This is a genomic window from Marinobacterium sp. xm-g-48 (assembly GCF_013282925.1).
Lineage (GTDB): Bacteria > Pseudomonadota > Gammaproteobacteria > Pseudomonadales > Balneatricaceae > Marinobacterium_E.
In genome coordinates this window covers 115,343-332,500 of the sequence record NZ_WBYQ01000003.1, presented here as the reverse complement: position 1 = coordinate 332,500, position 217,158 = coordinate 115,343, and the positions used below count along the sequence as shown (strand labels likewise).

210 protein-coding genes, 9 tRNA genes, 2 other RNA genes and 2 pseudogenes (1 of these 223 running past the window's edge) are annotated in these 217,158 nt (G+C 48.2%); 161 read left to right on the top strand and 62 right to left on the bottom strand.

Annotated features, from left to right (window positions below; translation table 11 throughout):
* Positions 1 to 129 precede the first annotated feature (129 nt).
* A pseudogene (locus XMG48_RS07695) lies at positions 130 to 1,065 on the top strand (FAD-dependent oxidoreductase); the annotation flags it as partial.
* A gap of 105 nt (positions 1,066 to 1,170) precedes the next feature.
* Here the strand turns inward: XMG48_RS07695 and eexR are convergent.
* The 7 genes from eexR to XMG48_RS07660 are packed head-to-tail and all read right to left on the bottom strand — an operon-like array spanning position 1,171 to position 4,843.
* The gene (eexR, locus tag XMG48_RS07690; RefSeq protein ID WP_040132805.1) at positions 1,171 to 1,602 is read right to left on the bottom strand and encodes an entry exclusion protein EexR; all 432 of its coding nucleotides are present in this window, start codon (positions 1,600 to 1,602) and stop codon (positions 1,171 to 1,173) included.
* Positions 1,603 to 1,656: 54 nt separating this feature from the next.
* On the bottom strand, positions 1,657 to 2,190 hold the full coding sequence (locus XMG48_RS07685) for a FlhC family transcriptional regulator (RefSeq protein ID WP_000566752.1): 534 nt from the start codon (positions 2,188 to 2,190) through the stop codon (positions 1,657 to 1,659).
* Entirely contained in the window at positions 2,187 to 2,486 is a 300-nt protein-coding gene (locus tag XMG48_RS07680) for a flagellar transcriptional regulator FlhD (protein ID WP_000210563.1), read from the bottom strand. Before XMG48_RS07680 ends, XMG48_RS07685 begins: the two co-directional genes overlap by 4 nt.
* The gene (locus XMG48_RS07675) at positions 2,483 to 3,031 is read right to left on the bottom strand and encodes a lytic transglycosylase domain-containing protein (protein ID WP_000848909.1); all 549 of its coding nucleotides are present in this window, start codon (positions 3,029 to 3,031) and stop codon (positions 2,483 to 2,485) included. Before XMG48_RS07675 ends, XMG48_RS07680 begins: the two co-directional genes overlap by 4 nt.
* Positions 3,018 to 3,680, bottom strand: a complete 663-nt coding sequence (locus XMG48_RS07670; protein WP_001158521.1) for a DUF6475 domain-containing protein — start codon at positions 3,678 to 3,680, stop codon at positions 3,018 to 3,020. Before XMG48_RS07670 ends, XMG48_RS07675 begins: the two co-directional genes overlap by 14 nt.
* The gene (locus tag XMG48_RS07665; protein WP_040132807.1) at positions 3,667 to 4,536 is read right to left on the bottom strand and encodes a hypothetical protein; all 870 of its coding nucleotides are present in this window, start codon (positions 4,534 to 4,536) and stop codon (positions 3,667 to 3,669) included. Before XMG48_RS07665 ends, XMG48_RS07670 begins: the two co-directional genes overlap by 14 nt.
* Positions 4,537 to 4,591: 55 nt before the next feature.
* Positions 4,592 to 4,843: a helix-turn-helix domain-containing protein gene (locus tag XMG48_RS07660; protein ID WP_024015942.1), complete on the bottom strand. Its 252-nt coding sequence runs from the start codon at positions 4,841 to 4,843 to the stop codon at positions 4,592 to 4,594.
* Between the two features lie 117 nt (positions 4,844 to 4,960).
* Here XMG48_RS07660 and XMG48_RS07655 point away from each other — a divergent pair, with 117 nt between their 5' ends.
* The 3 genes from XMG48_RS07655 to XMG48_RS07645 all read left to right on the top strand — a co-directional run bounded on the left by XMG48_RS07655 (position 4,961) and on the right by XMG48_RS07645 (position 8,226).
* Entirely contained in the window at positions 4,961 to 5,608 is a 648-nt protein-coding gene (locus XMG48_RS07655) for a LexA family transcriptional regulator (RefSeq protein WP_000854920.1), read from the top strand.
* A 256-nt stretch (positions 5,609 to 5,864) separates the two neighbouring features.
* Entirely contained in the window at positions 5,865 to 7,451 is a 1,587-nt protein-coding gene (locus XMG48_RS07650) for a peptide chain release factor 3 (RefSeq protein ID WP_173481463.1), read from the top strand.
* 1 nt (position 7,452) lies between these two features.
* A complete protein-coding gene (locus XMG48_RS07645; RefSeq protein ID WP_173481462.1) occupies positions 7,453 to 8,226 on the top strand; it encodes a TatD family hydrolase in 774 nt (257 codons plus the stop codon).
* Here the strand turns inward: XMG48_RS07645 and XMG48_RS07640 are convergent.
* The gene (locus tag XMG48_RS07640; protein ID WP_173481461.1) at positions 8,223 to 10,070 is read right to left on the bottom strand and encodes a beta-ketoacyl synthase; all 1,848 of its coding nucleotides are present in this window, start codon (positions 10,068 to 10,070) and stop codon (positions 8,223 to 8,225) included. The two genes, XMG48_RS07645 and XMG48_RS07640, sit on opposite strands and share 4 nt — an antisense overlap.
* 178 nt (positions 10,071 to 10,248) lie before the next feature.
* On the opposite strand from XMG48_RS07640, the gene XMG48_RS07635 reads away from it, so the two are divergent.
* Positions 10,249 to 10,902: an OmpA family protein gene (locus XMG48_RS07635; RefSeq protein ID WP_173481460.1), complete on the top strand. Its 654-nt coding sequence runs from the start codon at positions 10,249 to 10,251 to the stop codon at positions 10,900 to 10,902.
* A 42-nt stretch (positions 10,903 to 10,944) separates the two neighbouring features.
* On the opposite strand, the gene XMG48_RS07630 is transcribed toward XMG48_RS07635, so the two are convergent.
* The 3 genes from XMG48_RS07630 to map are packed head-to-tail and all read right to left on the bottom strand — an operon-like array spanning position 10,945 to position 14,726.
* Positions 10,945 to 11,241 carry a DUF1244 domain-containing protein gene (locus XMG48_RS07630; RefSeq protein WP_173481459.1) on the bottom strand — a complete coding sequence of 99 codons (297 nt, stop codon included), beginning with the start codon at positions 11,239 to 11,241 and terminating at the stop codon, positions 10,945 to 10,947.
* 9 nt (positions 11,242 to 11,250) lie between these two features.
* Entirely contained in the window at positions 11,251 to 13,950 is a 2,700-nt protein-coding gene (locus tag XMG48_RS07625; protein ID WP_173481458.1) for a [protein-PII] uridylyltransferase, read from the bottom strand.
* A gap of 5 nt (positions 13,951 to 13,955) precedes the next feature.
* The gene (gene map, locus XMG48_RS07620; protein ID WP_173481457.1) at positions 13,956 to 14,726 is read right to left on the bottom strand and encodes a type I methionyl aminopeptidase; all 771 of its coding nucleotides are present in this window, start codon (positions 14,724 to 14,726) and stop codon (positions 13,956 to 13,958) included.
* Positions 14,727 to 15,113: 387 nt separating this feature from the next.
* Here map and rpsB point away from each other — a divergent pair, with 387 nt between their 5' ends.
* The 26 genes from rpsB (at position 15,114) to rpoS (ending at position 42,405) form a co-directional block, all read left to right on the top strand.
* Positions 15,114 to 15,848, top strand: a complete 735-nt coding sequence (gene rpsB, locus XMG48_RS07615; protein WP_173481456.1) for a 30S ribosomal protein S2 — start codon at positions 15,114 to 15,116, stop codon at positions 15,846 to 15,848.
* A gap of 105 nt (positions 15,849 to 15,953) precedes the next feature.
* The gene (gene tsf, locus XMG48_RS07610) at positions 15,954 to 16,814 is read left to right on the top strand and encodes a translation elongation factor Ts (RefSeq protein ID WP_173481455.1); all 861 of its coding nucleotides are present in this window, start codon (positions 15,954 to 15,956) and stop codon (positions 16,812 to 16,814) included.
* A 92-nt stretch (positions 16,815 to 16,906) separates the two neighbouring features.
* Positions 16,907 to 17,656, top strand: a complete 750-nt coding sequence (gene pyrH, locus XMG48_RS07605) for a UMP kinase (RefSeq protein WP_173481454.1) — start codon at positions 16,907 to 16,909, stop codon at positions 17,654 to 17,656.
* On the top strand, positions 17,656 to 18,213 hold the full coding sequence (frr, locus tag XMG48_RS07600) for a ribosome recycling factor (RefSeq protein ID WP_173481453.1): 558 nt from the start codon (positions 17,656 to 17,658) through the stop codon (positions 18,211 to 18,213). Before pyrH ends, frr begins: the two co-directional genes overlap by 1 nt.
* A 41-nt stretch (positions 18,214 to 18,254) precedes the next feature.
* Complete coding sequence (locus XMG48_RS07595; RefSeq protein ID WP_173481452.1) at positions 18,255 to 19,016, top strand: isoprenyl transferase; 762 nt, start codon at positions 18,255 to 18,257, stop codon at positions 19,014 to 19,016.
* On the top strand, positions 19,009 to 19,815 hold the full coding sequence (locus XMG48_RS07590; protein WP_173481451.1) for a phosphatidate cytidylyltransferase: 807 nt from the start codon (positions 19,009 to 19,011) through the stop codon (positions 19,813 to 19,815). Before XMG48_RS07595 ends, XMG48_RS07590 begins: the two co-directional genes overlap by 8 nt.
* 9 nt (positions 19,816 to 19,824) lie before the next feature.
* Positions 19,825 to 21,177, top strand: a complete 1,353-nt coding sequence (gene rseP, locus XMG48_RS07585) for an RIP metalloprotease RseP (protein ID WP_173481450.1) — start codon at positions 19,825 to 19,827, stop codon at positions 21,175 to 21,177.
* Between the two features lie 21 nt (positions 21,178 to 21,198).
* Entirely contained in the window at positions 21,199 to 23,472 is a 2,274-nt protein-coding gene (gene bamA, locus XMG48_RS07580) for an outer membrane protein assembly factor BamA (protein WP_173481449.1), read from the top strand.
* Complete coding sequence (locus tag XMG48_RS07575) at positions 23,472 to 23,966, top strand: OmpH family outer membrane protein (protein WP_173481448.1); 495 nt, start codon at positions 23,472 to 23,474, stop codon at positions 23,964 to 23,966. The genes bamA and XMG48_RS07575 overlap by 1 nt, the downstream gene beginning before the upstream one ends.
* Positions 23,967 to 23,973: 7 nt before the next feature.
* The gene (lpxD, locus tag XMG48_RS07570) at positions 23,974 to 25,005 is read left to right on the top strand and encodes a UDP-3-O-(3-hydroxymyristoyl)glucosamine N-acyltransferase (protein WP_254443599.1); all 1,032 of its coding nucleotides are present in this window, start codon (positions 23,974 to 23,976) and stop codon (positions 25,003 to 25,005) included.
* Positions 25,006 to 25,020: 15 nt separating this feature from the next.
* Positions 25,021 to 25,458 carry a 3-hydroxyacyl-ACP dehydratase FabZ gene (fabZ, locus tag XMG48_RS07565; RefSeq protein WP_173481446.1) on the top strand — a complete coding sequence of 146 codons (438 nt, stop codon included), beginning with the start codon at positions 25,021 to 25,023 and terminating at the stop codon, positions 25,456 to 25,458.
* Positions 25,459 to 25,460: 2 nt separating this feature from the next.
* Positions 25,461 to 26,231: an acyl-ACP--UDP-N-acetylglucosamine O-acyltransferase gene (gene lpxA / locus XMG48_RS07560; RefSeq protein WP_173481445.1), complete on the top strand. Its 771-nt coding sequence runs from the start codon at positions 25,461 to 25,463 to the stop codon at positions 26,229 to 26,231.
* Positions 26,191 to 27,384, top strand: a complete 1,194-nt coding sequence (gene lpxB, locus XMG48_RS07555) for a lipid-A-disaccharide synthase (RefSeq protein WP_217363613.1) — start codon at positions 26,191 to 26,193, stop codon at positions 27,382 to 27,384. The genes lpxA and lpxB overlap by 41 nt, the downstream gene beginning before the upstream one ends.
* Positions 27,384 to 27,986, top strand: a complete 603-nt coding sequence (rnhB, locus tag XMG48_RS07550) for a ribonuclease HII (RefSeq protein WP_173481444.1) — start codon at positions 27,384 to 27,386, stop codon at positions 27,984 to 27,986. The genes lpxB and rnhB overlap by 1 nt, the downstream gene beginning before the upstream one ends.
* 1 nt (position 27,987) lies before the next feature.
* A complete protein-coding gene (gene dnaE / locus XMG48_RS07545; RefSeq protein ID WP_173481443.1) occupies positions 27,988 to 31,479 on the top strand; it encodes a DNA polymerase III subunit alpha in 3,492 nt (1,163 codons plus the stop codon).
* 93 nt (positions 31,480 to 31,572) lie between these two features.
* The gene (accA, locus tag XMG48_RS07540; protein ID WP_173481442.1) at positions 31,573 to 32,532 is read left to right on the top strand and encodes an acetyl-CoA carboxylase carboxyl transferase subunit alpha; all 960 of its coding nucleotides are present in this window, start codon (positions 31,573 to 31,575) and stop codon (positions 32,530 to 32,532) included.
* Positions 32,532 to 33,809, top strand: a complete 1,278-nt coding sequence (tilS, locus tag XMG48_RS07535) for a tRNA lysidine(34) synthetase TilS (RefSeq protein WP_173481441.1) — start codon at positions 32,532 to 32,534, stop codon at positions 33,807 to 33,809. Before accA ends, tilS begins: the two co-directional genes overlap by 1 nt.
* Positions 33,810 to 33,898: 89 nt before the next feature.
* Positions 33,899 to 35,527 carry a CTP synthase gene (locus XMG48_RS07530; RefSeq protein WP_173481440.1) on the top strand — a complete coding sequence of 543 codons (1,629 nt, stop codon included), beginning with the start codon at positions 33,899 to 33,901 and terminating at the stop codon, positions 35,525 to 35,527.
* A 15-nt stretch (positions 35,528 to 35,542) separates the two neighbouring features.
* A complete protein-coding gene (gene eno, locus XMG48_RS07525; RefSeq protein WP_173481439.1) occupies positions 35,543 to 36,838 on the top strand; it encodes a phosphopyruvate hydratase in 1,296 nt (431 codons plus the stop codon).
* Between the two features lie 38 nt (positions 36,839 to 36,876).
* Positions 36,877 to 37,191 carry a cell division protein FtsB gene (gene ftsB / locus XMG48_RS07520; protein ID WP_371731460.1) on the top strand — a complete coding sequence of 105 codons (315 nt, stop codon included), beginning with the start codon at positions 36,877 to 36,879 and terminating at the stop codon, positions 37,189 to 37,191.
* Complete coding sequence (gene truD / locus XMG48_RS12195) at positions 37,184 to 38,209, top strand: tRNA pseudouridine(13) synthase TruD (RefSeq protein WP_173481437.1); 1,026 nt, start codon at positions 37,184 to 37,186, stop codon at positions 38,207 to 38,209. Before ftsB ends, truD begins: the two co-directional genes overlap by 8 nt.
* Before the next feature lie 46 nt (positions 38,210 to 38,255).
* Entirely contained in the window at positions 38,256 to 39,008 is a 753-nt protein-coding gene (gene surE / locus XMG48_RS07510; RefSeq protein ID WP_173481436.1) for a 5'/3'-nucleotidase SurE, read from the top strand.
* Positions 39,009 to 39,043: 35 nt separating this feature from the next.
* Positions 39,044 to 39,679: a protein-L-isoaspartate(D-aspartate) O-methyltransferase gene (locus XMG48_RS07505; protein WP_173481480.1), complete on the top strand. Its 636-nt coding sequence runs from the start codon at positions 39,044 to 39,046 to the stop codon at positions 39,677 to 39,679.
* 6 nt (positions 39,680 to 39,685) lie between these two features.
* Entirely contained in the window at positions 39,686 to 40,630 is a 945-nt protein-coding gene (locus tag XMG48_RS07500; RefSeq protein WP_217362077.1) for a DUF368 domain-containing protein, read from the top strand.
* A gap of 4 nt (positions 40,631 to 40,634) precedes the next feature.
* Positions 40,635 to 41,360, top strand: coding sequence for a peptidoglycan DD-metalloendopeptidase family protein (locus XMG48_RS07495; protein ID WP_217362076.1), 726 nt, complete (start codon positions 40,635 to 40,637; stop codon positions 41,358 to 41,360).
* A 52-nt stretch (positions 41,361 to 41,412) separates the two neighbouring features.
* Positions 41,413 to 42,405: an RNA polymerase sigma factor RpoS gene (gene rpoS / locus XMG48_RS07490; RefSeq protein WP_173481435.1), complete on the top strand. Its 993-nt coding sequence runs from the start codon at positions 41,413 to 41,415 to the stop codon at positions 42,403 to 42,405.
* On the opposite strand, the gene fdxA is transcribed toward rpoS, so the two are convergent.
* On the bottom strand, positions 42,406 to 42,729 hold the full coding sequence (gene fdxA / locus XMG48_RS07485) for a ferredoxin FdxA (RefSeq protein WP_173481434.1): 324 nt from the start codon (positions 42,727 to 42,729) through the stop codon (positions 42,406 to 42,408).
* Between the two features lie 44 nt (positions 42,730 to 42,773).
* Positions 42,774 to 45,341: a DNA mismatch repair protein MutS gene (gene mutS / locus XMG48_RS07480; protein ID WP_254442832.1), complete on the bottom strand. Its 2,568-nt coding sequence runs from the start codon at positions 45,339 to 45,341 to the stop codon at positions 42,774 to 42,776.
* 149 nt (positions 45,342 to 45,490) lie between these two features.
* Here mutS and XMG48_RS07475 point away from each other — a divergent pair, with 149 nt between their 5' ends.
* The 7 genes from XMG48_RS07475 to XMG48_RS07445 all read left to right on the top strand — a co-directional run bounded on the left by XMG48_RS07475 (position 45,491) and on the right by XMG48_RS07445 (position 54,188).
* Entirely contained in the window at positions 45,491 to 45,961 is a 471-nt protein-coding gene (locus XMG48_RS07475; RefSeq protein ID WP_173481432.1) for a CinA family protein, read from the top strand.
* 98 nt (positions 45,962 to 46,059) lie between these two features.
* Entirely contained in the window at positions 46,060 to 46,737 is a 678-nt protein-coding gene (gene recA / locus XMG48_RS07470) for a recombinase RecA (RefSeq protein ID WP_256424406.1), read from the top strand.
* An 82-nt stretch (positions 46,738 to 46,819) separates the two neighbouring features.
* Entirely contained in the window at positions 46,820 to 47,863 is a 1,044-nt protein-coding gene (gene recA / locus XMG48_RS07465; RefSeq protein WP_173481431.1) for a recombinase RecA, read from the top strand.
* Entirely contained in the window at positions 47,864 to 49,993 is a 2,130-nt protein-coding gene (locus tag XMG48_RS07460) for a hypothetical protein (protein WP_173481430.1), read from the top strand.
* Positions 49,990 to 52,305 (top strand): hypothetical protein, encoded by a 2,316-nt coding sequence (locus tag XMG48_RS07455; RefSeq protein ID WP_173481429.1) that lies wholly within the window; start codon positions 49,990 to 49,992, stop codon positions 52,303 to 52,305. Before XMG48_RS07460 ends, XMG48_RS07455 begins: the two co-directional genes overlap by 4 nt.
* Complete coding sequence (locus tag XMG48_RS07450) at positions 52,302 to 52,832, top strand: hypothetical protein (protein ID WP_173481428.1); 531 nt, start codon at positions 52,302 to 52,304, stop codon at positions 52,830 to 52,832. The genes XMG48_RS07455 and XMG48_RS07450 overlap by 4 nt, the downstream gene beginning before the upstream one ends.
* Positions 52,833 to 54,188, top strand: coding sequence for a hypothetical protein (locus XMG48_RS07445; protein WP_173481427.1), 1,356 nt, complete (start codon positions 52,833 to 52,835; stop codon positions 54,186 to 54,188).
* Positions 54,189 to 54,248: 60 nt separating this feature from the next.
* On the opposite strand, the gene XMG48_RS07440 is transcribed toward XMG48_RS07445, so the two are convergent.
* Genes XMG48_RS07440 through XMG48_RS07425 form a run of 4 tightly spaced genes read right to left on the bottom strand, consistent with a single transcriptional unit; the run spans position 54,249 to position 58,151 of the window.
* Positions 54,249 to 56,417 (bottom strand): AAA family ATPase, encoded by a 2,169-nt coding sequence (locus XMG48_RS07440; RefSeq protein WP_173481426.1) that lies wholly within the window; start codon positions 56,415 to 56,417, stop codon positions 54,249 to 54,251.
* Complete coding sequence (locus XMG48_RS07435; RefSeq protein WP_173481425.1) at positions 56,402 to 56,866, bottom strand: VPA1267 family protein; 465 nt, start codon at positions 56,864 to 56,866, stop codon at positions 56,402 to 56,404. The genes XMG48_RS07440 and XMG48_RS07435 overlap by 16 nt, the downstream gene beginning before the upstream one ends.
* Positions 56,863 to 57,423: a recombinase family protein gene (locus XMG48_RS07430; RefSeq protein ID WP_173481424.1), complete on the bottom strand. Its 561-nt coding sequence runs from the start codon at positions 57,421 to 57,423 to the stop codon at positions 56,863 to 56,865. The genes XMG48_RS07435 and XMG48_RS07430 overlap by 4 nt, the downstream gene beginning before the upstream one ends.
* Positions 57,423 to 58,151 (bottom strand): SET domain-containing methyltransferase, encoded by a 729-nt coding sequence (locus XMG48_RS07425; RefSeq protein ID WP_173481423.1) that lies wholly within the window; start codon positions 58,149 to 58,151, stop codon positions 57,423 to 57,425. Before XMG48_RS07425 ends, XMG48_RS07430 begins: the two co-directional genes overlap by 1 nt.
* 1,104 nt (positions 58,152 to 59,255) lie before the next feature.
* Between XMG48_RS07425 and XMG48_RS07420 the strand changes: the two genes are divergently transcribed.
* From XMG48_RS07420 to XMG48_RS07320, 21 genes and pseudogenes are all read left to right on the top strand, one after another.
* Positions 59,256 to 59,771 carry a Pycsar system effector family protein gene (locus tag XMG48_RS07420; RefSeq protein WP_173481422.1) on the top strand — a complete coding sequence of 172 codons (516 nt, stop codon included), beginning with the start codon at positions 59,256 to 59,258 and terminating at the stop codon, positions 59,769 to 59,771.
* A 2-nt stretch (positions 59,772 to 59,773) separates the two neighbouring features.
* A complete protein-coding gene (locus tag XMG48_RS07415) occupies positions 59,774 to 60,640 on the top strand; it encodes an adenylate/guanylate cyclase domain-containing protein (RefSeq protein WP_173481421.1) in 867 nt (288 codons plus the stop codon).
* A gap of 179 nt (positions 60,641 to 60,819) precedes the next feature.
* Complete coding sequence (locus XMG48_RS07410) at positions 60,820 to 61,002, top strand: carbon storage regulator (RefSeq protein WP_173481420.1); 183 nt, start codon at positions 60,820 to 60,822, stop codon at positions 61,000 to 61,002.
* A gap of 179 nt (positions 61,003 to 61,181) precedes the next feature.
* Positions 61,182 to 63,857 (top strand): DNA methyltransferase, encoded by a 2,676-nt coding sequence (locus XMG48_RS07405; RefSeq protein WP_173481419.1) that lies wholly within the window; start codon positions 61,182 to 61,184, stop codon positions 63,855 to 63,857.
* Between the two features lie 11 nt (positions 63,858 to 63,868).
* Positions 63,869 to 65,908 (top strand): DEAD/DEAH box helicase, encoded by a 2,040-nt coding sequence (locus tag XMG48_RS07400; protein WP_173481418.1) that lies wholly within the window; start codon positions 63,869 to 63,871, stop codon positions 65,906 to 65,908.
* 10 nt (positions 65,909 to 65,918) lie between these two features.
* Positions 65,919 to 67,184: a GIY-YIG nuclease family protein gene (locus tag XMG48_RS07395; RefSeq protein ID WP_173481417.1), complete on the top strand. Its 1,266-nt coding sequence runs from the start codon at positions 65,919 to 65,921 to the stop codon at positions 67,182 to 67,184.
* A gap of 103 nt (positions 67,185 to 67,287) precedes the next feature.
* Positions 67,288 to 67,722, top strand: a complete 435-nt coding sequence (locus XMG48_RS07390) for an HNH endonuclease (protein WP_173481416.1) — start codon at positions 67,288 to 67,290, stop codon at positions 67,720 to 67,722.
* A gap of 61 nt (positions 67,723 to 67,783) precedes the next feature.
* Positions 67,784 to 68,539, top strand: coding sequence for an NERD domain-containing protein (locus XMG48_RS07385; protein WP_173481415.1), 756 nt, complete (start codon positions 67,784 to 67,786; stop codon positions 68,537 to 68,539).
* A 176-nt stretch (positions 68,540 to 68,715) separates the two neighbouring features.
* Positions 68,716 to 69,153 (top strand): annotated as a pseudogene (locus XMG48_RS07380) (DNA recombination/repair protein RecA); the annotation flags it as partial.
* 38 nt (positions 69,154 to 69,191) lie between these two features.
* On the top strand, positions 69,192 to 69,680 hold the full coding sequence (locus XMG48_RS07375; RefSeq protein ID WP_173488738.1) for a regulatory protein RecX: 489 nt from the start codon (positions 69,192 to 69,194) through the stop codon (positions 69,678 to 69,680).
* A 165-nt stretch (positions 69,681 to 69,845) separates the two neighbouring features.
* Positions 69,846 to 72,440, top strand: a complete 2,595-nt coding sequence (gene alaS, locus XMG48_RS07370) for an alanine--tRNA ligase (RefSeq protein ID WP_173481477.1) — start codon at positions 69,846 to 69,848, stop codon at positions 72,438 to 72,440.
* Between the two features lie 30 nt (positions 72,441 to 72,470).
* Positions 72,471 to 73,706, top strand: a complete 1,236-nt coding sequence (locus XMG48_RS07365; RefSeq protein WP_173481413.1) for an aspartate kinase — start codon at positions 72,471 to 72,473, stop codon at positions 73,704 to 73,706.
* 75 nt (positions 73,707 to 73,781) lie between these two features.
* Positions 73,782 to 73,973 (top strand): carbon storage regulator CsrA, encoded by a 192-nt coding sequence (gene csrA, locus XMG48_RS07360; RefSeq protein WP_173481412.1) that lies wholly within the window; start codon positions 73,782 to 73,784, stop codon positions 73,971 to 73,973.
* Positions 73,974 to 74,034: 61 nt separating this feature from the next.
* A tRNA-Ser gene (locus tag XMG48_RS07355) sits at positions 74,035 to 74,124 on the top strand.
* Positions 74,125 to 74,134: 10 nt separating this feature from the next.
* Positions 74,135 to 74,211: transfer RNA gene (locus XMG48_RS07350), tRNA-Arg, on the top strand.
* 51 nt (positions 74,212 to 74,262) lie between these two features.
* Positions 74,263 to 74,339: transfer RNA gene (locus XMG48_RS07345), tRNA-Arg, on the top strand.
* Positions 74,340 to 74,362: 23 nt separating this feature from the next.
* Positions 74,363 to 74,439: transfer RNA gene (locus tag XMG48_RS07340), tRNA-Arg, on the top strand.
* A 399-nt stretch (positions 74,440 to 74,838) separates the two neighbouring features.
* The gene (locus XMG48_RS07335; RefSeq protein ID WP_173481411.1) at positions 74,839 to 75,072 is read left to right on the top strand and encodes an OadG family protein; all 234 of its coding nucleotides are present in this window, start codon (positions 74,839 to 74,841) and stop codon (positions 75,070 to 75,072) included.
* Between the two features lie 39 nt (positions 75,073 to 75,111).
* On the top strand, positions 75,112 to 76,896 hold the full coding sequence (oadA, locus tag XMG48_RS07330; RefSeq protein ID WP_173481410.1) for a sodium-extruding oxaloacetate decarboxylase subunit alpha: 1,785 nt from the start codon (positions 75,112 to 75,114) through the stop codon (positions 76,894 to 76,896).
* A gap of 17 nt (positions 76,897 to 76,913) precedes the next feature.
* Entirely contained in the window at positions 76,914 to 78,215 is a 1,302-nt protein-coding gene (locus tag XMG48_RS07325; protein WP_173481409.1) for a sodium ion-translocating decarboxylase subunit beta, read from the top strand.
* Positions 78,216 to 78,403: 188 nt separating this feature from the next.
* Positions 78,404 to 78,982, top strand: coding sequence for a response regulator (locus tag XMG48_RS07320; protein ID WP_173481408.1), 579 nt, complete (start codon positions 78,404 to 78,406; stop codon positions 78,980 to 78,982).
* Positions 78,983 to 79,053: 71 nt separating this feature from the next.
* Here the strand turns inward: XMG48_RS07320 and XMG48_RS07315 are convergent, their stop codons facing one another.
* Both XMG48_RS07315 and XMG48_RS07310 read right to left on the bottom strand, forming a co-directional pair.
* Positions 79,054 to 80,004, bottom strand: a complete 951-nt coding sequence (locus tag XMG48_RS07315) for a diguanylate cyclase domain-containing protein (protein ID WP_173481407.1) — start codon at positions 80,002 to 80,004, stop codon at positions 79,054 to 79,056.
* 122 nt (positions 80,005 to 80,126) lie between these two features.
* Positions 80,127 to 80,203 (bottom strand) — tRNA-Arg (locus XMG48_RS07310).
* Positions 80,204 to 80,395: 192 nt separating this feature from the next.
* Between XMG48_RS07310 and acs the strand changes: the two genes are divergently transcribed.
* Positions 80,396 to 82,348, top strand: a complete 1,953-nt coding sequence (gene acs / locus XMG48_RS07305) for an acetate--CoA ligase (protein WP_173481406.1) — start codon at positions 80,396 to 80,398, stop codon at positions 82,346 to 82,348.
* A gap of 137 nt (positions 82,349 to 82,485) precedes the next feature.
* Positions 82,486 to 83,151: a response regulator transcription factor gene (locus XMG48_RS07300; RefSeq protein WP_173481405.1), complete on the top strand. Its 666-nt coding sequence runs from the start codon at positions 82,486 to 82,488 to the stop codon at positions 83,149 to 83,151.
* 67 nt (positions 83,152 to 83,218) lie between these two features.
* Here XMG48_RS07300 and XMG48_RS07295 read toward each other — a convergent pair whose 3' ends face one another.
* The 4 genes from XMG48_RS07295 to XMG48_RS07280 form a co-directional block, all read right to left on the bottom strand.
* Positions 83,219 to 83,641: a DsrE family protein gene (locus tag XMG48_RS07295; protein WP_173481404.1), complete on the bottom strand. Its 423-nt coding sequence runs from the start codon at positions 83,639 to 83,641 to the stop codon at positions 83,219 to 83,221.
* Positions 83,642 to 83,708: 67 nt separating this feature from the next.
* A complete protein-coding gene (locus XMG48_RS07290; protein ID WP_173481403.1) occupies positions 83,709 to 84,317 on the bottom strand; it encodes an OmpA family protein in 609 nt (202 codons plus the stop codon).
* A gap of 108 nt (positions 84,318 to 84,425) precedes the next feature.
* Positions 84,426 to 84,725, bottom strand: coding sequence for a YciI family protein (locus XMG48_RS07285; RefSeq protein WP_173481402.1), 300 nt, complete (start codon positions 84,723 to 84,725; stop codon positions 84,426 to 84,428).
* 8 nt (positions 84,726 to 84,733) lie between these two features.
* Positions 84,734 to 85,285 carry a septation protein A gene (locus XMG48_RS07280; protein WP_173481401.1) on the bottom strand — a complete coding sequence of 184 codons (552 nt, stop codon included), beginning with the start codon at positions 85,283 to 85,285 and terminating at the stop codon, positions 84,734 to 84,736.
* Between the two features lie 55 nt (positions 85,286 to 85,340).
* Here XMG48_RS07280 and XMG48_RS07275 point away from each other — a divergent pair, with 55 nt between their 5' ends.
* Both XMG48_RS07275 and XMG48_RS07270 read left to right on the top strand, forming a co-directional pair.
* Positions 85,341 to 86,189, top strand: coding sequence for a PHP domain-containing protein (locus tag XMG48_RS07275; protein WP_173481400.1), 849 nt, complete (start codon positions 85,341 to 85,343; stop codon positions 86,187 to 86,189).
* A 15-nt stretch (positions 86,190 to 86,204) separates the two neighbouring features.
* On the top strand, positions 86,205 to 86,822 hold the full coding sequence (locus tag XMG48_RS07270; protein ID WP_173481399.1) for an L-threonylcarbamoyladenylate synthase: 618 nt from the start codon (positions 86,205 to 86,207) through the stop codon (positions 86,820 to 86,822).
* Here XMG48_RS07270 and XMG48_RS07265 read toward each other — a convergent pair.
* Positions 86,819 to 87,847, bottom strand: coding sequence for an oxidoreductase (locus XMG48_RS07265; RefSeq protein WP_173481398.1), 1,029 nt, complete (start codon positions 87,845 to 87,847; stop codon positions 86,819 to 86,821). The two genes, XMG48_RS07270 and XMG48_RS07265, sit on opposite strands and share 4 nt — an antisense overlap.
* Before the next feature lie 104 nt (positions 87,848 to 87,951).
* Here XMG48_RS07265 and rmuC point away from each other — a divergent pair, with 104 nt between their 5' ends.
* Positions 87,952 to 89,391 carry a DNA recombination protein RmuC gene (gene rmuC / locus XMG48_RS07260; RefSeq protein ID WP_173481397.1) on the top strand — a complete coding sequence of 480 codons (1,440 nt, stop codon included), beginning with the start codon at positions 87,952 to 87,954 and terminating at the stop codon, positions 89,389 to 89,391.
* On the opposite strand, the gene XMG48_RS07255 is transcribed toward rmuC, so the two are convergent.
* Entirely contained in the window at positions 89,373 to 90,251 is an 879-nt protein-coding gene (locus XMG48_RS07255; protein WP_173481396.1) for a LysR family transcriptional regulator, read from the bottom strand. The two genes, rmuC and XMG48_RS07255, sit on opposite strands and share 19 nt — an antisense overlap.
* Positions 90,252 to 90,364: 113 nt before the next feature.
* Between XMG48_RS07255 and XMG48_RS07250 the strand changes: the two genes are divergently transcribed.
* The 6 genes from XMG48_RS07250 (at position 90,365) to XMG48_RS07225 (ending at position 92,307) form a co-directional block, all read left to right on the top strand.
* Positions 90,365 to 90,952, top strand: a complete 588-nt coding sequence (locus XMG48_RS07250) for an FMN-dependent NADH-azoreductase (RefSeq protein ID WP_173481395.1) — start codon at positions 90,365 to 90,367, stop codon at positions 90,950 to 90,952.
* Between the two features lie 33 nt (positions 90,953 to 90,985).
* Positions 90,986 to 91,828, top strand: coding sequence for a pirin family protein (locus XMG48_RS07245; RefSeq protein ID WP_173481394.1), 843 nt, complete (start codon positions 90,986 to 90,988; stop codon positions 91,826 to 91,828).
* A gap of 151 nt (positions 91,829 to 91,979) precedes the next feature.
* Positions 91,980 to 92,055 (top strand) — tRNA-Glu (locus XMG48_RS07240).
* A 3-nt stretch (positions 92,056 to 92,058) separates the two neighbouring features.
* Positions 92,059 to 92,134: transfer RNA gene (locus tag XMG48_RS07235), tRNA-Gly, on the top strand.
* 16 nt (positions 92,135 to 92,150) lie between these two features.
* Positions 92,151 to 92,226 (top strand) — tRNA-Glu (locus XMG48_RS07230).
* 5 nt (positions 92,227 to 92,231) lie between these two features.
* A tRNA-Gly gene (locus XMG48_RS07225) sits at positions 92,232 to 92,307 on the top strand.
* A gap of 11 nt (positions 92,308 to 92,318) precedes the next feature.
* Here the strand turns inward: XMG48_RS07225 and XMG48_RS07220 are convergent.
* Positions 92,319 to 92,732, bottom strand: coding sequence for a PA2817 family protein (locus tag XMG48_RS07220; protein WP_173481393.1), 414 nt, complete (start codon positions 92,730 to 92,732; stop codon positions 92,319 to 92,321).
* Positions 92,733 to 92,814: 82 nt separating this feature from the next.
* On the opposite strand from XMG48_RS07220, the gene XMG48_RS07215 reads away from it, so the two are divergent.
* From XMG48_RS07215 to XMG48_RS07190, 6 genes are read left to right on the top strand one after another with little or no spacing between them, the layout of a single operon-like run.
* A complete protein-coding gene (locus tag XMG48_RS07215) occupies positions 92,815 to 93,738 on the top strand; it encodes an ABC transporter ATP-binding protein (RefSeq protein ID WP_173481392.1) in 924 nt (307 codons plus the stop codon).
* Positions 93,738 to 94,511, top strand: a complete 774-nt coding sequence (locus XMG48_RS07210; protein ID WP_173481391.1) for an ABC transporter permease — start codon at positions 93,738 to 93,740, stop codon at positions 94,509 to 94,511. Before XMG48_RS07215 ends, XMG48_RS07210 begins: the two co-directional genes overlap by 1 nt.
* A complete protein-coding gene (queF, locus tag XMG48_RS07205) occupies positions 94,511 to 95,335 on the top strand; it encodes an NADPH-dependent 7-cyano-7-deazaguanine reductase QueF (protein WP_173481390.1) in 825 nt (274 codons plus the stop codon). Before XMG48_RS07210 ends, queF begins: the two co-directional genes overlap by 1 nt.
* A gap of 11 nt (positions 95,336 to 95,346) precedes the next feature.
* Positions 95,347 to 95,907 (top strand): nitroreductase family protein, encoded by a 561-nt coding sequence (locus XMG48_RS07200; protein ID WP_173481389.1) that lies wholly within the window; start codon positions 95,347 to 95,349, stop codon positions 95,905 to 95,907.
* Positions 95,900 to 96,340: a YiiD C-terminal domain-containing protein gene (locus XMG48_RS07195; protein ID WP_173481388.1), complete on the top strand. Its 441-nt coding sequence runs from the start codon at positions 95,900 to 95,902 to the stop codon at positions 96,338 to 96,340. Before XMG48_RS07200 ends, XMG48_RS07195 begins: the two co-directional genes overlap by 8 nt.
* 9 nt (positions 96,341 to 96,349) lie before the next feature.
* Complete coding sequence (locus XMG48_RS07190; RefSeq protein WP_173481387.1) at positions 96,350 to 98,557, top strand: heavy metal translocating P-type ATPase; 2,208 nt, start codon at positions 96,350 to 96,352, stop codon at positions 98,555 to 98,557.
* Here XMG48_RS07190 and XMG48_RS07185 read toward each other — a convergent pair.
* On the bottom strand, positions 98,554 to 99,108 hold the full coding sequence (locus XMG48_RS07185) for a peptidylprolyl isomerase (RefSeq protein WP_173481386.1): 555 nt from the start codon (positions 99,106 to 99,108) through the stop codon (positions 98,554 to 98,556). The two genes, XMG48_RS07190 and XMG48_RS07185, sit on opposite strands and share 4 nt — an antisense overlap.
* Before the next feature lie 100 nt (positions 99,109 to 99,208).
* Here XMG48_RS07185 and XMG48_RS07180 point away from each other — a divergent pair, with 100 nt between their 5' ends.
* Genes XMG48_RS07180 through XMG48_RS07170 form a run of 3 tightly spaced genes read left to right on the top strand, consistent with a single transcriptional unit; the run spans position 99,209 to position 101,080 of the window.
* Positions 99,209 to 99,922 carry a DUF6134 family protein gene (locus XMG48_RS07180; protein WP_173481385.1) on the top strand — a complete coding sequence of 238 codons (714 nt, stop codon included), beginning with the start codon at positions 99,209 to 99,211 and terminating at the stop codon, positions 99,920 to 99,922.
* A 1-nt stretch (position 99,923) separates the two neighbouring features.
* A complete protein-coding gene (locus XMG48_RS07175; protein WP_173481384.1) occupies positions 99,924 to 100,658 on the top strand; it encodes an SDR family NAD(P)-dependent oxidoreductase in 735 nt (244 codons plus the stop codon).
* Positions 100,655 to 101,080, top strand: a complete 426-nt coding sequence (locus XMG48_RS07170; RefSeq protein ID WP_173481383.1) for a nuclear transport factor 2 family protein — start codon at positions 100,655 to 100,657, stop codon at positions 101,078 to 101,080. The genes XMG48_RS07175 and XMG48_RS07170 overlap by 4 nt, the downstream gene beginning before the upstream one ends.
* Here the strand turns inward: XMG48_RS07170 and XMG48_RS07165 are convergent.
* Genes XMG48_RS07165 through XMG48_RS07145 form a run of 5 tightly spaced genes read right to left on the bottom strand, consistent with a single transcriptional unit; the run spans position 101,052 to position 106,262 of the window.
* Complete coding sequence (locus tag XMG48_RS07165) at positions 101,052 to 101,570, bottom strand: DUF3833 domain-containing protein (RefSeq protein ID WP_173481476.1); 519 nt, start codon at positions 101,568 to 101,570, stop codon at positions 101,052 to 101,054. The genes XMG48_RS07170 and XMG48_RS07165 overlap by 29 nt on opposite strands.
* 29 nt (positions 101,571 to 101,599) lie before the next feature.
* The gene (locus XMG48_RS07160) at positions 101,600 to 102,916 is read right to left on the bottom strand and encodes an MFS transporter (protein ID WP_173481382.1); all 1,317 of its coding nucleotides are present in this window, start codon (positions 102,914 to 102,916) and stop codon (positions 101,600 to 101,602) included.
* On the bottom strand, positions 102,888 to 104,123 hold the full coding sequence (locus tag XMG48_RS07155) for a cyclopropane-fatty-acyl-phospholipid synthase family protein (protein ID WP_173481381.1): 1,236 nt from the start codon (positions 104,121 to 104,123) through the stop codon (positions 102,888 to 102,890). The genes XMG48_RS07160 and XMG48_RS07155 overlap by 29 nt, the downstream gene beginning before the upstream one ends.
* On the bottom strand, positions 104,110 to 104,904 hold the full coding sequence (locus tag XMG48_RS07150) for a DUF1365 domain-containing protein (protein ID WP_173481380.1): 795 nt from the start codon (positions 104,902 to 104,904) through the stop codon (positions 104,110 to 104,112). The genes XMG48_RS07155 and XMG48_RS07150 overlap by 14 nt, the downstream gene beginning before the upstream one ends.
* Complete coding sequence (locus XMG48_RS07145) at positions 104,904 to 106,262, bottom strand: NAD(P)/FAD-dependent oxidoreductase (protein WP_173481379.1); 1,359 nt, start codon at positions 106,260 to 106,262, stop codon at positions 104,904 to 104,906. Before XMG48_RS07145 ends, XMG48_RS07150 begins: the two co-directional genes overlap by 1 nt.
* 162 nt (positions 106,263 to 106,424) lie before the next feature.
* Between XMG48_RS07145 and XMG48_RS07140 the strand changes: the two genes are divergently transcribed.
* From XMG48_RS07140 to XMG48_RS07120, 5 genes are read left to right on the top strand one after another with little or no spacing between them, the layout of a single operon-like run.
* Positions 106,425 to 107,030: a sigma-70 family RNA polymerase sigma factor gene (locus tag XMG48_RS07140; protein WP_173481378.1), complete on the top strand. Its 606-nt coding sequence runs from the start codon at positions 106,425 to 106,427 to the stop codon at positions 107,028 to 107,030.
* Positions 107,027 to 107,677, top strand: coding sequence for a ChrR family anti-sigma-E factor (locus XMG48_RS07135; protein WP_173481377.1), 651 nt, complete (start codon positions 107,027 to 107,029; stop codon positions 107,675 to 107,677). The genes XMG48_RS07140 and XMG48_RS07135 overlap by 4 nt, the downstream gene beginning before the upstream one ends.
* Before the next feature lie 55 nt (positions 107,678 to 107,732).
* The gene (locus XMG48_RS07130) at positions 107,733 to 109,118 is read left to right on the top strand and encodes a deoxyribodipyrimidine photo-lyase (RefSeq protein WP_173481376.1); all 1,386 of its coding nucleotides are present in this window, start codon (positions 107,733 to 107,735) and stop codon (positions 109,116 to 109,118) included.
* Between the two features lie 41 nt (positions 109,119 to 109,159).
* Positions 109,160 to 110,479, top strand: coding sequence for a deoxyguanosinetriphosphate triphosphohydrolase (locus tag XMG48_RS07125; RefSeq protein ID WP_173481375.1), 1,320 nt, complete (start codon positions 109,160 to 109,162; stop codon positions 110,477 to 110,479).
* Position 110,480: 1 nt separating this feature from the next.
* On the top strand, positions 110,481 to 110,855 hold the full coding sequence (locus XMG48_RS07120; RefSeq protein ID WP_173481374.1) for a translation initiation factor Sui1: 375 nt from the start codon (positions 110,481 to 110,483) through the stop codon (positions 110,853 to 110,855).
* Here the strand turns inward: XMG48_RS07120 and XMG48_RS07115 are convergent.
* The 3 genes from XMG48_RS07115 to XMG48_RS07105 all read right to left on the bottom strand — a co-directional run bounded on the left by XMG48_RS07115 (position 110,852) and on the right by XMG48_RS07105 (position 112,895).
* Positions 110,852 to 111,811: a hypothetical protein gene (locus XMG48_RS07115; protein ID WP_173481373.1), complete on the bottom strand. Its 960-nt coding sequence runs from the start codon at positions 111,809 to 111,811 to the stop codon at positions 110,852 to 110,854. The genes XMG48_RS07120 and XMG48_RS07115 overlap by 4 nt on opposite strands.
* Positions 111,812 to 111,921: 110 nt before the next feature.
* On the bottom strand, positions 111,922 to 112,572 hold the full coding sequence (locus tag XMG48_RS07110; protein WP_173481372.1) for an O-methyltransferase: 651 nt from the start codon (positions 112,570 to 112,572) through the stop codon (positions 111,922 to 111,924).
* An 11-nt stretch (positions 112,573 to 112,583) separates the two neighbouring features.
* Entirely contained in the window at positions 112,584 to 112,895 is a 312-nt protein-coding gene (locus XMG48_RS07105; RefSeq protein WP_173481371.1) for a hypothetical protein, read from the bottom strand.
* A 50-nt stretch (positions 112,896 to 112,945) separates the two neighbouring features.
* Here XMG48_RS07105 and XMG48_RS07100 point away from each other — a divergent pair, with 50 nt between their 5' ends.
* From XMG48_RS07100 to ftsZ, 4 genes are all read left to right on the top strand, one after another.
* Positions 112,946 to 113,302 (top strand): hypothetical protein, encoded by a 357-nt coding sequence (locus XMG48_RS07100; RefSeq protein WP_173481370.1) that lies wholly within the window; start codon positions 112,946 to 112,948, stop codon positions 113,300 to 113,302.
* 512 nt (positions 113,303 to 113,814) lie between these two features.
* A complete protein-coding gene (locus tag XMG48_RS12190) occupies positions 113,815 to 114,276 on the top strand; it encodes an Lrp/AsnC family transcriptional regulator (RefSeq protein WP_173481369.1) in 462 nt (153 codons plus the stop codon).
* A gap of 47 nt (positions 114,277 to 114,323) precedes the next feature.
* Entirely contained in the window at positions 114,324 to 115,601 is a 1,278-nt protein-coding gene (gene ftsA / locus XMG48_RS07090; protein ID WP_173481368.1) for a cell division protein FtsA, read from the top strand.
* A gap of 65 nt (positions 115,602 to 115,666) precedes the next feature.
* The gene (gene ftsZ, locus XMG48_RS07085) at positions 115,667 to 116,872 is read left to right on the top strand and encodes a cell division protein FtsZ (protein WP_173481367.1); all 1,206 of its coding nucleotides are present in this window, start codon (positions 115,667 to 115,669) and stop codon (positions 116,870 to 116,872) included.
* Positions 116,873 to 116,907: 35 nt separating this feature from the next.
* On the opposite strand, the gene XMG48_RS07080 is transcribed toward ftsZ, so the two are convergent.
* Entirely contained in the window at positions 116,908 to 117,672 is a 765-nt protein-coding gene (locus XMG48_RS07080; RefSeq protein WP_173481366.1) for a TlyA family RNA methyltransferase, read from the bottom strand.
* 109 nt (positions 117,673 to 117,781) lie between these two features.
* On the opposite strand from XMG48_RS07080, the gene XMG48_RS07075 reads away from it, so the two are divergent.
* Together XMG48_RS07075 and alr are read left to right on the top strand one after the other, a co-directional pair.
* A complete protein-coding gene (locus XMG48_RS07075; RefSeq protein WP_173481365.1) occupies positions 117,782 to 118,171 on the top strand; it encodes a RidA family protein in 390 nt (129 codons plus the stop codon).
* A gap of 2 nt (positions 118,172 to 118,173) precedes the next feature.
* Positions 118,174 to 119,241 carry an alanine racemase gene (gene alr / locus XMG48_RS07070; protein WP_173481364.1) on the top strand — a complete coding sequence of 356 codons (1,068 nt, stop codon included), beginning with the start codon at positions 118,174 to 118,176 and terminating at the stop codon, positions 119,239 to 119,241.
* Positions 119,242 to 119,364: 123 nt separating this feature from the next.
* On the opposite strand, the gene XMG48_RS07065 is transcribed toward alr, so the two are convergent.
* A complete protein-coding gene (locus XMG48_RS07065) occupies positions 119,365 to 119,907 on the bottom strand; it encodes a DUF2058 domain-containing protein (RefSeq protein WP_173481363.1) in 543 nt (180 codons plus the stop codon).
* A gap of 64 nt (positions 119,908 to 119,971) precedes the next feature.
* Between XMG48_RS07065 and XMG48_RS07060 the strand changes: the two genes are divergently transcribed.
* The 10 genes from XMG48_RS07060 (at position 119,972) to XMG48_RS07015 (ending at position 127,906) form a co-directional block, all read left to right on the top strand.
* Positions 119,972 to 120,586: a LysE family translocator gene (locus tag XMG48_RS07060; RefSeq protein ID WP_173481362.1), complete on the top strand. Its 615-nt coding sequence runs from the start codon at positions 119,972 to 119,974 to the stop codon at positions 120,584 to 120,586.
* Positions 120,587 to 120,657: 71 nt separating this feature from the next.
* Positions 120,658 to 120,754: signal recognition particle sRNA small type (ffs, locus tag XMG48_RS07055), an RNA gene on the top strand.
* A gap of 98 nt (positions 120,755 to 120,852) precedes the next feature.
* On the top strand, positions 120,853 to 122,865 hold the full coding sequence (gene dnaX / locus XMG48_RS07050; RefSeq protein ID WP_173481361.1) for a DNA polymerase III subunit gamma/tau: 2,013 nt from the start codon (positions 120,853 to 120,855) through the stop codon (positions 122,863 to 122,865).
* A 10-nt stretch (positions 122,866 to 122,875) separates the two neighbouring features.
* Positions 122,876 to 123,202, top strand: a complete 327-nt coding sequence (locus XMG48_RS07045) for a YbaB/EbfC family nucleoid-associated protein (protein ID WP_173481360.1) — start codon at positions 122,876 to 122,878, stop codon at positions 123,200 to 123,202.
* Positions 123,203 to 123,204: 2 nt separating this feature from the next.
* Entirely contained in the window at positions 123,205 to 123,807 is a 603-nt protein-coding gene (recR, locus tag XMG48_RS07040) for a recombination mediator RecR (protein WP_173481359.1), read from the top strand.
* Complete coding sequence (rnd, locus tag XMG48_RS07035; protein WP_254442830.1) at positions 123,755 to 124,990, top strand: ribonuclease D; 1,236 nt, start codon at positions 123,755 to 123,757, stop codon at positions 124,988 to 124,990. The genes recR and rnd overlap by 53 nt, the downstream gene beginning before the upstream one ends.
* The gene (locus XMG48_RS07030; protein WP_173481358.1) at positions 124,990 to 125,277 is read left to right on the top strand and encodes a YcgL domain-containing protein; all 288 of its coding nucleotides are present in this window, start codon (positions 124,990 to 124,992) and stop codon (positions 125,275 to 125,277) included. The genes rnd and XMG48_RS07030 overlap by 1 nt, the downstream gene beginning before the upstream one ends.
* On the top strand, positions 125,277 to 125,717 hold the full coding sequence (locus tag XMG48_RS07025) for a YcgN family cysteine cluster protein (protein ID WP_173481357.1): 441 nt from the start codon (positions 125,277 to 125,279) through the stop codon (positions 125,715 to 125,717). The genes XMG48_RS07030 and XMG48_RS07025 overlap by 1 nt, the downstream gene beginning before the upstream one ends.
* A gap of 93 nt (positions 125,718 to 125,810) precedes the next feature.
* Entirely contained in the window at positions 125,811 to 126,068 is a 258-nt protein-coding gene (locus XMG48_RS07020; RefSeq protein WP_217362075.1) for a FeoA family protein, read from the top strand.
* Positions 126,068 to 127,906, top strand: a complete 1,839-nt coding sequence (locus tag XMG48_RS07015) for a ferrous iron transporter B (RefSeq protein WP_173481356.1) — start codon at positions 126,068 to 126,070, stop codon at positions 127,904 to 127,906. The genes XMG48_RS07020 and XMG48_RS07015 overlap by 1 nt, the downstream gene beginning before the upstream one ends.
* Here XMG48_RS07015 and XMG48_RS07010 read toward each other — a convergent pair.
* A complete protein-coding gene (locus XMG48_RS07010; protein ID WP_173481355.1) occupies positions 127,884 to 128,681 on the bottom strand; it encodes a DeoR/GlpR family DNA-binding transcription regulator in 798 nt (265 codons plus the stop codon). The two genes, XMG48_RS07015 and XMG48_RS07010, sit on opposite strands and share 23 nt — an antisense overlap.
* Positions 128,682 to 128,748: 67 nt before the next feature.
* Positions 128,749 to 130,263, bottom strand: a complete 1,515-nt coding sequence (glpD, locus tag XMG48_RS07005; protein ID WP_173481354.1) for a glycerol-3-phosphate dehydrogenase — start codon at positions 130,261 to 130,263, stop codon at positions 128,749 to 128,751.
* Positions 130,264 to 130,439: 176 nt separating this feature from the next.
* Here glpD and XMG48_RS07000 point away from each other — a divergent pair, with 176 nt between their 5' ends.
* The 7 genes from XMG48_RS07000 to glpK are packed head-to-tail and all read left to right on the top strand — an operon-like array spanning position 130,440 to position 137,849.
* Positions 130,440 to 132,173 carry an ABC transporter substrate-binding protein gene (locus tag XMG48_RS07000; RefSeq protein ID WP_173481353.1) on the top strand — a complete coding sequence of 578 codons (1,734 nt, stop codon included), beginning with the start codon at positions 130,440 to 130,442 and terminating at the stop codon, positions 132,171 to 132,173.
* 55 nt (positions 132,174 to 132,228) lie between these two features.
* Complete coding sequence (locus XMG48_RS06995) at positions 132,229 to 133,293, top strand: ABC transporter ATP-binding protein (protein WP_173481352.1); 1,065 nt, start codon at positions 132,229 to 132,231, stop codon at positions 133,291 to 133,293.
* Between the two features lie 5 nt (positions 133,294 to 133,298).
* Positions 133,299 to 134,387 carry an ABC transporter ATP-binding protein gene (locus tag XMG48_RS06990; RefSeq protein WP_173481351.1) on the top strand — a complete coding sequence of 363 codons (1,089 nt, stop codon included), beginning with the start codon at positions 133,299 to 133,301 and terminating at the stop codon, positions 134,385 to 134,387.
* 2 nt (positions 134,388 to 134,389) lie between these two features.
* Positions 134,390 to 135,250, top strand: coding sequence for a carbohydrate ABC transporter permease (locus tag XMG48_RS06985; RefSeq protein ID WP_173481350.1), 861 nt, complete (start codon positions 134,390 to 134,392; stop codon positions 135,248 to 135,250).
* A gap of 9 nt (positions 135,251 to 135,259) precedes the next feature.
* Positions 135,260 to 136,057 carry a carbohydrate ABC transporter permease gene (locus XMG48_RS06980; RefSeq protein WP_173481349.1) on the top strand — a complete coding sequence of 266 codons (798 nt, stop codon included), beginning with the start codon at positions 135,260 to 135,262 and terminating at the stop codon, positions 136,055 to 136,057.
* The gene (locus tag XMG48_RS06975; RefSeq protein ID WP_173481348.1) at positions 136,057 to 136,335 is read left to right on the top strand and encodes a DUF2160 domain-containing protein; all 279 of its coding nucleotides are present in this window, start codon (positions 136,057 to 136,059) and stop codon (positions 136,333 to 136,335) included. The genes XMG48_RS06980 and XMG48_RS06975 overlap by 1 nt, the downstream gene beginning before the upstream one ends.
* Positions 136,335 to 137,849 (top strand): glycerol kinase GlpK, encoded by a 1,515-nt coding sequence (gene glpK / locus XMG48_RS06970; RefSeq protein WP_173481347.1) that lies wholly within the window; start codon positions 136,335 to 136,337, stop codon positions 137,847 to 137,849. The genes XMG48_RS06975 and glpK overlap by 1 nt, the downstream gene beginning before the upstream one ends.
* 68 nt (positions 137,850 to 137,917) lie before the next feature.
* Here glpK and XMG48_RS06965 read toward each other — a convergent pair whose 3' ends face one another.
* The 3 genes from XMG48_RS06965 to XMG48_RS06955 all read right to left on the bottom strand — a co-directional run bounded on the left by XMG48_RS06965 (position 137,918) and on the right by XMG48_RS06955 (position 143,066).
* Positions 137,918 to 138,814 carry an aldo/keto reductase family oxidoreductase gene (locus XMG48_RS06965; RefSeq protein WP_173481346.1) on the bottom strand — a complete coding sequence of 299 codons (897 nt, stop codon included), beginning with the start codon at positions 138,812 to 138,814 and terminating at the stop codon, positions 137,918 to 137,920.
* 128 nt (positions 138,815 to 138,942) lie between these two features.
* Positions 138,943 to 140,616 carry a 30S ribosomal protein S1 gene (rpsA, locus tag XMG48_RS06960; RefSeq protein WP_173481345.1) on the bottom strand — a complete coding sequence of 558 codons (1,674 nt, stop codon included), beginning with the start codon at positions 140,614 to 140,616 and terminating at the stop codon, positions 138,943 to 138,945.
* A 398-nt stretch (positions 140,617 to 141,014) separates the two neighbouring features.
* Complete coding sequence (locus XMG48_RS06955) at positions 141,015 to 143,066, bottom strand: carboxy terminal-processing peptidase (protein WP_173481344.1); 2,052 nt, start codon at positions 143,064 to 143,066, stop codon at positions 141,015 to 141,017.
* A gap of 109 nt (positions 143,067 to 143,175) precedes the next feature.
* Between XMG48_RS06955 and XMG48_RS06950 the strand changes: the two genes are divergently transcribed.
* Genes XMG48_RS06950 through XMG48_RS06935 form a run of 4 tightly spaced genes read left to right on the top strand, consistent with a single transcriptional unit; the run spans position 143,176 to position 147,626 of the window.
* Positions 143,176 to 143,712: an FKBP-type peptidyl-prolyl cis-trans isomerase gene (locus XMG48_RS06950; RefSeq protein WP_371731459.1), complete on the top strand. Its 537-nt coding sequence runs from the start codon at positions 143,176 to 143,178 to the stop codon at positions 143,710 to 143,712.
* Entirely contained in the window at positions 143,712 to 144,992 is a 1,281-nt protein-coding gene (locus tag XMG48_RS06945) for a M18 family aminopeptidase (protein WP_173481343.1), read from the top strand. Before XMG48_RS06950 ends, XMG48_RS06945 begins: the two co-directional genes overlap by 1 nt.
* 12 nt (positions 144,993 to 145,004) lie before the next feature.
* Entirely contained in the window at positions 145,005 to 145,415 is a 411-nt protein-coding gene (locus tag XMG48_RS06940; RefSeq protein ID WP_173481342.1) for a PaaI family thioesterase, read from the top strand.
* Positions 145,416 to 145,454: 39 nt separating this feature from the next.
* Positions 145,455 to 147,626, top strand: coding sequence for an OsmC domain/YcaO domain-containing protein (locus tag XMG48_RS06935; protein WP_173481341.1), 2,172 nt, complete (start codon positions 145,455 to 145,457; stop codon positions 147,624 to 147,626).
* An 8-nt stretch (positions 147,627 to 147,634) separates the two neighbouring features.
* Here XMG48_RS06935 and XMG48_RS06930 read toward each other — a convergent pair whose 3' ends face one another.
* The 5 genes from XMG48_RS06930 to XMG48_RS06910 form a co-directional block, all read right to left on the bottom strand.
* A complete protein-coding gene (locus XMG48_RS06930) occupies positions 147,635 to 148,507 on the bottom strand; it encodes an MBL fold metallo-hydrolase (RefSeq protein ID WP_173481340.1) in 873 nt (290 codons plus the stop codon).
* Positions 148,508 to 148,509: 2 nt separating this feature from the next.
* On the bottom strand, positions 148,510 to 149,496 hold the full coding sequence (locus XMG48_RS06925; protein ID WP_173481339.1) for an aldo/keto reductase: 987 nt from the start codon (positions 149,494 to 149,496) through the stop codon (positions 148,510 to 148,512).
* A 140-nt stretch (positions 149,497 to 149,636) separates the two neighbouring features.
* Positions 149,637 to 150,137, bottom strand: a complete 501-nt coding sequence (gene tpx / locus XMG48_RS06920) for a thiol peroxidase (RefSeq protein WP_173481338.1) — start codon at positions 150,135 to 150,137, stop codon at positions 149,637 to 149,639.
* A 74-nt stretch (positions 150,138 to 150,211) separates the two neighbouring features.
* A complete protein-coding gene (locus XMG48_RS06915) occupies positions 150,212 to 150,406 on the bottom strand; it encodes a YqaE/Pmp3 family membrane protein (protein WP_173481337.1) in 195 nt (64 codons plus the stop codon).
* A 100-nt stretch (positions 150,407 to 150,506) separates the two neighbouring features.
* On the bottom strand, positions 150,507 to 151,688 hold the full coding sequence (locus XMG48_RS06910; RefSeq protein ID WP_173481336.1) for an acetyl-CoA C-acyltransferase family protein: 1,182 nt from the start codon (positions 151,686 to 151,688) through the stop codon (positions 150,507 to 150,509).
* A gap of 121 nt (positions 151,689 to 151,809) precedes the next feature.
* Between XMG48_RS06910 and XMG48_RS06905 the strand changes: the two genes are divergently transcribed.
* Positions 151,810 to 152,460: an HAD family phosphatase gene (locus tag XMG48_RS06905; RefSeq protein ID WP_173481335.1), complete on the top strand. Its 651-nt coding sequence runs from the start codon at positions 151,810 to 151,812 to the stop codon at positions 152,458 to 152,460.
* A gap of 42 nt (positions 152,461 to 152,502) precedes the next feature.
* On the opposite strand, the gene XMG48_RS06900 is transcribed toward XMG48_RS06905, so the two are convergent.
* Both XMG48_RS06900 and XMG48_RS06895 read right to left on the bottom strand, forming a co-directional pair.
* Positions 152,503 to 153,960, bottom strand: a complete 1,458-nt coding sequence (locus XMG48_RS06900; protein WP_173481334.1) for an MFS transporter — start codon at positions 153,958 to 153,960, stop codon at positions 152,503 to 152,505.
* Between the two features lie 8 nt (positions 153,961 to 153,968).
* Positions 153,969 to 154,712: a FadR/GntR family transcriptional regulator gene (locus XMG48_RS06895; protein WP_173481333.1), complete on the bottom strand. Its 744-nt coding sequence runs from the start codon at positions 154,710 to 154,712 to the stop codon at positions 153,969 to 153,971.
* Between the two features lie 222 nt (positions 154,713 to 154,934).
* Here XMG48_RS06895 and XMG48_RS06890 point away from each other — a divergent pair, with 222 nt between their 5' ends.
* From XMG48_RS06890 to glcF, 4 genes are read left to right on the top strand one after another with little or no spacing between them, the layout of a single operon-like run.
* A complete protein-coding gene (locus XMG48_RS06890) occupies positions 154,935 to 155,363 on the top strand; it encodes a heme-binding protein (protein WP_173481332.1) in 429 nt (142 codons plus the stop codon).
* 30 nt (positions 155,364 to 155,393) lie between these two features.
* The gene (locus XMG48_RS06885; protein WP_173481331.1) at positions 155,394 to 156,905 is read left to right on the top strand and encodes an FAD-linked oxidase C-terminal domain-containing protein; all 1,512 of its coding nucleotides are present in this window, start codon (positions 155,394 to 155,396) and stop codon (positions 156,903 to 156,905) included.
* Positions 156,898 to 157,962, top strand: coding sequence for a glycolate oxidase subunit GlcE (glcE, locus tag XMG48_RS06880; protein WP_173481330.1), 1,065 nt, complete (start codon positions 156,898 to 156,900; stop codon positions 157,960 to 157,962). Before XMG48_RS06885 ends, glcE begins: the two co-directional genes overlap by 8 nt.
* An 11-nt stretch (positions 157,963 to 157,973) precedes the next feature.
* A complete protein-coding gene (gene glcF / locus XMG48_RS06875) occupies positions 157,974 to 159,182 on the top strand; it encodes a glycolate oxidase subunit GlcF (RefSeq protein ID WP_173481329.1) in 1,209 nt (402 codons plus the stop codon).
* Between the two features lie 56 nt (positions 159,183 to 159,238).
* Here glcF and XMG48_RS06870 read toward each other — a convergent pair whose 3' ends face one another.
* Together XMG48_RS06870 and XMG48_RS06865 are read right to left on the bottom strand one after the other, a co-directional pair.
* Complete coding sequence (locus XMG48_RS06870) at positions 159,239 to 160,468, bottom strand: MFS transporter (RefSeq protein ID WP_173481328.1); 1,230 nt, start codon at positions 160,466 to 160,468, stop codon at positions 159,239 to 159,241.
* Positions 160,465 to 161,142, bottom strand: a complete 678-nt coding sequence (locus XMG48_RS06865; protein ID WP_254442842.1) for a trimeric intracellular cation channel family protein — start codon at positions 161,140 to 161,142, stop codon at positions 160,465 to 160,467. Before XMG48_RS06865 ends, XMG48_RS06870 begins: the two co-directional genes overlap by 4 nt.
* Before the next feature lie 136 nt (positions 161,143 to 161,278).
* Between XMG48_RS06865 and XMG48_RS06860 the strand changes: the two genes are divergently transcribed.
* From XMG48_RS06860 to XMG48_RS06850, 3 genes are read left to right on the top strand one after another with little or no spacing between them, the layout of a single operon-like run.
* Positions 161,279 to 162,691 (top strand): phosphomannomutase, encoded by a 1,413-nt coding sequence (locus XMG48_RS06860; protein ID WP_173481327.1) that lies wholly within the window; start codon positions 161,279 to 161,281, stop codon positions 162,689 to 162,691.
* Positions 162,692 to 163,477, top strand: a complete 786-nt coding sequence (otnI, locus tag XMG48_RS06855; protein ID WP_173481326.1) for a 2-oxo-tetronate isomerase — start codon at positions 162,692 to 162,694, stop codon at positions 163,475 to 163,477.
* Positions 163,470 to 164,414 carry a 2-hydroxyacid dehydrogenase gene (locus tag XMG48_RS06850; protein ID WP_173481325.1) on the top strand — a complete coding sequence of 315 codons (945 nt, stop codon included), beginning with the start codon at positions 163,470 to 163,472 and terminating at the stop codon, positions 164,412 to 164,414. The genes otnI and XMG48_RS06850 overlap by 8 nt, the downstream gene beginning before the upstream one ends.
* On the opposite strand, the gene XMG48_RS06845 is transcribed toward XMG48_RS06850, so the two are convergent.
* Together XMG48_RS06845 and XMG48_RS06840 are read right to left on the bottom strand one after the other, a co-directional pair.
* A complete protein-coding gene (locus XMG48_RS06845; RefSeq protein WP_217363614.1) occupies positions 164,411 to 165,184 on the bottom strand; it encodes a sulfite exporter TauE/SafE family protein in 774 nt (257 codons plus the stop codon). The two genes, XMG48_RS06850 and XMG48_RS06845, sit on opposite strands and share 4 nt — an antisense overlap.
* A gap of 2 nt (positions 165,185 to 165,186) precedes the next feature.
* Positions 165,187 to 165,684 (bottom strand): disulfide bond formation protein B, encoded by a 498-nt coding sequence (locus XMG48_RS06840; RefSeq protein WP_173481324.1) that lies wholly within the window; start codon positions 165,682 to 165,684, stop codon positions 165,187 to 165,189.
* 259 nt (positions 165,685 to 165,943) lie between these two features.
* Between XMG48_RS06840 and XMG48_RS06835 the strand changes: the two genes are divergently transcribed.
* On the top strand, positions 165,944 to 166,345 hold the full coding sequence (locus XMG48_RS06835; protein WP_173481323.1) for an H-NS family nucleoid-associated regulatory protein: 402 nt from the start codon (positions 165,944 to 165,946) through the stop codon (positions 166,343 to 166,345).
* 75 nt (positions 166,346 to 166,420) lie between these two features.
* Positions 166,421 to 167,314, top strand: a complete 894-nt coding sequence (rluB, locus tag XMG48_RS06830) for a 23S rRNA pseudouridine(2605) synthase RluB (RefSeq protein WP_173481322.1) — start codon at positions 166,421 to 166,423, stop codon at positions 167,312 to 167,314.
* Between the two features lie 215 nt (positions 167,315 to 167,529).
* On the opposite strand, the gene XMG48_RS06825 is transcribed toward rluB, so the two are convergent.
* From XMG48_RS06825 to ubiG, 3 genes are read right to left on the bottom strand one after another with little or no spacing between them, the layout of a single operon-like run.
* Positions 167,530 to 168,297: a YciK family oxidoreductase gene (locus tag XMG48_RS06825; RefSeq protein ID WP_173481321.1), complete on the bottom strand. Its 768-nt coding sequence runs from the start codon at positions 168,295 to 168,297 to the stop codon at positions 167,530 to 167,532.
* 11 nt (positions 168,298 to 168,308) lie between these two features.
* Positions 168,309 to 168,965, bottom strand: a complete 657-nt coding sequence (locus XMG48_RS06820; protein WP_173481320.1) for an HAD family hydrolase — start codon at positions 168,963 to 168,965, stop codon at positions 168,309 to 168,311.
* Positions 168,962 to 169,678, bottom strand: a complete 717-nt coding sequence (gene ubiG / locus XMG48_RS06815; protein ID WP_173481319.1) for a bifunctional 2-polyprenyl-6-hydroxyphenol methylase/3-demethylubiquinol 3-O-methyltransferase UbiG — start codon at positions 169,676 to 169,678, stop codon at positions 168,962 to 168,964. The genes XMG48_RS06820 and ubiG overlap by 4 nt, the downstream gene beginning before the upstream one ends.
* Before the next feature lie 165 nt (positions 169,679 to 169,843).
* Between ubiG and gyrA the strand changes: the two genes are divergently transcribed.
* The 12 genes from gyrA to XMG48_RS06755 all read left to right on the top strand — a co-directional run bounded on the left by gyrA (position 169,844) and on the right by XMG48_RS06755 (position 183,177).
* Positions 169,844 to 172,492 carry a DNA gyrase subunit A gene (gyrA, locus tag XMG48_RS06810; RefSeq protein WP_173481318.1) on the top strand — a complete coding sequence of 883 codons (2,649 nt, stop codon included), beginning with the start codon at positions 169,844 to 169,846 and terminating at the stop codon, positions 172,490 to 172,492.
* Between the two features lie 23 nt (positions 172,493 to 172,515).
* Positions 172,516 to 173,595 (top strand): 3-phosphoserine/phosphohydroxythreonine transaminase, encoded by a 1,080-nt coding sequence (serC, locus tag XMG48_RS06805; RefSeq protein WP_173481317.1) that lies wholly within the window; start codon positions 172,516 to 172,518, stop codon positions 173,593 to 173,595.
* Positions 173,596 to 173,597: 2 nt separating this feature from the next.
* The gene (gene pheA / locus XMG48_RS06800; RefSeq protein WP_173481316.1) at positions 173,598 to 174,368 is read left to right on the top strand and encodes a chorismate mutase; all 771 of its coding nucleotides are present in this window, start codon (positions 173,598 to 173,600) and stop codon (positions 174,366 to 174,368) included.
* Between the two features lie 11 nt (positions 174,369 to 174,379).
* Positions 174,380 to 175,480, top strand: coding sequence for a histidinol-phosphate transaminase (hisC, locus tag XMG48_RS06795; RefSeq protein WP_173481315.1), 1,101 nt, complete (start codon positions 174,380 to 174,382; stop codon positions 175,478 to 175,480).
* A complete protein-coding gene (locus XMG48_RS06790) occupies positions 175,480 to 177,690 on the top strand; it encodes a prephenate dehydrogenase/arogenate dehydrogenase family protein (RefSeq protein WP_173481314.1) in 2,211 nt (736 codons plus the stop codon). Before hisC ends, XMG48_RS06790 begins: the two co-directional genes overlap by 1 nt.
* A 3-nt stretch (positions 177,691 to 177,693) precedes the next feature.
* Entirely contained in the window at positions 177,694 to 178,395 is a 702-nt protein-coding gene (cmk, locus tag XMG48_RS06785; protein WP_173481313.1) for a (d)CMP kinase, read from the top strand.
* Positions 178,396 to 178,420: 25 nt separating this feature from the next.
* Positions 178,421 to 180,103, top strand: a complete 1,683-nt coding sequence (gene rpsA, locus XMG48_RS06780; protein ID WP_173481312.1) for a 30S ribosomal protein S1 — start codon at positions 178,421 to 178,423, stop codon at positions 180,101 to 180,103.
* Between the two features lie 53 nt (positions 180,104 to 180,156).
* Positions 180,157 to 180,453: an integration host factor subunit beta gene (locus XMG48_RS06775; RefSeq protein WP_173481311.1), complete on the top strand. Its 297-nt coding sequence runs from the start codon at positions 180,157 to 180,159 to the stop codon at positions 180,451 to 180,453.
* Between the two features lie 2 nt (positions 180,454 to 180,455).
* Positions 180,456 to 180,761, top strand: a complete 306-nt coding sequence (locus XMG48_RS06770; protein ID WP_173481310.1) for a LapA family protein — start codon at positions 180,456 to 180,458, stop codon at positions 180,759 to 180,761.
* On the top strand, positions 180,758 to 181,942 hold the full coding sequence (gene lapB, locus XMG48_RS06765; RefSeq protein WP_173481309.1) for a lipopolysaccharide assembly protein LapB: 1,185 nt from the start codon (positions 180,758 to 180,760) through the stop codon (positions 181,940 to 181,942). The genes XMG48_RS06770 and lapB overlap by 4 nt, the downstream gene beginning before the upstream one ends.
* 1 nt (position 181,943) lies before the next feature.
* Complete coding sequence (pyrF, locus tag XMG48_RS06760; protein ID WP_173481308.1) at positions 181,944 to 182,672, top strand: orotidine-5'-phosphate decarboxylase; 729 nt, start codon at positions 181,944 to 181,946, stop codon at positions 182,670 to 182,672.
* A 208-nt stretch (positions 182,673 to 182,880) separates the two neighbouring features.
* A complete protein-coding gene (locus XMG48_RS06755) occupies positions 182,881 to 183,177 on the top strand; it encodes a ComEA family DNA-binding protein (protein WP_173481307.1) in 297 nt (98 codons plus the stop codon).
* A 43-nt stretch (positions 183,178 to 183,220) separates the two neighbouring features.
* On the opposite strand, the gene XMG48_RS06750 is transcribed toward XMG48_RS06755, so the two are convergent.
* On the bottom strand, positions 183,221 to 184,120 hold the full coding sequence (locus XMG48_RS06750; protein ID WP_173481306.1) for an AEC family transporter: 900 nt from the start codon (positions 184,118 to 184,120) through the stop codon (positions 183,221 to 183,223).
* A 337-nt stretch (positions 184,121 to 184,457) separates the two neighbouring features.
* Between XMG48_RS06750 and aceE the strand changes: the two genes are divergently transcribed.
* From aceE to XMG48_RS06690, 12 genes are all read left to right on the top strand, one after another.
* The gene (gene aceE / locus XMG48_RS06745) at positions 184,458 to 187,115 is read left to right on the top strand and encodes a pyruvate dehydrogenase (acetyl-transferring), homodimeric type (RefSeq protein ID WP_371731458.1); all 2,658 of its coding nucleotides are present in this window, start codon (positions 184,458 to 184,460) and stop codon (positions 187,113 to 187,115) included.
* Positions 187,116 to 187,154: 39 nt separating this feature from the next.
* Positions 187,155 to 189,113: a dihydrolipoyllysine-residue acetyltransferase gene (aceF, locus tag XMG48_RS06740; RefSeq protein WP_173481305.1), complete on the top strand. Its 1,959-nt coding sequence runs from the start codon at positions 187,155 to 187,157 to the stop codon at positions 189,111 to 189,113.
* 134 nt (positions 189,114 to 189,247) lie between these two features.
* On the top strand, positions 189,248 to 189,598 hold the full coding sequence (locus XMG48_RS06735; RefSeq protein WP_173481304.1) for a CidA/LrgA family protein: 351 nt from the start codon (positions 189,248 to 189,250) through the stop codon (positions 189,596 to 189,598).
* A complete protein-coding gene (locus tag XMG48_RS06730; protein WP_173481303.1) occupies positions 189,595 to 190,302 on the top strand; it encodes an LrgB family protein in 708 nt (235 codons plus the stop codon). Before XMG48_RS06735 ends, XMG48_RS06730 begins: the two co-directional genes overlap by 4 nt.
* A 70-nt stretch (positions 190,303 to 190,372) precedes the next feature.
* Entirely contained in the window at positions 190,373 to 191,482 is a 1,110-nt protein-coding gene (gene zapE, locus XMG48_RS06725) for a cell division protein ZapE (RefSeq protein WP_173481302.1), read from the top strand.
* A gap of 294 nt (positions 191,483 to 191,776) precedes the next feature.
* A complete protein-coding gene (gene rplM, locus XMG48_RS06720; RefSeq protein ID WP_173481301.1) occupies positions 191,777 to 192,208 on the top strand; it encodes a 50S ribosomal protein L13 in 432 nt (143 codons plus the stop codon).
* Between the two features lie 13 nt (positions 192,209 to 192,221).
* Positions 192,222 to 192,614: a 30S ribosomal protein S9 gene (gene rpsI, locus XMG48_RS06715; protein WP_173481300.1), complete on the top strand. Its 393-nt coding sequence runs from the start codon at positions 192,222 to 192,224 to the stop codon at positions 192,612 to 192,614.
* A 289-nt stretch (positions 192,615 to 192,903) separates the two neighbouring features.
* Positions 192,904 to 193,500: a ubiquinol-cytochrome c reductase iron-sulfur subunit gene (gene petA, locus XMG48_RS06710; RefSeq protein ID WP_173481299.1), complete on the top strand. Its 597-nt coding sequence runs from the start codon at positions 192,904 to 192,906 to the stop codon at positions 193,498 to 193,500.
* Positions 193,500 to 194,756 (top strand): cytochrome bc complex cytochrome b subunit, encoded by a 1,257-nt coding sequence (locus XMG48_RS06705; protein ID WP_173481298.1) that lies wholly within the window; start codon positions 193,500 to 193,502, stop codon positions 194,754 to 194,756. The genes petA and XMG48_RS06705 overlap by 1 nt, the downstream gene beginning before the upstream one ends.
* Positions 194,756 to 195,529: a cytochrome c1 gene (locus XMG48_RS06700; RefSeq protein ID WP_173481297.1), complete on the top strand. Its 774-nt coding sequence runs from the start codon at positions 194,756 to 194,758 to the stop codon at positions 195,527 to 195,529. Before XMG48_RS06705 ends, XMG48_RS06700 begins: the two co-directional genes overlap by 1 nt.
* A 93-nt stretch (positions 195,530 to 195,622) precedes the next feature.
* Positions 195,623 to 196,255 carry a stringent starvation protein SspA gene (gene sspA / locus XMG48_RS06695; RefSeq protein ID WP_173481296.1) on the top strand — a complete coding sequence of 211 codons (633 nt, stop codon included), beginning with the start codon at positions 195,623 to 195,625 and terminating at the stop codon, positions 196,253 to 196,255.
* 3 nt (positions 196,256 to 196,258) lie between these two features.
* Positions 196,259 to 196,708 carry a ClpXP protease specificity-enhancing factor gene (locus XMG48_RS06690; RefSeq protein WP_173481295.1) on the top strand — a complete coding sequence of 150 codons (450 nt, stop codon included), beginning with the start codon at positions 196,259 to 196,261 and terminating at the stop codon, positions 196,706 to 196,708.
* A gap of 56 nt (positions 196,709 to 196,764) precedes the next feature.
* Here the strand turns inward: XMG48_RS06690 and XMG48_RS06685 are convergent, their stop codons facing one another.
* Genes XMG48_RS06685 through XMG48_RS06670 form a run of 4 tightly spaced genes read right to left on the bottom strand, consistent with a single transcriptional unit; the run spans position 196,765 to position 200,235 of the window.
* A complete protein-coding gene (locus XMG48_RS06685; RefSeq protein WP_173481294.1) occupies positions 196,765 to 197,340 on the bottom strand; it encodes a BON domain-containing protein in 576 nt (191 codons plus the stop codon).
* Positions 197,341 to 197,346: 6 nt separating this feature from the next.
* Entirely contained in the window at positions 197,347 to 197,934 is a 588-nt protein-coding gene (locus XMG48_RS06680; protein ID WP_173481293.1) for an SIS domain-containing protein, read from the bottom strand.
* Positions 197,935 to 197,941: 7 nt separating this feature from the next.
* A complete protein-coding gene (locus XMG48_RS06675) occupies positions 197,942 to 198,307 on the bottom strand; it encodes a YraN family protein (RefSeq protein ID WP_173481292.1) in 366 nt (121 codons plus the stop codon).
* 26 nt (positions 198,308 to 198,333) lie between these two features.
* On the bottom strand, positions 198,334 to 200,235 hold the full coding sequence (locus tag XMG48_RS06670; RefSeq protein WP_173481291.1) for a penicillin-binding protein activator: 1,902 nt from the start codon (positions 200,233 to 200,235) through the stop codon (positions 198,334 to 198,336).
* A 42-nt stretch (positions 200,236 to 200,277) separates the two neighbouring features.
* Between XMG48_RS06670 and rsmI the strand changes: the two genes are divergently transcribed.
* Positions 200,278 to 201,105, top strand: a complete 828-nt coding sequence (gene rsmI, locus XMG48_RS06665; RefSeq protein WP_173481290.1) for a 16S rRNA (cytidine(1402)-2'-O)-methyltransferase — start codon at positions 200,278 to 200,280, stop codon at positions 201,103 to 201,105.
* A gap of 32 nt (positions 201,106 to 201,137) precedes the next feature.
* An RNA gene (rnpB, locus tag XMG48_RS06660) (RNase P RNA component class A) lies at positions 201,138 to 201,488 on the top strand.
* A 53-nt stretch (positions 201,489 to 201,541) separates the two neighbouring features.
* Here rnpB and XMG48_RS06655 read toward each other — a convergent pair.
* Positions 201,542 to 202,006, bottom strand: coding sequence for a cytochrome c (locus XMG48_RS06655; RefSeq protein ID WP_173481289.1), 465 nt, complete (start codon positions 202,004 to 202,006; stop codon positions 201,542 to 201,544).
* Between the two features lie 135 nt (positions 202,007 to 202,141).
* On the opposite strand from XMG48_RS06655, the gene XMG48_RS06650 reads away from it, so the two are divergent.
* The 14 genes from XMG48_RS06650 to murD form a co-directional block, all read left to right on the top strand.
* Positions 202,142 to 203,050, top strand: a complete 909-nt coding sequence (locus XMG48_RS06650; RefSeq protein WP_173481288.1) for a homocysteine S-methyltransferase family protein — start codon at positions 202,142 to 202,144, stop codon at positions 203,048 to 203,050.
* A 184-nt stretch (positions 203,051 to 203,234) separates the two neighbouring features.
* Complete coding sequence (locus tag XMG48_RS06645; protein WP_173481287.1) at positions 203,235 to 204,059, top strand: mannosyl-3-phosphoglycerate phosphatase; 825 nt, start codon at positions 203,235 to 203,237, stop codon at positions 204,057 to 204,059.
* A 14-nt stretch (positions 204,060 to 204,073) separates the two neighbouring features.
* The gene (locus XMG48_RS06640) at positions 204,074 to 205,300 is read left to right on the top strand and encodes a glycosyl transferase (RefSeq protein ID WP_173481286.1); all 1,227 of its coding nucleotides are present in this window, start codon (positions 204,074 to 204,076) and stop codon (positions 205,298 to 205,300) included.
* Positions 205,301 to 205,302: 2 nt separating this feature from the next.
* Positions 205,303 to 207,045, top strand: coding sequence for an alpha-amylase family glycosyl hydrolase (locus XMG48_RS06635; RefSeq protein WP_173481285.1), 1,743 nt, complete (start codon positions 205,303 to 205,305; stop codon positions 207,043 to 207,045).
* 79 nt (positions 207,046 to 207,124) lie between these two features.
* Entirely contained in the window at positions 207,125 to 208,102 is a 978-nt protein-coding gene (locus XMG48_RS06630; RefSeq protein WP_371731457.1) for a 2-hydroxyacid dehydrogenase, read from the top strand.
* A gap of 9 nt (positions 208,103 to 208,111) precedes the next feature.
* Positions 208,112 to 209,068, top strand: a complete 957-nt coding sequence (locus XMG48_RS06625; RefSeq protein ID WP_173481284.1) for a D-2-hydroxyacid dehydrogenase — start codon at positions 208,112 to 208,114, stop codon at positions 209,066 to 209,068.
* A 343-nt stretch (positions 209,069 to 209,411) separates the two neighbouring features.
* The gene (mraZ, locus tag XMG48_RS06620) at positions 209,412 to 209,867 is read left to right on the top strand and encodes a division/cell wall cluster transcriptional repressor MraZ (protein ID WP_173481283.1); all 456 of its coding nucleotides are present in this window, start codon (positions 209,412 to 209,414) and stop codon (positions 209,865 to 209,867) included.
* A gap of 11 nt (positions 209,868 to 209,878) precedes the next feature.
* Positions 209,879 to 210,817 carry a 16S rRNA (cytosine(1402)-N(4))-methyltransferase RsmH gene (gene rsmH, locus XMG48_RS06615; RefSeq protein WP_173481282.1) on the top strand — a complete coding sequence of 313 codons (939 nt, stop codon included), beginning with the start codon at positions 209,879 to 209,881 and terminating at the stop codon, positions 210,815 to 210,817.
* Between the two features lie 74 nt (positions 210,818 to 210,891).
* Positions 210,892 to 211,182, top strand: a complete 291-nt coding sequence (gene ftsL, locus XMG48_RS06610) for a cell division protein FtsL (protein WP_173481281.1) — start codon at positions 210,892 to 210,894, stop codon at positions 211,180 to 211,182.
* Positions 211,175 to 212,884, top strand: a complete 1,710-nt coding sequence (locus XMG48_RS06605; RefSeq protein ID WP_173481280.1) for a penicillin-binding protein 2 — start codon at positions 211,175 to 211,177, stop codon at positions 212,882 to 212,884. The genes ftsL and XMG48_RS06605 overlap by 8 nt, the downstream gene beginning before the upstream one ends.
* Complete coding sequence (locus XMG48_RS06600; RefSeq protein WP_254443123.1) at positions 212,881 to 214,374, top strand: UDP-N-acetylmuramoyl-L-alanyl-D-glutamate--2,6-diaminopimelate ligase; 1,494 nt, start codon at positions 212,881 to 212,883, stop codon at positions 214,372 to 214,374. The genes XMG48_RS06605 and XMG48_RS06600 overlap by 4 nt, the downstream gene beginning before the upstream one ends.
* Positions 214,371 to 215,732, top strand: coding sequence for a UDP-N-acetylmuramoyl-tripeptide--D-alanyl-D-alanine ligase (murF, locus tag XMG48_RS06595; protein WP_173481279.1), 1,362 nt, complete (start codon positions 214,371 to 214,373; stop codon positions 215,730 to 215,732). The genes XMG48_RS06600 and murF overlap by 4 nt, the downstream gene beginning before the upstream one ends.
* A gap of 1 nt (position 215,733) precedes the next feature.
* Positions 215,734 to 216,816, top strand: a complete 1,083-nt coding sequence (mraY, locus tag XMG48_RS06590) for a phospho-N-acetylmuramoyl-pentapeptide-transferase (RefSeq protein WP_173481278.1) — start codon at positions 215,734 to 215,736, stop codon at positions 216,814 to 216,816.
* An 8-nt stretch (positions 216,817 to 216,824) separates the two neighbouring features.
* Positions 216,825 to 217,158, top strand: partial view of a UDP-N-acetylmuramoyl-L-alanine--D-glutamate ligase gene (gene murD, locus XMG48_RS06585; protein ID WP_173481277.1) — the start only. It continues 1,028 nt past the right edge of the window; only the first 334 of its 1,362 coding nucleotides appear in the window; its start codon is at positions 216,825 to 216,827; its stop codon lies beyond the right edge, outside the window.

The following is a 217,158-nucleotide window of genomic DNA, read 5'->3' as shown; positions in this document are numbered from 1 at the left end:
GGCACACAGAGACCTCCGCTGCAGGTCCAGAGGGCCCCAAAACGAGACGTAATCGATTAAAACTGGAGTCTTGCGGTTAGCTCAGCCCGTTCGGCAACGTATAAGCCGGGTTTTTCGAGGTGCCCTGATGGTTTAACTGAAACACCTTATTGGACCTCTACCGAAGCGCTGTTTGCTCAGGAATTGCCGCAGCACCTGGTCGTGATTGGTTCGTCGGTTGTAGCGCTGGAAATTGCCCAGGCTTATCGCCGTTTAGGCAGTGAAGTCACCATATTAGCAAGACATACATTGCTTTATCGGGAAGATCCCTTGCTCGGTGAAAAACTCACCGGATGTTTTGAAAAAGAAGGCATTCGAGTATTAAACAGTACGCAAGCTACCAAGGTGACCCACGATGGAAGCCAATTTACATTGGAAACTAACGCGGGCGATCTACGCTGCGATCGTTTGCTGGTAAGCACCGGGCGACACGCCAATACTTGCCAACTCAATCTGGGCGCGGTGGGTGTTACGACCAACAAAAAGGGCGAAATCGTTGTTAACGAACGCATGGAAACGAATGTTCCCGGTATTTACGCCGCCGGAGACTGCTGCAACATGCCGCAATTCGTCTATGTCGCCGCGGCCGCCGGTAGCCGTTCCGGCATCAACATGACGGGCGGATACGCCAAACTGGATCTATCCACCATGCCAGCAGTGATTTTTACCGATCCCCAGGTGGCAACTGTTGGGCTCACGGAAGAGCAAGCCAACGCACAAGACATTGAAACCGACAGTCGTGTATTGGAGATGGAGAACGTGCCGCGCGCACTGGCGAATTTCGAGACCGATGGTTTTATCAAATTGGTGACGGAAAAAGCCACTGGCCGCCTGATCGGGGCGCAGATTCTGGCGCATGAAGGTGGAGAACTGATCCAGAGTGCGGCGCTGGCGATCCGCAACCGTATGACGGTGACGGAATTAGCCGACCAGCTTTTCCCTTACCTGACTATGGTGGAGGGTTTGAAGCTCTGCGCCCAAACCTTTAACAAGGATGTCAAAGAACTGTCCTGTTGTGCTGGGTAACGAACTTGAGTTGATCCGTATTCATTGATGGAAATGGCATTTTTCATTCGTAGTACGAAAGTGCCAATCAATTTTTTGAGTATAAGTAAAAAAGCAGTCAATTTACTATGACCTTGTTTTTTTAGGGAGGATAGATGAGCGACCATCTGCAAATTCGTTTACCCAGTACCAATATTTTTTTTCGCTCAGGCTTAGTTCTCGACCGGTATCTTTCAGTTGTCTTTGAAATAAATGGATTAGTCCGCTTAAGCCTAAGAAGGCTAAACCGACACATAAAATTGTCCAACTCGCTTGCCAATATGCGATTGCTACAAGCATAGTGATGATGGCTATAAGTCCGATGGGATTACAGGTCGCTTTGAATCCCAAGTAGCTGAAAAAAACGACGGTGCAAATCAGAAATGGCAAAGCCGCTAACTTGGCAGATGCCGTTAATATTTCTGAGGGAAAAAAATGAGCCGCAGCCAAAGTCGCCAGAAAAAGCCCCAGTGATATAAACCAGCAGCGTGCTGGTAAAGATTTAAGTAATTTTATCATCTTAGTACTCTCAAAGTGCACGGGCGGTGCACAATCAAATCATGCATCAGCATGTTAGTTCTCAAAAAGTGCTCTAGTGGTTTGCTCGGCCATAATCTCACACACAGGACATTTAAGCTGAATGCGCTGTTGAGATACCGTCAAATACAGACTGCCGCATCGACACCGGTGTAAGGATGCAAGCTGTGATCTTAAATCACGAGCTAGAACCCAACCTTCATTGATGGTCAGTTTTTTCCAGGGGATCTCAGCTGGAAGATCTGCCTCTTCTCTTGCAACCAAGTACGCATCGTAAGCCTTCATCAAAGCATCGATATTTAATTTCTTGTAGACATTATCACCACCAATATTGACATAAAGCGCCATCAGCAGGGAGCCTTCAACTAGGGCTCTTCTGCTTTTAACGATGGCATCAGATTCTGGCAATTGACCAGGACAAGGTGACTTGCCAGTCACTTCTTTGTGCAGCCTTCTGATAATGTGGATTGGCAAACCTGTATCGAGCGCGATAATGGTCGTTCGAAATCCGTACTTAATAAGCAGCGAGGCTCGGGTAAACAGCTCACTTTTGGACAGGTTATCAATCATGCATCCCCCTTGTTGTTTAGGGTTGATAATAAATAAGCGATTCTTGGGATACCTGTACCTTTGCTCTTCACCATCTCAATCAGTTGGCTTTGGTTACCCCTTGGTTGAAACAGCATGAATGATGAGGTCGCCACTCGTTGCAGGTCGTCAACACCGGCATTAATAAGTGCATCCACCACGTCGCGTGTAAGTCCAAAGCGCAAGACCGCCTCTTGCGGATCAATGCGCGCCAATTCACGTGCTGCGTGTAGGTACGCCAAATTTAATTGATAGAAGTCTTGTTGATTGGTTGTCATTGACGGACCTCCAGTTCATGTAAAATATTGCGATAGATAGAAAGCACTCTTTGCCCATACCAGCGTGCACGCTCTTCGTTCCAACTGTGATAGCGGCCTATGCCAAGCTCTAAATCGTTTGGTGAAGACTTGATTGCTTCGGCCAAAATACTGGAGCCGACAGTAAGGTTGGTGATGGGGTCTAGCAGTTCAGCTGCTGAGCTCACTCGATGCCCATGCCAATGCAAATTGATTTGCATAAGGCCAATATCGAGCTGGTATTTTTCACTCTCTTGAAGTGCCTGGTTTAACAGTTGCTCCGCTTCTGTCTTAGATTTGGCGTAGGTTGCGTTTGAACCATTGCGAATTGCGTATGGCCATGGACTGGTCATGTTAAGACCTCGATGTGAGGCTGACTCAGCCAAGGCAACGGCGTAGAGCATGACTGGATCAATACCAACACTTTGTGCTGCTTTTTCCCACTGATAGCCCGGAAACGCATAGACTGAAGTGCTTGCGGACATGGCTATCACTAGGGCAACGGTTTTTGCTTTAATCGTTTTCATTTTTGTCCTCTAATTGATTTCCGAGAAGCGCCTGAATGGCTTTCGGGCTTATTCTTTTCAAAGGCACTGCGCTAAAATTGGCGATGCCTCTCGTATAAACTTGTGCCGCTTTTGACCAGTCGCCTACGGCAACAGGCGCTTGCATATCAAATCCTTTTTGCTGGTTCTGATGGTCTGCAATACCCTGTAATAGCCTTGGGTATTCACCCACTTCGTCCCGTAGCAAGTAAGCCTGGTAGCGTGTTAAAAACTCTTTTTGCTTAAAGGGGTATTCCCTGTCATCAACCTTGCAGAGTTCAACCCATCCACCCATGTCTGAAATCACGCGGTGGATAAGCGCATCGTCAAACATCACGGATGTCCAAGCGCCAACCTGACGAACAGCCTTGTCAACTTTGTTCCAAGCAACCATGGCTCTTGAACCTGAGTTGCCGTCGATATGCTTGATGACGTCAGCGGGCTTTGGAAAAAATTGCCCAGTATCCGGTGATTGAATATGCCGAGTCAGACCGATTCGCACTTCTTCAATGCTATAAGCACGAAGGGCTTCAAATGCGATGGATAGCAATTGTGGTGATACGCTTTTGCCATACATGGCCCAAGCTGCTCCCCAAACTTCAGCAAACTCGCGTTTATCAACCTCCTGCACTTGAACGAACCTCCCGAATACCTGGTCCGGCCCAGCTTTCAGCAATGCGGCGATTGCTTTCTTCAATATTCAATTGGTGATTGCTGCCCTTTAGGCTCGTCGATGATTGCTGTACTTCATCAATGCGAACGTACTCGTCTTCCCATTGCCGGTTTAAAAGCCAGTTATGTGGCATAGGGGTCTTAGTCCGATCTTGATACTGTAATCGGTTGTCTCGTTGCTCTTTCCAGCGTGTTAGCACTTCCAAGGCGAGTTCATGGTCTTCATTGAGGCCCATGCGTAGCCATTCTTCTTTGGCTTTCGCTTTTTTTTCTTTGCGTATTTGTACATCCCAGAAGTCTTCAAACTGTATGTGGTCAACAGTTTTAACTGTTGGTTTATTGCTTCTCTCAGAGTCATCCGACCGTTGAGAGTCCCTTACCGGGTTGCCATCAGGCATAAACAATGATGAAAATTCTTCTGGTAGCCGAGCTTGAAAAGCGGCAAGAGATTTCAAAAGCGATGCCATACCAATGAAGTCGGCAGGTACATCTTTAAGCAACCGAAAGGCTGCCTTACCTTGGTTTGGGTTTTCGATTGGGTTGTGCTTCAGAAAGCTTCGAATCAAAGTCCAACCAGATCCCTCGCAACGAATCAGGAACTGATCTTGTTCTAACTCACTTAACGTCTTGGCAACCTGTTGCTCATCCCAGTTCAAGTCAGAAGCAACGTAACCAATCGGCAGTCGAAAGCAGCCAAGCAAATTACAATGTGGGCATGTAAGCAAATACAGTCCTAGCAACTTCGCTGAGTCACTCCAGGACAAAACATTTTGCTTTAGCCAAAAGCGGGTATAGACCTTGCCATAATCACGCATGGAGGAACTCGCTTTTGTGTTTACGTAAAATGCTGACCATTATTTGCCCTTAATCCTACTGGTTACTGGCTTTCAGCTCGCTTGGGCATTCGGGATAGATGTCCGGTCTTAACTGAGATCGGGTTACCTGTCCTTGCGTAGCTTGTTCGATGGGTAAAACGAATTCAGCGGGAACACGCCCTGATTTATTCAACCAAAACCAGACGTTTTGCTGTTTTGAGTTGATGGCTCTTGCTAATGCTGATTGCCCGCCGACCAAGTCAATGGCACGGCGGAGATGTTTTTGTGTCGTTTTGAACACTTCCATACCGTCTCCTGTTACAATAATAACTGTTACAAGATTGAATGTTACAGTTTAAACTGTAGATAAGTCAACAGTTAAAATTGTTGAAAGACTACAGTTTTATTTGTAGAATGCGGGCTTATGAAAACTTTATCCGAACGACTAAACCATGCCTTGCAGCTTACTGGGGTAACTCAGTCTGAGTTGGCTCGTCGCATTGGTATCAAACAGCAGTCGATCAGCCAGATTTGCTCTGGTAAATCGGCTAGGTCTCGTTACACCATGCAGATCGCGGAGGCGCTTCGCGTGAATGCTCATTGGCTCGCCACAGGTGATGGCGAGATTGGCTTGGGGGTCGGTAATGTAGAAGTCGGGCCTGATATTAAGGGAAGAATTCCTCTCATTAACTGGGTTCAGGCCGGTGATTGGACTGAAATAGCGGAGGGATTTGCCCATGAAGATGCTGAGGAGTGGCGTGAAGTCACTGGGAAAGCACATGAGGGTTGTTTCGCACTTCGCGTAAAAGGCGACAGTATGGAAAATCCAAGCGGAAAAAAATCCATACCTGAGGGGGCAGTGATCGTTGTTGATCCTGAGTTACCTTACTCTTCAGGTTCATTGGTTGTTGCGCGTTTGGATGATTCGAAAGAAGCAACCTTTAAGCAGTTGGTTATTGATGGTGAACAGAAGTATCTAAAACCTTTGAACCCGCAATACCCTGCAATACCGATCAACGGCAACTGCACCATCATCGGTGTAGTACGACAAGCTATCATCGATTTCTGGTAGCGAAGGAATTTGTGGTTTAGCCACAGTTGTTCATTAGCTGAAGAAGCAACGATTGCAAACAGCTACAACTGAGCATTGGCGCACGCTGAGAGTAAATGGTAACCGATTAGATAACCATTGATTGTTTATAAAGTCAAGATCAGCGAAAATAGCGGCCAATTACGATTAACACGACGGATTTGACAAGCGAAGAACTGAAAAGAGAGTACTTCCAAAAGTGTGTACAAATCCGTGTACAAACTAAAAGAATTTATACATGGCAAACCAAGATTTTCTCAATGAAATCAATAAGCGAAGGACCTTTGCTATCATCTCCCACCCTGATGCGGGTAAAACCACTATGACCGAAAAGCTATTGCTATTAGGTCAGTTGATTCAGGTTGCTGGTACCGTAAAAGGCCGAGGCAGTGATCGTCACGCGACCTCTGACTGGATGTCGATGGAGCAGGAGCGTGGCATCTCGATCACCTCGTCTGTGATGCAATTCCCATTCCGTGACCGTATCGTTAACCTACTGGATACACCGGGGCACGAGGACTTCTCGGAAGATACCTATCGCACATTGACCGCGGTGGATTCTGCTTTGATGGTGGTTGACGGCGCAAAGGGTGTCGAGGACCGTACCATTAAACTGATGGATGTCTGTCGTCTTCGCGATACTCCTATTTTCTCATTTGTGAATAAGTTAGACCGTGAGATACGTGACCCTATTGAGCTCTTGGATGAGATTGAATCGGTACTAAAAATTGAAGCCGCACCGATTAACTGGCCTATCGGTGCCGGTCAGCGTTTTAAAGGGGTCTACAATCTTTACACGGATCAAATTCACCTGTTCACCAAGGGGCAGGGGCATCTGCTTGCTGAACAGAATATCATTCAAGGCTTGGATAGCGACGAAGCTCGTGAGCTGTTGGGTGCCGATTATGAAGAGTTCTGTGACGAGATCGAACTGGTACAAGGGGCTACCCACCAGTGGGACAAGGAGTCCTACCTAGCGGGTACCATGACTCCGGTATTCTTTGGTACGGCATTAGGTAACTTTGGTGTTCGAGAGATGATGCATGATTTTGTTGATTGGGCTCCTGCCCCTTCTCATCGTGCAACAGAGACACGTGAGGTTCAGGCGGATGAAGATAAATTCACAGGCTTTGTCTTTAAGATCCAAGCGAATATGGATCCAAAGCACCGTGACCGCATTGCCTTCATGCGTATCTGTTCAGGCAAATACACCAAAGGTTTGAAGATGAAACATACGCGCATCGGCAAAGATGTTCGTATCGCAGACGCGGTTACCTTTGTTGCGGGTGATCGAGAGGCGGTGGAAGAGGCTTGGTCTGGTGACATCATCGGATTGCACAACCATGGTACCATTCAAATCGGCGACACCTTTACAGAAGGTGAAGAGCTTAAATTTACCGGCATTCCTCACTTTGCACCTGAGCTGTTTAAGCGTGTGCGTCCTACTGATCCACTGAAGATGAAGCAGCTTCAAAAAGGGTTGCAGCAGCTATCAGAAGAGGGTGCGGTGCAGTTGTTTATGCCACTTCGCAACAACGATCTGATTCTCGGCGCGGTCGGTCAGCTTCAGTTTGACGTCGTCATGTATCGTCTTAAAGATGAGTATAAAGTGGACTGTGTCTATGAGGCGATCAGTGTTGCGACGGCTCGTTGGGTTGAGTGTGCTGACGATAAGATGCTCAATGACTTCCGTAAAAAAGGGTATGACAACCTGGCCGAAGATGGTGCAGGTCTAATGACCTACTTGGCACCGACACGAGTGAACTTAAACCTCACCGAAGAGCGTTGGCCGGATATTCAGTTCCGCGCTACTCGCGAGCACTAACATGCTTTTTGATTCCCATTGCCATCTCGACTTTCCCGAGTTTGCAGTGGGAACCAGCTCTCATCTCGATCAAGCACAGGCAAAGGGTGTAACGGATATTCTGGTACCCGGAGTCATGGCTAGCGATTGGCCTAGAGTGATCCATACCTGTCAGCTTAACCATCCCATTCGTCGTCATCTGGCGCTTGGCTTGCACCCCTGTTTTCTAAAACAGCACGATATTGATCAAGATCTTTTGACCCTAGAGACGCTCCTTAAGCAGAGAGATGACGTTGTTGCGATTGGTGAGTGTGGATTAGACCTTTTTATTGAAGATCCACAATTAGATAGGCAGCAGAAACTCTTTGATGCTCAGTTAGAGTTAGCGGCTGCATTTGAATTGCCGGTTGTGCTTCATGTTCGCCGCTCCGTCGATCTGATTACGCAGCGCTTAAAACGCCACCGTTTACGTAGAGGTGGCGTTGCCCATGCATTCTCGGGTAGCCAGCAGCAAGCGGATAATCTTGTTGCCTTGGGATTTTTGATTGGTGTTGGTGGGGCAGTGACCTATGATCGAGCTAATCGACTCAGAAGGGTCGTCTGTTCACTGCCAGTGACAAGCTTGGCGCTTGAGACGGATGCGCCCGATATGCCGTTAAGCGGTCATCAGGGTAAGCCAAATCACCCGTATCGGGTTGCAGAAGTGGCTGATGCCGTCGCCGAGTTACGTGGTGAGTCTACTGAATCTATTGCTCAGCAAACTCATCACAATGTGACTGCTCTTTTGGGGCTTTAGGTTAGATCTTCGTAGGCGTTTGAAACGTCGAAGCTGACTGGCAAAGAACGACCTGGAACTTTAATTCCAGAATGAGTGATCTCTAAATCTTCACCAGCAAGCACCGCATAGTCATAACGGTAGGTCGGTCGAGTCGTGCCTTTGAGTGCGGCTTGGTTATACTCTTGAGCCTGAGCGACTGTCGCTTCTGAGCGTTTCTGCCACTCAAGCATCTCTGCAGCGCCATAACGTTTTTGAAGCAGGTTAATCGTCTCGGTCGGCGAGATGAGTACCGCAGTCGCGTTGTTGCCACCAAAGCCTTTAGAGTTGATCAACGCGTTAGAAATGAATTGATTACCCACCTCTTTATGCTGAAGAGGTAGCTCAAGATGGCTCTGATGAACGTCGCTAGCTACTGCCTGAGTAGTAACTATGCCGGGGATGACTCCCTGTTCCCAAACACCCAGTGTTGAAACCAGTTGGTCACCACCTGCAGTGCCCTGAGAGTGTCCGAGGTAAGTCTTAACCGCAGTGACCGTCCAATCATTGATGTTGAACGCTTTACCGACCTCGTTTAATACATGTGATTCAGTCACTCGGTTCTGTGGTGTGCTGGTGCCATGCGCTTGAATCATTGAGTGCTGCTGTAGCGCTTCAGAACCGAGTAGCTTCTCAACCAAAGAGGCCGCTTTGCCCAGGGTTAAGTAGTTACCGACACCGGGTGCTGAGATCGATTTTTTATAACCGTCGGCATGAACATAGACATCAGGCACCGAAGCATAGATCTGAGCGCCGGTCTCGATCGCTAGGCGATCACTCATCAGAACAATAAATTGACTCGATTCACCAATGGTGAAACCGCAGTTGTCACCAAATGGACGGCAGGCTGAACGGTGGTCTACATCAGCAAGTGAAGCGAGCTTATCCAGTGCCTGAAGCTGTTTGTCTTCAGCCAATGCGCCCATGGCGCGGAACCCTTCAATAACCTCTGGAGTGACAGGGGCGTCAGACCCGCCAACCAGAACAAATTCAGCCTTGTTGGTGCGAATCGCTTCAACGGCATTACGGAGGTTGTACAGGAAAGTCGCACAGGCACCAAGCGCACCGCCGGTTGTGCCAAGGTTGCCAAGCATGTAAGCGTTAACAAAATCAGCCGGCATTTGCGCATAACCCAATGGCATCTGCTTAGAGGTTGTGCGCTTACCAATCGCAGGGTATTTATTGAGACCGCCAAAGCCTAAGTCGTCGAGTTGACCAATTGAGTTAGAGGCAAATACCGCAATTTGATCAGGAGCCAGAGTATCTAGCAGTTTGTCGATATCCAGACCTGTGGAGGCCAGGGCATCAGAGGCTGCATAGATCGCCATTTGCAGTGCGCGCGGATGGTTTCGTGATTGGTATAGAGACCCCGGTTCAAACCCTTCTGGCAGCATGCCGGCGCTTTGAACAGGCAGTACGCGTGTATCGTTGAAGATTAGGTCGAGAGCACCCTGTACGGTTACTTCGACTTGGCCTGCCTCGGTATCGGCCAGCGTCCAGTTGTCGGGGATGTTGGTCGGAAGATCACGTTTGCGCAGAGTGAATTTAATGGATTCACCTGCTGGATGGATCTTCGATGCCTTGTTCATCAGGACACGATTTGCGTCAAAGAATGAACTTGGAATTTTACGGATCAGGGTGGCATCAAGCAGTGCCTGCCGCTCATCTGCATGACTGTTGGTGAGAACGGCGAGATCCTGTAACACATCCTGCTGATCTTTATCAGACAAGGTTTCAAAGATGAGGCGTTTGTAGCCTTGGTTGAATGAGGAGCGACCGGCGGGGCTGATGCCACCAAAACCAACGATGACCGGTAAATGAGACACTGCCTTGCTCCCCATAAATGACACAAAAAATATCAGGAAATTGTAACTTGCAGGTCAGGTTCTGGCTAGACGCTGAGGCGGCAAATGTAAAAAAATGTTAACCCACATGCTCGGTTCGACTTTTGAGGCTACACTGAGCATAGAAAAGGATGAATTTAAGAGATGTAAGAGGAATTTGATGAAAGGTTCAATACTCTCGATAGCGGTATGTTGTGCTCTGGTTGGGTGTCAAACAATTGATCCCTATACACAGCAAACTAAAACAGCCAATGCGACTAGCGGTGCCGGTATTGGCGCAGCAGCGGGTGCTGTACTGGGTGCCATTGTATCTAAAGGTAATCGTGCCGAAGGTGCACTGATTGGTGCAGCCCTAGGTGGTGCTGTTGGTTCAGGTGTCGGTTACTACATGGATCAGCAAGAGATGCTACTGCGTCAAGAGCTTGAAGGGACGGGTGTGCGCGTCGAGCGAGTGGGTGATGAGATTCGCCTGGTTATGCCAAGTAATATCACCTTTGCTGTGGACAATGAGCGTTTTGATAACGCCTTTTATCCGGTTTTGGATTCAGTCGCTAAAGTGTTGGCGAAGTTTGAAAAGACCAGCATTAATGTGGATGGTTACACCGACTCGACTGGGTCATTTGAATACAACCAGATGCTCTCTGAAAGACGTGCGGCTGCTGTTTCTAACTATTTAAGACAGGTAGGTGTGGATGCTCTTCGTATCGCGGCTCGCGGTTTTGGTGAGCGCTATCCGCTGGCTTCTAATGAGACAGAAGAGGGGCGTGCACAGAATCGCCGAGTAGAGATCTGGATTCGTGGTACGGAAATGTAAAAAAGAAGATGGTGCTCGGTTGAGCACCTGGATATAAAAAGATTACTTAGCGCCGGTGACTTCGTTGAACTTGCTCAACTGGTCTGCGCTGGCCTCTTTTTGGTACTTCACTTTCCAATCAGCATAAGGTTCGCCGTAGACAAGCTCTCGCGCTTGCTCATAATCAACGCTCTTGCCGCGCTCTTCAGCCGCTGCAACATACCACTTAGAGAGACAGTTTCGGCAGAAAGAGGCTAGGTTCATCAGGTCGATGTTCTGAACCTCTTTGTGGTTGTCTAAATGCTCCACTAGACGGCGAAATACCGCCGCTTCGATTTCTGTTTTAGTCTGTTGTTCCATCTCGGTTCCTTACTGCATATGCTGATCAAGCTCTTTACAGATCTCACTGGTGAGTTGCTCACAGATTTCTGGATCAGTAATCGGCTGATTGTTGGCATTGGTTAAATAGAAAAAATCCTCAACGCGCTCGGCGATGTTGGCGATCTTGGCGTTGTGAACATTGATCTCAAACTGCGCAAAGATACGTCCGATTCGAGAGAGTAGACCAGGGCGGTCCGCTGTGAATACCTCAAGTACGGTCTGTTTCAGATTGGGATCGGTGTGTACTGAAGCACTGGTTTTGATCGGAAACAGTTTAAGCTGCCTCGGTACTCTTCGATGAATGATGTCAGGGAAGTCTGCGGGATCATCCAGTTCATCGACCAACTGCTGTTGAATCTCTTTTTGGTAGTCTGGATTGTCATTCAATGGCTGATTGTTCTCATCCAGCACCATGTAGATGCTGAGCGTGTAGCCGTTATTGGTTGCCATGATGCGGGCATCTTGAACACTGAGATTTTGCTGGTCTAATGAGGCAACCGTTGCGGCGAAGAGGTTGGTCGTATCTTCAGTAAAGATGAAAATCTCCGTCGCACCCTCATGAGAGCGATAGCTGTGTTGGTGCAGCGTCACAACCGGCAATGGCTGGTTGCCATGTTCAAGTATGGCCTGTGTGTGCCGGGCAACGGCTTGACTGTCGATGCGTAAAAAGTAGTCATCCCCAAAGTGTTGCCACAGATTTTTAACGCGCTCCTCTTTGGCTCCCAATCGCTTAAGGGATTGCAGTGCTTCAAACTGAGTCTGTTCAATCAACTCCTCTTTACCCAGAGGGTTCTCTAGTCCGCGTCGAAGAGCACGCCTGGTTTCGGCATAGAGTTGACGAAGCAGGGTTGCCCGCCAGCTGTTCCAAAGTTCATTATTGGTCGCATTGATGTCAGCGACGGTCATCACATAGAGATAGTCCAGGTGTGTCACATCGCCCACGATGCTAGCAAATTCATGAATGACTTCAGGGTCTGAAAGGTCGCGTCGTTGTGCCGTCATCGACATGATCAGGTGTTTATCCACTAGCCAGGCGACCAGTGCGCTGTCCCATTTTCCTAGGTGGTGTCGTTTACAGAACTCCAGTGCATCGACTGCGCCGAGTTCTGAGTGATCACCTCCGCGACCTTTGGCGATGTCGTGGTAGAGGCCGGCCGCGTAAAGTAGCTCAATTTTCGGTAGATTGTTCACTACGCGATGAGCCACAGGGAAGGTTTCACGAAACTCTGTGTGCCGGAACTGACGCATCATCTGAATCACTTTGAGCGTGTGTGCATCAACCGTGTAGATATGGAAAAGATCGTGTTGCATCTGGCCAACAATATTACCGAACTCAGGTAGATAGAGGCCTAAAATGCCGTAACGATTCATTCGCTTCAACTCTGTTGAGACACGTTCAGGTGAGCGCAGTAGCTCCATAAAGAGGCTGGTATTTCGTAGGTCAGACCTGAAATCATCATCGATCAGGTGTTTGTGATCTCGAAGTAATCGAATCGTCGAGGCACGAACACCTTTAATTTCAGGATTCTGTGCCATCAGAACAAACAACTCCATGATGGCAAAAGGGTTCTGCTCAAATACCTTGTTGTGTGCGACGGCCAGAAAATTGTCGCGAACGATAAAGCGTGAGTTTAGCTTCTGTATCTGTTGCTCTACATCGGCTCTAAGAATAACTTCGTCAAAGTATTGCAGTAGCATGCCGTTGAATTCTGACATCGCTTTAACAACACGGTAGTAGCGGCTCATGAACTGTTCAACCGCTAACGAACCTTTGTCATCCGAGTATCCAAAGTACTCAGCCAGAGTGCGCTGGTGATCAAACAGCAGTCTATCTTCACGGCGCTTTGAGTGCATATGCAGGGCATAACGAACTGTCCAGAGGTAGAGTTCACCTTTGTTGAGTGTTTCAAGCTCTGACTCCGTTAAAAAGCCGTGATTGACTAAGTCTCTAATATAGGTGGCACCAAAGTGTCTCTTGGCAACCCAGCCGATGGTTTGAAGATCGCGCAGTCCACCTGGGGAGTTTTTGATGTTAGGTTCAAGATTGTATTCGGTGTTGTTGGTGCCTTGATGCCGTGCTGTCTGCTCCTTCATTTTCGCTTTGAAAAATTCAGAGTCTGTCCAGGCGTCATCCTGAGTGACGCGCTCAAACATTTTTAGTTGCAGGGATGGGTCCCCTGTCAGCGGGCGTGACTCGATCAAGTTGGTGGCGATGGTAATGTCATTACGGCACTCTTGATAGCACTCTTCAATGGTGCGCACACTAGAGCCAATATCCAGGTTGATATCCCAAAGAAGTGTCAAAAAGCCGCTAATGGTCTCCTCGAAACTTTCAGCCTCAACACCATCGATCAAAATCAGAATGTCGACATCGGAGTGGGGGTGTAGCTCCCCTCGGCCATAGCCCCCGACTGCGATCAGCGAGACTTTGGATTCGTCTGGCCAATCGAAATGTTGCCAGGCAACTCGTAAGATTTGGTCAATCACCCAGGCACGACCGTAGATCAACTTGCGAATATCCTCTTTCGCTTTGAAGCTCTCATGCATCGTTTCCGTAGCATGTCTAACTGCGCTTTTCAGGGCAGTGGTCAAGTTGCCATCATTGATCTCTTGTTCGAGCCGTTTGATATCTAAAAACTTCTCGATGCCATTGATGGGGACGGGTGTCAGCTTGATAGCTTGACTCATCAAATTTAGCCTTTCTCTTCACTACGCAGGGTGAGAATTTCATGGCCATCAGCCGTCACTAAAATCGTGTGTTCATACTGAGCCGAGAGGCGGCGGTCAGCTGTCTCTACAGTCCAGCCGTCACGCTTGTTTAACTTAACCTGGCGTTTGCCGGCGTTAATCATCGGTTCGATGGTTAGGCACATACCCTCTTCAAGGGTTTCACCAGTTCCTGCTTTGCCGTAGTGGAGGACTTGAGGCTCTTCGTGGAACTCTGCACCGATGCCGTGGCCGCAATACTCGCGAACCACCGAGTAGTGGTTTGCTTCGGCATGTTTCTGAATCACAGCACCGATATCACCGAGTTTCACACCCGGTTTGACCAGCTCAATACCCATGTTCATACACTCTTGAGTGATCTCGCAGAGGCGTTTTGCATGTGGTGCAACATCACCTACAAAGAACATTTTGCTGGTGTCGCCATGGTACCCATCTTTGATCACGGTAATGTCGATGTTGACAATGTCGCCGTTCTTTAAGGCTTTGTCATTGGGGATGCCGTGACAAACGATTGAATTGACTGATGTACAGATGGATTTAGGAAAACCGTGGTAGTTCAAAGGTGCTGGAATCGCTTGCTGCACATCAATAATGTAGTTGTGACAAATTTGGTCAATCTCATTGGTTGTGATGCCAGGCTTTACATGCTCTTCGATCATCTCAAGAACCTCGGCGGCTAAGCGTCCAGCCACTCGCATCTTTTCGATTTCGTCAGCGGTTTTGATCTTGATGGTCATCGGTGAATCCTTTTTAAATCGGTGATTTGCGCTTCGGAAAATTGAAGGCGTTTTTGATACTGCTTATTGTACAGGAGGTAGTGTTTTGGTCTACCGGAGTTTGCTATGTAATTTTGAAAGCGGATGTCAGGCTGAAAGCCAGACGCCCTAGATCTTTAAGTGGTTTTTAATTGGGTGTCTGGCCTTCAGCCTGACATCCGCTTTAAAAGGTAGGTAGGGAGTAAAATTACTTCTCAAACGTTAGTCTTTATGGTATAAACTGCGCTCCCAAAAATCGTGCTTCGGCACTAAAACTAAAACACACACACTTCGTCACGTTTGTCTGGGTGCCCTAAGGGGTTGATAAATGGGGGGTGTGGAGGTTTAAACCCATAGAGGAAATACCAAATGGCACAAGTAAATATGCGCGATCTGCTTAAAGCAGGTGTTCACTTCGGTCACCAGACTCGTTACTGGAACCCAAAAATGTCGAAGTTCATCTTCGGTGCGCGTAACAAAATTCATATCATCAACCTTGAGCACACTCTGCCAGCTATGAACAACGCACTAGACGTTGTTAAAAACATGGCTTCTAACAAAAACAAAATTCTTTTTGTTGGTACTAAACGTGCAGCAGCAAAGGTTGTTAAAGAAGAAGCATCACGTGCGGGCATGCCTTACGTAAACCACCGTTGGTTGGGTGGCATGCTAACTAACTACAAGACAATCCGTCAGTCGATCCGTCGTCTACGTGATCTTGAAGCTCAAGCACAAGATGGTACTTTCGAGAAATTGACTAAGAAAGAAGCGCTAATGCGTAGCCGTGAAATGGCTAAGCTTGAGCTATCTATCGGCGGTATCAAGGATATGGGCGGTCTTCCAGATGCTCTATTCGTTATCGACGTAGATCACGAGCGCATCGCAATCAACGAAGCTAACAAGCTTGGTATCCCTGTCATCGGTGTTGTTGATACTAACAGCAACCCAGACGGTGTTGACTACGTTATCCCAGGTAACGATGACGCACTACGTGCCATTCAGATCTACGCTCAGTCTGTTGCAGACGCGTGCCTAGAAGGTTCTGATGCAACGGGTGGCGCTGCAAGCGAATTCGTTGAAGTTGAAGAGCAAGCGGCTGAGTAATTCAGTCTTAGGTTTGTAACCTTTAACTTACATACTTTCAAAAGGGGGAGCCAGGCTCCCCTTTTTTAGATTTACCTAACTAATTTCTTAAATGAGGATTGCAAAATGGCAAATATCTCTGCGGCAATGGTAAAAGAGCTGCGTGATCGTACTGGCCTAGGCATGATGGAGTGTAAAAAAGCACTTGCTGAGTCTGGTGGTGATGTTGATAAGGCGATTGAAGATCTACGTAAGTCTTCAGGTCTAAAAGCTGCTAAAAAAGCTGGCCGTACTGCTGCTGACGGTGTTGTTGTGGTTCGTGTTGCTGACGACAACAGCTACGGTGTAATCGTTGAAGTTAACTCTGAAACAGACTTTGTTGCTCGTGACGAAGGTTTCCTTGGTTTTGTTAGCCAGGTAGCTGACAAAGCGTTTGCTGATAAGCAGACAGATGTTGCAGCTCTAATGGCTGGTGACCTTGAGTCGGCTCGTGAAGCGCTAGTTCAAAAGATTGGCGAGAACATTACTGTTCGTCGTATCGCTCTTGTTGAAGGTGCAGTCGTTGCTGGATACGTACACAGCAACAACCGTATCGCTTGTCTTGTCTCTCTTGCAGGTGGTGACACTGAAGTGGCTCGTGACGTTGCTATGCACGTTTCTGCAGCTAACCCTCGTGTGTGTAAGCCTGAAGATATGCCACAGGAAGAGCTTGATCGCGAGAAAGAGATCATCATGGCTCAGCCTGACATGGAAGGTAAGCCACAAGAGATCAAAGAGAAAATGGCAATCGGCCGTGTTAAGAAGTTCCTTTCTGAAAACAGCCTTGTTGAACAGGCGTTCGTTAAGAACCCAGAGACAACTGTCGGCAAACTTATCAAAGATGCTGGTACTGACATCAACGGTTTCACCCGCCTAGAAGTTGGTGAAGGCATTGAAGTTGAGAAGAAAGACTTCGCTCAAGAGGTAGCAGAGCAGCTGCAAGGCTAATTCTGTACTAAACTAGCCCTGCCGACTTGCGGGGCTAGTTGTTTTCGATATACCTTTATCACACTTCTTTTAATCGCCTGCCGGGGGTGCCCATGCCTGTAAACAAGCCTAACTCCAAATATAAGCGAATTCTTCTGAAATTAAGCGGTGAAGCTTTAATGGGAGAAGAGAACTTTGGTATCGATCCAAAAGTTCTTCATCGAATGGCTCTGGAGATCGGTCAGTTAGTGGGTATCGGCGTTCAGGTCGGTCTAGTGATTGGTGGTGGTAACCTGTTTCGCGGCGCTGCGCTAAGTGAAGCAGGATTGGATCGAGTGACTGGCGACCATATGGGTATGCTAGCCACTGTGATGAACGCACTTGCAATGCGTGATGCACTCGAACGCTGTAATATTGCGACGCGAGTGATGTCGGCAATTCCGATGAGCGGCGTTGTGGATCACTATGATCGTCGAAATGCGATGCGTTACCTGTCACAAGGTGATGTGGTGATCTTCTCTGCTGGTACCGGTAACCCTTTCTTTACAACCGACTCTGCTGCCTGTCTGCGCGGCATTGAGATCGAAGCCGATGTGGTACTTAAGGCAACTAAGGTTGACGGCGTCTACACTGCGGATCCTATGAAAGATCCAACGGCTGAGCGCTACGACCGTCTAAGTTTTGATGAGGTGCTTGAGCGTCAGCTGGGTGTGATGGATATGACAGCAATCTGTCTGACCCGTGACCACGATATGCCCGTGCGCGTTTTCAATATGAACAAGCATGGTGCTCTTGTTAACCTAGTTGTAGGTGGCGACGAGGGTACATTGATCGATAGCGGCAGCGCTAACGGAGATAAATAATGATTACTGAGATTGTTCAAGACGCTGATCAGCGTATGTCAAAAAGCGTTGATTCTCTTGTAGAGCAGTTTAAAAAAATTCGAACAGGTCGTGCGACCCCTGCCATTCTTGATTCTGTGATGGTCCACTACTACGGTTCTGATATGCCGATTCAGCAGGTTGCTAACGTGACGGTTGAAGATGCGCGTACACTGTCGATCATCCCATGGGAAAAGAACATGGTTCCTGAGATCGAAAAAGCGATCATGAAATCAGATCTTGGTCTTAACCCAGCGACAGCCGGTGATGTTATTCGCGTGCCAATGCCAGCGCTGACCGAGGAGACTCGTAAGGGCTATATTCGTCAGGCACGTGGCGAAGCTGAGAATGCTCGAGTGGCTGTGCGCAATGTGCGTCGTGATGCTAACGGTGATATTAAAGATCTTTTGAAAGAGAAAGAGATAACAGAGGACGATGCGCGTCGTGGCGAAGATCAGGTTCAAAAAGAGACTGATAAGCACGTTGCTGAGATCGACAAGCTGTTGGCTCAAAAAGAGAAGGATTTGATGGAGATTTAATCCATCAAATTCGCGCACAGCGCATTAGGATACGACCTTTAATGGCCGATAATAACGATAACACCGTCAATACACGTCCTGCTCCACGCCATATTGCCGTCATTATGGATGGCAATAACCGTTGGGCCAAAGAGCGTCGCTTGCCGTCTCTCGCCGGTCATAAAGCGGGCGTCGATAGTGTCCGTGATGTCATTCAAGGCTGTATGGAGTCAGGGGTTGAATCTCTGACTCTTTTTGCCTTCAGTTCTGAGAACTGGCGCCGTCCTGAAAAAGAGGTCCGTGGTCTGATGGATCTCTTCAAGTTTGCCCTCGATCGTGAGGTTAAAAAACTCGTCAAAAATAATATTCGTCTTCGTGTCATTGGTGATAAGTCTGGTTTTTCCGAATCACTACAGCAGCGCATCGAAAAAGGCGAACAAGCGACTGCCCACTGTACTGCGCTTAATCTGAATATTGCAGCTAACTACGGTGGTCAGTGGGATATTGCTCATGCGGTTCAGCAGATTGCTGAGCAGGTCAAGCAGGGCGAGCTAGAACCTACCGATATCAATGCAGATCTTATTTCAAAGCATGTCTCACTGGCCGATCAGCCTCTGCCAGATCTCTGCATCAGAACGGCCGGTGAACAGCGAATCTCTAACTTTTTAATCTGGCAATTCGCTTACACAGAGTTCTACTACAGCGATCTCTACTGGCCAGACTTTAACCGCGAAGAGCTTCTCAAAGCGGTTGATAACTTCCAAACGCGTGAGCGTCGATTTGGCCGAACCAGTGAGCAACTGGAGGCCGAAAGTCATGTTTAAACAGCGCGTCATTACCGCTTCAATTTTGGCGCCATTGGCGCTAGGTTCGGTTTTCCTTCTACCTTTGTCTGGGTTTGCTATCGTTATGGCGCTTGTGATGATGATTGGGGCCTGGGAGTGGGGTAATTTCGCGCTCTATTCACGTCGCATGCGAGCGCTCTTTGTGGCGTTAGTGGGAGTGGTAATCGCAGCGATCTACCCATTTGTTACTGCTTTGACGCTCCCTATATTAGTTGTCGCAGCGCTATTTTGGGTGTTTGCGATTACTCGGGTGGTTCGCTACCCAAAGACCCTAGGTATCGATGGGACTGTGACTAAGTTGATTACCGGTCTGTTGGTGCTAGTCCCTGCTTGGGTGGCGATGGTGGGTCTGAAAACCCATGAGAGCGCGCATCTATTACTACTGCTGCTGTTTTTGTTGGTTTGGGGTGCTGATATAGGCGCCTACTTTGCCGGTAAGCGCTTTGGTCGAGTTAAGCTTTTACCTAAAGTTAGTCCTGGCAAAACGCGTGAAGGGGTTTATGGTGGTTTGTTAGCGGCCATGATGATCGCTCTTGGATTCTCGATTGTCTTAGGTCTCTCTTCTACTTCTATTATTCTGCTGATGGCGCTCTCTGCTTTGGTGGTGGTTGTCTCTGTATTTGGCGATCTGTTTGAGAGCATGTTTAAGCGTGAACGTGGTATCAAAGACAGTGGTGTGATCCTGCCAGGTCATGGTGGCGTACTGGATCGTGTCGACAGTCTTACGGCTGCTGCACCGCTGTTTTTGTTAGGAATTCAACTGCTTCCGATTCTTTAAGGGTAAGTGATGGATTTTATCCAAACGGTTCTCTCTCTTCTTGTAACACTTGGCATACTGGTCACCATTCACGAGTGGGGGCACTACTGGGTAGCTCGTCGTTGTGGCGTTAAGGTGCTTCGCTTCTCTGTCGGCTTTGGTAAACCTATCTGGATGCGCAAGGGTAAAGATGGCACTGAGTATGCTGTCGCCTCCATCCCTTTAGGTGGCTATGTTCGAATGCTCGACGAGCGCGAAGGACCGGTTCCAGATGATCTAAAGTCCCAAGCATTCAACAACAAAAGCGTCTATCAGCGAATTGCGATCGTTGCTGCGGGTCCTCTTGTTAATTTGATCTTTGCCCTATTCGCGTATTGGTTCCTATTCATATGGGGGGTGACGGTTGTAAAACCTGTCGTTGGCGCTGTTGCACCTGACTCCCTTGCAGAGCAAGCCGGTCTTCAGCCCAATTATGAGATCGCTGAGATTGACGGGCGAGAAGTGCTCTCATGGGAGGAGATCAATTTAGCGTTGGCAGCACGAGTGGGTGAGACAGGTGTATTAACTCTTCGTGCAGGTGAACCTAATTCTGGTTGGTTAAGAAACTACTCGGCTGATCTGCAAACTTGGGATGTTGATCTAGAGACCACTTCGCCACTTCGAGCCTTTGGCTTGTCACCCTGGCAGCCAGAAGTGCCTGCCGTTATAGGTCAAATCTCTCCTGATGGCCCAGCTTATAAAGCAGGTCTGCAAGAGGGCGATAGGGTCGTCAGCATTGACGATACGCCTATCGATAACTGGATGGCTTTGGTTGGCAAAGTGCAAGCTTCTTACGATACCGATCTTCGATTTGAAATTGTTCGTGATGAACAGTCCGAAGAGGTGATTGTAAGACCCGGCCTAAGACCCGGCAGTGATGCCTTAGTTGGCTATATCGGTGCCGGCGTTGTCGTCCCTCAGTGGCCAGACGATATGTTAAGGGATCTCTCTCAGGGGCCGGTGGATGCTCTAGTGAGTGCCTACGAAAAGACCGTTCAGATGATTGGACTGACGCTGGACTCGATCAAGAAGATGATCGTTGGTGTCATTTCAGTGAAAAATCTGAGTGGCCCAATTACGATCGCTAAGGTGGCCGGCGCTTCGGCATCATCAGGGTTGGAATCCTTTATCAGTTTTTTGGCCTATCTCAGCATCAGTTTGGGTGTGCTAAATCTTTTACCAATTCCGATGCTAGATGGCGGTCATTTAGTGTACTATTTTGTAGAACTGATTCGAGGTCGTCCTGTCAGCGAGCGTACCCAAGCTTTCGGAATGAGGTTGGGTATGGCGCTGTTGTTTAGTTTGATGGCCATTGCATTTTTTAACGATTTAGCGCGTCTTTAAGCGTACTAGAGGAATCACTGGATGAAACGCTTCACACTCTTATCACTGTTAGGACTTATCTTCTCGGTCCATGCTATTGCCAGTGATTTTGCCGTCGATGACATTCGTATCGAAGGTTTGCAGCAGGTTGATCCAGCCATTGTATTCCGAAATTTTCCGATTAATCGTGGTGATCTTGTCGATCAACGAGCTCTCAATGATGCGACAAAAGATCTGTTCGAATCCGGTTATTTTGATGATGTAGAGCTACTCAAAGATCAAGGTGTGTTGATTGTTCGAGTTAAAGAGCGCCCGTCCGTTGCGCTGATTCGTCTTGAAGGTAACGACATGCTTAAAGATGAGCAGCTTATGGGTGCTCTAGAACAAGCTGGCGTTCAAGAGGGAGATATTTTTCGACGGGCTGCATTGGATAAAATCCGCTTAGAACTTCTTCGTGTCTACAATGAGGCCGGTCGCTACACCGCTGAGGTGACTACCGAGGTTGAACAGTTAGAGTCCAATCGTGTGGCGATTAATGTTGAGATTACAGAGGGTCAAACGGCCGTTATTCAGAAGATCAACATTATAGGAAATACCGTATTCAGCGATGAAGAGTTGCTTGACCTGTTTGATTCAGGCTTAACCAACTACCTCTCTTGGTGGACCGATAACGATAAATACGCAAAAGAGCGCTTAAGTGCTGATATTGAGCGTATGACCAGTTTTTATCTGGATCGTGGCTATTTGAAATTCAATGTTGACTCTACCGATGTCTCAATCAGCCCAGATCAGAAACAGATTTTTATCACGATAGCGATCAACGAGGGCGAGTTATTCACTCTTAGTGATGTAAAAGTGGCCGGTGATATCGCAGAATATGCTGAAGAGTTAAATGCAGCACTGCTTGTCTCTACAGGAGATACCTTCTCTAGAAAATTGGTGACTGAAACTCAGTCAGAACTCAATGAGATTATTTCAGGCTACGGTTACCTGAATGCTCGCGTATCCGTTGTTCCTGAAGAGAAGGGTGAGGGTAAGGTTGATTTAACCTTCTTCGTTGCTCCAGGAAAGTTAACTTACGTTCGTCGTATAGAGATTCGTGGTAACTCAACAACTGCAGATGAAGTGATTCGTCGTACCATGCCGCAAATGGAGGGTACGGTAGCGGTCGGCAAAGATATTAAACGCTCCAAAGAGTTGTTGGATAAAACAGGCTACTTTACTAAGGTTTCGATCAATACCAAGCCCGTTGTTGGGGTTGAGGACCAAGTCGATGTGGTCATCGATGTTGAAGAGGGCCTGCTAGGTCAAATCAGTGCCGGTGTTGGTTACTCAAGCTCAGAGGGGTTGGGTTATCAAGCTGCATTCCAACAGGATAATTTCTTAGGATCAGGTACCAGTTTTAACGCCTCATTCAATATGTCTGACGTCGTTACATCGGTAGCCTTCTCTTACGATGACCCTTACTACACCCTCGATGGTGTTGGCCGCGGTTTTGGCTTCTATGTAAGCCAAAAAGATTATGCAGAAGCTGATATCTCAGACTATGACGTCAACTCTATTGGCGGTGATGTGAACTTCTCCTACCCAATCGACGAGTACCAGCGCCTTCGTTTTGGTCTAGGTATCGATAAGACTGATATTGTTTTAGGTACTAATGCACCCAAATTTATTACTGACTTTACCGATGTTGAAGGTAAGGATTACCTGACCTATAAATTGACAGGTTCTTGGACCAGTAACCGACTCAATAGTGCTATGTTCGCGACTCGCGGTACTTACCAATCTTTAAGTACTGAAATAGCGGTGCCTGGCGGTGATTTGAGTTTCGCCAAGGCAACCTACACTGGTAAGTACTACTACCCATTTGACCGACAAGAGACTTTTGTTGGCGCTTTGCGCACTCGAGTAGGCTACGCCGACTCCATTGATGGCGGTAACTACCCCTTCTTCGAAAACTATTTTGTCGGTGGTTTGACCAGTGTGCGTGGTTATGCGGCTAATACTATTGGTCCAAAATCTGCAGATGGTGCAAGTGTAATAGGTGGTAACGGATTGCTATCTGGTTCTGCTGAGTTCATCTTCCCAATGCCCTTTGTCGAAGATAAAGACTCTTGGCGCACTCTATTCTTTGTAGATGGTGGCTCTGTCTATCAGGACGATCCTAGTTTTGATGATATGAGATACTCAGCGGGTATAGGCATATCATGGATCACGCCGATTGGTCCTCTCTCTATCTCAAGTGCTAAAGCCCTGAATGCTTCTTCTGATGATACAGAAGAGCAGGTTCAGTTTGCGATTGGGCGTATGTTCTGATGTTGAAAAATCTCCTAGTTTCTCTGGCAATCCTTACTACCTCCGTAGCGTATGCGGGTCAGGCTGTTGTATTGGATGTCCAAGCGGCGCTTCAGTCGAGTAATGCTGCAGAGGCCTTTCGCGCTGATTTAGTCAAAAGCACTTCCCAGCAAGAGTCTCAGGTTCGTGATCTAGAGACACAGGCTAAGAAGATGCAGTCTGATTTTGAGTTGAACAAGGGGCTGCTGACTCAAGAACAGATTCAGCAAAAAGATCTCCAATTCAAGAAAGTCTATGGCGAGTATCAGCGACAGCTGCAAGCGCTTCAGCAGCAGCGAGCGGCTATGGAGAAAGAGTTTTTAGAGGGTATGCGTCCTAAGTTGGATCAGGTCATCAAAGCGCTTATTGATGAAGGCGATATTTCGCTGATTATCAATCGTCAGTCGGCTATCTATGTTGAGCCTAGAATCGATATTACAGGTGAGATTATTAAACGCCTGAATGCCCAAGAGTGACTGGGGTTTGACTGATTTTTCCGAAAAAGCGTCCGATTTAGCTCTTCGCGTTGGTGGAGAGCTTGTTGGTAGTGATTGTCTAATCTCTGGGATGTCTACCCTTGATAAAGCGGGTATCGGTCAGCTCTCTTTTCTATCCAACGCCAAATACCAAAAACAGCTTCCAGACACTCAGGCTGAAGTCGTTCTAGTCAGTGCAGAGTTCGTTGATCTGGTCCCCAATAGCGCTATTGTCGTTGCTAATCCCTACCTAGCCTTTGCAAAGTTATCGCAGCTGTTTGATTGGCGTGGTCCTTTAGTCGCTGGAATTGCGCCGACTGCAACAGTAGACCCTACTGCCGAGATCGACCCCTCTGCTCAGATTGCGGAGGGTGCAATTGTTGGCGCTCAAGTTAAGGTGGCTGCCCATGCCTATGTGGGTCCCAACGTGGTCATAGGTGAGGGTGTATTGCTCGGTGAGTCAACACGGCTTGAAGCGAATGTAACCCTCTATCCTGGAGTTTCCATCGGTAAGCGATGCATTATTCATTCTGGTGCTGTGATTGGAGCCGATGGGTTCGGTTTTGCTCATGACGGTCAAGGCTGGGTAAAAATCGCCCAAGCCGGTGGTGTGATTTTAGGTGATGATGTTGAGGTCGGTGCAAACACAACGATCGATCGCGGTGCTCTGTCGGATACTTTGATTGCTAATGGTGTGAAATTGGATAATCAAATTCAGATTGCACACAATGTTGAGATCGGAGAGTCAACGGCCATAGCTGGTTGTACTGCAATTGCGGGTAGCACTCGTATCGGCTCTCATTGTACTATTGCAGGTATGAGCGGTGTCACGGGGCATTTAGAGATTGCCGACCGAACCCACATCACGGCGATGACTTTGGTCAGTAAATCAATCAAAGAGTCGGGTGCTTACTCATCGGGTACTGGGGTTGAACCTCACGCTCAATGGAAGCGAAATGTGGTCCGGTTTAAGCAACTTGATGAGTTGTCCCAACGCGTTAAAAATCTAGAAAAGCTTGTAAAAAAGCTTGCTGAATAAGGCTAAAAACTGAATATGATGGATGTAAATGAGATCCGTAAATACCTTCCGCACCGCTACCCTTTTCTATTGGTTGACCGCGTTGTAGAACTAACACCCGGTGAATCCATTGTCGCTTACAAGAATGTGACCGTTAACGAACCTTTCTTTAACGGCCACTTCCCTGATCATCCCGTCATGCCGGGTGTCTTGATTGTTGAAGCGATGGCTCAAGCGGCCGGTATTCTTGGTTTTAAAACCATGGATAAAACACCTCAGGATGGTTCGATCTACTACTTTGTGGGTGCCGATAATCTGCGTTTTAAACGCCCAGTAGTGCCTGGCGACCGCCTTCAGCTTGAAGCGTTGGTATTGTCTGAAAAACGCGGTATCTGGAAGTTCCAAGTTAAAGCGACGGTTGAAGGTGAAACGGTTAGCTCGGCAACCATTCTGTGTGCTGATAGGAAGGTCTGATTTTGATTCACCCGCAAGCTATTATCGATCCCTCTGCTAAGTTGGCAGAGGGTGTTGAGGTTGGACCTTGGAGTTACATCGGACCTGATGTCGAGATCGGTGCAAATACTCGTATCGAATCACATGTTGTCGTCAAAGGCCCGACCAAAATCGGTAGCGGAAATCATATATTTCAATTCGCATCTGTGGGCGAAGATTGCCAAGATAAAAAGTATGCCGGTGAACCCACAGAGTTGATCATCGGTGATAACAACGTTATTCGAGAAGGCGTAACGATTCACCGCGGAACAGTTCAGGATAAAAGCCTGACGCAGATTGGCAGTCATAACCTTCTGATGGCCTATGTCCATGTGGCCCATGACTGTGTTGTCGGTGATCATACGATTTTGGCCAATAATGCAGCCTTAGCTGGGCATGTTCATGTTGGTGATCATACGATATTGGGCGGTTTTACAGCTGTTCATCAGTTCTGTCACATTGGTGCACATGTTATGTGTGGTGCCGGTACTGTTGTGCTCCAGGATATCCCCTCTTACACCCTTGCAACCGGTAATCCCGCATCACCACACGGCATTAATGCTGAAGGTCTAAAACGTCGAGGCTTCTCATCTGAGTCGATCCGTGCGCTTAAGAATGCCTATAAAACGATCTACCGTAAAAACCTTACTCTTGCGGATGCGATCGCTCAACTAGAGTCGCTTGAAGCTGGCGAGTCAGCATTGACCCCATTGATTGAGTCGCTACGTCACTCCTCTCGTGGAATCATCCGTTAATTCAACTAGACCCATTAAGATTGCTATTGTTGCTGGAGAAGAGTCCGGTGACATTCTTGGCGCTGGGTTGATCAGTTCGTTAAAGAAGCGCTATCCCAATGCCACATTTGAGGGGGTAGGAGGCCGTCGAATGATTGCTCAGGGCCTTAATTCAGAGTTTCCTATGGAGCGTCTGTCGGTTATGGGTCTGGTGGAGGTCTTAAAACGGCTTCGCGAACTTTTAAAACGGCGCAAGAAGTTAATAGAAAAGTGGTTGCAAACACCCCCCGATCTTTTTATTGGCATTGATGCTCCCGACTTTAATTTAGGTCTTGAGAGAGTCTTAAAAGAGCGTGCCATCCCAACGGTTCACTATGTCAGCCCCTCGGTTTGGGCCTGGCGAGAGAAACGTCTAAAAAAGATTGAACAGTCGGTTGATTTGATGCTCTGCTTTCTCCCTTTTGAAGCGAAGTATTACAAAGATACTCAGGTTAAGGCTCAGTTTATTGGCCATCCATTAGCCACTCAGCTGCCACTCTCTATTAGTCAAAGCCAAGCCAAAACGGCTCTTGGTCTGAGTGATGCGAGTCCCGTATTGGCTCTGATGCCAGGAAGTCGCAGTTCTGAAGTGGGTAAGTTGGCACCCCCGTTCATTGAAACGGCACTCGCGCTTTGCAGTAAGATTCCCAATCTTCAGGTCATCCTTCCAGCCGCTAACGAAGCCCGTTATCAGCAGATAGCCCTGTTAATTCGAGAGGCTCAGGCAGAGAGTAAGATTAAACTTGTTCAAGGCTCCTCGCAGGAGTGTTTGATGGCGGCAGACTCAGTTTTGATTTCGTCCGGTACGGCAACACTGGAAGCGATGCTCTGTTCAACGCCTATGGTGGTGGCCTACAAAATGGCCCCGCTGAGTTATGCGATTATTTCTCGAATGCTAAAAACTCCCTATGTATCCCTGCCTAACCTATTGGCAGGCAGAGCATTGGTTCCCGAGATTTTTCAGTCTGATGTGAGGGTCGAGGTATTAGAGCCTCTGGTTTTACAAAGTCTGACGGATAGCCATTACATTCAATCGCTGCAGCAGGAATTTTCTGATCTGTCTGGGCTAATTCGCCAAGATGCCGATGAGCAAGCGGCAGAAGCTGTATCCACACTATTGGAGTTTAGAAGCTGATGCAGCCTCAAGAATTTAACTTTGCTGAGCACTCTCTCTTTGCCGGTGTGGACGAAGTAGGGCGAGGACCGCTTGTTGGCGATGTGGTTGCAGCAGCAGTGATTCTCGATCCTAACAATCCTATTGAGGGGTTGATGGATTCGAAAAAGCTGTCTGAAAAGCGTCGTGAAGCTTTGTCCATTGAAATTAAAGAGCGAGCGTTGTGCTGGTCAATCGCGGTTGCAACGCCGCAAGAGATTGATGAATTGAATATTTTGCACGCGACAATGCTGGCGATGAAGCGAGCGGTGTTGGGTTTATCCCAAGTGCCTGATCATGTCTATGTGGACGGTAATCGATGCCCCGAGATTCCTTACTCTGTTGAAGCGGTAGTGAAAGGTGACTCAAAAGTCGCAGAGATCAGTGCGGCTTCTATCATTGCTAAGGTACATCGTGATCATCAAATGCTAGAATTGGACGCACAATTTCCGCAGTATCAATTTGCCAAACATAAAGGCTACCCGACGCCGGCTCATCTTCAACTGATACAAGAGCACGGGGTATTACCGGAATATCGTCGTTCATTTGCGCCAGTAAGGCGCCTAATAGAGGGGAGTCAGTAGAATGACTGACGCATCGTTCGTCCATCTTCGTGCGCACTCTGAGTTCTCACTCTATGATGGTCTGGTTCGTGTTAAAGAGCTAGTTAAGCATGCTGCACAGGCGCAGATGCCCGCTGTTGCGTTAACCGATCAGACCAACTTCTATGCGTTGGTTAAGTTCTTCAAAGCGGCCACTGCGGCGGGGATTAAACCAATCTGCGGGGTCGATTTTTGGGTGGTAGATGATGCCGATCCGGAGTCGCCACCGACCCAGTTGACGCTGCTCGTTAAAAACGGCTTGGGTTATCGTAATCTCACCGAACTGGTCTCTAGAGCCTATGCCGAAGGTCAGTCACTCGACCCTGAGCGTGCGCTTATCTATAAAAGCTGGATTGCTGAAAAATCTGAGGGTGTGATCGCGCTCTCGGGCGGTCGCCGTGGGGAGATAGGTCAGGCGATCCTATCTGGTCAGGCGGATTTAGAGGCTCGTCTGCAATATTGGATGGATCTTTTTCCAGATGCCTTCTATCTGGAATTGGTTAGAACAGGGCGCTCTGATGAAGAGACGGTCATCCATAAAAGTATCGAGCTTGCCCAGTCGCTGGGTTGTCCTGTCGTTGCAACCAATGAAGTGATGTTTGTCCGCGAGGATGACTTTGATGCTCATGAAGCGCGAGTCTGTATTAACCAGGGGCGCACTTTGGATGATCCTACGCGCCCAAGAGATTACTCTGATCAGCAATATTTCAAATCCTCTGAGGAGATGATTGAGCTCTTCTCTGATATTCCCTCAGCGATCGAAAACAGCGTTGAAATCGCCAAACGATGCAACATCGAGATTGAACTTGGAACTTACTACCTGCCAAGATTCCCAATACCTGAAGGGGTGTTGATGGATGACTACTTCAGGAGAGTGTCTGAAGTCGGTTTAGAAGAGCGCCTCGATTTTCTTTTTGATCGAAACTCCGAAGAGTTTGCTGAGATTCGTAAGGCTTATGATGAGCGGTTGAAGTTTGAGCTGGATATCATCATCCAGATGGGTTTCCCAGGTTACTTCCTGATCGTCATGGACTTCATTAAATGGGCTAAAGAGAATGGTATTCCTGTAGGGCCAGGGCGTGGTTCGGGTGCCGGCTCATTGGTCGCCTATGTCCTTAAAATTACCGACCTTGACCCACTTGAGTACGATCTTCTGTTCGAACGTTTCCTTAACCCGGAACGTGTTTCGATGCCGGACTTTGATATCGATTTCTGTATGGATAATCGAGATCAAGTCATTGACTACGTCGCTCAAACCTATGGGCGCGATGCCGTTTCGCAAATCATTACCTTCGGTACCATGGCGGCTAAAGCGGTGGTTCGAGATGTGGCGCGTGTTCAAGGTAAGCCCTTCGGTCTTGCTGACCGCCTCTCTAAATTGATCCCATTTGAAGTGGGAATGACACTCAATAAAGCTTGGGAGCAGGAAGAGGCGCTTCGCGAGTTCGTTGAAGGCAGTGAAGAGGCTCAAGAGATTATGGAGATGGCCTACAAACTCGAGGGGGTTACTCGAAATGTAGGTAAGCACGCCGGTGGTGTGGTGATCTCTCCAACCAAACTGACCGATTTCTCGGCAACTTACTGTGATGCTGAAGGTCAGGGCTTGGTGACCCAGTTTGATAAGAATGATGTTGAAGAAGCGGGTCTCGTTAAGTTCGACTTCTTGGGCCTTAGAACCCTGACTATCATTGACTGGGCACTTGAGACCATCAATAAACAGAAAGAGATTGAAGGCGAAGAGCCGCTGCGAATTGAAGCGATCGATTTAGAGGATCCAGAGGTCTACGCTCTACTCAAGCGTGCAGAGACTACGGCGGTTTTCCAGCTCGAATCCAGTGGTATGAAAGATTTGATTCGTCGTCTCTTGCCGTCACGTTTCGAAGATATCGTCGCACTGGTGGCCTTGTTTCGTCCAGGTCCTTTGCAATCGGGCATGGTTGATGACTTTATCAACCGTAAGCATGGCCGCGCTGAGATGGCTTGGCCTCACCCTGATTACCAGCTGGATTCTCTTCAACCGGTTTTGGAGCCGACTTACGGCATCATTCTCTACCAAGAGCAGGTCATGCAGATCGCTCAGGTGATGGCGGGTTATACGCTGGGCGGAGCGGATATGCTGCGTCGAGCGATGGGTAAGAAAAAACCAGAAGAGATGGCGAAACAGCGACATCTTTTCATTGAGGGCTCAAGCGCTCAGGGCATTGATGAAAAACTGGCCGGTAATATCTTTGACCTGGTTGAAAAATTTGCGGGTTACGGATTTAACAAATCCCACTCGGCTGCCTATGCATTGGTCTCTTACCAAACAGCTTGGCTAAAAACCTACTATCCAGCGCCATTCATGGCTGCTGTTATGTCCTCTGATATGCAGAACACCGACAAGGTGGTGATCTTCATTGAAGAGTGTCGTCAAATGAAGCTTAAAGTACTGCTTCCCGACGTTAATTTGAGTGAGTTCAAATTTACGGTGGGTCCAAATCAGGAGGTTGTCTACGGGCTTGGAGCGGTTAAAGGCGTAGGTGAGGGTCCTGTTGAAGCGATCATGGAGGCTCGGAAATCGGGAGCGTTTAAAGATCTGTTCGATTTCTGTAAACGAGTAGGGTCTAAAAAACTCAACAAGCGAGTGCTTGAATCCTTAGTACGCTCTGGTGCTGTTGATGCCTTAGGTCCCAATCGAGCGGTGTTGTGGGCCGCTATACCTGCAGCTTTGCAGTCGGCCGATCAAGATGCGCGCAATCAAGATGCGGGAATGTTCGACCTGTTTGGTGAGTCTGAAGAGGTTGTCGATGCCGATCCTTTCGAGCAGTTCATGAATGCTCGCGAGTGGAGCGACAAAGAGCGTCTGAATGGCGAGAAGGATACCCTCGGTCTTTACGTGACGGGTCACCCTATTGATGAGTATGAGTCTGAATTAAAACACTTTGTTTCTCGCAAACTACAAGAGCTTCAACCGGCTAGAGGGCGAGCTCAAAAAATGGCCGGCTTGGTTGTCGACCTGCGTGTTAAAAAGACCAAGCGAGGCGAAAATCTCTGCTTTGTAACCTTGGATGATCGATCTGCTCGTATCGATGTGAGTCTGTTTGGTGAAACCTATGATGAAGCGCGTCGTCTGATTCAAAAAGATCAGGTGATTGTGGTGGAAGGAGAGGTGGCTCAAGACGACTATAACGGTGGCCTCAAGGTGCGTGGGCAGCAGGTATTAAGTGTCGCGGATGCCCGTATTCGTTATGCGAAGTCGTTAACGATTAAGGCCGACGCAAAGGGATTAACTCAACAAAGCTTGAGAATGTTGCAGGACTCTTTGAAAAAAGCACGCGCTTATCAGCAGGGTATGCCTGTTGTGATTGACTATAGCTGTGCTGAGGCGAAGGGTCGGATTGAGCTTGGCTCAGAGTGGATTGTCTCTCCTGATGACGACCTGATGCAATCACTTCGCGAGCAGTTTGGTAATCAGAGCGTCTCGCTGATCTACTAGTTTTCCTGACAGTATTTAGCCACCTAGGGTGGCTACTTTTTTGCGTGCGCGGTAGAATTCAACAATCAGTTTTATCTTTTAGAAGCGAATTGTATGAACCCCAACTACCTTGATTTTGAACAGCCAATTGCTGATCTGGAAGCAAAGATCAATGAACTTAAACACGTTGGCGAAGATAATGAGAGTATCAATCTCTCTGACGAGGTATCGCGCCTTCGTGAAAAAAGTCACTCTCTGACTCGTTCAATCTTCTCTGACCTGAGTGCTTGGCAGGTTTCTCAATTAGCTCGCCATCCGCAACGCCCATACACTCTGGACTACATCAAATACATCATCGATGAGTTTGAAGAGATTCATGGCGATCGTCATTTTGCTGATGATCAGGCGATTGTGTGTGGTATTGGTCGTTTGGATGGTCAGCCTGTTGCTGTGATTGGTCATCAGAAAGGTCGTGAAGTCAAAGAGAAGGTTCGTCGCAACTTTGGTATGCCTCGTCCAGAAGGTTACCGTAAAGCACTCCGTGTGATGGAGATGGCAGAGCGATTCAACATGCCGATTCTTACCTTTATCGATACTCCAGGAGCCTACCCAGGCATCGATGCTGAAGAGCGTGGTCAATCCGAAGCGATTGCATTCAACCTTGCGAAAATGTCTAAGTTGAAGACGCCTATTATCGCAACAGTGATTGGTGAAGGGGGTTCTGGTGGTGCATTGGCTATCGGTATCTGCGATGAGCTACTAATGCTTCAGTACTCAACTTACTCAGTCATCTCTCCAGAAGGCTGTGCTTCAATTCTATGGAAAAGCGCAGAGCGTGCTTCAGACGCAGCTAAAGCGATGGGTATCACGTCTGAGCGTCTCCACGAACTGGGTCTGGTTGATCAGATTGTTGCTGAACCGCTGGGTGGTGCGCACCGTGATCCCGCGTTGATGGCCGCTAGTCTTAAGCAGCAGTTGCAAGCCTCACTGAAAAAACTGACTGGCCTAGCTGATCAAGAGTTGCTGGATCAACGTTATCAGCGAATTCTCTCTTACGGCGCCATTGGTCGTTAATGAGCAATAAAACAGCCGCAGATATTCGAGAGAGTCTGCGGTTTTTTTTTCTACAACATCCCCATATTGAGCATTGGGTCGTTGCCTACAGCGGCGGTCTAGACTCAAGCCTGCTTCTTAAGCTCTGCTCTGACATACTCCCTCCTGATCGCTTGTCAGCAATGCATGTTAATCATCAGCTGCAAAGCGGCTCTGATAGCTGGGAGCGATTTTGTGCTGAATCATCATCCGAATGGGGTGTCACTTTTGAATCAGTAAAAGTGACCTGTGACTCCTCGTCTGAAGAGAGCGCAAGGCAGGCGCGTTACTCTGCATTTAACAAGCGTTTAAAGCCCAAAGAGGCTTTGCTGCTAGCCCACCACCAAGATGACCAAGCCGAAACGGTCCTCTTTAACCTCTTTAGAGGCTCAGGTGTTAATGGGCTTTCGGGAATTGCTTCAAATAGGACAGTTGGGGGAGGAGAACTTTTCAGACCGCTTCTGAATACGACAAAGTCTGATATCGAGTCAGCGGCTAAAGAGTTGCACATTGCTTGGGTGGATGATCCCAGCAATCTCGATACAAGCTTTACCAGAAACTGGATTCGTAGAGAGTTGTCGGGTGTTTTGAGCGCTCAATGGCCTGACTGGAAATCTAAGCTGGCTAAAACAGCGTCACGCTTGAGCGAAGCGAGTCAATTGCATGAAGCGCTGGCGCAGATGGATCTTGAACGTTGTCAGCTAGAGGAGGGGGTTCTCTCCTTAGCACTCCTGTTGCAGCTCTCACTGGCACGTAAGAAAAATCTTCTCTATCACTGGTTAAGTTCTGCTGGTCAGAAGGTAGGCTCGGAGAAACAGCTGGAATCGATTGCAAAGCTGGATGTAAAAGCAAAGGGTGAATGGCAATTTTCCACAGTGATTTTGCGCGCCTATGATGAGAAGTTATTTTTATCACCTGATATTGAACGTCAACCCTGTGAGTCCATTGAGTGGGTGGTGTCTGATGAGACAGTGACATTTGGTCCTGGTCAGTTGAGCGCCATTAGATCTGAGACTGGTCTGCCGGTAGATATGAAACTAACTCTTCGAGCTCGAGAGCCAGGTGAGTCTGTTTACATTGAGTCTCGCGGGGGGCATGTCAGTATTAAAAAACTGATGAATGAGCATCGAATCCCGCCTTGGTTAAGAGAGTGTTGGCCAATTGTCTGTTCATCGGGTCAGGTGGTGGCGATTCCTGAAATATGGCTGGATGAAAAAGTCTGCGTTAAAGACGGATTTTTACTAAATTGGGTCGTTTGATGTTTGTTACCAAAGCGCTCTTTTGGTAGACTGATTTCCCATCTTTAGTTCGCTAGAACTCCCTACAAACTCTATCTGACAGGTTCTGCATGACGCGCTATATTTTCGTCACCGGTGGTGTTGTTTCCTCATTGGGCAAAGGCATTGCTTCGGCCTCTCTCGCGGCAATTTTGGAAGCGCGTGGTCTTAAAGTCACCATGCTTAAGCTCGATCCATACATTAACGTGGATCCGGGTACTATGAGTCCGTTTCAGCATGGTGAGGTATTTGTCACCGAAGATGGTGCTGAAACCGATTTGGACCTTGGCCACTACGAGCGTTTTATTCGTACGACCATGGGCAAGCGAAACAACTTTACGACAGGCCGTGTTTATCAACACGTTCTTCGTAAAGAGCGCCGTGGTGATTACCTAGGCGGAACTGTTCAGGTTATTCCTCACATCACTGATGAGATTAAGCGCCGCGTTATCGAAGGTGCAGGTGATGCTGATATCGCTCTCTGTGAGATTGGCGGTACCGTTGGTGATATTGAGTCCTTGCCGTTCTTGGAAGCTGTTCGTCAGCTGAAAGTGGAGCTGGGCTCAAACCGCGCTATGTTCATGCACCTCACACTTGTACCTTATATTGCTACGGCCGGTGAGATTAAAACTAAACCTTCACAGCACTCCGTGAAAGAGCTGCGCTCTATCGGTATTCAGCCTGATATTCTGGTATGCCGCTCTGATTTTGCGCTGCCTGAATCACAAGCTAAAAAACTCTCTATGTTTACCAACGTAGAAGAGCGCGCTGTTATTTCATTGCCTGATGCAAATACCATCTACAAAATTCCTGCGATGCTTGAAGCACAAGGCTTGGATCAGATCGTTGTTGAACGATTCAACTTGGATTGCCCTAAGGCTGATCTAGGTGAATGGAATGCGGTAGCTGATGCGTTTTTGAATCCAGAGGGTGAAGTGACCATCGCGATGGTCGGTAAATACATGGAGCTTCTGGATGCCTACAAGTCTCTTATCGAAGCGATTTCACACGCAGGCATCTCACATCGTAAGAAAGTAAAAATTGAATACATCGATTCTGAACGTGTTGAGCGTGAAGGGGTTGAGATCCTTAAGGACTTCAGCGCGATTCTAGTACCTGGTGGATTTGGTGAGCGTGGTGTTGAGGGTAAGATCGAGGCGGTACGTTACGCTCGTGAAAACAAAGTCCCTTATCTAGGTATCTGTTTAGGCATGCAGGTTGCTGTTATTGAGTATGCACGTAACGTTGCTGGCTTGGCGGGTGCAACCTCGTCGGAGTTCAACACAGAAGCTGAACACCCTGTTATCGGTTTGATTACTGAGTGGACCGATCACACCGGTGAAGTTGAACAGCGTACTGATGATTCAGATCTAGGTGGCACTATGCGCCTAGGTGCTCAGTTATGTCATCTTAAAGCGGGCACGCATGTTTCTGAAGCCTATGGTTCAACTGAAGTTGTTGAACGTCACCGCCATCGTTATGAAGTGAACAATAATTACGTTGCCCAGCTAGAAGCTGCCGGACTTGTTATCTCAGGTCGTTCAACGGATGGTGAGTTAGTCGAGGTTGTGGAGGCACCAGATCATCCGTGGTTTGTGGCTTGTCAGTTCCACCCAGAGTTCACCTCTACGCCACGTGATGGACACGGTCTATTTAAAGGATTTATTGGCGCTGCGCTTGAGTACCAAGCGAACAGCTAATTAGGAGTTAGGGAAATGACTACAATTGCAAACATCAAAGCACGTGAAGTATTGGATTCACGTGGTAACCCAACGGTTGAAGCGGACGTTGTTCTTGAGAACGGCATCATGGGATCTGCTTGTGCGCCATCGGGTGCATCAACCGGTTCACGTGAAGCACTAGAGCTACGTGATGGTGATAAATCTCGCTACCTAGGCAAAGGCGTGCTTAAAGCGGTTGCTGCTGTGAACGGCGAAATCAAAAATGCCCTAGTTGGCATGGATGTGACTGATCAACGCGCTCTGGATAACAAGATGCTTGAGCTTGACGGTACAGAGAATAAGAGCAAATTTGGTGCGAACGCCATTCTTGCTGTTTCACTTGCTGCTGCAAAAGCGGCTGCGCAAGCTAAAAACATTCCACTTTATCAACACATCGCAGAGATCAATGGTACTCCAGGTCGCTACTCTATGCCTGTGCCAATGATGAATATCTTGAACGGTGGTGAGCACGCGGATAACAACGTTGATATCCAAGAGTTCATGGTGCAGCCGGTTGGCGTATCAAGTTTTGCCGAAGCGCTTCGTTGCGGTGCTGAAATTTTCCACGCGTTAAAAGCGGTGCTTAAAGCTAAAGGCCTTAATACAGCGGTTGGTGACGAAGGTGGCTTTGCGCCAAACCTTGCGTCTAATGAAGAGGCACTGGTTGTCATTAAAGAGGCGATCGCTAACGCAGGTTACGAGTTGGGTAAAGATGTCACTCTGGCACTAGACTGTGCCTCCTCTGAGTTCTACAAAGAGGGTATGTACGATCTTGCGGGTGAAGGTAAGAAGTTTGATTCAGAAGGATTCGGTGACTACCTTAAAGCATTGACTGAAAACTACCCAATTGTCTCTATTGAAGATGGCATGGATGAGTCTGATTGGGATGGTTGGGCGAGCCTGACAAGCAAGATCGGCGATAAGGTTCAGCTAGTTGGTGACGATCTATTCGTAACCAACACTAAGATTCTATCTCGTGGTATCGAACAGAGCATCGGTAACTCGATCTTGATTAAGTTCAACCAGATCGGTTCACTGTCTGAAACCTTGGATGCGATTAAAATGGCTCAGGATGCTGGCTTCACGGCAGTCATCTCACACCGTTCTGGCGAAACTGAAGATACAACCATTGCTGACCTTGCAGTGGGAACAGCCGCTGGGCAAATTAAGACCGGTTCACTTTGTCGCTCGGACCGTGTTGCTAAGTACAACCGCCTCATTCGTATCGAAGAGGAGTTGGGTGCTGCAGCAGCATACCGAGGCCTAGTTGAGATTAAAGGCCAGGGTTAATAGAAACATGATATAAAAGGGCCTTAGGCCCTTTTTTTGTGGAGAAAAACAGCTTGCGTTGGTTTTGGTTAATTCTGCTCCTAATGGCAGTGGCGCTTCAGTATCGACTCTGGTTCGGAGAGCCAAGCTTGCCTCAAATTTGGCAGGTACAGAGCGATATTGAAGAGCAGCGCAAGATTAACCAGAGGCTGTTGGAGCGAAACTCAGAGCTGGAAGCTGAAGTGCAAGATCTAAAACGCGGCTTGTCAGCACTCGAAGAGAGAGCCCGATCTGAAATGGGAATGATTGGTAAAGAGGAGACTTTTTATCAGGTGGTTAAGCCTTTGACACCATCGGAGATGGATAGTGACTGAATTTGTTGTAGAGCCTTTCAGCTATGTGAACGGCCAACCCGATGTGAAGGCACAGCTTCGTTCTGCACCAGAGGATTTTCGTGTTGTTGAAGATTTGGGGTATGAACCAGAGGGTGAAGGCGAACATCACTACCTATACATTCAGAAACGCGGTGAAAACACCGATTGGGTGGCGCGTCAGCTAGCTAACTTCTGCCAGGTCAGCCCCAGAGATGTGGCCTACGCAGGTAAAAAAGATCGCCATGCCGTAACTGAGCAGTGGTTCAGTGTCCATCTGCCCGGATCTCGACGTGTGCTTAACTGGGCGTTATTCGGTGGTGATACGATCAATGTTCTCAAGTCGAGTAAACATCGTCGCAAGATTAAACTCGGTCATCTTAAGGGTAACCGATTTGAGATTACCCTCAGAGAGGTCTCTGATGTAAATCGACTTCTGCATAAAGCGACTTCTCTTGAATCAGGGGTTCCTAACTACTTTGGTGAGCAGCGATTTGGTCAGTCGTTCGGTAATCTTCACTCAGGATTGGCTATCCTGTCGGGTGAGTTGGTTGAACGTCAGCGCAACAAACGCAGCATGTACATTTCGGCACTGCGTTCCTATCTATTCAATCGAGTGATCTCCACTCGTATAGATCAAGGCACCTGGGATAGCCCTCTCGATGGGGATGTCTTGATCGAAGACTTCACGCAAAAAGTTCATCGTTACGACGCTAATGATCATGATCAAAAAGCCCGTTTCGATCAGTGCGATCTGCATTTGACTGCGCCGATGTGGGGTAAAGGCGAATTATACTCCCTGGATAAGGCTCAGATGATAGAAAAGTCGGTCGTCGCGGGGTATCCTCAAATATCTGAGGGGTTGGAAACGCTTGGGCTTAGACAAGAGCGTCGCAGTATGCGATTGGTCCCAAGAGATTTGCATGTGGAAGTGCTAGAGGAACAGGTCGTAAAACTCAGTTTCTCTCTTCCATCAGGCTCGTTTGCCACGAGTGTTTTGCGTGAGCTGTGTGTCTGGTAACCCTTTCCACTTAGGATTGAGCCAATAATAGATAAGAGATAACTAGATGCATATTTTGGTTTCCAATGATGATGGTGTTTACGCACCGGGGTTGCGGGTTCTTGCTGAACGTCTAAAAGAGGCAGGTCACCGCTGTACGGTTGTAGCACCTGATCGTAATAGAAGCGGTGCTAGTAACTCGTTAACCTTGGATCGTCCTCTTGATGCAATTGTGCATAGTAGTGGTTATTTTGGAGTCGATGGAACGCCAACCGATTGTGTGCATTTAGGGGTTTCTGGGATTTTCTCAGATGGTGATATCCCTGATATCGTCGTTTCCGGTATCAATGCGGGTGCAAACTTGGGTGACGATATTGTCTATTCAGGTACCGTGGCTGCGGCAACCGAAGGTCGTCATTTGACACTACCACCTATAGCAGTATCGACCTGCAATTTTCACCCTAAACACTATGAAACGGCCGCACAGGTAGTGGCTGATCTGGTCGCGAATATTGAATCCTTGAAGGTTGCACCGAGAACCGTCATTAATGTGAATGTTCCTGATCTCCCTATGGATCAATTAAAGGGTGTGCAAATTACCCGTTTGGGCCACCGCAGTGCTGGCGAACCGCCACTACCTACTCAAGACCCACGAGGTCGAACTCGCTATTGGATTGCCGCCGTCGGTGAAGCCAAAGATCGTGTTGAAGGTACCGATTTCTATGCGGTTGAAAATGGCTATGTTGCGGTCACCCCTCTGCAGCTGGATATGACTCGCTACTCTGATCTTGATCAGGTGGCTGATTGGTTGGAGCAGTAATAGTGTCCCAACAGCTTTTACGTGAAGGGATCGGAATGACTTCACGCCGAACAAGAGAGAGGCTTCTCAATCGCTTGCAGGATCAAGGGATCACCGATAAAGCGGTATTAGAGACGATCGTTGAAACGCCCCGTCATCTCTTCATTGATGAAGCGCTATCGCATAAAGCCTATGAAGACACCGCGCTGCCAATTGGATATAACCAAACCATCTCTCAACCCTACACTGTCGCTAGAATGAGCGAGTTGCTGTTGGAGTTTGGTGCTAAAGATAAGGTGTTAGAAGTTGGCACGGGATCTGGCTATCAGACAGCAGTTCTTGCTCAGCTCTGTCAGCAGGTTTTCAGTGTAGAAAGAATTCTTCCGTTACAAGAGCGAGCTGCATCTGTACTGGGCTACTTGGGATTGAGTAATGTCTCTCTTTTTCACACTGATGGTGGAATGGGGCTCGAGCATGAGGCACCGTTTGATGCCATTATGGTAACGGCAGCCCCCTCAGTTATTCCCGAATCTTTGAAGAAGCAATTGAAGGTGGGTGGCGTTTTAGTGGCCCCTGTTGGAGATGAAGAGCAAAAACTGGTTCGCATTTTGCGACGCAGTGATTCGCATTTTGAGACCAAAGTGATAGAGCCGGTTAAGTTTGTTCCTCTACTCAATGGGTTGGTAAGTTAATAGACAATGGATCATTTAAATAAGCAGCGCACAGCGTTTCAATATTTTAAGTTGTTATTGAAAGGGATGTTGATGGGTGCGGCTGATGCTGTTCCTGGTGTTTCAGGTGGAACTATTGCCTTCATTACCGGTATCTATGAAGAGCTCATTCACTCGATTCGTCGCTTCGATTTGAAAGCACTGAATGTTCTTTTTAAGAAAGGCTTAGTGGCTGCCTGGAAACAGGTTAACGGAACCTTCTTGTTGGTCCTTGTAGCCGGTATCGCGCTCAGTATCATCTTATTGGCGAAGACGGTTCTGTTTCTCCTAGACGAGTACCCGGTTCTGTTGTGGTCGTTCTTCTTTGGTTTGATTCTTGCGTCAACATGGAGTGTGGCTCGTCATGTTGCAGGTTGGTGCGCCAATCGGATGTCCGTCTTTGTTCTTGGCGCGGTGTTGGCCTATTTGTTGACCTCCATGTCGCCCAGTAGTGTGCCTGATTCGGCGCTGATGGTCTTTTTTGCAGGGATGATTGCCATCTGTGCCATGATTCTTCCAGGTATCTCAGGTAGCTTTATTCTGCTTCTATTAGGGATGTATACGACCATTCTGACAGCGATTAAAGAGTTTGATTTTGCTGTTATCGCACTGTTTGCCGCTGGTGCGGCCTCTGGTTTATTGGCGTTTTCTCGAGTATTGAGTTGGGCTTTCAATCATTATCGCTCAATGACTTTAGCGCTGTTGTCAGGTTTTTTGCTGGGTTCACTCAATAAGGTGTGGCCATGGAAGTACACACTCTCTTACACCATCAACTCTAAAGGGCATCAGGTGCCGCTCGTGGAGCAGAATGTTACCCCAACAGCCTTTACAGATCTTACGGGTGAACCATCTCAATTAGTGTTGGCCATTCTATTGATGCTGTTTGGCTTAGCGGTTGTTCTGTTAATCGATAGACTGCCATCGAGAGGCTAACTGTTTGCGGCTCACTGCTTTACTTGCATTTGCGCTACTTCTCTCTGCTTGCAGCACAGGGTATGCCCCAGTTTCAGATCAGTCACTAGGTCTTCAGCGACCCACCATCGGTGCGGGTGAGTATCGTGTTCGATCGGGTGATACTTTGATTGGTATCGCCTTTAAATTAGGGATCGATCACAGAAGATTGGCCGCAATCAATGGCATTAAAGATAAAGATCTAATATACGCCGGCCAGGTTTTAAAAACTCAAGGCAGCCCTGTTGCTACTCCTTCAAAGCCCCCCTCTAGAGCGGTTGCTAAGCAATCAGTCAACAAAACCCCATCACCTAAAAAGAGAGTTGCGCCAGTCGTGACAAATTTTTCTTGGGGTTGGCCACATTCTGGCAAGATTCTTGCTAGGTATTCAGCTAAAGAGGGTGGCAATAAAGGTTTGGATATCTCTGGCAAACTGGGTGATGCAGTTAAAGCAGCAGCACCTGGGCAGGTGGTATATGCCGGCAGCGGTTTGCTAGGATACGGAAATCTTGTCATTATCAGTCATAGCCAAGAGTTTTTGAGTGCCTATGCGCACAACAGTAAAATTCTGGTTAAAGAGAATCAGCAGGTAAAAGCGGGGCAAGTGATTGCTGAGCTTGGAAGCAGCGGAGCAACGGTTCCCATGCTTCACTTTGAGATTCGAAAAGACGGTAAGCCGGTTGATCCGTTGCGCTATCTACCCAAACGATAGCCCGAACGTTTCAACAAGCCCTCACCCAATAGCTTGATGAAGTGAGTGCAGTATGAATTCAGACAGCAAGATTGAGTTCAATGATGAGTTGTCAGATGATTTAGATCTTTTAGATGGCGAACAGAATAATAATCAAAATGAGCATGAGACAGTCGTCGACTCTCGTCGTGGTAAAGACGGTGTCGCTCATGAAGATTTAATCTCAGCAGTTCAGCTGGACTCGACCCAACTCTACCTCAATGAAATTGGTGCTGCCTCGCTGTTGACGCCCGATGAAGAGAAATCTTTGGGTAGAGCGATCCAACAAGAGGGGTGCATGAAATCCCGTGCGCGAATGATCGAGGCTAATCTGAGGTTGGTGGTTAACATTGCGCGTCGTTACCAAAATCGCGGCTTATCACTGATGGATCTCGTTGAAGAGGGTAATCTTGGACTTATTCGTGCAGTAGAAAAGTTTGACCCTGAAAAAGGCTTTCGTTTTTCCACCTATGCCACTTGGTGGATTCGCCAAGCGGTTGAACGTGGGGTCATGAACCAGACGCGAACCATACGTCTACCCATCCATATTCTTAAAGAGTTGAACAACTATCTTCGCGTTGCACGTGAGCTCTCTCTTACACTGGATCGTGAGCCGACCCCAGAAGATGTGGCTCGTCATCTAGATGAGCCTCTGGAGAATGTTGAAAAGATTATGCGGTTGAATCAACGCGTTGGGTCTTTGGATATTGTGGCAACAGAGGATGGTCGATCGCTAACGGAAGTCATTTCGGATGAAAATGTTAAGTCCCCCGATGACCATAACGCCGATGAAGACCTTCACAAGAATCTAGAATATTGGATAGGCACGCTTCCAGAAAAACATTGCGAGGTTATCTCTCGACGCTTCGGCTTGCGTGGTTTTGATGCTCAGACCCTGGAAATGGTGGGTAATGAAATCGGCCTGACTCGCGAAAGGGTACGACAGATTCAGGTGGAAGGACTCAAAAAGCTTAGAGCGATCTGTTTAGAGAATGGTCTTAACGTCGATTCGCTGTTTAGGCTGTAGCTAACGCTCTAGTAACGCTAGCTTGTCGGTTTTTCCATTCCACTCTTCAGCATCAGAGAGTGGTGCCTTCCGGTAACGGATGTTTGGCCACTGCTCACTCAGTTCGGCATTGAGTTTGTAGTAGATATCCTCCTGTGGGAGAAGGTCATCCTCATGTTTAATAGCTTGAGCAGGGCATTCAGGTTCGCACAGTGCGCAATCGATACACTCATCAGGATGTATCACTAAGAAATTGGGGCCTTCGTAAAAACAATCCACGGGGCACACATCGACACAATCCGTATACTTACACTTGATACAGTTTTCGGTCACGATAAACGTCATGTGTTACCTCCCATCAGCTTTCTATTGAGTATAGATTAAGCGGATCAGTATTTCTCAACTAACTGTTTGAGCTCATAGATTAGGTCCAATGCCTCTCTAGGTGTGAGTGAGTCAGGATCCAATGCTTTTAACTTTAAGTCGCTCTCAGATGGAATAGGAGCGATAAAGAGATCGTTTTGTTGTGGTGATGCCGCTCCAGCTGTTTTGAGGCTGGTTGAAGTAAGAGGTTGAGATTGGCTCCCCTCTTCGAGCTGAATCAGTTTTGATCGGGCACTTTGAATCACTGAGCGAGGTACACCTGCCAATTGAGCAACTTGCAGACCGTAACTCTGGCTTGCAGGCCCCTCTTGGACCTCATGCATAAAGACAATATGGTCGTTATGTTCAACAGCCGTTAAGTGCACATTGACGACGCCGTCAATAAGCTCTGATAGTTGTGTTAGTTCAAAATAGTGGGTTGCGAATAGCGTCAGAGCCTTACACTCTTTAGCTAAATACTCTGCTGCGGACCATGCAAGTGATAGGCCATCAAATGTACTTGTGCCTCTTCCTACCTCATCCATTAGAACTAAAGAGCGCTCTGTTGCGTTATGCAGTATGTTAGCCGTTTCGGTCATCTCAACCATGAAGGTAGAGCGTCCGCCCGCCAGGTCATCGGAGCTACCCATTCGAGTGAAGATTTGATCGACGATGCCAATTTCCGCGCTGCTGGCCGGAACAAAGGAGCCAATCTGAGCCATTAAGGTAATGATGGCTATTTGTCGCATATAGGTGGATTTACCACCCATATTTGGACCGGTCACCATCAGCATCTGTCGTTCTGAATTGAGTTCGGCATTGTTGGCGACAAAGGGCGTGTCTAACACCTGTTCAACAACAGGGTGGCGACCTTCAGTAATCCTTAAACTAGCCGAATTAATCAAAGCTGGGCAGCTGTATTCCAAAGTAGAGGCGCGTTCAGCGAGGTTGCGTAGCAAATCTAACTCTGCCAGTGCCTCGGCTGATGAACGAAGAGGAGTAAGCTGTTCGGCAAGTAGATCGAGCAGCTCATCATAGAGGGCTTTTTCGCGGGCCAATGCACGGCTTTTCGCGCTAAGTGCTTTATCCTCAAACTCTTTAAGTTCCGGTGTTATAAAACGCTCTGCGTTCTTAAGAGTCTGACGGCGTTGATACTCTACTGGAGGTTCAAACTGTTGGGCTTTACCGACCTCAATAAAGTAGCCGTGCACGCGATTGTAGCCAACCTTAAGTGTGGCGATGCCTGTGCGAACTCGTTCACGTTCCTCGAGGTCAATTAGATAGCTACCTGCGTTTTCACTCAGGCCCTGAAGCTCATCAAGCTCAGCATCGTAGCCACTGGAAATGACACCGCCTTCACGAATGACAACGGGAGGATTCACTTTAATAGCTCGGCTCAAAAGCGAGGCTAGATCCGGAAAGGAAGAGACAGCCTGTTTGAGGTGGATGAGTCGATTGCCTTCGCAATCTGTCAGTAATTCTTGGATGTCTGGTAGCGCATTCAGTGCCAATTTGAGACGCTCTAGATCCCTTGGTCGAGCTGAGCGCAGAGCAACACGTGACAGAATTCGCTCTATATCGCCAATTGAGCGCATGACATCGTCAAAGGCTTCAAAACGGAACTGATCCAGCATCCATTGGATGGCTTGCTGTCGTTCTTGTAGAGCAGTGATATTACGAAGGGGTCTGTGCAGCCATCGGCGCAGCATTCTGGCAGCCATAGGTGTCTTAGTTCTATCTAAAACAGAGACCAGGGTTTGCTCGCTACCACCATTGAGGTTGACATCGATCTCAAGATTTTTACGTGTAGCGGCGTCGATATGAACCGCCTCGTTACCCTTATCTACGATTAAACTGTTGATGTGGGGTAGAGCGCTTCGCTGAGTATCTTTAGCGTATTGCATTAAACAGCCAGCCGCCGCAACAGCAAGTGACATGCCTTCACAGCCAAACCCCACTAGGTCTCGAGTTTTGAATTGCTCGTTTAGGATTCGATGTGCGGTCTCAATCTCAAACGCCCAAGGTGGCTGGCGCCTCAGGCCAAGACCACGAAGCGACTGGATCCACTCTTGCTCAGCAAGCTCATCTGAGACAAGCAGCTCTGCAGGCTTTAGTCGCTCGATTTCGGAGTGTGCGAATGCTGAAGTGTCGAGTTCAGAGACATGAAAGCGACCTGCGCTAATGTCCAGTACTGCTAGGCCATATCGATTTTTATGTTCATAAATGGCGGCTAAAAGATTATCACGACGCTCCTCTAGAAACGCCTCGTCTGTCAATGTGCCAGGTGTGATGATTCGAGCAACTTGACGCTCAACCGGCCCCTTGCTGGTGGCTGGATCACCTACTTGCTCGCAGATGACAACGGACTCACCCAGTCTAACCAGCCTGGCGACGTAGCCCTCGGCTGAATGAAAAGGGACTCCGGCCATTGGAATGGGCTCACCGCCCGATTTGCCACGTGCAGTTAGCGAAATGTCCAACAGCTCGGCAGCTCGTTTAGCATCGTCGTAAAAAAGCTCATAAAAATCCCCCATGCGATAGAACAGAAATTCATGTGGGTGATCGGCTTTGATGCGTAAATACTGTTGCATCATTGGCGTGTGCTGGGAAAGATCTTGTGGACTATTGGACATAAAATTTACAATTATTAAAGCGAGCTAAAGATCAGATTCTACTTGAATCTGTTTGATTATCGAGTGACGAGAACAATAAATTTTAATGAAAGCTTTGACTGTGAAGAGTGATGAATAAGCAAATTGATCTGTTGGCTAAAAAGCTGATTGATGCACGATTAATGATGGCGACGGCAGAGTCTTGCACCGGCGGTGGTATTGCTCAGGCGCTCACTGATATATCGGGCTCATCACAGTGGTTTGATAGTGGTCTAGTTACCTACTCCAATGAAGCTAAGCAGCGTTTATTGGGTGTTCCAAACGAATTGATTGATCAGTGGGGTGCAGTAAGTGAGCCCGTTGCTAAGTCGATGGCTGAAGGGGCGGCAAATCAAGAGGGCGTGGATTTGGCGGTCGCTGTGACTGGTATAGCTGGTCCCACTGGTGGTAGTAAAGATAAGCCTGTCGGTACTGTATGGATTGCCTGGAAGATACCTAATAAACAGTCAGAAGCGCGCTGTTTTAAGTTCGATGGAGATCGTTCCGTAATTCGGCAGGCGACCATAAATGCAGCTATTACGGGGCTCTTAGAGCGTTTGTGAAATTATTTTCGTATTCCTGTTTGACATATTTTTTACCTGTGCTTTAATACTGGTTATTAATACAGTAGTTAGCCAGTAGACAGCTCAAGGAATTTCTCATGGATCAGAATCGTAAGAAAGCATTAGACGCAGCACTCTCACAAATAGAACGACAGTTCGGTAAAGGCGCAGTCATGCGCATGGGTGAGCAGCCTCGTGAGGCTATCCCTGCAGTTTCAACTGGCTCACTAGGATTGGATATTGCCCTAGGTATAGGCGGTCTTCCTTACGGACGTGTTGTAGAGATCTACGGTCCAGAGTCCTCTGGTAAAACAACACTAACCCTGCAAGTGATAGCTGAAGCTCAAAAGCAGGGTAAAACTTGTGCATTCGTGGATGCTGAACACGCTTTAGATCCGATTTATGCTGAGAAACTTGGTGTTGATGTCGACTCGCTTCTTGTTTCTCAGCCGGACACAGGTGAACAAGCACTTGAAATTACCGACATGCTAACTCGCTCGGGCGCTGTTGATGTGATCATTGTCGATTCGGTTGCTGCATTGACGCCTAAAGCTGAAATCGAAGGTGATATGGGTGATTCGCACGTCGGTTTGCAAGCACGCTTGATGTCTCAAGCACTTCGTAAACTGACGGGTACCGTTAAACAGTCAGGTTGTTTGCTAGTCTTCATCAACCAGATTCGAATGAAAATCGGTGTCATGTTTGGTAATCCATTATGTTTTGTAAAAAAGTTGTGTGCGCCGATGGGTGGGTGGGTTAGTGTGGCTTTTGCCTAATTTCTGACGGTTCACACAAGTTTCTTGCAAATTACAGATTCACAGCTAAAGTCACTGTATTAATTTTTGGAGCAGCAACACAATGGATGCAAATCGTAAAAAGGCACTAGATGCCGCACTATCCCAGATCGAGCGTCAGTTTGGTAAAGGCGCAGTAATGAAAATGGGCGATACGCCCCGTGAGCGAATGCCGTCGGTATCAACTGGCTCACTCGGGCTAGATGTTGCTCTTGGGATTGGGGGGCTGCCGTACGGACGTATCTGTGAGATATACGGCCCTGAATCAAGCGGTAAAACGACCCTTACTCTATCTGTGATCGCAAATGCGCAGAAAGACGGTAAGACGTGTGCATTTATTGATGCGGAACACGCACTAGACCCTGTATATGCTGAGAAGCTTGGTGTGGATTTGGATGAACTCATCGTTTCACAACCAGATACTGGCGAGCAAGCGCTGGAAATTTGTGATTCACTTGTTCGTTCAGGTGCGGTGGATGTAATTATCGTAGACTCCGTAGCTGCACTTGTTCCGAAGGCTGAGATAGAGGGCGATATGGGGGATTCCCATGTCGGTTTACAAGCGCGGTTGATGTCCCAGGCTCTGCGAAAGCTTACGGGTAATGTAAAACAAGCAAATTGTTTGCTCGTATTTATTAACCAAATCCGTATGAAAATTGGGGTTATGTTTGGGAATCCTGAAACCACGAGTGGCGGCAACTCTCTAAAATTCTACGCTTCTGTACGTCTCGATATTCGTCGAACGGGTGCCGTCAAGGAAGGTGATGAGATCACGGGCAACGAAACTCGAGTGAAAGTCGTGAAGAACAAGGTATCGCCACCCTTCAAACAAGCAGAATTTCAGATCATGTACGGTTCAGGTATAAATCAGCTAGGTGAAGTTGTGGATCTTGGTGTACAGCAAAAGTTTGTTGAGAAGGCTGGTGCTTGGTACTCATATAACGGTGACAAGATCGGTCAAGGCAAAGCCAATGCAGTTAAGTTCTTGAAAGAGAACCCAGAAATCGCTGCCGAAATCGATGGAAAAATCCGTGAGGTTTTGATGCCTACACCTGCACCGAAGGAACAGAAGCGTTCAGGCTCTGAAGAGCAGCAATTGGATCTATAAATGACTGCGGGCACACGTCTGTCGGTACACAACACTACAATAGACATAAGTAGCGTTAGCCGAGTATTTTCAGATGATGTGCTCGAACATATCGTTGGTGAAGACGCTATCAATCGCTACAAGCAGCTCAGCGTCTCAATGACCAGACAGGTGTTATACGCGTATCGCTACTGGGCTGAATTCATCGATTATGAGCAAGATATAGCGTCTCAGTATCTTCGCAGTTACCAAGGGGAAGCAACCCCAAGCAAGCTGGATTTTTTGATACATCTTGACCGTTTTGAGCGGCATCTTATATCACAGCATAATGAGTCTGTGGGTCGCCGTAATAAAATTCGAAGCGGATTAAATTGGCTGCTCAAAGACCTTGCCAATCAGAGAATTGTACCGAGTGGGCTGGGCCTCTCGTCGGTTGGTGATAAAGGGCGTCAAATCGCCAGACCTAAAGCTAAAAAAAAGGTCGTTACAGAGGCTCATTCTGCAACAAAAATTGATGATGCCCTGCGCGATAGCATTTCATCCTTTGTTGGCTCTATTTCCGCTGAGAATGAAGATCGTGATGAGATGATTAATCTCGTCATCAACTCAGTTAAAGAACTTTCTGCCAGTGGTGAAATTGGTCGTCATAGCACTAATGATTTTTCGACTATTTGGCCTTTAGTTGAGGCGGCACTTCATCGTCGGTTAATTCGCATAAGAGAATTGGCAGAACGAATCTATCAAGAAGAGATCTCTAAGCGAGACACCGCACTTTCTTTGGCTGCAAAGGGGGAGTCGGTCGCTAAGATAGTTGCCGATTACTTTACCGTCCCTATCGGGAAAGGAAGTGCAAAAAATGGTTGCTCTCGAAACCCACTTCAGGATGCGTTTGATGGCCTGACAGCAAAAGACGTCGAGTGTGGACTGTTAGCCGCCTATCTAGATCCTTCAAGTCCGTTATACCTTACTGGTTATAGTCACAAGACTCGGGGCTACCAGCGTTTCAATAAATATCGGAAGGCTAACGATATTGGTCTTGCCGATCAGCTAAGTGCGTCGGATTTGATAGGAGCGAGCACGCGTCTTTTAGTTTCCGCACAAATCATCCTTATCTACGATCTTGTCGCAAATGTAGGTGGAGTAAGAAGTTTAAAGCGCACCGATTATCTAAATATTGGTGATGTGCTCGCGTCGATCAGCTGGGACAAGCCACGAGCAAAGTCGCGATACAACGGCTACGAGAAGCTGCGAGGAACTGAGAAACCTACCAGTTCGAGCGATGTGTTTACTACGATTAAAGCGTTCACCGATGGATATGCAAATTGGCGCTCTCCAGGCATTTTTTTCCGTACCCTCAGTGATGGTAGAACAGAGCATGATTTACTGTTCTTGAAGCCTGGCGAGAAGGCAACGGTTAGTAACTCTTTGGAGGTTAAAGGGTGTGACGATACTTGGTTTAATAAGCACACCCAAGAGATTCTGAGTAAGGTAGCTGAAGGAATCACAGCAACGTCGATTCGCAGTTCAATCATACTTCTGGATGCAGTTCGGAACGGTGAAGATTCTGCTAGAAACACGGCGCGACACGAATCCAAATCGGCTATTCGTGGATACATCTATAAATTAGGATTTACCGACAAGCTTGAATCTAAGATGAGAGCGTTCATAGGATGGCTAGAGGCGTTAGCTACACTCGATATTGACGATTATGCGGAGAGAGCAGGGTATGATCAGGCCGAGTTCATGGCTCTTCAAGATCGCATCCGTAAAGACGGTTTCGGCGGTGTTATCTGCAAAGATTCCGATGCTGGATTCCAGCCTGAAGGCAACAAGAATGGATGCGGGCTGTTTTTAAAATGTATTACCTGCGACAACCGTGAGCCATCCTTTTTTGCAACTCAAGATAATGTAGTACAGCTAGTGATGTGGGGAGCTGCCATAGAGAATGGAGTCGACGCAGGAATCATCAAGAAAGACATCGATGGTAGTGGAGAATGGACTATGTGGGCACTGTTTGTCCAGACGGTATATGAGCGTCTGGATAATGATCCACGTTACAAATCCATGCTAATCGAAGCTGAGCAGTACGTTCGCAATTTACCCCAGAACCCATACCAAGCGATTATAAAGCATGAGGCCTCTAAATTATGATGACTCTCGGAGTTTTCTATCCTGAGTTCGAGGTCGATAGAGACTATTTTCCAAGTGAGTTTCATTGGCTAAAAAACGACTTCTCTGATGAGCAGTGGAAAGTTCAGTTTGGAGGCTTTGGCAAAATCGCAAACCTTAATTTTGACTTTGTGGTTGGGCCAAATAGATCTCTTTTAAATAGTCCCGTACTGCTTTCCGATTTAAAGAGGCTACTGGCTTTGGTGGGTCAGTTCAGTAAGTCTAAGCCAGGGGTTTTCGGCTTAGTTAATAACAAAAACGGTACTGCTGGTTACGCTTCAGGGTCTCGTCTGAGGGGGCTTTTGGGTGACTTCGTAAGGATACACCGAACGATCCGCCATCTTGGATATGAATCGCTTTCGGAAGTAAAGCCAAAACATCTACGAGAGATACTCGAATATCTAGCAGACGCCGAACAGTATGGACTGGACTACTTCGGCAAGTTACGTACATACGAAGAGGAACAGTTAGCCTTGAGTGATAAACTCAAAGAGGTACCTGTAAGCATTCGTCGAGACCGCAAAAGTCCATCAAGTGTTGATTGGCCTTCGGTCTATCTTTGCCTAGGGCTGAGTAAAGGAGTTATATCAACAAGCCCCGCATTCAAAAACGCGCGTGATGCGATGGATGCAAGGGTTGGGGAGTGTTACCCGACAGAATTCTGGTTAACCCCATATATTCGTGATGAGAGTGGTGAGCCAACAAAGACTACCAAATCGCGGTTAAGAGATCTTATTACTGCCCTCAGAATGTTAATAGCGGCAAGTTCAATCGAAGGGCTCATGGATGATGGATTCAAATTCACCCTAGATGAGTTCGATGAGGCGTGGAGCAATAACTTAGTTAGTCAAGCTCCTCATGCGGTCGGCACTGGTCGTACAGCCAATATAGAAGTTGAAGACTTCTTGCGATTATTGGATGGCTGTGTTCGCTGGGTTACTCATTATGCTGATGAGTTGTTTGACTTAGAAAGACAGATTGAAGAGCTGAAGAACAAGTATGAAGCGAGAAGTGAGCCTACTAGGCTGCTGTCGGGAGAGCTAAGGTCTTTGACTCAAAGAAGTGAATGGGTCGGATGCCCAGCATCACCATTTCCATTGAGTGGGTTAAATAATGCTAAATCGGCTCCTGAAGGTGCGAAAAGGGTATTCAATCAAGCAGAGATTAGAACCATAGCACAGGCCGTAGCTAATGGATCTACAGCTGCGCAAGTACGTGATGAACATTTACCGCACCACGACCGCGTTAACATAGAACGTGCCATGATGTCTTTTCGTCATCGAAACTCCCACCTTTCAACAACCGACATAGGTATAGATCACGCCCTGTACACTCTCCTTCCTTTAGCCTGTAAGGTTATTTTGCTCGCTTTCACCGCAGGACGAGAGGAGTCCATAGACTGTCTAGAGGCAGGTTGTATCTCTGAAGATCGGGGCATGAAATTCATCCGAATGTGGATTCCTAAGACTGGTCTTGGATGGCAGAAACTCCCTGCTGTTGAAATTCATCGCCTCGCTGTAGAGACGCTAGAACGGTTGTCCGCAAGGCGCCGTGCGCGTACAGGTGAAAAGACACTTTTTAAATTCGACTCTGAGGAATTAGGCTTTCAAGATCGGGGTTTGAACTGGCAATACAACATCCCGAGATTAGCTCAATTATGTGGGATTGATGTTGAAGGTCTGACTGAAAATCTGAATGAGCACCAATTTAGGCGATTCTTCGCGATCATGTATTTCTACCGCTACGAGGTTGATGCTGACTTTGAAGCATTAAGTTATTACCTGCGTCACATAACCTATGAGATGACGGCTGTATATGTGTCAGAGAAGGAGGCAGGTCGAATCTTAAAGCAGGTGCAGGCAGAGAAGGTTCAGCGATACGCGCGATTGGCTGCGGCTAACGACTCAGGGATTGGGGGCGGCTTTGCGGAGATACTGCGTGAAGAGCTAGCTAACAAACTTGGTGTTATGGATCCGAGTGAGATCGAAGATGCTGATCTGATGTTCGAAGATGAAGAAGATGCCTTCTTATTCGATTTTACAACGAACGGGGATGTCTGTTTCGGGCGAACACCGCGCTTCAAGAGCCGCTCGAAGTGCAAGGTGACCGATGAGGCTGGAGAAGATCATATCGCTCTTTATAAAGCTTCAGACCGCTTATGTGGGGCTTGTCCGAACCAGCTATGCATATCACAGATTAAAGACAACATGATTACTCACCAGCATGAGGAGTACATTTTCCGTTCTACAAGAGTGCTGGATGCAGCGATAGCTAGATCGGAGGCAGAATCATGACTGATGCACTGAACCTTTCAAACCAAGCTAAAGCTGAGGCTGCGCGCCAAAAGCTAATTGATAAAATTGAGGTGCTGGAGAAAGCACTCAACGAAGTTGCGGAGCATCCGCTCGGTGAGCTTTCTAAATGTAAGTCGGTCAGTGCCATCGCCAAATTCGAGGGATTTGGACTTAAGGCCATTCACAATCGAAAGACGTTGGATCTTCATCCAGATGTTAAAGCGCGTTATGAAGACCTTGCGGGAAAAGTGCAGAGTTACAATCCCACCGATTCAAAAGAAGTTCGAGACCTGCGTAAGCGTGTTGATGAGCTTCGAGGTGAACGAGATACTGCTGTTCTGGTAAATGAAAAATTAGTCGAGACACTGGCTGTTCATGCTGATCGAGAGCGCTCTGCGTTAGAGAGCCTAGATAGTGCCTTGGCAAAGATAGATCGTCTGGAAAGTCAAAACCAAAAGCTTCTTAAAGAGCGCGATGAGTTGAGGAAGGCTAAAGCATCGGGTCGTCCGTTTACGGTGGTTAGCTAGATGTTTCAGATCATTAAAACACGTTCTGAGGCGACATTCAGGAGAGACCACCCAGACGAGAACCCTCCCCTGATTTTGGACTGTGGGCGAGTTGTCTGGCGATTTCCAATGATTATAAACCTAAGCCTTCCTCCTGAACGTCGTATGCATCGGGAAGGTAATGAGTTTCTGATCTATTTGGCAGTAAATGTTAGTGACGCTGCCAGCCGTGCCAAGTATATAGACGATGCCTCTCTTGCACTCACTTACTGGTTTAACTTTGTACATTACTTAGATGATAGAAAGCGCCCTGACCGCAATGAGTGGGATGTAACATCGTCTGATTTGATGCGCTTTCGCATCTACCTCCAAAATCACGCAGGGCTAAGCAATGCCCGCGTGGAGGATTACATCACTTGGACTTACCGATTTTACTGGTACCTCGATCATTTCAGGCAGAGTGACAAGTACGGCCTAATTGGAATCAACAAACCCGAACGTAATGAAACGTATCCCATCTATGTCAATCGTGTCAAAGGCATGTGGCCCTTTAGTATTCCCAATACCCCGTCATTACTCAAAGGATCAAAGCCCTCGAAGACGTTCTGGGATGATTGGTCGAATGCAATTGAAATGGCCGTTGCTAGCAAATCTGCTGTAGGCACACGAGATGCGCTTATTATGGAGCTGATTCAGAAATTCGGTCTTCGTCGTGAAGAAATTATCACTCTCGAAGTGGATGCTTTTGCGGAGCGAGCGCCTGCTTCATCTGCGATTACTGAAATGCAGATTCAGCTTTCGAAGACCAAGAACGAGACACGTAAAGGCGTTAAGGGGAGGGTTGCAAGTGGCCCAAAAGATGTATATTTGAGAGTGCAGAAGTTTATCAAGACAAGCCGCAAACGTTTCATTAAAGCGGGAATCAAAGATAATGCTGTCTTCCTATCTAAGCGCACAGGAAAGCGTCTATACCTAACAACCCTATCGGGCGAGTTAAAGCGAAAATATCAGGTCACTCCGCACGACGGTCGCAAGGTCTCTGCCACTCATCAGTTTATTCATTACTTGGATCAAGGCATGAGTGAAAAAACTGCCATGATGCTTGTAGCAGAGAATCTCGGGCATTCTCAAAAAACTGGCGGTGTCACCTTACAGCAAGCATACCTCCAAGCCCAAATACTCCGAGAAAAACGTGAGATAAAGACTACAAGTGAACGGCTTGAAGGCTATCAGTCGGAGAATGATGAGCTGAAGCTTGAGGTCGCCAATCAGGAGTCTGAGATTCAGCATAAAAATCAAGTCATCAGCACTCAGGCACAGCAGCTGCAAGCAGCGCTGGAAGAAATTGAGCGCCTAAAGGCTCTGAATAGCGGTTAATAGGGCCGCCTATCGCAAAATAGCTAAGCCACGCCAACGGATAAAAATTTATCAAAATTTCTAAATAAATCTAATCAGCTGTTGTAATAAAGTTTTGCGGCGAAATGCTGTTGGCTGTTCAATCGTGACTTTTTCCAAAGTCTTTGCCTGCCCAACGATATGAACTTCGTGCTCTGCTCTGGTTATTGCTGTGTATAGCCATGCACGATCAGTAATCCTTCCGTCTTGAAGCACGACAATGATTCGGGGGAATTGAGAACCCTGTGCCTTGTGGAGCGTGATCGCGTAGCCCAGCTGCATACAGTTAAGTAGCTCTTGCGTGATCTCAATAAGCTCTCCGTTGTCCAAGCGGACTTGACCGAATGCTTCTGCGGTTTGCTTGACGCTAACTAGCTTACCAATCGAGCCGTTCTGTACACCTAAGTGGTAGTGATTCTTCGTGAAGAGTATTTGGTCGTTGAGTCTGAAGTTAACGTAGTAATCATCGGAGTCGAGATTGAACTGCATAATCTCGGATTCAGAATTGAATTTTGACTGTATCAAAGTATTAATATCGCCCACCAGGCCTCTCGTTGGTGCGACGACTCGAGAGGATTCAGGATCAAGGCCGTACAGATTGACAGCCGTACTTAAAGCTTGGTCTTTATCCACTTCGTAGAAGAATACGTTCCCATAGTTCAGCGATTCGGGAACCTTTCCGTTATTAATTGTCTTGGAGTAGAGGGGGATTCCAGTGTCGCCTTTCTGTCTCTTAACGATGTCTAAGGTGGTATTAGCAATTACGCCAGACTGAATCATGTCGTGAAGAATTTTTCCCTTGCCGATTGGCGGGAGTTGGTTTGGATCTCCCGTAAAAATTAGCTTCGTATATGGGCAGGTTTGATTAACGATTTTAAACATCGTTGGCAAATCAACCATTGATGCTTCATCTATCACAATTAGCTGCTTCCTGCCGTCTGACGAAATAACAGGATCACCCCGAAGAAATCTGGCGATTGTTGATGTAAGCAATCCGATAGATTCGTGAAGCCTCATTGCTGCACGACCTGACAGGGCAACGGCATGTATCTCGTAACCCAGTTTTTGTGCCGTTTTGAGTAGAGTGTTCAGTACCGTAGTTTTACCTGTACCTGCTCCACCCGTGATGCAACTTATTTGATGTTCTAAGCTGACTGTCACTGCCTGAAGTTGTTTCTCGGTTAGCTCGTATTCGAGTGTCCCTAGAGTTTGATTTAAAGCGTCGCGATCATTCGGCGTTAAGGTGGTTTTAATTGTGCTCAAGCGTTTGAAACGCTTGGCTACAGCGAGTTCCTGTATCGCAGTTGAGGCTGGATGCAGTCGATCCTCTTCTTCGTTGTAAACGGCTACCGAAATAGAGCTCTGGAGGTATTCAACTGCTTCCTTAGATTGCTTGTGATTCTTCAGAATATCGAACACCTTTGTTTCAACAAGCGAGGGCCTCGTATAGGTGCTTCCGTCCGCGAGGAGTTTGTTAAGAGCGATAACCGCCGCGGCTCTCATGCGTTCTTTGGGGTAGCTTGTTTGTCTCCAGGCTCCGCTCGTTTTGATGAACTGATCAATGTCACTAATCTTCACGCCAAAATTCGCAAGCTCATACGGATTCTGCTTTAACGCTTCAATCGTTTTTGTATGATGGTACTTTAGAACGCGCCGTTGGACGGTTGCAGGAATCCCCGCTTGTGACATCCAGATTGTATGCTTCAGGTTTTGGTATTTCTCATAACCTGCGTACAGAGCCTTAATCGATTTGTCAGACAGTATGGTTCTGAACCCTTCGAGATGCTTGGCTCCTTTCTCCTGAAGCATGTTGTGAATATTGGGGCCATACTTTGCCCAAAGCTCTCTAGCTTTTGATTCTCCGATTCCTTTGAATTCAGGATCTTTGGCTACAAATTGAATGAAGGTCTCGCCATCATTAGGCAGACAGAATTCAACTCGATTTGGGTTTTGGTAAACTCGTATTTCATGCCTGTAATGCCCCTGATCCAGCCAGTGCTTATCTATGCAGCCCTCCACTTCCCAGAGCTGTCCCATTGCAGGTTTCACTGGCAGAGAATCAGACTTTACCCATACCTGTACTGAATACAGCGCAGACTTTTTCTGATGCTTGATGTTAACGGGCACGCCTTTCAATAGAGTGCTCTGATCTTTAATCGTGTGACCAGTGATTCTGACGAGATCGGACGACTGAATTATTTCGAAGGACATAGTCGAAACACTTCTAGTTCATCTATCGCTTCAATCAAATCGGCAGAGGTAGCAAGCTTTGCTTCCAATGCCCTAACTTTTTCCTCTAGTACCGCGACTTGGGCTCTCAAGTCGTGGTTTGTGGCCTCTAGCTCGCCAAGTCTATGACGGTCAAATGCTTTTTGGATTGATGTCGAGTCGTACTGTTTGGGAGCGTCTTTGGCGGCTTTCCCTTCTTCGGTTAGGGGCGGCAATACGCCTCTTACCCTGAGTGATTCCTCGAGTTCAGCAAGCTCTTGGATAATGACTGGATTCTTCTTAAGCGAGTTCATCGAAACGCCACTCAGCTTGTTTATCTCAGCCTTATTTAGCTTGCCGCGATAGGCGATCTTGGTGTAACCATCGTCATCCATCGAAGACATCCAGGCCCTGAACATGGAAACGTATTTGTCGCCCTTATCTTGGCTCATTCATAACTCCCAACAATTCTCGAGATTGTCATGCGTGATACACCATACTTCCGACTCAGAGCGCTTTTGTTCGCGCCGCGCTTGTAATCAGTTATCACTTTCTTCTTTTGTTCGTCGGAGAGTATCGGCGGCCTGCCAAACTGTTTGCCTTCTTCCATGGCTCTTTTTCGACCCTCAGAAGTGCGATCAATAATGAGTTCTCGCTCCAACTGAGCAAACGTAGCCAACAGGGCGAGTTGCGCTTTCGCGTACGGCGTATCATTGGATGTGTCAATTGCGTTATCTAGGCTTTTGAGTGACGCCTTCTTCGCGTGAATTTCCTCAATTGTGTTGATGATTGATTTCAATGACCGTCCGAGCCGATCTAGCTTAGTTATGACCACTACGTCTCCTTTGCGGATGAAGCTGATCATCTCTGCGAGTTTAGCGTCATTGATTTTGGAGTCACCTGATTGTTTGCCAGAGAAAATCGGGTCGCACCCAATTTCCTCTAACCTCTCAAGCTGTTCAGTCAGGTCTTGCTCTTTAGTGCTGACCCTAGCGTATCCGATATACATTAGCTTTTGCTTTCAGCCCTGCATTTTGGGCATTCGCACTTGAAACCGAATTTCTGGTAAATCTGCTGCCTGCGACTATTTACGTTTTTGCTCAGGGGCTGAAGGGAGTTTTTTTCCATGGATGACATGTCTTCTGCGAGTTCATCGGAAATATTCACGAGATAAGAGAAGGTGATTTCCTCTCCCGCTTTAATATCCCTTAGAGCGACCATTCCAGCTACGCGCTGTTTGATTTCTTCTGGATCTTCAGTCGACCACAGCTTGGCATTAGGTTCGCAACTGTGGTTCATCATGCACATCATAGGGGAGATCGTGGCACGCTGATACGCGTGAATGCTGTCCCCAACCTCTCCAAGTATGTAACCACAGACCACGTTGTACGCCGCTGCAAGATTAAAAGCGTCATATGCGTCGTTTTTGGTTAAGTGACCATTTTTGATCGGCATGTCGATCCACTTCTTAACATCGTTGGGGATAGTCTTCTTCCAGCGTTTAGTCGAGAACCCAAGCTCTTTTAGCCTGTTGAAGTGACCCTCTTGAAGGATTCGCCAGCTCAATCGTACTTGTACAGGGATGTGTTCCTCTCCTGCGGCAGCAATGCTTTCGAAAACTACGATGTCTTCGAGGAATACGATGTCGCCTGCACTAATATTTTGGACTGCATATACCCCAAGCTGCCCGTTTGTAGTTTTTTTGATTTTCGCCTTCGATGTATCTGTTCGTGCCACTGATGAACCTCCAGAGTGTTCAAATATCTTAACTTTTGAACAAGTATAGTTCAGTGTGTTCAGAAATCAATAGAATATATTATGAACATGTCCATAAATGCTGTTTTGATATTTGATCATGTCTTCTTGACCAATTGTCGAGACTGGCTGGGCTTTCCCTCTGTAACCACTGCACAGGTATGTTTAGTTCTTCGAAAATATTCGATAAGTGATAAGGCTTTAATCGGTTTAATAAATCCGCAAGGGCTTTGGTTTTTAGCTCAAAATACGCGTCAGTCACATTGGGGACGGGCATTCAAACGTTTCGGGTATGCAAAATCATTTAGGTTTTTGGCTCATAATAGATCGTGAAGGGGACAGAATGAACGCATATAGGCCCTTAGATGTCGCAGCTATGTCTCGGGTTTTTAGCACAAAATACGCTTCAGCCCTTGTGGAATCGGACATTCACCTGTTCTGAGCATGTTCAATTATTCTGGTTTTTGGCTCAAAATAGATCGTGAAGAAGGCAGCAAGAGCGAATAAGAGCCTCGAGCCACCGTATGAATGCTTCGGGCTTTGAGCTCAGAATACGCTCCAGTACCTAAGGAATGGGGAATTCAGACGTTATGAAAATGCTCGACCATTCAGGTTTGTAACTCAGAATAGATCGTGAAGAAGGTACCATGAGCGAATAAGAGCCTCGAGCCACCGTATGTCTGCTTCGGGCTTTTAGCTCAAAATACGCTCCAGTACCTAAAGGATGGAGCATTCACAGGTTTTGAAAATGGTCGATCATTCAGGTTTTTAGCTCAAAATACTCCGAAAATCTTGTGGTAAAGGGGTATTCAGACTTTTGCTGGTCAACTAAGTAAGCCTTGTCACGAGGACGCGACACGTTGATCGACTCCCGCAGATCAAAATTTTGATACCAAAATTTACGGGTGATATTGACGATAGAGAGTTGTTAAGATTCATTGAGCAACATAACTAAACATGCGGTAGGCGGTCAAAAGAGGAAAATCTGTGGCTAATAAGCCACATACGCTCTAGTCTTACAGTCGCTCGTCGAGAGTGACCACCTCTTTATGGCCCGAGTTTGGCGCAGAACAAGGCAGAAACTTAATGCAGCTTAAAGATATTCTGAGCAACGCTCACGATCAGTTGAGATTTGCGGAAACTAAACATGCATCAAATCTTGCCTTCAATGGTGTCTTGATATTCGGATTCATACGTCTACTGCTATTACCAGGCACTGAAACATCTACAAGTATTCTTTTAGTTACGACTCTGGCGATTCTCTGTTGTGGCTATTCGAGTGTTACATCAATCCGAAGCTTCTTCCCAAATACAGATAACACGCCTAAAAAGAATCAAACGATACAAGGCCCGAATCTTGTTTATTTCGATCATCTTGGAAGATTATCGGAAGATGAATTTTTAAGGCTTTATTATCAAAAGTCTAATATATGCGAAAAGGAAATGTTAGAGATAGATAAGGATATGGCAAATCAGATTATCGTTATTTCTCAAATTGCGTCTAATAAATTCCGCCTTTTCTCAGAAGCTGTAATATTCACTATATCCGCGACATTGCTGGGATCTGTGTTTCTTGTCTTAATTATTGCTTCTAGGGCATAGCAATGAACTTCAAAAAATATCAAAAACCAACACGTTCGATGATTAGCGTTACGGACTCGCAACTCCCAGAAGAAATTTGCAAGTTATTAAAGAATCAAGTGCAGAGATTCAGAAACAGTATTGAAATTGTCGAATCCAATTCTATACCTCATACCAAAGATATGCCTGGAACAGGTACTGATAAGTGGCTAAAAATTAAAGGGCCGATATGTGTCTCTACCGATATGGCCAACTCTACTGCGCTAAGTGCCAAGAGCTATCCGAAGCAAACTGCCAAGGTCTACCAGCTATATACTGACACTGCGACAAAACTTTTCCATAGCTTTGATGCACGATATATAGACATCAATGGAGATGGTGTATTTGCTATGTTCGATAGCAATCAACCGTACTCTGCTTTTTGTTCAGCAGTCGCATTCAAGACGTTCTTCGGACAAGTTTTCATCGATACAATCAAGAGCATCATTCCTGACGACATAGAATTAGGAAATCACATCGGTATAGACCAGAGAACTATTCTTGTGAAAAAGCTTGGTCTCCGAAAGTACGGTGAGCGTGGCGATAAACAGAATGAAGTTTGGGCAGGCAGAACGGTTAACATGGCATCTAAGCTAGCTAGTCTAAAATCGGAAAATACTGTTATCGTATCTGATCGGTTTTTCGAAAATCTGAGTCATGAAGATGCTCGGTTAAGCTGCGGCTGTGACGGGAGCGGGCAGCAGTCATCTAAAACCTATCTTTGGCATGAACATGATCTTTCGAATGACGCGATCTTCGATTTTGATAAAGCGTTTGTGCTGAATACAAATGGTTGGTGCAAAATACATGGTACCGAGACAATTAAACGATTGTTGGACGAAGAGAGCTAATTTTTCCAAGGGAAATCGGGCGCAGATCCTTTGATAATCCAATCCTGTATTTGAAGTATGGAAGCTCTGGTGTTTGCTAGTGGCTTATTAGAATCGAACCTGGGAAGCAGAGCTGTGTGATGCGATAAATTCAATCTCGCGCTACGCTTAAGTTGCTACTGCAACACGGAGGAAAGCAGATGCTCGTACTAACACTCCATGACGGACAGTCAGTCCGTATCGGTGATGAAATTAAGATCGAGATGGATCGGTGTATCGACGATGGAAACTCAACGCGGCTCAGAATAGAAGCTCCCAAGGACGTTTCAATCCTTCGAGAGGAGCTTTTGTCCTCAAACTATCAGTCGGATACGCAGCCTTAAACTCGTGAAGAAAAAGGACTGCGGGGTGCAGTCCTACACTCAATTTGCCTATCACGCGGTGCTTTCACTATCTAGTCTCTGAAGCTATAGTTAAGACTGGTCGAGTTCCGCTGGCTCGACTCCAAGCATTTTGGCTTGTATTTCAAGTTCATAGTCCCGTTGGGTAAGGTCGAAAACAGATGGCTGTCACGCAAGGCAAGATCATTGAGTCACTCGAAGCTATATGCGGCTCGCTCGATAAAGACGAGTTCATCTATCAGTTCCTTCTCGCCTACGGTTTCCCCAAAGCCACTATTACCCGACTCAAAGATGGATCGAGAAACGTAGCTAGCAATGGCGACGTTGCCCTCAAAAAGCAGCTGTACTTCAGAACCCTAGCCAGCGGCACGAATGTGTATGAAGCCGCCGAAGCACTCAAGTCAGAGCCAGTTGTCAAATCCAACGACATCCGATTCATAGTTGTAACTGATTTCGACTCGCTCGTTGCTTTTGACCTCAAAGCTGAGGAATCCCTCGATACAGACATCAATCTCTTGGATAAGCAGTATGCGTTCTTTCTGCCACTAGCAGGTTATGAAAAGGCGATAATGTACTCGGAGCATCCTGCTGACATCAAAGCCTCTGAAAAGATGGGACAGCTCTTTGACCTCATCCGAGAGCGGAATGATCTATCCAAACCCGAAGATATTCATGCGCTCAATGTATTCCTGACCCGACTTCTATTCTGCTTCTACGCAGAGGATACTGGGATCTTCGAGCAGGATCAGATGACGAAGGCTATTGAGTCCACGACATCGATCACTGGCGAGGACTTAGATCAGTTTTTCACCGACCTATTCAAAGCATTAAATTTGCCTGATACAGCACCTGAAAAACAGGCGATGCCCGCTCACCTGCAAGCATTCCCGTATGTGAATGGTGGGTTGTTTAAAGCTGATGAGCCAGTTCCAGAATTTGGAACCAAAGCGCGCCGTCTGTTGCTTGAATGCGGTTCGTTGAGCTGGGCTGAGATAAATCCTGATATTTTTGGTTCTATGTTCCAGGCGGTTATCGATCAGGAGCAACGCGGTAACCTTGGGCAGCACTATACTTCTGTATCTAACATCATGAAGGTCATCAAGCCGCTCTTCCTAGATAAACTCAGGGATGCACTAGAGGCAGCAAAGGGCAAAGAGAAGAAGCTCAAAGAACTCCTAATTCGCCTTCAGAATATCCGCGTCTTTGATCCTGCCTGTGGCAGCGGCAACTTTCTGATCATTGCTTACAAAGAGTTACGCAAGATTGAGATGGCGGTCATCGATGAGTTGAACTTGGTCTCCGTTCAATCCGAGATGTACTACTCAGGAATCAAGCTCTCGCAGTTCTACGGTATCGAGATCGATGACTTTGCGCATGAAATCGCCATGCTGTCGCTCTGGTTAGCCGAGCATCAAATGAACGTTGAGTTTCGGGAACAGTTTGGATACTCAGAGGCAGCTTTACCTTTAAGTAATCCTGGGAACATCACTTGTGGAAACAGTCTCTCATTGGATTGGAACAGTGTGTGTGACATTTCAAGGAGCGATGAAACATATGTGTGTGGAAATCCGCCTTTTCATGGAAATAAAGGAAGAACGGAGCAGCATGTAGAAGACATGGAGAACGTTCTTGGCGAAATCAATGGATACGGAAGACTTGATTTCGTAGCCTGCTGGTTTCTTCTCGCCTCGAAATTTGCCGAAGATCGACATGTTGAGTGCGCTTTCGTAGCAACAAATTCATTGTGCCAAGGAGAGCAAGTAGCTTTAATTTGGCCACAAATTTTCAAACGTAATCAGTCCATCTTTTTTGCCTACAAAACTTTTGAGTGGAAAAACCAAGCTAAAGGGAATGCTGGAGTTCATGTTGTCGTAATAGGTTTCGGTCAACACGTTCGTACTAAGAGACTTTTTTCACAGTCAACAAAAGGGCAATGGACTGTTCAAAACTGTGATCGAATAAGTCCCTATCTTGTCCCAGGTTCAGAACTAGCAGTTACCCCAGCCCGCAAGCCTCTAACGAAGGGAATATCGGTAATGGAAAATGGGTCTGAGTATTCTAATTCTGACCCCTTGATTCTGTCTCAGGAAGAGTATGACCAGATCAAAGGGATGCCAGAGGAGCGCTGGGTAAAGGGGCTAGTAGGATCTAGTGAGTTTATTAATGGTAAAAAGAGATACTGCTTCTGGTTGGAGGATGCCACCGAAGAAGATATTAATAAATCCGAAATTATCAAAGATCGGGTTGCCAGAACTCGTGAAATTAGGCTGAGTAAAACTAATAAAGGGGTAATCGACTCTGCTAATTGGCCCCACCTTTTTAAAATTCCAAATCATCCCAAAGAGGGGAACTACATATTAGTCCCTCGAGTATCTTCAATGCGAAGGAGATATATCCCTATCGGATTCATGGATACGGACGTGGTTGCTACTAATAAAGTCCAAATAATACCCAATGGTTCACTCTTTGAGTTTGGTATCTTAACTTCTGAAATGCACATGGATTGGATGCGTGTCGTGGCTGGGAGGTTAAAAAGTGATTACAGCTATTCAGCAAGTCTGGTCTATAACACCTTCCCTTGGCCGCTTGTTAATGATGACCAGAGAAGAAATATTGAGGTTCTTGCAGAAGAAGTGCTTTTGGTTAGAGAGGACTACCCTGACAAAACGCTAGCTGACCTTTACGATCCCGACAAGATGCCACTTCCACTTCAGACAGCACATCAGGCTTTAGATGCTGCGGTAGAAAAACTTTACAGTAGTAAGCCGTTAACAGATTCATCCGAGCGTTTAGAGCATCTATTTGGCTTGTATTCAATGTTAATTGGTAAAAATTAGGAGTTTAAGCCATGGTTGATTTGTTAACTGTGAAATATAAGCAGTCAGGTAAAAGCTCCAATACTGACTCGATGGGCATGCGTGAAATGCAGGCTCGCGCATTCGCCGCCCGCAACGCTCAGTACCTCCTACTGAAAGCGCCTCCAGCCTCTGGTAAGTCTCGTGCCCTGATGTTCCTTGGGTTGGACAAGCTTGTTAACCAAGGACTGCGAAAAGTTATCGTAGCGGTACCAGAAATGTCGATTGGCGGCTCATTCAAAGATACAAAACTGACTGACTATGGTTTCTTCGCAGATTGGGTGGTCAAGCCTGAGCACAACCTATGTGTGGGCGGTACGGAGGGTGTGAACTCATCAAAGACCAAGGCATTCAAAGAGTTTGTTCGAGCCCCATCAGCCCAAACACTGGTGTGTACTCACGCCACTCTCCGCTTTGCTTTCCAGGACATGCAACCGTCAGAGTTTGATGGAATTCTGATAGCAATAGACGAATTCCATCACACGTCTGCGGGAGAAGAAAACAAGCTGGGCAGCCTTATTGATGCAGTGATGAATCACTCATCTGCGCATATTGTCGCGATGACTGGTTCATATTTCCGAGGCGATGCGGTACCCATTCTGTTACCTGAAGATGAAGCTAAATTCACTCAGGTAACTTACTCGTATTATGAGCAGCTGAACGGCTACAAGTACCTTAAGTCGCTAGGTATCGGATACCACTTCTACACGGGCTCATATCTTGATGCGATCCACGAGGTTTTGGACACAAAGAAGAAAACCATCATTCACATCCCCAACGTGAATTCGTCTGCCTCCACGAAGGATAAACTCTCAGAGGTTGACCGCATACTAGATGTAATCGGTGAGACAATCGTTCAGGATCCCGTGACAAGCATTATGACTGTCACGCGAAAGGATGGCCGCAAGATACTGGTCGCAGACCTCGTAGATGATGGCTCGCGCCGTGCAGACGTTCAGCAGTACCTGCGCGACATTACCAGTGCAGACCAGATGGACATAATTATCGCTCTCGGGATGGCTAAAGAGGGCTTTGACTGGCCTTGGTGTGAGCACGTACTCACAGTTGGCTATCGCGCTTCGCTGACCGAAATTATTCAGATTATTGGGCGAGCGACTCGTGATTCGGAGGGTAAGCTTCACGCCCAGTTTACCAACCTAATTGCACAGCCCGATGCCGAAGATGATGATGTCAAAGTCTCTGTAAATAACATGCTGAAGGCAATTACGGTCTCGCTTTTGATGGAGCAGGTGTTGGCACCATCGGTTAATTTCCGACCACGGTCGCGAATGGCTGATGGTGAATACGTACCGCCTGGCACGGTCATCATCGAAGATAGTACCGCGCCTGTCTCTGATCGTGTCACCAAAGCCCTTGAGAACATGGACAATATCAAGGCGGCAATACTCCAAGAACAGAAGATCGTTGCTCCAGCAATCGCGGGAGAGACTGAAGCTGAAGTTATCGCTGAGGTTGAGATTCCCAAGATTGTCGAGAGAATGTATCCCGATCTTGATGAAGATGAACGTCAAACCGTATCTGAGATCGTCCACACTTCTATGGTGGTGGGATCAACAGGAGGGTTGTTTGATGAAGCCGACTTGCCGCCAAACGCTCAGTTTGAGGAAGGCAGCGATCCGAAAGAGGAGCAATCGAAACCTGCACGTCCAGGCGCTGATTCTGAAGCAAAACCAGATCGTAAGTTTGTGATGATTGGGAACAAGTTCGTAAATATCGAAAACCTTAATATTGATCTGATAAAACAGATAAACCCGTTCCAAGGTGCTTATGAAATCTTGTCGAAAGCCGTGACTACTGACGTGCTGAAAACGATCCAGGATACGGTGGTCGGAATGCGCTCCAGCATGTCTGAGGAGGAGGCAGTAATCCTCTGGCCAAGGATTCAAGAGTTCTACAAGGCACATGGTAAGAAGCCGTCACATACGTCCTCTGATCAGTATGAGAAACGTTTGGCCGAAGCGCTTGCCTATATCAACAACAAAAAACGCGAGCGTGCAGCGACGACAGCTTAGGTGAATTCGAATGGCATCAATCAGACTGCGCTCCAAACAGCCACGCCGAACCCTCGATGAGATCTTTTCCGAGCCCGACGAATACGGTCTACTTGACGATAGACCTGCCAAGCAGCCCGTGACAAGAATCGATCAGAGCCGATTCGAAGAGATAAATGTTTTCGTTGATAGTCACAACCGAGAGCCTTTGTCGGATGGCGATTTGAGCGAGAAAACTCTAGCTCGACGTTTAGCCGCGTTCAGAAACGACTCCAACCTGTCGGATGGTTTGCAGGCGTTCGATAGGCATGGACTACTTGTTTGTGACAGTGGAGATGAAGAATCGAACGAATGGGAGCTTGTGTCCTGTCTCGGCTCAGATTCCCCAATCGATGAAATCGATGAATCAGCTACGTCTCTCGATGACATTTTCAACAGTGATGCCTTTGGCGCTCTGGGTGGCGATTCAGATGAAGACATTTTTCAGATGACACACGTGCCCGCCGTTGACGACAAAAATCGACCAGATGAGATCGCACAACGGAAGAAATGCGAAGATTTCTATCAGTTCAAATCAATCTTTGAAAAGACTCAGAGCGACATCGACGAAGGAAAAGTTGAAGCCGTGACCTTTGCTAGGGATTCGCAGATCGATGTCGGCGATATGTTTATATATCTCGGAAACCTTCTGCTTGTTGATGAAGTCGGCGAATATGAAGAAGACGATAAAGGACGCTACAACCCTCGCTTAAGAGTTATCTATGACAACGGTACTGAGTCCAACATCCTCTTTCGCAGTCTAGGTCGTGGACTTCATAAAGACCCACATTCTAAACGCATCATCCGTGAGGCTGACTCGGTAGTTGATGCATTTTCAAACATTACCCACAAAGACAAACGTTCGGGCCAGATCTATTTCCTCAGAAGCCTAAGCGAGAATCCTAACATCAAGGCTATCCCTAACCTCGTTAAAATCGGATACACCGAAAACACTGTTGAGGAGCGCACGAAGAACGCAGAAAAAGATCCGACCTTCCTCGAAGCGCCTGTAAAAATTGTGGGAGCGTTTGAGTGCTTCAATTTGAATCCAAACAGATTCGAGACACTAATTCACGGCGTGCTTCATGCTCAGAAGTTGCGAATGACATTGATGGGTTCAGACGGCAAAACTTACCATCCAAACGAGTGGTTTATGGTCGATCTCGAAACTGCAAAAGAAGTCGCCACCAGAATTATCGATGGTTCTATCGTGAAGTATCGCATGAACAACACGACAGGGCAGTTGGTAAGCAAATAAGCCTCTAATCATTCGCTGGGCTTGGGGTTGTCAACAGAGAGGGGCACGACATATTGGCAAAAGTAGTGCGCGAGAACGAGCCTGGCAGGTTATTGGAACCAACATGATTGCCTTCGCAAATGAAACCTACCTGGCTTTTTTTGACGACATGTTATCGCAAGTCGGCGGTGTCGAGGCCAATGAGCAGCTCTTTGATTTTAACGACGCACAGATTAAGCGCCGACTCTTCAATTCACGTCGTGCTGAACTAACTCGGCTACTCGTTGAACGTGATGGCGATCAATGTCAGCTACGGTGGTTACTATGTTGTGATGAAGTCGGTACAGAGATAGACCACTTGATACCGCTACAAAGCAACGTGCTCAACAAAGCAAATGGCGTAATTGCGGAGCCAGGAAAAAAAGTCCCATCGGAGCCTTTTGGTTCCAACGATTTAGCGAATTTGGTTCTGGCTTGTAGCAAATGTAACGGAGCTAAAAAGCACCGCTTTCCAAGCCGTGAGATGATTAAGCGAATCTTCGATGAAAGGTCTCTTTGATGCATCGATCTCTAAAGTATTCTTGGCGAGTGTTTCTCTGTGTCAGGTTTGGTGATAGCGAATGAACAACTTCATAGTTGCAATCGTTGTGCTCGCTGCATTGTACCTCCTTAAGTTCTACCTAACGTCACCGTCCGTCATCGGTGCTAGGGGCGAGAAAAAAGTAGCGACCAAAAATCGCAAGTGGCTCAATAGTGATGTCTATCAGAGCTTCGATGATTTGGTAGTTCCAACTGATGAAGGCACAACGCAGATTGACCACGTTATTCTGTCAAAATTCGGCATATTTGTTCTCGAAACAAAGCACTATCAGGGTTGGATTTTCGGTAACGCTAACCAGCCGTATTGGACTCAAAAGATTTACAAAAAGTCCTCCAAATTTCAGAACCCTCTTAGGCAGAACTACAAGCATGTAAAGGCCCTAAGTGAATATCTTGGGGTTAGCGGCAGTCTTCTGAAATCGGTTGTCGTTTTCAGCGCACGAGACTGTGAACTCAAAAGCGATATGCCGTCAAATGTCAGAACGGTTTCAGATTACATCGAATATATTCGTGGATTCACACAGGCAGTCGTATCCGACGAGGATATGGCTGAAATTAAGAGCAAGCTTACCTCGCTATCATTATCTTCCACCAAAGAGTCTAAGCGTGATCACCTAGATAACCTGCGAAAGAAAGATGCACTCGCTGCTTCAGGTGTTTGCCCAAGGTGTGGTGGCGATCTGGTGAAGAGGGCTGTCAGGAATGGAATAAATCAGGGGCGGTCATTCCTCGGATGTGAAAATTTCCCGAAATGTAGATTTACAAAAAGTCTTTAAAAGTTTTCCTGTTGGCCACCAGTTTGTAGGATTACATGTCGACTCAATTGGCTAAGTCGACCACGGGGTGGTTGTTTCTAGATGGTCATTGAGATAATGTCGTCGAATAGAGTTTGTAAAGGCTGGGTCGATGGATGTGTGCACACAACTTTAGGCTTTTTTCTTTCAACACAGAAAACCCTGAAACGACTACGGGTGGTAATGCGCTTAAGTTTTACTCTTCAGTTCGTTTGGATATTCGCCGAACTGGTGCGGTGAAGCAGGGTGATGAGATTATCGGTAACGAGACTCGTGTAAAAGTTGTTAAAAACAAAGTTGCTCCGCCATTCCGCCAAGCAGAATTCCAGATTATGTACGGCAAAGGTATCTATCACATGGGCGAAGTAATCGACCTAGGTGTGCAGCAAAAGCTGATTGATAAGAGTGGTGCTTGGTACGCATACAATGGCGATAAGATCGGGCAGGGTAAAGCGAATGCAGCCAAGTTCCTGGAAGAAAATCCAGAGATCGCTAACGAAATTGAGTCACAAATTCGTAAAGAGTTGCTATCTGTACCAGCCAAGCCTGAAAAAGGTGATGAAGGTTCTGAAACTAATGCAGAGTTAGAATTTTAATCACAGAATAGAGGGGCTTCGGCCCCTTTTTTATTTCTATGCAAAAACGACAAAAGAGACCTATAGAAACAGAATCCGAGCTAAGGTCCTTTGCCTTCAGTTATTTGGCTAGGCAAGAGTATTCGCAGAGTCAATTACGTGAGCGTCTTGCAAAAAGATGTGAAAAACCTGAACTCATAGAGAGGGTGTTAACTTACCTTGTTGAAGAGGGGTATCAATCTGATAGCCGCTTTGCAGAGAGCTACATTCGAGTGAAATCCGATCATGGGCAAGGTGGTAAGAAAATAGCTTTCGATCTGAGTCGTAAAGGAATTTCTAAGCAATTAATCGAAGAGTTATTAGATAGTCGCAAAGACGATCCCAAGCAGGTCGCGCTTGAGTATCTAAAACGCAAATTTGGTGAAGAGCCTCCTGAAGATATGAAAGTGAAAGCAAAATGGTTTAGACATATGGCTGGACGTGGTTTCAACTATGGTGAAATCGAATACGCATTTCGTTATCAAAATAGTGATCCCGATTACGACTAATCACCGTTAATTTGGTCAATTCCCCCGCACTACCCCCTACGAGTTTCACTCTAGTTTGTATATACTTATCCGCTATTTTGCCAAGGTTGTACCTGTATCAATTTAGGTACGGCTATTTTGGTGTCAATTTAAGATGATAGAGACTCGGCTGATTCTATGAAAAAGATGACCAGTGCTGAAATTCGAAACGCATTTCTGGACTATTTTGCTAGTCAGGGACATGAGGTGGTTTCTTCAAGCCCACTGATCCCTGGCAACGATGCCACACTGCTTTTCACCAACGCAGGTATGGTTCAGTTTAAAGACGTATTCCTGGGTAGCGATAAACGCAACTACTCTCGAGCAACAACCTCGCAACGTTGTGTTCGTGCCGGTGGTAAACACAATGACCTAGAGAACGTAGGCTACACTGCTCGTCACCACACTTTCTTTGAAATGTTGGGTAACTTCAGCTTTGGCGATTACTTTAAAGAAGATGCCATTCGATTTGCTTGGACCTTCTTAACGGAAACCTTGGGTCTTCCAAAAGAGCGTCTATGGGTAACCGTTCACCACAGTGATGATGAGGCAGAACGTATCTGGAAAGAGACCATGGGTATCGACCCAGAGCGTTTCTCTAAGCTTGATGAAGATAACTTCTGGGCGATGGGTGATACAGGTCCTTGTGGTCCATGTACAGAGATTTTCTTCGATCATGGTCCTGATGTTTGGGGTGGCCCACCAGGAAGCCCAGAGGAAGATGGGGATCGATACATCGAGATCTGGAACGTTGTCTTTATGCAGTACAACCGTTCTGCTGATGGTGAAATGACACCGCTAGAGCGCCCTTCAATTGATACCGGTATGGGTCTTGAACGTATTGCTGCCGTTATGCAGGGCGTTCATTCGAACTACGAAATTGATCTGTTCCAAAACCTACTTGCAGCGACAGCTGAAGTAATTGGTACCAAGGATCGCGATAACAAATCACTTCGCGTAATCGCTGACCATATCCGTTCATGTTCATTCTTAATCACTGATGGCGTGACGCCTTCAAACGAAGGGCGTGGCTATGTTCTTCGTCGTATTATGCGCCGCGCCATTCGTCACGGTAATAAACTCGGTGCTCAAGGAACCTTCTTCTACAAATTGGTTGCGCCCCTAGTTAAAGAGATGGGCGAAGCCTATCCTGAGCTTGCAAAAATGCAGGAACAGGTTGAGCGAGTGCTTCTTAAAGAGGAGGAGCAGTTTGCTCGTACCCTAGACAAAGGACTGGCACTTCTTGAAGAGGAGATTGCAAATCTTCAGGGTACGGTCGTTCCTGGCTCAGCAGTATTCAAACTCTATGACACTTATGGTTTCCCGGTTGACTTGACCGCCGACGTTGCGCGCGAGCGTGAACTGACCATTGACATGGAAGGCTTTGAAGCAGCAATGGCTGATCAGCGTGAGCGCGCTCGTGCATCAGGATCTTTCAATGTGGATTACAACGATAAGCTAGAGATCGATGGCGTTACCGAGTTCTCTGGTTATGAGCTTCTGGAAGATCGTGTTGAGATTGAAGCGATCTTCAAAGAGGGCGAATCAGTCACAGAGCTATCTGCTGGAGAGTCCGGTCTTGTGGTTATGACTCGTACACCTTTCTACGCTGAATCGGGTGGTCAGGTCGGTGATACTGGTCAGCTGGTTTGGGATAGCGGTACGTTTGATGTGGCAAACTGTACAAAAGAGGGTAAGAGCCATGTCCATCACGGCTCTGTGACTGAGGGCGTTTTAAAGGTCGGAGACCAAGTTAACGCACTGGTTGACAAAGCTCGTCGTCAAGCTGCGGCTCTTAACCACTCAGCTACGCACCTTTTACATGAAGCGCTTCGTCGCGTGCTCGGAGAGCATGTGCAGCAGAAAGGCTCGCTGTGTAATGATGAACGTCTCCGTTTTGACTTCTCACACTTTGAAGCGGTTACTGACGAAGAGCTCAAAACCGTTGAACAGATGGTCAATGAACAGATTCGTGCAAATACGTCAGTAGAAACCGAAATCATGGCGATTGATGCTGCGAAGGAGCGCGGAGCTCAAGCCCTATTTGGTGAAAAGTACGATGATGAAGTACGTGTTCTATCCATGGGTGGCGACTTCTCAGTAGAGCTTTGTGGTGGTACTCATGCTTCTCGTACGGGTGATATCGGTATGATGAAGATTGTCTCTGAGTCGGGTATTGCATCAGGCGTGCGTCGTATCGAGGCGATTACCGGTCTTGCTGCTCTCAACTGGTTTGAAGAGAGTGAGTCACTACTGGGTGAACTCGGCGTAATGGTTAAAGGTTCTCGAGATTCACTGCTAGAGAAATTCCAAGCATTGAACGAACGTAGCCGTTCCCTTGAGAAAGAGATTGAACGATTGAATGCAAAACTGGCGGCTGCCCAGAGTGGTGAGTTGCTCTCGTCGGCGCTTGAGATCAACGGTATCAAGGTTTTGGCAACAGAAGTTCAAGGTGTTGACCCTAAATCGCTTCGCGACATGCTGGATCAGCTTAAGAATAAGTTGGGCAGGGGTGTGGTTGTGCTTGCAGCGCACGATGGAGAAAAGGTTAGCCTTGTCGCGGGTGTGACGAAAGACCTTACTGGTCAAGTAAAAGCGGGTGATCTGATTCGTGAGCTTGCCACTCAACTTGGCGGTAAAGGCGGTGGTCGACCTGATATGGCTCAGGGCGGTGGCACCGATATAGCGGCTCTTCCTCAGGCGATTGCTGCGGTACCCGAATTAGTTAGAGCTGCACTTTAATCGTGCAGCGTTAATTGGAAATAGAGATAGATGGCTTTATTTGTACAAAAGTATGGCGGTACCTCAGTAGGTTCAGTAGAGCGTATTGAAGCAGTCGCTGACAAAGTAAAACGATTTAAGGATCAGGGGCACGACATTGTCGTGGTTGTCTCTGCTATGAGCGGTGAGACCAATCGTCTTATCGGTCTTGCTAAAGATATCACTGATAATCCAGATCCACGTGAATACGATGTTTTGGTATCAACGGGTGAGCAGGTGACGATTTCACTGCTCTCTATGGCTCTGAAAAAGCGTGGTCTAGGTGCGAAGTCTTACACTGGCGGTCAGGTCCGTATCCATACTGATAGCTCACACACCAAAGCGCGTATCCAAAGCATCGATACCAGCAAAATGCGTTCAGATCTTGATGAAGGTAACGTCATAGTTGTAGCTGGCTTCCAGGGCATGGATGATGACGGCAATATCACGACCCTAGGTCGCGGTGGCTCTGATACAACGGGTGTTGCTCTGGCGGCTGCTTTAAAAGCTGATGAGTGTCAGATCTACACGGATGTCGACGGCGTCTACACGACAGACCCGCGCGTGGTAGAAGGTGCCCGTCGTCTCGATAAAATCACCTTTGAAGAGATGCTAGAGATGGCCAGTCTCGGTTCAAAGGTTTTGCAGATTCGCTCGGTTGAATTTGCAGGTAAATACAATGTTCCATTACGTGTATTGTCTAGCTTCCAAGATGGTGGCGGTACACTTATTACTACAGAGGAAACTGATAGCGTGGAAAATCCAATTATTTCAGGCATCGCGTTTAACCGTGACGAAGCAAAACTGACGGTGTTGGGTGTGCCTGACCTTCCAGGTATTGCATCACGTATCCTAGGTCCTGTCTCGTCTGCCAATATCGAAGTAGATATGATCGTTCAAAACGTAGCAGCCGATCAGACTACCGACTTTACATTCACAGTACACCGTAATGATTACGATAAAGCCTTGGTTATCCTTGAAGAGACGGCTAACGAGCTAGGTGCGCGTGAAGTGAAAGGCGACAATAAGATTGCTAAAGTCTCTATCGTGGGTGTGGGTATGCGTTCTCACGCAGGCGTTGCAAGCAATATGTTCACAACCCTGGCTAAAGAGAATATCAATATTCAGATGATCTCAACTTCCGAGATCAAGGTCTCTGTAGTAATCTCAGAGAAGTATATGGAGCTAGCGGTTCGTGCACTGCACAGTGCGTTTGAACTCGATCAAGCAGACAGCGTCGCTGAATAATCGCTATCTAGCATAATTGGATTCGCACATGGCGATCACTTGGTCGCCTATCTTAAATGGATTTAGGAGAAGCTGATGCTAATACTGACAAGGCGAGTTGGTGAAACTCTAATGATTGGTGACAATATCAGTGTCACTGTTCTTGGTGTCAAAGGTAATCAGGTGCGAATCGGTGTGAATGCACCAAAAGATGTTTCCATTCATCGTGAAGAGATCTACCAAAGGATCTTGGATGAAAAAGAGCAGGAAAATAGCGGAAAGTCGTAAGTTTTTCCCTTTTAGGGTTTAACTTTAGTCACCTCTCTTGTACTATACGCGCCGTTGATCAGGAGCGGTGGCCGAGTGGCTGAAGGCGCACCCCTGCTAAGGGTGTATACGTTTACGCGTATCGAGGGTTCGAATCCCTCTCGCTCCGCCATCAAGATTAAGCGCCCGTAGCTCAGCTGGATAGAGTACCTGGCTACGAACCAGGCGGTCGCACGTTCGAATCGTGCCGGGCGCGCCAATCTTGAGTTTTCACTTCTTTAGTGTTTTCATCGACCAACATCTGAAATAAGCGCCCGTAGCTCAGCTGGATAGAGTACCTGGCTACGAACCAGGCGGTCGCACGTTCGAATCGTGCCGGGCGCGCCATTTCAGAATCACGCAATACTTCAGCGCCCGTAGCTCAGCTGGATAGAGTACCTGGCTACGAACCAGGCGGTCGCACGTTCGAATCGTGCCGGGCGCGCCATATTCAAAAGAAATGCCACCTTTAGGGTGGCATTTTTTTTGAACTTGACGTGTCCAGCCGAGTCAACGTGCTCGTTCGACTAAAACGCAGGCCACCATCTCCACTACCCACCTTAAAACAAATTGAGACTTTCTCATTCTTTAGTCGCAATGAAAGTTATTCCGAAACTAACACTTATACGCCGTTACAGAGTGCGTAAACACTGCAGCTTCATTCGTAAGTTGACTGGTAAGTTAAAAAAACGACCTTTTTTGTAAATTCACTACATACAAAGTGGGCTTGATATGGCTGCGGGGCTATGGGATAACTGTTCCCTATGCTGTTGGGTAGGGGTTACTTTGCGCATAGATCCAAGGATTATGCCAAGCCCTTTGAATTATTTTTATTGGAGTAGAGTAGATGAATAGTCTGATATCAGAAGGCCTCAACCTTATGGTCTATGGTATGGGGTTCGTTTTCGTATTCCTTACGCTGCTGGTCATTGTCACTACATTGATGTCTAAGCTGGTAAACAAGTTTTTGCCAGAACCGATTGTAGAGCCAAAAGCCAAAGCGTCTGCGCCTCAAGCTGCAGGCAACAATGATGAGTTGTTGGCTGTATTGTCGGCAGCGGTTCATAAATACCGTAAGTAATTTTAGGCACTGCCTTTTAACAAGAGAGAACTTAAGTTTATGTCTGATGCAAATAAGCCTCTTGGTATCACGGATGTAGTTTTACGTGATGCGCACCAATCATTGTTTGCGACTCGTCTTCGCCTCGATGACATGCTTCCTATTGCTGAGAAGCTAGATAAGATTGGCTACTGGTCGCTAGAGAGTTGGGGTGGTGCCACTTTTGACTCATGTATTCGTTATCTAGGTGAAGATCCTTGGGATCGTATTCGCCAACTTAAAGCAGCAATGCCAAACACTCGCCAGCAGATGCTACTGCGCGGTCAAAACCTATTAGGTTACCGCCACTACGGTGATGATGTGGTCGAGCGTTTTGTTGAGCGTTCAGCAGAGAGCGGTATCGACGTATTCCGTATCTTCGATGCGATGAATGACCCTCGTAACCTTGAGAAAGCGATTGCGGCCGTTAAAGCGACTGGCAAACACGCTCAGGGTACGATCTCTTACACTACTAGCCCAGTTCACACCATCGACATGTGGGTGGATTACGCTAAGACCCTTGAAGACATGGGTGCTGATTCAATCAACATCAAAGATATGTCAGGCATTTTGACCCCTTACGGTGCGTTTGACCTTGTATCTCGTCTGAAAGCTCAGACGGGTCTTGAAGTTCAGCTTCATGCTCACGCAACGGCAGGTCTGTCTGATATGACCATCCTAAAAGCAGTTGAAGCGGGCATTGATCGTGTTGATACAGCGATTTCCTCAATGTCGATGACCTACGGTCATACAGCAACAGAGTCTGTAGTAGCGGCTCTAGCAGGTACAGACCGTGATACCGGCCTAAACCTAGAAGCACTTGAAGAGATTGCAGCCTACTTCCGTGAAGTTCGTAAGAAGTACGCTAAATTTGAAGGCTCACTGCGTGGTACTGACAGCCGCATTCTAGTGGCTCAGGTTCCTGGTGGTATGTTGACCAACATGGAGAGTCAACTTAAAGAGCAGGGCGCAGCGGATAAGTTTGATGAAGTGTTGGCTGAGATCCCACGAGTACGTGAAGATCTTGGTTACATTCCACTGGTGACACCAACATCACAGATCGTTGGTACTCAAGCGGTTATCAATGTACTCGTTGGCGAGCGTTACAAAACTATTTCCAAAGAAGTTCAGGGTATCCTTAAAGGTGAGTACGGAGCAGCTCCTGCGCCATACAATGCTGAGCTTCAGGCTAAAGTTCTTGATGGAGCAGAGGCTATCACTTGCCGTCCAGCTGATCTTCTCGAGCCAGAGATGGATAAGCTTGTTGCAGAGCTTAAAGAGATCGCAGTTGAAAAGGGTATTGAGCTAGAAACGGGTGAGCGTGAAATTGATGACGTGCTTACTTACGCTCTGTTCCCTCAGATCGGCCTTAAATTCCTTGAAAATCGCGGTAATCCAGACGCGTTTGAACCAGTACCCACTTTAGAGGATGCGCTAGCTATGTCAGCACCTAAGAAATCAGGACCAGAAGTTTACACAATCACAGTCAATGGCCAGAACTACGTTGTTCAAGTAGCTGAAGGTGGTGATATTACAGCCGTTGCTCCTGCTGCGGCAGCACCTGCCGCTCCAGCCGCTGCGCCTGCAGGTTCAGGTGAGGCTGTACCAGCTCCACTGGCCGGTAACATCTGGAAAGTTCAGGTCTCTGCTGGTCAAGCGGTTCAAGAGGGCGATGTGCTTGTTATCTTGGAAGCGATGAAGATGGAAACAGAAGTTCGTGCAGCGCGTGCTGGTACAGTGACTTCAGTTGACGTTAAAGAGGGCGATGCCGTTCAGGTTGGCGACTCTCTGGTATCTCTTGCCTAATTTGAGGTGACGGTTTAATGGAAAAGATCCTTCAATTGTGGGAAGCCTCAGGCATCTACAACATCTCAGGCGGTCAGATTACTATGATCGTTGTGGGGTTGTTGTTGCTCTTTTTGGCAATCCGCAAAAACTTTGAGCCACTGCTGCTTGTGCCAATCGGTTTTGGTGGCATCATGGCGAATATTCCCGAGGCTGGGCTCGCGTTCTCTGCAGTAGAAAATGCGGTTCACTTTGCAAAACCTGAAGTGCTTCAGGGGTTGGCTGCTTCTTTGAATATCACCAGTGTGGATCCTCACGACATACTGCATGCCTACCACGGTTCTAATCCGTCTACGCACCATGCAGCCACTATGGTTGCTGCTGACTCGGGTTACAGCAACGGTATGCTCTATAACTTCTACTCTGTAGCTATTGCTTCGGGTGTTGCTCCGCTACTGATCTTTATGGGCGTTGGTGCCATGACTGATTTTGGTCCGCTCCTTGCTAATCCTAAAACTCTATTCTTGGGTGCCGCAGCTCAGTTCGGCATCTTTGCAACGGTATTGGGTGCTGTGGGCCTTTCAGCTATGGGTATCATGGACTTCACAGTTCAAGATGCAGCTGCAATCGGCATCATCGGTGGTGCCGACGGTCCTACAGCTATTTACGTTGCCAGCATGCTTGCCCCTCAATTACTGGGTGCGATCGCTGTAGCGGCCTACTCATACATGGCACTAGTGCCAATGATTCAACCGCCAATCATGCGTGCATTGACGACTGAATCAGAGCGTAAGATCGCAATGCACCAGCTTCGTCATGTCTCTAAGACTGAGAAGATCATGTTCCCGATAGCGCTGTTGATTCTTGTTGCACTGTTGCTTCCGGATGCAGCCCCACTATTGGGTATGTTCTGTTTCGGTAACCTGATGCGTGAATGTGGCGTTGTGGACCGTCTGAGTGATACAGCACAGAACGCTCTAATCAACATCGTGACGATCTTCCTAGGTCTATCGGTTGGCTCTAAGTTGAGCGCTGATAAATTCCTGGACATGAACACACTGGGCATTTTGCTTCTTGGTATCGTTGCTTTTGGTATCGGTACAGCTGCAGGTGTCTTGATGGCTAAGCTGATGAATAAGCTTGAGGGTGGTAATGCAATCAACCCACTTATTGGTTCAGCGGGTGTCTCTGCTGTTCCTATGGCTGCTCGTGTCTCCAATAAGATCGGTTTAGAGGCTAACCCTCAAAACTTCTTGCTGATGCATGCCATGGGCCCTAACGTAGCCGGTGTGATTGGCTCTGCGGTTGCTGCAGGTGTCATGATTAAGTTTGTTGGTTAACCTTTATTAACCATTATAAAAAGCGCCCTCGGGCGCTTTTTTGTTACCTGACAATTGTGAATTTTGAATATTCTCTAACTTTTTTTACAAAAGTGACTTCGTTTTATTTTTTATCGTCTATGCTTTGTATAGAGAAAGAAAATAGACCCGCAGTATAAAGGCAGTATCTGCGCTTTAGGAATTGAAGAATGAAGACGCTCAGTACAGGTGAAATCGCTAAGCTTTGTGACGTTAATTTACGAACCGTCATTCGTTGGATCGAGCGAGGGGCTTTAAAAGGTTTTAAACTTCCAGGCCGAGGGAATAACAGAGTTCGCGTAGAGGACTTCTTAGCCTTTCTGGTTGAGCATGAGATCCCGATTCCTGCTGAACTGCAGGAAGATAGTCGCAAGGTTCTTGTTGTGGATGATGAGCCTGCCATCGCGCGTGCATTACAGCGCGTGTTACGTAAGCATGGTTTAGTCGCAGAGGTGGCCGCTGATGGTTTTCAAGCGGGTACCAAGCTGATGAAAGATCGCCCAATTCTGGTGACCTTGGATCTCAGTATGCCGGGCCTAAGTGGTTACGATGTACTGAGTTTTGTTCGCGAAACTCCAGAAATAGCTTCAACAAAAATATTGGTCATCTCGGCATTGGGCAGTGAAGCCCTCCAAAAGGCGATCGATTTGGGAGCCGATGCGATTTTGAATAAGCCGTTTGATAATCATGAGTTGGTCGAAGTGATCAATAAGTTGGTTGGAACACCGGCGAAAGCTGAAGATATTTAACAGCTATTCAGACAGCAAACCACAAAAAAGCCCGCTAATGTTTGTTAGCGGGCTTTTTTGTCATTAGGCATTTAGTCAGCGATTTCTGAGCGATTTTTCCCCTCGGATTTTGCAAATTTCAGCGCTTTTTTCGCTGCTTTATAGAGTTCTTCAGGGTCATCACCGATATCGATTGCCTTGGCTGCTAGAGTGATTTGTATGTCGACTTTCTGGTTTCGAACTAGATAGCTACGTGAGGCCAGTTTCATTCTGACCCGTTCCATAATGCCGTTAATACAGTCCTCGGGAGCATACTGATTCAGCATGATGCCAAACTCATCGTCCTCGGTACGAGCAATGATGTCGCCTGAGCGAAGATTAAAGCTTAATAGTCTGCCGACCAATTTTAAAACGTCCTCACTGGTTTGAGGCCCGACGGACTCAACAATCGAGCTAAAATTATCGACATCTAAGAGAATTAGGTAGGAGGGTGCAACGCCTGGCAAGGCCGTGCCAACAATCGCTTGAGCCTCTACTTGCTCCATCAGAGCCGTTCTATTGAGTAGACCGGTCAGTGGATCAGTCGCAGTTAGGCTTTTCACTAGCTCATCGTAATTACGTTTCTCATCATCACGTTGTTTTTGAACGAGCTCTTCGTTAATGATCGCAAGCAGTTCACTATTGTCCCAGGGCTTGGACATGTAGCGGTGAATTCTACCTTCATTAATGGCACTCACCGTCATATCAAAATCTGAATAACCAGTCAGTAGAATACGAACCGTATTAGGTGTAATTGACATGGTTTTTGCCAGGAATTCATCACCTCTCATCTCGGGCATTCGCATGTCAGAAACAATCAGATCAACCTCATTGGATTCAAGGTACTTCAGGGCTTCCGGTGCCGATGTGAAACCGATAACTTCGTAGTGGCTTGAACGTAACACCCTGCGAAGCGAGTTAACGACAGACTCCTCATCATCCACGCATAAAATCTTAGCGGCTTCGGTCCGATCAAGGTATCGGCTATTGTCTAAAGAGCTCATCAGTACAACTGTCCTTCGGGTCATTTATGTCATATGACTTAAGGTATAGTTTAGGGTCTGGGATCTGTCAAATTGATCAGGAAAAATAATCTGTTTTCATTATGAAATGAGAGATAGGAGAGTGGCACCCCAGAGACGATTCGAACGTCCGACCTACCCCTTAGGAGGGGGTTGCTCTATCCAGCTGAGCTACTGGGGCACTGGCAGTGAATTCTAAAGCCTCATTTCGACTATGCAATAGGATTCTGTTGAATTACTTAGACTAAAGAGTCCTTTTGAACAGACCAATGTCTAATTCTGACTTAGGGTAGCTCAGGTTATAAATATTGCACTTTAATAAATAGAGTGTGGCAATGATTGCCGTACCCAAACAATCTAAGGGAAAGAACTAATGAGCGATAAGATCTACCCAGTATCTGCAGAGTTTGCTGCTAACGCCCATGCTGATGAAGCTAAATACAACGAGATGTACCAGCAGTCAGTTGAGAACCCAGATGCGTTCTGGTCTGAGCAAGCTAAGCGTATCGACTGGATCAAGCCTTTCACTAAGGTTAAGCACACATCGTTTGATACTCATAATGTTGATATCCGTTGGTTCGAAGATGGTACGTTGAACGTTGCGGCAAACTGTTTGGATCGCCATCTAGAGACTCGTGGTGATCAGGTTGCGATCATCTGGGAAGGTGATAACCCAGAAGAAGATGAAAAGATCACTTATAGCGATCTTCACGAGCGTGTATGTAAGTTTGCCAACGTACTTAAAGCGCAGGGTATTAGTAAAGGTGACGTAGTCACTCTTTACCTTCCAATGATCCCTGAAGCGGCTGTCGCTATGCTGGCTTGTGCTCGTGTTGGTGCCGTTCACTCGATTGTATTTGGTGGTTTCTCTCCAGAAGCACTCGCTGCTCGTATCGAAGGTGCAAACTCTAAACTGGTTGTGACTTCTAACTTCTCACTTCGTGGTGGTAAAGCGGTTCCACTTAAAGCGAACGTTGATGAAGCTCTGACTCACCCTGGTGCAGCTAAGTTCTGTGAAAAAGTGGTTGTTGTAAACCGCGTTGATCAAGATGTTGCTTGGCATGAGAGCCGTGATGTTTGGTATGAAGAGGAGATGGCAAAAGCCTCTGCTGATTGCCCACCTGAAGAGATGAACGCTGAAGATCCACTGTTCATTCTTTACACTTCAGGCTCTACTGGCGCGCCTAAAGGTCTTAAGCACACCACAGGTGGTTACCTAGTCTACGCATCAATGACCCATCAGTACGTCTTTGATTACCAAGAGGGTGATATCTACTGGTGTACAGCCGATGTGGGTTGGGTAACAGGTCACAGCTACATTGTGTACGGTCCACTAGCAAACGGTGCTACGACACTGATGTTTGAAGGTGTTCCAAGCTACCCAGACATGAGCCGTTTTGGTCGCGTTATCGAAAAACACAAAGTTAACCAGTTCTACACCGCGCCTACGGCCATCCGTGCCTTGATGCAGAAAGGTGAAGATGTTCTAGGCGACTCTGATCTATCCTCTCTTAAACTGCTAGGTTCGGTTGGTGAGCCAATCAACCCTGAAGCTTGGGAGTGGTACAACCGTGTTATGGGTGCTGGTAAGTGCCCAATCGTTGATACTTGGTGGCAGACTGAGACAGGCGGCATCATGATCGTACCTCTACCTGGTGCGACAGCGACTAAGCCGGGTTCAGCAACTCGTCCATTCTTCGGTGTTCAGCCAGCGCTACTGGATAACGATGGCAAAGAGATTGAAGGTGCAGGTGAAGGTAACCTTGTCATTAAGGACTCTTGGCCTGGTCAATCTCGCTCAATCTGGGGCGACCACGAACGTTTCGGTCAGACTTACTTCTCTAGTTTCTCTGGCTACTACACAACGGGCGATGGCGCACGTCGTGATGAGGACGGCTACTACTGGATCACTGGTCGTGTAGACGATGTAATCAACGTATCTGGTCACCGTATGGGTACCGCAGAGGTTGAGTCTGCGTTGGTCGCTCACGAAGCGGTTGCTGAAGCTGCGGTGGTAGGTTACCCACACGATCTTAAAGGTCAGGGTATCTACTGTTACGTAACGCTGCAGGAAGGCATGGAAGCTTCTGATGAGCTTAAAGTGACACTGCGTAACTGGGTACGTACAGAGATTGGTCCAATTGCATCACCGGATTTGATTCAGTTCGCACCCGGTCTACCTAAGACGCGTTCTGGTAAGATCATGCGTCGTATCCTTCGCAAGATTGCGGAAGACGATTTCGGTGCTCTTGGTGATACCTCTACCTTGGCAGATCCAAGTGTGGTGGATGACCTGATCGAAAACCGCATGAATCGTAAGAGCTAAACACTCTTATTAAAAAACCCACGACTCGTCGTGGGTTTTTTTATTTCCATTTGAACTGGAAACTAATCCATTATTCGATTAACTTATACCCTACAAAAAAGCGCTATACTGCCTTTCTAGGCTTGTCGGAGAATACTATGCAACTGGCTCAAAAAATTATCATTGCGGATGATCACCCACTGTTTCGTGCAGCGCTGAAACAGGCGGTTTCCCAAGCGGTTTCCGGAGTGGAGATTATCGAAGCGGATACTCTTGAGTCTGTTCAGAATGCCGTTGAAGAGCATGGTGATGCTGACTTGGTGCTTTTGGATATCCATATGCCAGGTGCTCAGGGTTTCTCTGGTCTGGTATTCCTTCGTGGTCAACACCCTGGTGTTCCAGTGATTGTCGTCTCAGGCAGTGAAGAGACTCATGTTATGAAGCGTGCGATCGATTACGGCGCGTCAGGCTTTATTCCTAAGTCTTCTCCGCTAGAGACCATTTCAGAAGCGATTGTTGCTGTTCTTCAAGGTGATGAGTGGTTGCCAGAGGAGTTAGAAGAGTCAATGGATGACCTTGTTACAGACGAGGATCAGAAGTTTGCTGAAGCGATTGCCTCTTTGACGCCACAACAGTTCCGTGTACTGACGATGCTGACGGAAGGACTATTGAATAAACAGATCGCTTACGATTTAAACGTTTCTGAAGCCACCATCAAAGCTCACGTGACGGCGATTCTTCGTAAGTTGGGTGTCCACAGTCGGACCCAAGCTGTCATCGCTGCACAGCGTCTTGGAGTAGAACCTCCCAAGACAGAGGGTTAACACCTGCTCATAAGAAAGCCGCTCATACTTGAAGCGGCTTTTTTGTATCTAAAGCTTGTGTTGGCATCTAGGGTCTAACGTAGATATAACCCTGTTGCTGCAGTCGGACGATTTCAGGGAGTCCGGCTTTGACAACGTCCTCTTCACTGACATCGTAAAGTGCGTCGTAGCCTATTTTGTATCCGGTCAGTGAGTTTCCGCAAATGACAAACTCTGTCCCCATAAACTTCAGCGTATCTATGGCGCCCTGTTTAGCGGTATCGTCAACTGCCGACATAAAGTATTCGATCGCTTCACCATGGATAACCGCTTTGATCTCGACACTGTCCTCACCCAATTCATTAATATGATTTGAGATGTTGCTGAAGGTGTGACCAATGCGTGATTCATCCCCATAGTTGATGTGATACACCACCTTTTGCGGCTCATAGTCGTTGGCCATGACTAGGGGGCTGGATAAAAGAGCAAACAGAGCGAAAGTCTTAAACATCTTCAGATACCTTAAATACAAAAAAGCCGGCTACGCGCCGGCTCTTGAAGCGTGTGTAACTCTTAGATTACATCTGCTTCTCAGTTTTTTCACCTGCTACTTCGATGTCGACACGGCGGTCTGGACGAAGACAGGCGATTAGTTGAGCGCCTTTGCCAGTACAGTTCGCTACCGGAGCTGTTTCACCTTTAGCATCCACTCGTAGTTTCCAATCTGTAACGCCAGCGCCTTTAAGCTCTGATGCAACAGCGGTAGCACGATCTAGTGATAGCTTCTGGTTGTAAGCGTCTGAACCGATGCGGTCTGCGTAGCCTACTAGCTTAACGCTCTCAACGTATGAAAGTGATTTAATAAAATCAATTACGCTGCTAAGTGAGCCCACTTTGGTACTGTTGAAGTCAAAGTAGACAGCAAATTTACGTTTGGCATCGACTTCGACCATTTTTGGTTCTGCTGGTTTTGCCATCTCCTCTTCAACAGCAGGAGCTGCAGTCATACATTCTGTAGCCGGCTCCATAAGTGTTGAGTTTGGAGTCATGATGCAGTTTCCATTACCGTCACGTACAAACGAGCCATCGGTTGCAGATACTAGGTAGCCAGCATTTTCGCCATGGGCCATTGCTGAACCGCTAGCAATAGCTAGTAACATACTTGTAGCGAGTGCGATCTTTTTCATTATCTAATTCCTATCTTGTTCGACCTGTTGTTAAGTCTTAATGCCTATATTAACTGGGCGAGTCTTAACCCTAATTTAACTGTAGACCAAGATTTGAAAAAATGTGATTTAAGGTAAAACTTTTTTGTACGGCTTTACTTTAACCTCTGCGTAGACATCAGCGGCGACGTAGGGATCCGCATCTGCCCAAGATTTTGCATCTTCCAGAGAGGCAAATTCAGCGATCACTAGGCTGCCTGTGAACCCTGCTTCACCCGGATCTTCAGAATCGATCGCAGGGTGGGGGCCTGCAACCAGAAGTCGACCTTCAGCACTTAATGCTTTAAGTCTCTCTAAGTGCTCAGGGCGAGCAGCCAATCGGCGATCCAGTGAATTAGGTTTATCTTCAGAGATAATAGCGTAGTACATAAACACCTCTATTTTTCGGTGGGTGCTTCAGGCTCTTTTGCATGTTTTGCAATATAGAGGCCCTGAAGAATGATGAAAAGGATGGTTAAACCGAGCATACCGAAGAGTTTGAAATCGACCCAGATCTCTTCACTAAAGTTGTAGGCAACGTAGAGATTGACGATGCCGACTGCAACAAAGAAAACGACCCAAGCAAGATTCAAACGTGACCATACCGCTTTGGGTAACTCCATGCTTGAGCCCATCAGACGCTCAACGACGGTCTTATCGCCAATGAACTGTGTGGCCAAAAAGCCTACCGCAAATAGCCAGTTAACGATGGTCGGCTTCCACTGGATGAACGCCTTGTCTTGAAAGGCGAGCGTTGCACCACCCAGTAGAACCACTAAGACCAGTGTCACAAGCTGCATTTTCTCGATCTTGCCTTGAACTTTCCAAGAGTAGAGCATCTGCAAAAGGGTTGCCGGTATTAGAACAGCGGTCGCCAACAAAATGTCATTGGTGAACTTATAGACCGCAAAAAAGACGATAACTGGAAGAAAATCGAGTAGTATCTTCATAAAGAACCTCTGAAAAAATTTGCCACAGTATAAAAGCTCAAACGCAAAGTTAAAAATGATGATTCCAGCAATCGGTCAATTTGACCTTCATATGCACAGTAATGTTTCCGATGGCACCTTAAGTCCAACGGAGTTAGTGCAGCGCATCTCCAAAACCGATGTGAAGGTCATGGCATTGACGGATCACGATACCTTAGGTGGATTGGCTGAAGCGAAAGCGGAAGCAGATCGCCACGGCATCCAGTTTATAAACGGTGTTGAGTTGACCTGTGACTGGCGTGGTCGCGTTATTCATCTGGTGGGACTTGGCTTCGATCCCAGTTCTGACAAGTTTGACGGTTATATGGATCACTTAATCCAGCTCAGGTACCAACGTGCAGAGAAGATTGCAGAGCGATTAGAGAAGCGCGGTGTTGCTCGAGGTCTGTTTGACCTCGCTAAACAGTATGCAGGAGAGGGTCAAATTGGTCGCCCCCACTTTGCACAGGCGCTATTAGAGCTGGGTAAAGTCGAGTCGATGCAAGAGGCCTTTGATAAATACTTAGGTCAAGGTTGTGCGGGCGATGTTAAAGCGGAATGGCCTGCCATCGAGCAGAGTATTGCTCTGATTAAAGAGGCCGGCGGTGTGGCGATTCTGGCTCACCCCACCAAGTACAAGATGACCTTCACTAAGCTTCGTGAACTGATGGCAGACATGCTTTCAGCGGGGGCTGATGGGTTAGAGGTGAGCTATCCTGGCGTAACGCCTGGTCATCAGCATGAACTGATTAAGTTGGCTGATCGAGCAAATTGTTGGGTCTCAGCAGGTAGTGACTTCCACTCCCCCGATCAACGTTGGACTGCACTTGGTCGTTATCCCCATTTTGATGCGCAACGAGTCATCGTTGAGCAGTTATGTGCCTAACGGCACGGAGTTATTATGAGCCAGTTCTTTTCGATTCACCCCGACAACCCGCAAGCGCGATTGGTGTCACAGGCTGTTGAAATTCTGAATAAGGGTGGAGTGATTATCTACCCGACGGATTCAGGCTACGCACTAGGCTGTCACCTTGGTGATAAGAACGCCATGGAGCGTATCCAGCGTATTCGCAGGCTCGATGATAAGCATAACTTCACGCTGGTCTGTCGTGACCTCTCAGAGATTGGAACCTACGCAAAGTTAGGTAACAGTATGTTCCGCTTTATTAAGTCACATACTCCTGGTGCTTATACCTTCATTCTCAACGCGACGACGGAAGTGCCTAGACGCTTAATGCACCCTAAGCGCCGTACCATAGGGATTCGCATACCGGATAATAAAATTGCCATGGCCATCGCAGAAACCTTGGGCGAGCCGATCATGAGTACGACTCTGATCATGCCTGATGAAGAGATGCCTCTTACTGATCCTTATGAAATTCGCGAGTTGCTAGAGCATGCTGTTGATCTTGTTATCGATGGTGGATACTGCGGTATGGATCCAACGACAGTGCTAAACCTGACAGATGACGAAGTCGTTATTGTTCGTGAAGGTGCAGGACCTACCGATACATTCTAAATGAGCTCGATACTCTTCTGTTCCTGTGAGGATAGAAATCCCGCTTCAATAATGGCGATTTGATCGACAACAGATTCCAAAGGGACGGGGTTCTCTGCAACACCCTCTATAAAGCCTTTAACCTGCTCAAAAAACTGGGCGTAATTGCCTGGCTCTGTTGTGACCCTCTCATCGCTTTGTTCGTTATGCAATCTGCCAAAATTAGCAAACTCCTCTGCGGTCCAACTTGGCGTAGAGAATGCTTTGCCGTTAATCAGCTGCGCCTCTTGAGGATCCAGTGCATATTTCACAAATCGACCTTGGGTTCCCTGAACATCGAATCTTAGAGGGCGGCCAAAGCAGAAGGGTGAGCTGTGCAGTTTAACGACTGTGTTTGAGTAGTGAAGCAGTACATCAAAATAGTCATCAACAGAAGCTCCCTCCCTTAACGTCCTGATATCCGCGGTGACGGCTGAGGGTTTACCAAAGAGTTGCAAGGCTTGGTCAACAAGGTGAGGCCCAAGATCAAACCAGATGCCCGCTCCCTCACCGGGAAGTTCGCGCCAGCGAGTTTTAGGGATTGGCCTGGCACGATCAAAGTGCGACTCAAAACGTCTGATTTCACCCAATCGACCTGACCTAAGTAGCTTTTTAAGGGTGAGAAAGTCACCATCCCAGCGTCTGTTTTGAAAGATGCTGACCGAGCCCGATGATTCCTTCTCTAAACGAATTAACTCGTTCAACTGTGAACTCGATGTGCAGGCGGGCTTGTCGAGGATAACCCGCTTTCCGGCTTTAAGCAGAGCCTGAGTGATCTCAAAATGGGAATCGTTTGGAGTGGTGACAATGTAGAGTTCCGCACTGCTCGATTCGAGCATCTCTTGATAGTGGCGATAGGCGATCATCTCAGGCCAGTACTGTTTGGCCTCGGTTGCATTAGATCCGCTAGCTGCAATCAGTTCATAGCCATCAAGTGTTCTTAAAAAAGGCTCGTGAAAGGTTTTAGCTGCAAATCCATAGCCAATGATGGCGGTTTTTATCGTCATTAAATGCTCTATTTCTTAACTCGGGGCTTGGGTCCACTTATTGAAACAGGTTAATCTGTGTCCTTAATTTGAACAAGCTGTTTGATCGGTTTTAGGAGTGGGTTTTGGAGTTGTTAGTCGCGTTAGGTTTCAGTGTTGTTGTCATAGTTGTGGGTTATCTATGGCACCGCTCATCCCTTGCCCATAGACTTTCAGAGGTGGCTCAACAGCAAGTGCAGCTTGAATCTAAGTTGGCGGTGGTCGAGTCTCAACTGACCTATAAAGAGTCCCTGATTGCAGAAAAGGAGTCCCGTCTATCTGAGTTAAAAGGCGAGTTGGAGGTTGAGAGGCAGCAGTCGGCTCAGTTACGAAACCAGCTAATGCAGTTGGGTGAAGAGAAAGCGCGTCGTGACACTGAACTTGAGCAGAAAGAGGTGCATTTCGCTCAGCAGATCAAACAGCTGGAAGAGAGTCGTACCCTTTTAAAAAGGGAGTTCGAAGCGCTGGCGCAAGAGATTCTTGAAGCGAAAGGGAAAAGCTTTCAGGAGCAGAGCCAGCAGCGTTTGGACGCTCTGTTAAAACCGATGACGTCTGAGATGAAAGGGTTCAAAGAGCGCATCGAGAAGATACACCAGTTTGATAACGAGCAGCGCTCCAAGCTGACGACGGAACTGCAGCAGCTAAAAGATCTCAATGCGAAAATTACTACGGAAGCTGAGCGACTCAGTTCCGCGCTTCAGGGTCAGAAGAAGATGCAGGGTAACTGGGGTGAGCTGATGCTCGAAAATGTCCTCGATTCCAGTGGATTGCGCCGAGGTAAAGACTACAAGCGTGAAGTGAGCATCAATACTGAAGAGGGGAGACAGCGCCCTGATGTTGTGGTCTATCTTCCACAGAACAAGCATTTGATTATTGATGCCAAAACCTCACTATCTGCTTACACACGCTACGTAAATGCGGAAGATCCCCATGAGCGGGCTCAGGCGCTCAAAGAGCATGCTGAAGCGATGCAAGCTCGCATTAAAGAGCTATCCGACAAAAGCTATTTCAAGCTCAATGGGCTCAACTCACCAGAGGTGGTTGTGATGTTTGTGCCGATTGAATCGGCCTATGTTGAAGCGCTCAAATACAATGAGACGCTATTCCAAGAGGCCATTGAAAAGCAGGTACTGGTGGCAACACCAACGACGCTATTAACGGCTTTGAATATTGTGCGTCAGCTGTGGCGCTTTGAAGATCAATCAAAACACAGTGCTCAGCTGGCCGACCGTGCAGAAAAAGTCTATAGCAAACTCAGCTCTTTCCTTATGAGTATGCAAGATGTTGGACGTAAGCTCGACAGTGCGCGCACCAGTTACGATAAAGCCTTGGGTCAGCTCTACTCAGGTAAGGGGAACCTCATCAAACAGGCGGCTGAGTTTAAAGAGCTGGGTGTTTCTGTTCAGAAAGAGCTACCGGCGGAGTTGGTTGAAAAAGCCTCGCTTGAATTAGAATCTCCCTATACAGCAGGCGCATCAGACACATCTGACCCAGTAAGAATTGAGCCTCAACAAAACTCTGATTGAACCTCGGTGATCAGGTGCGCTAACGCTTTTACTCCTGGAGTGGATGTTTCTCCATGCGTCAGTATTAGGTAAAGCTCTGCAAAGCGCTCGTTGCCTTCTGCTAAATTGAGGGGTTTTAACGCTCCGCTGGCGAGGTGATTTGCAATCAGCGCTTCGGCGTACCAGGCGAACCCCATGCCCTTAATAGCAGCCTCAATAGAGAGATCGGGCGAATCGAGCGTCCAACGCTGATTGGCCCCGAGCCACCCCGCATCAATATTACGAACGCCTGTGTCTCTCACGACGAGTTGTCGGTGCTCTTGAAGCATTTCGAGGGTAATGGGTGTCTCAATTTGATGCAGTGGGTGAGAGGGGGCAGCGGCCGCTACAAATCTAAATCGTCCTAAACTCTGACCGACAAACCCTGGTGGCACGCGACCACCGATGACTATATCGGCATTCCGCTCTAGCAGAGCCTGCTCAGAACCGCTAAGAACAGAGCGTTGATAGTCAATCTTGGTCTGCGGTTGCTGTTTTGAAAAACGTTCTAGCGCCTCGAGAATGATGCTGTTCGGGTAAATTGCCTCAATACGAAGTTTGATACGAGCCTCTGCGCCCAATGCAAACTGACTGGCGAGAGTCTCAATGCGGGTTGCTCGTGCGATCAGCTCGCGGGCATGAACCACTAGCTGTTCACCCTCTGTGGTCAAGACCGCACGCCGACCTTGAGTGGTGAAAAGTATTACGCCGGTACTCTGCTCAATCTGTTTGATGGCATAACTTAGTGTTGATTGGCTTTTATTGATTGATTCGGCTGCTTTCGCAAAGGTTTCGCTATCCGCTACAGCAATCAGAGCTTGCCACTGTTCTAAAGATATCATCTCATTTCATCTAATATATCGATCATATAAATCTAAATTTTGCTATTTATCATCGAAATTATAGATGAGATTATCACCTCATCAAACAGATAATTTTTTAAAAGGATATTGAAATGGCGACTCTACTTCATATTAAAACCTCTCTATTTGGTGACAATGGTCAGTCAGCGCAACTGGCGAAAAGCTTTGTTGATAAATGGCTGGATGAAAACAGTGATGGCGTGGTCATCGAGCGTGATCTAGCTAGTGATCCTGTACCTCATTTGGATGCTTACCGAGTAACAGCATTGAATAGTCCGGCTGAAGAGCGTGACGCTGAACAGAGTGCTATCGTTGAGTTTGCTGACGCACTGCTTGCTGAAGTTAAATCGGCTGATACGATTGTTATCGGTTTGCCAATGTACAATTTCAATATTCCAAGTCAGCTTAAATCCTGGTTTGATCACCTGGCTCGTGCTGGGGTGACGTTCCATTACACAGAACAAGGCCCAGTAGGTCTAATCGAAGATAAACCCGTATACCTAGTTGCAACTCGTGGTGGTCTTTACGCAGAGCAGGGTCAGGATTTCCAGGTTGATTTTGTAAAACAGTTCCTAGGCTTTATTGGGCTTAAAGATACTCGTCTTGTTTTGGCTGAAGGGCTCGCGATGGATACGCATCGAGATCAGTCACTAGAACAGGCTCGAGCAGCGTTTGTGTAAACGGCTGAAACGACAATAAAAAGGAGAATCGTTATGAACCGAGTGATTAAGCGTCGAGTGCCCGGCGTCGACAGTATGGATGGTGCTGGGGTTCGGATTCGTCGCAGTGTAGGCAAAAGCCAATTCGCACGCATCGATCCATTTCTGATGTTGGATTGCTTCTCGTCAGACGATCCTGATGACTACATTGCCGGTTTTCCTGCCCATCCGCACCGTGGTTTTGAGACAGTCACCTACATGCTCGATGGCTTAATGAAACATCGTGACCATATGGGTAATGAGGGGATCCTGCGTCCAGGGAGTGTGCAGTGGATGACAGCGGGGCGCGGTGTGATTCATGAAGAGATGCCTCAGCAAGAGAACGGCTTAATGCGCGGATTCCAGTTATGGGTCAATCTACCTGCAAGCGAGAAGATGAAGCCGGCGGCTTATCAAAATATTGAACCCGAGGAGATCACCGAGATTCAACTACCTAATGCCTTCATTCGATTGGTGGCGGGTTCGTTTGAGTTTGATGGTCAGCACTACACTGGGCCAGTGTCAGGGATCAGTCGTCAGCCCATTTTTATGGAGGTTCGTTTATCACCGAATGCCGAGCTTGAACTGCCTGTCGCTGAGAACCTGTCAGGTTTTGTCTATCTATTCGAAGGGACGGGTTATCTTGCTGATGATAAGCTAGAGATCCATGAGGCAGCCGAGTTGTCCGACGGTGATGCGATTCAACTGACAGCGGGTGCAGAGGGGGCGAGACTGATGTTGATTGCGGGTGAAGCGATCGGTGAGCCAATTGCACAGTATGGTCCGTTTGTCATGAATACAACGGATGAGATAGAGCAGGCGATTGCCGATTATCGTGCCAACCGTTTGACAGGTTAGAGGTTTTAACGGGGAGGGTGCCTAGAATTTAATCAGTTGACTCAAATATTCGAGGAAAATTGTAATTTTTTCGAAATGAGGGGTTGACGGCTAATAGGGTGCTCCGTATTATTTGCGCCTCCTCACAGAGGAACGCAATACATTAAGTGTTGTCCCATTCGTCTAGTGGCCTAGGACACCGCCCTTTCACGGCGGTAACAGGGGTTCGAACCCCCTATGGGACGCCATCCGCGGGAATAGCTCAGTTGGTAGAGCGCAACCTTGCCAAGGTTGAGGTCGCGAGTTCGAGCCTCGTTTCCCGCTCCAATGTATTGTCTACGACGTCCCATTCGTCTAGTGGCCTAGGACACCGCCCTTTCACGGCGGTAACAGGGGTTCGAACCCCCTATGGGACGCCATTTTTGCGGGAATAGCTCAGTTGGTAGAGCGCAACCTTGCCAAGGTTGAGGTCGCGAGTTCGAGCCTCGTTTCCCGCTCCAATCTCCTCTTCTTAATGTCTCTTATCGTCTAACGGCGTAATCATCATATTTCGTAGCTGAAGATAGTCGATTGTTGCATCTTGTGACTCTTGCTCGAATCGTGCTTCGTCGAGTGCTTGGTACTGTGCAATCTCCTCATCGCCCAGATAGTGAATACAATCACCGCCAAATAGCCAGAGTAAATCGCGAGATAGCAGGGGTAGGTGTTGTGGGAATGCTCCCACGATTCGCGTCATTAGGGTCTGGCCCAGTTCAAACGCGTCCGCTGAGTGCTCTTCGTAGGCAGCGATTGTCTGTTCAAACAGCGCAAGCAGCTCATCGGACTCCGTTGTTAAGGTTTCGTCACTGTTGAAAGGTGGCTGCTTTATAAGGTTGTTATAGCCAAGCTTCAGTAGATTTAGATGAAATTGATGAAAATCGGTCAACGGATAGTCCCTGTTTGTCTGTATAATTTGCGTTTAACTATGAATACGTTACTGAGTTAATTTTCTCAAAGGTTAGCACTGAATGGAACTTGCTCTTCAAATTCGTGGGTTGGAAAAAACCTACGGGAATGGCTTTAAAGCGCTTAAAGGGATCGATCTGGATGTAAAGCAGGGCGATTTTTTCGCTCTGCTAGGTCCCAATGGGGCGGGTAAATCGACCACCTTGGGTATCGTCACATCCTTGGTCAATAAAACGGATGGTAGTGTGTCAGTCTTTGGCCACAATATTGATTCTGACCTGACCCAAGCAAAGCTCTGCATGGGCATTGTCCCTCAGGAGTTTAACTTCAACTTCTTTGAGAAAGTTGAAGACATCGTTGTGACTCAAGCGGGTTACTACGGGATCCCCTCTTCTATCGCCAAAGAGCGTGCAGAGCACTACCTAAAAGCCTTGGGTTTATGGGATAAACGTGACAATCGAGCACGCCAACTCTCAGGTGGTATGAAACGTCGTCTGATGATTGCTCGTGCGTTGGTTCATAACCCTAAATTGCTGATTCTGGATGAGCCGACTGCAGGCGTGGATATTGAGCTACGTCGATCGATGTGGGAGTTTCTTACCAAGATCAACGAAGAGGGCACGACGATCATCCTGACGACTCACTACCTTGAAGAGGCTGAGTCACTCTGTCGCAATATCGCGATCATCGATCAGGGTGAAATTATTCAAAATAGTTCAATGAAATCGTTGTTGGCTAAACTGAATAACGAGACCTTTATTCTAGATCTTGATCGAGATCTTAAGAGTCTCCCCGATCTCGATGGCTTGGAAGCGCGTTTAGTCGATGAGCATACCCTGGAAGTCGATCTGCCTAAGGGGCATGGTCTCAACAGCGTATTCGCGCAGTTAACAGCGCAAAACATCGCCGTGCTTAGTATGCGTAATAAAGCCAACCGTCTTGAAGAGTTGTTTGTCGAACTGGTTGAACACAAGGGGGCTAAATAATGAACGGAAATCTTCTTTGGGTTGCCTTCTCAACAATCGTAGTGAAAGAGGTTCGACGCTTTACTCGAATTTGGGTTCAGACACTGATTCCGCCTGCGATCACCATGACGCTCTACTTTATTATCTTCGGGAATCTGGTTGGCTCTCGGATCGGTGAGATGGATGGATTCGACTACATGCAGTTCATCGTGCCGGGTCTGATTATGATGTCGGTGATTACCAACTCTTACGGAAACGTCGTCTCGTCATTTTTCGGTACTAAATTTCAACGTCACATTGAAGAGCTGCTCGTCGCACCGGTGCCTAACTGGGTGATTTTGGCCGGTTACGTCATCGGTGGTGTTGCTCGTGGTTTAGCCGTTGGATTCATCGTCACTCTATTGTCGCTGTTCTTCACTGATCTGACGTTAGCGCACCCCTTTGTAACGCTCAGCATTCTGTTTTTGACTGCTGTCGTCTTCTCATTGGGTGGCTTCATCAATGCGATCTACGCGATTTCGTTCGATGATATTGCGGTGGTGCCAACCTTTATTCTGACGCCTCTAACCTATTTAGGTGGCGTGTTTTACTCAATCTCACTGTTGCCTGAGTTTTGGCAGGGGGTCTCTCAGCTCAACCCCATTCTCTACATGGTGAATACATTCCGTTATGGAATCTTGGGCGTTAGTGATATTGACGTCACCTTTGCGTTTGGCATGATCATTCTGTTTATTGCAGTGTTAGGTGGCTTTGCGCTGCACCTTCTAAACACAGGTAAGGGGATTCGAAGCTAATGAACGAACCAGAAAAGGTCCTCCACTCACCCCTAGGTAAAGAGACGGTCTACGCCAATCAGTACGATCCCTCACTGCTTTACCCCATAGAGCGAGATATCAATTGGCAAGCGCGCGGCGTTGATCGCTCCACCTTGCCCTTTTTTGGGGAAGATATCTGGAACAGTTATGAGATCAGTTGGTTGAACGCTAAGGGCAAACCGATTGTTGCACTGGCTCAGTTTCATATCCCAGCAACGTCGACGCATATCGTCGAGTCTAAGTCATTTAAGCTCTACCTAAACTCCTACAATCTGAGTCGCTTTGACTCTGCTGATGAGGTGGCTGCTCAGATGGCTAAAGATCTATCAGACGCGGCGGGCGGTCAGGTTCGGGTGACGTTGACCTCTCCTCAAGATGCGGTGCAGATTGAATCCTTTGACGGTCGTTGCATTGATGATCTTGATATCACGGTGGCTCACTACGAACCAGCTCCTGAGCTACTATCAAGTCAAGGTGAAAACGTCACCGAGACACTGATTTCTCACCTGCTTAAATCCAACTGTCCAGTGACAGGTCAGCCCGATTGGGCGAGCGTTCAAATCAGTTATAGTGGACCGAAAATAGATGAGGAGGGTCTGCTAGGCTATCTGATCTCCTACCGTGAACACGGCGATTTCCATGAGCAGTGTGTAGAGACGATCTTTATGGATATTTTAGAGCGTTGTCAGCCCGAAGAGTTGACGGTTTATGCGCGTTACGTGCGCCGAGGCGGTCTGGATATCAACCCTTACCGTAGTACGCTCGATACTTTGCCAAAAAATCCACGATTAAGCCGACAATAAGGAGCCCTGTGATGGATGCGATTGAACTGTTAACCCAGCGTACCTCTTGTGGCATGTTGGAAGCGCCTGCGCCTACAGCAAAGCAGCTGGAGCTGATGTTTCAGGCCGCATCGCGAGCGCCCGATCACGGTCTGCTTCGACCTTACCGCTTCCTAACCATTCAAGGATCTGCGCTTGATCGTTTAGGCCAGCTCTACCTTGATGCATCCTTAGTTAAGAATCCTGATATTGAAGAGGCGCAACGAAATCGCCTACTGAATATGCCTCTTCGAGCACCGATGATCGTGGTCGCGATTGCGGTGATACAACAGCACCCTAAAGTGCCTGAGATTGAGCAGGTAATGACAGCCGCCTGTGCCGCGCAAGCTGTGGTTCAGGCAGCTTACGCACAAGGTGTCGGAGCTATGTGGCGTTCGGGTGATCTGATGTTTGATGCGAATGTGCAGAAGGGATTGGGTCTTAATGACAATGAAGAGATCGTCGGCTTCATCTATTTAGGTCAACCAATGCGAGATCGCCAAGCTCCAGAAATGGATCAGTCCCTATATGTTGCGGAGTGGACGGGTGAGTGATCAGGCGTTTCTTAGTTGGCTGCATCAGGCCATTCCATTAACGGCTGCTATGCAGATTGATGAGATCGATTACACTGGCAATCAACTTCAACTTAGTGCACCGCTAGAACCGAATCTGAACGATAAGGGAACGGGCTTTGCGGGTTCCATAGCCTCCATCGCGACACTGAGCGGTTGGTGTCTGCTGACCTTATGGCTCAGAGAGCGTGGCATTGATGCCGATGTTATGATTGCCAAAAGCGAACAGCGCTATTTAGCCCCTGTCACCGATCGCCTGAAAGCGGTTGCGACACTGCCAGATGACGCTGTCGTTGAGCAGTTCTGGCAGCGTTTTCAAGAGAAACAGCGTGCGCGGCTACCAATCAGCGTCGCCGTGGGTAATGAGCAGACAGTGTTTGAACTGCAGGGTGATTACGCCGCTATACAGCGATAGGAGTGTGTCATGACGATCCATCAATATGCTTTGTCAAAAGTCAGTTGTGCCGGCTGTGTTCGATCAATCGAAAAGGCCTTGAATGCTTCTGATGATATCTCTGATTTTGCGATCAACTTCGCCGATCGAACAGCTACTGTTGAGTCGAATCTTCCAACCACTGAGGTTGAACAACTGATCATCAATGCTGGCTACGGTGCCGCTCTTATAGAGAATGAAGAGGATCTTGCGGCTCGTGATCAACAGAATCAACAAGAGCTAAAACAGACCTTCACTCATGCCTGGGTTGCGATTGGCCTGGGTGCATTTTTGATGGTTCAGATGTTGGCAGGCCTCATGCCGCCGGTGGAGAGTTCAGAGGGTCTGGTGAATGGCCTAATCACGGCTACACTCTCCGCGATGGTGATGTTCCACTCAGGTGGCCATATTTTCCGAGGGGCGCTTCAGAGTTTTAAACGTCTCGATTTTAATATGGATACACTGATTGCCTTGGGCACCGGGGTAGCCTGGCTCTATTCAGCACTTCTGCTGATGTTCATTCAATGGATTCCAGAGTCGATCCCCACGCAAGCCAGACACCTCTACTTTGAAGCCTCAGTTATGATTATTGGCTTCATCCTGCTGGGTCAAGCCTTAGAGGCTAAGGGGCGAAATCAGACCGCAGAAGCCTTGCGTCACCTAATGAATTTACAACCGAAAACAGCGCTAAAAGTGATTGAAGGTGAAGCCAAAGAGGTCTCTATTCAACTCCTGCTGCCTGGTGATCTGGTCCGAGTCCTACCAGGACAGACGATACCGGTTGATGCCCTAGTGGTTGAAGGCAGTAGCTATGTTGACGAATCGATGCTGACCGGTGAGTCTGTTCCAGTTCAACGTCAGTTAGATGACCAAGTGACCGGAGGCACGCTCAATGGTGAGGGCGTTTTACTGGTTCGTGTGACCGAAGTAGGGCAGAAGACTCGCCTCGCTCAAATCCTATCGTCTGTCAGAGAGGCACAAAACAGCAAACCTGCACTGGGTAAGTTGGCGGATAAAATAGCCTCTATCTTTGTACCCGTCGTCATTCTTATTGCACTGCTTGTGTTTGCACTCTGGTGGTTTGTTGGTCCAGAACCGACTTGGTCTTATGCCACTCTAGCCAGCATGACCGTATTAATTGTGGCCTGCCCTTGTGCGTTGGGTCTGGCGACCCCAATGGCAGTGATGGTGGGTGTGGGTCGTGCTGCTAAAATGGGTGTGCTTATTCGAGAGGGCGATGCCCTGCAGCGATCACAAGACCTGACCTGTGTCGTCATGGATAAGACCGGCACATTGACTCAAGGCAAACCCTCACTGACTCATCAGCATGCTGCACCTGAGTATGCAGCAATCGCCAAAACGCTTGCTTCACACTCTGAGCATCCACTCTCTAAAGCCTTAAGTCATTCACTCGAGGGAGGCGCTTGCGAGGTTGATCAATTCAGATCGATCTCTGGTTCTGGTGTGGAAGCGGTCATTGACGATGAAACCTATCGTTTGGGTAGCGGGCAATGGATGGAAACCTTTGATATCGATTCATCCGATTTTGTCTGTGATGCAGAAGCGTGGAGTGAAGAGGGCGCCTCATTGGTCTGGTTGTTTAATAGCAGCCGAGTCTTAGCCCTGTTTGCTTTGAATGATGCCCTTCGTGATGATAGTCAATCTGCCGTCGAGCGTTTCAAAGTGATGGGTCTTCGATTAGTACTACTGTCGGGCGATCACTCAGTGGCGGCTGAAGCGATCGCCAAACAAGCAGGCATTAGTGAAGTCATTGCCGGTGTTCAGCCTGAGCAAAAACTGCAGACAATCGCCCAACTTCAGGCCGAGGGTGAGGTGGTTGCTATGGTTGGGGATGGTATTAATGACGCCCCAGCGCTGGCGCAAGCGGATGTTGGTTATGCAATGGGTGGTGGTACTGATGTGGCGTTAGCTTCTGCTGATGTAGCACTGATGCAGAACTCTTTGCATGCGGTAGCGGATGCGATTCAGTTGTCGCGATTAACGGTCAACAATATCAAACAGAATTTGTTCGGCGCATTTTTCTACAATGTCGCGGCGATTCCTGTTGCTGCGGGTATTCTATATCCCGTGTTTGGTCTTTTACTCAATCCGATGATCGCCGGCGCAGCGATGGCACTGTCGTCAGTGACGGTCGTTGCCAATGCGCGCAGGCTGAACCAAGTGAACCTATCGCGCTAATCGATACGTTCTAGGCTCAAAATTGTGATCGGCTCTCTTGGTACATTCCGGTAGTAACTGACATTGCCGGTTTGTACCGCGGAAATCTTATCGACGACCTCCATCCCTTCTATGACTTTGCCGAACACCGCATATCCAGGGCGATTGGTTCGTCCATCAAGACCTAAGTTATCAACTGTGTTGATATAGAACTGCGCTGTGGCGCTATCAGGTGCTTGGGTTCGGGCCATGGCAATGGAACCTCGAACATTGCTCAGCCCATTCATCGACTCATTCTTAATCGGGCTGCCCGTGTTTCTCTCACGCATCTCGGCATCCATACCACCGCCTTGAATCATGAAGCCTGGAATGACTCGGTGAAAAACCAAACCCTCATAATGATCTTTGTCGACATAGTTCAGAAAGTTTTCGGTAGAGATGGGGGCTTTCTCATCGTTGAGTTCAAATTTGATCTCTCCCATGCTGGTCTGCATCACTACCTTAGGACCAGCAAAAGCCAGCGGAGCGGTTAGAACAAGTGAAGCGATGAACAGATTGTTCTTGAAACGCATCGATTATCTCCAAGTCGTTTTATACTAATTCTTTAGTCTAAGACTACCCAATTTCTTGCCGGCTGAGAACCACTTTTCTCTCGGTGTCGTAATCCAGACTATGATGTTAATAATTAGACAGTCTGTTTTTGTGATGGGGCTTTTTTTAGCGCCTATCCTGAATGCCTCTCAATTGGTTGGTCAGGCCAAGCTCTACCCAGAAGTCATCACTTACGATGTCTATCGCAAAGGTGAGCCGGTCGGTCATTACACACTTCGTTTCAGTGATGTCACCCACGATCGTGTCGCCGCTGAGATCGAGATGGAGTTAACGGCGAAAGTCTTTGGCTTTTTCAACTATGAGTACCGATATCAGGCTAATGAGGTTTGGCAAAATGATCGACTCATGCAGCTCAACGTGAAAACGGTTAGCAACAAAAAAGAGTCATCGGTCACGGCCGTCCAAAAATCCGATGTTTTAGAGACAGTGGATAAAAAAGGGCGAGTGCATGCCTACCCAGCGGAGTTAATGACGACCCATCACTGGTATCGGCAGATTCTTGATCAGCGGCAGGTATTAAATAGTATCACCGGTAATATGGATGAGATTTCACCAGAGTCTGTGGGCTCTGCGCTCTTAGATGCCCGAGGTGAAACCGTACAATTGGATGGCTATCGCCTTGGCGGTGATCTGGATAGAACGGTCAGTTGGTACGATCGCGATGGGCGATGGCGAGCACTTGAGTTTAAAGCCAAGGATGGGTCTGATATTCAGGTGATATGGAACGGAGGTCAGCTGATTAAAGAGACCTCTCTGGCTCAGAATAGGGAGTAGCGTGGCTAGTCGAATTTGGATAATTGGAGGCAGTACCGGAATTGGCGCTGCGCTCGCTAAGGCTTACCTGGATGAGGGCTATCAAGTCCTAATCAGTGCTCGAAACGAAGAGCGCTTAATAACCTTTGCCGAGTCTATCGGCTGCCAATATATGCCTCTGGATGTGACAGATCGCGATTCCTGTATTAACGCTTGGGCCGAGATTTGCCAAGAGTGCATGCCCGATAAAGTCATCATCAGCTCGGGTACGCACCAAGAGATGCCAGCCACTGAATTTAATGCAGATAACTGTGAATCGCTAATGCAGGTGAACTATTTCGGGGCGGTCTACCTGCTGGAGGCGATACTTCCTACCTATCTTAAATCAGGTGGGCAAATTGGTGTCATCTCCTCTCTAGCAGGCTACCGAGGACTCCCTTATGCATCATCCTACGGTGCTTCTAAAGCTGCGCTGATCAATTTGTGCGAGTCCCTGAGAGTTGAGCTAGAGGATTCAAAGGTCGATATACGGTTGATCAATCCGGGCTTTGTTAAGACACCTCTCACAGACAAGAATCAATTTCAAATGCCCGCGTTGATATCGCCTGAGCAAGCCGCTGCGGAGATTGTGAAAGGGCTGAAAGGGCGTAGTTTTGAGATCCGCTTTCCTAAACTCTTTGCTGCTACACTTGCCTTGTTGCGGCACTTGCCCTACAAACTCTATTTCCCTCTGGTAAAACGAGTCACTAAACGATGAATCAAACATCGGTAAAACAATACGTTGAGCTTTTTGAGAACTTAACACCGGACAGTGTCACTCAGTTTGAATCACTGGTGACTCCAGATGTTCGATTCGCCGATCCGTTTAATGACGTTCGTGGCTTTTCGAAGATGTGTGAAATTCTGACCGATATGTTTGAACGCTCAGAGGATCCATCATTTACCGTCTTTGAATGGTGTGAACAGCCAGAGGCGGCTTATGTTCGGTGGGAGTTCCGTGCAAAGTTGCCTGTATTGGGGGTGTTTACAACAGAGGGGGTCAGTCGTCTCTCTATTAATGAGAGCGGATTGATTACTGAACATTTAGACTATTGGGATAGTGCACCCTTGTACATGAAACTACCCCTTCTAGGACGAATTCTGCGCTCGATCAAAGCGAAAATGGCGCTTCCTTCATAGCATCACCGCGCATAAAGCTTAGGGTGACGGTACCAATCGTGAACCCCCACTTTTTGACATAGGCTCTGTTGATCAGTACTCCGCCTTGTTGCAGCAACATCCAATCATCGAAGGTGACACGCCAGCTGCCATCGCCCACTTTTAAATCGATGTCATACTGCCAGTTCAATGCATTGCCCTGGCTGGTTCCGGTTGCTGAACCAATAACGTCATCTGCGCGGCCTTCATAACGACCTGGGTTGGATGATGTGATCTCCCAAATGCGCTGGTCGCGCTCGCCATCATCATAGAGAAACTGTTCATCTAAGGTGAGCGTTTGGCCATCCCAGTTACCATCAATCTCAACTTGAAATTGACGTCTGATGGTGCCAAAACGATCTTCGAAGATACCCCAAGCATAGACCTTGCCATTGAAGTACTCCTCAATCTTCAATGCTGGCTGCGATTGACTGATTTGATCGATCTGCATCTGTGAACACCCACTCAACATAACCATCAGTAAAACTGCTATCGCTTTTTTCAACGGATGGTCTCCTGAGCTAAACGCTGTTTGATTTTTTTGTGTGTGCTGGCGCTTAACCTAAAATCTCTTACGACCAACACGGCTATGATTTTAAGTACGCTGGGGATAAGTGCGTAGATCAATGCCAAAACTAAGGGTGTTTGGCCAAACAGTTCAAGCAGACCAAAGGCGAGGGTGGCTGAAAGTGCCAGTGCCAGTTTTGTGATCATGTTCCACAATGCAAAGAGCAAATTCGTTTGGGATTGTCCAAATCGCCACTGATGGTAATCAGCGACGTCAGCCTGAATCGCATGGGGTATCGCCAGATCAGCGCCCAACATCGCACCGGTTAATAGACAGATAGGAATGAATAACCAAGCAGTGTCACTACCCAGCATACTGGCGGGTACAAATACGACGGCACTAATCAACATACCCGTTCGCCAAAGATCGATTCGGTCTAGGGTTCGCGTCAGCTTAATCCATACTGGGATTGAGAGGATGCAAGAGAGAAAGTAGATCGCAATGTAGAGTGTTCGGTCACTCTCTGGTAATAAAAGAACCATTGTGATGTAGAGCGGAAACAGCGTCGCAGGAACGCCATTCGCTAAACCATTAAAAAACCAAGAGATTGCCAGTCTCTTTGCTAAGCGATTTCGTTGAATCGGTCGCCATGTGGAGGCTGAATCTGTTTGAGAGTCCTCTTTTCTATTTAAAGGTTTTAAACGAACCTTAGCCATCAATAGTTTCAGTGTGATGGACCCCAGTAGCAGTGCAATCCAAACAATGGCTCTGAGTGCTTCGGTGCTTGAGTAACCAAGATAGACCATCAGTGCAGGTATGAGCGCGGAGAGCAGAAGGCCTATCAACCCCAAAAACTCCCTAAACGAAGCGATCGTTATGCGCTCTTGTGCATCGCTGCTTAGACGTACTAGCCAGCTTAGGTAGGGGATTTGAATCAGCGTCCAGCCAAAAAAGAGACCGATTAATCCCAGACTCAGCGAGATGGCAGTATAGGATTCAGCTGGGTAAATCAGCAGCAGTGCAGACGGGATACAAATCAACCCACCTGCGATGATGACCGATCTTTGAGTTGTGTCTGATAGTCGGTCGTTCAACCTCCCTATAAAGGGATCTACGAGGAGGTCTGACACTCTTGCAAAAAACAGAATCAGTGCAATCAGACCAAGCGATAAGCCCCACTGTTCGTGGTACCAAGTGGGTAGGTTGATATAGAGCGCTAGAGTTGGAAGTGAGAGCGGAAGAGCCGGAAGGGCATAAAATCCTATCTGGCTCTTCGATAGCTTAGTGCTGTACTTTGTAGAGTCCGACATCAATCGAACCCTCTCTAAACCCACCCTCACAGTAAGCTAGATAGTAAACCCACATGCGTCTAAAGCGCTCATCGAACGCTTCGGTCGCCTTGATGCTTGGCCAAGCGTTTAAGAAGTTTCGGCGCCAAATCTCTAGGGTCTTGGCATAATCCAAACCAAACAACTTCTGTTCACAGAGTTTTAGATCCGCTAACAAGATTTCTCCCTCTAGCGCGGTAGGGCTTGGCAGCATGCCGCCAGGGAAAATGTAGCGCTGAATGAAGTCGGCAGAGCTGCGGTACTGTTCAAAACGATCATCGGCAATGCTAATAATCTGCAGGACCGCGCTTCCCCCTTTTTTAAGACGCTTTTTGAGTGTCTCGAAGTAGGTTGGCCAGTGCTCTTCGCCGACCGCTTCAAACATCTCTATTGAGACAATGTGATCGTATTCACCTTGGATGTCACGGTAATCGATAAGCTGTAGGTCCGCCTGATTGTTTAAACCTAAGCGACTCATTCGATCTTTGGCAAATGCGAGCTGCTCTTTTGATAGAGTGATTCCTGTTACCTTGGCGCCAAACTCTTTGGTCGCTACCTCAGCAAAACCACCCCAGCCACATCCGATCTCAAGCACATGCTCACCGGCCTTAAGATCTAACATCTGGCAAATGGTTCGGTACTTGTTGAGTTGTGCCTCTTCCAGTGTCTCATCACTCTCAAACAGAGCTGAGGAGTAGGTGAAGCTTGGGTCTAACCACTGAGCATAGAAGTCGTTGCCTAGGTCGTAGTGGTAAGCAATATTTTTGCGGCTGCCCTTTTTCGTATTCGCACGGCCTAAGTGGCTTAAACGATTGAATAAACGCAGAAGGGGGTGGCCCTTTAGGATGTCATTCACTAAGTTTTCGTTGGCTAGAGCCCAGCGAATAACGCTGACCTCATCGGGTGTTTGCCACTCGCCATCCATAAAGCTCTCTGCAAAGCCGATAGATCCACCTCGGACAAGACGACGCAAGGATTTAAAGCTATTAATCTTAATGATGGCGTGATGTTCATTATCTGTCTGCTGGCCAAAGTCATGAATCATGCCGTTGGGTAGCTCAAGAGTCAGTCGCCCTTTAATCTGTCCATCGAGTGTTTTGTGCAACAGATTCAATGCGCGACGGTTGAACCAACCGAGAGACGACAGCTGCTGGTTGGAAAGGGTCGTAGTGTATTCAGAAGGACGCATCAGAAACCCTCGTTTTATTATCGATTAAAACCACTTGATGAGTCGTACCTTTGACTCGTTTTTGAAGTGGTACGCGTTTAAGCCAGAGTTGGAGCGCTTCCCAATGAATGCCAGCAATCACTTTGAAGGTCATCAAAGGGTATTTAAACAGGACTTTTAGCAGTGTTCTGTTCGTCAGCTCAGTTCGTTTACCAGTAAAGGTGGCGTGCAGAAGGGACCCTTCTGAGTCGGACTGTCGAATGCAGACAGAGACTCGCTGATGGGGTGCCAGCATGCGAAACTGATAGGGCGCCTTCATAGGCATAAATGGAGAGACGTAAAAGCTCTTTTCACTGCTTTGACGAATCTGATCACTCTTACTGTTGGTTGGGATCAGGTAGCTGTGTCGTTCACCGAAGGTGTTGTTTACTTCGTAAAGAATGACACCAAGGTTGCCGTCACAGTCGTAACAGTAGAAGACACTGAGTGGATTAAAGACGTACCCAAACATTCTGGGGTAGCAGAGTAATTTGATACTGTGACCATACTCAGACAGCTCGTATTGCAGCAGCTGCTCTCTCACCTGTTCAGCGAGGTCTCGGTCGCTCCCTTCGCCATGATCACGGTTTTTAAAGCTAAATAGATTCCAACGCTCTTTTGAGAACAGAGTCAGATTAGCGTCGAGGCTATCTAGCTCATCAAGGTCAATCAACATTGAGGCAACTGAGTAGATGAAACGGTGACGCTTAGGCTTGAAGCGGTGATGCATCACCTTGCCTTCATAGAGCGCGGAGCTAAACATTAGGCTGCGCTCTCGGATGTTTGCGTTGTTCTAACGGGCTCTTGAACATGAATACGTCCATTGGGGTTGTCGACGGTCCAAGGTCGCAAAGCGCCTCCGAGCTGTTCCGCAACTGCGAGGCCTGATTGGATACCATCTTCGTGGAAACCATAGCCCATCCAAGCACCGCAGAACCAACTGCGTTGTTGACCTTGAATGGCCCAAATCTCCTTCTGTGCCTCAATGGAACGTTGATCAAACGCAGGGTGGTCGTATAGGAAACTGCCAAGAATCTTATCGGCTTTAGGTTCTTCGATAGGATTGAGTGTGACAAACACATCTTGTTTGGTTTGCAGAGGCTGCAGTGCGTTCATCCAATAGGTCACTGCAAGCTCACCTTCGCCTTGATCGCTTGAGGCCAGATAGTTCCAAGCTGACCAAGCACCTTTACGGACTGGCATCTGGTTAGTGTCAGTGTGTAACAGCGCACGATTGCGTTGGTAAGGAAAGGCGCTCAGAAGTCGCTGCTCTTCCGGTGTTGCGTCAGACAGCATCTCAAGGGTCTGATCAGCATGACATGCAAATACCACCTGGTCGAAGCGACGCTTCTGTCCGTGGTGATCGATCAGAGTAACTCCGTCAGCATCGCGTTCGACACGGTGTACGCGAGCATTCAAGATGACGCCATCACCCAGTTGCTCAGCGATTTTATTAACGTATTGGCGACTACCACCTATCACTGTACGCCACTGTGGGCGGTCCTTCACTTGAACGAGACCATGGTTCATGCAGAAACGCATAAAGGTCTCTGCAGGGTAGTCCAGTATCTTATCCATGGGCGTTGACCAGATTGCAGCGCTCATGGGCAGAAGGTGCTCATTAATGAAGGTTTGACTGTAACCCTCGCGCTCCAAAAGCTGTCCAAGCGTTAATTCGGCCAGACTAGGGTCGTTATGGAGTCGATCAGAATCTTTGTAAAAAGCTAAGATCTCACGAAGTAGACCCCAATGTTTAAAAGAGAGGAGGTTGCGGCGCTGTGCAAAAAAGCCGCCCAAGCCAGAGCCACTATACTCCACTTTGCCTTTCTCTAGTGAGACGCCGAAGGTCATATTGGTATCGGTAGTGTCTACTTCGAGATATTTGAAGAACTCGACCAGATTGGGATAGTTAACGGGGTTGAATACAATAAACCCTGTATCCACCGGAACGTTGCCTTCGGGAGTGTCGATCTCAACGGTATTTGAGTGGCCGCCAAGGCGATCATCTTTTTCAAAAAGTGAAACGTTATGGCGTTTACTTAAAAGCCAGGCGGCGGATAATCCGGAGATACCAGAACCGATAACTGCGATATTCAATGGTTTTAAAGGCCTTACATTCATTATTGAGTCCATGCAAAAACAAGCTTGAATTTCGTTACGAACAGTCTACCTTGATAGATCAAAAGATGTCGGTTATTTTCAAAAAAGTGGCCAACGGTCAATTTTTACTATTTACTGTTCAAAATGTGATCCATTTATAAACCCTCTAACGTAGTGAAAGCGATGACTGATAACAGATCCGAGGAAACTGATGTGACTGCAGCAGTGGCAATAGCGGAGCAAAAAAAGAAGAAGGAGCGGGATGCATGGTCAGACCTGCTCGCGTCGCTTTCTGAAACCCGCAGTAAAGTGGATTTCAGCCGCTTATACGAACATTTTGCACCCAGAGTGAAAGCGTACATTATCCGTTTTGGAATGCCGGTAGCGGCAGCCGAAGAGCTGACACAGGAATCGATGCTGGCCGTATGGCGTAAAGCGCACCTGTACACGCGCAGTAAAGCCAGTGCCAGTACCTGGATTTTTACATTGGCAAGAAACCAATGCATCGATCGCCTTCGCAGAGAGAAAGCGGTTGAATACGAGTTACCTGAAGAAGAGATCGATCCCGATCAACGTCATTACGGCGAGCATGCCGTTCTCGAAGAGAGAATGAGCGGAGCGATCGCCAAGTTGCCTGAAGCTCAGGCACAGGTTCTCTACCTCTCATATTATGAGGGTAAGAGTCATTCAGAAATTTCAGAGCAGTTAGGTATACCGCTCGGCAGCGTTAAATCGAGATTGAGATTGGCATTCAGCAAACTCAAAGCTCATTGGGGAGAAGAAGAGTGAAAATAAGTCATCATCTTGACGATGCTACCCTTATGGCACGTGCCGCCGGCGCGCTGTCTGATGGTATGACACTGTTGGTTGATAGTCATCTTCACTGGTGCAAGACCTGTCAAACTAAAGCTTGGGAAGCAGAGTGTATCGGCGGTGAGTTACTTGCTGACATCCAACCGCAAGCGATGAGCGAAGGCTCTTTAGACTCCATTTTGGGTATGCTCGATGGTAGCGAAGAGGTGGTTGCTGAACGAGCTGTCAAAGTCAAAGGCAGTGCAGAAGTTCCAGAACCTCTGGCGCAAATTGTCGGATCTGACCTGGATGCCATTGAGTGGAAGCGTCTTGGCCCGGGTGTGCAACATTACGATTTTAATTTCCCTGGAGAGGGAGCGTGTCGTCTTCTTAGAATTCAGCCTGGCGTCTCTGTGCCGCACCATACCCACAAGGGTAATGAGCTGACGATGATCCTTCGTGGCTCGTACAGTGACGATGTGGGGCGTTTCTGTCAGGGCGATGTCGCAGATCTTGATGAAGAGATCAAACACCAGCCGATCGTTGATACCGGTTCTGAGTGCATCTGTCTGATCGCAACTGAAGCGCCACTTAAATTTACAGGTATTATGGGTCGTCTGGCTCAGCCATTCATTGGTCTGTAATCACTATTGAAATAAGAAGACCGGTTTTAAAGCCGGTCTTTTTTTTGGGGAAAACATGAATATCGTCTGGTTTCGCAATGACCTTAGAGTAGCCGCAAACCCAGCATTGGAAGCTGCGCAACGTAATGGATTGGCCACGGTGGCCCTTGTCTGTCTGACTCATGAGAGCTGGTCGGAACATAACGAATCGCCTCAACGTATGGGGCTATGGCGAGATCGGTTACTGCAGGTTAAAGGCGAGCTTGAATCTCTGAATGTGCCTTTAAAAGTGATTCAGGCAGGGCACTTTGATCACTGTGCCAGTGCCATTAGAAACCTGGCAACAGAGTTGTCAGCAACTCACTTTTTCTTCAATCACGAGTATCCACTAAATGAGCAGTTGCGCGATGATGCAGTCGTTGCAGCCCTTCAACCCGATGTGAGCTGTCAGGGCTTTCATGGTGAGGTGATCATTCCACCGGGTGAGGTTAAAACTCAAACGGGCACAGACTTTAAAGTCTATACCCCATTCTCGCGTGCATGGCGGGCAGCGTTACCTCGATTTGACTACCTAATTAAAGCGATGAACATCCCTTTTCCAGCTGCCTCTGTTCCCTCGGATGAGATTCCAGATGATCTTGGCTGGCGCCCACTGTCCTATGATAAAGAGTTGTGGCCCGTTGAGACCGAAGCGATCCGTGAACGTGTCTACGAGTTTGTCCGTGAACGGGAGTTGGATTACAAAGAGCATCGTGACTTTCCAGCAATCAACGGGACCTCCCAGTTATCGCCTTACTTGACCATTGGTGCTGTGTCACCACTACAGTTGATGCATGTTCAAAGACAGGAGCGTGAGAACGATGGCTGGTTAGAGAGCAGTTGGCTCAATGAGATCATCTGGCGTGAGTTCTATCGTCACCTGACGGTTGCGTTTCCAGAGCTGTCTAAACTTGAGCCGTTTAGACCAGAAACTGAGCAGAAGATTCAGTGGTTGGATCGTGAGCCGCTGTGGCAGGCTTGGTGTCAGGGTGAGACAGGGTTTCCGATTGTCGATGCAGCGATGAAACAGCTGTTAACAACAGGTTGGATGCACAATCGACTGCGTATGGTCGTGGCCAGCTTTTTAACTAAATTAATTGGCATCGATTGGCGCCGCGGTGAGAAGTTCTTTATGGAGCATCTGATTGATGCTGATTTCCCATCCAACAACGGTGGTTGGCAGTGGTCTGCTTCAGTGGGTGCTGATGCCGCTCCCTATTTTCGAATCTTCAACCCGACTGCGCAAAGCGAGAAGTTCGATGCCAAAGGTGAATTTCTTGTGAAGTGGTTGCCAGAGCTGGCCGCGCTACCGCCTAAAGAGCGTCATAAGCCGGGGGCAGGGCAGGCGTTTGGTCGTCCCGCGCCGATCATTGATTACTCTCTTGAGCGAAAACGCGCGTTGGACGCTTATAAAGAGGGCTAGGATCTGGCACACTTCCTTCCAAGTTTTTTGGGAGAGTGTAAATGGATTGGGAAAGGCTGCTAACGCGCAAACGTTATGGTCACGACGAAGTAGAATCGGCGGAGCAGGGTCGAAGCCACTTCCACAAAGATCATGACCGAATCATCTTTAGTAGTGCTTTCCGTCGCTTGGGTCGTAAGACGCAAGTGCACCCTATGTCCCTCAACGATCACATCCATACTCGTCTGACTCACTCCATTGAGGTAGGCAGTCTTGGGCGTAGTCTGGGCATTCGTGCCGGCGAGTTGATTGCTGATCAGCTGCCAAAGGGCATATCGCCTGATGACTTGGGGATGATTGTGCAGTCGGCCTGTCTGGCTCACGATATTGGTAACCCCCCTTTTGGTCATGCTGGCGAGTACGCCATTCGTGATTGGTTCCGTCAGCGTCAAGAGGATCAGCGTTTCTCGCAGCTCTCTGAAGACGAGTTTTTAGATCTAAAAACCTTTGAAGGTAATGCGCAGGGGCTCAGGGTCGTCACCAAGATCGAGAACCATCTCTTTGATGGTGGTCTGCGCTTAACCTACCCAACTCTAGGAACACTATTGAAATACCCTTGGACAGCTCGTCACGGTGGTAAGAAGGGTAAGTTCAGCTGTTATCAAGCGGAACTTCCTTTAGTAGCATCACTGGCCAAAGATCTTGGTCTGCCTCAGCTTGAAGAGGATCGCTGGGCGCGTCACCCTCTGAACTTCCTAATGGAGGCGGCGGATGATATCTGTTACGCCATATTGGATCTTGAAGATGCTATTGAGTTGAACCTGCTTAGTTTCGATGAGGTTAAACCTATCTTGTTAACGCTCTGCGGCGACCTGGAGTTTGATGATGAGATCTTCGCGACCCAGGCCTCTGCACGACGTAAGATTTCGGCACTTCGTGGTCGAGCGATGGAGAACATGGTCGACTCAGCGGTGCAGGTGTTTGCCGATCAGCTGCCAGAGATCTTGTCAGGTCAATATCAGGGTGAGCTTCTCAGTGATGGCGATCCCATGGTTAGAGATGGGTTGGCTGCAGCGAAACGTATCGCCCAAGAGCGGGTCTTTCCAGACAATCGAAAAGCAGAGCTAGAGGTGGGTGCCTATACTATTCTAGGTGTGTTGGTTGAGGCTTTTATCGAGGCGGTCTGGGAGCAGCACCAAAAGCAGGGAGAAGATCTCTGTTATCGCAGTGAAAAGATTATCGGTCTGATGGGGATTCATGCCCCCTCTTCGGGTGAGTCGCTCTATCAAGGCTACATGCGTGCCTTGGACTTTATTAGCGGTATGACCGACTCCTATGCAAGCTACCTTGCTCGACAGATCGGTGGAGGAATAAAGGTTTAATATGGCATCACTTCAAGATCAGCTTAGTCGACTCGTCTACAGCACGGAAAAAGGTAACCTCTGTCCTGATTGTGGCGAAGCGTTAACCGCTTGTATCTGTTCAGAGCAGGCAGAGCAGACGCGCATTGCCGCAATGGATGGGGTAGTTCGCATTCGTCGTGAAACCTCTGGGCGAAAAGGCAAAGCCGTCACTACCATTTCCGGTGTGCCAAGAGTTGAGTCTGAATTAAAGACGCTTCTGAAAAAGTTGAAGCAGGGGTGTGGTTCAGGCGGTGCTGTCAAAGAGGGAATTATTGAGATTCAAGGTGATCACCGCGACAAACTTAAAACCCTCTTAGAGAAAGAGGGTTTTACCGTTAAGTTAGCGGGCGGTTAGAGGCCGATTGCTCGCTCCGAGAGTGCCAGTTCCATTCGGGCGCGCAGCAAAGAGTAAAGCTGTATTGCCGCATCAATCTCCTCTTTGCGGTTCGTAAGACTCTCGATATTTAAGCCGAGCGGTAGATCCAATTCGGCGCAAGATTCCAAAATCATCTGCAAGTTGGTGTAACAGATCTTAATAGACTCTTTAAGTGGCTGATCGGCATCCAAAATTCGGTAGCTGGTCGCCTCTGGTACCGAAATACCCAACCACTTCATAAACTCAAGGGTCTTCTCACTGCCACAAGGTGTGAAAGTCAAAATGATTCGTGCCGGCTCCATATCGAGCTGTTTGCAGCGACGAGCATAGGAGGTCAGCATGTCGATGGTCGCTTGTGCGTTATAAACCGCTTGCGAGATGAAGAAGTGACAGCCCTCTTTCTGCTTGGTCACCATGCGCTCGTGTTCATCGCCTTTTTTCTGATGGCGCTCTGCGATACAGACACCGCCAAGGGCAATTGTTTTATGAGACTCTTCCAGTGATTGGTAGGCATCATTCAAACTGAACTTGTAGTCACCTTCCGAGGAGGGGGCGCCAACCAGGACGATATTGTTCTGGTGGTAGGTCTCAGTCGTCTCTTCTACCCACTCTTCAAACTCTTGTCGACTACCTTGAGCAACACTGTTGTAGGTGATGGTTCCGCAGCCGCTCTTTTCGTGAAGCAATTTAGCGTAGTGGCGCGGGTCACGTGTTTGAGCAAAGGGGAATGGGCGAGGTGTGTCGATGCGAGTGCTCTCGTCCTGAATGTCATAAACGATAATGCCATCGAACGCGATACGGTCGAGTCGTTCCAGCAGCTTGTCAGCAATGCCTGACATCACTTCATCTTCGGTGCCCATTTTGGGTGGGGTAGTACCGATGACATAAACCCCTTGGTCCGTACCGATTAATTTGTCCTGAAGTGAGCAGCTCATCTCTATTCCAATTGCTTCTTTTAAGTGTGGCTTAGTATAAACGTGAGTGGATTTCATGAAAATTGCATATCCCATGAAATTTTTTTCTTAAGATATGCATGACGTTCAATTTAGAGCTTTCGAACGACGTTGACACCGTCGCGCAGAGTCAGAAAGACGTTTTCCACCTCGGGGTCCTCTGCAATCAGTCGGTTTGTTTCAACTAACACATCATCGATATCGGATTCTGGTTGAATGACCTTGCCAGACCAGAGCACGTTATCAAGTACGATTAAGCCACCTGGGCGAGTCAGCTCTTTAACCTTTAAGTAGTAGTTTAGGTAGTTGCGTTTGTCGGCATCGATAAAGGTGAAATCCAATGGGCCATCAAGTTGATCTGCAAGAGTTTCAAGGGTGTCGATGGCAGGACCAAAGATCACGTCAATCTTTTTGCCGTGTTCGCTTCGCTCATAAAAGGTTTTTGCGAAGTCGATCGCGCGTGGGTTGGTTTCACAGCAGATAAGCTTGCCATTATCCGGCATGCCTTCCGCAATGGATAGCGCTGAATAGCCTGTGAACATACCAATTTCAAGGGCGCGTTTCGGCTGAGCAATCGCAGAGAGCATCTTAAGTGTTCGGCCGACCAGGCGGCCAGATAGCTTTTGTGGCCATCCCATATTTTGGTTGGTTTGGTCGATCAACTCCTGCAGGAGTTCGGGCTCTGCTGAAGTAGAGATAAAGGCATAGTCTTCGACCTGTTCGTCGACGAGAAAGTCAGGCATGGGATACTCAGTTATTGATTAAGGGTGGAGATGATGGCGCTGCCCCACATGGTGACGCTATTTCCATCTTCGGTCCAAAGGTATTGGCAAAGTTTAATATCAGACTCAATGCAGCTTTGCTGGCTGATTGCGACACCGGTAGGTAGGGTTTGGCAGCCCTGTTCTGGCTCCTTGCCCACTCCATACAGACGTGCGCTCAACAGCGAGCGATAGAGAGACTCGGTTTCGCACACCCAGTGCTTTCCTTCATCGCTAAGAGCGTTGGCGGTTGGAGTGAGTGCAAGTGCAGCGAGCGATCCTAAAATTATTTGTCTAACTTTCATTTTAATCTCTGTGCAGGTCCGTACAATATCGCTAAAAGGAGATTATAACTATGAACGAATCGCTATACATCTTTCTGTTAACCGGCGTCTTCTCAATGTCGGCTGCGCTGAGTGTAGGTGCCATCAACAAAATGCCAGAATCTGATCGTCCTGCATGGTTTGCGGTGAAGCAGAATATGGTCATGATGGTGGTGCTCGGTAATCTTGCTGCGCTAACGCTGGTGGGTTCTCTGGCCTATGGATTTCAGACCTTGCACTGGTCGATTCCATTGAGCTCAATGTTCATCACCTTCCCGATCGTGCATCAGTTATTGGTGGTCAAATTGATCGGTGCTACCAAGGCACTATTCTTAACAGTTCCTGCTACCTTGGCCTCTATTGCGGTGCTCTATATCTACTGGCCCTAATCGTTAATTTGTCCTACCTAAAAACGCAGCCTCGGCTGCGTTTTTTGTTTTTAGTTCTTAAGACGCAAAAATGTTGCGATGTTATGTGTAAATCTAATGTAAACCTAAGAGAGTGTTTTTTGCCGGTTATCAATAATATATTTTGATTTTGTGCTTACAATCTAATTTTAATGCAAATATTTTGCATAAATTAAAAATTATTGGCGTTTTATTTGTGTGTTAGTATTGTTGTTTCATATCTATAATTTGCATTAGTTTCGTTAATTTTTTGTAAATATAATTAAGTTACTGTCTATTTATCAATAATGACGCAAAATTTGTGCGTAAATTAGAAAATATTGTTATTTATATGATTTATATGGGTTGCATTGGTAGCTTTTGCAAAAATTTCTCATTAAATTAAAGATAAACGCAAATATTTTGCGTTAAGTGTTGGAATGCTTGGTTGGGTTGTGTATATTTTGAGCAATGGACGATTTAATCGTCATCACTGGCTTTAGGATTTGTAATCTGTGGATGCAAAAGATTGGGAGATAATTCGTGCGCTCCAGCAAGATGGACGTCGCACCACGAATGAGATCGCGGATAGCGTTCGTCTCTCAGGCTCGGCCGTGTCTCGCCGTATCGCACGTCTAGAAAAAGACGGCATCATTTCTGGTTACACCGCACTCGTAGATCCCGATAAGGTTGGTTATACCGCCACCGTCATGGTTGAAATTACGCTCGATAGCCAGTCTGATGCGGCTCAATCAGAGTTTGAGCGTGCGGTTGCTAAGGTCCCGAGTGTCAGATCCTGTTACCTAATGAGCGGCGATGCGGATTATCTATTAAAGGTAGCAGCAAGAGATTTGCGTGACTTTGAACGGTTGCGCCGAAAGGTTTTGAGTGATTTACCGCATGTTTCACGTATGCAGACGTCGTTTGCTTTACGCGAAATCGTCAATCACTTGGAGTACGCGCCGGAGAGCGCATAACAATGGTTAAACGTAATGAAAATTGGGTGTGAATCGTGGATTCAAAAATGATTGTAGCTCTTGATATCGGTACCTCTAAGGTTGTCTGTATGGTGGCCGAGATCGGTACGGACGGTGATATTGAGGTCGTGGGCGTCGGCTCTCACCCATCACGCGGTTTAAAACGCGGTGTGGTCGTTAACATCGAATCTACTGTGCAGTCGATCCAGCGAGCGGTTGAAGCGGCTGAGTTGATGGCGGGAGTCAAAATTCACTCAGTCAGTGTGGGCGTCTCTGGTAGCCATATTGCGAGTCAAAACTCACACGGTATTGTTGCTCTGCAGAGTAAAGAGGTGACTCAATCAGACGTAGAGCGTGTCATTGAGGCTGCTCAAGCGGTCGCGATTCCGGCGGATCAGCGCATTCTGCACATCCTTCCGCAAGAGTATTTGATTGATAACCAAGAGGGCATCAAAGAGCCGCTTGGCATGTCCGGTGTGCGTTTGGAAGCTAAGGTTCATCTGATTACCGGTGCGACTAACGCCATTCAGAATATTGAGAAGTGTGTTCGCCGCTGTGGTCTTGAGATCGATGCCGTAGTTCTTGAGCAGTTGGCATCGGGTTACGCGGTGTTGACTGATGATGAGAAGGATCTGGGTGTCTGCATGGTTGATATCGGCGGTGGTACCACCGATATCGCGATCTTTACTCAAGGTTCAATTCGTCACACAGCTGTGATTCCTGTTGCGGGCGATCAAGTCAGCAATGATATTGCCATGGCATTGCGCACCCCAATGCAGCATGCCGATCAGATCAAAATGAAGTACGCCTGTGCATTGGCGCAGTTAGCGCGTGCTGATGAGACGATCAAAGTTCCAAGCGTCGGTGATCGTCCTGCGCGAGATCTATCACGCCAAGCTCTGGCTGAAGTGGTGGAGCCGCGTTATGAAGAGCTGTTTACCCTAGTTCAGCAAGAGCTTCGCCGCAGTGGGTTTGAAGATCTAGCGGCAGCCGGCATCGTCCTGACCGGCGGTACTTCGAAGATGGAAGGCGCGGTTGAGCTCGCTGAAGAGATATTCCACATGCCTGTTCGTTTGGCTAAGCCAACGGGTGTAGGCGGTGTTGATGATCTGTTGAGTAACCCTATCTACGCAACGGCGATTGGTCTGTTGCTCTACTCGGCGGATAACGACCTTGATCAGCATGTGGACGCCGAAACAATGACCGATTTTGGTTTGATGCCGGACGATATTGCTGAGCATCAGCCTGAGAAAAAACGAGTTAAAAAAGAGCCATCAGAAGGGTGGGTCTCTAAAACAAAATCTTGGTTAAAAGGTAACTTTTAATCAGAGCTTAGTTGGCAGTAACCGGCAAAGATCGGGCCTGCCTTACATAAAACCTGGAGGAAGATATGTTTGAGTTAGTAGAAGATACAAACGAGAACGCAGTAATCAAAGTTGTCGGTGTCGGTGGTGGTGGCGGTAACGCAGTCAACCACATGGTCGCGTCGGATGTAGAGGGTGTAGATTTTATCTGTGCCAATACCGATGCTCAGGCACTTGGAAAAATGGCCGCTAGTACAGCCCTTCATATCGGTGGTGATATGACGAAAGGCTTGGGTGCGGGCGCTAACCCGGATGTTGGTCGTCAGGCAGCGGTCTCTGACCGTGAACAGATTGCCGACTCTCTGCGTGGTGCCGACATGGTCTTCATCACTGCTGGCATGGGTGGTGGTACCGGTACGGGTGCTGCACCGATCGTTGCCGAAGTGGCTAAAGAGATGGGAATTCTGACGGTGGCGGTCGTCACTAAACCCTTCCCATTTGAAGGCAAAAAACGCATGAAGATTGCGGAAGAGGGTATTCGTGAGCTGCAGGAGCAGGTCGACTCTCTGATTATTATCCCTAACGAGAAACTGCTTCCTGTGCTAGGTAAAAACACCAGCTTGATCAAAGCCTTTGGTGAAGCCAACGATGTACTTAAGGGCGCCGTTCAAGGCATTGCTGACCTCATTATCCGTCCGGGTATGATCAACGTCGACTTTGCAGACGTTCGTACGGTGATGTCTGAAATGGGCATGGCCATGATGGGTACCGGTCATTCGCGTGGTGATGAGCGTGCAGCAGAAGCGACTGAAGCGGCGATTAAGAGCCCTCTGCTTGAAGATGTTGATCTGAAAGGCGCTAGTGGCATTTTGGTAAACATCACAGCGGGTATGGACCTTAGCCTGGGTGAGTTCGCTGAAGTGGGTGAAATTGTTGAAGAGTACGCATCAGACAATGCGACTATTGTGGTCGGTACCGTAATCGATCCAGATATGAGTGAAGAGCTCAAAGTCACGGTAGTAGCGACTGGTTTAGCTCAGGCTCAACAGGCGGGTGCCCGTGTTGTAAACAGTGATGTGACAACCGGAGGCCCAACGCAAGTAGAGGTGAAAACGGCGCCACCTACGGCCTCTGATTTCAGCCAGCTTGAGTTGCCAACAGTAATCCGTAATCGTCAGGCTCAACAAGCCGAGCAGGCGGTTGAGATGGAAGAGCCAGTACAACAGAAAACCGGTACTGATGATATGGAGTTCTTGGATATCCCAGCCTTCCTGCGTCGTCAGGCCGATTAATTAAGTTTTAAACCGTCCAGGTTTCCCGCTCCCCATTATTGGGTGAGCGGGTCTTTTACTGCGACGAGCAGAAACTCGTGATTCCCATCACCCCCTTTAATAGGGCTGTCGATGTAGGTCACTACTCTCATCTCTAACTCGGACATCAGCGTTTTAAAACGCTCCTCCAGCTCTTTATAGAGATCCGTCGATTTGACGATTCCCCCCTTGCCTATGTGCTCCTTTCCTAACTCAAACTGAGGTTTCACCAGTGTGACTAGGTAGCTCCCTCTGTCCAGTAGTTGGCAAAGTCCCGGCAAAATAAGGGTTTGCGAAATGAATGAGACATCCATAACGGCTAGATCAAACTGTCCAGTGGGGCTGTGTGCTTTTAGCTCAGGCTTGAGTTCACGCGCGTTATAGCCTTCAAGGCAGGTCACCTTTGGGTTGGATCTCAGCTTCTGTGCCAGCTGGTCATGTCCCACTTCAATACCTAGTACAGAGGCGGCACCCTGTTGAACGAGGTAATCGGTAAAGCCACCGGTTGATTGTCCAACATCGATGGCATGAACATCGTTAAGATCAATTTGGCAGATCTCAACGGCGCCTTTCAGTTTCAGTGCACCACGCGAAACGTACTGGTCGACTTCAGACAGAGTCACCTGAAACTCAGTCGACTCGGGAAGCTTGATGCCGGGTTTGCTTAAGATGCGCCAGGCTTTATCAAGGTAGCTAACGCGCCCCTCTTTAATGTTACGTTGTGCTTGCGTGCGACTATCACACAGACCTTTATCCAGCAGTAGTTGATCAGCGCGTTTCATCTTGGCTCCCAAATTAGTTGGCTAATAGTAAACAAAGTTCTACTACTTGTCAGAACCAGGATCTCTGCGATAATGGCCTGAGTTTAATATTCTTGATCAGGAGCGCTTCATGTCTAATCGCAGCACCATCTCTACACCCAATGCACCGGCTGCCATTGGTACCTATTCACAAGCTGTCAAAGTGGGTAACACGGTCTACATCTCAGGTCAGATTCCTTTGATTCCAGAATCGATGGAGCTGGTGACTGAAAGCTTCGAAGCGCAGGCCGTTCAGGTGTTTGAAAATTTAAAAGCGATTGCTGAAGCGGCAGGTGGCTCGCTCAACGAAGCAGTGAAATTGACTATTCTTTTGAGTGATATGTCGCACTTTGCCAAGGTCAATGAGGTGATGGCGCGTTACTTCGACGAGCCCTATCCAGCGCGTGCTGCGTTTGCTGTGAAAGAGTTGCCTAAGTCAGTCGATATCGAGATCGATGCCATCATGGTGACAGCCGACTAATCATGCCTCGTCCTCTTGTTGCTGAGATCGATTTAGCTGCCCTCAAACATAATTTGGCACTGGCCAAGCAGCAAAATCTGCAGGCCAAAACTCTGGCCGTGGTTAAAGCGAATGCTTATGGTCATGGCGCTGTTAAGGTGGCGCTAGCCTTAGAGTCTGATGCCGATGCCTTTGGTGTTGCCTCTATCGAGGAAGCGCTAGAGCTGCGTGAGGGTGGCCTTAAAGCGCCTGTTCTGCTGCTTGAAGGTTGCTTTTCAGAGGAGGAGTTAGCCTCTTGTGAGCGTCACAACTTCTGGGTGGTCTGTCACAGTGACTATCAAATTGAGTGGCTAATTCGCTATCTGTCGACGACCGATTGGCGACCACAGATCTGGTTAAAAGTGGACTCTGGTATGCATCGCCTCGGTTTTGATGCAGATGCCGTAGCGGGTGTAATGGAGCAGTTCTCCTCTATAGAGGGACTGCCTATACCGGTTATGATGAGTCACTTTGCCTGCGCCGATCAGCCTGCCCATCCTCGTAATGAGGTTGCACAGTCGCGGTTTAATCCAGTCAAAACTAACCTCAGTAGTTTTGCTAACTCTGCCGGAATTTTTACCCAAGCAACGCCTGCTGATAGTTGGCAGAGGCTAGGCATTGGGCTTTATGGTGGAACGCCGAGTGAGCTGGGTTTGCAAGGTTTGCAGCCTGCTATGACGCTGAAAACAGCCATTATTGCGTTGCGCGATATTTCACCGGGTGAGTCGGTGGGTTACGGTGCAACCTATACCGCGGAATCACCTCGTAAAATTGCGACGATCGCCATTGGGTATGCCGATGGCTATCCGCGCCAAGCGAAGCAAGGTACACCTGTGTTGGTTAATGGTGTTGAAGCACCGATCGTCGGTCGTGTCTCAATGGATATGATTACCGTTGATGTGACCGATTTGCCGTCAGTGTCGGTAGGTGATGAGGTGATCATGTTCAATGAACAGTTACTTGCGGATAGGGTCGCTAAATGCTGCGATACCATCGACTACACGCTGTTTGCGGGGCTAACAGCGCGTGTTCCTAGGCGGTATTCTGAGTGAGTCTCTGGAAAACGCTGTCAGAGCGGGTGACAGGCTGAAGGCCAGTCACCATGACTCCGTAATACGTTACGTGCACCGGTGACTGGCTTTAGCCTGTCATCCGCCTTCTATTTACGCTCCAACCTACCACATCAAATCATCAGGAATCGCGTAATCCGCATAAGGATCATCCTCATCACTCACCTGTTGATCGCTAGACAGAGGAATGATTCGTTCAGGACGACGCTGTTCTATTCGTTCTGCCACAACGGCCGGTACTAAAGCATAACCTTCACCGAGTTTAGCGACCCGTATCTGGGCGCGAGTAAGCGGCTGAAACATCGATTCATCGATGTAGATGTGCTTGATGGTCTTGCCATCAGCGAACTGGTAACGAGTCTCTGCGCGCTCTGATATCGTAATTTGATGATGTTCAATCAGCTGCTTCACTTGAGCATCGATCGCTCTCTCGGCCTGTTCGGCATCACGTGCCTCATTCAAGGCGCGATCTTGTGCCGCTTTCTGCTCGCGTTTGGCTTGGATATCCGCTTGCTGTTTGGCTTTTTCTGCAGCGACCTCATCAGGAGACTGCTTTTTCTTTTTGCGCTTCTCAATCGTCGCCTTTTTTGCCTGTTGTTTGTTAGCAAGGCCCGCTTTTAACAATTGGTCTTGAAGTGATCCCGCCATGACACCTGTTTCCATAAGTTCTAGAATGCGCGGAGTTTAACATAGCTTTTTCATTGAGGTATTTGTGAATTTAGTTGAGTGGTTAACCCTATTAGCGGTCTGTACTTTGGGGGCAGTTTCACCCGGTCCCAGCCTTTTGGTTGTTGTAAACCAGGCGTTAAATGGATCCCGTGTTCATGGTCTATTAACTGCAATCTCGCACGGTTTAATGGTCGGTGGTTGGGCTCTATTGACGGTCGTAGGGTTAAGTCAGCTGCTGGCTCGTTTGCCTTGGATAGAGGTGGGTTTAACCGTCATCGCCGCCCTTTATCTACTGAACATGGCACGCGGCGCTTGGCAGGGTGGATCGATGAAGATTGCGCCTGAAGAGCGCGCGCGAACCAGTTATTGGCAGGCGATTCGTGATGGGGCCGTTATTGCGACCTTCAATCCTAAGTTGATGCTCTTTTTTATTGCGATTTTTGCCCCTTTTGTCGGCTCTGAATCAACCTTTGAAACGCAGACGCTGCTGGTCGTAACGCCCTGGGTTACTGATACCCTCTGGTACATCATCGTTTCGCTACTGCTAAGTACACGCAAAAGCTTGGCGCTACTGGAAAAGCACGAGCAGCGAATCAATCGAGGCATGGCGGTGGCATTGACGCTTCTGGCGGGTGTGATGCTGTCAGGTCTGCTTTAACTTCATTTGCAATAGCCTAGCGGGGTGCTTATACTTCGCGCTCCTCATTCGAGGTGTTTTTGTGGTGGCTCCATTGGTCCTCCCGCAATGATAAACCGTGAACCTGGTCAGGCCCGGAAGGGAGCAGCCACAGCGGTCGACTCATGTGCCGGGATGTGGCTGGTGGGGCCATCTCCATTTCTGGTAAAAATTCCCGCTGTTTGACTCTCCCTCACCAACGATAAATGTTAGTATCGGGTTAAAATTTTCCGACCACTGAGGATAGGATGAGTTATCAGGTTTTAGCCCGTAAATGGCGTCCCCGTCGTTTCGTTGAAACGGTAGGGCAGGAGCACGTTCTAAAAGCGCTTGTGAATGCGCTCGACGAGAACCGGTTGCACCACGCCTATCTGTTTACCGGCACGCGAGGTGTGGGTAAAACCTCCATTGCACGTCTGTTTGCTAAAGCGCTGAACTGCCAAGAGGGCGTCAGCTCGGAGCCATGTGGTCGTTGTAGCTCCTGTATCGAAATTGCTGAAGGTCGATTTGTTGATCTTATCGAGGTCGATGCGGCTTCACGTACCAAAGTGGAAGATACCCGTGAGCTGTTAGAGAACGTGCAATACGCACCAACTCAAGGTCGCTACAAAGTCTACCTAATAGACGAGGTACACATGTTGTCGACCTCGTCATTCAATGCCTTGTTGAAGACGTTGGAAGAGCCACCACCGCACGTTAAATTCCTACTGGCGACAACCGATCCACAGAAACTGCCAGTGACCATTTTGAGTCGTTGTCTTCAGTTCAACCTGAAGAACATGGCGCCAGAGAAGATCGTCTCTCACCTTCAGTTTGTACTGGGCGAAGAGTCCATCCCCTTTGATGACGCTTCACTCTGGCTGATTGCGCGTTCTGCGGATGGGTCTATGCGTGATGCGCTGTCGTTGACCGATCAGGCCATTGCGTTTGGCTCTGGTGCGCTGCGTGAAGGTGATGTGCGTGCTATGTTGGGTACCATTGATCATCGCTTGGTGTTTGATCTACTGGATGCGATTGTGGCCGGTGACGGTAAAGCAACGATCGATCGAGTAGCAGCCATGGCTGAGTTTTCGCCCGATTTTGCTGGTGTATTAGCTGAGATGATCTCGATTCTGCATCGAGTAGCCTTGGCTCAAGTGGTGCCTGCTGCGATCGATAATAGCTTAGGGGATCAGGCTCAGATTCAAGCGCTTGCTGGCAAGGTGCGTGCAGAAGAGATACAGCTCTACTACCAAATCGCATTAACAGGCCGTCGTGATCTGCCGATGTCACCGAACCCTCGTGAAGCATTAGAGATGTGCTTGTTACGTATGTTGGCCTTCCGTCCTGTCGATCAGCGTCCTATCGATGCGCCACCCGTTAAGCCGTCTGAGATCTCTAGGCCTGTTGAAAATGAGCCTGCTGTCAGTGAGCCGGAACCACAGCCAGCGATCGAAACGCCAGTTGTTGAAAAGCCGCTAGAGACTCAAGCGACGCTAGCGCAGCCAGAGTCTGCTCCAGTGAATGATCCCCCGCCATGGGAGGATATTCCCGCTGAGGCCTATGCAGATCAGGAGCCAACGGCAAAAAAGTTTGAAGCGGACTCGATGGAGGCCGTATCGGCTCCGTTGGAGTCCGCTAGGGTTGAGCCATCTGAACCATTTAAGCCAGCTGAGCCCATGGATAAACTCATGGATGAGCCGGCTATTGACCCTGTTGAATCTAACGACAGTGCGATTGATCTGTTTGGCGAAGAGACGCCACTAGCCACTTACGATAAGCCGGATGAGCAACCAGTAGTTGAAGAGGTTAAGCCAGTAGAGGCAGTTGAGCCGGTTGAGCAGAAAGAACAGGCTAAAAAAACGCTAGAAAAATCAATTACGCTCTCCAATTTTGCGCTTGAAGATTGGGTGCATTTGATTGCCCAACTGGATCTAACCGGTATGACCGAGAGCTTGGCTAAGGCGATGTCCCTTGAGACACTTCAGGGGAACCGTATGGTGTTGCACTATACGGCTGAGCAGGAAGCGCTCTTCAATGATCAGCACAAACAACGTATTGCTGATGCGATTACCGCCTTTTTCCAAGAGCCGATGTCGGTTGATTTTCAGCTGGCTGAACAGACTCGTGAAACGCCGGTGAACTACCGTATTCGCCGTGCTGAAGAGCGACGCATAGCGGCGGTAAGGCATTTGAAACAAGATCCCAATGTGGAACGATTAATTGAGATGTTCGATGGACAGTTAGATGAACTCTCCGTTGAGCCTTTAGAGATAGAGTGAGGTCATAGTTATGATGAAAGGTGGAATGGGCAACCTAATGAAGCAGGCCCAAAAGATGCAAGAGGACATGCAGAAAGCGCAAGAGGAGATCGCTCGCGCTGAAGTGACGGGTGAAGCGGGTGCAGGTCTTGTCAGCATCGTTATGAACGGTCGTCACGACGTAAAACGTGTCAGCATCGATGACTCTTTGATGGAAGAGGATAAAGAGATTCTAGAAGATCTTATCGCTGCAGCGGTTAATGATGCGGTGCGTAAGGTTGAAACCACCAGCCAAGAGCAGATGTCGAAAATCACCCAAGGTATGGGTATGCCACCTGGCTTTAAGATGCCGTTTTAATTATGTCGTTAACCCCTAAGCTAGAATCGCTAATCAGCGCACTGCGTCGCCTACCGGGAGTGGGCCCTAAGACGGCTCAGCGTATGGCGTTGCACCTGTTAGAGCGTGATCGCGATGCTGCCATCCAGATCAGTGGTGCGCTGGCTGATGCTGCTCAGAATATTGGTGAGTGTGAACAATGCCACTCGCTCTCTGAGCAGGCCGTCTGCGATATCTGCAGTAATGCAGCGCGTGATCGTAAAACCTTGTGTGTTTTGGAATCACCGATTGATCTGATGGCGATCGAGCAGACGGGGGGCTACGCAGGCCTCTATTTTGTATTGGGCGGGCACCTGTCGCCGATCGATGGAGTAGGGCCGGAAGATTTGAAAATCGATCAGCTTTTGGATCGAGTCTACCAGGGCGAGATTAACGAACTGGTGTTGGCCACCAATCCAACGGTAGAGGGTGAAGCGACCGCTCACTACATTGCCGAACAGCTTCGCGATGTTGATGTCAGTATCAGTCGTATTGCTCACGGGGTGCCTGTAGGTGGCGAGCTTGAGTACGTAGATGGCGGTACTCTGGCGCATGCGCTGGCCGGTCGCCGCCAGATGGAGCGATAAGTTGATAGATTTTAGCGGTTACGACTTTGCCAAGCTGAGACAAGCGGCCAAAAACCCAATCTGGATCGATACCGAAGAGCAGTTGGCTCACTACTGTCAGCAGTGGTTAGAGGTGCCGTTGATTACCTTGGATACTGAGTTCATTCGTACCTCCACCTTCTACGCAAAGCCAGGCCTGATTCAAGTCGCTGATCAGCACAGTGTTTATCTGATTGATCCACTGCCTATAAAACGCTGGCGCCCATTCAGAGAGCTGCTAGAAGCGCCTCAGGTCTTAAAGGTTCTGCACGCTTGTGGAGAAGATGTTGAGTTGTTTAAACATCGCTATAAAGCGGCACCCTCACCGATGTTTGATACCCAAGTCGCGGCCGCTTTTTGTGGTTGGGGTTTCAGTATGGGACTTCAGCGTCTTGTTAAACATGCGCTGGATATCGATCTGGATAAGGGTGAAACCAAGTCCGACTGGCTACAACGCCCGCTAACTGATAATCAGACACTCTATGCGGCACTGGATGTCTGCTACCTAGCCGAAATCGTTCAGATGCAGTTTAAAGAGCTTGAGAAGTTGGGGCGCACCGAGTGGGTCAAAGAGGAGTGCGAAGAGCTAGTTGCCAGTGTCATTGCTAACGAAGCGAATATTGATGACTACTATCGACGTTTCTCACAGCTCTGGAATATTCCGACGCGTAAGTTAGCGGCTCTGCGAGACCTGACCATTTGGCGTGAACGCACCAGCCGTTTGAGGGATAAAGCCCGCAATCGCATCTTGTCTAACCATCAGATTATCGATGTGATTCAGCAGTGGCCCAATAAGCGCGACGATTTGAGAAAAATTGAAGGGTTGCGTTCAGGCAACGTCTGGGATTTTGGTAACGATATTATTCGCTGCCTGAAAAATGCCGATAAGTCAGCCCAAGATAACCCGCCAGAGCCGATTGAGCAGCCGCTGAAGTTCAAGTTTCATGCTCACCTTAAAGCCTTGCGTGCAGTTGGTGCCAAAGCGGCGGAGCAACACAATGTGGCGCCGGAGCTGATGCTGAGAAAACGAGATATTGAAGCGTTGATTCGCACAGGTGTTGAGACGGGTCATTATGAATTGCCAGATAGCCTATGTGGATGGCGTAAACCTTTGATTGGTCAGGCTCTGCTTGATCAGCTAGCAGAATTAAACGAGTCAAACTGATGTTAATTTGTTCTATTTATAAAAGCTCAAAAAAAGATGAGATGTACCTTTACGTTGATAAGCGTGAAGGTCTAGAGCGTGTTCCAGAGACCCTTATCGAGATCTTTGGTACTCCCGTTCACTCTATGGATATGCCACTAACCGCCGAACGTAAATTGGCGCGTGCTGATACCGCAAAAGTGCTTGAGAGCATTCGTGACCAAGGTTTTTACCTGCAGATGCCGCCTCCTAAAGAGGACTACATGCTCGATATCCACATGGATCGTCCAGAGACAGGCGTTCGCTAATGTCAGAGGTGTTTTGGCGCAGTAAATCACTGGAACAGATGACCCACGACGAGTGGGAGTCTCTCTGTGACGGCTGTGCCCTCTGTTGTCTGCACAAACTAGAGGATGAGGATACAGAAGAGGTCTACTACACCACCGTCGTTTGCCACCTTCTGAATACCGATAATTGCCAGTGCACGGATTACACTAACCGATCTACTCGCCAGCCCAGTTGTGTCAAATTGCACCCAAAAGATGTCGAAGAGTTTCACTGGCTACCGCAAAGCTGTGCCTACCGCTTGATCTATGAGGGGCATGAGCTTCCACAATGGCATCCGTTGGTCAGCGGTGATCAGCGCAGTGTCATCGAAGCTAACGCTTCTGTCTTGAGCTACTACGAAGTCAAAGATAACGAAATCACAGAAGATGAGTTCATCGATTACGTGATTGAGCCTGAATAATCTTCTTTTGCATGATCAATAAATCCTTAAATTTTGGTTTAAATGATTATGATTCTCATTTAGAATTGTTAGATAGGTTTAAGGATATTCATTGTGTCTCAAATTCAATGTGCCAATCTCTGGCAGATGAAACGGGGTATTCAAAGTGTTATTGAAGGGTTTACCCCCGCTTTGGATGCTGCTGTGAAAGCGCGTTTGGAGGAGCTGGGGTTCCATCAAGGCGCTCGCGTTTTATGTACTCAAGCACCTCGTTTGGGCGCTCCTAAATTGTATAAAGTGGGTAACGCAGTCTACTCACTTGAAAAGACAATCGCAGAGTGTGTGATTGCACATCCGGTCACGTCTGAATAATGAAACAACTACTACTGGTCGGAAGCCCCAACTCGGGAAAATCGATGCTGTTCAATCGTCTTACCGGTATGAATCAGCGTGTGGCAAACTTTCCTGGAATTACAGTCGATACCTCAACAGGGCCAGCGGTCGGTCGATCAGACTTATTAGTAGTCGATTTTCCTGGCGCTTACTCTTTAACCCCTCTTTCGGGCGAAGAGCAAGTTGCTGTAGATGCCTTCTATAAATTGTTGGACGTTCCTGTCGGTCACATAGAAGCCGTTGTCTGTGTTGTCGATGCGACCCGCATGGAAAAAGGTCTGGTATTTGCGTTGCAGGTTAGGGAGGCCTGTCGACGTGCTGGTCACCCCGTGATGATTGTGACCAATATGCATGATGTTCTTGAGCGTCATAATCAGAGCGTTGATGCTGAAGGGCTGTCGCAACGCTTGGATATGCCGGTCATTCCGATCTCTGCAAAGAGCGGTGTAGGCGTCGATCAAATCATTACACGCTCAGGGCAGGGGATAGAGGTTCCAAAGAGCGAGCTAAAAGAGGATCTGATTGCGTTTGACGCATCTGTGTTCCGAAATCTAGCGGAATCGTTGGCGAATGAGTTTGGTCCCAAAGGGGACTACCTGCTTCTGGTTCATAACCGAGCGGATCAATTCTTCCTCAGTACCCTGACGGGTGGTCTGAGTTTTCTGTTGATCATGTTTTTACTCTTCCAAGCGATATTCAGTTGGGCCGCTCCTTTGATGGATGGCGTAGAGTCACTGATTGGACTCACGGCAGACTCTGTGTTGCCTCTGATACCAAGCGGTATGCTGCATGACTTTGTTAAAGATGCTCTATTTGGCGGGCTGGGTGCTTTTTTGGTGTTTGTACCTCAGATTTTTATTCTGACGTTGATCGTCGGTTTTATGGAAGATTCAGGGTACCTTGCTAGGGCCGCTGTCATCTGTCACAGACCGCTTCGCGCTTTTGGTCTAACTGGTAAAAGTTTTGTCCCAATGTTATCGGGTGTCGCCTGTGCTATCCCAGGCATCTATGCAGCACGAACCATAGAGTCACCAAGACGTCGCTGGTTAACCTACTTTGCCATTCCGCTTATGCCTTGTTCGGCTCGACTACCTGTCTATGGGCTTCTTATTGTCGCGTTTATTCCCAATGAGTCACTTCTAGGTGGTGCAGTAGGGTTGCAAGGTCTGGCCATGTTGGCGATCTATCTATTCGGAATCGTTATGGCCCTTTTGGTCGTGTCGTTACTCTCTAGAGTAAAGGTAGGTAAGGGGAGTGATCTCCCTTTTGTACTCGAGATGCCTCCCTATCGTCTACCCGGTGCAAAAACTTTAGGCCAGTTGGCGTGGTCACGCAGTGGTGATTTTGTGAAACGTGCAGGCCCCGTGATCTTCTGGGTCAGTGTGGTGGTCTGGGTGTTAGGCTACTTCCCTAATCAGGGGGCAAATTTGGGTGAATCCTGGTTGGGGGCTATTGGTAAATTCATAGCGCCTATCTTTGAACCCATCGGCCTGGATTGGAAGTACGGTGTTGCCATTATCGCGTCGTTCCTAGCGCGTGAGGTCTTTGTCGGCACACTGGGTACACTCTATGGTATTGAAGGTGCCGAGGAGGAGTTTACATCCTTGGCTCAACAGATTCAGGATTCTGGCATCTCTTTGGCTTCTGGAGTCGCTCTGTTTGTCTTCTTCGCCATTGCTGCGCAGTGTGTCTCAACTCTAGCAACGTTGCGCAGGGAGAGCGGTAGCTGGTCGCTGCCGGCCGGTCTGTTTGTGGGGTATGGTGTTTTGGCTTACAGCTTGGCTTTTGTGGCTTTTACTCTGATAGTTGGCGATTAGAGACTGGATTGTTTCCTGGACAGTGAATGACTACATCATTTTGAATTAAAAGATTGGCGAACTGATCATCGGGGCAGTCATTCGTAAACAGTCTTGATATGTCCTTAATGTGCCCTAGTTTCACCATGGGTGTTCTGCCAAATTTGGAGTTATCGCTACAAAGGAGTACCTCTGAGGCATTTGCTATAATGGCTTGTGACACTCTGACCTCCCTGAGGTCGTAATCAAGCAGGGTGCCATCTGGTTGAATACCGCTGATGCCTATGATTGCGTACTCCATCTGAAAGGTGTTTATGAGGTCTGTCGCTGGAGAGCCGACAATGCCACCATCACTGTTTCGAACTTCGCCACCTGCAACAATGACTGTGAAGTCACTCTTAGAGGATAAGGTAACAGCGACATTCAAGTTGTTGGTCACTACGGTCAGATTTTGTTTGCTCAACAGGGCTTCGGCGACTGCCTCTGTTGTGGTGCCGATATTGATAAATAGGGATGCGCCATCGGGGATATAATCAGCAACGAGTTTTGCAATAGTTTGTTTAGCGTCCGAATTAACACTTTTACGAGTTTTATAAGAGCTGTTTGTTGTGCTGTTTTCAACCGCACCAACACCACCATGATAACGTTTTACGCACCCCTCCGTTTCCAATTGAGTGACATCACGTCTTATAGTTTGGGGCGTCACTTCAAGTGATGAAGTGAGTTCATCTATAGTCACAAAACCACTTTCAGCGATCTTATCGAGTATGAATTCAAACCTGCGATGTTGGCGCATCTAACATTCCGTAATTAACTTTTTTATTATCATAGTCATATATCAGACTTATAGCTATTGGGCTTTTTTACACTCCATCTGCTGCAAGGTAAGCATTAAGTTTGGCTTTGTTCTCTGTATCGATTCTTAAGCCAAGCTTCGTTCTTCGCCAAAGGATATCTTCAACAGTTTTTGCCCATTCATTATCCTGTAACCAGTTAACCTCTAATTCATAAAGGTTATAGCCAAAATGCTGCCCCAGCTCTTCAATATTTGTTGTCTTACCAAGTATATTGAAAGTGTCTGTTCCATAGGTTCTTAGCATTCGTTTTGCCCAACGGTTGTCTAGGAATGGGTATTTCATCTGAATCTTACTAAGCAGATTGTCACTATCTGTTAGTTCATAGTCTCCACCAGGAAGAGGGATACCCGCTGTCCATGCTCTACCCATTTCGGGGTGAAATTTTTCAATCTCTCTCAAAGCGGACTCGGCCAGTTTTCGATAAGTGGTAATCTTTCCACCAAACACATTGAGCGCTGCTGCTCGACCGTTGACAGAATCTACCTTTAGAACATAGTCCCTAGTTGCCTCAGTGGCTGAGGAGGCATTGTCATCGTAAAGGGGGCGAACGCCAGAATAAGTCCAGACAACATCAGAATCTTTCAGTGGTTTCTCAAAGTACTCAGAGGCAGCTTTCAAAAGATATTCTTGTTCTTCTGGAGTACAGTAAGCTTTTTCGGCTGGACCTTCGTGATCCACATCAGTTGTGCCAATTAAAGTGAAGTCATCTTCATAGGGGATAGCAAAAATGATCCGGTTATCACTCTGTTGGAATATATAGGCGCGATCGTGATCATAAAGTTTCTTCACAACGATATGACTTCCGCGAACTAGCCTGACGCCATGTTTTGAGTTCAGGTGAAGACTGTTATTAAGGACATCTGCTACCCAAGGACCAGCGCAGTTGATAACCGTTTTCGCCTGAACTTTCATTTCTTCATTGGTGATTAAATCTCTGACGGTTACCCGCCATAAACCATCCACTCTTTCTGCGGACTCAACACGTGTCCTAGTGTGAATTTTGGCGCCACGATCCTCTGCGTCTCTTGCATTGAGGACTACTAGACGAGCGTCATCAACCCAGCAATCGGAATACTCAAACCCTTTCTTAAGTGACTTTTTAAGAGGGATACCTGTTTTGTCTTCTGCAAAATTAAGAGTTTTAGTGGCAGGTAAAATTTTTCTGCCCCCTAGATGATCATAGATAAACAGTCCTACTCTTAATAGCCAACTTGGACGAAGCCCTTTGTGGTGCGGTAAAACGAAGCGAAGTGGCCAGCTTATGTGCGGCATGGCTTTTAGTAAACGCTCTCTTTCGATAAGTGCCTCGCGAACCAGTCTGAACTCATAATATTCAAGGTAGCGTAATCCGCCATGAAACAACTTAGTTGAGCCTGAGGAGGTTGCTTGAGCAAGATCACCCATCTCGAAAAGAGAGACAGTTAATCCTCTACCAGCTGCATCACGTGCTATGCCACAACCGTTTATGCCACCACCTATAATAACCAGGTCTTTTACATCATTATGTTGTATTTCGTTCATTTGTGTTGTTTTTCTTCGTTCGTTTATATTCGTATTAGGTGAAAGCTAACAAAAAGAAAATTTAAGTCAATAAAAATTTTCTCTTGACTTCGTTTGCTTTCGTTTGCGAGTATCGACTCTAACGAATGATTTCTAGATCACTTCGTTGATAAAAATAATGAAGATGGAGAAAGACCATGAAGAAAAAGCTAGCCTTGGCTGTCGCGTTTGCTTCGGCAACAATCACAAGCGCTGCTTATGCAGACATCAACGCTGCTAAGAAGTGGGTTGATAGTGAGTTTCAACCCTCCGCACTCACTAAAGAGCAACAAATCGAAGAGATGCAGTGGTTCATTAATGCTGCGAAACCATTCGCTGGAATGGAAATCAATGTGCTCTCAGAAACTATCCCTACACATACCTACGAGTCTACGGTTCTCGCAAAAGCCTTTGAAGAGATTACGGGTATTAAGGTAAATCACCAATTACTGGGTGAAGGGGAGGTTGTTCAGGCCGTTCAGACTCAAATGCAGACTAAGCGCAATCTTTACGATGCCTATGTGAACGACTCAGATTTAATTGGTACTCACTCTCGTCTTCAGTTAGCTCATAGCTTGACTGATTTCATGAACGGTCCCGCCAAAGACATCACTAACCCTAATCTTGATCTAGACGATTTCATGGGTCTTGAGTTTACGACTGGTGCAGATGGCGAAGTATACCAACTGCCAAGTCAGCAGTTTGTTAACCTTTACTGGTTCCGTAAAGACTGGTTTGACCGCGAAGATCTCCAAAAACAGTTCAAAGATATCTATGGCTATGATCTAGGTGTGCCTGTTAACTGGTCCGCTTATGAGGACATTGCTGAGTTCTTCTCCGTTCACGTCAAAGAGATCGATGGAACTCCAATCTACGGCCATATGGATTACGGTAAACGTGCCCCCGACCTTGGTTGGCGTATGACGGATGCCTGGTTATCTATGGCAGGTGCAGGTTCTGCTGGTCAACCAAACGGGCGTCCTATTGATGAATGGGGTATCCGTATGGAAGAGGGTAGTTGTAATCCAGCTGGTGCTAGTGTTTCTCGTGGTGGTGCCGCAAACGGTCCAGCTGCAGTTTACGCTATTCGTAAGTGGGATGAATGGCTACGTAAATATGCTCCTCCAGGTGCCGCATCTTATGACTTCTACCAATCACTTCCTGCACTGAGCCAAGGTAATGTTGCTCAACAGATTTTCTGGTACAGCGCGTTTACGGCTGACATGGTTAAATCTCAAGCCGAGGGCAATAATACGGTTGATGCTGAAGGAACACCATTGTGGCGTATGGCTCCAAGCCCCCATGGCCCATACTGGCAAGAAGGTCAGAAGGTCGGTTACCAAGATGTTGGTTCTTGGACCATCCTAAAATCGACACCTGAAGATCGTGCTAAAGCGGCTTGGTTGTACGCTCAGTTTGTGACTTCAAAAACAGTTGATGTGAAAAAGTCTCACGTAGGTCTTACCTTCATTCGTGACTCTTCTATTAATCACGAATCATTCACAGAGCGAGCTCCAAAACTGGGTGGTCTAGTTGAGTTCTATCGTTCGCCAGATCGTAATATGTGGTCTCCAACCGGTGTCAACGTTCCTGACTATCCTAAGCTTGCTCAAATTTGGTGGCAGCAGATTGGTGACGTGAACTCAGGCGCATTCACACCTCAAGAAGCTATGGATCGTCTAGCTCAAGAGATGGACATCACCATGGCTCGCATGGAGCGTGCAGACAAAGGTGCAAACGTTTACGGCGGTTGTGGTCCTCGTCTGAACGAAGAGAAGGATCCATCTTACTGGTTGGGTCGTGAAGGTGGTCCTAAGGCTAAACTTGCTAATGAGAAGCCTCAGGGTCAAACCGTTAATTATGATGAGCTAGTGAAAAGCTGGACTAACTAACGGTTAAAACGGGGGGGCCGTAGGCCCTCTCGATTTCTTTCCCAGAGATATTTCCATGAATTTAGAATTAAAAGATGTTGCAAAGCGCGTCGGCGCCGAAATGCATATACACGAGACAAATCTCGTTCTTGAACCTGGTGAGTTTAATGTTTTACTTGGTGCGACAAATGCCGGTAAAACAACCCTGATGAAACTGATGGCAGGACTGGATTCGCCAACAGCTGGTTCGGTTTTGTACGGCGGTGTAGATGTTACGAAAACACCACCTCAGAAGAGAAGCATCAGTTTTGTGCATCAGTTCTTCATTAATTATCCCCATTTAAGTGTAAGAGATAACATTATTTCGCCACTTAAATTATCAAAAATGTCTGATGCGGAGATTAATAAACGACTGGAAGCTACCGTTGATCTGCTTCGTTTAGGACCTATGTTAGATCGAAAGCCACATGAGCTTTCAGGTGGCCAACAGCAACGTTGTGCGTTGGCTAGAGCCCTTATTAAAGACTCTACAGCTGTATTTCTTGATGAACCACTTGCGAACTTAGATTATAAGTTGCGCGAAGAGTTGCGTGCAGAGTTGCCCAGTATTTTTGCTGATCGTGGTTCAATTGTTGTTTACGCAACTTCTGAACCTGCTGAAGCTTTGATGTTAGGTGGTCATACCGCCGCTCTTAATGAAGGTCATATTGCGCAGTTTGGTGCCACCTCTGATGTTTATCGTACGCCAGTCAATCTGACTGCTGCAGAAGTATTTTCCGATCCTCCTTTAAATACAATCAGTGTTAAAAAGTATGATGGTTGCATTCATTTGAGTGAAACTTTGAGTTGGCCAGCAGAGGGCCCCGCTCAACATATGCCTGATGGAAACTATACACTGGGTGTTCGTCCTCATTTTGTTAAGCCGACTGGACATGGAGATAGTGCAATTGAGTTAAACGGTCGTATTCAGGTAACTGAGCTATCCGGTTCAGAAAGCGTCGCTCATTTTTCCATGGGGGGTGGCACTTGGGTCTCGCAAGCGAATGGACTGCACCCATTTAAGGTGGGAGAACACCACCATTTTTATCTTGATAGCAGTAAATGCTTCTACTTTGATTCCCACGGACAAGCGGTTAGGTAGTAACAATGGCTAAAATAAAACTCGATAATATAAGACACTCCTACTACCCCAATCCATCGTCTGATGATGATTTTGCCTTGAAACGGGTTCACTTTGATTGGGATGATGGCGGTGCCTACGCGCTGCTGGGCCCCTCTGGGTGTGGTAAAACGACCTTGCTAAATATCATTTCGGGTCTTTTAGAACCAAGCCACGGCAAGTTGCTTTTTGATGATAATGAAGTTACGAGCCTCTCTCCATCGGAGCGTAATATTGCTCAAGTGTTTCAGTTTCCCGTGATCTACGACACGATGACGGTTTACGATAACCTGGCTTTTCCATTGAGAAATCGTGGGGTCGATGAAGCTAGGATTGATGTAAAAGTCAGAGAGATCTCATCCATGTTGGAGATCGATGATCTTTTACAAACTAAAGCGGCAGGGCTTTCCCCAGATAACAAGCAAAAAATCTCCCTAGGTCGAGGTCTGGTGCGAGAGGATGTTAACGTGATCATGTTTGATGAACCGTTGACCGTTATTGATCCACATTTGAAGTGGAAGCTTCGCTCGAAGCTGAAAGAGCTGCACCAGAAGGTCAAAACAACAATGATCTATGTGACGCATGATCAGACAGAGGCGCTCACATTTGCGGATCAGGTTGTAGTGATGAACTTCGGTCAGGTACTGCAGGTTGGCACTCCAGATGCGCTTTTTGAAAGACCTGAACATACCTTTGTTGGTCATTTTATTGGTTCGCCAGGTATGAATGTATTGCCTGTTGAAATAGTTGACGGTCAAGTATCCCTTGGTGGCCACTTCCTTGAAGTAAGCAGTCCTATTGTTGAAGCTGAAGGTAAATCTTTAGAGATAGGTGTGCGTCCCGAGTTTGTGCGAATCGCCGAGCAAGGCATACCAGCAACGGTAGTCAATGTTATGGATGTTGGGCGTCATAAGGTCTTACAAACGTTAGTAGGCTCACAAAAGGTCTTCGCAGTGTTAAATGAGGATCAGCCTGTTCCTGAAGGGAGCACTTACCTTACTTTCGATAAGCCGCAAACTCGTCTTTATAAAGATGGGTGGTTGGTAGATCTAACCTATGAGTACGAGGTTTTATAACAATGAAAACCGAAAACCCTAGAGCTTGGCTCCTCGTTTTACCTGTTATTTTATTGGTGGCTTTTAACGCACTAATACCACTGATGACAGTAGTGAATTACTCCGTTCAAGAGACGTTTGGTAATAATGTCTTTTTTTGGCAGGGCGTAGATTGGTTTGAACAGGTTCTGCATTCAGAACGCTTCCATGATGCCTTGGGGAGGCAGTTCCTCTTCACAGGTATTATTCTCGCGGTGGAAATTCCTCTCGGTGTTGCAATAGCCTTGGCGATGCCTAGAAAGGGAATATGGGTTCCTATTTGCTTGATCTTAATGTCGCTGCCACTTCTTATTCCATGGAATGTTGTTGGCGCAATGTGGAACATATTTACTCTTCCAGATATTGGTCTAATGGGCTACGGATTAAACTGGCTTGGTATTGATTACAACATGACACAGAGCCCATTGGCTGCTTGGGTCACGCTAATAGTTATGGATGTTTGGCATTGGACTTCGTTGGTTGTACTGCTCTCTTATGCAGGTCTTGTCTCAATTCCCGATGCTTACTATCAAGCAGCTGAGATTGATGGGGCCTCCAAATGGTCTGTGTTCAGATACATTCAATTGCCCAAGATGAAGCAGGTTTTGATGATTGCGATACTGTTACGGTTTATGGATAGCTTCATGATCTATACAGAACCCTTTGTATTGACCGGTGGTGGCCCTGGTAATTCCACAACTCTGTTGTCTATCGACCTGGTTAAAGTAGCGCTTGGTCAGTTTGACTTAGGACCAGCAGCGGCTATGTCACTCATATACTTCGCGATCACTCTACTGGTGAGTTGGGTGTTCTACACAATAATGAATAAAGATGTGAAGGATTAAGGGGGCGTTATGAAACTTAAAAGCTTAGCTCCAATTTTTTATATTATCTTTTTGATGTTGCCAATTTACTGGTTGCTATCAATGAGCTTTAAAACAACCAATGAGATTCTGAGTGGCTTCTCCTTTTTTCCGCAAGAGTGGACTTTGGAAAACTACGCAGTCATTTTCAATGATCCAACTTGGTATTGGGGCTACATAAACTCGACAACTTATGTGCTCATAAATACAGTGATTTCACTCTGTGTTGCACTGCCAGCGGCCTATGCTTTTAGCCGCTACCGTTTCATGGGTGATAAACATCTATTCTTTTGGTTGCTGACTAACCGAATGGCACCGCCGGCAGTATTTGCCTTGCCATTCTTTCAGTTGTACTCAGCCGTTGGTTTATTTGATACTCATATTGCTGTGGCTTTAGCCCACTGTCTTTTCAATATCCCGCTTGCTGTGTGGATCTTGGAGGGTTTCATGAAAAGTATCCCTAAAGAGCTAGATGAAACTGCTTATGTTGATGGATACTCTTTCCCGCGATTCTTTGTGACAATTTTCATGCCAAATATCAAAGCAGGTATTGGAGTAGCAGCCTTCTTCTGTTTCATGTTTTCTTGGGTCGAACTGTTGTTAGCAAAAACGTTAACCTCTATCGATGCTAAGCCGATCGCAGCAACAATGACCAAAACTGCATCGAGTGCTGGATATGAGCTAGGTCTGTTGGCGGCAGCTGGGTGTTTGACCATTATCCCAGGGGCGATTGTGGTCTACTTCGTTAGAAATCATATAGCGAAAGGTTTCGCTATGGGGAGGGTGTAATGTTTAGTTGGATGGCTTGGACGTTACCAACGGCTCTGGTATTTGTTTTTATCTTCTCTTGCATTGGTGTTCTGGCATTCCTAGAAGTGAAATATCCTGGGGGAGCTGAGCGCACAGGTGTATTTGGCATTACAACCACCCGAGGTGACCGTCTGTTTATCTCGATCTTGGGTACAGTGTTTATTATGCTTGGTTGGTTGGGATTGATGGGTACACCTTTGTGGGGTGGTTTAACTCTATCAATAATATGGGCTGTATTCGTTTTTAGGAAAGTCTAGTGGAAAATTACGTTCTCTCAATAGACCAAGGAACCACATCCTCAAGAGCAATTTTATTTAATAAAGATCTTAAAATTGTTTCTACTGGTCAGCAGGAATTTACTCAGTATTTCCCTAAATCAGGGTGGGTAGAGCATGATCCTGAAGAGATATGGTCCACGACTGCCGGAGTGTGTCGTCAAGCCATTGAGATGGGTGGTATAGATAGCTCCAGTATAAGAGCGATTGGCATAACAAATCAGCGTGAAACAGTCGTTGTTTGGAATAAACAGACAGGCAAAGCAATCTATAACGCGATTGTTTGGCAAGATAGAAGAACGGGTGATTTTTGCAACGAGTTGAAGTCAAAAGGCTATGAGCAGACTTTTATAGAGAAAACAGGGCTATTACTTGATCCCTATTTTTCTGGCACAAAACTCGCTTGGATATTGGATAATGTTGAGGGTGCTCGCGCCTCGGCGGAATCCGGTGAATTGTTGTTTGGTACAGTGGATTGTTATCTCATTTGGCGGCTAACGGGTGGTGTAGTTCATGCCACTGACGCTACTAATGCGTCCAGAACATTGATCTACAATATCCATCAAGGCATTTGGGATGAAGAGCTATTGTCTCTTCTAAATATACCTTCATGCATGCTGCCAGAGGTTAAAAACTGTGCAGATGATTTTGGTAAAACGCGCGAAGATCTGTTTGGTGGAAACGCCATTCCGATTTGTGGCGTTGCGGGTGATCAACAAGCTGCAGCGATAGGCCAAGCGTGTTTTAAACCAGGTATGCTTAAATCTACCTATGGCACCGGATGTTTTGCTCTCCTTAATACAGGGGAGCATTGTGTTAAGTCCGAACACCGTCTTCTCAGTACTATTGCTTATCAGCTTGATGGAAAGCCAACCTATGCTCTAGAGGGCTCTATATTCATTGCTGGTGCAGTCGTCCAGTGGTTGCGCGATGGTTTGAAGATCATTCGCGATGCTAAAGATACTGAAGCACTTGCAAGCGAGGCTAAGCCAGAGAATCGTGTCTATCTTGTTCCTGCTTTTACGGGGCTTGGAGCACCGTATTGGGATACGGAGTGTCGTGGCGCCATTTTTGGTCTTACTCGTGATACTGGCTTTGCTGATCTGGCTAGAGCCGCGCTTCGATCGGTTGCCTACCAAACTCGCGACCTATCCGACGCCATGCGATCAGACTGGCTAAGTTCTGGTGGAACAAATGTTGAGTCAGTTTTGCGAATCGACGGGGGGATGGTTGCTAACGACTGGATGGCTCAATCCCTTTCGGATATTTTGCAAGCTCCTGTCGATCGACCCGAAATTATTGAGACAACGGCGTTAGGTGCCGCTTGGCTGGCAGGTATGCATGTTGGTTTTTATCCTGACCAAGAGGGTTTTGCAAAAACCTGGGCACTGAATCACCATTTTGAGCCGCTTATGACCGTTGATGATGCCAATGAGCGTTATGCTGGTTGGCGTGACTCGGTTGCAAGACTTCTCATCAAACCTGATAACTTCTGATGTTCCTTTAAAGACACAAGCTCTTTTTAGCCAATTAGTCTTGCCGGTGTATCTAACGCCGGTTTTTTTTATGGCACTTCAGATCCTTTTGCTGCGGTCAGAAGCTCAAACCAGGTCTCTCGATCAAGCTCAACATGATTGACCTGATGCAGCGCCTTTATTCGATCTAGATTGTTTGTGCCAACAACAGGAAGAATATTGGCAGGGTGCACTCTTAACCAGGCCAGTGCGATATGTTCACGCTGGCACTGTTGGCTCTGCTCGATTCTGTTTAGTAAGCCCTCAAGCTCTGAATTTAGTGGTTGGTTAAACAGTTGGCCGCCAGCCAGTGGTGACCAGGCCATCGGCAGTAGCTGATCGAGTTGCATCGCTTCCAGCGTTCCATCCCAGAGTGAACTCTGTTCAAAGAGATTGATCTCAATTTGATTGGTGATCAGTCGATTCGTCATTTTCGACTGCAGTAGTTTCCACTGCCACACTGAAAAGTTAGAGACCCCTACGGTTCTGACCAAGCCTTCTTTAATGAGATCGTCCAGTGCCTCTCCGGTCTCTTCGGCATCCATCAAAGGATCGGGTCTATGAATTAAGAGGGTGTCTAGGTAGTCAGTCTGTAAGTTTTTCAGACTCTGTTTGACCTGCTGAAATAGATATTCACGGGAGGTGTCGTAATACTTAACTCGTCGATCTGGGTAGTGATCAGAGATCAGAGCGATATCACATTTGCTAATCAGCTCCATCTGGCCTCTTAGGGATGGATTGGCTTTCAGCGCGTCGCCAAAGAGTTGCTCACACTGATAGTCACCGTAGATATCTGCATGGTCAAAGGTCGTTATTCCCTGATCCAAACAGGCTTGGATTTTGGCTTCGGTACTTGAAGTGGTTGGCTTGGACTCTGCGAGTCTCCAGACACCATAAGCCAGTTCGCTAAATGTTAGATCGGAATGAAGAGTTTTGATTCGTTTCAATCTAGAGCCCCGATTTTTAGATTTTTTACCAGTCTAAAGATTGTCAATTTGAGGTTCAATATAGCAATCAAATAGCCAAAAAAAAGAGCGCCGAAGCGCTCTTTCTCAGTGTGTCGGTAATCTTAGGATTACTGACCCATCTGCTGCTTGATAAGGTCACCGATAGTCGTTGGACCAGCAGTTTCAACTTCAGCGTTCTGTACGGCTTTAAGAGCAGCTTTCTCTTCAGCTTGATCTTTCGCACGGATAGAGAAGGTGATAACGCGGTTGCGACGATCAACACCTACAATCTTACCTTCAACGCTGTCGCCAACGTTTAGAGCAGTTGTAGCGTCTTCGATGCGCTCTGCAGCGATGTCAGATGCTTTAAGAACAGCTTCGATACCTTCAGCAAGTTCAACAGTAGCAGCACGTGGCTCAACTGCTGTAACAGTACCAGTAACGATTGCGCCTTTCTCGTGGCCCGCTAGGAACTCAGAGAATGGATCGCTTTCTAGCTGTTTAACGCCAAGAGAGATACGCTCTTTCTCTGCGTCAATAGACAGGATAACTGCTTCAACTTCGTCGCCTTTCTTGTAGTCGCGAAGTGCAGCTTCAGCATCAGCTTCCCAAGTGATGTCTGACATGTGTACTAGGCCGTCTAGATCGTTGTCTAGACCAACGAAGATACCGAAGTCAGTGATCGTCTTGATTGTGCCAGATACTTTATCGCCAGCAGCGTACTGCTCAGAGAATGCAGCCCATGGGTTAGTTGTACACTGTTTGATACCCAATGAGATACGACGACGCTCTTCATCAACGTCTAGAACCATAACTTCTACAGCATCACCAACCTGAACGATTTTAGATGGGTGGATGTTTTTGTTAGTCCAAGACATTTCAGAAACGTGTACTAGACCTTCTACGCCATCTTCTAGAGATGCGAAACAGCCGTAATCAGTTAGGTTAGTAACCTTACCTGATACACGAGTACCTGCTGGGTAACGGTTCTTGATCGCTTCCCATGGATCTTCAGATAGCTGCTTAAGACCTAGAGAGATACGACCGCTCTCTTTGTCGAATTTGATGATCTTAACGTCGATCTCATCACCTGGAGTTAGCATTTCGCTTGGGTGAGAGATACGTTTCCACGCCATGTCAGTGATGTGTAGAAGACCGTCAACGCCGCCAAGGTCGATGAACGCACCGTAGTTAGTAAGGTTCTTAACGTAACCTTTAACTGCTTGGCCTTCTTCAAGATCAGCAAGGATCTCATCACGCTGTGCGCTGTTAGCTTCTTGAAGCACTGCGCGGCGAGAAACAACAACGTTGTTACGCTTCTGATCAAGTTTGATCAGTTTGAATTCAAGTTCTTTGCCTTCTAGGTGATCAACGTCACGTACTGGGCGAACGTCTACCAATGAACCTGGTAGGAAGCCTTGGATGTTGTTGACGTTTACAGTGAAACCACCTTTAACTTTGCCAGAGATGTAACCTTTTACGATCTCTTCCGCTTCAAACTTAGTCTGAAGAACTTCCCATGCTTCTGCACGTTTCGCTTTCTCGCGAGAAAGTTTAGTTTCACCGAAACCATCTTCTACAGCTTCTAGTGCAACTTTAACGTCATCACCAATGTTGATTTCAAGTTCGTTCGCATCGTTAAGGAACTGAGAGCGTGGAATAACCGCTTCAGACTTAAGACCAGCGTTAACAGTTACCCAATCAGCATCGATATCAACAACAGTACCAGTTACTAGGGTACCTGGAGTCATCGCAAGTTCTTGGAGGGATTCTTCAAACAGTTCAGCAAAGCTTTCGCTCATGAAAGTGTCCTATTTTGGGTGCCAGGGGATGGCACACTAGCCTATGACATCAGCTTCATAGGGTCGGTTCATCGTCATCTCCGATGACTTGCTAAGCTGATGGATGCAAGCTGACGGAGTTATAAAGAGGGCAAAATTATACAGGAGTGTCAGCGGTGTGCAAAGCGGAATTGGTGTTTTTTTGAGCAGTGGACAGCGGTTGGGAATAGTCTCGAGAAGAAGGGGAAAGAATTACAAATCGCTAGAGCGGTTTGATCGCGTTTTGTCGCTGCGCTCCAATTCGCTCCTACAGTCGAGCTACGTAGATAATTTTTTCCGAAGTCCTACTGTAGGAGCGAATTGCCCGAAGGGCAAGCCGCGAAAGATTCGCTTAGCGAATCGTATCTCACATTCCGCTATCAACCCGCCAAACGAGACTGATCCTCTTGGAAGAACATCTCGATCATATCGATGCTCAGCTCACTGGCTTCGCGAAGCACGGCTTCACTGTCGGGATCAGTGATCTCTTCACCGGGTGCTGTCTCTGTCAGTAGCTCATCAAGCGTCTTAATAGGTTGTTCACCCTTTGCCATGCGACGCTGATTCTCTAGATCGATTTGAGCCTGCTCCATCTGATCGCGTTGGGACTTTAACTGCTCCTCATTAAGCGGTAGCCACTGCATCGATTTCTGCTCATTGATCAAGGCGATGGTGTCACGCATGTGCTGAAAATCAGGATCAGTTTGCGTTCTTTGAGTATGGCGGTTTTGCAGCTCAGGAACCCAACGATCGAGTGATGAGTAGCTGCCATAACGAACAGGCCTTACTTTGTCCCAAGGTAGGGCAAAGTCGAGAGCGCTTTCACCGATTTCGCTCTGATCAAACATCGATGGAAACTCGATATCTGGAGCTACCCCTTGGTGCTGAGTACTCTCACCAGAGATACGATAGAACTTTGCGGTTGTGAATTTTAGCTGCCCATGACGCAGTGGTTGAAGAGTCTGCACAGTCCCTTTACCGAATGTGCGACTGCCAACGACCAGCCCTCGGCGGTAATCTTGTATGGCACCGGCGAAGATCTCCGAAGCCGATGCACTGAGTCGATCAATCACAACGGTCAAGGGTCCAGTCCAAGTGGTCTCTGGGTTGTAGTCGCCCAGCACATCGACCCGACCTTCAAGATCACGAATCTGCACGGTTGGACCACGGCTAATAAATAGACCCACCAGTTCATTGGCCTCTCGCAGTGAGCCACCTCCGTTTTCGCGTAGATCAACAACCAGAGCATCAACGCCCTGTTGCTTGAGGTCTTCAATCAGTACCGCTACATCACGAGTCGTGCTGCGGTAATCCTTGTCCCCTTTTCTAAGGGCAGCAAAATCGATGTAGAAGGTTGGGATGTCGATGATGCCAACTTTATAGATGTTGCCGTCACGCTCAACCTCCATGATCCGAGACTTGGCCGCTTGCTCTTCAAGCTTTACACGCTGTCGCTCTAATTTGACGATCTTGCGTGTGCTCTTGTCAGCCGAAGTGGATGGGATGATCTCTAAGCGTACGATGGATCCTTTAGGTCCACGGATCCTGTCAACGACATCATCCAAGCGCATACCCACCACATCTTCGATCTCTCCATCCATGTCTTGTCCGACACCCACGATCAGGTCGGCAGGTTTCAGCTGGCCGCTCTTATCGGCCGGGCCCGCCGGTACAAGACTTACGATCTTGGTGAATTCATCTTCGCTCTGCAGGACAGCGCCGATCCCTTCAAGTGATAGACTCATGTTGATCTCAAAGTTCTCTGAGGTCGCGGGTGAAAAATAGGCGGTATGCGGGTCGTAAAGACGTGCCAAGGCATTAGCATATGATTGAAAAATATCTTCGCTATTGGTCTGCAGTGCACGATTAAGTTGCGATTCGTAACGTTTGATCAGTGTCTCTTTAGCTTCAGAAACACTCTTGTCAGAAAGTTTTAGATTTAACACGGCGCTTTTAAGACGCAGTGACCAGTATTGATCCTGTTCGCCTTTCGATTGAAACCAAGGTTTCTCTTCACGACTGATCGGAAGTCTGTCGTCTAGAGTGAAATCAAATGTTTGGTCCGATTTTAGAGCGTCGATCATCTGCTCTGTGCGCTCCTGAAAACGGGTCAAAAAGCGTTCGTAGGCGGCAAATGCAAAGGTTAGATTGCCGGAGCGCATGTCGTCGTCCAGAGTGCGCTTGAAGTGAGCTAAAGAGTCGATATCGCTCTGCAGTAGGTAGCTTTTGGTTGGGTCGATAGTCTCAAAGAAGTTATTGAAGAGTTTTTCGGAGAGTTCATCGTCGACGGCCTGTTCACGGTAGTGGTGAGATTCCAATCCCGCGACCAGCGACTGAATGGCATTCGAGTGGACGGCTTCAGGCTTAAGAGAGGCCTGTGCTCCTGTCGCTATCGATAATGATAAAACCAAAAAGAGCTGTAAAGCTCGCATCCCAACACTCCAAAATCGCAATAAAAGTAAAAATCTAATAGAGAGCAGTTTAGGCCAGCTCTCCTCATGATGTAAAATAACTTTCTTTTACTACGCGGGAGTGGTTGCGGTGGTTTTGCGAATTGCGGGTTTAGCGATTTTTTCTTTGATGTTGGCCGGTTGTGATAGCGCCTCTGACCGTGACGAGATCGAAGATAAAGAGGCGTTTCGAAAAGAGCTAATAGAGAAGGCACTGAATGACGATACTCGCAAAGCAGGGGAGGCTTTCCTAGCTGAAAATCGTCAAAAGCCGGGTGTGATTGTTCGTAAGTCGGGACTGCAGTACCGTGTCATTTCCGAAGGACAGGGCAAGCAGCCAGAGTACGACAGTGTTGTACTGGTTGAATATGAAGGTCGCCGTGTCGATGGCGGTGTCTTCGATAAGACCGAAGCCGGAAAGCCGATCAAATTCCCGCTCAATCAGGTGATTAAAGGTTGGCGAGAAGGCTTGGGGTTAATGAAAGAGGGGGCTCAGTATGAGCTCTACATTCCTGCTGACTTGGCCTACGGCGCGCGCAGTCCCAGTCGTGAAATTCCACCCAATTCAGCTTTGATATTTGATGTTAGGTTAATAGAAGTACTCGAGAAGGGTGCGGAGAAACAGTAATGGAACAAGAGCGTTTTAACCAAGATCTACTGACCTTTTTAGCAGATAGTCCAACCCCTTTTCATGCCACGCAGCAGATGGCAGATCGCTTAAGTCATGCTGGCTTCAAAGAGCTGTTGGAACACGAAGCCTGGAATCCTGTCACTGGCGAGAGTTACTTTATTCGTCGTAACGGTTCATCGATCATCGCTTGGCGTCATACCGGCAACTTTGATGCAGGCTTTAGAATGGTGGGCGCTCATACCGACTCACCCTGTCTTCGCGTCAAGCCGACGCCAGAGCTATACCGACAAAACTATCTGCAGCTTGGCGTTGAAGTCTATGGCGGTGCGCTGTTGAACCCCTGGTTTGATCGCGACTTGTCATTGGCTGGTCGAGTGACCTATCGCCAAACCGATGGCTCTTTAGACAGCTCGCTAATCGATTTTAAAGAGGCGATCGCGACGATTCCAAGTCTTGCGATTCACCTAGACCGCGAGGCCAATAAAGATCGAACGGTTAACCCACAACTTCACCTCCCTGTACTGCTAGGCCAGGCGGAACAGAAGCATGATTTCAGAGCCTTATTGAAATCTAAATTGCTTGAACAGGGGGTGACAGAGGTCCAGGAGGTTCTAGATTACGAACTCTCTTTCTACGATGTTCAAACGCCTGCAATGGTGGGATTGAACAGAGAGTTTATCGCCTCAGCTCGCTTGGATAATCTGTTGAGCTGTTTCATCGGTTTGCAGTCTCTACTCGACAGTGATGGTCAGCAGGCCGCTGTTTTGGTCTGTACCGACCACGAAGAGGTAGGCAGTGCGAGTGCCTGTGGTGCTCAAGGCCCAATGTTGGCCCAGTGGCTAGAGCGACTCTTGCCGAACAACGAAGAGCGTAACCGTGTGATTAGCCACTCCATGATGATCTCCGCCGATAATGCCCACGCTGTGCACCCCAACTATGCCGATAAACATGACGAGAATCATGGTCCGCTGATTAATGCAGGACCGGTCATCAAAATTAACTCTAATCAGCGCTACGCCACCAACAGTGAAACCAGTGCAACCTTCCGCGCCATTGCGCAGGATGTAAATGTGCCAGTACAGAGCTTTGTGGTTCGATCTGATATGGGGTGTGGTAGCACGATTGGTCCGATTACCGCATCGGAAGTCGGTATTCGTACTGTGGATATCGGCTGCCCGCAATTTGGTATGCACTCAATTCGTGAGTTATGCGGCAGTCAGGATGCACACTCACTCTATCTGATTCTGCAAAACTACTACGATAAAGCCAGAGTGTAAGAGGGTTTAGACGTGTTACAAACGGTTCAAGAGCTGAATGATTTTTTAACAAACCACTTTCCGCAAGGTGAAGGCTTTGGTGCCGTTGAAGAGGCGGGAGATGGTTGGGTATTGATGCGATTAACGGTTGAAGATAGTCATTTGCGTCCAGGTGGTACGGTCTCAGGTCCAACCATGATGGGGATGGCGGATGTGGCCATCTGGTCTGCGTTGCAAACTAAGATTGGCCCATCGCCGATGACCGTGACCGGTAACCTAAACATCAACTTCTTAAGTAAGCCTAAGCCCGTTGATATGTTGGCACGTGCACGTGTACTTCGCGTTGGTCGAAGAAACGGGGTTGGTGAGTGTTACATCTACTCGGGTGATGAAGATTCGATGGTGGCGCACGTTACAGCAACCTATTCGATACCGGCAAAGTAAGGCCTTTAAAACAGACTCAACGACAAGGATTGGTCGATCATGGAAATTCAAGTTAACTACCTCGATAACTTACGCCTAGAAGCGAAGTTTGACGACTTCACCGTGATCGCCGATCAGCCCGTTCGCTACAAAGGCGATGGCTCAGCTCCCGGTCCATTTGACTACTTTTTGGCTTCATCAGCGCTGTGTGCTGCCTATTTCGTAAAGGTCTACTGCGAAGCGCGAGGCATCTCTACCGATAATATCCGTCTTGCTCAGAACAACATTGTCGATCCTGAGAACCGCTACAAACAGATCTTCAAAATCAGTGTTGAGTTGCCAGAAGATCTCAGTGATAAAGATCGCACCGGTATCCTTCGCTCCATTGAACGTTGTACCGTGAAAAAAGTCGTGCAAGAGGGTCCTGAGTTCCAGATAGAGGTCGTCGACAGTCTTGATGAGGATGCCCAAGCTCTACTAGCGATTGCTACCGACAGTGAAACCTTCATTGAAGGTAAAGACGCGCCACTTGAACAGACCATCGCAAAGATGACACAAATTCTTGCTGATCTGGGGATGAAAATAGAGGTAGCCTCCTGGCGCAACATTGTCCCCAATGTCTGGTCACTGCACATTCGTGATGCGGCCTCTCCCATGTGTTTTACCAACGGTAAAGGGGCCACAAAAGAGGCGGCACTGGCCTCTGCTTTGGGTGAGTTTTTAGAGCGACTCTCCTGTAACTTTTTCTACAACGATCAGTATTTTGGCCAAGAGTTGGCTGAATCAGAGTTTGTCCACCGCCCAGATGAATGCTGGTTTGAACTGACAGAAGAGGATGATATCCCAGAGGGGTTATTGGATGAGTACACTCTTGAGATCTACGACCCTGATCAGGATTTAAGTGGCTCTAACTTAATCGATACCAACTCTGGTAATGAGGATAGGGGGATCTGCGCTCTACCATTCCAGCGTCGATCGGATGGTGAAACGATCTACTTCCCATCGAACCTGATTGAAAACCTCTTTTTGAGTAACGGTATGAGTGCCGGCAATACCCTTGAAGAGGCTCAGGTTCAGTGTCTTTCTGAGATCTTTGAACGTGCGGTTAAACGTCAGATTCTTGAGCAGGAGATTGCGCTTCCCGATGTGCCCTCGCTGGTGCTTGAACGCTGGCCGGGTATTGTGGAGGGCATCAAGGCGCTAGAAGAGCAGGGCTTTCCTGTTTTGGTTAAAGATGCCTCGTTGGGCGGTCAGTTCCCAGTCGCCTGTGTCACGCTAATGAACCCTAAAACGGGCGGTGTGTTTGCCTCGTTCGGTGCCCACCCCAGTCTGCATGTCGCTATTGAAAGAAGCCTGACTGAATTGCTGCAGGGCCGCAGCTTTGAAGGGTTAAACGACCTGCCACCACCGACCTTTAACTCACATGAGCTGACTGAACCGAATAACTTTGTTGAGCACTTCATCGACTCCAGTGGTGTTGTGAGCTGGCGCTTCTTCAGTGACGCCTTTGATTACGAATTTGTGGATTGGGATTTCTCAGGTACCAACAGAGAGGAGGCTGACAGGCTGTTTGGTATTCTGGAGTCGATGGGTAAAGAGTCCTATCAAGCGAACTATGATGACCTGGGTGTACCGGCGGTTCGAATACTGGTTCCAGATTACTCTGAGGTCTATCCCGTTGAAGATCTGATTTGGGATAACACCAATAAATCACTGGAGTTTCGCGAGGCGATTCTCTGTCTGCACGAGTTGTGTGATGAAGACCTAGAGGAGTTGCTGGTTCGTCTAGAAGAGAGCGAGCTGGATAACTACACTGATATCCGCACGTTGATCGGCATTGAGTTTGATGAGAACAGCGTCTGGGGGCAGCTCACCATTCTTGAACTAAAACTGCTGATTCACCTAGCACTGGGTCAGTTACCTCAGGCTAAAGAGTTGGTTGAGGCCTTCTTGCAGTACAACGATAACACCCTAGATCGCGCGCTGTTCTATCGTGCAATGGATGCTGTCATTGAGGTGGAGTTAGATTCAGATATGGCCCTTGAGCACTATCTCAACAACTTTACCCGCATGTTTGGTAAAGATCGGATTGAGGCTGTGGTTGGCTCGGTGAATGGAACAATTCGTTTCTATGGTCTCGAGCCAGTCGGTATGGAATTGACTGGATTAGAGCGCCATCAACGACTGATACAGAGCTATCAAAAACTGCATCAATGGCGTGCCTCTAAATAGTTAGGCCCTCAGTTACTGAGAGCGCTAACCTGTTTACTGGTCTGTTCAACCGAGTACTTGCCTTTAGTATCCTTGGTCACACGGCCCATCGCTACAAACGGGTCGTGTACAAAGAGTAATCGTCCACCCCGACTCTCCAGCCCTTCAAGCAGTTGTCGTTTTTCATCAATCAACTGCTCTGGAAAACGGTCATAGCCCATGGTGATGGGGAGATGAACCCAGGCGCTGCCGGGAATAAGATCCCCAGGGTAAACGACCGGTCCCTCTGGCATCTCGACTTCTGGCAGTATTTGGCCGGGTGTATGCCCTGAGCTCTCATGCAGTGTCCAGCCATCTCCCAGTGTTGCTGACTGTTGGCCCTCAGGAATGATCTCTAATCGACCTGACTCCTCCAGCAGTTTGATCAACATAGGTATGTAAGAGGCGCGATCACGAGCATGAGGGTCGTTTGCGCGCTGCCATTGGACTTCACCGACTAAGTATTTCGCATTTGGGAAGAGCAGGTAAGGATCCTCACCCTCTTGCCACTCAGACAGTAGCCCGCCTGCGTGGTCAAAATGGAGGTGGGTCAATAGAACAATGTCGATCTCTTCGTGGGAGACACCTGCAGCCTGAAGATTTTTGATCAGGCAGTGCTCTTGCTCTTGAATACCATAGCGATCTTTCATCTCGGGGCTGAAGAATGCGCCAACGCCAGTCTCAACCAAGATGTTACGTTTTGGGCTGCTCTCCTGAACCAGCATGGCGCGGCAGGCTAAGGGAATACGGTTAAGCTCATCAGGCTCTATCCAGCGTTGCCATAACGCGCGAGGCGCATTACCAAACATTGAACCGCCATCCAGCTTCTGTGTATTCCCCTCTATCGAGGTAATGCTACGCATGATTAAGCAAACTCTTCGGTGTCGATCTCAGTTTGTTGACCGGCACTATAGCGCTCACCGGCCACGGTATCGCGGTTAATGAGTTGTTCTAACTCATTAACAATGTCGCTACTCAGTGTGACATCGGCTGCGCCTAGGTTGTCACGCATGTGCTCGACAAAGCGAGTGCCTGGAATCGAAACAATCGAGGGATCCTTTGCACGGATCCAGGCCAGCGCTAATTGCGCTGGGGTACAGCCAGCACGCTCAGCAATGGCAACATAGTCACTCAGTAGCGCTCTGTTCTGTTCAAAGTTCTCTGGGTAGAAGCGTGGCATGGCACGGCGAATGTCTTTTTCAGCCAGTTCGTCCAAGTTGTCGATTGTGAGACTTAAAAAGCCACGTGCCAGTGGGCTGAAGGCGACGAAGGTAACGTCTAGTTCACGGCAGGCGTCGAGAACCGCGATCTCTGGGTTGCGAGTCCAAAGTGAATACTCAGTTTGGATAGCGGCAACGGGGCACTCTTTATGGGCGGCTCGCAAGGTGTCAGCTGACATTTCTGAAAGACCGTAGCTCGCAATTTTACCCTCTTTGATAAGGTCAGCCATGGCGCCTGCACTCTCTTCAATTGGAACGTCAAAGTCACGACGGTGCAGGTAGTAGAGGTCGATTTGATCTGTTTGAAGGCGTTTTAAGCTGGCTTCACACTGTGCTTTGATGGTTTCAGGGCGGCCGTCTAGTGCTTTACCTTTTTCAGGGTCGATGTAGAGAACACATTTTGATGCCAAAAAGATCTCATCGCGGACCGACTTGAGCGCTTCGCCAACAACTTTCTCATTTTTGCCGCCACCGTATAAGGTCGCCGTATCAAAATGGCGGTAGCCCATCTCAAAGGCTTCACGAAACCCTTTGATCGCCTCGTCATCTGATACCGGGGTGTTGTAGGCGTGTGACATGTTCATACAACCCAAACCGATTGGGTTATTGCGTAGCATCTCAAGTTTGCTCATGAAAAATCCTTAAAAATGAGTCAATTTGTACAGAAGATTAACAAGTTAGTGCGGACGAGTGAACTCGAAAAGGGGAATTAGGTATTCGAAAAAAGAAAAACGATTCGGTGCCAGAATGGACTCTGGCACCGTTATTGAGGTTAGGCTGTTGCAGCGTTTAGAGCGGCATCGTAGTTAGGCTGTTGCGCAATCTCTGGAACCAGTTCTGAATGCAGTACTTTGCCATCACGAATCACCACAATGGCTCTAGCCAGAAGCCCACGCATACCTGAATCGATGATTTCGACGCCAAAGCTTTTACCAAACTCTGGGTTACGGAAGGTGGATGCATTACTGACCCTCTCTAGACCTTCGGCACCACAGAAACGTGCTTGTGCAAACGGTAGGTCTGCTGAGACATTAATCACCTCAACGCCATCATGACTCGCCAACTGCTCATTGAACGTGCGGACTGAGGTGGCACAGGTTGGAGTATCGATACTCGGAAAGATGTTCAAAACAACCGTTTTGCCTGCGAGGTCAGACAGAGAGAACTCAGACAGGTCGGCAGCTGTGAGTGTAAAATCTGGACAGTCGCTCCCAGCAGCAGGAACATCTCCATAGGTATGTAAAATATCTCCGCGTCGCGTAATTTGAACCATGTTATTACCTCATTATATAGAGTGATTTAGTTATAGGTATACTCATTACGCTAGCGGCAGACACTTGGATTTAATTACTCAGAGGCAGTGATTGCCTGTTTGATTTTTTTGTCAGTCTTATATTGGCTAAGTGCGTAGACTGACCAGATGGCAGCTGGGATCCAGCCAATCAATGTAAGCTGAAGTATTAAACAGAAGATTCCCGCTATAGGGCGACCGATGGTAAAAAATTGCAGCCAAGGTAGAAGCAGGGCAAGTAACAGTCTCATAAGATTTCCTTTTGGTTTAGATATCTTAACAGTAGTACAAAGTTTAAAAATTGCCCCAAAAAAAACCGGCTACTGCCGGTTTTTTTTAATGTTCCAACGATTAGATTCGTTCGAAGATGACAGCGATACCCTGACCACCACCGATACACATGGTTACTAGCGCGTATTTGCCACCAGTACGTTGCAGCTCGTGAATCGCCTTAGTCGCGATGAAAGCACCGGAACAGCCAACAGGGTGGCCTAATGCAATAGCGCCACCGTTCGGATTGGTTTTGTCTGCAGGAAGACCTAGACCTTTAGAGACTGCAATCGCTTGAGCGGCAAAGGCTTCGTTAGATTCGATCACATCCATATCATCAATGGTTAGGCCGGCACTCTCTAGTGCGGCTTTTGATGATGGGATAGGGCCTTCACCCATGATGTGGTTAGGTACACCGGCAACCGCGTAAGAGACGATCTTAGCGATAGGTGTCTCACCGTTTGCTTTAGCGGTTTCAGCATCTGCAAGCACAAGGAAGGCTGCACCGTCATTGATGCCTGAAGCATTACCTGCTGTAACAGTACCGTCTTTCTTAAATGCAGGACGCATGCCGCTCAGTTTTTCTGCGGTCGTACCTGGTTTAGGGTGTTCGTCCGTATCAAACACAGTTTCGCCTTTGCGAGACTTCAGTGTGATTGGAACGATCTGATCTTTGAATCGACCTTCATTAATCGCTACTTCAGCACGACGTTGTGACTCTGCCGCGAACGCATCTTGCTCTTCACGAGAGATGTTCCATTTTTCCGCCAAGTTTTCAGCCGTGATCCCCATGTGACCAGCGCCAAATGGATCGGTCAGAACGGACACCATCGCGTCAATCATGCCAGTATCACCCATGCGAGCACCGGTACGCATAGCAGGTGCCATGTAAGTACCGCGTGACATCACCTCGACACCACCGCCAACAGCATAGTCGCATTGACCTAGCTCGATCTGTTGAGCACTGGATACCACCGCTTGAAGGCCTGAAGCACATAGGCGGTTAACAGCCATCGCAACTGAGTTCATAGGTAGACCTGCCTGGATAGAGGCAACACGTGCAACGTAGGGGTAGCGTGATTCTGTTGGAATACAGTTACCAACCGTCACGTAGTGGATCTTCTCGGGATCCGCTTTAGAACGTGCAACCGCCTCTTTCATAACAGTGCCCGCTAGCTCTGCTGGCTCCATAGAACTTAGGCTGCCACCAAAAGCACCGATTGGTGAACGCATTGCGCTTAGAACAACTACTTCACGTGTCATCTGCATATCTCCTTATGCACAATTAATTTTGGTATTCCGACAATATATAGGGTTATCGCTACAAATACATGACCAAGTCGACTAATTGATAGTTATAATCAAGAAAAAATTTGAGGTGTTTATGTTTGTTCTTTTCGATATGGATGGCGTGTTGGTCGATTCCGAACCGCAGTGGAAGCTTGTGGAACAGGAGGTGTTGGCTAAGTTTGGTATCCATATGGAGATCGAAGAGCTCAAAAAACACGCCGGCGCAACGACCTTTGATTTCATGACCAAGATGAACCGTCTCTACCCAGAGAAAGGCCTAGTGGTTGAAGAGATGGTTGACCAAGTCATTTCGGAGATGGAAAAACGGTTGGTGACACTGCCGTTGATGAAAGGGGTAATGGCATTCATCGACCAGCTTCAAGCCGATGCCGTTCCAATGGCGATTGCCTCCAGTTCGGCGATTAGATTGATTGAAGCGGTGATTAAGACTCATAACTTACCGATTACTGTCTATGCCTCAGGCTCAGAGATTGGACTATCTAAACCTCACCCCGAGGTGTTCCTACAAGCCGCGAAACGGATCGGTGCTGATCCTTGGCAAGTGCTCATCATCGAAGACTCTGTCAATGGAACGATTGCCGGTAAAGCAGCTTCGATGTCGGTGGCTGTTGTGCCGGAGAGTTTCCCACCAAGATCTGAATTGTCGATTGCGAATCATGCCTTTGAATCGATGACCGATCTGCATGATTATTATCGTCAAGGTGGGTTTAGCTACCTAGGCTAATTTTAGGGAGCCTACGAATAGGTCCATGACATCTCAGGCTCCCTAGGGTTTCTGTGAAGAGGCTTCCTCTGCCTGTGCTTGAATAGCCTCTTCATGGATATCGAAACTGTGCTCAGACTTCTGTTCCGCCAAGCCCTCTAATGGCTCCAGAGTTTCATCGGTCAGTGAGTCGCTCTCAACTATAGAGTAAACGGGCTGATCCGTTTCATTAACCCCTTGTACCGCCTCAACCACTTCGTCTGGGAATAGCTCTTCAATCGCAGTGTCGGGTAGATCCTCGGTACGAGGGTCAAACTCTGCAATGACCTGTGTTTCTGGCATCGCAGGGATAAACTGCTCCTGCTCTTCGATCGGTACGGGTGGTTTTTGTACCTGTCTGAATAGTGTAAACACGACCAGCATCAGCAGAATAACCACGAATCCCAAGAACAACGAACCGGGTGCAAAAGAGCCCAGTAGCATTGAGCCTAACAGTGGCCCTGCAATACTGCCAAGGCCATAGCTCAGCATCAGTGTCGAGGAGGCGGCAACACGCTCCTCACTGCGAATCAAGTCGTTGGTAATCGCTACCGCTATTGAGTAGATCGCCGCAATCATCGCCATGAACAGTGAGGTCGAAAGAATCAGCAGCACAAACTGATCAGAACCAAACAGTGATGCTCCCAGAGCTGCTAGAGCTGCGACGAGGGCGGTTGCCGTTAACACTTTGCTTCGTGTGACGCGGTCACAAAGCCAACCAATGGGCCAAGCGAACAGCATCGCGCTCATAACCGATATCGACATCAAGGTAGCAATTTGATCCGTTGCAATGTCGCTCAATGTGGCATAGAGCGGAACCAGTGCGTAGAACGAACCGATCAACAGCCCGCCACAAAATGCTGAAAAAAGCCCCAGCGCCGATTTACGCCAGAGTCGCTGCAGTGACATGAACTCTGCAGTCTCTAGGGGCGGTGATTGAAGGCGTGACGCAGAGAGAGGGATGACGGCTGCGATCAGTAGAAGCCCCGCAATGATGAAGGCTGTGGATATTTGCAGGCCAGAGGAGTGGCCGAGAATGACCTGCCCTGATGCTGCCGCTGAATAGGCTGCAATGGTGTACAGAGAGAATAGGGTAGCGCGGTTGTTGTCGCTAGCCACGGCGCTAAACCAACTCTCTATCGCAATGAATAGACCAGCAACGCTGAACCCGCCGATAATCCTGAGTAGACTCCAAACCCAAAAATCCTCAGCGAAGGGGTAGAGCAGAGCGGCCATCGCGGCAAGACTGGCCAGTGTCGAGAATGCCCGAATGTGTCCCACTCTGATCAGCAGCCGTTGAGCAAAGATTGAGCCAATCACAAACCCGATAGAGTAGAAGGTCATGATCCAACCAATCTCGGTTGGCGGTGTATTCGCCATACCCAAACGAACGCCAATCAGCGACATCAAATAGGCATTGCCAGACGCTACAAGCATCAGGCTCATGAATAGAGCCAGAAGAGAGATAAATATTAGGCGCATATTGGGCGTTACTTGCCAGAGGTGGAGTTTTGAAAATCGTTCAGCCGCTTCATTTCGACATCAAACAGCACTTTTAAGGCCTCTCGCACATGTCGAACGTGGTCCATCGCAGCCGATCGAGCCCAGGCCGATTGTCCTGTGGTCACTGCCTGGTAGATTTCGCTGTGGTGTTTATCGACCACCTGCTTAAAGCCCCCTTTCTGGTTGAAGTTTCTAACAGCCTCTTGAATGCTAATCAGCGTCAGATCCTTCAAACTTGACAAGGTGTGTATCAAAACCGAGTTGTGGGATGCCTCGATCACGCGTCTATGAAACTCATGGTCCAAGTTGGCATCCCAATCGGGGGCTACCGACTCCATCTTCTTGAACGCCTCACGAATGCGATACTGATCGCGAGCGGTCGCTCGTTGTGCGGCTAGAAAGCAAGCTTGCCCCTCCAGCTGTTCACGGACCTCAAGAATTTCCAGTACAGCCTTGGGATCCTGACCAAACAGATTGATCAGAGCGGACTTGTTTTCTGAACTGGTGACCGCGCAGGAGACAAATGATCCTCTACCGTGGTGCGTTTCAATGATCCCTTTACCCGAGAGTATATGCAGTGCCTCTCGAACAATGGTACGCGACACACCTAGACGTGCAGAGAGGGATCGTTCAGACGGGATCTTGCTCTCCGGTCCTAACTCACCATCAGCAATCAATTTTTGCAGATATTGAGTGACTTCATTAACAGCGCTGCTTGCAGATTGGCTCATCTATTTCGCATCTCGGTATGGATTGGTCAGACCAGTTTTCCACGCCATCAATTGAAACGCAAGCCCCATCTGGGTTTGAATGCATAAACGTTTCATCGAGTGAGTGACCATCAAATCAGTGGTTTGATTTCAAGTGGTCATACCAGTAGACAGCTGCGTAAGTTTTTGTGACAGCATCGCTCTATTGGTCTGTCTACTACTCCAATTTAAGAGGTTGAACTTATGCTCGAACTGAAACGCTTAGATATTGAAGATGCTCGTCTGTTAATCGAAGGGGCTCGAAACCGAGCTAATGAGATTGGTGTACCTATGTGTATCGCGATAACAGATGAGTCAGGGAATTTGATCGCTTTTGAACGTATGGATGGCGGTAAAACCACCAGTGTAACCATCGCTCAAGACAAAGCCTACACCGCAGCGGCTGCTCGCAAAGCGACGCACGAGTACAACGCTGCATGTACACCCGGCTCGTTGGTGTTTGGTATTCACACCTCGATGGGTGGACGTCTGTGTGTTGTGGGCGGCGGTTATCCCGTGGAGTCAAATGGACAAGTAGTTGGTGGCATCGGATTGAGTTCTGGTACACCAATGCAGGATATGGAGTGTGCTCAAGCTGGTATAGAGTACTGGCAACAGCAGACTCAACAATAAAAAGTACCCAGAGTGGGGTCGGAGATCAGTATGCAGAGTGCAGTGGCTAGCCCGGATCGTGTTGCTAAGCGTCAACGCATTGCTCAGCGATTTAATGAGTTCATTGATTCGCACTACGTCATCAGTGACAGCGAAACGTTAAAGCCTTATGAGTGTGACGGCCTTTCAGCCTATTGCGAAGAGGCGTTGATCGTTGTTTTGCCATCAACGGTAGAGCAGGCACAGAAGGTTCTTAAAATTTGTCACGAAGAGAACATCCCTGTGGTAGCTCGTGGTGCAGGTACCGGTTTGTGTGCCGGTGCTATGCCTCATGGTGATGGCGTGGTCTTATCGATGGCGAAGTTCAATAAGATCCTCGAGATCGATACTGACGCTAGAGCGGCTCGCGTTCAACCGGGTGTTCGCAACCTAGCGATTAGTGAAGCGGCAGGTGATTACAATCTCTATTACGGTCCAGACCCTTCGTCGCAAATAGCCTGCACCATTGGCGGTAACGTGGCTGAAAACTCAGGGGGTGTCCACTGCCTTAAATACGGTTTGACCGTGCATAACCTGTTAAGTGTTCAGTTCCTGACGATGGAAGGTGAGCTGCTAACCATCGGCTCAGAAGGTCTTGATAGCTGTGGTATGGATCTGATGGCGCTGTTCACAGGATCCGAAGGGCTATTGGGTGTGGTCACCGAAGTGCGAGTGAAGCTGCTGCCAAAACCTGAGCGTGCTCAGGTAGTGGTTGCAGGATTCGACTCGGTACCCAAAGCGGGTGATGCCGTCGGTGAGATCATTGCTAAGGGTATCATTCCTGGCGGTCTTGAGATGATGGATGGCTTTGCCATTAAAGCGGCTGAAGATTTTGCCAAAGCGGGCTACCCCGTCGATGCTCAGGCTCTATTGCTATGTGAGGTCGATGGCACCGATGAAGAGGTGGCGGAGCATATTGAAGCGGTTGAAACGCTGTTTCGTGAACTGGGAGCCACCTCGGTTCGCACATCTCAAAGTGAAGAGGAGCGTGCACGTCTATGGGCTGGGCGTAAATCAGCCTTCCCAGCCGTTGGACGTATTTCACCAGACTACTACTGCATGGACGGGACCATTCCGCGTGGTCAGCTAACGCATGTGCTGCTCGAGATGCAGAAAATGTCAGAGCACTACGGTCTGCGTGTGGCCAACGTTTTCCATGCCGGCGATGGCAACTTGCACCCACTGATTCTCTTTGATGCGAACGTACCGGGTGAGCTGGAGCGCACCGAAGAGTTCGGTGGCAAAATTCTTGAACTCTGTGTTGAGGTGGGCGGCTGTATCACGGGCGAGCACGGCGTAGGCTATGAAAAACTCCGTCAAATGCCGGCTCAGTTCAGTGATTCAGAGATCGAGCAGTTCCACAAAGTGAAGCGTGCCTTTGATGCCAAAGAGCTTCTTAATCCCGGTAAAGGTATACCGACCTTGAGAAGTTGTCAGGAGTACCGTTCGTTGGATCTTGATCTAACGCCCAATGCTCAGGTTAGCGCCAATAGCAATACTGATGCAGGAGAGTTCCGTGTCTGATTTAACCAATGAATTGATTAGCCAAGTCCGTGATGCGGTTGAGGCTAAAGAGACGCTGGCTATTTCAGCGGGTGGCAGTAAAGCCTTTATGGGACGTCAGATCGAGACGGATCGTACCATCGATGTCAGTGGTCACACAGGCATTGTTAGCTACCAACCGGTTGAGCTCGTTATGACCGCACGTGCCGGTACCAGACTTGCAGAGATTGAGTCTGCACTATCTGAACACAATCAGATGCTGGCCTGTGAGCCGCCACGTTTCGGTGGCAAAGCAACCTTAGGTGGTACATTGGCCGCTAACGTCTCAGGTCCGGGGCGCCCTTGGTACGGATCCATTCGTGATCATGTATTAGGCGTCAGGTTGATCAATGGCGAAGCGGAACAGCTGCGGTTTGGTGGTCAGGTGATGAAGAATGTCGCCGGTTACGATCTTTCGCGTCTGCAAGCGGGTGCGATGGGTGGATTAGGCCTAATGACCGAGATCTCTCTAAAAGTACTGCCTAAACCAGCGACTACCCGCACGTTGAAGTTCGCAATGGATCAAGCCGAAGCGATACAGCGCATGAACTCCATGTCAGGTCAGCCAAAGCCGATTACAGCGGCTTATTGGCACAACGGAGAATTGTTTGTTCGTCTGGCAGGTGCAGCCTCAGCAGTTGATGCGACTGCAAAAATTTGGGGTGGTGATGAACTGGCTCCAGAGGTTGCCTTGGCTCTTTGGGCGGATCTGCAAGATCAGAAACCAGCCCTATTCAATGCGGAAAAAGTCTGGCGCTTCTCCGTTAAGGGCAGTGCGGATGTCCTACCCATCGAAGGGGATTCATTAATCAACTGGGGTGGCGCTGAGCGCTGGTATGCCGGTGATCACAGTTTCGATCGTATGGTGGAGCTAGCAGAGAGTGCTGGTGGACAGGTTTCACTCTACCGCGGAGGTGATCGTACTGACGAGGTACTTCATCCGGTTAATCCATCAATTCAGGCTCTGCAACAACGCATTAAAGCGTCTGTCGATCCGCAGGGGGTGTTCAATCCCGGCCGTGCGTTTGGTTGGTTGTAGGAGTCAGTGTAATGAAAACGAATATAGTTCAAACCTTCCTAGCGACGCCTGAAGGACAAGAGGCGGAAGAGATTCTGCGTAGCTGCGTTCACTGTGGTTTCTGTACAGCGACTTGCCCAACCTACCAAGAGTTGAATGATGAGCGAGACGGTCCGCGTGGTCGAATCTATCTGATCAAACAGCTGTTGGAGACCGATGAGGTGACCGAAAAAACTCGGACACACCTAGATCGCTGTCTGACCTGTCGTTCATGTGAGACGACCTGTCCATCGGGCGTTCAATATGGACGTCTAGTTGATATAGGTCGTGGCATTGTTGAGAAGAAATTGGATCGCCCTGTTACGGAAAAAGTGGTTCGCTGGGGATTGAAACAGGTTCTGCCTCACGCTAACCGCTTTGGTCCGCTACTAAAAGTAGGTCAGGTGTTTAAACCGATTCTACCTGGCGCTCTGGGTAAGAAGGTCCCGCCTAAACGTAAAGCCTCTCCTTGGCCAGCCAAACGTCATGCTCGAGTTATGATGGCTCTTGCCGGTTGTGCTCAACCCAGTGCTGCACCCAATACCAATGCGGCAACGGCTCGGGTACTGGATAAGCTAGGAATCACTCTGGTTGAAGCACCACAAGCTGGATGCTGTGGAGCGGTGAATTACCACCTGTCGGCACACGAAGCGGGTCTTAATGAGATGCGCAAGAACATTGACGCCTGGTGGCCAGCGATTGAAGGGGGCTGTGAAGCCATTGTGATGACCGCGTCTGGTTGCGGTGCCATGGTTCAGGAGTACGGGCATCTATTAAGAGATGACCCAGACTACGCGGAGAAGGCCAAGCGTGTGAGTGAGCTGACAAAAGATATCAGTGAGGTGCTGCTGGCTGAAGATCTGTCACCACTTGCTCCTAATACTGATGGTGAAAAGATCGCGTTCCACTGTCCTTGTACCTTGCAGCACGCTATGAAACAGAGCGGCTCCGTAGAAAAAGTACTCGAGAAAGTGGGCTTTGATCTGGCCAAGACCAAGGATAAGCATCTCTGTTGTGGTTCCGCGGGCACCTACTCGATTCTTCAGCCGAAGATCAGTCAAAAGCTGCTAGCCAATAAGGTTGAGGCACTGACAGGGGATAACCCGACACAGATCGCTACCGCGAACATTGGGTGTCAGTTACACATTGAGACAGCTTCGCCGGTACCGGTTAATCACTGGATTGAACTGTTGGATCGATAAGATCGCAGTCACTATTAAAGGGGCCTTGTTAGGCTCCTATTTATTTGTCACTGCTTCTATTTTTCAGTTTCGGATTCGGGTGTGACGAGATGATCTCGGTTCCAAAGAGTGGGGTAGAGCGGAATCCAAAGTGCTACCAGGGCGAGGGTGCCAATGCCACCAAATAGAATGGAGGGGACCGCACCAATCCAGGCGGCAAGTGTACCTGATTCAAATTCACCCAGTTGATTGGAGGTTGCAATAAAGAGTGAGTTAACCGCGCTGACCCGTCCGCGCATCTCATCGGGTGTTTCAACCTGAACCAGTGTTGAGCGAATCACAACACTGATCATATCGGCGGCGCCAAGAACAAACAGAGCGGTCAGCGATACCCACATCACTTCAGAGAAACCGAAGACCAGAGTGCCCAAGCCAAAGACCCAGACGGCCGCATAGAGCCAACGCCCGGAGTGTCGTTGAATCGGGTATTTTGCAAGCAAGAACGACATCGCAACGGCCCCCGCCGCTGGTGCGCTTCTTAACAGGCCTAAACCGACTGAATCGGTCTGTAATATATCGTGCGCAATCATCGGTAGAAGAGCAGTAACGCTGCCGATTAGAACCGCCAGCGTATCGAGCATTAACGATCCCCATACCGGTTTGTTGCGCCAGACGTGGACAAAGCCCTCAAACAACTCTTTGCGACGCTGCTCGCTTCGGTCCCGTTTGATGGCTGTATCTTTCATGCCAAACAGCGTCACAATCGATATTAAGACGAACAGCATGCTAGTGGCATAGAGTGTGCCGGCTCCAAAAATATAGATGACGCCACCTAAAGCCGGACCAATAATTGTAATGGTCTCACGAGCTGAAGCGGTCAGTGTCATCGCTTGGGTCAGAAGCTGGCGCGGCACCAGATTCGGCACCATCGCTTGCCCCGCAGGCATGCTGAAGGTTCTAGAGACGCCCAGCATGAAACAGGCTATGTAGATGATCCCTTCTGTAATGGTCTCAGTGAAACTGGTTAAGGAGAGCGCACCAATGGTGATTAACAGCAGCACCCGACTCCAAATCATCACCTTATGACGATCGTATCGATCGGCCATGTCGCCTGCGTGCAGCGTAAACAGAATCTGAGGTACATAACGCGCCAGACCAACCCAGCCAAGCGCCATAGCGCTTTCGGTCATCAGGTAGACCTGCCAGCCCAAGCCGATCAGCATCATCTGAATCGCCATGCCGGAGGTGAGTTGGCTGGTGAGGAACCGAACAAATAATCCCTGTTTTAATAGCCTGGTGTCACTCACTGGTCTGAATCCTTAGAGGGGTTTCTGGCCTCTTCATGACTCTCTAATCTATGGCCTGCATCAATAAATTTTGGCAGACGCAAATTGCCAAATATGGCGGCCAGTCGGGTTAGAAAAATGACTAACATTGCCAAGTAGGAGAGGAGTATCGGGTCGACGTAACCTTCGCCTAATACAAATACCATCGCACCGAGTATGGTGCAGGTGGCATAGAGTTCGCCGTCGCCACCGCCAAGAATCATCGGGTCTTCATTGGTTAGCACATCACGGATAAGGCCGCCTGCAACGGCTGTGATACAGGCCATCATGACGACCAGTAGGGGCGATAGATCAGCCATCTGGGCCTTTTGCGCACCGATGATTGCAAAAAGTGAGATACCGGCGGCATCGAATATCAGCAACAGTCGGCGCGGGTAGCGAAGATAACGCGCTAAGATAAAGGTCACGAGACCCGCAATCAGTGCCGTTGATATATACCAGGTCTCTTCAAGCCAAAAGATGGGGCCGTTGTTGATGGTTAGGTCACGAATAGTCCCTCCACCTACCGCAGTGACGACGGCTAATACCATGACGCCAAAGATGTCGATGCGCTTACCGGTGGCGGCTAAGGCACCGGTGATAGCAAATACAACCGTCCCTAGAAACTCGGCAGCGAGTAGTGGCTGACTAAACAACAAAAGCCTCCCTTTGCTCTCTATGGATGCAAGCTTATCTGTGCGACAATCGGACTCATATTTATATGGGTCAGTGTTGGTATGAATTGTGCATTCTTTCACTCAAATCATCCATGAGTAAAGGATCTATTTGATTATGAAAATTTCTGAAGCGGGCGTTAAGTTTGGTACCAGTGGCGTTCGAGGCTTGGTCAGTGAGCTAACCAATGAGGTCGCGTACGCCTTTGCTGCTGCGTTTTGGCAAGCGGCAGGTCAAGGGACCCGTGTTGTTATAGGTCATGACTTACGACCCTCCAGCCCGCAAATTACCCGAGCCTGTATGGCGGCCATGAGAGACTTAGGTGTCGAGGTGATTTATGTCGGTGCATTGGCAACACCAGCCGTCGCCTACTACGCGTCTAAGATGCATGCGCCTGCGATTGTGGTGACTGGCAGCCATATCCCGTTCGATCGGAACGGAATCAAGTTTTACAGCGTCGAGGGTGAGATCAATAAGGCACATGAAGAGTCGATCTCATCGGCCGAGGTAGTGCTGCCTCAAATTATTGAGTGTCCAGAACTGCCTGCGATTGATGCTGGTGCTAAGTCGGCTTACCTATCACGCTATGTTGACTGTTTCGGTCAAGATCTTTGTTCTGGCTTGAAGGTCGCTATCTATCAGCACTCAAGTGTTGCTCGTGATCTGTTAAGTGAACTGTTCGAGGCGATGGGGGCAGAGGTGATTGCCCTTGGCAGGACAGAACAGTTTGTGCCTATCGATACTGAAGCGGTGCGTACAGAGGATATTGAACAGGCTAAGCGTTGGGCGTCTGAGGTTGGATTTGATCTTTTGGTCTCTACCGATGGTGATGCGGACCGTCCTCTCATCGCCGATGAGACAGGGACCTTTTTCCGCGGTGATATTCTGGGTGTCCTCACAGCAAAGGCGGTCGGTGCAGAAGCGGTTGTGACTCCCGTCAGCAGTAATACGGCACTGGAATTAAGCGGTTGGTTTGATCAAACGCTGCGTACACGAATAGGCTCACCCTATGTGATTGCAGGAATGGAGTCGGTTGCAGAGGGTGTTGTTGCCGGTTTTGAAGCGAACGGTGGATTTTTGTTAGGTAGCGATGTTGGACTGAATGGGTCAACGCTTTCAACGTTGGCGACGCGTGATGCTGTTCTGCCAATGCTAGCGGTCATCTACCTCGCCAAACAGAATCAGCTTAAGGCCAGTCAACTGTCGGCCGAGCTGCCAGAGCGATACACCGCATCGGATCGCATTCCAGGGATAGCGACCGAGTGGAGCCAATCGATGTTACAGCGTCTGAATGAAGGGCAGCTGCAGTTTGAATCGCTAATGCCTTGGTCTTTGGGTGGTATTCGATCAGTCGATCAGACCGATGGTTATCGTGTCGACTTTGATACTGATACGATTGTCCATCTTCGTCCCTCTGGTAATGCTCCAGAGCTGCGCTGTTATGTCGAGATGAACAGTGAACAGGATGCGACAGAACTCTGTCGTCGGGTACTTAACAAGGTCGAGCAACTGTTTAAGAGTGAAGTATAGATGTTAAATTTTGCTGCTAACCTATCGTTTCTATTTTCAGACCTTCCCTTTTTAGAGCGTTTCGTTGCGGCAAAAAAAGCCGGTTTTGATTCGGTCGAGTATCTTTTCCCGTACGACTATCCTGCGGAACAGATTAAAGACCTTTTAAATGAGTCTGGTTTGGAGCAAGCGCTGTTCAATGCCTCTGCCGGTGATTGGGGTGCGGGTGAACGTGGGCTAGCGGCGCTGGTCGGTCGCGAATCTGAGTTTAAAGCCTCGATTGAACAGGCGGCCTCTTATGCCGAGGTGTTGGGCAATCGACGTCTGCACATCATGTCCGGGCTAGCCGATTTTTCCGATCCAAAGGCATTTGAAACCTATCTGAATAATTTAACCTGGGCGGCCGATCAACTGAACTTATCAGGTATCAATGTGTTAATTGAGCCGATTAACAGTCGTGATATGCCAGGCTACTTTTTAACGACACCTGAGCAAGCTGCAGAGGTGATTGAGTTGGCCAATCGCACAAATTTAAAAATGCAGTTTGACCTCTACCATGCTCAGATTATGTGCGGGGATCTTATTACCCGTTTAGAGCGATACTGGCCTCTGATTGATCATATGCAGATCGCATCCGTGCCCGATCGCAATGAACCATCCAGCGGCGAAATCAACTACTCCTACCTCTTTAACTGGCTCGATCAAAAAGGGTATCAAGGATTCATTGGTTGCGAATATCGACCTAAAACAACGACTTTAGAGGGTTTGGGTTGGTTGTCTGACTACAAAAGGTCATCTAATGGATAAACCCAAGGCGCTTCTTGTTGCCGGCATTAGTGCTGAGCTAAAAGGTATGTTGGCGGAGGTGGTTGAACTGGTTCCGCTAAATAAGCAGGGTGATGCGAATCAGTTTTTAGCGGATCAGGGTGCCGATTTTGAATTGGTGGTCACCAGTGCCGGCAAAGGCTGTGCAAACGCATTGATGGAGCAGCTGCCCAATCTTAAAGTGATCTTTAACTGGGGCGTTGGCTATGACAAAGTGGATGCCGAGTTTGCGACTTCGCGCAATGTGTATGTGACCAACACACCCGACGTGCTTAACGAGTGTGTGGCGGATATGGCGATTGGGATGCTGATCTCACAAGCGCGCTGTATGGGCGAGGCTGAACGCTTTGTTCGTCGCGGTGAATGGCTTAGCAACCCAACACCACCGATGGGGCAAAAAGTCAGCGGTAAGCGCCTGGGTATTGTCGGATTAGGACGCATTGGATTGGAGACTGCTAAGAGAGCCGAGGCGTTTTCAATGCAGATTCGCTATCACAATCGTCATCCACGGGAGGATGTCGACTACGCTTATGAAGCGTCGATTGTTGAGCTGGCAAAATGGTCCGACTACTTGCTTCTGCTCTGTCCAAGTACGCCAGAGACCTATCAGATGATCGATCGAGAGGTGTTACAGGCCTTGGGACCACAAAGTTCGCTGATCAATATCGCCCGCGGTGCGGTGGTGGATCAAAAGGCACTGGTTGATCTTCTGCTGTCCGGTGAGTTGGGTGGTGCGGCGTTGGATGTCTTTGAGAGAGAGCCAGAGGTGCCAGAGGCGCTAATGGATCTGCCTAATGTGTTGCTATTGCCACACGTTGGTAGTGCCACGTTTGAAACCCGAACGGCAATGGCCCAGTTGGTTGTCGATAATGTAAAAGCCTATATCGAATCAGGAAGCCTGGTTACTCCCGTCAATTAGTCCAGTAGGTAAATGCTGGTAAAGAACCAGAGGGTGATGGCTGTGCTGGCAAAAATGATGGCCAGTCTAACCCAGCTGTTTGGAATCCTCTTGGAGATGATGCCTGCTGCATAGCCCCCAATCAGTGTGCCAACCAGCAGTATCAATGTTTCGCTCCAGCTAATCAGATCATTGATTAGGAATAGCACAATGGCACAACCTGAAATGGTCGATGAGTAGAGCAGTTTAAGTGCATTCATCTCATTAACAGAGCGATAGCCTGCTAAGCTGCAGTAACTCAGCAGTAATATCCCCAGTCCTGCATTAAAGAATCCACCGTAGATTGATACGCCAATAAAAAGCAGGGTAAATAACCCGTTTTGTGCTTTATCGATATGGCGATGTTTTTGGCTCCACTTTTGTAATGTCTTATTAAACTGTCCGCCAAAAATAAACAGCAGAGTCGCGAAGAGTAGTAGCCAAGGCACGGCTTTTTCAAATTCGCTGTTAGAGGTTTGTGTTAACAGGTAGGCACCTATTATTCCGCCGATCGCAGAGATAAAAGAGAAGATCAGAAGTTTTTTAGGTGAATCTTTTATCTCTTGTCGAAGCGCATAGGTGCCCGAAAGATAGCCAGCTGTTGCAGCAAAGGTGTTGCTGGCATTGGCGATGACAGGGGGAACCCCAACAGCAATCAGAGCGGGGAATGTGATAAAACTTCCACCGCCAGCAAGAGAGTTTACGATGCCACCTAAAATACCTGCAGCGGCAAGAAATAGAATCTCTTCCAAACTTATTGACTCTTTAGCTGATTGATTAAATGCCAAATTGATAAGGCTAAAGAGACCGCTGCCGTGACAATAAGCACCTCTGCCATAGTGATCCCTTTAATGATCTCTGGCGTGTAGCCACATAGCTCCCAAGGTTCAAATATTGCCGGAAGCCAAAGGTGAAGGGGAAACCAGTTTGGGAAAGGGTCGCTCAATGTGCAGCTGCTCTCAAACCAGTAGCGCTCGATCCCTAAAACTTGGTAGCTCTGGTAAAGCAGAAAAGCCATCAGTGGAACAAGTAAAAAGGCGAGCAGCGTCTGTATAGAACGCGCTGAGAAGATCTTCCCGGATACTGCCAAGAGAAGGGCGCCAAAGAGTGTGGCACGAATCTGTACGCAGAGAGCACAGGGACCGTAGTCGAGTAGGTATTGAAAAACTAAAGCCCCAGCCTCGAGGCCTAACGCGAGTATAAGTGTGTAGCTCCAGATGAGCGGTTTTGGCGATTCTCTAAACTTAAACATGGCTTCTTTGAATGGTTATTTTCTAGGTGATTCTAATCATCTTTTTATTCGCTGTCGCTATTAAAAATTAGAACTTTGTAAATTTATTTAAATGGATTTATTCGTGGTTTAATTTAATTGTTTGGTTTAGGTTTTTTAAATATTTTTATTTATTTAAATTTTTATATTGAGAAAACTATTTATTTTTATATATTATGTTGGCGTTAAATTAAAACTGTGCATCCCCTTTGCCAACTATTAATAGTATTAGGAATTTTTGATGAGCGATTTTATTAAAACTCTTTTGCGCAAAAACTCTCTTCGTAAACAGTGCCAATCGGTTGGTGCAGATGAGATCGAAAAAGTGATTGCCGATCTAACGGATATTCTTGAAGAGCGTCGCGCTGAGGAAGCTGCTTTACTAGAGCAGAACCGTGCAAAGCAGGAGGCGATTGAAGCGATTCGCCAGAAGATGCGTGAAGCGGGTATTGCGCTCGATGAGCTAACTGGTATCACTGAATCGGCGCCTAAATCTCGTAAAGAGGTGAAAGCTAAGTACCAGATTACCGATGCAAGTGGTCAAACCCATGCCTGGACAGGTCGCGGTCGCACTCCAACTGTATTCGCAGAGTACATGGCTTCTCGTGGTATCACAAAAGATCAACTGCCAACCATAGATTGATATATAATCGCCCTATGAGTGAAGGCCCTTCCTCGGAAGGGTCTTTTTGTTTCTATGTTTTGAGGTTGCGTCCGCATGTCTGATGAAAAACTGCAAAAAGTGTTGGCGCGCTCCGGTGTAGGCTCACGTCGTGAGATGGAGCGTTGGATCGAAGAGGGTCGAGTCGAAGTAAACGGCAAATTGGCGACTCTTGGTGATCGTGTTTCTGCTGAAGACCAGATTAAGGTCGATGGCAAATCTATTGAACTGAACAGTGCGGGTAGCCAAACGGCTCGAGTTCTTATCTACAATAAACCCATTGGTGAAGTCTGCACTCGCCATGATCCTGAAGGCAGGCCAACTGTCTTTGATAATCTGCCGAAGCTTAAATCTGAGCGTTGGGTTGCGATCGGTCGTCTCGATATCAATACATCGGGTCTTTTGGTTTTTACTACCGATGGTGAAATTGCTAACAAGATGATGCACCCATCGAGCAACATTGACCGCGAATACGCGGTTCGAGTTCTAGGTGATGTCAGTGATGCTGTACTCAAGCGTTTAACCGACGGTGTTCTGCTTGAAGATGGCATGGCTAAGTTTACCGACGTTCGTTACTTCAACGGTGAAGGTGCCAATAAATGGTTCCACTGTTGTGTGATGGAGGGTCGTAACCGTGAAGTTCGTCGTCTTTGGGAGTCTCAAGAGCTGCAAGTTAACCGCCTAAAGCGTGTCCGTTTCGGGCCGGTATTCCTGCCCAGTGACGTTAAGGTAGGCACTTGGCGAGAGCTTGGTCAGAAAGAGGTCGACATTCTAACGGATGAGCTGCTGCTAGAGCGTCGCAAAGTGCCTTCGATCAATCCCGAAGATCTTGATCGTAAAGAGCGCGAATACAAACGCCAGAAAATACGTCAAACCACCGATCACAACCGTGATTCAGCCCGACAGGACCGCCGCAAGCGTAAGGTTCGTGTGGTGGGCAAGCGAGGGTGACAATTGAGGGGGCTGTCCTTCGGTCTGATCCCTCTCTCTAGCTGATAGTGACGGGCCTTCAGCCTGTCATCTGCTTTATCGGTGTTTTCCAGATAGGCATTAAATTCTAACTGCGGATGACAGGCTGAAGGCCAGTCATCTCTACTAAGATCGCGGCCTTTTTAAGACCGCTCCAACGTTGGTAATGGCCAGCCTTTAGGCTGGGTATTCGCTCTCTAGCTCAAATCCGCAGCGGTCATTGCACCTTGTGCATCTATATTCTGTCCGTTGACTCCTTTGCTATCAGGTCCCATTAGGAATAGATACGCAGGTTGGATATCGTCGGGTGTTGCAATGGTGCTTGGGTCCTCTGCAGGGTATGCGTAGGCACGCATTGCAGTGGCGGTACCGCCTGGATTGATGGCGTTGATGCGGATGCTTGGGTCATTCTCTAGCTCGTCAGCTAAGGTCTCCATCAGTCCCAGTGTGGCGAATTTAGAGACGCAGTAGGCACCCCAGTAGGCACGGCCCTTGGTCGCAACCCCCGAAGTGACAAAAATGACTGAGGCGTCTTCGGATTGTCTAAGCAGTGGCATTAGGGTCTGTGTCAGGATGAACGGTGCGTTGACGTTCACGCGCATTACCTGTTCCCAGATGATCGGGTCGTAGTTCTCAATCGAAGTTCTTAGACCAAGGATGCCTGCGTTGTGCAGGATGCCATCTAGCTTGCCAAAGGTCTCATCCAGCAAGTTAGCCAGCTCAATGTAGTCGGGTTCGCTTGCCTTGTCGAAGTCGATCGGCACGATGGCAGGCTGTTTGCAGCCTAGCGCTTCAATTTCATCGTAGACAGCTTCAAGCTTCTCTTCGGTGCGGCCCGCTAGTATGACAGTCGCGCCCGCTTTGGCGTAGGCGATAGCTGAAGCTTTACCTATTCCATCACCGGCACCAGTGACCAGAATAGTGCGTCCTTCAAGAAGTTGCTCGGGAGCGTCGTAGGTAAACATGCTTAGACCTTTTAAATAAATTGTTCACTAAGAAATGAGAGAAGGTTCTCGGACTGATGAAGTGCATGAGTTGCTTGCCACTCCCTATAATCCTCGCCTTGCGCTAAGTAACCGAAGGTGCAGGCTACCGTTGGTGTGCCTGCCGCTTTTCCAGCGACAATGTCGCGAATATGGTCGCCAAAGTAGAGTGAGTGCTCTGCTGTTGCATCAACCGTTTTAAGCGCTTTGATAATCCCTTCTGGATCGGGTTTTGATTGACTAACGTCCTCTGGGCAGATGCAGACACTGCAGCGATCAGTGAGTTGCAGTTGCTCAAGCACGATATCCGTCAAATCTCTAGGTTTGTTCGTCACAATGCCCCAGGGAATCTGCTGCTCTTCAAGCCAGCTCAACGCTTCGTTAAAGCCGGGAAACAGACCGCCACTCTCGACGGGGTTACTTCTATACAGAGAGAGAAACTCATTGTGAAGTGCTGTCTCATTGGCAATGAACTGCTCTGGGAAAGCGGCCTTAAGCATTGGCTTTCCGCCGTTCGAGGCATTGTCCCTAATTAGCTGAAAATCGGGCTCCGCGAAGCCGTGGTTCTGTGCCTGCTGACAAATGACGCGATAAAAGTCCGGGGCTGTATCCAGCAGTGTGCCGTCTAGATCAAAGAGTGCAGATCTCATAGTGGTTTGGTCGCGGCAACCAGATAGTTCACGCTGACATCATTAGCATTCAGTGCGTAGACTTTGGTCAGTGGGTTGTAGGTCATACCGCATAGGTCATCCACCTCCAGTCCAGCAGCACGCATGTGGTTGGCCAGTTCAGCCGGGCGGATGAACTTGTTGAAGTCGTGTGTGCCGTTGGGAACCAGTTTAAGCAGACGCTCTGCACCCAAAATGGCAAACAGGTAGGCTTTCGGGTTGCGATTTAAAGTCGAGAAAAAAACGCGTCCACCTGGTTTGGTTAGGGCTGCACAGGCTTTTACGACCGAAGCTGGGTCTGGAACGTGTTCTAGCATCTCCATGCAGGTGACGACATCAAAGCGCTCTGGGTTCTGTTCAGCGAACTCTTCCGCTGTTGTGCGGGTGTAATCGACTTTAACGCCAGACTCTAGGCCGTGCAGTTTGGCGATTTTTAGTGGCGCTTCACCCATATCAATGCCGCTAACTGAGGCGCCGCGGTGCGCCATCGCTTCCGATAAAATGCCACCGCCACAGCCGACATCTAATACCTCTTTGCCGGCCAGATCAGCATGACGATCAATGAAGCCAACTCGCAGTGGGTTGATATCGTGAAGGGGTTTGAATTCACTCTCTTTATCCCACCAGCGTGATGCAAGCTCTTCGAATTTAGAGATCTCTTGTGGGTCGATATTCAGGTTTGTTTGATCGGTCATTTAGGCTACCAAAGTGGCAATTCATTAACGGTTAATGGCGCTAGTTTATCACCCCTTTGAATAAGGCCCAAAAGCTGATTTGATTCAATTGTTTGTGTTATGATGTGGACTTTATTTTTGCACCGGGTGGCGGTGCGAACAGAAGACTAAAAGGAACGCCAGATAATGGGTGACCTAACCAAAGAAGTTCTTCCGGTAAATATCGAAGACGAACTGAAGCAGTCCTACCTAGATTACGCAATGAGCGTGATCGTCGGCCGTGCACTACCTGATGCGCGTGACGGCCTAAAACCGGTTCACCGTCGTGTGCTGTTTGCGATGAATGAGCTGGGTAATGATTGGAATAAACCCTACAAAAAATCCGCTCGTGTGGTTGGTGATGTAATCGGTAAATACCACCCTCACGGCGACAGTGCGGTTTACGATACGATCGTTCGTATGGCGCAAGACTTCTCTATGCGCTACATGCTGGTAGACGGTCAGGGTAACTTTGGTTCGGTGGACGGTGACTCTGCTGCGGCAATGCGTTACACCGAAATTCGAATGAAGAAGATCTCTCACGAGCTTCTTTCGGATCTGGATAAAGAGACGGTCGATTACGTCGATAACTACGACGGTACCGAAAAGATTCCAGCGGTCCTTCCGACTCGTGTGCCTAACCTGTTGGTCAATGGTTCAGCGGGTATTGCGGTAGGTATGGCGACGAACATTCCGCCCCACAACTTAGGTGAGGTGGTTCGAGGCTGTTTGGCACTGATCGAGAACCCGGATATTACTATCGATGAACTGCTTGAGTTTATCCCAGGTCCAGACTTCCCGACGGGCGGTATTATCAATGGCCGTGCAGGTATTTTGCAGGCCTACCGAACAGGTCGTGGCCGTATCTATGTTCGTGCAAAACACCACGTTGAGGAGCACCCGAAAAACGGTCGTCCTATGCTGGTTATCACCGAGATTCCTTACCAGCTCAACAAAGCGCGCTTGATCGAAAAGATCGCTGAGCTGGTCAAAGAGAAAAAGATCGAAGGTATCAGCGAACTTCGCGATGAGTCAGACAAAGATGGTATGCGTATCGTTATTGAGTTGCGTCGTGGTGAAGTGCCTGATGTCATCATCAATAACCTATTTGCGCAGACACAGCTGCAGAGCGTGTTTGGTATTAACATGGTGGCGTTGGTTGATGGTCAACCGCGTCTATTGGATCTGAAAACGGCGCTTGAGTGTTTCGTTCGTCACCGTCGCGAAGTTGTCACACGTCGTACGGTTTACCTACTGCGTAAAGCGCGAGAGCGTGGCCACATCTTGGAAGGTTTGGCGATCGCACTGGCAAACATTGATCCTGTCATTGAACTGATTAAGAAATCCCCAACCCCTGCGGAGGCAAAAGAGGCGCTGATTGCGACCGCTTGGGCGCCTGGTCAGGTGTTGGATATGCTAGAGCGTGCAGGTGAAGATGCCTGTCGTCCAGAAGGTTTGGAAGCTCAGTTCGGCCTGCGTGACAACAGCTACTACCTATCGCCAGCTCAAGCGCAAGCGATTCTCGAATTGCGACTACACCGTCTAACCGGTCTAGAGCACGAAAAGCTGATTGAAGAGTACCGCGATCTTATCGAGCGTATTGCAGAGCTTTTAGAGATTCTTGGCTCACACGTTCGTTTGATGGAAGTGATTACTGAAGAGTTGAACGAGCTGGTTGCAGAGTACGCAGATGAGCGTCGCACTGAGATCACTGCGTCTATGCAGGATCTAACCATTGCTGATCTGATCACCGAAGAGGAGATGGTTGTGACTATCTCGCACGGTGGTTATGCGAAGACACAGCCGCTTGAGGCCTACCAAGCACAACGTCGCGGCGGTAAAGGTAAGTCTGCGACAGCAATGAAAGATGAAGATTTTGTCGAGCATCTGCTGGTGACTAACAGTCACGATACGATCCTGTGTTTCACCAACTTCGGTAAGGTCTACTGGCTGCGCGTGTTTGAGATCCCTCAGGCAAGCCGTACCGCTCGTGGTCGACCTATGGTCAATATTCTGCCGTTGGCAGAGGGTGAGCGCATCAGCACGATTCTTCCTGTTAAAGAGTTTGATGATGAGCGTTGCGTATTCATGGCGACAGCCAATGGTACCGTGAAGAAGACCCGTCTATCGGCCTTCTCTCGCCCACGCAGTACAGGTCTGATTGCATTGGATATCGTTGAAGGTGACCGCCTAATCGGTGCATCACTGACAAACGGTAGCGACGATGTGATGCTGGTGACCTCTGCGGGTAAAGCGATTCGCTTCAATGAAACAGATGTTCGTGAGATGGGTCGTACCGCTCGCGGTGTGCGTGGCGTTAAGTTGGATGATGTCGCTAAAGTGATCTCATTGATGGTGCCTAAGGAGGGTGGTCAGGTGCTGACTGCTTCTGAGAAAGGCTATGGTAAGAAGACAGCGATCACAGAGTTCCCAATTCGTGGTCGTGGCGGTATGGGTGTCATTGCTATGCAGTGCACCGATCGTAACGGTGCGTTGGCCGGTGCTGTCCAGGTATTTGATGGCGATGACATCATGCTGATCAGTGATCTTGGCACCATGGTTCGTACCCGTACTTCTGAGATCTCCTCACTCGGTCGAAATACCCAGGGTGTCCGACTCATTCGCGTAGCGGATGATGAGACTCTGATCGGTATCGCTCGAATCGAAGAGCCGGAAGAGGATGAAGATGCGACTGATGCAGCTGGAGAGGGTAACTCAACAGAAACTAATGCATCAGAAGAGAGTCAAGTTGCACAAGAGGAGTCTGATGATTCCGACGGCAGCGAAGAAGAGTAATTGAGGCTCGGAACCCCTATTAAATGAATCGTCTATTTAATTTCAGCGCTGGCCCTGCAGCGCTGCCAACGGAAGTACTAGAAATCGCCCAATCTGAAATGTTGGATTGGCATGGCAAAGGCCTCTCTATTATGGAGATGAGCCACCGTAGCGCTGAGTTTGTTAGCGTTGCTGAAGGGGCTGAACAGGATTTGCGTGATCTGATGAACATCAGTGACGACTACGCTGTCATGTTCCTTCAAGGGGGCGCGACCAGTCAGTTTGGTATGGTGCCGATGAATCTGTCACAAGGTGGCAAGGTCTCGTACATCAACACGGGTGTTTGGTCGAAAAAAGCGATCAAAGAGGCAAAGCGTTTTGCAGATGTCTCTATCGCTGCCTCAACTGAGTCATCAAACTTTTGTGAAGCGCCGCTGCAGTCTGATCTCTCTATTGATTCGACGGCTAACTACCTTCACTACACCACCAATGAAACCATTGGCGGCGTTCAGTTTGATTACATTCCAGACGCGGGTGACGTGCCGCTTGTGGCTGATATGTCTTCGGACATACTCTCTGCGCCTGTTGATGTCTCACGCTTTGGTTTGATCTATGCGGGTGCTCAGAAGAATATCGGACCTGCCGGCTTAACGGTTGTGATCGCGCGTAAAGATCTATTAGGCAATCCCTTAAGTACAGCGCCGACTATGTACGACTATGCGGTTCACGCTGCTGAAGGGTCGATGCACAATACGCCGCCGACACTGGCCTGGTATCTGTCAGGTTTAGTATTTCAGTGGATTAAGCGCCAGGGTGGTTTGTCTGCAATGGCGGAATTGAATCATCGCAAAGCGTCTAAACTCTATGCTGCGATTGATGCAAGTGACTTTTTTGCCAACCCAGTTGCTGTGCGAAACCGTTCGATCATGAACGTTCCGTTCACACTGGCGGATTCTGCTCTGGATAAAGCCTTCCTGGCCGAATCTGAAGAGGCAGGGTTGTTGAATCTTAAGGGGCATCGTTCTGTCGGTGGTATGCGTGCAAGCATCTACAATGCTGTGCCCGAAGCAGCGGTTGATGCACTGATCGATTTTATGGCTGATTTCGAAAAGCGCCGAGGCTAACAATGGATCAGCAGAATCTCTACCAGGGGCTGACTCAAGATGAGGCGCTGACACAGGTGCGTGATGAGATCGATCAGATTGATCAAGAGATTCATGCTCTGTTGAACAAGCGTGCTGAGTGTGCCCAAAGAGTGGCTGATATTAAGCATAACTTTGGTGCGAATTCGCCGGTTTTTTATCGACCTGAGCGAGAAGCGCAGGTGCTTCGTAAAGCGATGCAGCGCAATCAGGGACCACTTCCTGATCAGGAGATTGCACGTCTGTTCAGGGAGGTGATGTCGGTCTGTCTGGCGCATGAGCACCGTATGAATGTTGGGTTTGTTTCAACCTCTGAATTAGATACTGAGCAAGCTGCTCTGAAACAATTTGGTCACTCGGTTGAGCCTATTGCATTCGCTAGTGCATCGGAAACCTTGCTGAGCTTAGCGCAGGGGGCGTTGCACTACGCGGTTCTTTCAGTAAATAGATTGCCTGAGGTCTTGTCGTTATTGGTGACTCATCAGTTAAACGTTGTTGGTGAGGTAACTCTCCATGGGGATGAGGCCTTTTTAGTGTTAGGGCATCAAGAGGTTTCGGCATCGGGCGATGATAAAACAGCATTGATTGTTGAGAGTGCCGAATCAGTGGTTACTGATTCGAAGCGAAATATCACCGATGGATCCCTAACCTACATGGAGCTTGATGGCGCTAGGTCGATTGAACAGCTTCAGTCTTTGTTGGGGCCAGAACTTAACTTTCACTACCTGGGTCTTTTTCCCAAAGCGGTTTTTTAGGAACTAAAATCGTGTCTGTAGATCAAAAAACTTTAGCAGTATCGGGTGTTCAACAGTTAACACCTTACCAACCAGGGAAGCCCATCGAAGAGCTTGAGCGTGAGCTGGGGATTACTGAGTCGATCAAACTGGCCAGTAATGAAAACCCTTTGGGCCCAAGCTCTATCGCACTTAAAGCAGCTATTGATAGTCTACAAGATGCAACGCTCTACCCTGATGCGTCGGGAACAGAGCTAAAACGCACCTTGAAGGCTCATTATGGACTAGCAGAGGATCGTTTAACCCTGGGTAATGGATCCAATGATCTACTAGAGCTGATCGCTAGGGTGTTTGTTTGTCCTGACGATGAGGTGATCTACTCAGAATACGCTTTCATTGTCTATCCACTGGTGACTCAGGCCTGCTGTGCCGTGTCCGTAGTTACCCCAGCCAAAGAGTATGGTCACGATCTAGACGCTATGGCTAATGCCATTACTGACAAGACGCGTCTTATCTTCTTAGCCAACCCCAATAACCCAACCGGCACGGTCTTCTCTGAAGACCAGTTTCGCGCGTTCATGGCTCGTGTGTCTGAGCAGGTTATAGTGGTTTTGGATGAGGCTTACACCGAATATTTAACGGCCGAAAGTATGCCGAACGGACTGTTGCTGGCTGATGAGTTCGATAATTTAATCGTAACTCGAACCTTTTCCAAAGCCTGGGGCTTAGCAGGGCTTCGTTGTGGTTTTGCTTATGCTTCAGTCGCCGTTACCGATCTGTTAAACCGTGTTCGTCAGCCATTTAATGTCAGTATTGCGGCATTGGCAGCAGCTCAAGCGGTTCTTTCGGATTCTGAATACCTGAAGAGAAGCCAAGAGGTAAATCAGCAGGGCCTTAAACAGATGTCCGAAGGGCTCGCTGAATTGGGTGTCAGCTATGTTCCTAGTCAGGGCAACTTTGTCTTGATCGATTTGCAGCAGCCTGCCATGCCGATCTACCAATCCATGTTATTGGAGGGTGTCATTACGCGCCCAGTTGGCAATTACGGACTCCCTAATCATCTTCGGGTCAGTATCGGTCTTGAGCACGAAAACGCTCGCTTCTTGAAAGCCCTAGCTGAGGCGCTTGCTTAATGTCGTTTAAAGCTGAGCGCCTATTAGTCATTGGACTGGGTCTGATCGGCGGCTCTTTTGCGCGTGCTGCAAAAGAGTTGGTTAGCGTTCAGCATGTGATCGGTTTCGATCTCAATCAAGAGGAGTGCGACCTAGCGTTGGCTCTCAATGTGGTTGATAGCATCGCAACGGATCTTGAATCAGCGGTAAAACAGTCTGATCTCATTCTATTGGCCGTTCCAGTCAAAGCGATAGAGAAGGTGATGCTGCAGATCGCTCCTTGGCTTAAGCCTGAGGCGATCTTAACCGACGTTGGCAGTACAAAGCTGAATATTCTTGAAGCGGCTAAAGCTATTTGGCCTGAGGGTCTGCCAACAGGATTTATACCTGGCCACCCGATAGCGGGCGCAGAGAAAAGTGGTGTATCGGCATCGCAAACGGATCTTTTCAATCATAAAAAAGTGATCTTAACGCCTCCTGAGGGAGCCTCTAGCGAAGCGACGCTAACTCTGGCCCGAGTCTGGCAGGCAATTGGTGCTGAAGTGGTTCAAATGGAGCCTAAGCGTCATGATCAGGTCTTAGCGGCGACCAGCCATTTACCTCATCTCTTAGCTTTTTCACTCGCAGATACCTTAGCAGCAGAAGCTGAGAGTACCGATATCTTTCGTTATGCAGCCGGTGGCTTTAGAGACTTTACCCGAATTGCAGCCAGTGATCCGACCATGTGGCATGACGTCTGTTTCGCCAACCGTGAGCAGTTGCTAGAGCAGATAGATCGCTTTATGACGGGTGTGCAAGATCTAAGAGCTGCTGTTGATCAGGGTGACAGTCTACGCTTATTGGGCATTTTTACCCGTGCTAAAGCCTCCCGTGAACATTTCTCTTTGGTATTAGAGCGTGCTGGCTATGCTGAGCTCAGAGGTGATGCCATTGATACGCTGGTCTCATCTCCCACGGCTAAGTTGAGCGGTGAGTTACGAGTGCCCGGCGATCGTTCAATCTCGCAACGCGCCATTATGTTGGCAGCGATTGCCGAGGGTGTCTCCGAGATCGAGGGGTTAATTGAGAGTGAAGATACTCTAGCAACGATTCAGATCTTCCGTGATTTGGGCGTGGTTATCGAAGGTCCACACCAAGGTAGAGTAAGAGTGTTTGGTGTGGGTCTAAATGGACTGCAAGCGCCGTCAGCGCCTCTCTATTTTGGTAGCTCAATGACCTCGTTAAGAATGTTGTTAGGTCTACTCTCTGCTCAAGACTTCGATGTGAGGTTAACGGGCAGTGAGCAGTTATCCAAGATCTCGCTGCAAGAGATTATCGATCCACTGACACAGATGGGTGCCTCCATCGACAGTAATACAGGCTCGCTGCCAATCACTATTAAGGGTGGTCAGCGCTTTAAATCGATTACTTATGCGCCAAGCCATGCCAGTGCTCAGATTAAAGGTGCATTATTGTTGGCGGCCATCAGTGCGGGTGTTGAATTAGAGGTTTATGAGCCGAATACGACGCGTGATCACACTGAACGTCTCCTAGATGCCTTTGGTGTTCAATTGGTGAGAGAGGGGCGTCGACTGTTTATCGAGTCGGGCGTTTCGCTAAAAGCCTGTTCGGTTCAGGTACCAGCGGATCTGAGTTTCGCCTTCGCCTTCGCGGTGGGTGCTCTTTTACAACAAGAGTCGAGTCTGGTTATTGAAAATGTCAGTGCGAATCCCACTCGACTTCACTCTTTGCGTCTACTTGAACGCATGGGTGCGCACATTGCGCTGAATAACAATCGTCATGCGGGCGGTGAGCCGGTCGCTGATTTAGAGGTAAAAGCCTCGTTGTTATCAGGTATCGAGTGCCTCTCATCTGAGTTGGCCTCGGTTGGGGATGATCTCCCTCTACTGCTGTTAGCGATGGCGTCTGCTCAGAGTGATTCGACTATATTAGGTATCGATCGAATTCCAGAACGACAGAGAGCCCTATTCAAGACGACAGTGGATGAGTTAAGTAAAGCGGGTGCCGACATCAGTATGTCACATACTGATGTCACTATTTCGCCGGTTTCAGATTGGCGTCCCTGTGAGTTGGAAGCTGCAGAGCACCCAGCACTTGCACTCGCTCTACTGATGTTAAGTTTACGTTTTGATCGTTCCATCCGAATTAACGGATGTCGAGCAATCAGTACCGCCTTTCCTGAACTGATTGATCAGGCGCGAAGGGTCGGTATTAAATTGATTGAGGAGTAGTGGATGGATCCACTCAATAATGAAAATTCATGCCCTATCATTACCGTTGATGGGCCAAGTGGTTCAGGTAAAGGTACGATCTGTCGATTGCTGTCGCAGGAGCTTGGTTGGAGCTTGTTGGATAGCGGGGCTTTGTATCGCCTGACGGCTTTGGCTGCGAACCATCATGGTGTTGATCTTAGTGATGTAGAGGCACTGCAGGTGTTGGCTGAGCATCTCGATGTGCGCTTTGTTGCCTCTGAACAGGGCGATGAGGTGACTATTTTACTTGAAGGTGAAGAGGTCACTCATGCTATTCGTGCGGAGCAGATAGGTAACGATGCCTCTAAAGTGGCCGCTATTACTGAAGTGCGCTCTGCACTGTTGAAACGTCAACGCGATTTTGCTCAATCCCCCGGCTTGGTGGCCGATGGACGTGATATGGGAACCGTTGTATTTCCTCAGGCACCGTTGAAGATCTACTTGGATGCCTCCGCAGAGGTTCGCGCGGATCGTCGTTATAAGCAGTTGATAGATAAGGGGCTGAGTGCTAGCCTTGAAACTATATTAGAAGATATTCGTGCGCGAGATGATCGTGACATGAACCGTTCGGTTGCGCCACTTCGCCCAGCCGATGATGCCGTGATTCTCGATAGTACATCTATGTCTATCGATGAAGTTATGAAAACTGTGCTAGAACAAGCACGCCACAAAGGGTTGCGTTAGCACTCCGTAAACTGAGGCTTAGACCATGAGCGAAAGCTTTGCAGATCTGTTTGAAGAGAGTCTTGAACAGGTCAATATGACACCAGGTTCCATCATTACTGGAACCGTAGTAGGTATTGAAAATGACTTTGTTGTTGTAACAGCGGGTCTTAAGTCAGATGGGGTTATTCCCATCGATCAGTTTAAAAACGGTGCAGGTGAGCTTGAAGTCGCTGTTGGTGATGAAGTGCAAGTGGCGCTTGAATCCCTAGAAGATGGCTTCGGTGAAACCAAACTTTCGCGTGAACGTGCCAAGCGTGCAGAAGCATGGGCTGTTCTTGCAAAAGCGTATGAAGCTGGCGAGACGGTTACTGGTCGCATCAGTGGTCGTGTCCGTGGCGGCCTAACGGTTATGGTTAACGGCATCAACGCCTTCCTACCGGGTTCTTTGGTAGATACTCGCCCACTGCGCGATACCAGCCATCTTGATGATCAAGATCTAGAGCTTAAAATTGTTAAACTCGATGAGAAGAGCAACAACATTGTTGTGTCACGCCGTGCGATTCTAGAAGAGGCCAACAGCGAAGAGCGCGAGAAGCTGCTTGAGCAGATGGAAGAGGGCGCAACGCTTAAAGGTATTGTTAAGAACCTTACTGATTACGGCGCGTTCATTGACCTTGGCGGTATCGATGGTCTTCTTCACATTACCGATATCTCTTGGAAACGTATCAAACACCCAAGTGAAATGCTTAATGTTGGTGATGAGATCGACGTTAAGGTTCTTCGCTACGATCAAGAGCGTAAGCGCGTATCCCTAGGTATGAAGCAGTTGGCTGCAGATCCTTGGACTACGGCTATCGAAAACTATGCTGTGGGTCAGCGCGTTACTGCTAAGGTGACTAAGCTTGCTGACTATGGCTGTTTTGCACAGATCGGTGAGGGCGTGGAGGGTCTAGTTCACGTCTCAGAGATGGATTGGACTAACCGCAATATCCACCCATCTAAAGTTGTTCAGGTTGGCGATGAGGTTGAAGTTCAGATTCTCGATATCGACCAACAGCGCCGCCGTATCTCTCTAGGTATTAAACAGTGCCGCGAAAATCCTTGGAATGCCTTTGCATCGTCAACGAACAAGGGTGACAAAGTTTCTGGTACTGTCCGCTCAATCACTGACTTCGGTATCTTCATCGGCTTAGATGGTGGTGTAGACGGTCTAGTTCACCTGTCTGACATCTCTTGGGATGAGTCTGGCGAAGAGGCCGTTAAACGTTTCAATAAAGGCGATACGGTTGAAGCGGTTATCCAGCAAGTGGATGCAGAGCGTGAACGTATCTCTCTGAGCATTAAAGCACTTGCCTCTGATCCATTTAGCAGCTTTGCTGAAGCGAACGGTAAGGGCTCTAAAGTTACCGGTACGGTTGTAGCAGTGGATGCTCGTCAAGCTGAAATTGAAGTGGCTGAAGGTCTAAACGCTATTTTGAAAGTGGCTGAGTTTGCCCGTGAACGAACTGAAGATCTATCTGCAGAGCTCTCTGTGGGTGATAGTGTTGAAGCGATTGTGATCAATGTTGATCGTCGTAATCGTTCTATCTTCTTGTCAGTTAAAGCGATTGAAGCCAAAGAGCAGCAAGAAGCACTTAAAGCGGTTCAGTCTGCTCCAAAAGATATGGATGTAGGCGCAACGACGATTGGTGATCTCATCAAAGAGCAGATGGGTAAGAAAGAGTGATAGAAAACAGGGTGAGCTTATTACCCTGTTTTCAGTATCGATAGGAAGTGGGTATGACTAAGTCTGAGCTGATCGAACGCCTAATAGACAAACATCCGGAACTCTCTGTGAAAGATGTCGAGTTGGCAGTGAAAATCATGTTAACTCAAATGGCTGATACCTTAGCCGATGGCGAGCGTATTGAGATTCGCGGATTCGGAAGCTTCTCACTTCACTATCGTGCCCCCCGCGTCGGTCGCAACCCAAAAACGGGTGAATCCGTTTCTCTGCCGGCCAAGCATGTACCACACTTTAAGCCTGGCAAAGAGCTGCGCGAGCAAGTGAATGCAAGCTTGAAAGATGAGTATTAAGTTTGAGAGCGATTAAACTTCTTATCACGTCAGCGATTGCTCTGTTGGTTCTTTTAACGGGCATTGTTCTCACCATTCATAATACAACACCGGTCATCATTGATTTGGTCTGGGTGAAGCTACCCGAAGCAAGCCTATCGATCTGGTTGATCATCTCAATGGTTGTCGGCCTGTTAGTCGGTATTCTATTGACCAGTACACGAGTGCTGACACTGCGTGCTAAATTGCTCAATTCGGCTCGTAAGTTGCGTAATGCTGAGCAACAGATTGAGACGTTGAATCGTGAGGTTCAACGAGGCGCAGAATGAGTGCCAACTCCCCCTACCTAATTTTTCTCTTTCTACTGATTGCCGTTGCCATAGGTTGGTACCTGGGTAATCGACGCCTGAAAAGAAAAGATCGTCGCAATCAAGCACTACCACCAGCCTATCTGTCAGGTCTTGATCACCTCATTGATAACCGAACGGAAGAGGCGATCGAATCGTTCATTCATGCCCTTGAGGTTAACTCTGACAATTTGCCGGCACACATTGCGTTGGCCAAGCTGCTGAGGCGTAAAGGCGATATCGATCGTGCCGTTCAAATTCATGAGCGCATGTTAAAGCGTAAAGATCTCTCAGTTTATGATCGTCAGCGTGTGAAATTGGCCTTAGCACGAGACTTTTTTGCTCTAGGCTTGCTAGATCGTGCAGAAGACGCTGCTGCACCTCTAGCCAAACAGACCGACTATCCAGAATTAAGATATCGCGCCATCGTTCTGCTAATCCGTCTCTATGAGCAAGAGGGTGAGTGGCATCGGGCGCTGCAAAGTGCTGATATTTTGCCAAAGAAAAACCGTATAGAGCTTGTTAATGAGCTCTCACACTATCACTGTGAGCTTGCCCAAAATCACATCTCTAATGGTGAATTAGACCCTGCACTTAAAGAGTTAGAGTTTGCGTTGTCTACCGATGCAAAGTGTGTTCGAGCCAATCTCATCTCAGCTCGAGTATTCATGTTGAAGTCGCAATGGCGTTCGGCAATTAGAGCCTTGCAAAGCATTGCCGATCAAGACCCACTGTTTATACCAGAAACACTCAATCCACTCAGGCGATGTTTTGACGCTTTAGGTGATGAGCTTGGTTTGAGCCAGTATCTAAATGACTTAATGAAGCAGTACCCCTCAACCAGCGTGATGCTTGCCTTGGCTGAGTTGAAAAGAGATAGGGAAGGGGTTTTTGCTGCGGGCCTATTTATCACTGAGGCGTTGAAGAGTCGCCCATCAGTAAAAGGTTTTAACCGCCTAATTGATATGCATATTGAGCATGGCTCATCCAGTGCACGAGAGAGTCTGTTGAATTTGCGGTCGTTGACGCAGCAGCTCGAGATGTCAAAACCGGTCTACCGCTGTGGTCATTGTGGTTATGCAGCACGCAGTTTAGTTTGGCAGTGTCCAAGTTGTAAGCGATGGGGTAGTATCCGCCCAATCCAAGGTTTAGAAGGTGAATAGAGTGTCCATTGAAGATAACAAACGCGTTATTGTTGCCCTAGATTATCCAGAAGCTGATAGCGCCATTGCGATGGCTAAGCAGTTAGATCCTGAGGTCTCTCGTGTCAAAGTGGGTAAGGAGCTATTTACTCGTTGTGGGCCTGATGTGGTTGAACGTCTGCACGCTCTCGGTTTTGAAGTCTTCTTGGATCTTAAGTTTCATGACATCCCCAATACCGTTGCAAAAGCCTGTGGTGTTGCAGCCGAGCTGGGGGTCTGGATGGTTAATGTCCATGCCAGTGGCGGCCGTCGAATGATGGAAGCGGCTCGTGAAGAGGTTGAGAAGCGTAGCCAGGGGCCGCAACGTACCTCCTTGATTGCGGTGACCGTGCTAACGAGTATGGAGCGCAGCGATCTGGCCGAGATGGGTTTGGATATCGATCCCATTGATCAGGTTAAGCGCTTAGCCACATTGACAGAGAGTTCAGGACTTGATGGCGTGGTCTGTTCAGCACAAGAGGCGGCTGCAATCAGAGCTCAAGCCTCCGATCAGTTCCAGCTTGTGACTCCGGGTATTCGCCCAGCGGGTTCTGTAGTCGGTGATCAGCGTCGCATCATGACACCTGCTGAAGCAATCGCTGCAGGTAGCACCTATTTGGTGGTTGGGCGTCCAATAACCGGTGCAGAAGATCCTAAAGCCGCGGCCATTGCGGTGCAGTCAGAAGTAGATTTGGCTTTAGGTTCAAGGTAAACATTTTGAGGTGTCTGGCCTTTAGCCTGACACCACTTTCAAATGACACGCATTACTGGATAACCGCTGTTAAAGTGGTGTCAGGCTGAAGCCAGACACCTTACTGCGAAAAAATATAAATATTTTTTGGTGTTTTTTGATCCATGGTCTAGTGTGAATAGTGAGAGTAAGGATTGCTCTCATTTCAAATAAGACATGGAGGTTCACTATGAACATCAAATCTCTCTCTACACGAGTTCTAGCACCACTCTTCTTTACACTGTTTTCATCGACTGCGATGGCAGGTTATCCGGTTAACATTAATTCAGCAGATGCCGTTGAGCTGGCGGATGCTTTGGATGGGATTGGCCAATCTAAAGCTGAAGCGATTGTTGCTTACCGTGATGCGAATGGTCCGTTTAACTCTGTTGAAGCGCTCACAGCAGTTCGTGGAATAGGTGTCGCCACCGTTGAGAAAAATGTGGAATACATTCTTCTTGAACCGGCTAAACCTATGAGTGAATAACGAATAGTGCTTAGGAGGCTCCAGAGGGGCCTCCTAAACCTGATTAAAGTACGAAGAAGAGTGTGAGAGGAATGAATGCCAGGCTGGCTAAATTTCCGATCAGTACAATAGAAGCAACCGTCTCAGGTTGCTGATTGTAGCGCTCAGCAAACATATAGTTCAGAACCGCCGGTGGCAGTACGCTAAATAACACAATGTAGGCGGTGAACTCTTTAGAGAGACCCATAATCCAAGCAAAGGGTATCGCGAATACTAGGCTGCTTAATGGTGAAAAGATGGCTCCATAGACACCGATCTTCCACTGGCTTAGATCGACACTGATCATCCTTACCCCTAATGCAAACAGCATCAATGGAATCGATATCTGGCCCAACATATCGATGGGTGTAGCCAGCCATGTAGGCAATGGCAATTTGAATAGCGCCCAAGCTAATCCAGCAAAGGTTGATAAGATAATCGGATTCTTAAAAAGCCCTGTGAGTTTGGCGTTCTCATCAACAATATGAATGCCCAGACTGAAGTGCAACAGGTTGCTCACTAAGAACATCACCACAAAAGCGGCAAGGCCGGAATCCCCAAAAGCCAGAAGTGCTAGAGGCAGACCTAGGTTGCCACAGTTGTTGAACATCATTGGCGGAACAAAGGTTTTAGAAGAGATGCCCAGAAGCTTCGCAACCGGTTTCATCACTATTCCTGCACCTAGCACCATGACGATCGACCCTAACGCTAGATCTAAGTGTGCGTACAGATCAAAACTCTTTCCAGCCATAACACTGAATATAAGCGCCGGCAAAAAGATATCCATGTTGATGCGGTTTGCGACTTGTAAGTCGGGATTTGCCTTTCTTGCGTAAAGGTAGCCAGCAGTGACTATGGCAATGATTGGAAATACGGTTGAGAAGACCCGCTCAAGCAGTAATAGAAGATCGGCGCTGGTTGTCATTGAGAGTCCTGACATCAAAAAAATAAGTATGGCAAAGGATACTCCAAATAGACTCAATTTTTCATATAACAAAACGTTACTATTGAATTAAATTGGTTATTTATTTCGCATATGCGTAAAAACTTTCAATTATCCGTAGCAAAAAGAGGGTGTTGTCGTAATAGTGCTACACTTGTCGCTAAAATCTGAAATATCTCTGGACTAAAGTCGAGTGCCTGTGTAGTGTTTTTACATAAATCAAAGCTAGACGCAGATTGACTGCGCTTCAAACGATCAACCAGGTACCTTTTTTACAAGGTCCAAGCGTCAACGGAAATGGCGCAAAAGGGAGAGTACTGTGAACGAAATCATTGAAGATATCGACCCAATTGAAACGGATGAGTGGCTTCAGGCATTAGAGTCAGTTGCGCAACATGAAGGCAGCGATCGAGCGTCTTACCTTCTTAGAAAATTGGGTGCCAAAGCGGCTGAGTTAGGTGTTGAAAACTGTTCAGAGTTGAGCACACCCTATAAAAACACTATAGCGCCACAGAACGAAGCGCCTCTTCCTGGTGATCTATTTATGGAGCGCCGCATCCGTTCCTTCATCCGCTGGAACGCGATGGCGATGGTGATGCGAGCGAATGACAACGATGAGGGACTTGGCGGTCACATCTCTTCATTTTCATCTTCAGCAACACTTTATGATATCGGTTTTAACCACTTCTTCCGTGGTAACGAAGGCGAGCAAGATGCTGATATGGTCTTCTTCCAAGGCCACATCTCACCAGGCATCTATGCACGTGCTTACCTTGAAGGCCGTCTGACTGAAGAGCAGTTAGACAACTTCCGTCGTGAAGTTGATGGTAATGGTCTATCGTCTTACCCACACCCTTGGTTGATGCCTGATTTCTGGCAGTTCCCAACCGTCTCTATGGGTCTAGGTCCAATCCAAGCCATTTACCAGGCACACGTGATGCGTTACATGTCTGCACGTGATTTGGTTAAACGTGGTGATCGTAAAGTTTGGGCATTCCTAGGTGATGGTGAGTGTGATGAACCAGAATCCTTGGGTGCTATCTCACTGGCTGGTCGCGAGCAGTTAGAGAACCTTATCTTCGTTGTTAACTGTAACTTGCAGCGTTTGGATGGTCCGGTTCGTGGTAACGGTAAGATCGTTCAAGAGCTAGAGAGTGTCTTCCGCGGTGCGGGTTGGAACGTCATCAAGTGTCTATGGGGACGTCACTGGGATCCGCTGTTTGAGCGCGATAAGACAGGTCTGCTGCAGAAGCGAATGGATGAAGTGGTCGACGGCGAACTTCAGAATATGAAGGCGAACGGCGGTGCTTACACACGCGAGCACTTCTTTGGTAAATACCCTGAGCTTCTTGAGCTGGTTAAGGATATGTCTGATGACGATATCATGAACCTTAACCGTGGCGGCCATGACCCATACAAAGTTTACGCTGCCTACAAGGCTGCGGTTGAGCACAAAGGTCAGCCAACGGTTATCTTGGCTCAAACTGTAAAAGGTTACGGCACGGGTAAATCGGGTGAAGCGAAAAACGATACTCACTCGATGAAGAAAGTTGCACTGGATGATCTTAAAGATTTCCGTGATCGCTTTAATATTCCAGTTGAAGATGATCAGCTAAAAGAGCTGCCATACTACCGTCCAAGTCCAGATTCACCTGAGATGAAGTACATGTTGGGTGCACGTAAGAAACTTGGTGGTTTCTACCCAATTCGTCGTACAGAGTTTGAACAGCTTGAAGTGCCTGCTCTGGATACCTTTGCAGGTCAGCTTAAGTCGAGTGGTGAACGTTCGCTATCAACACAGATGGCATTTAACCGTGTGTTAAGTTCTATCGTTAAAGATAAGAATCTTGGTGAGCGAGTCGTGCCGATCGTCCCTGATGAGGCACGTACCTTTGGTATGGAAGGTATGTTCCGTCAGTTGGGCATCTACACCTCTGAAGGTCAGAAGTACGTACCGCATGACCATGACCAGATCATGTTCTACAAAGAGAGCAAGTCAGGTCAGATCCTTGAAGAGGGTATCAACGAGTCGGGTGCATTCTCTGCATGGCTGGCTTGTGCGACAGCTTACTCGAACAGTAACTGCACATTGATTCCGTTCTACATCTTCTACTCAATGTTCGGTTTCCAACGTGTTATGGACCTGACTTGGGCGGCGGGTGACTCACAAGCGCGCGGTTTCTTGATTGGTGCAACCTCAGGTCGTACGACGTTGAATGGTGAAGGTTTGCAACACCAGGACGGTCATTCACACCTGATGGCACAGATGATTCCAAACTGTATCTCTTACGACCCAACCTACGGCTATGAAGTTGCGGTGATTGTGCAAGACGGCATGCGTCGTATGTATCAAGAGCAAGAGAACAAGTTCTACTACATCACTACCCTTAATGAGAACTACCAGCATCCTGAGATGCCTGTCGGAGCTGAAGAGGGGATTGTTAAAGGTATCTACCTGCTTGAAGAGGGTAAGAAAGCGGACCTTCGTGTTCAGCTGTTCGGTTGTGGTTCAATCCTTCGTGAAGTGCGTGAAGGTGCCACCATCCTTCGTGAGGAGTTTGGTGTTGAGGCCGATGTCTGGAGCACAACATCGATCAACGAACTGACTCGCGATGCGATGGAAGTGAATCGCTGGAACATGCTTCACCCAGAGGAGCAGCCACGTGAGTCGTTCCTAGAGCAATCTTTGAAAGGTCACGAGGGTCCCGTTATCGCTTCTACAGATTACATGCGTATGTATGCTGATCAGCTGCGTGAGTACATTCCACGTCGCTACAAAGTACTGGGTACTGATGGTTTCGGTCGTTCAGATACTCGCAGCAAACTGCGTAGCTTCTTCGAAGTTAACCGCTACTACGTCGCTGTAGCAGCGCTTAAAGCACTTCAGGAAGAGGGCAAAATCGAAGCTTCAGTTGTCGCTAGCGCGATTCAGAAGTTCAACATCAACCCGGATAAACCAGCGCCTTGGACGGTTTAAGTCGATTGAGAACTTTGAAGAATTCGTAAGGAGATAACTGTGAGTACTATTACTGTAAACATTCCAGATCTCAGCGGCGCAACTGACGTTGATGTGATTGAAGTACTTGTGGCTGCTGGGGATGTGGTCGCTGAGGGCGATAGCCTGATTACACTAGAGACCGATAAAGCCTCTATGGAAGTGCCTTCACCGCAAGCAGGTAAGATTGTGTCGATGGCAATTTCAGAAGGCGACACAGTCAATGAGGGCGATCTGTTAATGGAAATTGAGATTGCCTCTTCTGAGTCTGCACCGGCTGAAGCAGCCGTTGCTGAGCCAGAATCGGTTGAGCCTGTCTCTGCGCCTGTAGAGTCGGCTGCTCCAGTGGCGGCTGCGTCGACTATCGAACAGGTTCTCATTCCAGACCTGAGCGGTGCATCTGATGTGGATGTAATCGAGGTGTTGGTCGCTGTCGGTGATACGGTCTCTGAAGGTGATAGCCTAATCACTCTAGAGACAGACAAGGCTTCTATGGAAGTTCCCTCTCCAGCATCGGGTGTCGTTAAAGCGCTAACGATTGCCGAGGGTGACAAGGTCAATGAAGGCGATCTACTGATCGAGCTTGAAGTAGCCGGTGCAGCTGCGCCAGTATCAGCACCTGTTGAAGCTTCACCTGCTGCGGCACCTGCTGAAGTGTCAGCGCCTGTTGCAGCGGCACCGACAGGCGGCGTTGAGTCTGTATTAATCCCAGATCTAAGTGGTGCATCGGATGTCGATGTGATCGAGGTGTTGGTCAAAGAGGGTGATAGTGTCGCTGAAGGCGATAGCCTGATTACGCTTGAGACCGACAAAGCTTCAATGGAAGTTCCGTCACCAGCGGCTGGTGTCATTAAATCGATGAAGATCAGCGAAGGCGATAAAGTTAACGAAGGTGATCTTCTATTAGAGCTTGAGGTGGTAGGCACTGCTCCTGCAGCAGCTCCTGTTTCTGCACCTGCACCTGCACCAGCGGCTTCAGCGCCTGCTCCAGCGCAGTCAGCAGCACCTGAGAAACCAGCTCCAGTTGCATCAACAACGGATTTAGTGGATCTAGAGAAGCGTAATCGCTCAGTTCATGCTGGTCCTGCCGTTCGCGCCATTGCGCGTGAGTATGGTGTGGATCTCTCCAAAGTAACGGGTTCTGGCCGCAAGGGTCGTATTGTTAAGCAGGATGTTCAAGCCTACGTTAAAGGTGCGCTACAGAAGTTGGATTCAGCTCCTGCTACCGCGGTGACTGGTGGAAGTGGTATACCTGCAATTCCTGCGGTAGATCACAGTAAGTTTGGTGAGATCGAGAAAGTTAAGCTAAGCAAGATCGATAAGATCACCCGTGACAATATGTCTCGCTGCTGGTTGAACATCCCTCATGTGACTCAGTTTGATGATGCTGACATTACCGAACTTGAAGCCTTCCGTAAGGAGATGAAGGATGAAGCGGCTAAGCAGGGTGTGAAACTGACACCACTTCCTTTCTTGATCAAAGCGGCTGCGATTGCACTAACGCGTCATCAGAAGTTTAACGCTTCTCTGGATGCGGATGGTGAGCACATTGTCTACAAGAAGTTTGTAAACATTGGTATTGCGGTTGATACCCCTAACGGTCTGATGGTTCCTGTTATCAAGGATGCAGACAAGAAGAGTATCTACGAGCTCTCTAATGAAGCGATTGAGCTGGCGGGTAAAGCGAAGGATCGTAAGCTCAAGCCAAATGAGATGCAGGGAGCGTGTTTCACAATCTCTAGTCTTGGTGGTATCGGCGGTACAGGTTTCACCCCTATCGTGAATGCGCCTGAAGTGGCTATCCTGGGTGTCTCTAAAGCGGATATCAAGCCGCGTTGGAATGGTAAGGAGTTTGAGCCTCGCTTGATGCTGCCACTCTGCCTGTCGTATGACCACCGTGCGATCAACGGCGGCGATGCGGGTCGATTCCTAACAGATCTTAACGGATTGCTAAGCGATATTCGTCGTTTGGTTTTGTAAGTTAAGAGAACTCACTTATAAAAGCCCTGCACTGCAGGGTTTTTTTGTTTCAAACTCTCTATTTTTACAAAGTAAAATGTATTTTGTTATTCGGAATTAGCGATCGTGATACGCTTTAAATTTGGAGGTGCATTATGATTCAAGGGTTTTTAATACTGCTGGCATTTCAGCTGTTGGGTGAGTCGCTGGTTGTTGTATTGGGGTTGCCGCTACCGGGTCCTGTCATCGGTTTGGTTCTGCTGTTGTTTGGTCTGTTAGGGCTCGGCCGTATTCCAGATTCACTTAAAATCACCAGCGATGGATTGCTATCGAATTTAGCGCTTCTGTTCATACCTGCTGGTGTGGGATTGGTGCTGCACTTTGATCTACTGGCCAGCGAGTGGTGGATCATTCTATTGGCTCTATTGATATCGACCATTCTGGCGACAATTGTGACGGCGGCTCTGTTTCAGTGGTTAATGAAGCGGGTAGGGGGTGAGAAGTGATTATAGGAACCGACTTTTGGGTCTACTTTGCTGCCCGACCTCTGATATGGATTGTGTTGACCTTGGCTGTGTTTACCTTGGCGAATTTGCTCTATCAACGTGCAGATCGTTCGCCCATCTTACATCCTGTCTTGATCAGCATGGTTGTCCTGATTCTTATGTTGTTGGTGACCGGAACACCTTATGAGACCTATTTCTCAGGTGCTCAGTTTATTCACTTCCTACTCGGGCCTGCGACGGTGGCGCTGGCAGTACCGATGTTCCAATATTTTGATGAGATTCGTAGGCTCTGGTTGCCGATATTAGTCTCCAGTGCAGTGGGTGCACTGGTGGCCTCACTCTCTGCAGTTGGTGTGGCTTGGCTATTTGATGCTCGAGCTGAAACCATGATGTCAGTAGCACCGAAGTCAGTTACATCGCCTATCGCTTTGGGTATTGCGGAGAAGATTGGAGGGTTACCCTCCTTGGCCGCTGCTTTGGTGTTAGTGACCGGGGTGATGGGTAGTATTTTGGTGCCGATCATTCTTAAGCGAATGCGAGTTGAGGATCAGGCTGTTCGAGGCTTCGTATTGGGTTTGACCTCCCATGGTTTTGGCACGGCCGTAGCGTTGGAGGTGGGTGCAGTAGCCGGTGCTTTTGCTGGCTTGGCGATGGGATTGACCGGTCTATTAACAGCCTTCCTACTACCAATTGTTATCGGCTGAATTTGAAATAGAGAGGCAACAGCAGTAAAGTTCGCGCCGAGATTGAAGGATTAATAGGTCATTATTGCCAATGAGTACTCCACTAGAGCGCTACAAAAAGGATTTGCAGCGCGACGACTTTTCATACGACGCCACTCAAGAGATGGCCGTTGAACACTTGCAGCGACTTCATGATCAGCTAATTGAAGCTGAGAATGCGCCGGCTCCAGGACTTCTGGGTCGTCTTAAGCAAAAAGTGGTGAAAGAGAAGGTGGAGCCGATTAAAGGTCTCTATTTCTGGGGTGGTGTGGGTCGTGGTAAGACCTACTTGATGGATACCTTCTATGACACGCTGCCCTTCGAGAGAAAGATGCGTACGCACTTTCACCGTTTCATGCAGCGAGTCCATGCTGAGCTGAAAGCTTTAGATGGCACTAAAAACCCTTTGGTTACCATCGCTGAGAAGTACTCGAGAGAGACGCGGATTATCTGTTTTGATGAGTTTTTCGTCTCTGATATCACCGACGCGATGATCCTGGGTAGCTTGCTTGAAGAGCTATTTGCCCGCGGCGTCTCTCTTGTAGCGACCTCCAACATCGTGCCTGATGGTCTCTATGAGAATGGTCTGCAACGTGCGCGCTTTATGCCAGCCATTGCGCTGCTTAATCAGTACACCGAGGTCGTGAACGTCGACAGTGGCATCGATTACCGTTTAAGAACACTTGAGCAAGCTGAACTCTACCACTGGCCACTGGATGATGGTGCTGATGAGTCGCTTGAGAAGAGCTTTAATGGTTTGGCACCAGATCTTGAAGAGTTAGAAGAGAACCTGTCGATTGAGATCAACAACCGCATGTTAACGGCTCGTAAAGCTTGTGAGGATGTGATCTGGTTTGACTTCAGTGCGCTGTGTGAAGGGGCGCGCTCACAAAACGACTACATTGAGTTGGCGAAACTCTACCATGCTGTACTCCTAAGTAATGTTCCACAGCTTGGGCGTACCAATGATGATGCAGCGCGTCGCTTTATCAACCTAGTCGATGAGTTTTATGACAGCGGTGTGAAGTTGATTATCTCAGCCGAAAAGCCCATTCATGAGATCTACACAGAGGGTCGATTGGAGTTTGAGATCGAACGAACCAAATCTCGACTGCTTGAGATGCAGTCGCATGAGTACCTGGCGAGAGAGCATAGAGCGTAAGTTGAAAGCGGGTGACAGGCTGAAGCCAGTCACCGAATGTGCTATCTACAACCTGTCCGTGTCTGGCTTCAGCCTGACACGACCCTATCGGCGGTTTTCCAGAGCTTAAAGCAACGCTTCCAACCACCTAAAAAAAATTCAATTTACACTGGTTTTATAAGCATAAATTCCTGTATAATCCGCGCTCCGCGTAATTGCGGAATGGAAGGTTGTGATTACCACACAACGAATAATTATAAGGTAAGTCGGGATCTATCCTCGATTTTGATTCGAGACTTATAGTAGGAAAATACAATGTCATACACTGTTAGCGCTAAGCCAGCCGAAGTAAAACGCGACTGGTACGTTGTTGACGCAGAAGGTAAAACCCTTGGTCGTCTAGCAACTGAAATCGCTCGCCGCCTACGCGGTAAGCATAAAGCGGAATACACTCCGCACGTTGATACTGGCGATTACATCGTCGTTGTTAACGCTGAAAAAGTACACGTTACTGGTAACAAACGTAACGACAAAATGTACTACCGTCACTCTGGTTTCCCGGGTGGTCTTAAAGAAGCAAACTTCAATAAGATGATCCAGACTTTCCCTGAGCGTACGATTGAACTTGCTGTTAAAGGCATGCTGCCAAAAGGCCCTCTAGGTCGTGCGATGTACAGCAAGCTGAAAGTATATGCAGGTACGGAACATCCGCACACTGCTCAGCAGCCTAAAGAATTGAACATCTAAGGGAAAACGAACAATGGCAACTACTCAGTACTACGGCACTGGCCGTCGCAAAACTTCCACTGCCCGCGTTTTCCTGCGTCCAGGCACTGGTTCTGTTTCTATCAACAACCGTACTCTTGAGCAGTACTTCGGTCGTGAAACTGCACGTATGATCGTGATGCAGCCACTTCAACTGACTGAAACTGCTGAGAAATTCGATGTATACGTAACGGTTACTGGCGGTGGCGGTTTCGGTCAAGCTGGTGCTATCCGTCACGGTATCACTCGCGCTCTTATGGAGTACGATGAGACTCTACGTCCTACACTTCGTCAAGCTGGTTTCGTTACTCGTGACGCTCGTGAAGTTGAACGTAAGAAAGTGGGTCTACGTAAAGCACGTAAGAAACCACAGTTCTCAAAACGTTAATTCGTTTTCGGCTCTACAGCCACAAAAAAACCCAAGCAATCGCTTGGGTTTTTTTTCGTTATAACCTTATGATTATTTAGTCTCTCTAAACACCCCTGAATACGACTATTGGCGGGCCTTTCCTTGACCTGTCACCTTGAAAAAATAGGGTCTTTTCTTTACCATTTCGCGCCAGATAGAGGTCTCAATCCGATAGTTCGAGATCTCATGTTAAACGGATTTTATCTTTCGTTTCGCTCCGTCTATTTGAGGTGATCCCTCGATTAGACCAATTAAGGGAGAGTAGTTGATGAGCAATGACGGCGTAAATAAAGGCCGGCGTCGACTTCTAATTGGTGCTACATCTGCAGCGGGTGCAGTGGGCGCAATTGGAGTAGCCGTACCTTTCGTCGCTTCCTGGAATCCTAGTGCCAAGGCGAAAGCCGCTGGTGCACCTGTTAAGGCGGATATCAGCAAGCTAGAGCCAGGTCAGCAGATGATTGTTGAGTGGCGTGGTAAGCCTGTATGGGTTGTACGACGCACTGAAGAAGCATTGGCGAACCTAGAAAAACTGAACGGCCAGTTGGCTGATCCAAGTTCAGAGAAACCTCAGCAGCCAGAATACATTCCAGGAACCTCTGCTCGCTCTTTGCGCCCAGAGATCATGGTAATGGTTGGTATCTGTACACACTTGGGCTGTTCACCAACTTACCGCCCTGAAGTGGCTCCAGATGATATGGGTCCTGAGTGGTTGGGCGGTTTCTTCTGTCCATGTCACGGTTCTCGTTTTGACCTGTCTGGTCGTGTTTATGCGGGCGTTCCTGCACCGACTAACCTGGTCATTCCTCCTCACTCTTACCTTGATGACAACACGCTTGTTATCGGTGTCGATACGGAGACTGCATAATGGCTGGTTCACGCAATAAGGGTAATCCAGGCTTCATGGGCTGGATCGATGATCGTTTCCCAGCGACAGCACTTTGGGATGATCACCTAGCAAAATACTACGCACCAAAAAACTTTAACTTTTGGTACTTCTTTGGCTCTCTTGCTCTATTGGTTCTAGTAAACCAGATCCTAACGGGTATCTGGCTAACGATGAGCTACAACCCAAGCGCTGAAGGTGCGTTTGCTTCTGTTGAATACATCATGCGTGATGTTGAATACGGTTGGTTGCTGCGCTACCTGCACTCTACCGGTGCATCGGCCTTCTTCGTGGTTGTCTATCTGCATATGTTCCGTGGCATGATGTACGGCTCTTACCGTAAGCCTCGTGAGCTTGTGTGGCTGTTTGGTATGACCATCTACCTAGCGCTGATGGCTGAAGCGTTCATGGGTTACCTACTGCCTTGGGGACAGATGTCTTACTGGGGTGCACAGGTAATTGTATCGCTGTTCGGTGCTATCCCTGTCGTGGGTGCTGATCTGCAGCAGTGGATTCGTGGTGACTTCTTGATCTCAGGTATCACTCTGAACCGCTTCTTCGCGCTGCACGTTATTGCACTGCCAATCGTCATTTTAGCGCTTGTAGTACTTCACATCATCGCGCTACACGAAGTGGGCTCTAACAACCCAGACGGTGTAGAGATCAAAGAGAAGAAAGATGAGAATGGCGTACCTCTAGACGGTATCCCTTTCCACCCATACTACACAGTTAAAGATATTGTTGGCGTTGTCGTCTTCCTGTTTGTTTTCTGTACGGTTGTATTCTTCTTCCCTGAGGGTGGCGGTTACTTCCTAGAGAAGCCAAACTTTGAGCCTGCGAACCCGCTGAAAACGCCTGAGCATATTGCACCGGTTTGGTACTTCACACCTTTCTATGCAATCCTGCGTGCGATTACTTTCCCACTGTTTGGCTTGGATGCTAAGTTCTGGGGTGTCGTTGCAATGGGTGCTGCAATTGCGATCCTGTTCGTACTGCCTTGGCTAGATCGCAGCCCAGTTAAGTCGATCCGCTACAAAGGCTGGTTGTCTAAAATCTGGTTGCTCGTATTTGCGATCTGTTTTGTCATTCTGGGTGTTTTAGGTGCGATTCCAGCAACGCCAGAGCGTACTCTGCTTGCTCAGATCTGTACTGCTTTGTACTTTGCATTCTTTATCCTAATGCCATGGTACACACGCATGGAAAGCACTAAACCAGTACCAGAGAGGGTGACAGGCTAATGAAAAAGTTTCTACTTACTCTAGTAGTGGCCCTTATCCCATCAGTAGCTTTGGCTGCTGGTGGTGCAAAAATGCCACTGGAACATATTGAACTGGATCGTACCAACGAAGCCTCTTTGCAGCGTGGTATGGCGACGTTTGTTAACCGTTGTCTTGGCTGTCACTCAGCTCAGTACCAGCGTTACGAGCGTTCAGCGACGGATCTAAACATCCCTGCGAATCTGGTTGAGGAGCACCTCATCTTCGGAGACAAGAAGATCGGTGAGCAGATGACGATCGCTATGAAGTCTTCTGATTCGGCGACATTCTTCGGTAATCCACCACCAGATCTAACGCTAGAGACACGTCTACGTGGTCCAGATTGGGTATACACCTACCTTAAGAGCTTCTACAAAGATGAGTCTCGACCATGGGGCGTTAACAACGCCGTCTTTAAAGATGTGGGTATGCCTAATGTGTTGGAAGATCTTCAAGGTACAGTGACACTTCGTTGTTCACAGGAAGAGCTGCTGCACCGTGGTTTAGAGTCTGAAATCGATCCGCTAACAGGTGTTGCTAAACCGGGCTGTCTAACGGTCGATAATGGCACTGGTTCACTTGAGCCTGCTGAGTTCGATAAGGTGATCTACGACCTTGTTAACTACATGGCTTACATGGCGGAACCGTCTAAAGCAGATTCGCACCGTATCGGTACGAACGTATTGATCTTCTTGTTCTTCTTCTTCTTTATCGCGTTTGCATTGAAGAAAGAGTACTGGAAAGACATACACTAAACGTTCGATTTCTGTTAAATTATAAAATCTACGTATTCCATCGGGGTGCGTAGATTTTTTGTTTCTAATATCTGTTAATTTTTGGAGTAGTAGATGGGCGTGGTAGCTAAACGTTCTTCAATGACCTTTTTCTCTGATGGAGCTGATCATTACAGCCATCGAGTTCGCATTGTTCTGGCGGAAAAAGGTGTAGCGGTTGATATTGTCGACTGCCAAGATGATGAGTTGCCAGAAGATGTTGCTGCTCTTAACCCATACAACAGCTTACCAACACTGCTTGATCGCGAATTGGTTCTGTTCGAATCGAATGTGATGATGGAGTATTTGGATGAGCGTTTTCCACACCCTCCATTGTTGCCAGTATATCCTGTAGCTCGTGCAGAGAGCCGTCTCTACATCTACCGTATTCAACGCGACTGGTGTAGCTACGCTGATACCATTCTTAACAAGAAGGGTAGCGAAGAAGAGATCGATGCTGCACGCAAAGAGCTGCGTGACAGCCTAGTTGCAATCTCACCGATCTTCCAAGAGAAGCCGTACTTCATGAGTGAAGAGTTTAGTTTGGTCGATTGTGTTATTGCTCCCATTCTATGGCGTCTGCCTGCGATGGGTATTGAGCTTCCAGAAGCTCAGTGTAAGCCGCTGATCGCTTACATGGATCGTCTATTTGATCGTGAATCTTTCCAAGAGTCACTATCAGAAGCAGAGCGCGAGATTCGCGAGTAATCCGTGTCTGAACTAACCCCCTCGCGTGGTTACCTACTAAGAGCCCTCAATGAGTGGCTCTTAGATATGGATCTAACGCCCCACATTGCTGTTGATGCTCTGGTGCCAGGCACCGATGTTCCTCAAGAATTTGTCAAAGATGGGCAGATCACGCTCAATATAGCGCCCGGCGCTGTGCGTGATCTCTACATGGACAATGAGGCGCTCAGCTTCAACGCTCGCTTCTCAGGAACGCCTCGACAAGTCTATGTACCGATGGCGGCGCTGATCGCTATTTTTGCCCGCGAGAACGGTGTCGGTATGGGGTTTGGTATGGAACCAGGTGCCGAAGCACTTAATCTTGTGCTAGAAAAGGCGCATGCTGAGCCTAATGGCACTGAAACAGCGACGCCAGAAGCCTCAGCTGCTAAACCTGATGCTGCCAAAAGGCCCGGCTTGCGTGTCGTTAAATAGGCGCTGAGATAATAAAAAGGGAGCACTTAGCTCCCTTTTTTGTGCCTGTTAGCTGCTTATGGCAGTGGTACGTACTCAAATACTTTAACAATGCGCTGCACACCGGGTACTTCACGCACAATCGCTACGGCTTGATCGGCTTCGCGCTGACTAACCAAGCCCATCAAGTAGACAATGCCATTTTCGGTGACAACCTTGACGCGTAGCCCCTCAATTGACTTGTCACTTAAGAGTTTCAGTTTAACGCGGCTGGTTAGGTAGATGTCGTTACTGCGTACAATCGTCGAGCTTGGTCCTGCAATCTCAAGTTCGTTATGGATGCGTTTGACTTCACGTGTCTGCCCAACGATCTGCTCAGCCTCTTGGCGAACATTCTCATTAGGTACCTGGCCCGTTAATAGCACTTGGCCGTTAAAGCTTTTCACATTGATGTGAGATTGAGCCAGTGGTGCCGATCCTTTACTTAGGTTGACCATAACCTTTAGCTCAATGGCTTCATCTTCAATGATGTTACCCAGTGTGCGATTTCCAACGTCTTCGCGAATCGGCTCCTCACGTGATGAGCTTACGATGGTAGAACAACCCGTTACTAGAGTTGTTGTCATCACAAGAGTGGCTAGGACTTTTTTCATGGCAAGTTAAGCTCCAAAAAGTTGATATTCAATAAGATCGAGAAGGCATTGAAGAGTCAGCATCTGTGCCAGGTGGATCGCTGGATCGTCCTCTGCTGCTACGCAGATCTCAATCTCTGTTGGCTCAAGTAGCGCCGTAATATTTCCGCCGTCTCGACCCGTGATCGCGATCACCTGCATTTCGCGGTCGTGTGCCGCTTGAATTGCTTGAATGAGGTTACGATCATTACCTGAAGATGAGATTAATACTAAAACATCTCCGGGTTGACCCAATGCCTGGATTTGGCGCGCATAGGTTTGAACATAGCCAGACTCTTCTGCGGTACCGGTAGTGACACCGGAGTCAGCCCCCAGAGCGATGGCAGGCAGGCCCGGGCGCTCTTCACGAAAGCGCTGCATAAGCGTCGTTGTGAAGTAGTTAGCGATCGATTGACTCGCGCCATTACCGGCACAGATGATTTTGTGCTCTGACATTAAACAGGCTAGCAGCTGTTCAGAAGCGTCAGCAATCACCGGCGAGTAGTGCTCAATGGTTTGAGCGCTAATGCCTAAGGCGGTGTGTAACTGATTGACGATTCTCTCTTCGAGTTCCATATGACTACTAGCTATCGGGTCTAAAGGCATCTTTATACCATAGACAGTTGCTTATCTCGCCCCCTGTAGTGAGAGAAATGACATCAAATCTAAAGTTGTGGTTTGCATAACGTCTATTTTGACCGATCCAGAGATGTGCGGCTTTAATCAGTTTGCGCTTTTTGCTGGCCGTGACGCTCTCGGCGCCCGACCCATAATGGGGGTTTGATCGGACTCTTACTTCAACAAAAACAATCGTTTCGGAGTCCAGCATTACCAGATCAATCTCCCCAAAACGGTAATTCACGTTTCGGTTTAGATATTTTAGACCCTGTTTGCGAAGATACTGTTCTGCGATCTGTTCGCCCTGGTTGCCGATGGTTTTGCGGTTCATAGTCTCATCCTTGAGTCGTTATGAACTTAGTTTAGCTGAACCTCTTGAGTCTGCATGTTGATAGTCTCTGGCTGAGGCTCCTCCGCAGTGTCACTTTCTAAGAGCTTGGCTTCAGGTATCTGTGGTTCGCCCAATAAAACGGGTATACCTTGATCAAATTGAGCCCAGAGTAACTGACGATTAAATCGTCCTGATGGGTCTAGGCTCAATTGGCCTGTCTCCCCCTGCACCGTGAGCTCTGGTGAACTCTTTAGCTGACTTAGAAAGGGGTAGACTTTGACCGCGTCTGAACCCAGTGCGTAGAGGCGTCCAAGTCGACTCCCGCTGTCGGGTCTCTCGAGTGCTAATGAGAGGTTCAAAGCTGTCGTTGGCTGAAGTAACCAGGGTTGGTCTGGGAATTGGATGCGATTAAGGTCGACGTCCCTTGTCTCGTTAAAGTTTCCTTCAAAGTGGTGCGAAGTCGCATAAATGGGGTAATCACCAGCAAAATGGAATGCGAGCATTGGGGTCAGTTGGCGTGCATCCTGTGGTTGAGCGGCCAGCAGAATGGCATCAATATCGCGTCTTGGACGCTCATCAAACTCCAGCGACTCGCCTAATAGTTTTTTAATCGCGTTGTATCGCTCAGTACTTTGATCCGTATTGAGCAGTTGGCTGACCTGAGTAGAGAGATCGCCATTCAGCTCATAACTCAATTCGGCAACGGCTTCTGCGCCGCTAGATTCTAGATTTTGTCTGAAATCATCCGCTAAACGAGCGCCCCATGCCGCGGCTGGGGTGATCAGTGCAAAGCGTTTGTGTCCTTCTAGAGTGGCTCTGGTGACAACCTGTTTGATCTCTTGGTCCGAACCTAGATCGAGTTGAAATAGGTTGTCAGTCAAACGGTCAGTTCGGTTAAAAGTTATAAAAGGGACTGGAAGCTTGCCGTTGTTTCCCAGTTCATCAATCAATTTACCGCGCAAGGGTCCAATCACTAGGTCGGCTTGCTGCTCAACTGCATAGGCGACGATGCTCTCAGCACTGGCACCCTCTGTATCGATGCTTACTAACTCAGGAGCTTCAAGTCCACGTTGTGAGCGTGATTTAAGCGCAGCAATAACGCCCTCTGAAATGATTCGAGCCGGCTCAGCCAAGGGGCCGCTGAAGGGTAGGGCAATGAGGATTCGTTTGGCAGAGATGACATCGCCATCGAGAAGAGACGCGAGAGCTGCAGGTGGCGTATTACTTGCAGGGTGTTTGTCCCAGAGTGTTCGCCACTGTGAGGCGACTTCGCGTTGGGCTGTTAAATCGTTGATATTGGCAAGCTGCAGCGCGAGCTCAATCCACCCTTGGGTAACAAATCCATAGTTTGAGAAGTTGGCCGCAACCAAAGTTTCATTGTCGACTTGGTTAATCAGTGCCCAGATTTGGTCGTTGACACTCTGCTGTTGATCGAGCGAGAGCTCGTTAAGTTCACTCAGAGATAAAACAGCGCTGAGCGGGTTGTTTTGCTGTTCGAAAATGTCTGCTTTGAGCAGTGCGATCTCAACACGCTGTTCGCTGTTAAGTGTGGGAAGGTTTTGATCCGTTAAGCGGTTCAGCGCTGACCCACTATCACCCAGCTTAAGGTAGGCTTTTGCCTCTAATTGAACGACATTGAAAGCGTTATTACTGTTGATGCCTGCTAGATTGATGACTGACAGACTGTTAGCCGCCTCTTTGTAACGTTGCTGATCAAATAGCAGGTTAGCGGCTTTCAGGCGGAGTTCAGCAGCCTGATCGCCACGAGAATTGATCGCTTGCAGCAAAATGTCTGCGGCCGTGCTTGCCTGCTTTGGCGAATCCGGTGTTTTATCGACGACAGTTGGTTTTTCTAGTTGAGGAGTACAGCCTGCCACTAGTAAAGCTAATATTGCGCTTCTTCCTAACAACTTCAATGCGTTGCTCATGTTATAGTCCACACCCTGTAACTCAAATCGGATGGATATCATATGTCTTTGCCAACCCTGTATGTTGTGGCAACGCCCATTGGAAATCTTGCGGACCTTACGCCTCGTGCGCAGCAAGTGTTAACCGATGTCGACCTTGTTGCGGCTGAGGATACTCGCCATACAGGAAAGCTTCTGCAGCACTTTAACATTAAAGCGAACTTGATATCAGTACATGATCACAATGAGCGCCAACGCGCGGGATTGATTATTGATCAGTTGGCGGCTGGAAAGAGTGTTGCTCTAGTGTCTGATGCGGGAACTCCGCTCATTTCGGATCCCGGCTTTGTTCTGGTGCGGGCCGTTAAGGAGGCTGGTTATGCCGTCTCACCGATTCCTGGGTGTTGTGCCTTTGTTGCCGCTTTAAGTGCCTCTGGCATGCCTTCTGATCGCTTCTCATTTATCGGCTTTCTACCAGCTAAAACGGGTGCTCGAGTCAAAGCGTTAGAGCAGTTGTCTGATCGTGAAGAGACGCTGATTTTTTATGAATCGACCCACCGCATCGTCGACTCCCTAAAAGATATGCAGAGCGTCTTTGGTGATCAGCGAATGGTGGGCGTGGCTCGAGAGATCACAAAGACGTTTGAGACTATCCACTCAGCACCCATTGCAGAGCTGATTGAGTGGATGTTGGCTGACGCTAACCAGCAACGTGGTGAGTTCGTTGTGATGGTTGAAGGGGCTGTCAAAGAGGAGGGCTCTTTGAATGAAGAGACTCTTCGCGTACTCAATTTATTGGCTGCTGAACTGCCTCCCAAAAAGGCCGCTGCCATCACTTCTGAGATCACGGGTGTTGGAAAAAAAGAGCTCTATCAGCAGCTAATTTCCTAGGGGGCCGTTTCGAAGCGTGCTATGCTTTACTCTGAGTCTTTTAGACAGTCGCCGCTCTGCTTGCAGAGGGGAGGAAAGTCCGGGCTCCATAGGGCAAAGTGCCAGATAACGTCTGGGCGGCGTGAGCCGACGGAAAGTGCAGCAGAAAGTATACCGCCTAAGCGCTTCGGCGCCGGTAAGGTTGAAAAGGTGCGGTAAGAGCGCACCGCGTGGGTGGCAACACTCCACGGCGATGGTAAACCCCACTCGGAGCAAGACCAAATAGGGACCTGTTAGGCGTGGCCCACGCTAGGTCCGGGTAGGTCGCTGGAGGTTAGGAGTGATCCTAATCCTAGATGAATGACTGTCCACGACAGAACCCGGCTTATCGAAAGACTCACCCAATACCAAAAAGGCCGCTCTCAAATAGAGCGGCCTTTTTATTGGTCACTACCGCCTAATCTTTATATTTTTTATGGCACTCTATGCACTGGTTTCTAAGGCTGTGCAGTGTGTCTTGAAAACGCTTCAGATCGTTTGGAGTCTCTTCTGAAAGTTGCTCGGTGGTTGCAACAAACTCCGCCATCATCGATTGAAATTCAGAACCCTCGCTCCAGATCGATGCATTAGCATCACCCCAGGGGGCTTTAGGTTCAAACTGGGAAGCTAAGGGCTGTGTCGCTTTGACTAGATTGGCCGAATACTTCTTGATCAGCTCTGGCTGAAAAGAGATTCGCTCTTTGGCCATATCGTCCAGTGGTGAAAAATTACGCCGTACCTCCTTAAAGCTGTCAGTACGAAGCGAATGCCACTCTCTAAAATACTTCCCATCGGTCTCTTGGGTGTAGTGTTGGTAACCCAAAACGGATAAACCGATCATTGCCAGTAAACCGATCGTGATGATGGATATTTTTCTGTTCATGTCATTTGCCTGAATTGAGCTCTATTCATAGATTACAAATTTCGCTAGGGTAGCAACCCGTTTAGCTTTTGTGCCGTATACGATACCTCATGCGTAGCCGTTCAGGCAGATAATTTAACAATAGGTGTTAGGGTTTTGGTTAACGTTGGTTTTTTGGATGGTGGTGTAGGTCAGGAGATCTTTCAGCGTGCGGGCAAGCCACGTCACGCTCTCTGGTCTGTCGAAGTTATGATGAACCAGCCTGATGTTGTTCGTCAGGTGCACTCGGATTATCTTAATGCTGGTGCGAGAACACTCTGTCTAAATACCTACACTGCGACCCCAACTCGTCTCAAGCGAGCGGGTGTCACTCACCCTATTGAGTCCATCTACAGCTTGGCCAGCAAAACGCTAGAATCCATTCGTGAATCCTCTGACACTCATTTTGATATTGCAGGTGTGTTGGCTCCGATTGAGGGGAGCTATTTACCCAATCCGCCACGCAGCTACCAAAGCCTGTTAGATGAGTTTCGATTGATCTGTGCGCTGCAGCCAGAGGTTGATCTGTTAATGATCGAAACGATGAGCAACTCCACTGAAGCGCGTGCTGCATGCCGGGCGGCACAAGAGACCGGTAAGCCTTTTACTCTTGGTATCCGTGTTGAACCCAATGGTCTGTTGAGATCAGGGGAGTCGATAGAAGATCTCTTAACCGCTGTGAAAGAGTTTGATCCCAATGGGTACTGGATCAACTGCTCTGCACCCGAGGAGGTGCCTGCAGCATTGAAACAGATCGCTGACCATCACAAACCCTTTGGTGCCTACGCTAATGGCTTCTCATCTGTTGAGCCCCTGGCTGCTGGTAACTCGGTCGCCGAGTTGATGGAGCGTAAAGATCTTACCCCGCATCAGTATGCCGAACTGGCGCTGGATTGGTTTGAAACGGGTGCTCGGTTAATCGGTGGTTGTTGCGCGATCTCTCCCAAGCACATGCAGCAGACGGCCGAGTTGCTCTCTCTTCAGGGTGCGCAGTTGGTGCCGGTCTCACAGATCCTGAAACCCTAATCGCTACTAAGCCACTAGGCGGTCGTTAGGTGTGCACCATCATGGTGCATAACTCTGCCCATTGACTGTGCATTTTTGGTGCGTACTCTCAATCTGTTTATATTTTATCCTATAAAAACAAAGGTTTATAATTTCTGGTACCCTGTTTGCAGTAGCTTCATAACGAATACTTAGATGAACTGTTATGAGTCGACTACTGCTCTCTACCGATCTGGATGGAACCCTTCTAGATCACTACACCTATAGTGCCGCGCCCGCGGACACACTCTTTCCGCTATTAAATCGGCTGAATATCCCTTGGATTTTCAATACCAGTAAAACAGCACCTGAGTTGATTGCGCTGCGAAGCCAGTTGGCCAACTCACACCCCTTCAGTGTCGAGAACGGTGGAGCTATTTATCTGCCCAAGGGGAGTCAGTTAGCAGCTGATTGGGAGATGCAAGAGCACCTCGGGTTTAACGTCATCAATCTTGGCCTGACACGCTCTGAAATTTTGTCACGAGTTGAGCCTTTCAGATCGCAGTTCAACTTCTATGGTCTGTCGGAGGTCTCTGCTGATGAGATGGCTGCTTTGACCGGGCTCTCGCTTGAACGGGCTCAGTTAGCTCTGGATAGGAACTTCAGCGAACCCCTGGTCTGGAGAGACTCTGAAGAGCAGCTTCAACGTTTTGCGCTATCTCTAGCGAAGGTGGGTATCCAAGTCGTTAAAGGGGGGCGTTTTGTCCACCTGCAAGGTGAAGTATCAAAAGCGCTCTCTCTTGCGTGGTTGATCGATCAGTATAAAACGCTTTGGAACAGTAGTGTCGAGAGTGTTGCGCTGGGTGATGGTGAGAACGATCGCGCGATGCTTGAGATGGCGGATATTGCCATACAGGTTCGATCTCCCGTTCATAGCTTTCCAGTTATTAATGCCTCAGGTGAGGTGATTCAAACAGATCTTTGCGGGCCAGAGGGTTGGTATCAAGCGGTTAAGGCCTTGATCACTGATCGATTCCCCGATGCATTTTAATTTAGGAGTATTTCATGGGCGATTTTTATCAAAACGGTATCATTACAACGCTGCATAATTTGTCAGATAGACCGGTTGAAGCGCTTGAATCAGAGTTGATGGAGTTCTCTAAGCAGCGGCCAATGGGGTTGATCCTACCCTGTCTCTACTCGGAGTTGGAGACCGAAGCGATGCCCAATATTCTTGAGCATCTAAAGCAGGTCCCCTACCTGTCACAGATCGTGATCGGTCTAGATAGGGCCGATGAACAGCAGTACCGTGATGCCTTAAAATTTTTCTCCGATCTTCCACAAAATACCAAAGTGCTCTGGAATGATGGCCCACGTCTGCGTGCCGTTGATGAGATTTTGCAAAGTCATCAGCTATCCCCCGATCAACCCGGTAAGGGGCGGAATGTTTGGTTCTGCATGGGTTATGTATTGGCATCGGGTGTTGCCGAGTCTGTGGCAATGCACGACTGTGATATTTTGACCTACGATCGTTCTCTGCTGGCGCGACTTATCTACCCGGTTGCCAACCCCAACTTCAACTACGAGTTCTGTAAGGGGTTCTATGCGCGGGTGGCTGACGGCAAGATTAATGGTCGTGTCAGTCGATTGTTGGTTACCCCGCTGTTAAGAGCACTGAAGAAAGTGTGTGGGCCTCTCGATTATCTGGAGTATCTAGACAGTTATCGCTACCCCTTGGCGGGCGAGTTTTCGTTCAGACGCGATGTGATGAATGATATTCGTATCCCATCCGATTGGGGTCTGGAGATTGGCGTATTAAGTGAGATGACTCGCAACTACTCCAACAACCGCCTCTGTCAGGTTGATATTGCCGACATCTACGATCACAAACATCAGGATATCTCGCTCGATAATGAGAATGCCGGACTCTCTAAGATGTCGATCGACATTACCAAAGCGGTGTTCAGAAAGTTGGCGACCAATGGCATTGTCTTTAATCAAGAGACCTTCCGAACCATTAAAGCGACCTACTTCCGGATTGCTCTCGATTTTGTAGAGACCTATCGAAACGATGCTTTGATCAACGGTTTGAAGTTAGACGTTCATCACGAGGAGCAGGCTGTTGAGCTGTTCGCTCAGAACATTATGAAGGCGGGAACTCACTTCTTGGATCATCCAATGGAGACCCCCTTTGTACCAAGCTGGAACCGCGTGATCAGTGCCTGCCCAGATGTGCAGCAGATGATTTTAGATGCGGTCGAAGCGGATATGAGCGAATTTGGGGAGGGTTGATCATGGTGATACTAAACCACACTCCGCTTGAGCAACGCGTAGCCGCACATCTAACGGCACTCTTCCCTGATAAGGATGTTCATGAGCTGACCCGGCAGTGTCTAAAGGTTATGCAGATCTCGGTGGATACCCCCTCTCCTGAACCACATCGAAATATATGGGATCAGTCTGATGTCATGCTGATCACTTATGCTGACTCGCTTAGGAAAGAGGCTGAAGTGCCCCTTAAGACATTGAATGACTTTGTAAAGAGTCGTCTTTCAGAGAGCATCTCGGTGGTTCATCTGCTGCCATTCTTTCCATTCAGTTCCGATGATGGCTTCAGTGTTATGGACTACACCACGGTCAATCCCAGCTGTGGAGATTGGTCTGATATCCGTTCCATGACCCAATCTTTTAAGGTTATGGGTGACCTGGTCATCAATCACTGCTCAAGTCGTAGCCTCTGGTTTGAGAACTACAAAAAAGGGATCGATCCAGGGGCGGGTTACTTTTTTGAAGCCGAGCCTGAATGGGATCTGTCGCAGGTGGTTCGCCCCAGAACTTCGCCTCTTCTTAAAGAGGTACGTACTGTGAATGGCGAGAAGCACGTTTGGTGCACATTCAGTCATGATCAGGTCGATCTAGATTTTACTAATCCAGATCTGCTGCTAGAGATTCTCTCGATCATACATCTCTATCTGGAGCAGGGGATACGTTGGTTCCGCCTCGATGCGGTGGCTTTTTTGTGGAAGGTGCCTGGCACCAGCAGTATCAACTTGCCAGAGACTCATGAGGTGATACGGCTGCTACGACTGCTCATAGAGCACCACTCACCGGACGCCGTCATCATTACCGAGACCAATATTCCCAACTCGGAAAACCTCACCTACTTTGGTAACGCTAATGAAGCGCATCTGATTTATAACTTTTCCCTCCCTCCGTTACTGATTAATACCCTGGTGACAGGTGATTGCACTCATTTGAAGCAGTGGTTGATGACTATGCCTCCTGCCCAATATGGCACAACCTATCTCAACTTTATCGCGTCACATGATGGTGTTGGCTTGCGACCGACTGAAGGGCTGCTGAGCGAATGGGAGATCGACAACCTAATTGGCACCATGCAGAGGTTTGGTGGTCGAGTCAGTTGTCGAACGGACGCCGAAGGGAACTCCAAGCCTTATGAGATCAATATTAGCCTTTGGAATGCTATGGCTGGCACGCATCAGTCGGGTCCTGATGGGCTTCAGTTTGCACGCTTTATCTGTGCAGCAGCAGTAATGATGGCGCTCGAGGGTGTTCCGGCTTTCTACATTCATTCATTGTTAGCGACAGAAAATGATGTCGAACGCATCGAGCACACGGGTAGCTTTAGGTCGATCAATCGTCATGTGTGGGATGCTGATCGATTGGAACAACAGCTCTCTGCAGAGACCCATCACAAAAAGGTGTTCGAAGCGATGCAGGCTCTGCTGAAGGTTCGTCGCAAGCAGCCGGCCTTTCACCCCAACGCGACCATGTACACCTTGCACACAGGGGAATCGCTGTTTGCATTCTGGCGTCAAAGTATCAATCGCTCCCAGAGTATTTTTGCCGTCTATAACATCACCAATGAGCCGCAGACCTTTAATTTGTCGCAGTTGAACCTGGTGATCACCGATGAGTGGACAGATCTCGTTAGTGGAGAGGTGTTTGATGACCGGCTGGCACAAGTGACACTGCGCCCCTATCAATATCTTTGGTTGACCAATAAACCAGCCTAATTCTTTCAGTAATTTGGCACATCGCATAAGCTTGACCTATTAGGGGTTGAGTAGAGCGATGGTGCCAATGAAAGCCATAGTGTTTAGTGCTAGAAAAGATGAGAAGAGTTACCTGATCGACGCCTTTGAGGCTTCAGGTCATGAGGTGATGTTTGAAGAGGTACACCTTAATCGAAAAACTGCCGAGTTGGCGGCCGGTTTCGATGCTGTTGTCGTGTTCGTCAATGATCAGTTGGATGAGTCTTGTCTTGAGAGGCTGGCAGAGCTCAGCGTTAAAACAGTGGCGCTTCGTTGCGCGGGTTATAACAACGTCAATTTAGATGCTGCTAAACGGCTTGGTTTATCGGTTGTACGAGTGCCGGCCTATTCGCCATATGCGGTAGCCGAGCATGCTTTAACGCTTCTGATGACACTCAATCGACACGTTCACAAAGCCTACAATAGAGTGCGAGAGGGTAACTTTTTGCTGGATGGCTTGGTGGGGCGTGATATTCATCGCAAGACGGTTGGGGTAGTCGGCACCGGTAATATTGGTTCAGTCTTCTGCCAAATTATGAGGGGCTTTGACTGTCGTCTGTTAGCCTATGATCCTAATCCCTCTCAAGATCTAATCGAGCAGGGCGTTGAGTACGTAGAGCTTGATAGCTTGCTAGAACAATCAGATTTTATATCCTTGCACTGTCCGCTCACGGCTCAGACGCATCATGTGATTAGTGAGCGTGCATTGGCACTGATGAAACCTAAGGCTATGTTGATCAATACCTCTCGTGGAGGTCTGGTTGATACCAAGGCGGTCATCAATGCACTTAAACAGGGTGGATTGTCGGGTCTAGCTATCGATGTTTATGAAGAGGAGTCGGATCTCTTCTTTGAAGATCAGTCTAATCGGGTCATTGCGGATGACGATCTGATGCGCTTGATGACCTTTCCCAATGTGATAGTGACCGGGCATCAGGCCTTTTTGACCGAAGAGGCATTAACTAACATTGCTCAGACAACGGCGAACAATCTAACCTGTCTGGAGCAAAACGCCTCTTGTGAGAACCAGCTTGTTTGAAGGTAACCCATGATAAAAACCGTTTTTCTTGATCGATCAACGCTTGGTCCGACGGTCTCAATAACCAAGCCAAGTTTTGAACATGATTGGATTGAGTACGATCGCACCGCTCAGTCTGAAGTGGTCGAACGTCTGCGAGGCGCCCAGATTGCGATCTCTAATAAGGTGCCTATTCGTGCCGAGGCTTTTGAGCAACTGCCTGACTTAAAGTTGATTGCCGTTGCTGCGACAGGTTATGACGTGATTGATGTGGAAGCTGCTCGTGCCCATGGGGTTAGTGTGGTGAATGTTCGTGGCTATGCGACTAATACAGTCCCTGAGCATGTGTTAGCCCTTATGTTTGCACTGCGTCGTTCCATTGTTGGTTATCGCCAAGATGTTATTGATGGTGAGTGGCAGAGAGCTCAGCAGTTCTGCTTTTTTAACCACCCGATCAAAGACCTTGCTGGTACAACCATGGGAATCGTCGGTCGGGGTGCATTGGGTAGCGCTCTGGGGCGTCTCTGCTCGGCACTTGGCATGAAGGTTCTCTATTCTGGACGTAAAGGTGAACAGAACCCGCCTGAGGGTTATACCCCCTTCGATCAATTTCTAGCTCAAAGTGATGTGATCTCACTTCACTGCCCGCTGACCCCGGAAACGCGCGGATTGATTGGTGCAGATGAGTTTGCGCAGATGTCTCGACAACCTATTCTGATCAATGCTGGTCGGGGTGGTTTGGTGGATGAACAGGCGTTAGTTGAAGCGATAAACAGTCAGCAGATTGCAGCAGCGGGCTTCGACTGCTTAACCTCTGAGCCAATCAACGACGACCACCCGTTTCACGCTATCCTCACCAGGCCAAATGTCATAGTGACACCTCATGTTGCCTGGGCAAGTGAAGAGGCGATGCAGACTTTATGGGATCAGTTGATCGGTCATATCGATAATTTTCACAAAGGTGAGCCAAGCAATTTGGTGAACTGATTCTCCTCTCTGGAAGATGTTCTCATGGCGGATGTCAGGCTGAAGGCCTGACACCGTCACTCCGTAGTTATTTTCTTGCACCGGCGACTGGCTTTAGCCTGTCACCCGCTCTCTTATTACGCGCGATATTTCTACTACCGCCCCGCTTTTACACCCCTAATAGATGAATTTATATCCACTTTTTTGAAGTTGCATTGCAGCTTGTGTGGGGCTATAGTGGCGTGGAGTGGTAAAAAGTGGGTTAAAGTGGGTCATAGTGGAGAAATGGTGGGGGAGCCGGCTCTTCGCGTGAGTGGCGATTTAAGTCGCAACTCAAGAGATTCACAGATAGGAGTGGTAACGAATGTTCCGTGGGGTCAACAAAATCAATTTGGATGCGAAGGGGCGCATGGCATTGCCTGCGCGCTATCGCGACCAAATTGCAGACTGCTGCGAGAACCAGTTAGTAGTTACCATCGATACAGAAACTCGCTGTCTACTTCTCTATCCGTTACCGGAGTGGGAAACCATTGAGAAGAAGATTGAGTCTCTACCAAGCTTTAACCCCGCGGCCCGCCGCATCCAGCGTCTGTTGATAGGTCATGCTACTGATCTTGAGCTGGATGCGAACGGCCGTTTTCTATTACCACAACCCCTTCGTGAATATGCGCAGATGGACAAGAAGTTGGTGCTTCTTGGTCAGGGCCGCAAATTTGAGATCTGGAGCGAAGACCAGTGGTTAGCCGCTCGAGATCAATACCTGGCTGAGACCGATGAGTCGAGCGCTCTGCCAGATGATCTTCAAACGCTTTCGCTTTAGGGGGTGACTCAATGAGTGACTCTTTCAAGCACATCACAGTCCTTCTGAACGAAGCGGTCGACGCGCTGGTGCAAGATCCAGCTGGAATTTATGTCGATTGCACCTTTGGTCGTGGCGGCCACAGTGCGTTGGTGTTAGAGAGATTGAATGAAGAGGGTCGTTTAATTGCTATCGATAAAGACCCTGAGGCGATCGCTTTTGCTCATCAACGTTTTGCGGATGAGCCGCGTTTCTCAATTGAGCATGGCTCCTTCTCACGACTTCAATCCTTTATCGAAGCGCGTGGTTTAACGGGCAAGATTTCTGGCGTTTTGATGGATCTGGGTGTTAGCTCACCGCAGCTGGACGATCCCAAGCGTGGCTTCAGCTTCCAGAATGATGGTCCATTAGATATGCGGATGGATACAACGTCTGGCGAGAGTGCCGCGGACTGGATCAATCGTGCCTCTGAAAAAGAGATCGCCGATGTTCTATTTACCTATGGCGAAGAGAAGTTTGGTCGTCGCATGGCGGCGGCGGTTGTTCGTGAGCGAGAGATAGAGCCTATAACCACAACGGCTCGTTTGTCCTCGATCATTGCAGAAGCTAACCCTAAATGGGAGAAAGGCAAGAACCCAGCGACTCGTGCCTTTCAGGGGATTCGAATTCATATCAATAAAGAGCTTGAAGATGTTGAGCAGGTTCTTGATCAATCCCTAGAGGTGCTTGCTGTTGGTGGGCGTCTTGCAGTCATCAGTTTCCACTCGTTAGAAGATCGAATTGTTAAGCGCTTTATTCGTACTTATGTGAAAGGGGATGAGCATCTTCCTGCAGGTATACCGGTTACGCAGGATATGTTGAATCAACGGCTGAAGGCGATTGGTAAGGCGGTCAAAGCGGGCAAGGATGAGGTGTCTGATAACCCACGCTCCCGAAGTGCGGTGATGAGAATAGCGGAGAAACTCAAATGATCCCATTCTCTATACCCTTCAAGGATAGGCTGGCCATAAAGCAGAAGCCAAAGCAACAAACTAAAGAGCTGCCCATGTTAGAACTTGGTCAGCTTTTTGCACCTCTGGTCTCTGGCTTTTTATTGATTGCTTTCATCTTTATCTCAGCCTTGGCGGTGATCTACACCGCTTACGACTACCGTCGTCTGTTCAATCAGCATCAGGTCCTGGTGCGTCAAAGTGACGAGCTACGCATTGAGTGGGGGCAGCTGTTGCTAGAGCAGTCGGCTTGGGGTGCAAACAACCGAGTTGAAGTGTTGGCAGAGCAGCGCTTAGGCATGAAGATGCCTAAAGCTAATGAGATTAGGCTGGCGATCGATGAGTAACGAAGAGGTGGTACAGACTCAAGCGGCAAAAGGCTGGCGGCTGTGGTTGGTCTTCATTGCGCTCGTGCTAATCTCTGGTGTGATTGTCGCTAAGATGGTGTCGCTCTATACAGCGGAGCAGGCGTTTCTGCAGAAGCAGGGTGATGCTCGATCGCTTCGCACTCGCTTAACGCCTGCGCATCGCGGCTTGATTACCGATCGCCATGGTGACCCCTTGGCGGTCAGTGCACCGGTGGCGACCATTTGGGCTGACCCTAAAGAGACTGATCTACAAAATTCAAACTTGCCTCAGTTGGCTCGTCTGTTGAGTCTTAACCCGCAATCACTACTCAACTCTCTAAAAGAGAATCCATCACGCCGCTTCATGTACCTTAAACGACAGGTGACGCCTGAATTGGCAGAGCATGTGAATGATCTCAATATTCGTGGTATCCATGTCGATCAAACCTTCCGTCGCTTCTACCCGACCGGCGAAGTGTCAACTCACTTAGTTGGGTTCACAAATGTGGACGGAAAAGGGCAAGAGGGCTTTGAGTTGGCCTTTGATGAGATGCTGCATGGCGAACCTGGTCGAGCGCTGGTTCTTCAGGATCGCAAGGGACGCCCCATCAAACACCTAAAATCTCTGCAGGAGGCAGATCCAGGTGAAGATTTAGCGCTCAGTATCGATCTGCGTTTACAGTATTTAGCCTACCGTGAGCTCAAAGACGCGGTTCAGACGCATAAGGCCGATTCGGCATCGGCAGTTATTCTCGATGCTCGTACTGGTGAGGTATTGGCCCTAGTTAATCAGCCCTCTTACAACCCGAACGATCGCCGAAATTTAAACCCTAACGGGCTGCGTAATCGTGCAGTTACCGATATTTTTGAACCGGGCTCAACGATGAAGCCGATCACAGTTGCCGCCGCCTTAATGAGTGGCGATTACCAGTTTGAAGATGTGATCGATACCTCCCCAGGTTATATCCGAGTTCGAGGTTCATCCATTCGTGACCACCGTAATTACGGTGAATTGGATATGACAGGCATCATCACCAAATCGAGTAACGTCGGTGTCGTTAAGCTGGCGCTATCGATGGAGAGTGACGCGGTTCGTAACCTGATGTTTAACATGGGACTGGGTCAGCCCACCAATACCGGTTTTCCAGGCGAGCGCTCAGGTGTGCTGCCTTTCCTAAGTGAACGTCAAGAGGTAGAACGTGCGACCTTGTCCTACGGATATGGTCTATCGGTGACGCCGCTGCAGTTAGCTCAATCGTACATTCCCTTCGCGAATCGGGGCGTCAAACTGCCTGTATCACTTTACAAGTTGGACGAAAAGCCCAAGGGTGAGCGCGTGATGCCAGCCGAGGTGGCTACCCAGGTGCTTGGCATGATGGAAACGGTTGTTACGCCAATTGGTACGGCTAAACAGGCCGCAGTGACCGGCTACCGTGTTGGGGGTAAAACAGGTACAGCTCACAAAGCCGTTGCTGGCGGTTACGCAGAAGATGCCTATGCCTCAGTATTTGCCGGCATCGCACCGATCAGTGATCCTCGAATTGTCATGGTGGTGATGGTCGATAATCCTAAAGGCCAAGAGTATTACGGCGGTGCGGTTGCTGCGCCCGTCTTTTCACGAGTGATGGGCGGTGTGCTGCGCTTAATGAATATCCCACCCGATAACTGGGAAGAGGCAAGTATGCAGGTGGCCTCAAAATGACCCAGTTATCAATGCAGTGGAATCTTAATGAACTCCTAATGCCATTTGGCCTAAGGAGCTCTGAGGTTTCTGTTACGCGACTATCGCAAGACAGTCGTGAAGATCAGACCGGCTCTCTGTTTGTGGCGCGTTCGGGTGCCAACTACAGTGCATGCGATTTCGCTGAGCAGGCCGTTAACAAGGGCGCTAAAGCGGTTATATTGCAGGGTACGGCAGCTGAGGCATCTGAGTTAGCTGAAAAACTGAATGTCGAGGTGATCGCTTGGCAGCCTGAGATCTGCTCTTTGGCTCAGTTGGCTGATCGCTTTTACCGATCACCCTCTCGTTCGATGACGCTGGTCGGTATTACCGGTACCAACGGTAAAACTTCCTGTGCTCACTTCCTCGTTCAACTGCTCTCACAATTGGGCCGTCGAGCCGCTATGTTGGGCACAATTGGTATTGGCTTTTTAGACGATCTTAAGGTCTCTAGTCATACCACGCTGGATCCGATTGCCTTGCAAAGAACTCTGGCTGAGTTGCTTGAAGCGGGCGCTGACAGCGTAGTGATGGAGGTGTCGAGCCACGCCATTGATCAGGGGCGAATCGATCAGCTAGCCTTTGATTTAGTGGCCTACACCAACCTGTCACGTGACCACCTGGACTACCACGGTTCGATGGAAGCTTATGCCGCCGCCAAAGCGAAGTTGTTTGACGCCTATGGGGCACCGCTGCAATTGATTAATGCCGATGATGAGTACGCGGTAACTTTGTTAAATAGGCCAACCGACGCAAGGCGCTTAAGCTTCTCTACGACATCGAAATCAGCGGATGTCGCTTCGTACGACCCTAAGTTTAGTGCCAAAGGACTCTCATTTACGCTAGAGATGATGGATCAAACCATCAGGGTAGACGCACCACTGATGGGTAGCTTTAACCTCTCCAATCTGACTCTGGTGATCGGTGCAGCGGCGATGCTGGGTTATGACCTAAGTGATGTAGAGCGATCTGTCTCTAAAGTTCAGCCGGTGCCGGGTCGTATGGAAGTAGTCTCTAACGCAACCGAGCCTTGTGTCATCGTTGATTATGCCCACACGCCGGATGCGTTAGAGAAAGCGCTAACCGCCTGTCGAGAGCATTTGGCCGGTGGCGAATTGCTGACTCTGTTTGGCTGCGGCGGTGACCGTGATCGTGGAAAACGCCCAATGATGGCAGCCATTGCCGAGCAGTTGGCGGATCGGATTTGGGTGACCAGTGACAACCCTCGCACCGAAAACCCTCAAGCGATTATTGATGAAGTGATGCAAGGTTTTGCTGGCGTTAAGCCTGTCTTTGAAGTGATCGGTCGTGCCGATGCGATTGATCAGATTATTGCTCAGGCATCGGTTAACGACATCGTTTTGATCGCCGGTAAAGGTCACGAAGATTATCAAGAGATCAATGGCGAACGCCTGCCCTTCTCAGATCAAAAACAGGCTCTGTCAGCATTGAGAGGAGGTGTCACACTATGATGCGCGATTACTCTCTGATAGAGCTTGCGGCCGTATTAAACGCTGAACTTAAAGGTTCAGATACAAAGATTGAACGTGTGATTACTGACAGTCGCAAAGCCTGTTCGGGTGATCTCTTCGTCGCTCTAAAAGGAGAGCGATTTGATGCTCATGCGTTCGTTGAACAGGTTAGTCAGCAAGGTGCATCGGCCGCTGTTGTCGATCATCCACTCGAGCTGCCTATTGCTCAGCTAGTCGTAGCCGATCCCCGAATAGCATTGGGACAACTGGGTGCACTGAATCGTCAGCAATTTTCTGGTCAGTTGGTTGCTGTGACAGGAAGTGCCGGTAAAACCAGTGTTAAAGAGATGCTCGCATTGATGTTCTCCTCGCTGGCGCCCACTTTGGCTACTCAGGGCAATTTGAATAATGACATTGGTGCACCACTGACCCTGCTTGAGCTCTCACCCGAGCATCAGTTTGCAGTGATTGAATTGGGTGCTAGCGCAGTCGGTGAGATCGATTACACCGCTGCACTGACTCAGCCAAATATCGCCATTCTTAACAATGCAATGGAAGCCCATGTAGAGGGGTTCGGTAGCCTTGAGAATATCGTGCAGGCTAAGTCAGAGATCTATAACGGCCTCGTTGAGAGCGGAGTCGGAATCGTTAATTTAGATGATCCGCATGCCCAGGTTTGGACAGATAAGCTGGATCGTTTGAATAAGCGCTGGATCGGTTTTGGTTTGAATGAATCGGCAGAGTTATCCGCAACGAATCTGAGAGTGAATGACCAGGGTTGCTTTGGATTTACTCTGACATATCAAGGCAATCAATACGCTGTTCAGCTCTCTGTTATGGGGCGTCACATGGTCTTCAATGCGCTTGCAGCCCTTGCTGCTTGGGTCGCTTCGGGTCAGCCCATTGCCAGCGCAATCAAACCGCTGCAAAACTACACAGGGTTCAAGGGGCGCCTGCAGGTTCATTCACTCAAGCCCTCTCTTGCATTGATTGATGACTCCTACAACGCTAGCCCTTCCGCCGTTAAAGCCGCCATCGATACTCTGATGACTCTGGATGGCGAGCACCTGCTTGTCCTCGGAGATATGGCCGAGTTGGGTGCTGACGCGGAGGCGCTTCATTCAGAGATCGGTCGTTATGCCAAGCAGCAGGGGGTTGATCGTCTGATGGCAACGGGTCCTCTGATGGCCAATGCGGTGTCAGCTTTCGGCGAAGGGGCGAGTCATTTCGCTTCGCGTGATGAATTGATTACTGAGTTAACACATAACCTGCCTAAAGAGGGTGCTCTGCTGGTTAAAGGTTCACGAAGTGCAGCGATGGATCGTGTCGTCGATGCACTAATAGAGATGGAAAAATAGTATGTTGGTCTACTTAGCAGATTACCTTTCTCAGTTTTATAGCGGCTTCAATGTCTTCAAGTACATTACGCTGCGCGGCATTATGGGTGTGTTAACGGCCCTCGCCATGGCGCTTTGGATGGGACCTCACCTGATTAGAAAGCTTCAGATAAAACAGATAGGACAGGCTGTTCGCAACGATGGGCCAGAGTCACACCTAAGCAAAGCTGGCACACCGACTATGGGCGGTGCGCTGATTATTCTAGCGATTATCACCAGTACCTTACTCTGGTCAGACTTAACGAACCCCTATGTTTGGGTGACGCTGTTTGTACTGGTGGTGTTTGGTGCTGTTGGCTGGGTGGATGACTGGCGCAAAGTCATTGAAAAAGACTCACGAGGTCTGCCTGCAAAGTGGAAATACCTGTGGCAATCTGTGGGCGGTGCCGCGGCCGCTGTGGCGCTCTTTTGGTTGGCCGAAACACCCGCTGAAACCGATCTCTTGATTCCGTTCTTCAAAGATACCGCGCTGTCACTGGGTCTGCTTTTTATACCCTTCGCCTATTTTGTCATTGTCGGAAGTTCCAACGCAGTCAACCTAACCGATGGTTTGGACGGCTTAGCCATTCTTCCGACGGTTATGGTGGCCGGTGCACTGGCGGTTTTTGCCTACCTGACGGGTCACGTTAAGTTTGCAGAGTACCTCAATATCCCTTACATCCCTGGCGCCGGTGAGTTGATCATTCTGCTCGGCGCCATTATTGGTGCCGGTTTAGGATTCCTCTGGTTTAACACCTACCCAGCGATGGTCTTTATGGGCGATGTAGGTGCACTCGCGCTAGGCGCTGTATTGGGTGTGGTCGCGGTTATTGTTCGCCAAGAGCTGGTACTTCTCATTATGGGCGGAATTTTTGTGCTGGAAACGGTCTCAGTCATTCTGCAAGTGGCGTCGTTCAAATTGACGGGGCGTCGCATCTTTAGAATGGCTCCAATCCATCACCACTTTGAGTTGAAGGGTTGGCCTGAGCCACGAGTCATCGTCCGTTTCTGGATCATCAGTTTTGTACTGGTGTTGATCGGCTTAGCCTCATTGAAAATACGATAGGAAATAACGTGTCACTGATTACCAGCGATAAGCGCAGAATCATTATTGGCCTAGGTCAAACTGGCCAGAGCATCGCACGCTTCTTTGCAAGTCGTGGTCTGCCGTTTGCCGCTTGTGATACACGTGAGACAGCTGCTGCAATTGATGCATTCCGTCATCAGTACCCTGAAGTTGAGCTACAAACCGGTCCGCTCAATGGTGAATGGCTGAGTCAGGCAGATGAGCTAGTGATCAGTCCAGGTGTCGCTAAAGATCAGCCTGCGATTCAGGCAGCCATAGCATCGGGTGCTAAATTGATCGGTGATATTGATCTGTTTGCTCGCGAGGTAACGGCTCCGATCA

Bases quoted from the DNA above. Each gene is read 5' to 3' on its own strand.
- recA (WP_256424406.1), top strand. From the start codon at position 46,060: ATGGATCAGAATCGTAAGAAAGCATTAGACGCAGCACTCTCACAAATA.
- XMG48_RS07650 (WP_173481463.1), top strand. From the start codon at position 5,865: ATGGCAAACCAAGATTTTCTCAATGAAATCAATAAGCGAAGGACCTTT.
- XMG48_RS07440 (WP_173481426.1), bottom strand. From the start codon at position 56,417: ATGTCCTTCGAAATAATTCAGTCGTCCGATCTCGTCAGAATCACTGGT.
- rnd (WP_254442830.1), top strand. From the start codon at position 123,755: ATGGCGGTACTCTGGCGCATGCGCTGGCCGGTCGCCGCCAGATGGAGC.
- XMG48_RS07625 (WP_173481458.1), bottom strand. From the start codon at position 13,950: ATGAGTCAAGCTATCAAGCTGACACCCGTCCCCATCAATGGCATCGAG.
- alaS (WP_173481477.1), top strand. From the start codon at position 69,846: ATGACCAGTGCTGAAATTCGAAACGCATTTCTGGACTATTTTGCTAGT.
- XMG48_RS07445 (WP_173481427.1), top strand. From the start codon at position 52,833: ATGTTTCAGATCATTAAAACACGTTCTGAGGCGACATTCAGGAGAGAC.
- tsf (WP_173481455.1), top strand. From the start codon at position 15,954: ATGGCAAATATCTCTGCGGCAATGGTAAAAGAGCTGCGTGATCGTACT.
- ftsA (WP_173481368.1), top strand. From the start codon at position 114,324: ATGATTGTAGCTCTTGATATCGGTACCTCTAAGGTTGTCTGTATGGTG.
- XMG48_RS06750 (WP_173481306.1), bottom strand. From the start codon at position 184,120: ATGACAACCAGCGCCGATCTTCTATTACTGCTTGAGCGGGTCTTCTCA.
- XMG48_RS07365 (WP_173481413.1), top strand. From the start codon at position 72,471: ATGGCTTTATTTGTACAAAAGTATGGCGGTACCTCAGTAGGTTCAGTA.
- rplM (WP_173481301.1), top strand. From the start codon at position 191,777: ATGTCATACACTGTTAGCGCTAAGCCAGCCGAAGTAAAACGCGACTGG.
- XMG48_RS07255 (WP_173481396.1), bottom strand. From the start codon at position 90,251: ATGATATCTTTAGAACAGTGGCAAGCTCTGATTGCTGTAGCGGATAGC.
- glpD (WP_173481354.1), bottom strand. From the start codon at position 130,263: ATGAACGAAATACAACATAATGATGTAAAAGACCTGGTTATTATAGGT.
- XMG48_RS07630 (WP_173481459.1), bottom strand. From the start codon at position 11,241: ATGGAACAACAGACTAAAACAGAAATCGAAGCGGCGGTATTTCGCCGT.
- XMG48_RS06980 (WP_173481349.1), top strand. From the start codon at position 135,260: ATGAAACTTAAAAGCTTAGCTCCAATTTTTTATATTATCTTTTTGATG.
- XMG48_RS06655 (WP_173481289.1), bottom strand. From the start codon at position 202,006: ATGAACAGAAAAATATCCATCATCACGATCGGTTTACTGGCAATGATC.
- XMG48_RS07450 (WP_173481428.1), top strand. From the start codon at position 52,302: ATGACTGATGCACTGAACCTTTCAAACCAAGCTAAAGCTGAGGCTGCG.
- XMG48_RS07415 (WP_173481421.1), top strand. From the start codon at position 59,774: ATGAACTTCAAAAAATATCAAAAACCAACACGTTCGATGATTAGCGTT.
- XMG48_RS06680 (WP_173481293.1), bottom strand. From the start codon at position 197,934: ATGGAACTCGAAGAGAGAATCGTCAATCAGTTACACACCGCCTTAGGC.
- XMG48_RS06895 (WP_173481333.1), bottom strand. From the start codon at position 154,712: ATGAGCCAATCTGCAAGCAGCGCTGTTAATGAAGTCACTCAATATCTG.
- XMG48_RS07105 (WP_173481371.1), bottom strand. From the start codon at position 112,895: ATGAAAGTTAGACAAATAATTTTAGGATCGCTCGCTGCACTTGCACTC.
- XMG48_RS06935 (WP_173481341.1), top strand. From the start codon at position 145,455: ATGGAAATTCAAGTTAACTACCTCGATAACTTACGCCTAGAAGCGAAG.
- recR (WP_173481359.1), top strand. From the start codon at position 123,205: ATGTCGTTAACCCCTAAGCTAGAATCGCTAATCAGCGCACTGCGTCGC.
- queF (WP_173481390.1), top strand. From the start codon at position 94,511: ATGAACGAACCAGAAAAGGTCCTCCACTCACCCCTAGGTAAAGAGACG.
- XMG48_RS07295 (WP_173481404.1), bottom strand. From the start codon at position 83,641: ATGTTTAAGACTTTCGCTCTGTTTGCTCTTTTATCCAGCCCCCTAGTC.
- XMG48_RS07435 (WP_173481425.1), bottom strand. From the start codon at position 56,866: ATGAGCCAAGATAAGGGCGACAAATACGTTTCCATGTTCAGGGCCTGG.
- rsmI (WP_173481290.1), top strand. From the start codon at position 200,278: ATGTCTTTGCCAACCCTGTATGTTGTGGCAACGCCCATTGGAAATCTT.
- alr (WP_173481364.1), top strand. From the start codon at position 118,174: ATGCCTCGTCCTCTTGTTGCTGAGATCGATTTAGCTGCCCTCAAACAT.
- XMG48_RS07655 (WP_000854920.1), top strand. From the start codon at position 4,961: ATGAAAACTTTATCCGAACGACTAAACCATGCCTTGCAGCTTACTGGG.
- XMG48_RS07160 (WP_173481382.1), bottom strand. From the start codon at position 102,916: ATGTCGGACTCTACAAAGTACAGCACTAAGCTATCGAAGAGCCAGATA.
- XMG48_RS07505 (WP_173481480.1), top strand. From the start codon at position 39,044: ATGACTTCACGCCGAACAAGAGAGAGGCTTCTCAATCGCTTGCAGGAT.
- XMG48_RS07045 (WP_173481360.1), top strand. From the start codon at position 122,876: ATGATGAAAGGTGGAATGGGCAACCTAATGAAGCAGGCCCAAAAGATG.
- rpsA (WP_173481312.1), top strand. From the start codon at position 178,421: ATGAGCGAAAGCTTTGCAGATCTGTTTGAAGAGAGTCTTGAACAGGTC.
- XMG48_RS06825 (WP_173481321.1), bottom strand. From the start codon at position 168,297: ATGTTTACCTACGACGCTCCCGAGCAACTTCTTGAAGGACGCACTATT.
- XMG48_RS06735 (WP_173481304.1), top strand. From the start codon at position 189,248: ATGATTCAAGGGTTTTTAATACTGCTGGCATTTCAGCTGTTGGGTGAG.
- XMG48_RS06905 (WP_173481335.1), top strand. From the start codon at position 151,810: ATGTTTGTTCTTTTCGATATGGATGGCGTGTTGGTCGATTCCGAACCG.
- XMG48_RS07120 (WP_173481374.1), top strand. From the start codon at position 110,481: ATGGCATCACTTCAAGATCAGCTTAGTCGACTCGTCTACAGCACGGAA.
- XMG48_RS07265 (WP_173481398.1), bottom strand. From the start codon at position 87,847: ATGACGATAAAAACCGCCATCATTGGCTATGGATTTGCAGCTAAAACC.
- XMG48_RS07575 (WP_173481448.1), top strand. From the start codon at position 23,472: ATGTTGAAAAATCTCCTAGTTTCTCTGGCAATCCTTACTACCTCCGTA.
- XMG48_RS07285 (WP_173481402.1), bottom strand. From the start codon at position 84,725: ATGTACTACGCTATTATCTCTGAAGATAAACCTAATTCACTGGATCGC.
- XMG48_RS07645 (WP_173481462.1), top strand. From the start codon at position 7,453: ATGCTTTTTGATTCCCATTGCCATCTCGACTTTCCCGAGTTTGCAGTG.
- fdxA (WP_173481434.1), bottom strand. From the start codon at position 42,729: ATGACGTTTATCGTGACCGAAAACTGTATCAAGTGTAAGTATACGGAT.
- XMG48_RS07000 (WP_173481353.1), top strand. From the start codon at position 130,440: ATGAAGAAAAAGCTAGCCTTGGCTGTCGCGTTTGCTTCGGCAACAATC.
- XMG48_RS06675 (WP_173481292.1), bottom strand. From the start codon at position 198,307: ATGAACCGCAAAACCATCGGCAACCAGGGCGAACAGATCGCAGAACAG.
- XMG48_RS06885 (WP_173481331.1), top strand. From the start codon at position 155,394: ATGCAGAGTGCAGTGGCTAGCCCGGATCGTGTTGCTAAGCGTCAACGC.
- pyrH (WP_173481454.1), top strand. From the start codon at position 16,907: ATGCCTGTAAACAAGCCTAACTCCAAATATAAGCGAATTCTTCTGAAA.
- zapE (WP_173481302.1), top strand. From the start codon at position 190,373: ATGAGTACTCCACTAGAGCGCTACAAAAAGGATTTGCAGCGCGACGAC.
- recA (WP_173481431.1), top strand. From the start codon at position 46,820: ATGGATGCAAATCGTAAAAAGGCACTAGATGCCGCACTATCCCAGATC.
- XMG48_RS07400 (WP_173481418.1), top strand. From the start codon at position 63,869: ATGGTTGATTTGTTAACTGTGAAATATAAGCAGTCAGGTAAAAGCTCC.
- XMG48_RS07680 (WP_000210563.1), bottom strand. From the start codon at position 2,486: ATGACAACCAATCAACAAGACTTCTATCAATTAAATTTGGCGTACCTA.
- cmk (WP_173481313.1), top strand. From the start codon at position 177,694: ATGGATCCACTCAATAATGAAAATTCATGCCCTATCATTACCGTTGAT.
- XMG48_RS07390 (WP_173481416.1), top strand. From the start codon at position 67,288: ATGATTGCCTTCGCAAATGAAACCTACCTGGCTTTTTTTGACGACATG.
- XMG48_RS07270 (WP_173481399.1), top strand. From the start codon at position 86,205: ATGAGCCAGTTCTTTTCGATTCACCCCGACAACCCGCAAGCGCGATTG.
- XMG48_RS06840 (WP_173481324.1), bottom strand. From the start codon at position 165,684: ATGTTTAAGTTTAGAGAATCGCCAAAACCGCTCATCTGGAGCTACACA.
- XMG48_RS07335 (WP_173481411.1), top strand. From the start codon at position 74,839: ATGAATAGTCTGATATCAGAAGGCCTCAACCTTATGGTCTATGGTATG.
- XMG48_RS07320 (WP_173481408.1), top strand. From the start codon at position 78,404: ATGAAGACGCTCAGTACAGGTGAAATCGCTAAGCTTTGTGACGTTAAT.
- XMG48_RS07190 (WP_173481387.1), top strand. From the start codon at position 96,350: ATGACGATCCATCAATATGCTTTGTCAAAAGTCAGTTGTGCCGGCTGT.
- rsmH (WP_173481282.1), top strand. From the start codon at position 209,879: ATGAGTGACTCTTTCAAGCACATCACAGTCCTTCTGAACGAAGCGGTC.
- XMG48_RS06625 (WP_173481284.1), top strand. From the start codon at position 208,112: ATGATAAAAACCGTTTTTCTTGATCGATCAACGCTTGGTCCGACGGTC.
- XMG48_RS06945 (WP_173481343.1), top strand. From the start codon at position 143,712: ATGGAACAAGAGCGTTTTAACCAAGATCTACTGACCTTTTTAGCAGAT.
- XMG48_RS07140 (WP_173481378.1), top strand. From the start codon at position 106,425: ATGACTGATAACAGATCCGAGGAAACTGATGTGACTGCAGCAGTGGCA.
- XMG48_RS06995 (WP_173481352.1), top strand. From the start codon at position 132,229: ATGAATTTAGAATTAAAAGATGTTGCAAAGCGCGTCGGCGCCGAAATG.
- XMG48_RS06600 (WP_254443123.1), top strand. From the start codon at position 212,881: ATGACCCAGTTATCAATGCAGTGGAATCTTAATGAACTCCTAATGCCA.
- XMG48_RS07025 (WP_173481357.1), top strand. From the start codon at position 125,277: ATGTCAGAGGTGTTTTGGCGCAGTAAATCACTGGAACAGATGACCCAC.
- XMG48_RS07010 (WP_173481355.1), bottom strand. From the start codon at position 128,681: ATGCGCCAACATCGCAGGTTTGAATTCATACTCGATAAGATCGCTGAA.
- XMG48_RS07660 (WP_024015942.1), bottom strand. From the start codon at position 4,843: ATGGAAGTGTTCAAAACGACACAAAAACATCTCCGCCGTGCCATTGAC.
- XMG48_RS07100 (WP_173481370.1), top strand. From the start codon at position 112,946: ATGAACGAATCGCTATACATCTTTCTGTTAACCGGCGTCTTCTCAATG.
- XMG48_RS07420 (WP_173481422.1), top strand. From the start codon at position 59,256: ATGCAGCTTAAAGATATTCTGAGCAACGCTCACGATCAGTTGAGATTT.
- ubiG (WP_173481319.1), bottom strand. From the start codon at position 169,678: ATGACCGATCAAACAAACCTGAATATCGACCCACAAGAGATCTCTAAA.
- XMG48_RS06640 (WP_173481286.1), top strand. From the start codon at position 204,074: ATGGGCGATTTTTATCAAAACGGTATCATTACAACGCTGCATAATTTG.
- XMG48_RS07080 (WP_173481366.1), bottom strand. From the start codon at position 117,672: ATGAAACGCGCTGATCAACTACTGCTGGATAAAGGTCTGTGTGATAGT.
- XMG48_RS06930 (WP_173481340.1), bottom strand. From the start codon at position 148,507: ATGCGTAGCATTACCTCGATAGAGGGGAATACACAGAAGCTGGATGGC.
- XMG48_RS06605 (WP_173481280.1), top strand. From the start codon at position 211,175: ATGAGTAACGAAGAGGTGGTACAGACTCAAGCGGCAAAAGGCTGGCGG.
- XMG48_RS07170 (WP_173481383.1), top strand. From the start codon at position 100,655: ATGAATCAAACATCGGTAAAACAATACGTTGAGCTTTTTGAGAACTTA.
- XMG48_RS06890 (WP_173481332.1), top strand. From the start codon at position 154,935: ATGCTCGAACTGAAACGCTTAGATATTGAAGATGCTCGTCTGTTAATC.
- XMG48_RS07130 (WP_173481376.1), top strand. From the start codon at position 107,733: ATGAATATCGTCTGGTTTCGCAATGACCTTAGAGTAGCCGCAAACCCA.
- pheA (WP_173481316.1), top strand. From the start codon at position 173,598: ATGGATCAGCAGAATCTCTACCAGGGGCTGACTCAAGATGAGGCGCTG.
- XMG48_RS06860 (WP_173481327.1), top strand. From the start codon at position 161,279: ATGAAAATTTCTGAAGCGGGCGTTAAGTTTGGTACCAGTGGCGTTCGA.
- XMG48_RS07315 (WP_173481407.1), bottom strand. From the start codon at position 80,004: ATGAGCTCTTTAGACAATAGCCGATACCTTGATCGGACCGAAGCCGCT.
- ftsZ (WP_173481367.1), top strand. From the start codon at position 115,667: ATGTTTGAGTTAGTAGAAGATACAAACGAGAACGCAGTAATCAAAGTT.
- XMG48_RS07115 (WP_173481373.1), bottom strand. From the start codon at position 111,811: ATGAGCTGCTCACTTCAGGACAAATTAATCGGTACGGACCAAGGGGTT.
- rpsA (WP_173481345.1), bottom strand. From the start codon at position 140,616: ATGAGCGAAAGCTTTGCTGAACTGTTTGAAGAATCCCTCCAAGAACTT.
- XMG48_RS06955 (WP_173481344.1), bottom strand. From the start codon at position 143,066: ATGCGAGCTTTACAGCTCTTTTTGGTTTTATCATTATCGATAGCGACA.
- map (WP_173481457.1), bottom strand. From the start codon at position 14,726: ATGACCATCAAGATCAAAACCGCTGACGAAATCGAAAAGATGCGAGTG.
- ftsL (WP_173481281.1), top strand. From the start codon at position 210,892: ATGTTAGAACTTGGTCAGCTTTTTGCACCTCTGGTCTCTGGCTTTTTA.
- serC (WP_173481317.1), top strand. From the start codon at position 172,516: ATGAATCGTCTATTTAATTTCAGCGCTGGCCCTGCAGCGCTGCCAACG.
- XMG48_RS07200 (WP_173481389.1), top strand. From the start codon at position 95,347: ATGGATGCGATTGAACTGTTAACCCAGCGTACCTCTTGTGGCATGTTG.
- XMG48_RS07280 (WP_173481401.1), bottom strand. From the start codon at position 85,285: ATGAAGATACTACTCGATTTTCTTCCAGTTATCGTCTTTTTTGCGGTC.
- XMG48_RS07155 (WP_173481381.1), bottom strand. From the start codon at position 104,123: ATGCGTCCTTCTGAATACACTACGACCCTTTCCAACCAGCAGCTGTCG.
- XMG48_RS07325 (WP_173481409.1), top strand. From the start codon at position 76,914: ATGGAAAAGATCCTTCAATTGTGGGAAGCCTCAGGCATCTACAACATC.
- XMG48_RS07385 (WP_173481415.1), top strand. From the start codon at position 67,784: ATGAACAACTTCATAGTTGCAATCGTTGTGCTCGCTGCATTGTACCTC.
- XMG48_RS07375 (WP_173488738.1), top strand. From the start codon at position 69,192: ATGCAAAAACGACAAAAGAGACCTATAGAAACAGAATCCGAGCTAAGG.
- XMG48_RS06755 (WP_173481307.1), top strand. From the start codon at position 182,881: ATGAACATCAAATCTCTCTCTACACGAGTTCTAGCACCACTCTTCTTT.
- XMG48_RS07430 (WP_173481424.1), bottom strand. From the start codon at position 57,423: ATGTATATCGGATACGCTAGGGTCAGCACTAAAGAGCAAGACCTGACT.
- lapB (WP_173481309.1), top strand. From the start codon at position 180,758: ATGAGTGCCAACTCCCCCTACCTAATTTTTCTCTTTCTACTGATTGCC.
- XMG48_RS06990 (WP_173481351.1), top strand. From the start codon at position 133,299: ATGGCTAAAATAAAACTCGATAATATAAGACACTCCTACTACCCCAAT.
- XMG48_RS06985 (WP_173481350.1), top strand. From the start codon at position 134,390: ATGAAAACCGAAAACCCTAGAGCTTGGCTCCTCGTTTTACCTGTTATT.
- XMG48_RS06925 (WP_173481339.1), bottom strand. From the start codon at position 149,496: ATGAGCAAACTTGAGATGCTACGCAATAACCCAATCGGTTTGGGTTGT.
- XMG48_RS07405 (WP_173481419.1), top strand. From the start codon at position 61,182: ATGGCTGTCACGCAAGGCAAGATCATTGAGTCACTCGAAGCTATATGC.
- XMG48_RS07530 (WP_173481440.1), top strand. From the start codon at position 33,899: ATGACGCGCTATATTTTCGTCACCGGTGGTGTTGTTTCCTCATTGGGC.
- eno (WP_173481439.1), top strand. From the start codon at position 35,543: ATGACTACAATTGCAAACATCAAAGCACGTGAAGTATTGGATTCACGT.
- XMG48_RS07180 (WP_173481385.1), top strand. From the start codon at position 99,209: ATGATGTTAATAATTAGACAGTCTGTTTTTGTGATGGGGCTTTTTTTA.
- XMG48_RS06820 (WP_173481320.1), bottom strand. From the start codon at position 168,965: ATGAGATCTGCACTCTTTGATCTAGACGGCACACTGCTGGATACAGCC.
- XMG48_RS07300 (WP_173481405.1), top strand. From the start codon at position 82,486: ATGCAACTGGCTCAAAAAATTATCATTGCGGATGATCACCCACTGTTT.
- rluB (WP_173481322.1), top strand. From the start codon at position 166,421: ATGTCTGATGAAAAACTGCAAAAAGTGTTGGCGCGCTCCGGTGTAGGC.
- XMG48_RS07030 (WP_173481358.1), top strand. From the start codon at position 124,990: ATGTTAATTTGTTCTATTTATAAAAGCTCAAAAAAAGATGAGATGTAC.
- XMG48_RS07595 (WP_173481452.1), top strand. From the start codon at position 18,255: ATGGCCGATAATAACGATAACACCGTCAATACACGTCCTGCTCCACGC.
- XMG48_RS06705 (WP_173481298.1), top strand. From the start codon at position 193,500: ATGGCTGGTTCACGCAATAAGGGTAATCCAGGCTTCATGGGCTGGATC.
- XMG48_RS07065 (WP_173481363.1), bottom strand. From the start codon at position 119,907: ATGGCGGGATCACTTCAAGACCAATTGTTAAAAGCGGGCCTTGCTAAC.
- XMG48_RS06775 (WP_173481311.1), top strand. From the start codon at position 180,157: ATGACTAAGTCTGAGCTGATCGAACGCCTAATAGACAAACATCCGGAA.
- rnhB (WP_173481444.1), top strand. From the start codon at position 27,384: ATGCAGCCTCAAGAATTTAACTTTGCTGAGCACTCTCTCTTTGCCGGT.
- XMG48_RS07215 (WP_173481392.1), top strand. From the start codon at position 92,815: ATGGAACTTGCTCTTCAAATTCGTGGGTTGGAAAAAACCTACGGGAAT.
- XMG48_RS07455 (WP_173481429.1), top strand. From the start codon at position 49,990: ATGATGACTCTCGGAGTTTTCTATCCTGAGTTCGAGGTCGATAGAGAC.
- csrA (WP_173481412.1), top strand. From the start codon at position 73,782: ATGCTAATACTGACAAGGCGAGTTGGTGAAACTCTAATGATTGGTGAC.
- gyrA (WP_173481318.1), top strand. From the start codon at position 169,844: ATGGGTGACCTAACCAAAGAAGTTCTTCCGGTAAATATCGAAGACGAA.
- XMG48_RS07665 (WP_040132807.1), bottom strand. From the start codon at position 4,536: ATGCGTGATTATGGCAAGGTCTATACCCGCTTTTGGCTAAAGCAAAAT.
- XMG48_RS07395 (WP_173481417.1), top strand. From the start codon at position 65,919: ATGGCATCAATCAGACTGCGCTCCAAACAGCCACGCCGAACCCTCGAT.
- XMG48_RS07590 (WP_173481451.1), top strand. From the start codon at position 19,009: ATGTTTAAACAGCGCGTCATTACCGCTTCAATTTTGGCGCCATTGGCG.
- surE (WP_173481436.1), top strand. From the start codon at position 38,256: ATGCATATTTTGGTTTCCAATGATGATGGTGTTTACGCACCGGGGTTG.
- XMG48_RS06790 (WP_173481314.1), top strand. From the start codon at position 175,480: ATGTCGTTTAAAGCTGAGCGCCTATTAGTCATTGGACTGGGTCTGATC.
- XMG48_RS07110 (WP_173481372.1), bottom strand. From the start codon at position 112,572: ATGCCTGACTTTCTCGTCGACGAACAGGTCGAAGACTATGCCTTTATC.
- dnaE (WP_173481443.1), top strand. From the start codon at position 27,988: ATGACTGACGCATCGTTCGTCCATCTTCGTGCGCACTCTGAGTTCTCA.
- XMG48_RS06915 (WP_173481337.1), bottom strand. From the start codon at position 150,406: ATGAGACTGTTACTTGCCCTGCTTCTACCTTGGCTGCAATTTTTTACC.
- otnI (WP_173481326.1), top strand. From the start codon at position 162,692: ATGTTAAATTTTGCTGCTAACCTATCGTTTCTATTTTCAGACCTTCCC.
- oadA (WP_173481410.1), top strand. From the start codon at position 75,112: ATGTCTGATGCAAATAAGCCTCTTGGTATCACGGATGTAGTTTTACGT.
- XMG48_RS07165 (WP_173481476.1), bottom strand. From the start codon at position 101,570: ATGTTGAGTGGGTGTTCACAGATGCAGATCGATCAAATCAGTCAATCG.
- XMG48_RS06635 (WP_173481285.1), top strand. From the start codon at position 205,303: ATGGTGATACTAAACCACACTCCGCTTGAGCAACGCGTAGCCGCACAT.
- tilS (WP_173481441.1), top strand. From the start codon at position 32,532: ATGAGCAATAAAACAGCCGCAGATATTCGAGAGAGTCTGCGGTTTTTT.
- XMG48_RS07635 (WP_173481460.1), top strand. From the start codon at position 10,249: ATGAAAGGTTCAATACTCTCGATAGCGGTATGTTGTGCTCTGGTTGGG.
- sspA (WP_173481296.1), top strand. From the start codon at position 195,623: ATGGGCGTGGTAGCTAAACGTTCTTCAATGACCTTTTTCTCTGATGGA.
- XMG48_RS07245 (WP_173481394.1), top strand. From the start codon at position 90,986: ATGAACCGAGTGATTAAGCGTCGAGTGCCCGGCGTCGACAGTATGGAT.
- frr (WP_173481453.1), top strand. From the start codon at position 17,656: ATGATTACTGAGATTGTTCAAGACGCTGATCAGCGTATGTCAAAAAGC.
- XMG48_RS07185 (WP_173481386.1), bottom strand. From the start codon at position 99,108: ATGCGTTTCAAGAACAATCTGTTCATCGCTTCACTTGTTCTAACCGCT.
- XMG48_RS06850 (WP_173481325.1), top strand. From the start codon at position 163,470: ATGGATAAACCCAAGGCGCTTCTTGTTGCCGGCATTAGTGCTGAGCTA.
- XMG48_RS07290 (WP_173481403.1), bottom strand. From the start codon at position 84,317: ATGAAAAAGATCGCACTCGCTACAAGTATGTTACTAGCTATTGCTAGC.
- XMG48_RS06685 (WP_173481294.1), bottom strand. From the start codon at position 197,340: ATGAAAAAAGTCCTAGCCACTCTTGTGATGACAACAACTCTAGTAACG.
- mraY (WP_173481278.1), top strand. From the start codon at position 215,734: ATGTTGGTCTACTTAGCAGATTACCTTTCTCAGTTTTATAGCGGCTTC.
- dnaX (WP_173481361.1), top strand. From the start codon at position 120,853: ATGAGTTATCAGGTTTTAGCCCGTAAATGGCGTCCCCGTCGTTTCGTT.
- XMG48_RS07500 (WP_217362077.1), top strand. From the start codon at position 39,686: ATGGATCATTTAAATAAGCAGCGCACAGCGTTTCAATATTTTAAGTTG.
- XMG48_RS07685 (WP_000566752.1), bottom strand. From the start codon at position 2,190: ATGATTGATAACCTGTCCAAAAGTGAGCTGTTTACCCGAGCCTCGCTG.
- XMG48_RS07675 (WP_000848909.1), bottom strand. From the start codon at position 3,031: ATGAAAACGATTAAAGCAAAAACCGTTGCCCTAGTGATAGCCATGTCC.
- XMG48_RS06835 (WP_173481323.1), top strand. From the start codon at position 165,944: ATGAGCGATTTTATTAAAACTCTTTTGCGCAAAAACTCTCTTCGTAAA.
- XMG48_RS06670 (WP_173481291.1), bottom strand. From the start codon at position 200,235: ATGAGCAACGCATTGAAGTTGTTAGGAAGAAGCGCAATATTAGCTTTA.
- fabZ (WP_173481446.1), top strand. From the start codon at position 25,021: ATGATGGATGTAAATGAGATCCGTAAATACCTTCCGCACCGCTACCCT.
- XMG48_RS07075 (WP_173481365.1), top strand. From the start codon at position 117,782: ATGTCTAATCGCAGCACCATCTCTACACCCAATGCACCGGCTGCCATT.
- rpsI (WP_173481300.1), top strand. From the start codon at position 192,222: ATGGCAACTACTCAGTACTACGGCACTGGCCGTCGCAAAACTTCCACT.
- acs (WP_173481406.1), top strand. From the start codon at position 80,396: ATGAGCGATAAGATCTACCCAGTATCTGCAGAGTTTGCTGCTAACGCC.
- petA (WP_173481299.1), top strand. From the start codon at position 192,904: ATGAGCAATGACGGCGTAAATAAAGGCCGGCGTCGACTTCTAATTGGT.
- XMG48_RS07460 (WP_173481430.1), top strand. From the start codon at position 47,864: ATGACTGCGGGCACACGTCTGTCGGTACACAACACTACAATAGACATA.
- XMG48_RS07150 (WP_173481380.1), bottom strand. From the start codon at position 104,904: ATGTTTAGCTCCGCGCTCTATGAAGGCAAGGTGATGCATCACCGCTTC.
- XMG48_RS06645 (WP_173481287.1), top strand. From the start codon at position 203,235: ATGAGTCGACTACTGCTCTCTACCGATCTGGATGGAACCCTTCTAGAT.
- XMG48_RS06700 (WP_173481297.1), top strand. From the start codon at position 194,756: ATGAAAAAGTTTCTACTTACTCTAGTAGTGGCCCTTATCCCATCAGTA.
- XMG48_RS06975 (WP_173481348.1), top strand. From the start codon at position 136,057: ATGTTTAGTTGGATGGCTTGGACGTTACCAACGGCTCTGGTATTTGTT.
- XMG48_RS07125 (WP_173481375.1), top strand. From the start codon at position 109,160: ATGGATTGGGAAAGGCTGCTAACGCGCAAACGTTATGGTCACGACGAA.
- XMG48_RS07145 (WP_173481379.1), bottom strand. From the start codon at position 106,262: ATGAATGTAAGGCCTTTAAAACCATTGAATATCGCAGTTATCGGTTCT.
- XMG48_RS07015 (WP_173481356.1), top strand. From the start codon at position 126,068: ATGAAACAACTACTACTGGTCGGAAGCCCCAACTCGGGAAAATCGATG.
- XMG48_RS06910 (WP_173481336.1), bottom strand. From the start codon at position 151,688: ATGACACGTGAAGTAGTTGTTCTAAGCGCAATGCGTTCACCAATCGGT.
- glcF (WP_173481329.1), top strand. From the start codon at position 157,974: ATGAAAACGAATATAGTTCAAACCTTCCTAGCGACGCCTGAAGGACAA.
- mutS (WP_254442832.1), bottom strand. From the start codon at position 45,341: ATGATGCAACAGTATTTACGCATCAAAGCCGATCACCCACATGAATTT.
- XMG48_RS07475 (WP_173481432.1), top strand. From the start codon at position 45,491: ATGAATAAGCAAATTGATCTGTTGGCTAAAAAGCTGATTGATGCACGA.
- XMG48_RS07275 (WP_173481400.1), top strand. From the start codon at position 85,341: ATGATGATTCCAGCAATCGGTCAATTTGACCTTCATATGCACAGTAAT.
- XMG48_RS07210 (WP_173481391.1), top strand. From the start codon at position 93,738: ATGAACGGAAATCTTCTTTGGGTTGCCTTCTCAACAATCGTAGTGAAA.
- XMG48_RS07250 (WP_173481395.1), top strand. From the start codon at position 90,365: ATGGCGACTCTACTTCATATTAAAACCTCTCTATTTGGTGACAATGGT.
- accA (WP_173481442.1), top strand. From the start codon at position 31,573: ATGAACCCCAACTACCTTGATTTTGAACAGCCAATTGCTGATCTGGAA.
- mraZ (WP_173481283.1), top strand. From the start codon at position 209,412: ATGTTCCGTGGGGTCAACAAAATCAATTTGGATGCGAAGGGGCGCATG.
- XMG48_RS07410 (WP_173481420.1), top strand. From the start codon at position 60,820: ATGCTCGTACTAACACTCCATGACGGACAGTCAGTCCGTATCGGTGAT.
- bamA (WP_173481449.1), top strand. From the start codon at position 21,199: ATGAAACGCTTCACACTCTTATCACTGTTAGGACTTATCTTCTCGGTC.
- rpoS (WP_173481435.1), top strand. From the start codon at position 41,413: ATGAATTCAGACAGCAAGATTGAGTTCAATGATGAGTTGTCAGATGAT.
- tpx (WP_173481338.1), bottom strand. From the start codon at position 150,137: ATGGTTCAAATTACGCGACGCGGAGATATTTTACATACCTATGGAGAT.
- murF (WP_173481279.1), top strand. From the start codon at position 214,371: ATGATGCGCGATTACTCTCTGATAGAGCTTGCGGCCGTATTAAACGCT.
- rseP (WP_173481450.1), top strand. From the start codon at position 19,825: ATGGATTTTATCCAAACGGTTCTCTCTCTTCTTGTAACACTTGGCATA.
- XMG48_RS06900 (WP_173481334.1), bottom strand. From the start codon at position 153,960: ATGCGCCTAATATTTATCTCTCTTCTGGCTCTATTCATGAGCCTGATG.
- eexR (WP_040132805.1), bottom strand. From the start codon at position 1,602: ATGATAAAATTACTTAAATCTTTACCAGCACGCTGCTGGTTTATATCA.
- rpsB (WP_173481456.1), top strand. From the start codon at position 15,114: ATGGCACAAGTAAATATGCGCGATCTGCTTAAAGCAGGTGTTCACTTC.